This window comes from Blautia caecimuris, from assembly GCF_024622975.1.
GTDB lineage: Bacteria > Bacillota > Clostridia > Lachnospirales > Lachnospiraceae > Blautia_A > Blautia_A caecimuris.
Genome location: NZ_JANJZT010000001.1, coordinates 57,672 through 288,357 on the forward strand (window position 1 = coordinate 57,672; position 230,686 = coordinate 288,357).

Genomic DNA, 230,686 nt, shown 5'->3' on the forward strand with positions numbered 1-230,686 from the left:
TTCCATTCTGGGACGCTGTCCGGATGACTGGGATATTACCACATCTGCATCTCCGGAGCAGGTAAAAGCGCTTTTCAGAAGAACTGTAGATACCGGACTTCAGCATGGAACAGTAACTGTTCTCATAGAAAAAGAAGGCTTTGAGGTAACTACTTACCGGGTGGACGGCGACTATGAGGATGGCCGTCATCCCAAAGAAGTAAGGTTTACCTCAAATCTTAAAGAGGATCTGAAACGGAGAGATTTTACCATTAATGCCATGGCATATCATCCTGAGAGGGGACTTGTAGATCTTTTTGGCGGAGTGAATGACATGGAAAAAAAGGTGATCCGCTGCGTGGGTGATCCCATGGAGCGGTTTCAGGAGGATGCGCTGAGGATTCTGAGAGCTGTCCGCTTTTCCGCCCAGCTGGGATTTACCATAGAAGCGAGTACAAAGGAAGCCATCGGCGCTCTGGCTCCCAATCTTAAACTGGTCAGCGCCGAGAGAATCCAGGTGGAGCTTGTAAAGCTTCTTGTTTCCCCCAATCCGGACTACCTCCGCGTTGCATATGAAACAGGGGTGACAGCAGAGTTTTTGCCGGAGTTTGATGTGTGCATGAAAACTGATCAGAATACTCCCCATCACTGTTATACAGTAGGCGAACATATTCTGAAAAGTCTTTTGCACGTCAGAGCGGACAAGGTTCTTCGCCTGACCATGCTTCTTCATGACATTGGTAAGCCGGTGGTAAAAATAACGGACGAAAATGGCCGCGATCATTTTAAAATGCACGGACCGGAAAGTGAGCAGATGGCAAAATCCATTCTGCGCCGGCTGAAATTTGATAATGACACCATCCATAAGGTTTGTCGGCTTGTAAAGTGGCATGACGCCAGACCGGCAGCCCAGATGCCAAATGTACGCCGCTCTGTCAACAAAATCGGGGAAGATATTTTTCCACTTTATCTGGAGGTCCAGAGAGCAGATATGCTGGCGCAAAGCACTTATCAGCGCCGGGAAAAGGAAGAGCGGCTGGAAGGTGTGAAATCCTGTTATGAGCAGATCGTGGAGAAAAAACAGTGTGTTTCCCTGAAAAGTCTGGCAGTTACAGGCAGAGATCTTATTCAGGCCGGTTATAAGCCGGGCCCTTATCTGGGAGAAATTCTGAATCAGCTTCTGGAGCATGTTCTGGAATATCCGGAAGACAATCAGAAGGAAACGCTGATGCAGCTGGTGAAAGAAAATCAGGATTAAAATTTCAGAAAGCATGAAACGTATAGGAGAGATCCCTTCACAGAAATTTTCTGTGGAGGGATTTTTTCTACAAATAGGATCAGAAATCAAAGAACATGACAAAATACCTGGCGGGACAGTACCGTGTGAACAGCTACGCATAATTTCCGCTCCTCTGTACATAAGTATAGAAAGTACAAAAAATGAGGGGGAAGCAGATTTGTATGATTATGGATTCAGCGTTCTGGAACAGTACGAGCTGACTGTAAAAAGTACAGCCCGTACCAGAGGAGGACTTCTCTGTCAGACTGACAGAAGTCCGGCAGTATTACGTGAACAGAGAGGCTCGGGAAAAAAACTTCAGAAGCAGCAGGAGCTTCTTTTAAAGCTGGAGGAAAATGGTTGTCTGGTAGATACCTTTCTGGAAAATAAAGAAGGAGAGCTTATTTCAACTGACCGGGATGGAATTTCCTATACTCTTCAGCGCTGGTATGAAGGGCGGGAATGTGATACAAGATCCAGAGAACAGATTCTGCAGGCAGTGGGGATGCTTGCCGGGATCCATAAAGAAATGAAACTTCCGACAGACCTTTCTTATATGGAAGAAAATCTGAATGACGAGTATCAGCGCCATAATCAGGAACTGAGGAAAATTCGCAGATTTATCAGAAAAAAAGGTCCTGCGTGTGCTTTTGAAAAGGAATATTTAAAATCTGTGGAATGGTTTCTGGCGAGAGGAGAGCTGGCTGTAAATATGCTCAGGGCGTCTTCCTATGCAGACCTTCGGGAAAAGGCAAAAGAAGAAGGCACAGTCTGCCACGGGGAATACAATCAGCATAACGTTCTGATACTGAAATCAAAGACGGCAGTAACAGGGTTCTCACACTGGTGTTTTGGAATCCAGATCGGAGATCTTTACCACTTTATGAGAAAAATACTGGAAAAATCAGGCTGGAATATAAATTTAGCAGAAGAAATGCTAAAAACATACCACAGAATCCGCCCGATTTCCGCAGAAGAGTGGGAAAACCTGAAGATCCGGTTTACTTATCCGGAAAAATTCTGGAAATTGTCCAACTACTATTATACCCACAACAAAGCATGGATTTCTGAAAAAAATACGGAAAAGCTTCAGGCGCTGATCAGACAGAAAGAAAAATGGGAAGCTTTCGGAGAACAATGTTTTAAAGAATACAATTTTTAAAATACAGACAGAAGGAATTTTATATACTGTTTACACAGCATGTTTCCGGGGAATTTTAGATTTGGGGGTCACCGGAGCCTGAAATTTTATGAAGGAGAAACTGTTCAGACTTCCCTTTTTCAGAAAACAGGTGTATAATTAGAAATCATAAACTTCGCAGAGCGCAGTTTAAAAAAGATATAGGGAGGTACAGCGGTATGGATTACAGAGAAGTATATGAGCAGTGGCTTGCGAACCCATACTTCGATGATGCAACAAAAGAGGAACTGAAGAACATCGCAGAAGAAGAGAATGAAATCAAAGAACGTTTTTATATGGATCTGGAATTTGGTACGGCGGGCCTGCGCGGAATCATCGGTGCAGGTACAAACCGTATGAATATTTATGTAGTAAGAAGAGCAACCCAGGGGCTTGCAAATTATATTGCAAAAGTGGGCAAACAGTCCCAGGGTGTTGCAATTGCCTATGATTCCCGCCATATGTCACCGGAGTTTGCCCAGGAAGCAGCTCTCTGTCTTGCTGCAAACGGAATTAAGGCATATATTTTTGAGTCTTTAAGACCTACACCGGAGCTCTCTTTTGCAGTCCGTCACCTTGGCTGTGTTGCGGGAATTAATATCACTGCCAGCCATAACCCGCCGGAATACAATGGATACAAGGTATACTGGGAGGACGGCGCTCAGATCACTCCGCCTCATGATACCGGAATCATGGGAGAGGTAAAGGCAATCTCCGACTGGAATACTGTAAAAACCATGGACAAGGCCCAGGCAGAAAAAGCAGGCCTTTATGAAGTGATCGGCCAGAAGATTGACGATGCCTATATGGAAGAGCTGAAAAAACAGGTGATCCATCAGGATGCCATTGAGGCAGAGGGCAAAAAACTGAAGATCGTTTATACACCTCTTCACGGAACCGGAAATATTCCTGCAAGAAGGATCCTGAAGGAGCTGGGCTTTGAAAACGTATATGTTGTTAAGGAGCAGGAGCTTCCGGACGGCGCGTTCCCTACAGTAAGCTATCCGAATCCTGAAGCAGCCGAAGCCTTTGAACTTGGCCTGAAGCTTGCAAAAGAAGTGGATGCGGATCTTGTTCTTGCCACGGATCCGGATGCAGACCGTCTGGGTGTGCGCGTAAAAGATAAAAACGGCGAATACCATGACCTGACAGGAAATATGTCTGGCTGTCTTCTTGCAAACTATGAGATCGGACAGCGCAGAGCAGTAAACGGAAGTCTTCCGGAGGACGGCGCTCTGATCAAGACAATTGTTACCAGCAATCTGGCAGATGCCATTGCAAAAGGCTATGGCGTTGATCTCATTGAGGTTCTGACAGGATTTAAGTTTATCGGTCAGCAGATTCTGGGCTTTGAGAACAGCGGAAAGGGAACTTATCTTTTCGGTTTTGAAGAGAGCTATGGCTGCCTGATCGGTACATACGCAAGAGATAAGGATGCGATTGTGGCTACAATGGCGCTGTGCGAGGCTGCCGCTTACTATAAGACTCAGGGAAAAACTCTCTGGGATGCAATGATCGAGATGTATGACCAGTACGGATATTATAAGGATGATATCAAATCCATTACTCTGAAAGGAATTGAGGGACTTCAGAAGATCCAGGAGATCATGGATACTCTTCGTAAGAATCCTCCGGCAGAGTTTGCAGGACATAAGGTAGTTTCTGCAAGAGATTATAAAAAGGATACCATTACAGATCTGGCAACCGGAGAGGTGAAGCCTACCGGACTTCCGAATTCCAATGTTCTGTACTATGACCTGACAGATGATGCATGGGTATGTGTCCGCCCGTCCGGTACAGAACCAAAAGTAAAATTCTACTATGGAGTAAAAGGAACTTCCCTTGAGGATGCAGATGAAAAGTCTGCAGTCATGGGCAAGGCTGTTCTTGATATGGTCAATACAATGATGTAATGCGGTGAGAAGATGCAGAATTTTGATGAATTTATGGAAGTGGTGCGAAAAATCCGCAAAAGCTGTCCCTGGGATAAGGTGCAGACTCATGAAAGTCTGAAACCTTATCTGATCAGTGAGACAAATGAGCTTCTGGAGGGAATTGATCGTCTGAAAACACAGAATGACAGTGAAAATCTCTGTGAGGAGCTGGGAGACGTGCTGTTTCAGGTTGCTCTCCACAGTGTGATCGCCCAGGAAGAGGGGCTGTTTACTATTGAGGATGTGATCGATGGTATTTCTTCAAAAATGCAGTTTCGTCATCCGAAAATCTTTGTTCCGGAGGATGAGACAATGACCTCTCTTTCCTGGGATCAGCTGAAAGAAATCGAAAAGAGCAGGAAGACGAAAAAGCTCTGAAAAGTATTTCAGAAGCATTAGCCGGAAGCGTTACTTTTTACTCCGTTCACAGTAACCTGAAAGCCCCGGTTTACGGGGATTTGCCACAAAAAACCTTGACAATCTACAGGAAAAGGTATATAAATAGTAAATAGCGTGTGATCGACAGGAAGCATAACGCGATAATAAAGAAAGAGAGCATTTATAGGAGGAAACACCATGAATAAAACAGAATTAGTAGCAGCAATGGCGAAAGAGACAAATCTTTCCAGGAAAGATGTAGAAGCAGTCCTGAAATCTTTCACCGATGTTGTAGCATCCGAGCTCAAAAAAGGCGGAAAAATTCAGCTTGTAGGATTTGGTACCTTTGAGGTAAGCGAGAGAGCTGCAAGAGAAGGAAGAAATCCTCATACTGGTGAAACCATGAAAATCGAAGCTTCCAAAGCACCGAAATTCAAAGCTGGTAAGGCTTTAAAGGATCTTGTAAACGATAAATAATAAAGTTCAGCAGAGGGGGAACAGCGTGTTCCCCCTTTTTCTATAGAATACAGAAAAAAAGAACAGGAGATTTTGTATGCGTCTTGATAAATATCTGAAGGTTTCCCGTCTTATTAAAAGAAGAACAGTGGCAAACGAAGCCTGTGATGCGGGAAGAGTTTTGCTTAATGATAAACCTGCCAGAGCTTCTGCGGCAGTAAAGGCCGGAGACATTGTGGAGATCCAGTTTGGCGGAAAAAGCGTTAAGGTGGAAGTTCTTGATGTAAAAGAGACAGTCCGCAAGGAAGAGGCGGAAAGTATGTTCCGCTATCTGTAGTTTTTACGTCTATTTATAAGGGCTGTTTCATACATTGTTTATGGAAAGAAACAATGGGAGGCTGACCCTTGGAAGAGAAAAAAACAATGTGCGCCCACAGACTGTCCCTTGATAACCGACAGGAGGGCACGGTTACAGGCGTCCGGGACATTCATTCCTTTAATGAAAGCGAGATTTTGCTGGAAACAGAGGCCGGAAGACTTTCTGTAAAAGGAGAACTGCTCCATGTGCGGAGACTGAATCTGGAAAAGGGAGAGGCCGATATTGAAGGAAAAATAAACAGCTTAACCTATCTTTCAAAAAAGACAGAAAACAAAGAAGAATCTCTGCTGAAGCGGATGTTCCGGTAAAATATGAGCGGTTATATGGAGTATGAGGCAGTACTGTTTCTTCTGTCTGTGGTGATGGGGGCGGCTCTGTTTCTCTTTTATAAGATTCTGACTGCCCTGAGAAAAGTGATTTCCCATCCGTCCTGGGCAGTGGATGTGGAAGACCTTTTTTACTGGACTGCAGCAGGGATTTTTATGTTCTCTGTGATATACAGGTTCAATCAGGGAACCCTCAGATGTTTTCTTTTTGCAGGAAGTATTCTGGGAGCTGTTCTGTGCCGGGGGACGGTGGCAGATCTGTTTGAGCGGATTCTTGTGTTTCTGTGCGGGATTCCGGTGAATTTTGTAAAATTTTCAACAAAGAGGTTGCTATTTCTCTTTAAAAGATGTAGTATTTTATTGTATAAGTATCAAACTATGCAAAAAAGAAAAGGTTTTAAAACAAAGAGGATCAGTCAGGTTGAAAAAGTCAAAAAGAAAGAAAAGCAAAAAAAGAATAACGAATAACTATCTGGGAATGGCTGTTATTTCAGTTGTTGTTCTTCTGCTTCTTGGCGGCCTGGCAATGAAAAGTCACAGCCTCAGAAACAGGATTGCCTATTATGACGCCCAGGCAGCAGAGCTGAAACAGCAGATTTCTGATGAAAAAGAGCGGACAAAGGAAATTGACAAGCGCACAGAGTATATGCAGACAGATGAGTATGCGGCAGAGGTTGCCAGAGACAGACTGGGGCTTGTAAAAGATAATGAGATAGTGTTTGAAGAAGAAAAATAACACGGATTTTGGCGAAAAGTTTTTAATTGCTTTCGCCTGTGTTTGACAGATATTTTGGAACCTGTCCTTTATAATGGCACTTGATGAAGTGTGTAAAGGGGAGGGGAAATATGCAGGAATGGATTATTGCCATGCTCGTGATCAGCCTACTGCTGATTTTCCGGGACATGGCAAAAACTATTTTGACGGGGCAAATGTCGAAAAAGGAGGAACCCTTTGCTCCCGGAGAAAGCCATCCTCAGAAGGAGAAGGTGGAGCGGTATGCGGCTTCTTTCCAGAAGCTGGCAGATACCTTTTACGGGATGCCCTACCGGAAAGAATATTTAAGCTCCGGTCAGATTGACGCGATATTGAAGGATACCAATGAGGAAATGTGCAGCAGATGCTATCACAGAGAAATATGCTGGGGAGAAAATTCCGGTTCTCTGAAGCAGGGCGGAGAGGCAATGATCCGCGCCATGGAAGAGGGGGATGAGGAGGCTGTAGAAATGATCCGTCAGGAGTGGGCGGAGATCTGCGGCAAATCCATACAGTATCTGGAAACAGTCAGAGAGCGTTTTCAGAAGGAAAAACAGAATCTGGTATGGAGCAACCGCATGATCGAAAGCAGGCTGGCAGTGGCACAGCAGCTGACAGAGATATCCCGGATCATGGGAATGGTGGCAGAAGATATTTATGATATTTCTCCGGCAGACCCGAAGTTTCAGGAGAGTATTCGCCGGATTCTGAAAAAACGTCATATTGTGCTGAAAAATGCCTGGGTTATGGATAAGGTAGAGGGGCACAGGCAGATGTTTCTTACTATGAAAGCCAGAAGCGGCCAGTGTGTATCTGTGACAGAGGTTTCTCAGCTCCTTTCAGGTCTGTGCGAGTGCGCTATGACCTCTGCCGCTGACAGCAGAGGCATTGTAAACGGCGAATACCATACGGTACATTTTGTGGAAGACGTCAGCTATCAGGTGATGTACGGAGTGGCAAAGCTTACAAGAGAGGAAGAAAAGATTTCCGGGGACAACTATATCTGCAGACAGGAAGAAGGCGGAAAGTTTGTGATGTGTCTTTCTGATGGAATGGGTTCCGGCATGGATGCCTGCAGAGAGAGCGAGATCGTGGTGGAGCTTCTGGAGCAGTTTCTGGAATCCGGATTTACCCAGGAGACAGCAGCCAGAATGGTGAATTCTGCTCTGGTGCTGAAAGGACGAGAGGGAATGTTCTCCACAGTGGATATCTGCGCTCTGGATCTTTATACAGGAATCTGCAGTTTTTTGAAGGCCGGGGCTGCATCCACTTTTATTAAGCGTGACCACTGGGTTGAGGCAATTTCTTCGGAAAGTCTTGCAGCAGGACTGGTTCAGCAGATCGACTTTGATACTGCTTCCCGGAAACTTTATCATGGAGATTACCTGATCATGATGACGGATGGAGTTCTGGATGCTCTTCCTCTGGACAGAGAAGAGGAAACCATGAAGGAAATCATTATGGACGTGCAGGAGGAAAATCCCAGAGAGGTCAGCAGAGGGATTCTGGAACGGGTGCTGGGATACAGCGATTACCGGGCCAGAGACGATATGACTGTGCTGGTGGCCAGTGTGCTGCGCAAGTAGAAACAAAAGAGGAGAAAAGCAGACATGCAGGAGCAGATTTATGCAAAGGTCCGTGCTTTTGCAGAAAAAAACAGGATGTTCGATCAGTGCGGCGCGGTGGCTGCCGGAGTATCCGGCGGAGGCGATTCCGTGACCATGCTGGATATTCTGAACAGACTGAAAGAAGAATACGGATTTCAGATCACAGCCGTTCATGTAAATCACGGGATCCGGGGCGCAGAGGCGCAAAGAGATCAGGAGGCTGCAGAGAAACTGTGCAGAAAAATGGGAATTCCCTGCAGAGTATACTGTTTTGATGTTCCAAAGCTTGCCGCACAGTGGAAAACCGGGCTGGAGGAAGCAGGAAGAACAGTCCGGAGGCAGGCTTTTGAAGAAGCGCTTGCCGGAGTACCGGTTTCAGGGGAAAAAAAGAAGGTAATCGCTCTTGCGCACAACAGAAACGATCTGGCAGAGACTATGCTTCATCATCTCTGCAGAGGAACCGGTCTCAGGGGACTTTCTTCCATGAAAGCGGCAGAGGATGGGATCATTCGTCCGGTTCTCTGTCTGGAACGGAAGGAAATTAATGAATATCTCAGAGAAAGAAATCTGCCCTATGTAACAGACAGCACAAATCTTCAGGACGAATATACCAGAAACAGGATCCGGCACCATGTACTTCCTGTTCTGGAAAGTGAAATCAATGAAAAGACAGTGGCTCATATGGCAGAGACATCTGAGCTGATTGGACAGGCGGAGGCTTACTTTCAGGAAAAAGGCGCTTCACTGGCAGAAAAATGCCGAACCGAAAAGGGAGAGATCCTTTTTGAAAAAAGTTTCCTGAAATATCCTGAAATTATCCGGAAGTATGCGGTGAGAAATGCTGTTGAAAAGCTTGCAGGCAAAAGAAAGGATATTTCTCTGATACATGTGCGTGCAGTGCTGGAGCTTTTTGAACTTCGTACCGGAGCGTCAGTAAAGCTTCCATATAATCTGGAGGCAGCGAAAACATATGAAGGAATTATCATAAGGAAGAAAAATCCTGAAGATCCGGACAGGGAATCCCGGGAATATCAGCTTCCTTTAAACGGAAGCCTTGCCTGTAGTCTGGGAAATTTTGAAACAAAAATCTTTTCCTGGTCAGACCAGAAGATTTGTGAAAAAAAGTATACGAAATGGTTGGATTATGATAGAATAAAATACGATATATCTGTCCGTACCAGAAAAACAGGAGATTACCTTACTGTAAACAGTCAGGGGCATCGCAAAAAACTGACGCGGTGTATGATCGATGAAAAAATCCCCTGTGAACAGAGGGATAAGATTCCTCTGATCACAGAAGGCAGCCAGGTTCTCTGGATCGTGGGCGGAAGAATGAATGAAAGGTATAAGATCACATCAGAGACAAAGAATGTGCTGGAAATCAAATACCAAGGAGGAAAATATCATGAGTGAAAAAATCAGAGTATTACTCAGCGAGGAAGAAGTGGAGGCAAGAATCAGACAGATTGCCGCAAAGATCAGCAAAGATTATGCAGGAAAAGAGATTCATCTGATCTGTGTTTTAAAGGGTGGAGTATTTTTTACCTGTGAACTTGCAAAAAGGATCACTGTTCCGGTATCTCTTGACTTTATGTCTGTGTCCAGCTATGGAGATGACACAAAATCAAGCGGTGTGGTAAGAATCGTCAAAGATCTGGATCAGCCTCTGATCGGCAAGGACGTGCTGATCGTGGAGGATATCATCGACTCAGGAAGAACTCTCAGCTATCTGATCGAAATCCTCAAAGGACGTAATCCAAACAGTGTCCGCCTCTGTACACTGCTGGACAAACCGGAGAGACGAGTGAGGGATGTAAAAGTAGATTACTGCTGCTTCAATATCCCGGATGAATTTGTTGTGGGATATGGTCTGGACTATGCCCAGAAATATCGTAATCTCCCGTTTATCGGCGTGGTAGAACTGGACACAGAAGAATGAAAGGAGATTCAGTTAAGTGAATAAACAGCCAAGCAGAATTGGCCTGTATCTGATTTTGATCGCATTGCTGGTGGGCGGATATTTTTATCTGAACAGCCAGGTGTCAGGTCAGAATGACTATACCATAGAAGCATTGGAGCAGGCAGCAGAAGAAGGAAGAGTAAATGATGCGGTGATTTATCAGAACAGGGAAGTACCTACCGGTTCGGTGGCTGCAGATATTGAGAACGAAGGACAGAAGCGTGTCTATGTAACAGATGTCAAGGAGGCGCAGGAAATGCTGGAGGAAAACAATATTGCTCCTCTGGTCAAAGATGTTCCTCAGCAGAATGTGTTCCTTACCACACTTCTTCCTCTGCTTCTTACAGGAGGACTGATTCTGTTCCTTTTCCTGATGATGAACAGACAGATGTCAGGAGGCGGAGGAAATGCCAAAATGATGAACTTTGGTAAAAGCCGTGCAAGAATGATGCTTCCGGACGACAAAAAAGTAACATTTCAGAATGTAGCCGGACTTCAGGAAGAAAAAGAAGATCTGGTTGAGGTTGTAGATTTTTTAAAAGCGCCTCAGAAATATACAAACGTAGGCGCAAGGATTCCCAAGGGTGTTATTCTTGTAGGACCTCCGGGAACCGGTAAAACTCTCCTGGCAAAAGCGGTTGCCGGAGAAGCAGGAGTGCCCTTTTTCTCTATTTCCGGATCAGATTTTGTGGAGATGTTCGTAGGTGTGGGAGCTTCCCGTGTCCGAGATCTGTTTGAAGAAGGAAAACGCCATGCGCCCTGTATTATTTTTATAGACGAGATCGATGCGGTCGCAAGACAGCGGGGAACCGGCATGGGCGGCGGTCATGATGAGCGCGAGCAGACTCTGAACCAGCTTCTTGTGGAAATGGACGGATTTGGCGTCAACGAAGGAATTATTGTAATGGCTGCCACGAACCGTGTGGATATTCTGGATCCGGCGATTCTCCGTCCGGGACGTTTTGACCGCAAGGTTGCAGTTGGACGTCCGGATGTGAAGGGCCGCGAGGAGATCCTTCGGGTTCATGCAAAGGATAAGCCTCTTGGCGAGGATGTGGATCTGGCGCAGATTGCTCAGACAACAGCAGGATTTACAGGTGCAGATCTGGAAAACCTCCTGAACGAGGCGGCGATCATGGCTGCCAGAGACAGCCGCAGCTATATTATGCAGCAGGACATCAAGCATGCCTTTATTAAAGTTGGCATCGGAGCAGAGAAGAGAAGCAAGGTTATTTCCGAAAAAGAGAAAAAGATCACTGCTTATCATGAGGCAGGCCATGCGATCCTGTTCCATGTGCTCCCTGATATGGATCCGGTATATACGATTTCCATTATTCCCACAGGAGTAGGCGCTGCAGGTTATACCATGCCTCTTCCGGAAAATGACGAGATGTTTAATACAAAAGGAAAAATGCTTCAGGATATCACTACTCTCCTTGGAGGCCGTGTGGCAGAAGAGATTATTTTCGGAGATATCACCACAGGAGCATCCAATGATATTAAGCGTGCAACCACAACAGCCCGGGCAATGGTCATGCAGTATGGCATGTCTGAAAAAATGGGACTGATCGCTTACGGTGATGAAGGGGATGAAGTATTTATCGGAAGAGATCTTGCTCATACGAGAAGCTACAGTGAAGAGGTTGCAAAAGATATTGATCAGGAGATCCATGGGATCATTGACGGATGTCATAAGAAAGCCAGGGAGATTATTCTTGAGCATGAAGATGTGCTCCATAAATGCGCAGCTCTTCTGTTAGAGAAGGAAAAGGTGCAGAGAGACGAGTTTGAGGCACTTTTTACAGCGTAAAATCATAGTGGCAAAATACGCATGTACAATATATCCAAAAACAAATATGCATTTTTGTGAACTTTGTGCACACTTATTTGTTGACCCATGGTATTATATATATCGTAAAAACCCCCCAATACATTATATAGTTTTTGCTACACCCCATAAGAAGAAATACCTTCTCCAAAAAAGCCAGCTTATCCCGCTGGCTTTTTTACTGTCTGTAAATATATAAAAACTGTCTTGACAGGCGGGTACAGGTATGTTACGATATCAATACTTTCATATGGTAGAGTGACTACGTGATAACATAGAAGAGTAAAGCGAGAGGAGACAGACAGTATGAAGAAAAAAACAGTTGTGGTAATGATGGCGGCTCTGATGGCAGCAGGTATGATGTCTGCGGTAAACGTTCAGGCTGGAATTGAGGATAAAACACTGATCGTAGGTTTTGATGCGGAATATCCTCCTTATGGATATATGGATGAAAACGGAGAGTATACAGGCTTTGATCTGGAGCTTGCCCAGGCAGTGTGTGAGCTGGAAGGATGGGAGCTTGAGAAGAAACCTCTGAACTGGGACTCCAAGGACATGGAGCTGAACTCCGGATCCATTGACTGTATCTGGAATGGTTTTACCATGAACGGAAGAGAAGACGAGTATACCTTTTCTGTTCCCTATGTGGATAACAGCCAGGTGATCGTTGTGGCAGAGGATTCCGGCATTGAGAAGCTTTCTGACCTTGCAGGCAAAACCGTAGGCGTTCAGGCGGCATCTGCAGCGCTGGACGTTCTGAAAAGCGAGGAAGAAGGCGGCCAGAAGGCGCTGTCAGATACCTTTGCAGCGCTGAATGAATTTGCGGATTACAACACTGCATTTACAGAACTTCAGGCAGGAGCCCTTGATGCGCTGGCTATTGATATCGGCGTTGCAAAATATCAGATCAATTCCAGGGGGGAGGGCTTTATGATCCTGGATGAAAGTCTGAATACGGAGCAGTATGCAATTGGATTCAAAAAAGGAAACGACGAACTCTGTGAAATTGTAAATGCAGATCTTCAGAAGCTTGCGGAAGACGGGACAGTGCAGGAGCTTGCAGAGAAGTATGAAATTGCGGATATGGTAAGTCTGAAAGCCTCCGGAGAGGAAAGCGAGGAGGCTGCAGAAAAAGAAACAGGAGAAACTGATTCTGAAGAAGCGGCAGAATAAAAGCTGCCGGAAACAGTAACGGATAAAATCAGAACCGGGCAGAAGTCAGAACCCGGAATAAAAGACAAAAAAGCTGCTGTGCTGAAAATAAAAAATGTACAGCAGCTTTATTACGGCAGGAAAAGCTTTTCTGCCTGATAACGGAGGAAAAAATATGAGTTTTCAGGTAATGCTCCAACAGCTTTCCAGAGGCTTCGGGTCAACGCTTATGATCTTCTGTCTGACCCTTCTGTTTTCCCTGCCTCTGGGACTGGTGATATATTTTGGGAGGGTTTCCAGGTTCAAACCCCTCAGTCTGGTGGTAAAATGTTATATTTCTGTTATGAGAGGAACGCCGCTTATGCTGCAGCTTCTTCTGTGGTATTTCGGACCCTTTTATCTCTGGGGAATGAATATTGGAAATTATAAATTTACAGCGATTATCCTGGGCTGTTCTTTGAACTATGCAGCTTATTTTGCTGAGATCTACCGATCCGGAATAGAGTCCATTCCGGCGGGACAGTATGAGGCTGCGCAGCTTCTGGGCTACAACAGACAGCAGACATTTATGAAGATCATTCTGCCACAGATGATAAAAAACGTACTTCCTTCTGTAACGAACGAGGTGATCACACTGGTAAAAGATACTTCCCTTGTCTATTCGGTATCTTATATTGAGATGTTTGCTCTGGCAAAACAGATCGCCGCTGCGGAGACAACCGTTATGCCGTTCTTTATTGCAGGCGTGTTCTACTACATATTTAATTTTGTAGTTGCCTGGGTTATGGAATGGTTTGAGAAAAAACTGAATTACTATCATTAGGAGGAGACGGAAATGAATCTTCTGGAAATGAAAAATATAAAAAAAGAATTTAACGGACAAAGTGTTCTGAAAGATATTTCCCTTCAGGTAAAAGAAGGAGAGATTGTTTCCATTATCGGTCCTTCCGGTTCCGGGAAATCAACTCTTTTAAGGTGCGCTACCATGCTGACAGACATTGACAGCGGAGAAATTTCCTATATGGGAAAAAGATCCGTGTGGATGGAAAACGGAAAGACAGTGGTTCCTTCCGGAAAACAGTTAAAAGAAATACGTTCCTGTTTTGGGCTGGTGTTTCAGAATTTTAATCTGTTTCCCCACTATTCTGTAATAAAAAATATCACAGATGCGCCGATCCATGTTCAGAAAAGAAAAAAAGAGGAAGTTTACAGGGAAGCCAGGGAGCTTCTTGCAAAGATGGGACTTTCTGACAAAGAAAACGCCTATCCCTGTCAGCTTTCCGGAGGTCAGTGTCAGCGTGTGGCTATTGCCCGGGCTCTTGCGCTGAACCCTAAAATTCTGTTTTTTGACGAACCAACCTCAGCTCTTGATCCTGAGCTTACCGGAGAAGTGCTTCGGGTGATCCGTTCACTTGCAGATCTTCATATCACCATGGTGATCGTCACCCATGAAATGAATTTTGCAAAGGATATTTCAGACAGGGTGATCTTTATGGATCAGGGAGTAATTGCTGTAGAAGGAACTCCTCAGCAGGTATTTTCCTCTGAGAATGCCCGTATGCGCGAATTTCTGGGCAAATTCCACCAGGGAGCCTGAGAAAAGAGGTTGCTTTTAAATGTGGGATGTTATATAATTTTCCTCGTATGATATGACTGTCAGGAAAAGGCAGAAACAGAGACTGTGGTTCTGTCTGGCACCGGCAGATCACGGCAGGAATTTTTCAAATGATAGGAGAAACGGAATGAGTACAGACAGATATGTAAGTCCGCTTTCAGAGCGCTATGCAAGCAAAGAAATGCAGTATATTTTCTCACCGGATATGAAATTCCGCACATGGAGAAGATTATGGATCGCCCTTGCAGAGACAGAAAAAGAACTTGGCCTGAATATTACGCAGGAGCAGATCGATGAGCTGAAGGCTCACGCAGACGATATTAACTATGATGTGGCAAAAGAAAGAGAACGTCAGGTCCGCCATGACGTTATGTCCCATGTTTATGCATATGGTGTACAGTGCCCGAAAGCAAAGGGAATCATTCATCTGGGCGCTACTTCCTGTTATGTAGGTGACAATACAGATATTATCGTTATGGCAGAGGCTCTGAAGCTGGTTCGCAAGAAACTGGTCAATGTGATCGCAGAGCTGTCTAAATTTGCAGATAAATATAAAGATCAGCCAACTCTGGCGTTTACACATTTCCAGCCGGCACAGCCTACAACAGTAGGAAAACGTGCCACACTTTGGACTCAGGAATTCCTTATGGATCTGGAAGACCTTGAGTATGTTTTAAGCACACTGAAGCTTCTGGGCTCAAAGGGAACAACAGGAACCCAGGCAAGTTTCCTTGAGCTTTTTGACGGAGATCAGGAAACAATTGACAAGATCGATCCGATGATCGCAGAAAAAATGGGATTTGAGAACTGCTATCCGGTATCCGGACAGACCTATTCCCGTAAGGTGGATACGAGAGTTCTCAATATTCTTGCCGGAATTGCCGCAAGCGCCCATAAGATGTCCAATGATATCAGACTTCTTCAGCATCTGAAGGAAGTAGAGGAACCTTTTGAGAAGTCTCAGATCGGTTCTTCCGCAATGGCATACAAGAGAAATCCTATGAGAAGTGAGCGTATTGCGTCACTTTCCAGATATGTGATGGTGGACGCCCTGAATCCGGCAATCACATCAGCAACTCAGTGGTTCGAGAGAACTCTGGATGATTCTGCAAACAAGAGACTGAGTGTTCCGGAAGGCTTCCTTGCCATTGACGGAATCCTGGATCTGTGCCTGAACGTGGTAGACGGACTGGTTGTTTATCCGAAGGTAATTGAAAAACGCCTTCGTTCTGAGCTTCCGTTTATGGCAACTGAAAATATTATGATGGATGCAGTGAAGGCAGGCGGAGACCGTCAGGAACTTCACGAGCGCATCAGAGAGCTTTCCATGGAAGCAGGACGTACTGTAAAGGTAGAAGGAAAGGATAACAATCTTCTGGAACTGATCGCAGCAGATCCGGCCTTTAACCTGACTTTAGAAGAACTGGAAAAGACGATGGAGCCTTCCAGATATGTGGGAAGAGCAAAAGAGCAGACAGAGGTATTTCTTGCAAAGACCGTACAGCCTGTTCTGGATGCACATAAAGAACTTCTGGGAGTAACCGCAGAAATTAATGTATAATGAGATCAAAGAACGACACGAGGAGGAAATAGTGTTATGATCAAAGCAGTAGTTGGAGCAAACTGGGGAGATGAGGGAAAAGGTAAGATCACAGATATGCTTGCCCAGGAAGCGGATATTATCGTAAGATTTCAGGGAGGTGCCAACGCAGGTCATACAATCGTGAATGATTATGGTAAATTTGCGCTTCACACACTTCCGTCAGGTGTATTTTACGACCACACCACCAGCATTATCGGCAATGGCGTGGCACTGAATATTCCGGTGTTTTTCAAGGAATATCAGGATGTTGTGGACAGAGGAGTTCCGGCTCCGAAGATCATGATCTCTGACAGAGCGCAGATCGTAATGCCGTATCATATTCTGTTTGACCAGTATGAGGAGGAACGTCTGGGCGGCAAGTCCTTTGGTTCCACAAAATCCGGTATTGCGCCTTTTTATTCTGATAAATATGCAAAAATCGGCTTCCAGGTAGCGGAGCTGTTTGATGAGGAAGCTCTCAGAGAAAAAGTAGAGCGTGTATGTGAGACAAAAAATGTTCTTCTTGAGCATCTGTACCACAAACCGCTTCTGAATCCGGATGATATCATGGAAGAGCTGATGAAATATAAAGAGATGGTTGCTCCTTATGTGGGAGATGTTTCTCTGTTCCTGTGGAATGCGCTGAAAGAAGGAAAAGAAATTCTTCTGGAGGGTCAGCTGGGTTCTCTGAAGGATCCGGATCACGGAATTTATCCGATGGTTACTTCTTCTTCTACTCTGGCAGCTTACGGCGCCATCGGCGCAGGCGTTCCGCCGTATGAGATCAAGAAGATCATTACTGTATGCAAGGCTTATTCCAGCGCAGTAGGAGCGGGCGCATTTGTTTCGGAAATCTTTGGTGAAGAAGCTGACGAACTCAGAAGAAGAGGCGGAGACGGCGGAGAATATGGTGCGACCACCGGACGTCCGAGACGTATGGGATGGTTTGACTGCGTGGCTTCCAAATACGGCTGCCGTATGCAGGGAACAACTGATGTTGCATTTACTGTGCTTGATGTTCTGGGATATCTGGATGAAATTCCTGTTTGTACAGGCTATGAGATTGACGGAAAAGTTACAACAGAATTCCCCACAACAGGACTTCTGGAAAAAGCAAAACCGGTTCTGGAAGTGCTTCCGGGATGGAAATGCGATATCCGCGGAATCAGAAAATATGAAGATCTGCCGGAAAACTGCCGCAAATATATAGAGTTTGTGGAAAAACAGATCGGATTCCCAATCACAATGGTTTCTAACGGACCGGGAAGAAACGATATTATTTACAGAAAATAAATCAACAAAACGCCGGGGAAGTATCTCCGGCGTTTTGTTACCGGGAAATCCGTACCTTTTTGTACTGATATTTCCGGTAAATAAAAATACAGCGGACAGATATGAAGACGCCGCTGACAGCAGAAAGGATGTGTACAGTATAAATGAGTAAATGGAAAAGGGGACTGGCCCTTGCAGGAGCAGTTTTTCTTCTGGTGATCTTCTGCCTTCCCATGTACTTTGCTCTTACCGGAACATTTTCAATGGGAAAATTTATGGCCTCTCTTGCAGGGGCGCTGTTTGCAGCAGTGATGGCTTACGCAATGTGGCTTATGTACAGGCTTCTTAACAGAAAAAGACTGGAAAAAGACGGACGCAGGATCAAAAATGTTATTTTTGACGTAGGTAATGTTCTGGTAGATTACGACTGGAAAACTTACCTGAAGGACTTTCATTTCCCGGAGGAAGAGGAGAAAAAGCTTGCAAAGGAAATTTTCCAGAGCGATATCTGGAATGAGAGAGATAAGGGGCTTTATGATGAGGAAGAATATATTCGCCGGTTTATAGAAAAGGCTCCTGAATACAAAAAAGATATCCGCAGAGTTCTGAGAGAAACACCTAAGACGATCGGTACAAAGGACTATGCTCAGGCCTGGGTACAGTATCTGAAAAAACGGGGATATCGTCTTTATATTCTCTCAAATTACAGTGAATATATGCTGGAGCGCACAAAGGCTAAAATGAATTTCCTGAAATATATGGACGGAGCAGTATTTTCCTGTGATGTAAAAGAAGTGAAGCCGGAACCGGCAATTTACAAGATCCTTCTGGAGGATTACGGCCTGAAGCCTGAGGAGTGTGTATTTATTGACGACCGGGAAGAAAATTGCCGGGGAGCACGTAAACTGGGAATGCATGCAGTGCGTTTCCATGATTTTAAACAGGCTGCAGCAGACCTGGAGGCTCTGGGAGTAAAATAAAAAATCCCGGAACCGCGTCAGAGCGTCAGTCCCGGAACCTTTAAAGGGGAGGATATAAGTATTTCCGAAGCTGCTGCTGTATACTCGGTTTACGGCAGCAAATGTTTTCGGGCGTGTCCGTTCACTGTTCCATTGCCACAGGCAATGCGGAATGAATTTTTGCCTGTTGCCGTGGATGAAGTGAACAGTAACAGTATGGCCAGAATCTCAGTGTCTTATACATGAAGCATAAAATTGGATAATTATATTTTTCCGTGAGAGTAACAGGGATAAAGTATGATTGCCTGAGATGGTTTGAAAGGTATGCTGACCAGCCTGCTGTGAACGAAGGAAACAGTGTGATTTTTGTTTAAACCAATGGGAACCGGGATAAAATAGGGTTTGTTTTTTCCAGATAAAAGTGCTATAATATGAACACTGATGAAAATTTGATAATACATTGAAAAGAGGATGAAATAACATGAGTGATAAAACAATTTTAGAGCAGTGGCGTGCAATGGCTTATGACCAGCAGGCAGACCGCAATAAGCTTCAGCAGTTCTGGGCAGCTTATTTTAATATTGAAAAAGGCATTTATGAGCAGCTTCTTTCCAATCCGGATGAAGTTGTAAGCGGTACAGTAAAAGAGCTTGCCGAAAAATACGGACAGGATGTTCTGACCATGGTTGGTTTCCTGGACGGCATTAACGACAGCCTTAAGGTTCCGAACCCTATTGAGACAATGGACGAGAACACAAAAGTAAACCTTGCTTTTGACAAAGAGCTTCTTTACAAAAACATGGTTGATGCAAAGGCTGACTGGCTGTATGAGCTTCCTCAGTGGAATAATATTTTTACAGAGGAAAAACGTAAAGAGCTGTACAAAGAGCAGAAAAAATCCGGTACTGTTGTAAAACCGCACAAGATCGGACGTAACGATCCCTGTCCGTGCGGAAGCGGAAAGAAATACAAATTCTGCTGCGGCAAATAATGAAAATAAAAAATAATCTTGATTACATTATCGTGCTTGGCGCCCATGTGGACGGAACACGACTGAGTATGGCCCTTCTGGAACGCACCAGAAGGGCTTTGCAGTATCTGGAAAATAATCCTGACACCAAAGCAGTTCTCTCCGGCGGACAGGGCAGGGGGGAAGCAGTCAGTGAGGCAAAGGCCATGTACGATTATCTGACCGGTCATGGAATCAGCAGAGAGCGGCTGATCCTGGAGGAAAGATCTACCAATACAAAAGAAAATCTGGATTTCAGCCTGGAAAAAATAGGGGATCTGAATAAATCAGTAGGAGTTGTTACCAATAACTTCCATGTATTTCGGGGAGTGGCGATCGGAAAGAAATGCGGATGCAGAGATATCTGTGGAATTCCATCCAGATATCGTTCCTGGAGACTTCTGATCTATATTCCCAGGGAGATTCTGGCTGTTATCAAGGATAAGATTATGGGGAACCTTTGATTTTACAGCCATAATACAGGGATTATGATTTCAGCCGCAGGAAAAAGTAAGAGAAGTGTAAAAGGCGCTATTCTGATTTCTTTCTGTACCCAGTGACGAAAAGTTAATAATATTTACAGTTTTTCGTACGGAACTAAATCATTAAGAGGAATCCGTAGTTGTTTATCCATTTTTGAATACACAGCTTTTTCATTTCTGTACATGCCTGTAAGTCTGTAAAATACGTCAAAATACCTCGCTAAATAGTTCTGTGTGAACAGTAGCTAAAATTTAAAAAGTGGAGGAATTTTGTTTGGAATTCCTTGACATTTATATAAAGATGTGGTAAGATAACATCAGTATAATTCCATATTGAACATATGAAGTGCTGGCTGTTTTCCGCGAAGCAGTCAGAAAAGGGAATCAGGTGAAAGTCCTGAGCGATCCGGTCACTGTAACAGAGGAGCAATCTTTCAGAAACCATTGTACATATGTATGAGAAGGGGAAAGAGAACATTGATTCTGGAGCCAGGAAACCTGCTTTGTATGGCGAGGTTAAACTTCCGTGTAAAGTGTAACAGCCAACCTGAAAAATCCGCAGTTTCAGGCGTTGTCTGCTTGATGGAAGCAGGCATTTTTTATGGAATCCGCCTGTTCGTATGAATTATACTTACCCTTAAAGGGTGATGATTAAATGGCAGGCGATACTACTCCGGATGCGTTCGTTCCCTCCGCATATTTTGAACGAATCCATGGTCTACCCCGGAGTAGATCGCAACCTCAGAAGAATTTGGATATCGGCGTTTATGACGCCGATTTTTTCATTTACCGGAAATTCAGGGAGTTTGAAGCGGACGTATCTGCCCTTATGACGTTGCGCGTTTTTAACCTGCTTATTTTATATTATATTTTATGAAAGAGAAAATATAGAATTTCAGACAATAGAATCTGCTGTGTGCTTTTTTTAATTTGTTCATTTACAGTTATATTGTTAAACGTCGGCAGAGTCGGTAAGCCTTGTATAGAAAATGTAAAAATGAAACAGGAAATAAAAGGAGAACACCATGGAAAAACCATATTGGGAAGGTAAGCACTATTCATTTTTCAGCAATAAAGAATGTGAGTATTTCCCCTGCCATCAGGGAGCAGATCCGGAAAATTTTAACTGTCTGTTCTGCTATTGTCCGCTTTATGCGCTTGGAGATAAATGTGGAGGCAATTTTCGTTATACGGATAAAGGAATTAAGGATTGTACAAATTGTCAGCTTCCTCATAAGAGAAAAAATTATGGATATATAACCGGAAAATACGCAGAGCTGGCGGAAATGATGAAAAAAATAAAGGATTCTGAGTAAAAGAAGAAAATCTGTCCGGTATGTATGGGCAGAGGCTCAAAAAACAGAATAAGAATCAAAAGAAACCCTGACAGGACAGGCCGAAAAACTGTGAAGACACAGATTTCAGCCGTACGTCAGGGTTTTATCGGCAGAATGATATGGCTGCAGGGAAAATGCTCTGTTCATCAACGGGTCTGCAGAAACACTTTCAGTCTGGGAAGCTGATTATTCAGGATCAGATTTTCGGGAAACATTTCCTGGTGTACAAAATCAACGGCATAAGTAAAATCCCCCACATGTTCTTTGCCGTGACTGTCACTGGAAAGAATTACAGGAAGACGATACTTGCGGCAGCAGCGGAGAATTTCCCGGTTGTTGGACCGAGTATCACCGCGGTAGCTGTAAGGCGCCAGAGAGGCTTCATTGATCTCAAAAATTACATTCTGTTTTCGAGCTTCAAAGGCCAGTTTTTCATAATCAGCAGGAAATCGGGGATTGTCACAGTGCCCCAGAATCTTTACATGGGGATTTTTCATAGCGTTTATGTAGGCTTCCGTGTTTTCTTCACAGGAAGCATTTTTGTAATTCTGACTATGGATGCTGGCAATGGCATAGTCCAGCCTAGACAGTAATTCTTCCTCCAGATCGGTATGTCCTTCTTTATCAAGAATATTAAGTTCAATTCCATAGAACATTTCCAGACCAAAACGTTTTCTGGGAGAAAAGGTCAGACTGCGGAAGTACGAAGGAGTTCCGGCTGCCAGTGTGGCCGGACCGTGATCCGTAATACCCAGAAGCTTCAGTCCTTTTCTGGAAGCGATTTTTGCCATTTCAGAAATCGTACAGCTGGTTCCGTGACCGCTTGCGATAGAATGTGTATGCATATCAGAAAGATACATAGACTGCTCCTTGTATAGTAAACATAAAATACCCTGTATTTCCAGGGGATGATATAAAATATACTTTAAGTATGGCAGGAATACAGTGAGAAGTCAATGAAAAAACATAGAACTTTCTGCAGGCGTATGATATAATCACCTTATAGGATTCCTCTGTAGAACTGGAGGAAGGATGAAGAAACGAAAAACATTACAGGACCTGACGATCAAAGATAATTTCATGTTTGGCGCGGTAATGAGTGTGGAAGAAAACTGTAAGGGTTTTCTGGAAATGGTGCTTGGTTTTCCCATTGCCCGTGTGGTGGTCAGCAAAGAAAAGAGTATGATCTATCATCCGGAGTACAAGGGCGTCCGTCTGGATATTTATGCTGAGGATGCCAAACACACTCACTATAATGTGGAAATGCAGGTGCGCAGGAAAAAGGAGCTTGGAAAAAGGAGCAGGTATTACCATAGCCAGATTGTAATGGAAGCTTTGGAGAGCGGTGAGGATTATGATACGCTTCCGGCAACATTTGTGATCTTTGTGTGCGATTTTGATCCGTTTGATAAAAAACGGTACTGTTATACTTTCCGAAATATATGCGAGGAAGATCCCAATGTGAAATTGGAGGATGACAGCTGCACTATTTTTCTGAGCACCAAAGGTGAGAATGAGGATGAAGTATCACAGGAACTGGTCAGGTTTTTAAAGTTTGTAACGGCAGATCTGAAGGAAAGTGAAATGGACTTTGGAGATGGTCTTGTCCAGAAGTTCCAGAAAACAATCCGGCAGATTAAAACAGACCGGGAAATGGGAGAACGCTATATGATCTTTGAAGAAATGCTGCGAGAGGAAAAACAGGAAGGCAGAGAGGAAGGCAGACTTGAGGCAACACAGGAAGCTGTTTTGGAACTGCTTAAGGAATCAGGCGAAATTCCCTGTGAGCTTCAGGAGAAGATCCGGAATCTTGAAAACCTTGAAACTTTGAAGGCTTTGCTTAAACTGGCTGCCAGAGCGGATTCTCTGCGCGCATTTGAAGAAAAAGCAGAAGAGTATTTTAATTCAGAAGATAAAGAGTGAAAGATCGGTGATGATTCTGCATTGCCGGAAAGCAATTCTGCCCCTGCGTCATTGTCGGCGCCAGGGGTCTGCAAAGCTCTTATATGGAAGAGTGTCTTATTGATTCAATAAACTATCAATCAAAACTTTTAACAGAGGAATTCTATATTGGATAACAGTGTTGTCATTTTTGTTTGCGCAATATAATAACAACTGTTTTTACTGTTTTCGAGTCTTTTCTGCATATAAATCCTTGTTTTTTGCTATAATGAAAGAAAAGTATAGCTGGAAGGTGAAAAGGAAGAATGTCAGAAGAGAAAAGAACAGTAGGAAATCTGATTCGTTTTATAAGAGAAAACAGAAAGATTTCCAGGGAAAAATTATGTCTTGGCCTTTGCTCAGCAACCACGCTTATGCGGTATGAGCTGGGAGAGCGGATTCCGGATAAATTTATGGCGGATGCTCTTCTGGAACGCATGGGTCAGATTCCTTTTCGATATGAGTTTATAGGCTCTGAACAGGAATTTCAGTTTCGGATGATGAGAAATCACATTGAGAAACTGCAAAAAAAGGATAGAGAAAAGGCTGAATTTCTTATCAGGGAATATGAGAGTCTTGTGACGGAAAATGACAGTTTGCATATGCAGTATCTGTGGATGAAGAAAGCAGAGATTTTTTGCGGACAGGAAAATTTCCAAAGGGCAGAACAATTTTATCGGAAAGCGCTTGGATATACGGAGCTGCCTGTAAGCGGAGACAAATTAGAAACCAGGTTTCTGACAGAGTGTGAGATCAGCTGTCTGTATGGACTGGCAGAGACACTGTATATGCAGGATAAAGCAGAACAGGCATTGCTTTTACATACAGGAATCAGGCAGTATCTGGATAAAAATTACTGGGACTATGGGAAGAGACAAAAATATTATCCGCAGATTTTATACAGGCTAGCACAAAAAGAAGTATCGGATCTTAATACAGGAAAAGCCTACAGACATCTTACAGAAGCCAGAAAACTGCTGATGGAAAGTTATCAGAGCCTTCATCTCAGAGAAATATGCGAATTACTTCGGGATATAGAGAAAATGATTCCGGGGAAAGAAAAAGAACCGGAACAGGATGAGTTTATAACTGTGTTAAAAATTCTGGAAACGGAAAGGAACGGAAGTATTACAGAAGAAGGGATAGAATTATGGGAGAGTACAGCAAAGCATCTGTTATAAAATATACACGTAAAGCAACTGACATGACACAGGAAGAGCTGTCAGAGGGAATCTGTGAACCGGTAACAATTTCACGGTATGAAAATGGATTGTTGAATCCATCGGATGAAAAATTTGTTCGATTGATGCAGAAAATGGGCGAAAATGGGAATACCTGTCTGTTTCCCCTGCATTGTGAAATGGCGGATTTGCAAAAAGAAATGGAAAAGATGCTGAATCTGTTGGAAAGAGCTGACTGGGATGAAGTAGAAAATCAGAAGAGAAAAATGGAACAGGAATTTCAATTATCCATGGATTATCCGGAAAACCGTCAGTATTTAAAAAGAATTGAAGTGATTGTAAATTATAAAAAAGGACGGATCAGTGTACGGGAAGCAATCGAACAGCTGAAAGATGCGCTTTATGAAACATTAAAGATCAGAGAACCGGAAGATTTGCCTATTTACCGGATCCTCAGGGAGACAGAAATATTGATCGTGTATAATCTTGCAACGTATTATGAAGCTTATGGTGATTGTAAAAAAGCATTGAGGATTTATCATAGATTGGACCAGTACTTTAAAAGAGAAGATATGATTAATGATTATAAACCGCGGTATATTGTTTATGTAGGATATTCCAGTATATTGGGATTATCTGGAAAATATGATGAGAGTATAACGATTTGTAAAAGAGAAATTGAGTTCCTGAGAGAAAAAGGCATATTAAATTATCTGTATAATTTTTATTACAATATAGGTTGGAATATCAGTAAGAAAATAGAGTGTGGTTTAGAAAAGAAAGAACGGATACGAGCTGCACGGTGTTATGTCTGGATGGCATATCACTTGTGCAAAGTGTATCCGGAAAATAAGAAAAATCTGAAAATTATTGCTGAGTTTTGGGAGGAAATAAATCAAGATGGACGTTCTAAATCGCAATAGGGAATAATTTCTTCAGAAGATTCTGTTTCAGGAGCGTTTTCCTCGGTACTTGTATCTGTAGGGGGCGTTTCTGAAGCAGATACAGAGCTGGCAGAAACAAATGTCATGGTGAGCAGCAATGTGCAGATAAATAGTTTTGCTTTTTTGAGATTCATATAATTACATCCTTCCTTAAATTTATTTATTTTATTATACATATATTTAGCTATAGAACACCATAACGTAACCGGTACAAAATGATTTATACCGGTTACGCTATGGTGTTCTTTGTAGATATGGTATAAAATAATAAAAAATAACGAGGAGGTGATACCGATGGGAAGGTTGTGCTATAAAAAAGAGCAATCGATGTAAAGGAGGGCGTAGAATGAAAAAAAATATAAAGGGCATAAAGAATATATTGATTTTTTTTGTTGCATTTTGTATGCTTTTTTTTAACATTGTTCAAGTATCGGCTAATCCAATGTTTTTAAATGATGTTATAAGATTAGGGGAGAAAAAGACAACAATACTTCCGCGTATTCAAGAGGTTTGTAATGGACTTCCATATCATGATATGTACGGGATTGGTTGGGCAAATTTGGTAGATAGAAATACAAATAAGTCGTATATAACACTGGGACAAGGATGGCAGTGTAAAAATTGCTATTATGTATTAGTGACCGAGGGAAATCCAACATATTTTTATCCTCAAAAAATTGGAAAATACGGTGGGACAAAATATTCAGAACCGGTAGGTACTCACGTTAGCAATATCTATACTACATACTGTGGATATTGTGATGGGACAAAATTAGAAGGATATAAATTTAACTAAATGTTGTTTGTAAAATATATTTAAACAGGGCGTGTAAAAAGTTTTTATACGCCCTGTTAGTATTAGTGGTTACAATGCCGATTATGAAACAGGGAATGGAGATTGAAAACTTAATATGAAAAAGAGGGTGATTTTATTCTTGATGGTGATAGGGATAGTAGGAGGATTTTTTCATTATGATATACAGAAAACGATGGAGGATGAACCGAAGAAGTTAATCAGCAATTTTCTGGAAAGTTATTTTAATGTATCCCTCAAAGAGGCGAAAAAACGAATGTCTGAAAATGATCTTGATATGCCGATGAAAGAGTTTTTTACCAAGGAAGGATATGAAAATGCCATGAGAGATACGTATTCTTTAATGTTGTGTGAATTCGCCTCTTCTTTTCGCACTGATATTAGGCTGATAGATCAGGAGATTATTCTATCATATGATTCAGAAGTGAAACGATATGATTTTTGTGTTATTTTGGAGTTTGATGCCATTTCAGAAAGTGATGCTTTTAAGTATCATATGAATATCCAAAAGAATAGGAATGGAACGAAGATAACAGATGAAATGAAAGGTTATATAGATCTTGTGGAAATGGAGCCAGGCTATAAAATCTGTTCATTAAAAATACAGGGGGCAGAGGGGGCGTACTGATGATGGTTTAAGGTAGCAGGCGATAAAATGTTCTGTAGTCCTGAAGTGATTGCCTCCGTAAGCTGGGAGATATAATTATTTTGTAAAATTTGGCACTGAAATCAGACATCGGAAGATTTGGGGGAAGGGGAAAGGACAGTATTTCGCAAAGGCATGCCATAAGTTTCGGGTAGTTGCTGTAGATGGGAAAACCAGGGTGTAAAAATGTTTTTATAGATGAAGCATTCGGAGTGTTTTGTCGAAAATGCAGAAATCTGTTGATATTTCTGTGAAAAGCTGTTACAGTAAATAAAAATAAATTAGATAAAAGAGTACAGGATAGAGGTGCGGGTTTTATCAGTACCCGGAAACAGATGCAAACATACCTACAGGGAAGTTGCGTCATGCCATGGCAGGCAGTTTCCGGCGAAAGGAAAAACCGCCGAAGGGTTTTGACCGCCAGAAGGCGAGGCCCTGGGCTGCAGAATAAGATTCTGCAGACTGTCACGAATGTGGAGCGCTATCAGGGACTGACAGGATCAGATAAAAATATCAGACAGGGATCAGCTGCCATGGAGAACTCCGCTTGGAGACACATCCATGGCTCTTTTCATATCAGAGGGAGGAAAGATATGCAAAATAAAAGAAAAGTATTCCTGGCTGTTCTTACAATGATACTTCTGGGAATTCTGGCAAGTCCGCTGTCTGTATTTGCGGCAGAAGCAGAGGAGACGGCGCAGCCTGCGCTTTATGCTACATTCTGGGCGCTGATTCCGCCTGTAGTAGCCATTGCGCTGGCATTGATCACAAAGGAGGTATACAGCTCTCTGTTTCTGGGAATTCTGGTAGGAGGTCTTCTGTATTCCGGATTTTCCTTTGAGGGAACCGTGACCCATATTTTTCAGGGTGGGATCATCAGTGTTCTGTCTGACAGCTATAATGTGGGAATCCTGATTTTTCTTGTGATCCTTGGTGCTATGGTATGCATGATGAATAAGGCCGGAGGTTCTGCGGCTTTTGGACGATGGGCCAGCAAACGGATCAAAACAAGAGTGGGGGCAGAGCTTGCTACGATCGTTCTGGGAGTTCTGATTTTTATTGACGATTATTTTAACTGTCTGACTGTTGGAAGCGTTATGCGTCCGGTAACGGATAAGCATCATGTATCCAGGGCAAAACTTGCTTATCTGATTGACGCAACTGCAGCTCCGGTGTGTATTATCGCTCCGATTTCATCCTGGGCGGCAGCAGTCAGCGGATTTGTAGAGGGCGAGGACGGACTTTCTATTTTTGTCAGAGCAATTCCCTATAACTTTTATGCCCTGCTTACTATTGTGATGATGGTAGGTATGGTGCTGATCAAAACAGAATTTGGAAGTATGAGAGTTCATGAGGTGAATGCTCTGAAAGGAGATCTTTATACAACAGAGGGACGTCCTTATGCGGATGCAGAAAAGGAAGGCAGAGTAAATCCAAGGGGAAGAGTGATTGATCTTGTGATTCCTATTGTGTGCCTTGTAGTCTGCTGTGTGATCGGTATGATCTATACAGGAGGATTTTTCAGCGGAACAGATTTTGTCACTTCGTTTTCTCAGAGCGACGCATCTGTAGGTCTGACTCTGGGAAGCTCATTTGCGCTGGTTCTTACTGTGGCTTTTTATATGGTGCGCAAAGTTCTTTCTTTTAAGGATTGTATGGATTCCATTCCGGAGGGATTTAAGGCAATGGTTCCGGCAATTCTGATCCTGGTATTTGCCTGGTCCTTAAAATCCATGACAGACAGCCTTGGAGCAGCAGCTTTTGTAGAAAATGCAATGCGTTCTGCGGCAGGCGGGCTGATGAACATTCTTCCTGCAATTATTTTTCTGGTTGGCTGTGGTCTGGCTTTTGCAACGGGAACCTCATGGGGAACCTTTGGAATTCTTATTCCTATTGTAGTAGCTGTATTTGAGGGCTCTGATCCGGAGCTTATGATTATTTCCATTTCCGCATGTATGGCAGGAGCGGTATGCGGAGATCATTGTTCCCCAATCTCAGATACAACGATCATGGCGTCTGCAGGAGCACAGTGCGATCATGTGAACCATGTGTCTACGCAGCTTCCTTATGCGATGCTGGCGGCAGCAGTATCCTTTGTTACCTATCTGGTGGCAGGATTTGTAAAAACTGCCTGGATTGCCCTTCCGGTGGGAATTGTGCTGATGGTGGCAACTCTTATGGTCATCCGCCATATGCATCCTACACTGGAGGAGCATCTGGAAAATGAAACTCAGAAATAGAAGGAGGAAGTGCTTGGTATGAATGAAGATTCCTGGGACAGGCTGTTAAAGATCCGCACATCAGGGCGGGATGATACAGGCTCGGATCGGTACAAATATCCTTATGAGCCCACGCCTTATTCAGTATTGGAAAGGCTTGGAAACAGTGGAGAGATCGGAAAGAAAAACACGGTTCTTGATTATGGCTGCGGAAAAGGGCGTGTGGATTTCTTTTTGTCCTATCAGACCGGGTGTAATTCTATAGGAATTGAATATAATGAGCGGTTTTACCAGACTGCTCTTCGGAATCAGAAAAAAGCAGTTTCTTCCGGAAAAGTATGTTTTGTGCAGCAGGATGCGGCAGCTTATCAGGTTCCTGCACAGGTGGACAGATGCTTTTTCTTTAATCCATTCTGTCTGGAGATTCTCAAACAGGCAATGGCAAGAATACTGGAATCCTGGTATGAAAATCAACGGGAGCTCAGGCTGTATTTTTATTATCCCTCTCAGGAATATGAGGTGTATCTCAATGGCCTGGATGAGCTGCAGTATGAGGGAGCTGTTAATTGTATGGATTTATTCCCGGGGAATAATATGAGAGAGAAGATACTGATATTCTCGCTACTGTAAACAACAATATCGTTTTTACAGGTTAAAATCAAAAAGAAAACCGAATAACAGACAAGTGAAAAGGGACTGGAAGGTTTTGTACTATTGGCAGAAATGGTACAGGAGCGGAAGTCTCTTTTTTTATATCAAAGTTTCAGGAGAAAACAATGGTTTCAGAAAGAGATATTTAAAGTCTTTAAGCTTGTTGTCAGGAGCCAGTATGGATATTCTGTTGTTGCGGATATAAGTTGGTTTTTTCGGAAATTTAGCCGAAAGGATTATGACACAGGGATTTTGAAATGTTCATGGAAAAATACAATAAATAAAAAACAACAAAAAACACATATCAAATACAATAAAAACCTCATCAAAACGGAGCGGTATGTGTTGCTTTTTGTTGACGCACAGGGAAGGATGGCGTATAATGGCTGTATATGATACGCGGCAGCCGGATTTTGTCCGGAAAAGCTGTGAGAAAGGAGAAGCGTGGAAATGTTTAATACCACAGATATTCCAAAATCAGCCAGAATTACAAGACTGGTTGACCATCTGTATGAGAAAATGCCGGTGATCGAATCTGCCAGAGCGAAACTGATTACAGAATCTTATCAGGCAACCGAAGGCGAACCCATGATTACCAGGCGTGCGGGGGCATTTGCTCATATTCTGCGTCATATTCCCATCATTATCCGTGATGAGGAACTGATCGTAGGCAGCAGTACCATAGCACCGAGAGGCTGTCAGACTTATCCGGAATTTTCTTACCAGTGGCTGGAGGATGAACTGGATACGGTTGAAACGAGGAGCGCGGACCCGTTTTATATTGCCGAAGAAACAAAACAGGAGTTAAGAGAGGTACATAAATACTGGAAGGGGAAGACCACCAGTGAGCTGGCAACCTCATATATGGCTCCGGAAGCAATAAAGGCCATTGAACATAATATTTTTACGCCGGGAAATTATTTTTATAACGGTGTAGGCCATGTAACAGTAAAATACGAGGAAGTTCTTGCTATCGGATATGAAGGCATCATGGCAAAAGCCCAGGCGGAGCTGGACAGATGTCACGTGGGCGACGGCGATTATGCAAGGAGATCTCACTTTTTAAGCGCAGTGATCTTAAGCTGCCAGGCAGTGATGGAATATGCGCAGCGTTATGCGGCGCTGGCAGAAAAAATGGCTGCTGAATGCAGTGATCCTGTAAGAAGAAACGAACTTGAAGTGATCGCTCTTAACTGCAGCCGTGTCCCGGCAAAGGGGGCGGGAAGCTTTTATGAGGCATGTCAGTCCTTCTGGTTTGTTCAGCAGCTTATTCAGCTGGAATCCAGCGGACACTCCATCTCACCGGGACGCTTTGACCAGTATATGTATCCTTACTATAAAAAGGATCTGGAAAACGGAAATATCACCAGAGAGTTTGCGCAGGAGCTGATGGACTGCATCTGGGTAAAACTGAACGATCTGAATAAATGCCGTGACGCCGCCTCGGCAGAAGGCTTTGCAGGCTACAGTCTGTTTCAGAATCTCATTGCAGGCGGACAGAACAAAGACGGGGAGGATGTGACAAATGATCTTTCGATCATGTGTATTCAGGCATCCATGCATGTACATCTGCCCCAGCCGTCTCTTTCTGTAAGAGTATGGAACGGAAGCCCTCATGAGTTTCTGATCAAAGCGGCGGAACTGACCAGAACGGGAATCGGACTTCCGGCCTATTATAATGACGAAGTGATCATTCCGGCTCTTCAGAACAGAGGACTTTCTCTTGAAGATGCCAGAGAGTACAATATCATCGGATGTGTGGAGCCTCAGAAGGCCGGAAAAACAGACGGCTGGCATGACGCGGCGTTCTTTAACATGTGCCGTCCTCTGGAGCTTGTGTTTTCCAATGGAATGGACAAAGGGGAGCAGGTGGGAATCGCTACAGGTGATGTGACAGAGATGACCACCTTTGAAGAATTCTATGATGCCTATAAAAAACAGATGGATTACTTTATTTCTCTTCTTGTAAACGCTGATAATGCCATTGATGTGGCTCACGCAGAAAGATGTCCGCTGCCGTTTCTGTCCTGTATGGTGGATGACTGTATAAAAAGAGGGATTTCTGTTCAGGAAGGCGGAGCGGTATATAACTTTACCGGCCCTCAGGGATTCGGAATCGCCAATATGGCAGATTCTCTTTATGCAGTGCGTCAGCTTGTATACAGAGACAAAAAAGTTTCCATGGAGGAATATAAAGAAGCCCTTTTATGGAATTACGGAAAAGGAATCGACAGTGAGACAGCAGTGGATATGACAGCATCTATCCTGAAAGAGATGGAGCGTCAGGGTCGCGCCATTGATGAAAGCGCTGTGAAATCCGTGCTGGAAACAGTGATGACCATGAAGCCTTCAGAAGACCAGAAGGCGCGTTTTGAGGAAATTCATCATATGATCGATGAGGTTCCGAAGTTTGGAAATGATATCCCAGAGGTTGACTACTTTGCAAGAGATGTGGCTTATACCTATACAAGGCCTCTTCAGAACTATAAGAATCCCAGAGGGGGTCAGTTCCAGGCAGGGCTTTATCCGGTTTCTGCGAATGTTCCTCTTGGGGGACAGACGGGAGCCACGCCGGACGGACGCTATGCCCACACTCCTGTGGCAGACGGCGTATCGCCTTCGGCAGGAAAGGATGTAAACGGCCCTACTGCGGCTGCAAATTCCGTTGCCAGACTGGATCATTTTATTGTATCTAACGGAACTCTGTTTAATCAGAAATTCCATCCTTCTGCGCTGGCTGGAAGAGAGGGCCTTGAGAAATTTACCGCACTGATCCGTTCTTATTTTGATCAGAAGGGCATGCACATGCAGTTTAATGTGGTTGACAGAGATACGCTTCTGGACGCTCAGAAAAATCCTGAGAAATATAAACATCTGGTTGTCCGGGTTGCCGGCTACAGCGCACTGTTTACCACTCTGTCAAGATCTCTTCAGGATGATATTATCCGGAGAACAGAACAGGGATTCTGATCGCGGGAAGGTGGCCGGGCGAAATATAACAGGAGCAGGACAATGGATCAGAATATGAGAGAGTATGAACGGAAAGGCATAATATGAGTTATTTAGATACCAGGGGCAGGATTTTTGATATTCAGAGACACTCTGTTCACGACGGGCCGGGAATCCGCACCATTGTTTTTCTCAAAGGCTGCGTCCTGCGGTGCCGCTGGTGCTGTAATCCGGAATCTCAGGAATACAGGATACAGACCATGAAGGTACTTGGAGAGGATAAGGTGATCGGGAAAGACACCACAGTGGCGGAAATGATCGCCGAGGTGGAAAAAGACAGGCCTTATTATTATCGCTCCGGGGGAGGAATGACTCTTTCCGGAGGAGAATGTCTTTGCCAGCCTGAGTTTGCCAGAGATCTTCTCAGGGCAGCGAAGGAGCGGGGCATTAATACGGCAATCGAAAGTATGGCGTGTGCGTCTTTTGAAAGCATTCAGGAGATACTGCCGTATCTGGATCTTTATCTGATGGATATCAAACATACAGATCCCGAAAAGCACAGGCAGTTTACGGGAAAAACCAATGAGCTGATGATGGAAAATGCCAGAAAGGTTGCCCTCTCCGGAAAAACAAGGCTGATCATACGGGTACCGGTGATCCCCGCCTTTAATGATACTGTGGAGGAAATCCGCGGAATTGCCGCTTTTGCAGATTCTCTTCCCGGAGTGAAAGAACTTCATCTTCTGCCTTATCACAGACTGGGGCAGGATAAATATGAAGGTCTGGGAAGAGCGTATCTGATGGATGGGATACTGCCTCCTGACGGAGAAAAAATGAAAACCCTGAAGCGGGCTGCAGAAAGTATCACTTCCCTGCATGTTCAGATCGGCGGATAAAAGATCGGCATTATAACGGATGATAACAGAAGAAATCAGGATCCGGAGATAAAAGAAAATATGCAATTGTATGTTTTTTCGGAAAATGACAAAAAATAGAAACACAACAAAAACAACAACATAATACCGATAAAAACAACAGGAATCAACAAGAATTCCTTGACAACTTTGGTTTTAAGGAGTAAAATCTCCTTAGAAATAAAATAAGACACCTAATTGCTTAAGGAGGAAAAAAGCATGGTAAACGAGTTTGAAATCAAAAAACAGATTTGTGACATCGGAAGACGTATCTACAACCGCAACATGGTAGCAGCAAACGACGGAAATATTTCCGTAAAACTGAATGACAATGAGTTTCTCTGCACACCAACTGGCGTATCCAAAGGATTTATGACACCGGAGTACATCTGTAAGGTAGATGCAGAGGGTAATGTGATTCAGGCTAACCCGGGATTCAAACCTTCTTCTGAGATCAAAATGCACATGAGAGTATATAAGAAGAGACCAGACGTTGGATCTGTTGTACATGCTCATCCTGTATATGCAACTTCTTTTGCAATCGCAGGTATTCCGCTGACACAGCCGATCATGCCTGAGGCAGTTATCGCTCTTGGATGTGTTCCGATCGCTGAGTACGGCACACCTTCCACAAACGAGATTCCGGACAGACTGGAAAAATATCTTCCATATTTTGACGCAGTTCTTCTTGAGAGCCACGGAGCACTTACATGGTCCACAGATCTGAACGCTGCATACATGAAAATGGAGTCTGTTGAATTCTACGCACAGCTTCTGTACCAGAGCAAACTTCTGGGTGGCCCGAAGGAATTCGATAAAGAGACAATCGAAAAGCTTTATGAGATCAGAAGAAAAATGGGACTTCCAGGCAAACATCCGGCAGATCTCTGTCAGAACAAAGACGGCATCAACTGTCATAACTGCGGCGGCTGCATGGTTGCTCATTCTCAGGAGTCAGGAGCTCAGGAAGCAGATGCAGAACTGATCGCAAACATCACAAAACAGGTAATGGCACAGCTTGGAATGAAATAATTCTGACGGAATAAGTAAGGAGGACAATCTCATGCCAATCAGTGAGAACATGGTACAGGAAATTGTACAGGAAGTTATGGCAAAAATGCAGATTGCGGAAGCTCCGGCCGGAAAACATGGGATTTTCAAGGATATGAATGATGCGATCGAGGCTGCCAAGAAGGCGGAACTGATCGTAAAGAGAATGTCCATGGACCAGAGAGAAAAGATCATTACCTGCATTCGCAAAAAAATTAAAGAAAATGCAGAAGTATTGGCCCGCATGGGTGTAGAAGAAACCGGAATGGGAAATGTCGGAGACAAGATTCTGAAGCATCATCTTGTAGCTGATAAGACACCGGGTACAGAAGATATTACCACAACAGCATGGTCAGGAGACAGAGGACTTACTCTGATCGAAATGGGACCGTTTGGTGTGATCGGAGCGATCACTCCGTGTACAAACCCAAGTGAGACAGTTCTGTGTAATACTATGGGTATGCTGGCAGGCGGAAATACAGTTGTATTCAACCCTCATCCGGCAGCGATCAAAACATCTATCTATGCAATCAATCTTTTAAATGAGGCTTCCCTGGAAAGCGGAGGACCGGATAATATTGCTGTAACAGTCGAGAAACCGACGCTGGAAACCAGCGATATTATGATGAAACATAAAGACATTCACCTGATCGCCGCAACAGGCGGCCCTGGTGTGGTAACAGCAGTTCTTTCCTCCGGAAAACGAGGAATCGGAGCAGGCGCAGGAAATCCTCCGGCACTTGTTGATGAAACTGCTGATATCCGCAAAGCAGCTCAGGATATTGTAAACGGATGTACCTTTGACAACAATCTTCCCTGTATTGCAGAGAAAGAAATTGTTGCAGTGTCTTCCATTGCAGATGAGCTGATGCATTATCTTATTACAGAAAATGACTGCTACCTGGCTTCCAAGGAAGAACAGGACAAGCTTACAGAGGTTGTTCTGGCAGGCGGCAAGCTGAATCGTAAATGTGTTGGTCGTGATGCGAGAACACTTCTGTCCATGATCGGAGTGGATGCGCCGGCAAATATCCGCTGCATCGTATTCGAAGGACCGAAGGAACACCCGCTGATCGCCGAAGAGCTTATGATGCCGATTCTCGGTATGGTAAGAGCAAGAGACTTTGACGATGCAGTAGAGCAGGCTGTATGGCTGGAGCACTGCAACCGCCACTCCGCACATATCCACTCCAAAAATGTTGACAATATCACAAAATATGCAAGAGCGATCGATACCGCAATCCTTGTAAAGAACGGCCCGTCCTATTCTGCGCTGGGATTCGGAGGAGAAGGCTTCTGTACCTTTACTATTGCCAGCCGTACAGGAGAGGGACTTACAAGCGCAAGCACTTTTACAAAGAGAAGACGCTGCGTAATGTCTGACAGCCTTTGCATTCGTTAATCAGGAGGAATAGAACAATGGATATGAACAATGTAAATATTGAGGAAATTGTAAAACAGGTTCTTTCCGGTATGACAGGAAAGGGAGCGGCTCCGGCAGCAGCTTCCGCACCGGCAGCTCCGGCAGCAAACGGCGGAATTCCGAAAACTGCAAGAGTTGCAATGATGACCGAGAAAAAACATTTTGAGCTTCAGGAGTATCCGATTCCGGAACTGGGAGATGACGATATCCTTGTTAAAGTTGAAGGATGCGGTGTATGCGGAACTGATGCTCATGAATATAAAAACGACCCGTTTGGCCTGATTCCGGTAGTTCTCGGACATGAGGGAACCGGCGAGATCGTTGCCATGGGTAAAAACGTAACCGTTGATACAGCAGGAAAAGCTGTGAAAGTAGGAGACAAGGTTGTTACCTGTATGATCTTCAAGGATGATCCGGAGATCACAATGTTTGACCTGAATAAGAAAAACGTGGGCGGAGCAGATGTATATGGACTTCTTCCGGATGATGATGTAAAATTCAATGGATGGTTTGCGGACTACATCTTAATCAGAGGCGGAAATTTCGGTTCTACTTTCTTTAATGTAAGTGATCTGGATCTGGATTCCCGTATTCTGATCGAGCCATGTGCAGTTCTTGTTCACGCAGTTGAGAGAGCAAAAACAACAGGAATTCTGAAGTTCAACAGCAGAGTTGTTGTTCAGGGCTGCGGACCGATCGGTCTGATCTGCATTGCCGTTCTCCGTACCATGGGTGTTGAAAACATCTGCGCAGTAGACGGAAATGAGCAGCGTCTTGAGTTTGCTAAGAGAATGGGCGCAAACACAACTGTAAACTTTATGAATTATCAGGGTGTGGAAGCTCTTGCAGCAGCAGTTGAAGAGGCTCAGGGCGGACATCTTGCAGATTTTGCATTCCAGTGCACAGGAAACCCGAAGGCACATGCAAACATTTATAAATTCATCCGCAACGGCGGCGGTCTCTGTGAGCTTGGCTTCTTTATCAACGGCGGAGACGCAGTGATCAATCCTCATTTTGATCTCTGCTCCAAAGAGATCAATCTGGTTGGCTCCTGGGTATACAACCTGAGAGATTATGCAACTACCTTTGATTTCCTCAAGAGAGCAAAGGCGATCGGACTTCCGATGTCTGAACTTATCACTCATAAGTTCCCGCTTGAGCAGATCAATGAGGCTCTTGAGACCAACCTTGCAATGACAGGTCTGAAGATCGCCATCGTTAATGAATAATCCGGAGAATAGAGGAGAAGCAAAATGGCAGAAGCTGTAGGAATTCTGGAAGTGTTTGGGCTGGCCACAGCCTTTGTAGCGGCAGATGCCGGATGTAAGGCAGCAAATGTCCGACTGGAGGTATTCGATAAGAATAAGCCTGCAAATGCAGACAGCCTGCCGGTACCGCTTCTGGTATGCATCAAATTCCGCGGAAGTGTGACGGATGTGACAGCAGCCGTTGAAACAGGAATGGAAGTAGCGAACCGGATGACTGGTGTGGTACAGCACTATATTATTCCGAACCCTGAAGAGGGAACGGAAAAAATGTTAAAGATCAGCGCACTTGATAAAAGCTGACAGAACATAGTCCCCAAATATATAAACTTGATTCAGGAGGAGAAATAAAATGGCACAGGAAGCATTAGGAATGGTAGAAACAAGAGGACTTACCGCTGCGATCGAGGCAGCAGATGCAATGACAAAAGCGGCAGAGGTTGCTCTTGTGGGAACAGAAAAAATCGGTTCCGGTCTTGTAACTGTTATGGTTCGCGGTGATGTTGGAGCTGTTAAGGCAGCAGTAGAAAGCGGAAGCGCAGCAGCATCCAGACTTGGAGAGCTTGTAGCAACTCACGTAATTCCGAGACCTCATACAGACGTAGAAAAAATTCTGCCTACTGTTTAAATAACAGATACAAACATACAGGCGTAAAGGAGTTCGCTCGTGAATAAAGCATATGGTTTTATTGAAATCACAGGTGTCGTAGCGGCGATGGATGCGCTGGACATTATGTGTAAAACTGCAGACGTTGAGCTGGCGTCATGGGAACGTAAGCTGGGCGGACGCCTGGTAACTCTTATTGTACAGGGTGATGTATCGGCTGTCACCGAAGCTGTTGAAACAGCGGCAGCCAAGGCAATTAAGAAACCGGCAAGTTATGCAGTGATCGCGCGGCCACATGAGGAAATTGTCAAGCTTGTGGAACTCAGCGCAAGCCGATGGAAGAAACAGTCTGAAGAGCAGACAGAAGAAGAGGCTGAACAGCCGGAAAAATAATTCAGGAAACTTTCCTGATAATGGATCATTGATAAGGAGGAAAAATCATGACACAGGAAGCATTAGGAATGGTTGAAACCAGAGGACTTACAGCAGCTATCGAAGCAGCTGACCAGATGTGCAAGGCAGCAAACGTTGCGCTTGTAGGAACAGAGAAAATCGGTTCCGGACTTGTAACAGTTATGGTTCGCGGTGATGTAGGCGCTGTGAAATCAGCAGTAGAAAGCGGAAGCGCAGCAGCATCCAGACTTGGAGAGCTTGTAGCTACACATGTAATTCCAAGACCTCATACAGACGTTGAGAAGATTCTTCCGGTTCTTAAATAAATCAGAGTAAGCAGTTCAGTCATGTATCCAGACTTATTACAGGCCGGGTAAAAGGGTCAGAGACTTTTGTGCAGACAGGGGTTCCCTGATCCGGCTGTCTGGCTCATGGCTGAATTTTTATTCGGAAAGCAGGTGTATTCTTGGAAACAAAGAACATAGAGCTGATCACCAAAATGGTGATAGACGCCATTAATAAAAATGAGAGCAGAGGCCAGGGCTTCATGGTTCCCATTGGAGTTTCCGCAAGGCATATCCACCTGACACAGGAGCATGTAGAGGCTTTGTTCGGACCGGGATATCAGCTTACAAAGAAAAAAGAGCTGATGGGCGGACAGTTTGCATCAAATGAGACGGTTACTATCGTAGGTCTCAAGCTTCGTGCTATTGAGAACGTCAGGATTTTAGGACCTGTCCGCAAAGCATCACAGGTGGAAGTATCAGCCACAGATGCCATTAAACTGGGAATGAAGGTTCCGGTTCGCGAATCAGGAGATGTCAAGGGAAGTGCTCCCATTGCCATTGTGGGACCAAAGGGTGCTATTTATCTGAACGAGGGCTGTATTGTGGCTATGCGTCACATTCATATGTCACCGAAAGATGCTCAGGCAGCAGGTGTAAAGGACGGCGATATTGTTTCTGTAAAAGCAGACAACGAGCGCGGAACAATCTTTAATCAGGTAAAGATCCGTGTAGACGACAGCTTTACACTGGAAATGCATATTGATACGGATGAGGCCAATGCGGCGAAGATCGCCACAGGCAATACCGTTACAATTATAAAATAAGGTTCCTCCGAAAAGCAGGGGATGCAGCACAGGAAAAGATCCTTTGGGATATATGCGCCGCATCCCCATAGGAGGATTTAAGAAGAATATTTATGCGGAGGCTCACATGATTGTAGGAAAAGTAGTTGGAAGCGTGGTTTCCACCCGGAAAAGTGAGAAGCTGATCGGACAGAAATTTATGATTGTAGAGCCGGTGCATCATATGAAATCAGAACTCAGCCAGATTGTTGCGATCGACATGATCGGTGCGGGAATCGGAGAGTATGTATTGGTGGCACAAGGTAGCGCAGCACGAATCGGCTGCGGCGAAGAAACAGCACCTATTGATGCGGCGATAGTCGGAATCATTGATGACGGTGCGGGATTGGAGTAACGCCATGGAAATCAAAGAATTACAGAAAATAATGCAGGACAGCGGTGTGGCAGGCGCCGGCGGCGCCGGATTTCCGACTTATGCCAAGCTTACGGATAAGGCGGATACCATTCTCATGAACTGTGCAGAGTGCGAGCCGTTGCTTAAACTGCACAGACAGCTGCTGGAAAAGCATGCCTATGAGATCATGAAAACTTTCAATCTTGTAGCAGAGACAGTCGGCGCATCAGAAGCGATCATCGGCATTAAAAAATCTTATGTGCAGACAGTAAAAGCGCTTCAGCAGCATATTGAGGAATTCCCGAGAATCAGGATACATCTTCTTGAGGAAGTTTATCCTATGGGAGATGAAGTTGTTCTGATCTATGAAGCAACCGGACGCGTGGTAAGACCCGGGGGACTGCCTATTGAACAGGGAGTTATCGTTTTTAATGTTGAGACGATCTACAACGTATACCGCGCACTGGAAAAACAGATGCCTGTAACAGACAAATATGTATCTGTTGTGGCAGAAGTAAGCAGGCCTGTAACTGTCCGTGTTCCTATCGGATGTACGCTGGATGAGGTTGTGGAGCAGGCCGGTGAAATTACAACAAAGGACGCCGTATATTTTGTAGGCGGACCTATGATGGGGCGGATCGGCAGCGGTTCCGACCCGGTAACAAAGACAACGAATGCGATTCTGGTCCTTCCGAAGGATCATCTGATCGTTATGAAGAAGCAGAGAACTTCTTCCATAGATTTAAAACGTGCAGCGTCTATCTGCTGCCAGTGTAATACCTGTACAGATCTCTGCCCGAGAAACAATCTGGGACATCCTATTGATCCGGCGCGTTTCATGAGAGCGGCAGCAAACGGTGATTTCAGAGATCTGAATCCTTATCTGGATTCTCATTTCTGCAGTTCCTGCGGTGTCTGCGAGATGTATGCCTGCCCTCAGAGCCTGGCTCCCAGAACTCTGCTGGCGGATATGAAGGGCGGACTCAGAAAAGCAGGAATCAGACCTGCGCAGGGTGTACAGCCGGTACCGGTGCAGCAGTCCAGAGAATACCGCAAAGTTCCTGAGGAACGTCTGATGGCACGGCTTGGACTGACAAAATATGATAAGGATGCACCGATGGATGAGACTCTGGTAGCTGTTCCGAAGGTTAAGATCCTTCTGAGTCAGCATATCGGCGCTCCGGCACAGGCAATTGTGAAAGCAGGCGATGAAGTAACAAGAGGTCAGATGATTGCAAAGCCTGCTGACGGATTAAGCGTCGGCATTCATGCAAGTATCTGCGGAAAAGTAACTGAAGTAACAGACCGCTACATCATAATTGCAGCAAAGTAGAAAGGACGTGCAGAACATGAGTAAAGCAATCGGAATGATTGAATTTAAAACCACTGCCACAGGTGTCACAGCAGCGGATGCCATGGTAAAGACCTCTGACGTAGAAATCGTTGAGGCGCAGACCGTATGTCCGGGAAAATATATTGCAATTATCACCGGTGATTTAAGTGCGGTAAAAGCGGCTGTTGACGCGGCAGTTACCACTTACGAAGATAAATGTATTGACAGTTTTGTACTTGGAAATCCTCATGAATCACTTTTTCCGGCTATGTACGGAACCACTGTGATCGAGGATATCAGCGCGCTTGGAATTCTGGAAACCTATGATGCGGTATCTATTATCGAAGCAGCTGACCAGGCTGCCAAAACAGCCATTGTAGATGTGATCGAGCTTCGTATTGCAAAGGGTATGTGCGGAAAATCTTATATGATGATTACCGGAGAGGTATCCGCAGTAGAAGCGTCCATTCAGAGAGCGAAAGAGCTTGTTGCCGAAAAAGGCATGTACCTTGACTCTTCTGTAATTGCTCATCCGGACAGACGCATGATTGATTCTATTTTATAAAAAGTTCTCAAAAAGGGGGCAAGGAAAATGCTGGCATTAGAAAGACGGAATCTGATCCTCGAGAAACTTCAGACAGAAAGACGGGTTGTAGTAAGTGAACTCAGCCAGCTCTATGAAGTCTCAGAAGAAACAATACGCCGGGATCTTGACAAGCTTGAAAAGGAAGGGCTTGCCACAAAAAGCTATGGCGGAGCCGTTATTAATGAAAATGTAAGTATTGACCTGCCCTTTAATATTCGCAAAAACCAGAATGTAGGCGGAAAGCAGAAAATGGCGGAGATTGTGGCAGAAATGGTGCAGGACGGGGATCACATTTTTCTGGATGCAAGCACCACCGCAGTTTTTATTGCAAAGGCATTAAAGGATAAAGAAAGACTTACAGTGATCACCAATTCCATGGAAATCCTGATAGAGCTTTCGGATGTATCCGGATGGAATATCATTTCCACAGGCGGTGTCATGAAAGAAGGATATCTTGCGTTTCTGGGATCCAGGACAGAGGAAGTTATCCGTTCCTATTATGTGGACAAGGTGTTTTTTTCCTGTAAGGCACTTGATCAGGAATGGGGAATCATGGAATCCCAGGAGTCTTTTGGCACAACGAAAAAAGCCATGATCGCTTCCGGACGCAAAAAAATTCTGGTAGTTGACAGTACCAAATTTGATCAGACTGCTTTTTCTGTGGCAGGAAAGCTGCGTGATTTAGACGTAGTGGTAACAGACAAAAGGCCGTCTGAAAAATGGCTTGCACGTTTTACCAATGCCGAAATTGAATGCCGGTATCCGAAGCAGCCATAAAAAAGGAGCATCAGACATGAATACTTTTGAGATGAAAACAGTGATCCATTTTGGGGAGAACGCGCTGGAAAGACTGAAGGATATTCCTTATAAAAGAGTCCTGATCATTACAGATCCCTTTGTTGTTCAGAGCAAAATGATCGACCTGATAACAGAGCCGCTTACAAGAGGCGGAAAAGAATATGATATTTTCCACAATGTAGTACCGGATGCGCCTGTAGATAAAATTGCAGACGGCGTAAAGAAATTCCTGAGTTTCCAGCCGGAGGTTGTTGTGGCAGTAGGCGGAGGTTCCGCTATTGATTCCTCAAAAGCCATCCGTGAGTTTGCATTAAAGATCAACCACTATGCAGAAGTAGGGCTGATCGCAATTCCAACAACAAGCGGGACAGGATCAGAAGTAACTTCTTTTGCAGTTGTCAATGATACAGAGGCAAAAGTAAAATATCCGCTTGTTTCAGACAGCCTGACAGCAGACGAGGCGATTCTGGATGCAGAGCTGGTAAAAAGTGTTCCTCCGTCTATTACGGCAGACACGGGAATGGATGTATTTACACATGCGCTGGAATCCTATGTCAGCATAGATCATAATGAATTTTCTTCTGCTCTGGCAGAAAAATCTATTGAGATCTGCGGCGTATTTCTTCTCAGAGCCTATCTGGACGGCAGTGATATGCATGCCCGTCAGAAAATGCATGTGGCTTCCTGTCTTGCAGGCCTTTCCTTTAACACTGCAGGTCTGGGAATCACTCACAGTATGGCGCATCAGCTGGGAGCAATGTTCCATATTCCCCACGGAAGAGCCAATGCAATGCTGCTTCCTCATATTGTGGAATTTAATGCAAACATCAATAAGCACAGCAGAAGCCAGAAAGAATACCTTCCGGCAGTGAAGCGTTATGCAAATATTGCCCATATTCTGGGGCTGAGCAATTATAATAAAGTAATGAGTGTCCGTTCACTTGTAAACTGGATCCAGTTCATGCTGAAAGAAATGAACATCCCGCTTACCATTCAGGAAATCGGAACCATTACACCGGATGCTTACTTTGCGGCAATAGACAAGATGGCAGAGGCGGCTCTTGCAGATGCCTGCACACCTACCAACCCACGAGTGCCGACAAAAGAAGATATTATAAAAATTTATACAAAGCTGTGGTCCTTTTAAAAGGGAAGGCAGATATAATCTGAGACAGACTTTTCTGAAAAGGTAGACGATATGAAAAGATCGAAAAGAATCGAGGCTTTGGATCGCCGGGCAGTAAATAAAGACGGATTTATTGACGAATGGCCGGAAATGGGATTTGTGGCAATGCACAGTCCCTATGATCCGAAGCCTTCTGTAAAAATAGAAAATAATATAATTACAGAACTGGACGGAAAGAAGAGAGAAGACTTTGACTTCCTGGATCAGTTCATTGCGGATTACGCGATCCGCACAGACAGAGCAGAGGCGTCTATGGCGGTTCCCTCTCTGGAAATTGCCAGAAAGATCGTAGATATCAATGTTTCCCGTAAGGAGATACTGGAGATCGTATCCGGTATTACTCCTGCAAAGATGGCGGAAGTTATCAACTGCCTGAATGTGGTGGAAATGATGATGGGAATGCAGAAAATGCGCGCCAGAAAAATTCCGGGAAATCAGGCTCACATTACAAACCTGAAGGATGATCCGGTTCAGATCGCAGCAGACGCTGCAGAAGGCGCCCTGAGAGGTTTCAGTGAAGAAGAGACTACCATGGGTGTGGCACGTTATGCGCCGTTCAGCGCAATGGCTCTTCTGATTGGTTCCCAGGCAGGACGTCCGGGAGTACTGACTCAGTGTTCGGCTGAGGAAGCTACAGAACTGGAACTTGGGATCCGCGGGCTTACCACTTATGCGGAGACCCTTTCTGTTTATGGCACGGAAAAGGTATTTATTGACGGAGACGATACTCCGTATTCCAAGGCGTTTCTGAATTCAGCTTATGCATCCAGAGGACTGAAAGTCCGCTTTACTTCCGGCGCCGGAAGCGAAGTGCTGATGGGAAGCAGCGAGATGAAGTCCATGCTGTATCTGGAGTGCCGCTGCCTTTATGTGACAAAGGGAGCAGGAAGCCAGGGAATCCAGAATGGTTCTGTAAGCTGCATTGGTGTTGCTGCAGGCGTTCCGGCAGGAATCCGTGAGGTCATTGGCGAGAACCTTGTTGCAGCCCTTCTAGGACTGGAATGTGCATCCTCCAATGATCAGAGTTTTTCCAATTCTGACATGAGAAGAACAGCAAGAACCATGCTTCAGTTTATGCCGGGAACAGATTTTATTTTTTCCGGATATGCTGCAGAGCCAAATTATGACAATATGTTCGCAGGCTCCAATTTTGACGCCGAGGATTTTGACGATTATAACGTAATGCAGAGAGATATGCAGGTGGACGGAGGTCTTCGCCCTGTTACAGAGGAAGATGTGATCCGTGTGCGCCGCACTGCAGGCAAGGCGGTTCAGGCCGTGTTCAAATATCTTGGTTTAACTGAGATAACAGACGAGCAGGTGGAAGCAGTTACCTATGCTCATGGAAGCAGGGATACTCTGAAGCGTGACGCTGCGGCAGACCTGATGTCTGCGGATGAAATGATGAAGCGCGGCATTACAGGCGTTGATGTGGTAAAGGCTCTTGCTGAAAGCGGTTATACGGAACTTGCAGAAAATATCCTGAACATGCTGAAACAGAGAGTTATCGGAGATTATATGCATACGGCAGCTATTCTGGATGAACATTTCCAGGTAATGTCCGGTGTAAATACTCCGAATGATTATATGGGGCCGGGAACCGGATATCGTGTTTCCGGAAAACGCTGGGAGGAGATCAAGGCAATTCCTCACAGAATCAATGTAAACGAATTTTAGGAGGTGCGCTATGGAAGTAAATGAACAACTGATCCGTGCGATCACTCAGGCGGTTGTGGAGCAGCTTCATCAGAATGGCGCACAGCCGGAAAAAGAAGTTCAGACACCGGAAACATCCGGATCCGGAAGCCTTGCCGGAAGAACACGGATGCGTCCGAAACATTCTTATGACAATGCAGCCAGGGCGGCTCAGGGAACAGATCCCCGAGAGATTGTGATCGGTGTTGGGGCAGCCTTTCAGACAGAAATCCATAAGACTATGGGCGGAATTCCTCTTGATGAGGTTCTCCGTAACGTAAAAGCAGGAATTGAGGAAGAGGGAATGACCTCCCGTGTGGTAAAGGTTCTGGATACTTCGGACGTATGCTTTATGGCGCTTCAGGCTGCTAAGCTTTCCGGCTCCGGCATTGGCATCGGAATCCAGTCAAAGGGAACTACAGTCATTCATCAGAAGGATCTGTATCCTCTTTCCAATCTGGAGCTTTTTCCACAGGCGCCTCTTATGGATCTGGAAACCTACCGTAAGATCGGACAGAATGCCGCAAAGTATGTAAAGGGAGAAAAGGTTACACCTGTTGAGTGTACCAACGACCCTATGGTACGTGCGAAATACCAGGTAAAGGCAGCGCTGATGCACATTGTGGAAACAGAGCAGCTGGATCCGGAAAAAGGAATGATCGAATGGGAGGGAATAAGATGAGCAGCTATCCGTTAGGACAGAATGAAGCAGATACCATTACCTCCAAAACAGGAAAAAAGCTTTCTGACATTACTCTGGACGAAGTAAAAAGAGGTAATGTACAGGCGGAGGATATTAAGATATCTCCGGAAATGCTGAAACGCCAGGGACAGGTGGCAAAGGAAGCGGACAATCCTCAGATGGAAGCAAATTTCCAGAGAGCTTCTGAGCTTGCCAACGTACCTGACGAGGTAATACTGAACATGTACAACAAACTGCGTCCGAACCGTTCTACTAAAACAGAGCTTGTACTTATGGCACAGGAGCTTCTGGAAAAATACAGTGCGCCGCACTGTGCAAAGCTGGTTCTGGAAGCAGCAGAGATTTATGAAAAAAGGGGAATTCTTCTTTGAAACTGATTGCGGGTGTTGATATAGGAAATTCCACAACTGAAGTATGCATTGGAAGTGTGGGAGAGGATGGAAGTTTCCATTTCCTCTCCGGGGCTTCCAGGATGACAACCGGAACAAAAGGGACACTGCCAAATGTTCACGGGATAAAGTCCGCGCTTCTTGAGGCTCTGGATAAAATCAGGCAGCCTTTAAGCGCCCTTGATCTTGTGCGCCTTAATGAGGCAGCCCCTGTGATCGGAGATACGGCAATGGAGACCATTACAGAAACCATTATTACCGAATCTTCCATGATCGGGCACAATCCTTCCACTCCGGCAGGAGCAGGTGAGGCATCCGGTTATCTTCTTCATCTGGAAAATATCTGGAAGGGGAAAACGGGAGTTCCCTATATTGTAGTGGCAGCAAATAAGTTCTCCTATGAGGAGGTTGCGGCAAGGCTGAACCAGCATATTCCGGAACTTGATATCCGGGGGCTGATCCTTCAGGCTGATGAGGCAGTACTTGTGGAAAACCGTCTGAACAAGCAGATTCCCATTATTGATGAAGTCAGGCATATCAGCCGGGTTCCGGAAGATAAGCTGGCCGCTATTGAGGTAGCTCTGCCGGGAACCGGAATAAGGATGCTGAGCAATCCTTACGGCATTGCCACTCTCCTGGGACTGAATCCGGAGGAAACAAGAGCAGTCACTCCTATTGCAAAGAGCCTGATCGGAAAAAGGAGCGCGGTTGTGATCCGCACCCCAAACGGAAACATCAGAGAGAATGTTCTTCCTGCAGGTGAGATCCACTTCCACGGAAGCAGAGAATTAAGTGTAAATATTGATACAGGAGCAGATTCTATTATGGAAACGCTCCAAAAAGCAGGCCAGATCCGTGATATCAGCGGGCAGCAGAATACCAACGTGGGAAATATGCTGGACCGTATCAAAAAAAGTATGACGGATGTTGCTTCAGACCGGGATCAGGAGGTAAGGATCACAGACATTCTTGCAGTAGATACTCTGGCCCCTGTTGAGATATCCGGCTCACTTGCCGGAGAAACCTGCATGGAAAAGGCAGTGGGAATCGCTGCCATGGTGAAGACAAAGCACCTTCCCATGCAGAAAATTGCAGAAAAACTGGAACAGGAACTTAAAGTGAAGGCTGTAGTTGCAGGCGTGGAAGCAGTTATGGCATCTCTTGGAGCGCTGACCACACCGGGAACAAGACTTCCCCTTGCAATTCTTGATATGGGGGGCGGGTCCACAGATGCGGCGGTGCTGGAAGAAAACGGCACAGTCCGGACGACCCATCAGGCAGGAGCGGGAGAGCTTGTTACCATGCTGATACAGACAGAACTCGGATTGGGAAGCCGCACTACGGCGGAGCAGATAAAAAAATATCCTATGGGAAAGGTGGAAAGCCTTTTTCATATGAGACTGGAAAATGGTTCCATGCAGTTTTTTGAGGAGTCTATAGACCCGGGATATTATGGACATGTGGTACTTCTGGCACCCGGCGAAATGCTGAAGGTGGAAGAAGACATTCCCATGGAAAAGATTCTTGAGGTCAGAAGAGAGGCAAAGCGGAAGGTATTTGTAAGAAATGCTGTTCGTGCGCTGAAAATCGTGGCTCCTGAACATGATTTACGAAAAATATCAAACGTGGTGCTGGTTGGCGGTTCCGCTGAGGACTTTGAGATTCCGGAAATGCTTACAGAAGCCCTTGCAGAATACCGGATCGTCTGTGGACGTGGAAATATCCGGGGAACAGAGGGTCCGAGAAACGCAGTGGCCACAGGTTTGTTAATGTCATATTTAAGCAGCTGACCGTACCGGTCAGACAGACGGCAGAGTTTCAGGAGGAAGCATGATCGTCAGAAAACCAACTGTTATTATATACACCAGAGATCCGGATGAAGATTTTTTAAGGGAGATCTGTGCGGGAATTGAAGAAGAGGGCGTTCTTTATGAGATACATTCCAGAGATGCCGACATGGATGAGCTTGCATTTGAAGCTGCAAAAGATTCCATGCTTGGTTCAGGAATTGGTATTGCAGAGCGCAGGATTGCCATGCAGATGGCAAAGCTTCCCAAAGGAAAAAATGTATTTGAGTTAAATGATCCACGTTTCTGGCAGTGCAGAAATCTTGGGGCAAACAGCGCGAGAGCGGTAAAAAAAATGCCGTTTAAGGCTATTTACGGGGAAAACAGGGAGATGTCGTTATGAACATTTATACAAAAAGCGGTGATAAGGGAACAACAGACCTTGTACGCACAAAAAATGTATCCAAGTCAGACGACCGTATTCAGCTTGTGGGAACGATTGATGAGCTGACAAGCCATCTGGGGCTGGTAAAGACAATGATGGAGGACGAAGACGCAATTGCTGTTCTGGAAAAGATTCAGCGCAGGCTGATCACAATTATGGCAGGTGTGGCAGATCCTTATAACAGAGATTATAAAATAGAAGATGCTCCGGTGGAAACGCTGGAACAGGAAATCGATCGTCTGGAGGGGTTGTTTCAGAGACCGAAGGAATTTATTCTTCCCGGAGCCAACAGATTATCGGCAGAGCTTGATATTGCCCGGACAGTGGCAAGAAGGGCAGAGCGTGCGCTGGCTGCGGTCAGTGTAAAGTTCGGAGCAGATAACGGAACAAAAAAATATATGAACCGCCTGGCAGATTACCTTTATGTTCTTGCCAGATATATCGATGCCATTCAGGCAGACAAGGTGGAAAAATCCGAAAACACACAGGTATCCGGTGATAAAAAGGAGAGACCCATGGCAGAAAATCAGGGAACTCAGCCAAGCGAAGCTGTAATCCAGGAAGTATTAAAAAGAATGGGAATCCAGGGCAGAATTACTCTGGACAGCGCCAAGCGTCTGATTGAAAAAATTGAAAAAGAAGCAGAACGCCGGGGCAAAAAAGCAGTGATCGCAGTCTGCGGACCGGAAGGAAATCCCATTGCAGTTCACGTAATGGACGGCGCTTTTCTGGTAAGCTTTGATGTGGCGACCAAGAAAGCATATACTTCTGTTGCGGTGAAAATGTCCACAAAGGAGCTGAGTGTTCTTGCTCAGCCGGGGGGAACCTTCTACGGTGTGGATAAAATGGACAATGGCAAGATCGTAATCTTTGGAGGCGGCGTACCGCTGAAGGTGGGCGATACCATCATCGGAGGCCTTGGCGTCAGCGGAGGAACCGGTGAGGAAGACCACAGTCTGGCAGAATACGGACTGTCAGTTCTTAATGAGGTTTTATAGGAAAAAGAGATGGATGGAAAAGGAGCGCTTTGGCGCTCCTTTGTATTTGCAGCAGAGTAATTTAAGATCTTTTATATTTTCCCGGAGTGATTCCCTTATATTTTTTAAAAGTACGGATAAAATAGCTGAGATCATTGAAACCATTCCTGTAGGCAATTTCCGTAATAGAGTCATCGGTGGTTGAAAGCTCGTAGCAGGACTGTTCGATTCGCTGCCTGTTCAGATAATCCATAGGCGTCTGGTGTGTCATTTCCGAAAAGAATCTGCAGAAATATTTGGGTGACATGGACACAGAGGCAGAAAGCTCCTGAAGAGTCAGCGGCGATGCATAATTATGTTCAATAAATTCCAGTACCTGTTTCAGCTGGAGAATCCTCTTATAGTCTTTTCGTGCCTTTTGCACATTTTCCAAATAGTAATGTTTACCAAAAACGATACCAAAAAAGTGGTAAAATTGTCCAAGAACAGTAAGTTCATAACCAGGCTGATTCTGCCACATGGAGTCAAAAATACTGTTTACAGTTTCACAGATATCTTTTGATTCATCTGTAAAATGATGATATACCAGGATTTCCTGATGGATGATTTTCTGCATATAACCGGCACATACAGAGTTGTGCTTTAAAAATGTGTTTCCGTCAAAAACAAGACACTGATAGACACAATCATCAGGCATTCCGCTGTGAAGGATTCCGCTGTGTACAAAAATGATATCTCCGGCTGTGGCTGTGAAACTTTTTTCGTCTAAAGTGACGGTAAGAGTTCCTTTGAGTATCCGCATCAGTTCATATTCTACATGCCAGTGGTAAGACATCACATAGCGGGGATGAGTGGAATCAATGTGATGAAATTCAAATGGGAACTCATAAGTCCCTCGTTTTCTGTTTTCATTCCGGTCAAGATCATGCAAGACGGTGAGCCTCCTTCCGACAGTTTATAGAAATTTTATACATAATTCTAAAAAGGTGAATATTATACTATTTTTTGCCATTATAACACAAGTAATTATAATATTGCAATTGTATAATAAGCATATAAACACGGGAGAAATTCTGTCTGATGTTTACATGGTACCGTTGTCCGGGATGTTTTGATATGAACATACAAAAATCCTGAGATATACAAAACTGAATTTTGTTGCCAAGGGCAAGTTACAGTGAAATTTGGTTTACTACCGTGAATGGAAGGAACAGCAGCAGATTTTTCCGGAACAAACGAACTTAAATATGGAGGTAATAAACATTATGGCTAAAAGCAGATTAATCGGAAGCTATCCTGTAATCGGAATCAGACCTACAATTGATGGCCGCAGAGGCGCTCTTGACGTAAGAGGATCTCTGGAAGAGCAGACAATGAACATGGCTAAGTCTGCAGCAAAATTACTGGAAGAGAATTTAAGATATTCCAACGGAGAGCCGGTTAAGGTTGTTATTGCAGATACAACAATCGGACGTGTTGGAGAGACTGCTGCATGTGCGGATAAATTCAGAAGAGAGGGTGTTGATATCACTCTGACTGTTACACCATGCTGGTGCTACGGATCTGAGACCATGGATATGGATCCTCAGACAATCAAGGCTGTATGGGGCTTCAACGCTACAGAAAGACCTGGTGCAGTTTACCTTGCATCCGTTCTGGCTACACATGCACAGAAAGGACTTCCGGCATTCGGTATCTACGGACATGAGGTTCAGGACGCTGACGACACAACAATTCCGGAAGATGTAAAAGAAAAAATCTTAAGATTCGGCCGTGCAGCAGTTGCAGCAGCTTCCATGAGAGGAAAATCCTGGCTGCAGATCGGTTCCATCTGCATGGGTATCGGCGGATCCATCGTTGACTCCGACTTTATTGAGTCTTATCTTGGAATGCGCGTAGAATCTGTTGACGAGGTAGAGATCATCCGTCGTATGACAGAGGGCATCTATGATCATGATGAATTTGAGAGAGCTCTTGCATGGGCAAAGAAAACATGCACGATCGGATTTGACAAGAACCCGGAAGAGCTTCAGATGTCCGAAGAGAAGAAAGAAGAGCAGTTTGAGTTTGTTGTTAAGATGGCAGTTATCATCAAAGAGCTGATGAACGGCTGTGATAATCTTGATCCGAAATTCTCAGAGGAAGCAATCGGCCACAATGCTATTGCAGCAGGTTTCCAGGGACAGAGACAGTGGACAGACTTCTATCCGAACGGCGACTTTGCAGAGGCAGTTCTGAATACTTCCTTTGACTGGGAAGGAGCAAGAGAGCCGTATATCCTTGCTACAGAGAACGACGTTCTCAACGGTCTTGGAATGCTGTTTATGAAACTTCTTACCAACCGTGCACAGATGTTCGCAGATGTTCGTACATACTGGAGCCCGGATGCAGTTAAGAGAGTAACAGGATATGATATTGAAGGTGTTGCAAAAGAGAACGGCGGTATCATTCATCTGATCAACTCCGGCGCATGCTGCCTTGATGCTAACGGCGGTGCTAAAGACGAAAACGGCAATGCTGTTATGAAGGAATGGTGGAATGTAACAGAAGAAGATCAGAAGGCAATTATGGATGCCACTACATGGAATGCAGCAGACAATGGATACTTCCGTGGAGGCGGATTCTCCTCCAGATTTGAAACAAAGGATCAGATGCCTGCAACTATGATCCGTCTGAACCTTGTAAAAGGACTTGGACCGGTTCTTCAGATCGCAGAGGGCTGGACTGTAGCTCTTCCGGAGGAAGTATCTGATACTCTCTGGAAACGTACAGACTACACATGGCCATGCACATGGTTTGCTCCAAGATGCGACGGAAAAGAAGGCGCATTCAAGGATGCTTACAATGTAATGAATAACTGGGGCGCTAACCATGGTGCAATCTCCTATGGACATATCGGCGCAGACCTTATCACAATGGCTTCTATGCTGAGAATCCCGGTTTGCATGCACAACGTTCCGGAAGAAAAGATTTTCCGTCCGGCTGCATGGAATGCATTTGGAATGGACAAAGAGGGCGCAGACTTCCGCGCTTGCAAGAACTACGGACCTCTTTACAAATAAGACTTATATCGGCAGTTAAATGCCAGATGAAAAATCCTCCGGAGCTCTCCGGAGGATTTTTTTGTCCGGAAAGCAATAAAATATGCAGAACATCCATTATTACCTGGAGTAAAATCTGCGGTACTTCTGTCCATTTTTCTGTCAGTGTGGTAAAATCAGGGAAGCATGAGAAATTTTGGATAAGTGAAGGGGAATGCAAATGTTACATGAAAAAATAAGAATCTGTTATGAAGATTATGAAGCCTGGATGACTACTTATTTCTGGGAAGAGTCTAAAGAACTGTATCCGGGACAGGTTCGCCCGGTGATTCTGATCTGTCCGGGAGGAGCCTACAGAATGACCTCAGACAGGGAAGCGGAAGCCATTGCCATTCGTTTTATGAGCATGGGATACCATACAGCGGTTCTCAGATACAGTGTGGCTCCGGCTGTTTATCCAACAGCTCTCTGCCAGCTTGCAAAGGCAGTAAATATTCTGAGAAAAAGAAGCGGGGAATGGCTGATCGACCAGGACAAGATACTTGTAATGGGATTTTCCGCAGGAGGACATCTGGCGGCGTCACTCGGAACCCTCTGGAATAATGGAGAGCTTGCAGAACTTCTGGGCCTGGAGGCAGAGGATATCCGTCCAAATGGCCTGATCCTCAGCTATCCGGTGATCACCTCAGGGAAAGAGGGGCACGAGGAAAGCTTCCGAAACCTGCTGGGAGACAGGTATGAGGAACTGAGGAATCAAATGTCGCTGGAAAATCAGGTAAGCAGAGACACACCGGAAACCTTTATCTGGCATACCATGGAGGATACGACAGTTCTTCCGTATAATTCCATATGTTTTGTTCAGGCTCTGGCAAAATATGGGATACCGGCAGAATATCATCTGTTTCCGGAGGGGTATCATGGAATCGGACTTGGAAACGAGCTGACAGCAAATGAAGACGGAAGAGGAATTATCCGTGGCTGTGAAGAATGGAGTTCGCTTTGTGAAAAATGGCTGAACCGCAGATTTCCCTGGTGGAATCCGGGGGTATGATTTTTTGAGGTTTTCTTCCCGAGAACCAGGTCAGAAAGAATCCCAGATCAGAAAGAATGATTTGAGGTTAAGTAAAAATCATTGGCAGGGCAGTGGCATATTGATAATATATTTTTGTCAGCAGCTGTGCTCCGGGCATGTTGATGTGAATGAATCGGACGGCATTTTTGTCGTTATTTATCAGAAAAATGAGAACGAAAAGGGATTATCAAACCACAAAAACTGTGCTATGATTGTTTATAGTAACAGAAGAATCAATGAGTCTGCAGGGAAACAGCACAAAGGCATGTGATTCGGGGAAATGCATAAGGCAAGGGGAAAAGAAAGATGAAGAAAACAACAGGAATCTGGTTTGCGGCGATATTGTGTATGATTATTTCAGTGACAGTTTCAGCAGACGTCCAGAACAAACAAACCGAACCGGATTATAAGACAGATTACTATATGATTGTGGAATCAAAAGCCGGAGGCATTGATATCTATGCAAACCCGGATCTGGAAGCTGCGAAGCTGAGCGAGGAAATGATTCCCAATGGCACAGCTTTGCATATTGAGGGTGAGGTGGAAGACGAGACTCATAAACGTACCTGGGGATATGTACAGTATCACGGAATGAATGGTTTTGTACCGTTGGATGACTGCCGCCCGGCAGCATCCCGACAGGAGGCTATTGATTCAGAACTGTATCTGGCAGGAAGAGATAATGTAAACTATCAGGCGGACTATGATATTACTGTATCGGAAGAGGATGATATGAAACTATATCAGGGGCCGGGCGAAAAATACGGGACAGTTCCGGGAGTCCGTGATATCAAAAGCGGCGAAACATTACATATTACTCAGGATGCCCATATGAATGACGGAAGCTATTGGGGTGTGACCACCATAGACGGAAAACAGGGATGGGTCAATCTGGATGAAGTGAACAATCCTGACCAACAGGAAGGTACTGAATCAGGAGAAATGTCAGATAGCACAGAAAATGGAAAGACTCCTGGAAAGACAGACAGCGCCTTGTCAGCAGAAGATGCGGAAACTTCTGATACAGCTGTTTCTGTAAGTACAGAGAAACCGGAAACACCTTCTGCAGAAGTTTCAAAAACCGCCGGAGAACCGGGAACAACACCTTCTGCAATATCGGAGACAGAAGAGAAGCCGGAAATATCAGTTGCGGCTCTTTCCATAACTCCGGATGCAGCAGAGAGTTCTGAAGCGGCTTCCGCGCCGAAAGCTGTACCAGAAAAGGCTTCCGGGACAGACGATACCGCTTCCGGGAAAAAGGAAGCCGAGGGTACCCCTGCAGTTTCTGAAAAGCCTGAATCTGCGGAAGTAACCGGGGCAGGCAATAAAGAAACCGAAAAAAGCAAAGAGAAAGAAGAGTCTTCGGTCAAAAAAACGGAAAACAGCGCAGGGGAAAATGCGCAGGAAACATCGGCTCAGACTGTAAAAACGTCTTCCGGAATTCCCGCACCTTTTCTCTGGATTGCAGCCATAGCAGTAGGCGCGGCTGTCGGAGTTCTCATCTATCATTTTAAAAAACGGTAAAAGTAAAAGTACAGGAACCTTAAAGTGATATGTTCCCTCTTTGACGGAAGTCAGGTAAAGAGGGAACATATCAAAAAAGGAATCTGTACTTTTTTATATAATCAGGAAAATTTGATTTTCGCTTTACAGGAAACCCTGTTTATAGGGGATTTCCTTATGCGTTATCGGATTTTGTACAAAGATTACAGAATCAGTCGTTGATCACAACGCCTTTCTGAAGCATAACATTTGCATAAAGAGCTTTTTCACTTGTGGAAATAATGCAGTAAGCAGTTTTTGCTTCATCATAAAAAGCAAAACGCTCGATGTTTCCTACAACAGCATCTCCTCTGTCATCATATTTACGGATGATTTCTTTATATGTATCCCAGATCGGAGTTTCTACAGTATCTCCCGGCATAACCTCCATAAGATTTACAGGATGCTCTACATAAGTATCCAGTGGGAAAACCTTCAGGATAGCTTCCAGGATTTCCGGTACTCCATGTCCGTCACAGCGGATGGTAATGGCATTTTTTCCCATGGATTCTACAGGAAAGTTTCCGTCAGCAATAACGAGACGGTCACTGTGTCCCATTTCGCATAATACCTTTAATAATTCTGGTGATAAGATTTCAGGAATTCCTTTTAACATAATAATACCTCCATTTATTAAGAATAAGATTTTTCTGATATAAAATTTACCTGTATCTGCAGTTCTTGACAATAGAATATTTTCCTGTAAAAGATGAATATTTTACTGTTGACAGAAACGTTTCGGCGATGTATGATTAGCTCAAACAGAAACGTTTCGGTTTTAAGAGGCCGAAATAAACAGATACTGGAAAAATGCAGGTTACACCATTATATTTTACCCTAAGGAGGAAATTATCATGCCACTTGTTACATCAAAGGAAATGCTGTTAAAGGCTCAGAAGGAAGGATACGCAGTAGGCGCTTTTAATGCGGAAAATATGGAGATGGTAAAAGCAATCATAGAAGCTGCGGAAGAGCTGAAGGCTCCGGTTATGATTCAGACGACACCATCTACAGTAAAATATGGAACAGTTGAGACCTATGCAGCTCTTGTTGCGGCGGAAGCAAAAAAAGCCAGTGTGCCGGTATGCCTTCACCTGGATCATGGCAGCAGCTTTGAACTTGCAATGCAGGCAATCCACGCAGGCTATACCTCTGTGATGATCGACGGCTCCAAGTTTGATTTTGAGGAAAATATAGCTTTGACAAAAAAAGTTGCAGACGTAGCCCGCGCCCTTGATATTCCCTGCGAGGCAGAGCTTGGCAAGGTTGGCGGCAAAGAAGATGACCTGGAAGCAGAGGCAGATACAAATACAGATCCTCAGGAAGCAAAAGAATTTGCAGAGCGTACAGGCGTTACCTCTCTTGCAGTAGCTATCGGAACAGCCCATGGTTTCTATGCAGGCACACCGGTTCTTGACACTGAGCGCGTCAGCGAGATCCGTCAGATGGTAGAGGTTCCGCTTGTACTTCACGGAGCATCCGGATTAAGCGACGATCAGGTAAGAGAGTGTGTAAAACGCGGTATGTGTAAAGTAAACTTTGCTACAGAGCTACGTGACGCTTATTCCAAAGCAGTAAAAGAAACCTTTGCAGAAAATGAAAACACCATTGATCCGAAAGCTTACGGTAAAGCTGCGATCAAGGCAGTCAAGGAGCTTGTTATGTATCGCATGAAGGTCTGCGGATGCGACGGAAAAGCCTGAAACTGAAATATTGACAGATAGCTGACAGGGGGATTCATATGGCAGCAACCATGAAAGATCTTGCAAAGCGAACAGGACTGGGCCTTGCAACCATTTCTTCTTATTTCAACGGAGGAAATGTCAGAGAAAAAAACAGAAAAAAAATCGAGGAAGCTATTGAAGAACTTCACTATGAGGTCAATGAGGTTGCCAGGAATCTTAAGACAAATGCAACAAAAACCATTGGAGTGGTAATCCCGGAGCTGAACAATACCTTTTGTGCTGAGATCATTACCGGTATGGAAGATATTTTAAGAAATCACGGATATGCGACAATGATCTGTGACTGCCGTACAGACAAGAAGCTGGAGCAGGAGGCTGTGGAGTTTTTATGCCGGAAAAGGGTTGACGGCATCATCAATATGCCGGTAGACACCGAGGGTGGTCATCTGAAAGCTTTTCAGAAAACAGGAAAGCCGATTGTTCTTATTGACCGAAAAATCCAGGGTGTTGTCTGTGACAGTGTTCTGGTAGACAATGAGCAGGCTGCTTCGGATGCCTTAAAGCTTCTTTATGAAAAAGGCCATCGGAATATCGGGATCATCGGCGGTCCGGAGGAAATCTCCACAGCGCAGGAACGAATGAAAGGCTATTGCAAAACCATGGAGGAGTTGAACCTTCCTGTGCGGGAGTCGCTGATCGTCCACGGTGATTACACTATTCAGGGCGGCGTTAAGGCAATGGAAACACTGGTGCAGAAAAACCCGGATATGACAGCGGTTTTTATCACCAACTACGAGATGACTATGGGAGCTGTGATCGGGCTTAATGAGCTGGGAATCCGGATTCCGGAGGAAATCTCTCTGGTGGGCTTTGACAATCTTCCCTTTGCCAGAGCCTGTAATCCCAAGCTGACCATTGTTTCTCAGCCCACAGAAAAAATCGCAGAGGCTACGGCGGGGATTATGCTGGAACGTCTGGAACATGCAGGAAATGAATCCGGATGCCGTACAGAAAAGCTGGGGACAACCATTATCCATGGAAAATCCATTGCACAGCTTTAAGGATACAGAATCATGGGAAAGCAGAACACTATAAAATAATGAGGAAAAAAAGATGAACCAGTCATATTTAATTGGAATTGATATTGGAACAAGCGCCTGTAAGGTTGCCCTTTTTGACCGGAGCGGCTGTGTGCTGGCAGCAGCCAACGGGGATTATCCGGTGTATTACCCAAAGGAGGGCTGGGCAGAGCAGAACCCGGAAGAATGGTGGAGTGCTGTCTGCGGGGCTGTCCGTCAGGTGATCGAAGAGGCGTCTGTTGCTCCGGAAGAGATTGCGGGAGTGGGGATTGACGGTCAGAGCTGGTCAGCCATTGCCATTGACCGGAACGGACATGTACTGACCAATACGCCGATCTGGATGGACACAAGAGCGCAGTCTATCTGCGACCGTCTCAACGAGGAAATCGGCGCAGAGGCAATCTTTGAGGTGGCAGGAAACTCCCTTCAGCCATCTTATACTACAGCGAAGATCCTCTGGTATAAAGAAAACCTTCCGGAGGTGTATGCCAAAATTGACAAAATCCTTCAGTCCAACAGCTTTATTGCTTTTAAGCTTACAGGAGCGGTAAGCCAGGATCTTTCCCAGGGGTACGGACTTCACTGCTTTGATATGCGGACAGGCAAGTGGAATGAGGCTATGTGTGAAAAGCTGGGGATCCCTGTAGAATTTTTGCCGGAAATCGTCCCATGTGACCATGTTGTGGGAACAGTAACAAAAAAAGCTGCAGAGGAATGCGGACTTGCAGAGGGGACTCCTGTTGTGGCAGGAGGTCTGGATGCAGCCTGCGGAACTCTGGGGGCGGGGGTGATCAATCCCGGCGAGACTCAGGAGCAGGGCGGACAGGCAGGCGGTATGAGTATCTGTCTTGACGAGTATAAGGCTGATCCCCGTCTGATCCTTGGCTTCCATGTAGTTCCGGGTAAATGGCTTCTCCAGGGAGGTACTACCGGAGGCGGCGGTGTTATGCGCTGGTTTGAGCGGGAATTTGCGGACTATGAGCGGATGATGAAAAAGGAAACAGGAGTTTCGTCTTTGAATCAGCTTAATGAGATCGCAGAAAAAATAGCAGCCGGAAGCGATGGACTGGTATTTCTTCCGTACATGGCCGGCGAGCGGTCACCTGTCTGGAATCCTTATGCAAAGGGCGTATTTTACGGACTTGATTTTTCCAAAACAAAGGGACATATGGTCCGTGCCTGTATGGAAGGTGTGGCTCTTTCTCTCCGCCATAATCTGGAAGTGGCGGAAAGTGCAGGCGCCCGGGCAAATGTTCTCCGCGCTATGGGCGGATCTGCAAACTCACTTCTCTGGACCCAGATCAAGGCAGATATTACAGGCAAAAAGATCGTAGTTCCGGCTTCTGATACAGCCACTACTTTGGGCGCAGCCCTTTTGGCCGGAGTGGGAACAGGCTTCTATCAGGACTATGAGGAGGCAGTAAAGGAAACCGTCAGTGTAACAAGAACCCATGAGCCTGATCTCAGGGTGAAAGAGATTTACGACAAAACTTATGAAACCTATTTGGAATTGTACCGGTCTCTGGCCGGTATGATGACAAAACATGAATAAAAGGAGGAGTATTCTTATTATGAAAGCAGCAGTAGTTGTAGCAAATGAGGACGTGCAGTATCTGGAAATTCCGGAGCCGGAGGTAAAACCGGGGTATGTAAAGATCAAGGTTCACTATTCCGGTATCTGCGGCTCTGATATTCCACGTGTACTTCATAATGGCGTACACTTTTATCCGATCGTTCTGGGACATGAGTTCTCCGGCGATGTGGTGGAAATCGGAGAGGGTGTTACAAAGGTAAAGGCAGGCGACCGTGTTTCCGGCGCTCCTCTTGTACCCTGCATGAAATGTGAGGACTGCCAGAAAGGCAATTATTCCCTTTGTAAGCATTACAGCTTTATCGGCTCCAGAGAGCAGGGAAGCAATGCAGATTATGTGGTGGTTCCGGAGCAGAACGCAGTTCCTTTTGACGCATCAGTTCCCTATGAGCAGGGCGCAATGTTCGAGCCCTCTACAGTAGCCCTTCACGGACTTCTGCAGAATGATTATCAGGGAGGTCAGTGCGTGGCAATCCTTGGCGGCGGAACCATTGGTATGTTTACCATGCAGTGGGCAAAGATCTTCGGCTCCAAAAAGGTTGTGGTTTTTGATATCAGCGATGAGCGTCTGGAGCTGGCAAAACGCCTTGGGGCAGACGAGGTGGTAAACACCACAAAAGAGGATTACATGAAAACAGCTATGGAGCTTACCGGAAATAAGGGCTACGGCTATGTATTTGAGACAGCAGGACAGGTTCCAACCATGCATATGGCCTTTGAGCTGGCTGCAAATAAGGCTCATGTATGCTTTATCGGTACTCCTCATGTAGACCTTTCCTTTACACCTGCCCAGTGGGAAAACATGAACCGTAAGGAGTTTAAACTGACAGGCTCCTGGATGTCCTACAGCGCTCCGTTCCCGGGAAAAGAATGGGAGCTTACCGCTCATTATTTTGCAACCGGACAGCTGAAATTTGATCCGGGCTTCATTTATAAGAAAATTCCTATGAGCCAGGCTCAGGAAGCCTTCCAGCTCTTTAAGACACCGGGCCTTGTAAAAGGAAAGATTCTTTTATCAAACGAGGAAAACTAAAATGATACTGACAGTAACTTTAAACGCCGCTATTGACAAGCGGTATGTAGTAGAAAACTTTCAGGTGGGAGAAGTCAATCGTGTAAAGGAATGCAGTTATGTTCCTGGGGGAAAAGGACTGAACGTTTCCAAGCCGGCCTCTATTTACGGGGCAGAGGTTGTGGCAACCGGATTTGTAGGCGGCCATGCGGGAAATTACATCGAGGATGCCCTGAAGCCCTTTGGCATCAAAAGTGAATTTTATCATGTGGATGCGGAAAGCCGCTCCTGCATTAATATCTGGGACGAGACAAACCATGTGCAGACAGAATTTCTGGAGCCGGGCTTTACTCTTACAGAAAAGGATTTTGAAGGCTTTGAAGAAAAATTCCGCACGCTGGTTGCTGACGCAGAGGTTGTGGCAATGTCCGGAAGCGTTCCAAAAGGCTTAGACGGAACCGCATATCAGCGTCTTGTAAAAATTGTAAAGGACGCCGGAAAAAAGGTGATCCTTGACACAAGCGGAAAGCTTCTGGAAATGGGGATTCAGGCAGCTCCCACGCTGATCAAGCCCAATATTGACGAGATCAGGATGCTTACCGGAAAGAACTGCGATGATATTAATGATATTATTGAAGCGGCAAAGGAGATCCACAGAAACGGCGTGGAGATCGTAGCTGTTTCCCTTGGAGCAGACGGCTCCCTTGCAGTAAGTGACGAGGGAATCTTCCGGGCGGAAGTACCGAAAATCGATGCTGTCAATACAGTAGGCTGCGGCGATTCCATGATCGCAGGCTTTGCCATCGGACTGAAGGAGGGGCTGTCCCTTCCGGAAACCCTGAAAAAGGCAAGCGCCATTTCTGCGGCGGCAGCCATGCGGGAAGAAACAGGATTTTTCTGTATGGAGGATATGGAAAAAATTCTTCCTCAGATTAAGATTATGAAATTATAAAGATTTTGTAGAGTTTTCAAAATACAACAGAATCAGAAAATCATAAAAAGGAGAAGAAAAAGATGGCAGAATTTATTAATCCGGCACTTGTGCCAAAAGTAACTCTTCCTTCCGGTGAGGAAGTTCCCTGTGTTGGAATGGGAACCTTTGGTTCTGACCGTGTATCAGCAGAGGATGTATCAGCAGCGGTTGCAGGGGCAGTGCGCAGCGGCTATCGTATGTTTGACTGCGCAGCCTGCTATGGCAATGAGCCACAGATCGGAAAGGTATTTAAGGACGCTTTTGATGAGGGCGTTGTAGAGCGAAAAGATCTTTTTATTATGACAAAGGTATGGAATGATATGCACAGAGATGTGGAGAAAGCCTGCAGAAAGAGTATTCAGGATCTTCAGTGCGATTATGTGGACCTGTACTTTATCCACTGGCCGTTCCCAAATTATCATGCACCGGGATGTGATGTAGATTCCAGAAATCCGGATTCCAGACCTTTCAGTGTGGATGAGTTTATGGATACTTACCGTCAGTGTGAGGAGCTTGTGGAAAAAGGGGTGATCCGTTACATCGGTATCTCAAACATGACGATTCCGAAGCTGGAGGCTGTTCTTCCGCTTATGAAGATCAAACCGGCAGCCTGTGAGCTGGAACTTCATGTATGCTTCCAGCAGCAGGAGCTTTATGATTATCTGGTAGCTCACAATATCCAGCCGGTAGGCTATATGCCTCTTGGCTCACCTAGAAGACCAGAGAGAGATATCTGTCCGGAGGATGTGGCTGATCTTCAGCTTCCGGAAATGAAAGCTATTGCAGAGGCACACGGAGTACATCCGGCTTTGATCGCTCTGAAATGGGCGCATCAGAGAGGAGAGATTTCCATTCCGTTCTCCGTACATAATTTTGCTTCCAATCTGAAATGCGTTACTGAGGATCCTCTTACAGAAGAGGAAATGAAAATCATTTCCACTCTGGAAAAAGGCAATCGCCTTGTAAAAGGTCAGGTATTCCTCTGGGAGGGCGCAAACGACTGGCATGATCTCTGGGATGAAGATGGTGTGATCGTAAAATAATATAAAAAACAGTAAAGAAAGAAGTAAAAAGGAACCCGTCGGCTCCTGCTCTTTTGGGCAGGAACCGGCGGGTTTTTTGGCGGAGAAAAGCAGGGGAGGGGAATGACATAAAGCAGCATACAATTCAAGTCATATATATCAAAAATAAAAACCACAAAACCTGCCACATATTGAAGAAATGTTGGATATTGATTAAATTATTACATATAGACAAAAAAAACATAAATTATCAAAAAGTATGGAAGAGTTTTAAAACGGGTTATAGAGATGGAAAATTTCTATAAAGGATGATTATTGGGAAAAGAAATAAATGCTCTATTTTTGACAGTTGAAAAAGCGAAAACATACTACAACTCATAGTTTATAAGAGAGAAGGCTATTAGATATTTATAATTGTTTAAGTACTTTAATAAGGAGGATCTGATTTGACACAGGGATATATAGCTATCGGATATATGTGTAATCAGGCATGCAGCTTCTGCCCATGCTCTAAGGCAGAAAAAAGATACCCGATACCTGACTTAGAGATGCTAGAAAAAGTCGTGGAAAATATGATACAAACTTCCAGTATCGATTCTATTGTTGTATCCGGAGGAGAACCAACGATACATCCTGATTTTATAGATTTTATAAGATACTTATGTGAAAAAAAACTGAAAATCACTATTTTGACAAATTCAGAACGTTTTTCAGATAAAAAATTTACAGACAGATTCTTATCTGCTGTACGAACAGAACTGGTTGAACTGATTACGACTATCCATAGTCAATCAGAAGAAGAGCATGAAGCTGTTAATGGGTCTAAGGGGAGTTTTCAAAGAACCATTGATGGAATGTTGCAGATACAGTCTGGGGGAATACATACGACAGTCAAACATTGTATTACTAAGGCAAATTATAAAGATTTGTATCAATTTTACAAATTTATAGATAATGTCTTTCCGCAGGAAACAGATATTCAGCTGTGTAGTATCGATTATTGTGGGTTGTCCGAAGAAAACAAATATGACTATATGGTTGTTTTTCCAGAGTTATATCCTTATTTTGAAGAAATGTTTGATGATTACATTAAAAAGTTGGATGTGGGAAATAAACGACATATGTATTGCATAAATATGCCGCTGTGTTCCCTCGATCCTTATTATTGGGATTTTGTTGCACCGAAAATAAAATCATATAGCAGTTATTCGGCACCCACACAGAAGGGTGAGTCGAATGTAGAGGATGGAAGAGATGATTTTATTGGAACATTGGGCGAAGGATGTAGGAAATGTAAAGCTGAGCCGTTATGTGCAGGAACATATCGCACTGCTTTTGAATATTTTGGGGATCGTATTATCTGTCCATACAAAAAGTAAGTGAAAGGAAGTTCAGTGCCATGGAGAATTATGTGAAACAACACTGTTTTGACAATGAAAATGTGTCTAGATATTATCTTTCGCCATATGTGTATATAGTTCAGACAGACGAAGGTCTTTATGTGGGGCGAGAGGATGATGAAAGAGAGTTTTGTTTTTATGAGGAAGTAGATGTCTATATACAATTATTTCATAAATTGTCAGAAGGGATGACTGAAGGCGAAATCTACAGGTATTTAGAAGAATATTTTTCAGAAAAATCTAACGAAATTTTAAGTTTATTGATTGGTGGAGGAATTGTAGAATGAAAGATTGTTCCTGTAGTTATATTTCGGGAGGAGCAATAGAAGGCACGGAATTTTGGCTGAATGATTTATGGAAATTTGAAGCAGGGGACAAGAATTTGCTTCTGGATCGTCAAGGACACATATTGCTGTTGAAAAAGAATCTTTGCAATACTATATGGAATCAGGAGATTTCCGAAGATTTGCTCCTGAAACTTTTACAGAGAAAATTTGCATATGAATCTGAAAATATAGATAAAAATGGGACGGAAAAAAACTCGGATATTAAACCGATGTTTTTTATGATAGATTTAACAAATAAATGCAATATGGAATGCCGCTATTGTTTAAGAAATGTGGAAGATGATTCTGACAAGGAGTCTATTACGAATGATATGATAGACTCTATTTGTGAATATCTGGCACAATACTGTAAACAAATAGGAGACAAACGTATTACTATTCAACCTTGGGGGGGAGAACCACTTTTGGAAACAGAGAAAATTTTTCTTCTCCAGGATGGTTTGAAAAAAAGGGGCATGAATCCTCAGATTACCATTGAAACAAATGCTCTGCTTCTTTCAAAGGGGTTGATGAAAGAACTATATCAAAGAGGAATTTCGATTGGAGTCAGTATAGATGGTTATCAGAAAATTCATGACTCACAGAGAGTAATACATTCAGGCATTGGTACACATCAGGTGGTGGAACGCAGGATCAGAAGTATTCAGAAATTGTATGGAAATGATATTTCTACTATAACTACAGTTACTAGAAATTCTTTAGAAAATCTTGAGGATATTATAGAATATCTTGCAGTTGATTTGGGATTGATTTATATTAAACTAAATTTTGTCCATAGGAGTTGCTTTGCTATGAACGACGATTTGTGCTTGTACGCAGAGGAGATTGCAGATGCTACCATTCGTATTTTTCAGAAGATTTTGGAACTTCATAAGAGAGGAATAGAAGTCTACGAATATAATATTTGGTTGAAAAGTATGAATTTGCTTACAGGAAAAAAACTTGATGTTTGTAATTCTAATGGTTGTCATGGGGGAAAACGTATGATTGCTATTGATAAGCATGGTGATATTTTTCCCTGTGATGTGACAGATTTTCCAGAAGAACGGCTAGGCAATATTAAGACGGATAAGGATTTGATTGCATTACTTGAAAATTCAGTAGGAGAAAAAGCATATTTTAAAGAAAAAAAAGGAAACGAATGTGAGAAGTGTCCATGGCAGCATTATTGTCGCGGAGGATGTACCGTGCATATGAAATGTGCAACACAAGAACAGGATGTGGATATGATTGAGTGTACGATCAATCGGAACTTGTATCCGAAACTGATATCGTTGATTTTGCATGAACCGGAACGTATGAATCAGTTACTGGGATATGAGATCTTGAAAAAGGAGCCTTAGATGAGTAGGGAAATACAGCTGTATAAAAAATTTTCTGTAGGTATTGCAATGAATACAACATTGCAGGAATTTGCGGATTTATTAAATAAATATGAACCATATATTGATAATTTTTATGGATCACTTCCGTTAGGAGATAAATATCATGGAAGAACATTTATTGCTCAACAATTTCAGAATCAGGAAATGCAGGAGAAATTTTGGAAAATAGCAAGAATGATCAATGAGTCTGGAATTAATCTGGAAATCGTGTTTAATACAGATGGTCTGACAGAAGAAGATTTTAAAGAATGTAAATATCAATTAGAAAAAGAAGGTATTGTGGTTAATAAAATAGCAGTGCTCGACTGGTATTTTGATTCTGTTAAAAAGCTGTTTCCTTCTGTGAAAATTATAGACAGTGTAAATAACATGAAAAACACGCTGGAAGGTTTTCGGGAAATTCGGCATGATTATGATGAAATTGTAATAGGAAGACATTTTATTCGTAATGAGAATGTATTACGTGTTGTGCAAGATGAATTACATGCGAAAACCGTACTTCTACTGAATAATGGGTGTTCACATATATGTGGTGGATGCAGAACTCAGGAATACTGTAGGCAGTCATATGAAAAAGAAAGGGATAGATATTCTCCTGAATATGTATATGCATTGCAGAGTATTATGCCGTATGAGCTTCATGAAAATTTTTTTGATATAAGTCGGATCGATCTTTTTAAATTAAGTACCCGAAATGCGGATACAGAATTTATTCATAAATGTTTGGACAGTTATATTTATAATAATGCCCGGGAGTATGTGGAAAAAAGCTCACATCATTATCTCTTGTGGTCTCGATTGATTTGGCATATGCAATATTTTGACTCATTTAATTATGATAGGATTTATCAATTAAAAAGAGAAATCTGTAAGTGTTAAAGTGATAAAAACTTGATTATAAAATATCAGTTTTTATAAATTATTTTACTGGAGAGGAGGTGTATGGAAATGAGCAAGATTCAGATGTATTCTCAGAAACTTGGGAAAAATGTTATTGTTGAGACCAGTAAGAAAGCTAATACAGTTGCAATGGGATGGTCCAACAGTGGTTGGAGCAAGAGTGGTGGTTGGAAGAGACCACAGCTGTAAGGGATAATCCATGTGTTTTCAACCTGCAGGTTACATTCGGAAGAATGTAACCTGCTCTTTATAATAGTGAATAGGTGGTATGGATAATGGTTCTCGGTATTATGGTTTCAAAGCAATGTAACTTTCACTGTAGACATTGTATGGTAGATAGTTCTCATGAATATTCTTGGATAGAAGATGCTGTTTTGGAGAAATTTTTTGAAATGTTGGAATATGGCTGTCCGGATGAGGTATATATTCTTGGAGGAGAACCGTTTTTGCATATAAATGAGATAGAGAATATGGTGGCTCGTATCCAAAGATATTGTAGAAAGATTGTTATTTTTACTAATGGAAGCTTTTTAATGAACCAAAAACTTTCAGATAGAGTAAAGGCATTGCATGTAACAATACGCATAAGCGATGATAGATTTCATCGTGAGTTTTGGACAAATAAATTTAAGGAGAAATTGATATCTTCCGATTATTGGGTGGTATCGAAAGATGCTTCGGAAGATATGATTCCTGTAGGCAGAGCGTATGAAGAATTTAAACACTTAAAATATAATATGGGGTGTTCACTTCTAACGGGAAGATATGATAAAGAATTCTATCCAAATGCAGAACGGTATATGGTGATGATGGATGGTAGTGTTAATTTATACTGCGCTACGATTGAAGGATCATTGGCAAATGTATTTGAGGATAAAAAAATTACATATGATCTTTTGGTTGAGAGAGAAAAAATATTTCATAATTATTTGATGAAAGAAGTGATACACTGTCAGGAAGATACTTATATGGGAAAAATGTGTAATTTATGTTCTAAATATAAAATTACAGAGGATGCCATTTTTTTAAACGGAAAGAAGGTAGCTGATACACAGGATTACAGAAATTTTGAGGTATGAGAAAAGAATGAGTCGTAAACATAATCCGGCAGTATGAAATACAAGTGGGTGGAGTAAAAATGAATAAGATTACACAAGAAAATTTAACGGATTATAAATATTGTTTGCAAAATAACAGTAGAAATGAAGAGTTGTATAAAAATATAGTTCAAAAAGGGATACGACAGAGCCTTTTGGGAGAAAGGCTTGAATTTCCGCTTATGGAAACTTTTGAAATGAGAATGAAAGATTTATCAGTGGAAGATCAGAACGCAAGTGGACGCTGTTGGATTTATGCTGCCTGCCATATGATGAGACAAGTGTTTATAAAGCAGCATCAGGCAGTAGATTTTCTGTTTTCTCAGGAATACATTGCATTTTATGATTTACTGGAAAAGTCAAATTTCTTTCTGAATTTTATCATTGCTACAATACAAGTTCCTGACGATGATCGAGAACTTCGTGAAAAACTTAATCATCCAGTACAAGATGCCGGGCAATGGGATCTCTTTTGCAATATTATAAAAAAATATGGAATGCTGCCACAATACGCAATGAAAAAAAATGCACAGTCCCAAAATACAGGAGAAATGATATGGATTCTGTCAGATATGTTACGTTCGTTTGCATGCCAGCTACGTGGTACGTATGTAGAAACAAGGGATGTGAGTCATGTAATGCGTATTCGAGATACACAGATGGAATATGTATATCGTTTTCTAAGTATCTGTATGGGAATGCCACCGGATTATTTTGATTTAAGGATTTATCATGATAATGGTAGGTGCACCGAAGAAAAAAGAATAACACCTCAGGATTTCTATCGTAGGTATCTGCCAAGACGGTTAATAGAAGAAGCTATTCCAATTTCCTGTGTTGGAGTAAACATGGAACCAGATAAAACCTATGTAATCAAAAATTTAGGCAATGTGACAGAGGGGAGAAGGGTAAAATATTTAAATCTTGAACTGCAAAATATGAAGCAGGCGATGCTTACACAACTAAAAGCGGGGTATCCTGTATGGTTTGGCTGTGATTCTCGTATGGGAGTGGATAAAGAACAGGGAATTTTGGACCTAAATGTATACAAGCTGGACAAATTAGAATGGGAGTTTATGGATAAAGATAATAGACTGCGATATGGTATTTCCTGCCTGAATCATGCAATGGTTGTGGAGGGGGTCAGGATATCGAAGGACAATGAAATTCTCAGCTGGTTAGTGAAAAACTCTTATGGGAATCAGAAGGGGAATCAGGGATATTTGAATATGCAGGATCGGTGGCTTGATGAGTATGTTTATGAAGCTATTATTTTTCGTGAATATTTAAACGAAGAGATGATTGAAATATATGAACAGGCGGTTCCGGTGGAACTTCCGTCATGGCATCCTATGGGGATGTTGGCAGATTGAAATAAGGATGCGAGATAGAATGTATAAGGTATAGGAGGCAAAAATGAAATATCTTCCCAATCATAAAAAAATTATGTTGATTATTACGGAAAATTGCAATTTACGTTGCATATATTGTTATGAAAAGAATAAAAATGGAAAATCTATGACATTTGAAACAGCAAAAGAAATACTTGATCGCGCTTACGCTGATATGGATGGCTATGAAAGTATGGTAATTGAACTTCATGGAGGTGAGCCATTCCTTAATTTTACCTTAATCAAGAAAATAGATGAATACGTTATAGAAAATTATGGAAATATACCGGTATTGTTTCGAATGATAACAAATGGAACATTAGTACATGGAGAAGTTCAGCAATGGCTTAGTAGCAGGGCAGAACGTTATGAGTTGATGTTAAGCATTGATGGAAAACAGGATCAGCATGATCAGAACAGAAAACAGATTGGCGGAAAAGGCAGTTTTAGACAAATAGATTTGGACTTTTTCTTGAACACATGGAAACATTGTCCAGTAAGTATGACAATTAATGCGGGAACTTTGGATCACATGGCTGAAGGTACAATCTGGTTGCAGAAAAAAGGCTTTGATTGTTGTAATGCTTTTGAGTGGGCTGTGGACTGGAATTTGGAAGAAAGCGTACCTATATTGAGGAGAGGGCTTGATAAGCTAGTAGAATATTATTCTGAGCATTTAGAACAACCATTGTGTCTTCTGGTTAAATATCATTTGCAGGATTTTTATGATAAAATTGATGATTCCTATCGGTATTGTGTTGATATTGATGATCCTCTGGAATGTTATGATGCACAGGGAAAATATGCGCCCTGTCATGGATTTACTGTGTTTACTACAGGAAGTGAAGAAAAAGCAGCACAGTTTGAGAAATTTAAAATCAGTGATTTTAAATTTACAAAAGAAAATATGTGTTATGGTTGCCAGCTTATACATTTTTGTAGGGTTTGCTTTGCGGCGAATTTTATGCTTACCGGAAATATGCAGAAACAAAGTGCGGAAATCTGTTTGTTTAATCGAATGTGTATAAGAGCAGGAATTCGAATTCAGAGAAACCGAATCAAGAATCAAGGCAAGGTGGAAGAATATGAACAGAAAGCTTTGCAGGCGGCAGTGGATGTAGAGAAGTATCTAGATGTTTTGGAGGAAAAGTTAGACAGATGAATGTAGCAGTAATATCATGGGGACGGGAAGGAAAAGCAGTATATGATTTGCTAAGCAGAAATAAACAATATAAAGTTGTTTGTGTAGTAGAAGAGAATAGTGAAAAGTGGAACGATGAAGAATGTGCTCCTTGGATTGTATCTTCTGGACGTGCGGTATGTATGTTTGAAGAAGGAAAAATAGAATATTTTATTGTACCAAGTATGGCAGAAGCTCAAAACTATCGTGTGATCAAAATGCTTGAAGTCTATCACATTAATATAGACAACCTTCTTTATGCATCAGCAGAATCTTTGTGGAATACAACACTTTCCGATGAAGAGCGTATTTCAATGATTAATTCTTACAAATTGTGTAACGAACTGGATGCGATGGAGATTCATGTAGCAGAACACTGTAATTTGAATTGTAAAAATTGCTCAATGTTTTGTGGCCTTGTAAAAAAGGAAGCATATCCTGATTATAATGAGTTTGAAAAGGGAATTATTTTGTTAAAAAAATATTTTCAGCATGTGAAAATATTTCGTATTATCGGAGGGGAACCGTTGTTGAATAAGGATCTGGATAAATATATATATAAGATACGTGATATATACCCATATACGGATATACGACTTATTTCTAATGGCATCTTGGTTAAACAGATGAGTGACAAGCTGATTAAGGCAGTGAAGGAGTGTCATGTGACCTTTATTGTTACGCAGTATGCTGCGTTAAAAGGATCTATTGATGAAATAAAAATGTTTCTAGTGGAGAAAGGAATAACAAATATTGTAACAGAGGTAGTAACAGAATTTCAGAAAATTTACAATGCATCGGGCAACTCAAATATTGATGAAAATTTTTATAGATGTCATTGGAAAGGCAGCTGTGCAACAATGTATGGCACACAAATTGCAACCTGTTTTGTTCCATTTGTAATACATTATCTTTCTGATCAGTTTAATCTTGGAATTCTGGAAACAGGGAAAATTGATTTAGAGGAGAACGGTCTTACTACTCAAGAGATACGTAGAAGGATGCATACACCGTTTGATCTTTGTCGCTATTGTGCTCCTAAGGGGGATTGGGTTACGTGGGAGAGAATAAAGAATAAAAAAGAAATGGCTCTGGTTGATTGGAGTATATAGATATGAGGCATATTAGAGAAAGCCTAGAAGAAAGTAAAACTAGAATTACAGAGTTGATTTTTACGATTAATCAGGAAATCACTCATTCATGGTCTGCCAAAGAAATTATGTATGTTGACGCATATTTTGCCTTTCTTCGACACCAGGCAGATATCCTGATTAAGCCAGAAAAGAAATCTGTGCTTTATCAGCAGGAACAGCAGATTAGAGAATATCTGTCGAAGCTTCTTGGATGTGATAAAAACACGGAATTTATTGTCATGATGAAGCAGATTCAAGCAGCAGTATTAGAACGTCTGCATGAACTGGAGCAATATAAAAGTCAGATTGTTAAAGAAAGTCATAGATATGTATACCATACATCAGCAGTAAAAGATTTGGTATGCTTATATGCATCGCAAAAAAAAGAAAACATGTATAATAATGAAGTGGTGGATGCGGTGTTTGGGACAACAGATTATGATCAGTTGGTTTTATATCTGGGACGGGCAGTTGCCGGTGGAATGCATGTTATCCAAAATGGTCGGATTTGTGTATATCCCAAGAATCCAACGGACAGACTTTGTGGAGAAGACGTAATTTTAAAAAAACCGGTATATTTATACAGGGTAGATATAGAGTATTTTGAACCAGTTATTGATTTCAGAGTACAGAATAATTGTGCAGAATTTTGCTTTGAGTATGAGTGGATAGCGAGGAGGCCATATGTTCCGTGTAAAGGAAAAAAGATAGAAAGTATTTCTTTGAAAGACTGGAGAAAGCATGAGATTTATTATAGTACAGGTTTAGAAGATGCAATCAATTTGAGCGAAGAATACAAAAAGAGTATGAGTATTTCAGAAGTAGAACAGACGATGAAAAGACTGATTTTTGAAAAGAAAATAGTACAAGACTGTATACCAATGGAAATTTGAGGAGATGCACAAATTATGAATGAATTGGAGCAGTATCAAAAAAGAAGGAAATATAGAAAACTATATCGTAAGAATCGGCGAATATACAGACATAAAAAAGTAGAGTTGCCTTTTTTAGAAGTATGGGCAGGAAAACAATGTACACTGCATTGTAGAGACTGTCTTCATATGATTCCTTATATAAAACAGGAAAAAGTGGATATTCAAGAGTTAATCCGTGATTGTAAACTCATATTTGAACTCTGTAATATTGAGTATTTTTCAATAGCAGGAGGAGAACCTTTTTGTAATAGGGAACTGTATCGGCTGTTGAATTATATTGCAGGAAATCCGTCTGTGAAGGACGGAAAGATTATTACCAATGGGACGGTGATGCCGGATGAAAGAACACAGGAGGCTTTAAAAAATTTAAATGGAAAGTTGGAGATTCGAGTAGATGTTTATCCAGGACAAGAAGATAAGGTAACATCTTTTTTAGATTTTTTAGAAGCTGAGAAGATTCGATGCCATATACAGAAATATAGAGCAGATAAGAAGTCAAATTGGAAGCATGTCAGCAGTACTGATCAATGGGAAATTCCCGAAAAAATGACAGAGTTGATTTATAAAGACTGTATTGTACGTCATTGTACTAGTTTATGCAATGGAGAATTGTCATCTTGTCCAAGAGGAATGATTTCGGCAGAAATTTATCATGTGGAGAAAAACCCTTATGAACATATCAAGATTTCAAAACTTAAAAATAATGCGGATTCTAGGGCGAGGATAGCTACGTGTATTAATGATTCTATTTATAAAGATTATTGTCGTTACTGTTTAGGACTAACGGAATCAAATCCTTATTTTGTGGTTCCAGGAGTACAAATCAAGAAAGAAAGATGAAAAATGAATTTAATAAAAAATCTGAAATATGGACAGATTTTTTTGGAAAATCTGTTTCAATATAGAAAAAAGAAAGTACCATTATCTTTTTTAGAGGTTTGGGTCGGACAGACTTGTACGCTTAAGTGCAGAGATTGCTGTCATTTAATTCCCTATGTGAAACCAAAACTTTTCAGTGTGGATGCGTTGATAGAAGACTGTAAAAAATTATTCGAACTGTGTGAAGTAGATTTCTTTTCTATATTGGGAGGAGAACCTTTTACCAATCCAGATTTATATAAGTTAATTGATTTTGTAGCGGAATCAGATAACATTATAGATGGAAAACTGATTACCAATGGTACAATCATGCCAGATAAAAAAATGATTTGTTCTTTAAAAAAACTTAATAATAAACTGGATGTGCGTATTGATGTTTACCCGGGTAGAGAAAACCGAGGAATTCAGTTTTATGATATATTGTCAAGAGAAGGAATACGCTGTACTCTTTTACGGCATAACGTTTTTGAAGAAATGCGATGGAAGAAATTAGGAGGACCAGAGCAAAAATTGATTCCTTGTGATACAGCGGTAGAAATTCATAAAGAATGTGCATTAAATGCATGTCATACATTGGCCAATGGGGAACTGACTGTATGTCCTAGAGGAATCACATCGGAAATGGTTTTTGGTATAGAGAAAAATTTATGGGAGCATATTGATGTAAAGTGCTTAAAAAATCCTGTTTGGGCGAAAGCAAAGATTGCAACGGCCGTTTCAAGAAAAATGTATAAAGACTATTGTCGTTATTGTATGGGGATTGCGGCAATGAATCCCTATTCTATTCAACCAGGGATTCAGATTGGCAGTCCAGAAGAAATTATTAGATAAAATAATGAAAATCTTGTTTATGAGGGGAGAAAAATGAAGAATAAAACAGAGATTTTTCCATTGGCCTTTGGAACAGGAAGATTACCAGAAATCGAGTTACATAAAAAGAAAATACCAGATCAGGATGTAATTGATCAGATGATTCAGTATGCTGTTGATAATGGCATTAATTATTTCGACACAGCGCCTTTATATTGTAATTCTCAATGTGAACAGGCGGTAGGAAGAGCACTTCATTCTTTTAGAGATTGCATATATTTGGGCGGAAAGCTTTCAGCAGATGATATCAAAACAGACCATTGCCGTGAGGCTCTTATGAAAACATTAAAAAATTTACAGACGGATTATTTGGATTATTATCTGTTTTGGGGAATTAATCAGTATTTTTTTGATGAAGTTATTGTAAAAAAGAAAGTTCTGGACCAAATGAGAATTTTTCAACAGGAAGGACTAATACATAAAATTGCATTTTCTTTTCATGGGGATGCAAATGGTTTAAGCTATATTATAGATGAAGCACAGAAAAGGGGAGTGAAATTTGATGCATGTTTAATGCAGTATAATCTTTTGGATAGAAGCAATGAAAAATCCATGGCTTATTCTCATAGTTTGGGTGTGAAAACTATGATTATGGGACCGGCAGCAGGAGGACGTCTGGCAATACCGTCGGATCTTTTTAAAAAAGTGCATAATACAAACGTCAGTTCTACATATGAATTAGCTTTACGTTTTGTGTTATCAAATCCTAATGCAGATATAGTTTTGTCGGGGATGAGCAATATGAACATGGTAAAAGAAAATATAAAAATTGCAAAATCTTCAGAAATTCTAAATTGGAAAAAAGTAAAGGAAGCGCTTGCTGAAATAGAATCATTTCGGGAGTTGTACTGCACAGGATGTAAATATTGTCAGCCCTGCCCAGCCGAGATACAGATTCAGGATATTTTTAAATGCTATACAATCTTCAGAGTATATGATTTGGCTAGCTATGCCAAAGGAGCATATGAACGATATAAGAAAGCAGGAGGAAAAACATTCCAGGACTGTTTGATGTGTGGACAGTGCGAAAAAAAATGTCCCCAGGGATTATCTATTAGAAAATGGCTTAAAAAAGTGGATGACATTATGAATGAAATTCAGGATAGTTTTTGTTTTTCAGAGCATGAACATGAGGAGATTTTTTAGATAAGATGTATCAGACGAAGTTTCTAGAGAGGGTTTTTAGCTTTAAAGGATGGAATATAACTGCAGATAGATTTAAAAAAATCCAGAAAAAATATTACTTAACACTTGATATGGATGTGCAATATGATGCGCAGGCTATAATAAATACATTGAGTTTTTCTAGGAGAAAAGATTTATTCATACAAAGTATGAATAGCCTCCAAGAGGAAAAGTTGTATGCTAGTGCTGTCCATGGGGAGGATCATATTCTCAGAGTGTGCATCCTTTGTTTTTTTCTAAGTGAAAAGCTTGGGATTAGTGACAAAGAATTTATAGATTTGTTAGAAATAGCTAAGTATCATGACATTGGAAGAATAAACGATAAAGCAGATAAGGGACATGGATTAAGGGGGGCGATACTTATAGAGCAGATGAATCTTCCTTATGGTAAGGAAAAATTAAAAAAATACCAAGCTGTTATAGCGTCTCACTCACTTAGAGATGAAGATTTTGAAGAAGAGTGGAAAAGGTGGGGAAATAAAATGAAGGAAATTAACTGGGGAAGGAATCTTCTTGAAATTTTAAAAGATGCTGATGCCTTAGACCGGTTTCGACTTAGAAATCAGTCTTTGCAACTGTCTTTTTTGCATAAAGATATTTCTCTTCGGGCAGTACAAGGTGCTTATGAGATATATCATCTTTTTCCAGGAAATATTTGATTTGGGGAGGAAAAATGTGTATCAGTTTCGATTCTATAATCCAGTAACAGTTTATTTTGGATTAGAAAAATTTGATGAATTACCAACCGTAGCTCGATACTATGGTGATAGAGCATTGGTCTTATATAGTGAAGCATTTAATAGACATACAGATTATGTGGATATGATTTTGCGTATGCTGAAAGAACGGGATATTTATACGCTTGCGATATCTGAGAGTATGCCTAATCCAAGAGGGGAGTTTGTTGACAGAATAAGTAGACTGTGTAGAAACGAAAGGATAGAGGTTCTTATAGGTATTGGAGGAGGAAGTGTATTGGACAGTGTAAAGGCAATCTCAGCATCGGTTTATACAAACGCAAGTTGTTGGGAATGGATTACTGGAAAAGAAGAATTAAAAATGGCACTCCCAGTAATTGCAGTTCCTACAACTGCTGCTACAGGTTCAGAAATGAATAGTGGTGGGCTGATTTCTTTTCCTGAAAGAAGAGAGAAGCTTAGTTTTGGACATCCGCTTCTGTTTCCAAAAGCTGCTTTTATTATACCTGAATTTACAGCATCTCAAAGCCGGGAATACACTGCAGCAGGATGTGCAGATGTTATGTTTCATATTATGGAAGGAAATTATTTTACCAGAGCCCCCAAAATGGAAACCCATTTAAAGGTTATGGAAGAATTAATGAAAAATTTGGTTAAGTATTCACGAATTGTTGTAGAGGATCTTCATAATTATGATGCAAGAGCAAATTTGTGTGTTATTGCTTCATGGGCATTAAATGGTTTTCTGGAAAATGGGACGGGGCGTATTGCTGTTTGTCATGCACTAGAGCATCAAATATCCGGCTATTATGATATTCCGCATGCCAAAGGAATGGCAGTTATAGTTCCCAAATGGCTTCGATATATTGCAGAGAGGGGCGGTGCAGAACAAGTCGCTGAATTTGGAAAGGCTGTGTTCGATGTGAAAAGTAAAAAGTCAAAATTACAGACAGCAATAGAGACAGTCGATAAGCTGGAGTATTTTTTATACGCAGAGTTAATGCTACCTTCTTCTTTTTTGGCCTACGGGATTACAGACAAGCATTTTAATGAAATGGTGCAGAATATCTGTCATGGTGGAAAACTAACAGGGATAATTAATTTAGATTCGCATGATTTGGTAAATATATTAAATAGTTGTCTTTAAACAGGAAATAATTTTTTACTATTTTTAATAGTATGTAGCTGTGTAAAATATTGTAATTTATACTTGGGGGCAAGAATTAAGATTTGTTTAACATTCTTTATTTTTTAAATTGTTAAGAAGTTTTTATGTAAAGAAAAAGATAAGATATAACTATGTATATCCAAAATTGTGATAGAGTTTGAATTATTGTAGAAAAGTATCGTGATGAAATAGATCGATATCTCAGATAACAAAATATTTACAAAACTGGAGGAAATCAGATGAAAAAGTATGTGAAACAGACAGTCGGCGTATGTATTGCAATGCTTATGGCAGTTTCGGCCGGGGAATACAGCGGAACGCTTGTCCAGGCAGCAGAAAATCAGGAAACCGTAGAAGAAACTGCTCCTGTATATGAAGCAGGCAATGTTGCGCAAAAAGAAGACGGAACTGTTTATTACTGGGAGTATGACGGTTCCAACTTTGAGGGCAGCGCTGCATTAGGATATTATAAGCCGATTGTCGGAGAAACAAATAAGCTTATGATGCAAAGCCCATCCGGAGAAAAAGTCATGATCGGTGATATGGAAGGCGGCGGTTCCCTGGTTCTTACGGACAGCAGCCTGATCTTTTATGAAAAACCTGTAGATCAGATCGGAGGATACGAAATCTGCAGCATTGATCAGAACAGTGGACAGACACAGACATATGGTCTGGGGCGGATTGAAGCATCAGATGGAAAGAAGATTATCTGTTCAGATACTGCAAATCATAGTATTGACAGTATTGATGCAGAAACAGGAGAGAGAATGAAGCTTGTTGACGGCAGCTTTCTTGCCAGTCATGACGGACTGATCTATTATCAGCCTGTAGAAGCTGATTCAGGGGCAGCTACAAAAGGAAAAGTATCTCTTGCTGTAGTGGACGCACAGGGAGGACAGCAGAAAACGCTGTGCACCACAGAACCGGATTTATATGCAGATGATTTTCAGGGAACAGCTTCAATTGTGTCCATGGTTTTTAAAGATGAATATATTTACTTTTCCTATGGTTCCTATGAAGGAACCGGGGCAGTATATGCAGGTGGAAAGATTATGAAGGTTAAAAAAGACGGAACGGAAGCAGAGATTGTTGCAGGAATGGACGGACTTCGGGCACCTGTTTTTTCCGTCAGTGAAGATGGAATGGTTGTGAGCCAGAGTATAGACGAAATGTATGATTATATTAACTCTATGGACAAGTATTTTACACGAAACGGAAGCATTTATTTTATGAATGAAAACGGAGAGCCAGTGGAACTGGTTACTCAGGCAGACTATGCATCTGTGGGAAGTGTGGCCTGCGGCCAGTTCAATGATAATGAGGCAGTTACTATCCAATTTGCTGAAAAAATCGGAAATAAGGTTTACATGCTTCTGGATCATGGAGTAATCGATGAGACAAGCCGTGTAGGCTGGAGAACCGGATATGCCCGGGTAAACAGCGCAATGCTGAGCAAAGATCTGGACACAGGAACAGTAGAAACTGTATTCAGCTATTAAAATCAGATGAACCGGGTTGAGACAAATTTATAATTTTATCAGAGAAAAAGTCACTGTTTCTGCAAAATGGACAGTGGCTTTTCTTTTGGAATATATGCCTGCCGATTTTAAAACGGACATGAAAAACAAAACTTTGCCATATTCCATATTCCCATGGTTTGTGGTAAGATACATCATAAGTAATTATTCTATATGTTCAGAACGGGAGAGTTTTTATAGTTTATGTATCGTATATTACTTGTAGATGATGAGATTTTGGTAAGGGATGCCATAAAGGAAAATATAGACTGGGAAGGAATCGGATGCCAGCTGGTAGGAGACTGTGAGAACGGTCAGCAGGCAGCAGAATTTGTAAAGGAGCACCCGGTAGATATTGTACTGACAGATATTCTGATGCCTTATATGGACGGAATGGAGCTGAGTCATTTTCTTCACGACAATTATCCTGATATTGTGATCGTGATATTCAGTGGATTCGGGGAATTTGAATATGCCAAAAAGGCAATCCAGTATAATGTCAGTGAATATCTTTTAAAACCAGTGACAGCTATGGAGCTTACTGGTGTGATCAATAAAATGAAGGAAAAGGTGGACCAGAAGCGACAGGAAAAGCAGAAAATGGAAAAGCTTACAAAGGCTTCTGAGAGTTACCGGAAAAATGCCCAGGTTATACGCTCAAAGGCCATAGAAGCGCTGGTAAACTGTACCACTAATGTGGAGGAAAGTCTGGAACGTCTGAGAAATATGGGAATTGATCTATCGGCGGTGAGATACAGGGTGGCCATGTTTGATATTGATATTTATTCTGACATGTATCAGCTGGATATGGAGAAACGCCAGGAAAGTGCGTTGATGGCTTTTGTACTTTATAACATCAGTGATGAGATCGTAAAAAGAGAACAGGTCGGCATTGTTTATCAGGAAGGCGGAAACAGGGTGTGTATCCTGTTTCAGGAAAAATGGAGCCGTGATTTTACTGGAAAGACAAAAGAGATCTGCAGGGAGATCAAGGATAAGATGAAAGAAGTGATGGGAATAGATGTATCCATGGGAATCGGCGACTGGGTAAAGAATCCGGGAGAACTGATACTGTCTCATGATATGGCTGAGCAGGTGATGCAGTACCGGTATCTTCTGGGGGGGAATCTGCTGATCGATATGGCGGAACAGCGGTCTGTAAAGATTGTTCCTCTTGACCGGCTTCTGGAGGAACTGACTGAAGCCTTAAAAACAGGAAAAAAAGAGCAGGTGGAAAGTACGTTTCAGGAGATGAGAGATTCTATTCGTCAGGCTCTGGTAGAAAAAAGCCGTGCCTGTATGTATTTACAGCAGATCGTAAGAACCATTGATCGGGTATGCGAGGATGTGTCAGTGGATATGAAGAGAATCCTCAGTGGAAGGGATGAGCTTCTCCACAGTATTACGAAGCAGAAATCTTTTGACAGTGCCTGCAGGATTGTGGAAGATTATATTATGAAAATCTTTAAACTGCTTTCCGATATGAACAGCTCTACCGGACAGAGGCAGGCAAGGCTGGCCATGAATTATATCCAGAAAAATTATATGGATCCGGATCTCAGCCTGAACGATATCTGTTCTTATCTGAATATCAGCACCAGTTACTTCAGTACAATATTTAAAGAAATGACCGGGGAGACTTTCACAGAGGTTCTGATCAGGACACGAATGGAAAAGGCAAAGGAACTTCTGGAAAACACTACTATGAAAAATTATGAGATTGCAGAAAAAGTAGGATTTTCTGACCCTCACTATTTTGGTATTTCCTTTAAAAAGATGACAGGAGTCACACCTACAGAATATGCCAGGGAGCGGAGAAGATGAGAGAAATCCAGCCGGGCAATCTTATGATTAAAAAATTTAAAAGTATTCAGAGCGTTATTTTTGCAGTGCTGTCAGTGCTTCTTCTGGGGGCAGTGATTATTATAACTGTAATTTCTTTAAGCTATACCAGACAGTCTGTATTTGAAAATTCATCTTTGTATACACAGACCATTATCCAGCAGATGAATCAGAATATCGATTCTTATATTGATTATATGGAAAATACCTCTTATCTGGTTTCCAGTAATGAAGACGTACAGAAGTATCTTTTTGGGGATACTGCAGATCCTGAGGCAAGAGACCGTATTCTCAGTCAGTTTGAGACAATTCTGGACAGCCGGAGTGATATTCTGAACCTGGGAATTATTGCAGAAAACGGAAGAATGCTGATCAACAATGGGCAGCGTCTTACAAATCAGGACCTGGATATTCATTCCCAGGAATGGTATACCAATGCGCTGGAAGGCAGGGAGAGCGTTTATCTTACTTCCTCTCATGTTCAGCACATTATCAGCGGAGAACGTCCCTGGGTGATCACGCTGAGCCGGGGAATCCGTAACAAAGAAATGGGAACAGGACAGGAAAAAGAAGGGGTATTCTTTATCGATTTGAATTACAACGCTATCAGCGAGCTGTGTGACCAGAGTATGGTGGGAAATCAGGGATATGCTTTTATTGTGGATGCAGATGGAAATATTGTGTATCATCCTCAGCAGCAGCAGCTTTACAATGAGCTTCAGACAGAGAATATTGACCTTGTCATGAACGCAGGATCGGATATTGTAACCTGGGGGGATGGGATCAACAAAAAAATGTATTCTATTTCCAGATCGGAAAAAACAGGATGGACAGTTGTGGACTGTGTAAGAGTGGAAGAGCTTTTGCGAAGAAGCAATGAAGCTCAGAGTATTTATGTTCTGGTGGCAATTGGGCTGATGGCAGTAGCTTTGTTTTTTTCCCGTTTTGTGGCAAAAAGTATTACGCTTCCTATTCAGCGGCTGTGTGATTCCATGGAACGGGTTCAGGAAGGAGATTTCAGTGTTTCCGATATTGTAGTGGATTCTGAAAATGAAATCGGCAGCCTCACAAAATCTTTTAATGTTATGACTCAGAGGATACATGAGCTTATGGCACAGAATATCTGGGAACAGGAAGCAAAGAGAAAGAGCGAGCTGAAGGCTCTTCAGTCCCAGATCAATCCTCATTTTCTGTATAATACGCTGGATTCCATTATCTGGATGGCAGAAGGTAAAAAAAACGAAGAGGTTGTACTGATGACAGCTTCTCTTGCCCGTCTTTTAAGACAGAGTATCAGTAATGAGGATGAACTGGTATCCATAGGCCAGGAAATTGAGTATGCCCGAGGCTATCTGACTATCCAGAAAATGCGTTATAAGGACAAACTGGAGTTCTGGATTGAAGTAGAACCTTCTATATTAAATATACGTCTCATAAAACTGGTTTTACAACCTGTCATTGAAAATGCCATTTATCATGGCCTGAAATATAAAGAGAGCAGGGGACTTCTTCTGGTAAAAGGATTTATGAAAAACGGAAATGCGGTACTTCAGGTAATTGATGACGGCGTGGGCATGGATCAGGAAACTCTGGATCACATTTACGAAAGACATAAGGTGGATTATCACTCCAACGGTGTTGGGATATATAATGTCCAGAAAAGACTTCAGCTTTATTATGGGAACGAGTATGGAATTGTTTATGAAAGCAAACCAGGTGAAGGAACTACTGCCACAATTACAATACCGGGACAACAGGAGGGGCTGTGATGAAAAAGTATGGAAAATGGATTGCTGTGGCATTGCTTCTCAGCCTGGTATTTTCTGCGGTAGCGGTAAATTATCATAAAAACGGAGCAGAAAGACAGAATCGTCTTTCCTTGATTTACATTCCAAAAGTGGTGGACAGCAGAAATGATTTCTGGACGTCTCTGATCCAGGGCGTTCAGATGTCGGCGCAGGAGGCAAATGTGGATATTGAAATCATGGCTCCGGAGGAAGAGAATGATGTGGAGGGACAGAACCGGATACTGAAACAGGCAATTCTTAAAAATCCTGATGCCATTCTTATTTCTCCCTCCAGTTTTACAGAATCCAACAGTCTTCTTCAGGAGGCAAGAGATCAGGGGATACGGATCACATTTATTGACTCTTATACAGAAGAAAGTATTCAGGAGATCACAGTTGCCACAGACAATGTGGAGGCAGGAAAAAAACTTGGGGAATTTGCGGCTTCTCTGCTGAAACCGGAGGATCAGATTGCCATTGTTGCCCATGTAAAAGGCGTTTCTACTGCTGTGGAAAGAGAAAAAGGATTCCGGGAAGGCCTTGGAAAATTTGAAAAAAACATTGTAGATGTGGTGTACTGTGATTCCAGGTATGATAAATCCTATGAGCTTACTATGGAACTGATCAGACAGTATCCCGGTCTTAAAATGATCGCCGGGATGAATGAATATTCTTCAGTGGGGGCTGCCAGAGCAGTGAAGGCGGCCGGAGCGGAAAATAAGATTCAGGTGGTAGGTGTGGACAGTTCCCAGGAAGCAGTCCAGTTGATGGAACATGGGATCTTTCAGGGAATTGTTGTACAGAAGGCTTTTAAAATGGGGTATCTGGGAGTACAGGAGACAGTTCGGCTGCTCAGAGGGGAAACCTATGAGGCGGAGATCAATTCCGGCTGTCAGCTGGTGACGCCGGAAAATATGTACACAAGTGAAATTGAAAAACTGCTTTTTCCGTTTAATACACTAAAAACAACAAAAACAGACGGCAATCCACAGTGAAATTTGGGGATACCAGTCAAGAAAAAAGGTAAAATATTTACATTACCGTAAATATTTTACCTTTTTTTGTAAGATATTCTATTACAATTATCAGGTTTTCACGTTATTATAAGTTAAGAAAACACAGAGAGTGTGAAAAACAGTAGGAGGGTGAAGAAATTGGAAAAGCTGAAACAAAATCCAATCATAAAAAAGCTCGGCCTGAACAGGATTCTGCTTGTTGGGATCCTGATTCTTATGTTCGTAGTCTTCAAAGTGGTTCTTGGAGATAAGTTTCCGGTAGGAGACAGTATCAGATCCACATTGAACTATGTTTATTTCCTGGGCTTTTTGTCACTGGGCGTTACTTTTGTAATCGCTACAGGAGGAATTGATTTCTCCATCGGACCGGTTATGTTCTGCTGTGCACTGGTTTCCGGTTACTGCATGACAAGCTATGGTGTTCCATGTGCAGCAGCTATGGTATTATGTGTACTGATCGGTCTTTGCTTTGGTACCTTTAACGGATGGCTGGTATCTTACATGTCTGTACCGCCGTTTATCGTATCTATGGCATCTATGAATATTGCCAAAGGTCTTGCTTCTGTATTTACAAAAACACAGTCTGTAAGTTGGCCTATGGGCAGCGATCCGGAAAACGGATGGTTCAGAAACATTGTTTCCTATAATGATTTTCCTGTAGGTATTGTGATCTTCCTGGCAGTAGCAGTGATCTGCGGAATTATCCTTTACCGTACAAAACCGGGACGTTATATTCTCTGCCTTGGTTCTAACAGTGAGGCGGTTCGTCTTTCCGGTGTAAACACCAGAAAATGGCGTATGCTTTCATACATGATCTGCGGAACTCTGGTAGGTATTGCCGCACTGTTCTTTGTAGCTACATATACAACTGTTCAGCCAGGTTACGGCGATCAGTACAACAACGAGGCGATTGCAGGCTGCGTAATGGGTGGTACATCCATGGTTGGCGGACTTGCTTCCATCGGCGGTACTGTGATCGGTGTGTTCATCATTTCTCTTCTTCAGCAGGGAATCATGGCATTTGGTCTTGGCAAAGGACAGCAGATGATCATCACCGGTATTATTGTAATCGTTGCAGTTTACGCTGACGTTTCTGCAAGACGCAGAAAGAACTGATCGGAAGGGAGGATGTAACAATGGGTGAAGTTATTTTAACTATGAAGGACATTGATAAGTCCTTTCCTGGAGTTCATGCTCTGGATCACGTTAATTTTGAAGTGAAACGCGGCGAAGTACATGCGCTTATGGGAGAAAACGGTGCCGGAAAGTCCACACTTATGAAGGTTCTTACCGGTATTTATCAGAAAGATTCAGGATCCATTGTCTATAAAGGCAAGGAAACAGAATTTCACAACACAAAGGAAGCTCAGGATGCCGGTGTGGTAATCGTGCACCAGGAGCTGAACATGGTAGGCGACCTGACAGTTGCCCAGAACATTTTTATCGGCCGTGAGCCAAAAAAAGGTTTCCGCATCGATGACAAAAAAATGATCGAGGATTCCAAAAAACTGTTCCAGGATCTGAATATTGATATTGATCCAAAAGAAAAAATGCATAATCTGACAGTTGGTAAACAGCAGATGTGTGAGATCGCAAAAGCGATTTCCCACAAAGCAGAGGTTATCATCTTTGACGAGCCTTCAGCAGCCCTTACTGAAAAAGAGATTGCGGATCTGTTTGTCATCATTCGTGATCTTCGTGAAAAAGGTCTGGGTATTGTCTATATTTCTCACCGTATGGATGAGATCAAGGTTATTACAGACCGTGTTACTGTTATGCGTGACGGCGGTTATGTTGGAACTCTTATCACCAAAGACAGTACAAAAGAAGATATCATCAACATGATGGTGGGACGTGTTATTTATGAGGATCCGAAGCAGCACAGTATGGTTGCGCCGGATGCGCCTGTTGTTCTTAAAGTAGAACATCTGAATGCAGGTAAGATGGTTCAGGATGTAAGCTTTGAGCTTCGCAAAGGCGAAATCCTTGGTTTCTCCGGACTGATGGGCGCAGGTCGTACCGAGACAGCAAGAGCACTGTTTGGTGCAGATCCGAAGCAGAGCGGAAAGATTTCTATCATGGGCAAAGATGGACAGCTTCGTGAAGTTACCATCAACAGTCCGCAGGATGCTGTTAAATATGGTATCGGTTATCTGTCAGAGGACAGAAGAAGATATGGATGTGTTGTACAGAAGTCCTGTATTGAGAACACAACTCTGGCAACAATGGAACAGTTTACAAAGGGCTTCCTGATTGACTCAGCGAAAGAAAAAGAAGTAACTGAGAAATATATCAAAGAGCTTGCAACCAAGACTCCTACCGCAGACCAGCTTGTTGTAAACCTTTCCGGTGGTAACCAGCAGAAGGTGGTTATTGCAAAATGGCTTACAAGAGACAGTGAAATCCTGATCTTCGACGAGCCTACAAGAGGTATTGACGTTGGTGCCAAGAATGAAATTTATAAACTGATGAACAGACTGGCAGCAGAAGGTAAATCAATCATCATGATCTCTTCTGAAATGACAGAAGTTCTCCGAATGAGTGACCGTATCATTATCATGTGTGAGGGTAAAGTAACAGGTAATATTGATATTTCTGAAGCTACCCAGGAAAACATCATGGATAAGGCTACACGTAGTATTGATTAAGGAGGACAGTCATGACTAAGAAGAAAAAAAGTATATTAAGTGATCAGAGATTTATCGTTTTAATTGTTGTTATTGCTCTGACAGCTGTATTCTCCATTATGAGTAAAGAGTTCAGACAGTACAACACATTGCTGAGTTTGCTGGATTTTTCATACTATGATCTTCTGATGGCAATCGGTGTTACTTTCCCTCTTATTACCGGAGGCGTAGACCTTTCCATCGGAACAGGTATGGTATGTTACGCACTGATCGGCGGAACTCTGATAAGAAGCCATGGCGTACCTGTTGTTGTTGCTATGCTGGTTTGTGTGCTTCTTGGAGTTCTGATCGGAACACTGAACGGTGTTCTTATCGGCGTAATGAATCTGCCGCCGTTTCTTGCAACTCTTTGTACCTGTATGATTACCCGCGGTGCCGGATCTCTCTGTACCGCTACACCGTGGCCGGGTCTTACACAGGAAGGCGGATGGTTCCATTCTATCTTTAAACTTACAATCGGTACAGGAAGAAGCGCTGACCGTTATCCGATCGGTTTCCTGTGGATGGTTATTCTGGTTCTTCTGATGGAATTTGTTCTGAACCATACGAAATTCGGACGTTACACCATCGCTATCGGTTCCAATAAAGAAGCAGCAGCTCTTTCAGGAATCAATGTTAAATTCTACCATGTTATGGTATATGTTGTCTGCGGTCTGTTTGCAGGTCTTGCAGCAATCGCATACGCAGCAGTAACTCCTACCGTACAGCCAGGTACTGGCGCCGGTCTTGAGATGGATGCCATCGGCGGTGTATTTGTCGGTGGTGTGGCAGCTACAGGTGGTTATGGATCTGTACTTGGAACCTTTGTTGGTATCTTTGTCATCATGCTTCTGAAAACCGGTCTTCCATATGTGGGACTACAGGCAAACTGGCAGCAGATCATCACAGGTCTTGTACTGATCGTTGCGGTACTGATCGATATCATCAAAGAAAAGAAAGCTGCAGCATTATAAAGAATACAGTTTTCAATTTTAATCACGTATGTGAACCGTCAGGTGAAAACGCCTGACGGATCATCATAAAAACTAAAAACTATATAATTTTTAAGGAGGATGTAGAACAATGAAAATTAAAAAACTCATCGCATTAGGCCTTTGTGCAGCAATGGTATCCGGTATGACAGTTGCTCCGGTATTTGCAGCAGAAGAAGCAACAGAAGACGCAGCTGAAACAGAAGACGCAGCTGCTGAGGAAGAAGCAACAACAGAAGACGCTGCTGATCCGGCAGCTCAGTTTGAGGGACTGAAAGCAAACGAAGCATATGAATTCCCGATGATGGTTAAATCTTTCCAGTCTACATACTGGCAGGCAGCAGTTGAAGGTATGCAGAAAGCAGCTGATGAGCTGGGCGTTACTTTCACAGCACAGGGACCGAACAGTGAGTCCGATATCGCAGACCAGGTTAACATGATCAATACAGCTATCGCAGCAAAACCGGTTGGTATGGGTCTTGCAGCATGCGATACATCTTCTGTAACAGATGCTCTTAAGAAATGCGCAGCAGACGGAATCCCGGTTGTAACATTTGATACAGGTGTTGCAGATGCTCCGGAAGGATCTGTAGTAGCAGAGGTTGTTACAGACAACGCTCAGGCTGGTGCAGTAGCAGCTGAGAATATGTATGCAGCAATCAAAGACGTTATCGCAAACGCTGAAGGTCAGGTTATCATCGGTGAAGTAAACCAGGATGCTACAGCTCAGAACATTCAGCTTCGTGGCGCTGGATTCATCAACAAAATGATCGAGCTTATCCAGGCAGACGGAAAAACTGTTGCAGTTGCAGGTAACGAGTTCTATGTAAACGCAGCAGAAGGCGCTGACGCAAAAGAAGCTGACGCAGACGTTGTTATCCAGGTTGCAGTTCCGGCACAGACAACTGTAGAGCTTTGCTCCACAGAGGCTCAGGCTATCCTTTCCAAAGAAAACTGTATCGCAATCTTTGGTTCCAACCAGGTTGCAGCAGAGGGTGTTCTTGCAGCTAACGCTAACCTGAACGTTCTTGGTTCTGACGCAGCAGCAGGCGATGTTATCGGTGTTGGTTTCGACGCTGGTTCTATCATCAAAGCAGCTGTACAGGATGGCACATTCCTTGGTGCTGTTACACAGTCTCCTCTTATGATGGGATACTATGCAATCTACGCTCTGACAGCAGCAGCAAACGGAGATGAAGTTTCTGATGTTCCGACAGCTGGTTACTGGTATGATGCAACAAACATGGAAGACGAAGAAATCGCTCCGAACCTTTATGACTAATTTCTAGTCTCTGAGTTTTACACAATATTCACCATATCCCCAGAGGATTCTCTGGGGATATTTTAAATTAACACATATCTGTCAGGAAAGCTGACAAACAAAGGGAACTGTCCACAGATTACCGGAAACAGAGTGGACAGTGACAAATAAGGACACTTTTTCAGACAAACCAGGTTCTTCCGATTTGAAGTATTTTCATGTAATATGATGTTATCAAATATGGAAGAACTAAAAAACACAGCAGACAATAAAAAATTCTTCTGTGTATATCTTACATATTTAGGAGGTTTTAATCATGGCAACATATTATCTTGCAGTAGACATTGGTGCGTCCAGCGGACGTCATATTCTGGGACATATGGAAAATGGAAAAATGATCCTGGAGGAAGTATATCGTTTTGAAAACGGTATGGTAAAAAAAGGCGACGAACTTTGCTGGGAATTTGACCGCCTGTTTAAAGAGGTGATCAACGGACTGAAAAAATGTAAAGAAATCGGCAAGATTCCGGTAAGCATGGGTGTTGATACCTGGGGCGTTGACTTTGTTCTCCTGGACAAAGACGGAAATGTTCTTGGAAACACTGTTGGATATCGTGACAGCCGTACAGAAGGCATGGACCAGGAAGTGTACAAAGTGATCTCCCAGGAAGAACTGTATGAGAGAACTGGTATCCAGAAAGCAATTTACAATACCATCTACCAGCTTATGTCAGTAAAGACAAAGCATCCGGAGTATCTGGAGCAGGCAGAAACCCTTCTTCATGTACCGGATTACTTCCATTATCTTCTCACAGGAGTAAAATCCTGCGAATATACAGAGGCTACTACCAGCCAGCTGGTAAGCCCTGTTACAAAGGACTGGGATTTTGAACTGATCGACAAGCTGGGATATCCGAGAAAGATTTTCCAGAAGCTGATCATGCCGGGAACAAGCATCGGACATTTTTCTGAAGCAGTGAAGAACGAGGTTGGTTTTGATCTGGAAGTAGTTGCTCCAGCAACTCACGACACTGGTTCTGCTGTGCTTGCAGTACCTGCAAATGACGATGACTTTATTTATATCAGTTCCGGAACATGGTCACTGATGGGGCTTGAGAGAGAGACTGCAGACTGCTCCAAAGAGAGCTGTGCTCTGAATCTGACAAACGAAGGCGGATATGCAGGACGTTTCCGCTATCTGAAAAATATCATGGGCCTGTGGATGATCCAGTCTGTACGTCATGAGATCAATGATAAATACGGTTTTGCTGAAATCTGTGCTATGGCAGAAGATGCAAAGGATTTCCCGTCCAGAGTAGACGCAAATGACGAGTGCTTCCTGGCACCGGCAAATATGACAGAGGAAGTGAAGGATTACTGCCGCAGAACCGGACAGAAGGTTCCGGAGACTCTCGGTGAGATCGCTACTGTGATCTATACCAGCCTTGCAGAATGTTATGCAAAAACAGCAAAAGAACTGGAAGAGATCACAGGAAGAACCTACAGCCGTATCCATGTTGTAGGCGGCGGTTCCAATGCAGGATATCTGAATGAACTGACAGCAAAAGCTACAGGCAAAGAGGTTCATGCAGGTCCGGGAGAGGCAACTGCAATCGGTAATATCACTGCCCAGATGTTAAAGGCAGAGGAATTCAAATCTATTGAAGAAGCAAGAACAGTAATTCACGAGTCCTTTAATATCAAAATTTATAACGCATAAACAGCTTTATAGTTTTATATGAAGAGGAGAGTTCATTATGTTAGTTAATACGAAAGCAAAAGTCGGCGTATTTTCAATCGCACTGGGAGCTTACCTTCCACAGTTCCCGTCACTGGTACCGGAGTTTGAGGCACAGTATGCTGCATTCAAAAAAACAATTCCGGATACGGTAGAGATCATTGACGGAGGAATGGTGACAACCAAGGAACAGGCAATGGAGGCAGGGGACAGATTCCGCGCTGCAGACGTTGATCTTGTATTCCTTCAGATGCTGACTTATGCTACATCTTATAATATGCTTCCGGCAATCCGCGATCTGGATGTTCCTGTAGTGCTGGTAAACGTCCAGAAGCTGAAAGCTCTGGATTATGAGCATACAGATATTGCTTCCTGGCTGGGAGAAGGCTATGCCTGCGGAGCTGTAGGCGAAGCTGTTGCAGACCTTGAGAGAGCAGGCAAAAGACATGCGGTGATCACAGGTGTGGTAGAAGGCGGAGATCCTGCTGTTCAGGCAGAGATTGAAGACTGGTGCAAGGCTGCTCAGGTGAGAAGAAGATTTCGTGAGACTAACATTGCGCAGATCGGCAGACCATATCCGGGAATGATGGATCTGTACATTGATGAGACAAACCTCTATAACAGAATGTTCCTTTATACCAAGCAGTTTGACTGGGAAAAGATGTGGGCGATTGCAGACGATATCACAGATGAAGACGCAATCCGTGCAAAAGCTCAGGACATTCTGGATACTTTTGAGATCGAAGGCGGGGGCACAATCGAAAAAGTATGGGATATGGCAAAATATGTGGTTGCCTTTGAGCAGTGGGTAAAAGACGAGCATCTTGGCATGATCGCTTCCCATTATGACGGATTTGCTCAGGGCAAGGCAGGCGTTCTTGACAGTATGCTGATTCCGGCATTTTCTATGCTGATCAAGCAGGGAACTGCATGTGCGGTTGAGGGAGATATGAAGGTTGCCATGGCAATGAGTATCCTGAAAACAATTTCCGGAACCGGACAGCTTTCTGAGATGTATTCCATTGACTTTAATGATGACATCTGTATCATCGGTCATTCCGGTAGCGGAGATGCTGATATTTCTGACAAGAAGCCTACCATGAAGATCGTGAAGGTATTCCACGGCAAAACAGGCGGCGGATATCTGACACAGTTCTATCCGTATCTTGGACCGGTTACTTATCTTGCCATTACCCAGGATAAGGATGGAAACTTCAAGTTTGTTGTTGCAGAAGGCGTGAACGAGGAAGGTCCGATCCTTTCCTTTGGAGATACCAATATGAGAACACGCTTTACCTGCGGTGCAAGAGAGTTTGTAAACCGCTGGAGTGAAGCCGGTCCCACACATCATATGGCAGCAGCAACCGGAAGACACATTGACACGATTCTCAAGGTTGCAAAAATCTTTAACGTTCCGGTTGAGATCGTTACAAGATAAAATCGATTTTTCGTTTTGAGAGAGTATCTGATATTTACACATATTCAAAAACAACATCCCGCAGACCGGTCATGGTTCTGCGGGATGTTGTTTTTGTCAGCATGGGAATCCATTACATAAAAACTTTTGCTGCACATGTGATTTTACCAGGAGCTGAGACAGCTATCTCAGCTCCTGGTGTTCTTTTTTCAGTTCACGGTAAAGCTCCATGGAATTCCAGTGTACGGTAACAGGAGTGAGGACTGCTTTCAGATTAACGTTTTTCAGCTGATTGTCCCGGAAAAACTGAAGAAAAGCGTCCATCTGACTGTTGGAGAAATCTTTCATAACCAGCATTTCTTCGCTGAAGTTTTCTCCCATGGGAAACCTGGAACAGGGAGAAAATCCCGGAATTTCAAAAAGGTATCCCAGAGGATGAAACAAATCAGAAGCAGGCACTTCACGGACGTCAACGTCAGCTCTTCTCAGATATCGTCTGATCTGTCTGGTGCGTTCATCCTGCGAAAAATGATAAAGAAGAATCTGTGGTTTGGGGGCGGGAGCCCTGCCCAGTGTGGATAAGTTCATGTTGTGAAAATCAAATGTGTTCAAAAAAATGCCTCCTGGTAGAATAATGGCGCAGTCAAAAATGTCTGCTGAGTTTACAGGTTTCTATACTACAGAATAGAAGAGGTTTTTCTCCATAAGATATTATCTCAGATAATTATCATGTCACACTGGTTCCTGTGTCTGCCTGCGGGCCGGGATGCGGATCTGCACCTCTGTACCCTGCCCCTGCCTGCTGGTATAGGTAAGTCCATAAGCCCTGCCGTACAGGATCTGAAGTCTCTGATGTGTGTTGTATACAGCAATGTTTGTGCCGCCGGAGGAAGAACCTGCGCTGTTTCCGGAAATGATTGTGGAAAGCTTTTCCGGAGGGATTCCAACGCCATCGTCTGAGATCAGAAGCACAATATCTTCCTGCTCCATCCAGCCGGTGAGAACGATTGTTCCGGCCTTGGTATCCTTTTCCAGAATGCCGTGAAGAACGCAGTTTTCTATCACAGGCTGTAAGGTAAGCTTTGGTATCTGATAATCTGTCAGCTCATCCGGAATATCAGAGATAAAGGAAATATTGTCATGATAGCGCATGTTCTGGATTTTCAGGTAAATAGAAACATGCTCTTCCTCTTCTCCTATGGTGCTGATGCTTTTTTTGCGGCTCAGTGTCAGCTTATAAAACCGGGAAAGGCTTTGTACAGCGCTGGAAATCTCTGAGGTTTGTCCCTGCAGCGCCATCCAGTTGATCATATCCATAGTATTATACAGAAAATGCGGATTGATCTGAGCCTGCAGAGAATTAAATTCTGCGATCCGAAGTTCTTCTGCCGCTTTCATCTGCTCGTCCATAAGCTGCTGTATTTTTCGAGTCATATAGTTATAGGTATCTACCAGATCACCAATCTCGTCATGATAAACAGGGCTTTCCATGGGAACCGGAGATCCCTGACGGACCTTGCTCATCTGCCGGATCACAGAGGAGATCCGGCTGCTTACAGACCGGGCCAGAAAATGAGCCATAACTGAGGCAAGCACCAGCACTGCAAGGTACATAAGGATATACTGGAACATGATAAAATTGCTTTGTTTTAAAAGAGAAGAAGAGGGCAGGACAGTTACCATGAACCAGCCGGGCTGTCGGATATTGTAAAATCCTGCATAAATCTTCTGGTCGAGGATCGTCCTTTCAATGAAACCGTTGGAAGCCATAAAGGAATCTTCAACAGTCTGGTAATCCAGAAGATAGATACCCGTCCCGGATTTATCAGAAGATGCCACAATGGCATTTCTTTCATTGATAATGTAAGAAACGCTGCCGTCCAGAGTCAGATTCCTTTTCAGCATTTGCGTCAGCTGATCTGAGGAGGAATAAAGGGCAATGTAAGCCTGATGGGCATTTCCCTGATAATAAAAAGTAGTGGAAACAATGTACGCCATATCTCCGAAGGTACATTTTTCCCGTTCTCCCAGATAAAATTCCGGACAGTAGAGCTCGGATTTTCCTGTTCCCTGAAAAATACCATACCAATAGGTCCCCTGTGCCAGACTCATTGGCACAAAATAGTTCTGTGTCAGCTCATCGTGAAAAAGCTTCACGGATTCTGTTGGAAAATCCATGTAGATCTGAAGTCCGGTAATGGTCTGACCGTCAATAAGCTCCTGGGCTTTTTTCTGAAATGCTTCTGCATCCCGGGGATCCAGAAGCATCTGGAAAGGGGAATTGACTGGCTGGTGAAACAATGTTTCATAGAATCCAAGCTCTGTGATCTCCTCATAGGCATCCAGGATTTTCTGGATACGGGCCTCTATCAGAGGCGCGGCCTCGGAGGATGCATCCTGTTCTTTTCGGATGGTATCAGAGACAACCATGTCATACAGCCGGGTGTAGAAAAAGATTCCCACAATAAGTACCGGAATCGTGACGGCAATACTCAGTACAATGGTAAATTTTGATTGCAGATTCATATCTCCGTAAATCTGACGTATTTTTTTTAATAATCTTGTCATTTCAGATTTTTCTCCCTGTACTCAGACGGAGAAAGCCCGCTGTATTTACGAAAGCTTTTTCCAAAGTAATTGCCGTCGCTGTAGCCAACTCTGGATGAAATGTCTGAAATCCGGTATCTGGAATCCTTTAACAGCTGTTTGGCCTTTTCCATCCTGTACTCTGTAAGATATTGATTTAAGGTATGCCCGGTTTCGTTTTTGAAAAAGGTACATACATAGGAGGCAGAAAGAAAAACGTGTTCACTGATATCTTTGACAGAAAGTGTCTCATCCATGTAATGTTTTCCGATGTAGCTTTTGATCATATGGATGGTTGGATTCTCATGTGTCTGATTTCCCGCATGTTCCAAAAAGTCTTCAGTCTGCCGGCGAAGCGTCTGATGGAGCTCGGAAAAAGTAAAACATCTGTCAATGATCTCTGCAATGGGTTCTGCGTACACATCGTCTGTCTGAAGGTTCTGTTTCCGGGCCTTATCAAGGGTCAGGAACAGTTTATAATAGAGATCCTTTACAGCATTCTGGAACACTTTTGTATTTTCAGTAAAATATTCCTGAAGCTGATCCAGAAGAACAAAGGCAGATTCAGGAAGCCCGGAAGAAAGTGAGTCTGCAAACTCGCTTTCCGGTGATGCAGAAACGAGCTCAGGGGAGGACTTTGTGCTCTGGTTCAGTCTGTCAGGGGTCAGCAGTGTATTTTCCGGAAAAAAGAAACTGCTCTGCAAAAGAATCACAGCGGAGGCATAGGACTGATAGGCTTTTGCCATTCCGTATACAGTTTCTCCTGCTGCAATGGAAAATCTTCCCAGAACAGAAAGGCGCTGACAGATAAAGTCGCTGATTTCATGAAAGCACCGGATGGAAGGTTCTGTCTGTCCAAACAGGAAACACAGGAGATTCTGATGCTTTTTGTCTGTGTAAATAAAATTGATCTTTCTTTTTTCCAGAAAGTCAGACAGCTCCTGATAAAACATCTCCAGAGCAGACAGCTCCGGAAAGGTATTCATTCTTATAATAAAGGAAATAAAAAAAGTGGAGCTGTTTACAGTAAAACCAAGTTCTCCGAAAAGTCTGCGGGCAGTCTGAATATCAGGTAAAGCTGGAAGTGTCAGAAGCAGCGCCAGACGGGAGGCGGTTTCCATGGATTTCAGGACCTCTCCTCTTCGTGAGTGGCGTTTCTGTATGTAAAGATCAGCGGCTTCCCGGACTGCCTGGGAGACTTCGGAAGGATTCAGGGGCTTTTCGATATAGCTGACAGCTTTCAGGCGAATGGCAGCTTTGAGATATTCTTTATCCGAATAGCCGCTCATAAAAACAGGAACAGAATCCGGAAGAAGCTTTTCCAGCCGTTCCAGCATGGTGATTCCGTTCATGCGAGGCATACGTACATCACACAAAATGATTTCGGGTTTGTAAAGACGGGCCTGTTCCAGACCGTGAATACCGTCGTCAGCCTGAATGATCTGATCAATGCCAAGGGATTTCCAGTCAATGGCGCTGATCAGCCCTGTACGGGTAAGCTCTTCATCGTCTACGATCAGTAATTTCATAGGATTCTCCTTGTTATAAGTAAAAGTCAGGTATAGTCTATCATATTTTTAACAGGAATACGAGAGAAAAAGTAGAGAGTTTTGTGCATGTAAATGAAAAGATATTACCCGGATTCCAAATATATTCCCATTTTATAAAAAAATCACCAATGGTAAAATAAAATCAGTGAACAGATAGAAAAAAGGAGGGGAAGAGCCGTGTCTGAATATGTTCTTGAGCTAAAAGGAATTACAAAGATTTTTCCGGGTGTGAAAGCGTTGAATAATGTACAGTTTCAGCTGAAACCCGGCGAGGTTCATGCGCTCATGGGTGAAAACGGTGCCGGAAAAAGTACGTTTATTAAGGTAATTACCGGTGTACATAAAGCAGAAGAAGGTGAAATGTTCCTGAACGGTAAAAAAGTGGAGTTCAGAGGACCGAAGGACGCTCAGGCAGCGGGAATCGCAGCCGTATATCAGCATCCAACATCTTACCCGCATCTGACAGTTGCAGAAAATATTTTTATGGGTCATGAGATCATTAAAAACAGAATGATCCAGTGGAAGGCAATGAATACAGAAGCAAATAAACTTCTTGCACAGCTGGATGCAGACTTTGACGCCACAGCGGAAATGGGAACTTTAAGTGTGGCACAGCAGCAGATGGTGGAAATTGCAAAAGCAATGTCTACCAATGCAAAAATCATTATTCTGGACGAGCCTACTGCCGCACTGACAAGATCTGAATCGGAAAAGCTTTATACACTTGTGGACAAATTAAAGTCAGAGGGAGTTTCCATTATTTTTATTTCTCATCGTTTTGAGGATATGTACCGTCTGGCTTCCAGAGTTACGGTATTCCGTGATTCCCAGTATATCGGAACCTATGATGTAAACGGTATTACCAATGCGGATCTGATCAAGGCAATGGTGGGACGTGAGATCACAGATCTTTTCCCGAAGCCAGAGGTTCAGCCGGGAGAGGAGATCCTGAAGGTAGAAAAGCTTTCCAGAACCGGATATTTTAAGGATGTTTCCTTTGAGATAAGAGCCGGAGAAATCCTTGGTCTTACCGGGCTGGTAGGCGCAGGCCGTACCGAGGTGGTGGAAGCTGTGTGCGGAATCACCCGTCCGGATTCAGGAAAAGTTTATCTGGAAGGTAAGGAGGTTCACATCAAGCAGCCCTCTGACGCAATGGAAAAAGGCATTATTCTTCTTCCTGAAGACCGTCAGAAGGAAGGGCTTATCATGAGCTGGGGGCTGGGAAGAAACGTAACCCTTCCCACAATCAGCAAATATGCAAAAGGCGGAATCAATGATGAAAAGACAGAGAGAAATCTGGCGAAGAAGCTTCTTGAGGAAGTAGATACCAAGGCGGTTGATATTTTCCAGCCTGCAAGCTCTCTGTCCGGAGGAAACCAGCAGAAGGTAGTGGTTGCCAAGGCGTTAAGCCAGGAGATGAAGGTTGTGATCATGGACGAGCCCACTAAAGGCGTTGACGTCGGAGCCAAGGCAGAAATCTACGGGATTATGGGAGATCTGGCAAAGAAAGGCTATGCCATTATTCTGATCTCTTCGGAAATGCCTGAGATCCTCGGTATGGCGGACCGTATTATTGTAATGTGCAACGGAAGAAAGACCGGCGAGCTTGGAAGAGAGGAAGCGACTCAGGAGAGGATCCTTGAGCTTGCCATGGAAAAGGGGGCTTCAAAATAATGGAAAAGAAATCATTGGTAAAAAAACTTACAGGATCTCGTGAAGCTCTGCTTGCAGTTGTTCTGATCGTCCTTTTTATTGTCATAACAGCCATTAATCCGTCTTTCCTGACTCCGAAATCCCTGATGGATATGCTGAAAAACAATGCGGTAACAATGGTGATGGCTCTGGGTATGCTGTGCGTTATGCTGGTAGGCGGAATTGATATTTCTATTATGTCTACTCTGGCGTTATCCGGTATGTCCATTGGTATGCTGCTGAAAAACGATGTCATTGAAGCTGCTCCTCTGGCATTTGTAATTGCCATAGGAATCGGTATGATCTGCGGCCTGGTGGTTGGTCTTGTGATCTCCAGAGCAGATGTGCCGCCGATCATTGCCACAATGGGATTTATGTATGTGTTCCGGGCAATGGGCTACCTGGTTTCCAACGGCGGTGAGTGGGCCGGCGCAGCGGCTCTGGGCAGCTTTAAGGATTTTGCAACAACAAAATTCCTTGGTATCAACTGTGTGATCTGGGTTGTGATCCTGTGCTATGCATTCTTTTTCTGGTTTATGAAATGGACCAGAACAGGAAGAATGATTTATGCGGTAGGAAGCAATGCCAGCGCGGCAGAGGTTTCCGGTATCAATGTAAAGAACATCAAGCTTCTTGTTTATGTGATCATGGGACTTCTGGCAGGTCTTGGCGGCGCTCTTCAGGTTTCCGTTTATGCATCAGCAATGCCTGACATGCAGTATGGCGGCGAAATGGACGTTATTGCGGCCTGCGTAATCGGCGGTGTCAGCATGAGCGGCGGCCGCGGAAGTGTTCTGGGCGCTTTGTTCGGCTCTCTGATCCTTGCGACTATCGCAAAGGCGCTTCCTCTGATTCCGTTCTTTGACCAGCTCTGGCTGAATACCATCAAAGGACTGATCATTCTGATCGTAGTTGTAATGAACGTAGTGCTGCAGCGTGTGGCAGACAAAAATGCACTGAAAGGAAGGGAGATGTAATCATGGCTGGAAAATCCGGAAGAAGTATAAATAATGTACCAGAAAGTTCGGTAAAGCGGATGATCTTCTCCTGGGAAGGAATCCTGGTTCTGATCTTTATTGCAGTGAATATTTTCTGCGCAATGTTTTCTGAGTTTTACAATATCAGCAGTCTGCTCCGTCAGATGCCGGTTTATCTTGCAGAGGTATTTCTCATGCTCCCCATGGCATATATCCTGGTCCTTGGCGAGATTGATATTTCTGTTGGTTCTAGTGTGTGTTTGTCAGCCACCATGTGCTGTATTGTGTGCAACATGAACGCTCCGTTTATCGTAGTTGTCCTTACCGGTCTTGCTGTGGGAACTGTATGCGGTGCCATTAACGGACTGATCCTTACAAAATTTACAGAGCTGCCTCCGATGATCGTCACTCTGGCAACTCAGATTATTTTCCGCGGTATTGCGGAGATCATTCTGGGAAGCGGCGGAAGTATTACCATGTCAAATCTGGACGGCTTCACTGCCATTGCAGGAAAGGTGGGACAGGTTCCCTATATTCTGTTTCTGGTTGTGATCCTGGCTGTGATCTTTGCCCTTGTTCTTGGAAAAAGCACGTTTGGAAGAAGAGTATATGCCATCGGAACAAACCGTCTGACCGCATATTATTCCGGCATTCATGTGCAGAAGATCCGCATGATCATTTATACAGTGATGGGAACGGTTTCCGGCCTTTGCGCTATTTTTCTTCTGTCCTCATCCTTCGGAGCCAATACCACAACAGGAAACGGTTTTGAGATGGACGCCATCGCCATGGCAGTGTTTGGAGGAATCTCTTCCACAGGCGGCAAAGGAAATATTGCAGGAGGCGTGATTGCGGCATTTATTATCGTATGTCTCCGCGTAGGACTGGGACAGCAGAACGTCCATGCGCAGGTGATCCTTCTTATTATCGGAGCGCTTCTGATCGCGGCAGTTGCTCTTCCGAATATTATCGGACAGGTAAGAAGAACTGTAAAAAGTAAATAAATAATTGTAAAATCATGTGATATTTTTTAAAATGAAAGGCGCTGCTTTTTCTGAGAGGAGAGCAGTTCCAGATAAAATGCTGCAGCTTATGCAGCAGAAAAGTTACTGATCTCAGTAACTAAAAACTATATTATTCCAAGGGAGGAAAACAAAATGAACAAAAAAGTTATCAGCGCACTTCTTTGTGGAGCAATGGTTCTCGGAGCAGCTACCCCGGTTATGGCTGAGGGCGCAGGAGACGGACAGAAGATCGCACTTGTGGGCAAATCAGCAGGCAACGCGTTCTTTGAGATCGCAGCAGCTTCCTTTAAGGAAACAGTGGAAGCAGAAGGCGGAACAGTGGAGGTTGTATATCCGGAGACAGCAACTGCTGATGCTCAGATCAAAGTTCTTGACAACCTGATTTCCCAGGATTTTGATGCAATCTGCATTGCAGCAAACGATGTAAATGCTCTTCAGGCAAAACTGACAGAAGCTATGGATGCAGGGATCAAGGTATCCTCTTTTGACTCTGCCCCCAATAAAGACAGCCGTCAGGTATTTGTAAATCAGGCAGGTACTGTGGCTGTAGGACAGGCTCTTATGGATGCAGTCCTTGATATTTCCGGCGGAGAAGGCCAGTTTGCAATTCTTTCTGCCACATCCCAGGCTGCAAACCAGAACGCATGGATCGACGCTATGAAGAAAATTATGGAAGAAGATGAGAAATACAGCAAACTGGAGCTTGTAGAAGTTGCTTATGGTGATGATGAGCCTCAGAAATCTACAGACCAGACAGCGGCGCTTCTTCAGAACTACCCGGATCTGAAGGTTATCTGCGCACCTACAACTGTCGGTATTGCAGCAGCTGCAAAATATCTTCAGGATAATGAATCCACATGTAAACTGACAGGTCTTGGCCTTCCTTCTGAAATGCTTGAGTACACAGGCGGTGACGACGCTCATTCCTGCCCGTACTTCTATCTGTGGGATATGCAGGGCCTTGGAAAGCTCAGCGCTTACACAACCATGGCACTTGTAAAGGGCGATATCACAGGCGCGCTTGACGAGACATTTACAGCAGGCGATCTTGGCGATTATACAATTACAGAGGCTGATGACAAAGGAACAGAGATTGTTCTTGGAGAGCCGCTTCAGTTCACACCTGAGAACATTGAAGAGTACGCAGAGCTGTACTAAAATAAAGCAATAAAAATAAGAAGTTTTTTCATACCATTTAAGAATCCTTTTTGAAGAGGGACGCCGGGAAGCTGGCGTCTCTTTCTTATTTGTGCTATGATAAGAAAAAATCAGTAAGAAGGCGGTAGAAATATGCAGCAGGCACTTTTGGACCATTTAAGAAAAATAACAGAGGAAGAGCAGCGTATTCTTGATGGAGCGTCAGAAGTGGATCAGGGGCTGTATACATCAGGAAAGGACTTTACTGTGGACAGTGCAAAAATGCTGGAGGAGGGAAAGCTGATCGCAGTGCGGACCCACACCAGATTTGTGCATTTTCCGCCTCACAGGCATAATTTTATCGAGGTGCTTTATGTGTGCGAAGGCTCGCTTACCAATATCATAGGAGGAAAGCAGGTGGTTATTGAGGCAGGAGAGCTTCTGTTTCTGAACCAGTTTACCAGACATGAGATCCTGCCTGCGGGAAAAAATGATATTGCCATTAATTTTATGATTCTTCCGGAGTTTTTTGATGTGGCCTATACCATGGCAGGAAGCAATAATGTACTGGCGGATTTTCTTGTTAATGTATTACGGCAGAATGAAGAAAAGGGAGAGTATCTTCACTTTCGTGTGGCAGAGGTGCTGCAGATCCAGAATCTTCTGGAAAATATGATCTATTCTCTGGTAACAGGCAGAGGGGATCAGAACCGGATCAATCAGACGACCATGGGACTGATTTTTCTGTATCTTCTGGATTCTGTCCAGTATGCAGAGATGAGAGTGCCTAATCAATATGAAAATATGATATCCATGACAACTCTGGATTATATTGAGCAGAATTATAAGACAGCTACCCTGACGGAGCTGTGCGTCAGGCTTCATCTTCCCATGCATGTACTCAGCAAAATGATTAAAAAAAACACAGGATTTAATTTTAAGGAGCTGCTTCAGCGGAAGCGCATGAATAAGGCGATAGAACTGATGTGTGAGACAGAGCTTCCGATCAGTGATATCATTGCGGCAGTGGGATATGAGAACGGCAGTTATTTTCACCGGGTCTTCCGGGAAAAGTATCATGTGACACCAAGAGCCTTCCGGGAAATAAACAGAAAGCGGGAGACTGTGCGTTTGTAGAACTGTATAAATAAAAACGGGACATTACAAAATACACTTCAGAAGAAATGTGCTTTGTAATGTCCTTTTTTAGATTTTACTTTATCTTTGGCAATAGGAAAAAGAAATGTCTCAAGAAATGCGGAATACGGGAAACAGAGAACTCTGTATGTTCCGCAGATATTTATGTAATATCATTGGTGTTTCCTTTTCTGTGTGTACCTGAAGTAAAATCTATATTTATTTTAGCATATTTTATGTAGATAGAAAAGAATTGGTTTTGTAGAAAAAACAGAGAGATAATTATGCAAATTGCACAAAAAATAGATAGAAAAAACTAAAAAAGAATATGATTAGCATAAAAATATTGGGATTGGATAGTGGTGAAAGCGAAAAAATGGAAGAACAGAACCAGGGTTAGCATAATAACAAAAAATCCGGAACTTTATGTTCCGGATTTTCAGTAGCGAGAGGGGGATTCGAACCCTCGACACTACGGGTATGAACCGTATGCTCTAGCCAACTGAGCTATCTCGCCATGTCTGTTTATTCGGTTGTTATGGGGCCTATAGGGCTCGAACCTATGACCCTCTGCTTGTAAGGCAGATGCTCTCCCAGCTGAGCTAAGACCCCATATCTGATGTCTGTTCAGTGGAAGTTTTTTTCGTTTCCCTCAACCGACTTCGTTAGTATATAACACATATATCCAAATGTCAACACTTTTTTTAAAAAAATTTATTTTTATTTTTTTCGGAAATTTATGTGATATACAAAGGCTTTTAGAGATACTAAAAAAGTTTTTTTATAGTAACTTTTTTCCTGCTATGGTAAAATACTGATGGTTAGAATGAGAACAGAGAAGGGGAGACATTATGACAACAGATGAAGTATTTATGAAAAAGGCCATTGAGCTTGCAGCGCTTGCAGTGGAACACGGCAACGAACCTTTTGGCGCAGTTCTTGTAAAGGACGGAGAAGCTGTATACACCAATGAAAATCAGATCTATACAGCCACAGATCCTACTTTTCATGCGGAGGCAGGACTGATCCGGCGTTTTTGTAAAGAAACAGGGATTACGGATTTAAGCGATTATACTCTGTACTCAAGCTGCGAGCCTTGTTTTATGTGCTGCGGAGCCATGGTATGGGTAAAGCTTGGAAGACTGGTATATGGGGCGAGCGACAGAGATCTCTGCGAAATCCTGGGCGAGCAGGGGAACGACTGTGCGGAACTGGTATTTGAAAGATCTCACTGGAGACCGGAAGTGACAGCCGGCGTTATGCGGGAAGAAAGCATCTGTGTTCTGAGGGATTATTTTTCCGGCCATCAGAAAGGCTGAAAACAAAAGGACAGGTATGGCTTCCGACGATGGCGGGGAAGCCGTCACAGGGCGTCCGCATAAAATTTCCTCTAGGCATTTTTTCCATTTTGTTGTATCATAATAAACGAATATGCCTGATTTTACAGGCAAGTACAATAATCGAAAGGGGAATGGGACTGTGGGAAAGAAAATGCTCTTTGTTTTTAACCCCAAGGCAGGCAAGGGAAAGATCAAAACCCATCTGCTGGATATTATTGATATTTTTAATAAGAATGATTATGAGGTGATCATCCGTTCTACTCAGAAGGCAAAGGACGCCTACGAGCAGGCCAGGGAGTACGCTGATGAGGTGGACCTGATCGTATGCAGCGGAGGAGACGGAACGCTGGATGAGGTTGTGACCGGGATTATGGAGAAAAAAAGTGATGTCCCCATCGGGTATATCCCTGCCGGAAGTACCAATGATTTTGCCAACAGCCTGTTTATGCCGAAGAATATGACAGAGGCTGCTTCCATGATCATGGAGGAAGAACTGTATCACTGCGATATCGGAAGGTTTAACAGCCAGACCTTTGCCTATGTGGCAGCCTTCGGACTTTTTACAGACGTATCCTATGAGACGGATCAGGATCTGAAAAATGTTCTGGGTCATGTGGCTTATATTCTGGAAGGAGTCAAAAGACTTTTTGATATCAAATCCTATCATATGAAAGTAAAATCAGAGGAAATTGAAGTAGAAGATGATTTTATGGTAGGAATGATCACAAATTCCAGATCTGTGGGAGGCTTTAAAAATCTTACAGGCAAGAATGTGGATATGAATGACGGCCTTTTTGAAGTGACACTGATCGTAAAGCCCAAGAACCCTCTGGAGCTTCAGGAGATCATGACAGCTCTTGTTATGGCTGAGGATAATACGGATCTTGTTCATTCATTTAAAACAGGAAAGATCACCATAGAGGCAGAGGAAGCAGTTCCGTGGACGCTGGACGGTGAATTCGGAGGAAATCACACGTCCGTAGAAATAGAAAATATGCATAAAGCACTGAATCTGTATTTAAAAAGCACAAAAAAGAATTAAGCCAATAAAACAGAAAACATAAAGGAGAAAGCTAATGTCAGACTATACTAACGTAAAAGAACTCTTTGGATGCGATGTGTTCAATGATTCCGTTATGCAGGAGAGACTTCCGAAAAAAGTCTATAAAGAGCTGAAAAAAACCATAGAAGAAGGCAAAGAACTGTCTATGGAGATTGCGGATGTAGTTGCTCATGAGATGAAGGAATGGGCAATTGAAAAGGGGGCAACCCATTACAGCCACTGGTTTCAGCCGCTGACAGGAGTAACTGCAGAAAAGCATGATGCTTTTATCACTGCTCCCATGGAAAACGGAAAGGTTCTTTTAAGCTTTTCCGGCAAAGAGCTTATTAAAGGAGAGCCGGATGCGTCTTCTTTTCCTTCCGGCGGTCTGAGAGCTACGTTTGAGGCAAGAGGTTATACAGCCTGGGATTGTACCTCACCTGCGTTTGTGCGCCATGACGCAGCAGGCGGCACACTGTGTATACCAACTGCTTTCTGTTCTTATACAGGAGAGGCTCTGGATCAGAAAACTCCTCTTCTCCGTTCCATGGAGGCAGTAAATAAACAGGCTTTAAGACTGATCCGTCTTTTTGGAAATACCACATCCAAAAAAGTAACTCCGTCTGTAGGAGCAGAGCAGGAATATTTCCTTATAGATAAAGAAAAGTGGCTTCAGAGAAAAGACCTGACTTACACAGGCAGAACTCTGTTTGGCGCAATGCCGCCAAAGGGACAGGAGATGGACGATCATTATCTGGGAACTATCCGTCAGAGAGTTTCCGCATATATGAAGGAAGTCAATGAAGAGTGCTGGAAGCTGGGAATCACTGCAAAAACCCAGCACAACGAAGTTGCTCCGGCTCAGCATGAGCTTGCTCCAATCTACGCACCGGCCAACATTGCAGCCGACCACAATCAGATGATGATGCGCATTCTGAAAAAGGTGGCAAGCCGTCATGGTATGCGCTGCCTGCTTCATGAGAAGCCCTTTGCAGGCGTAAATGGTTCCGGTAAGCATAACAACTGGTCTCTGACCACAGATGACGGGATCAACCTTCTGGAGCCGGGCAAAACTCCTCATGAGAATATCCAGTTCCTTCTTGTTCTTACCTGTATTCTGAAAGCAGTGGATATTCATGCAGACCTTCTTCGTGAATCTGCGGCAGATGTGGGAAATGATCACCGTCTGGGAGGAAACGAAGCGCCGCCTGCTGTTATTTCCGTATTTCTGGGAGAGCAGCTGGAGGATGTGCTGGATCAGCTGATCAGCACAGGAATGGCAACTCACAGCAAAAAAGGCAGTAAGCTTCACACAGGTGTAAAAACGCTTCCTGATTTTATGAAAGACGCCACAGACAGAAACAGAACTTCACCGTTTGCCTTTACAGGAAATAAATTTGAGTTCCGTATGGTTGGTTCCAGAGATTCTATTTCTGAATGTAATGTGGTTTTAAATACCATTGCAGCTCAGGCATTTAAAGAGGCCTGTGACCGTCTGGAGGCGGCTCCTGATTTTGATCTGGCTGTCCATGATCTGATCAAGGAATATGCAACAGAGCATCAGAGGATCGTATTTAACGGAAACGGCTACGCTCCGGAATGGGAGGAAGAGGCAAAACGCCGGGGACTTCCGATTCTTCCGTCCATGGTTGATGCCATTCCGGCTCTTACTACAGACAAAGCAGTAGAGCTTTTTGAAACTTTCCATGTATTTACTAAGGCAGAGCTGGAATCCCGTGCGGAGATCCAGTATGAGATTTATGCAAAAGCCATTAACATTGAGGCAAAGACAATGCTGGATATTGTTACCAAGCAGATCATTCCGGCAGTGATCAAATATACAACGGTACTTGCCCAGTCTGTAAACGCAGTCCGCGCAGCAGCGGCAGTGGATGTCAGCGTACAGCTTGGACTTCTTACCAAATGCTCTGAGCGTCTTGCAAAGACAAACGAAGCCATGGAGGCTCTGGCCGAGGTGGTATCTCACATCGGAGAGTATCCGGAAGGCAGAGAGCGCGCTGTATACTGCAGAGAAAAAGTAGTGACAGCCATGGAAGAGCTTCGCAGACCGGTAGATGAGCTGGAAATGCTGGTGGATAAGGAAATGTGGCCAATGCCTTCCTACGGCGATCTGATTTTTGAGGTGTAATATGGAAGAAATGAAATTTCTGGAGGAGCAGCAGGTTTCTCCGGAGCTGATCCGTCAGGCAGAGGAATTTCGAAATACATATACCACAGATGAGGCTGCTGTTCACAGAATTGTGAAGCCCTCGATCCCCTTTTATGGAAAAGATATCCTGGAGATGGCTATTGCAGGCCTTCTCCGGGGAGAAAATCTGCTTCTGACAGGACCGAAGGCTACGGGCAAAAATATTCTGGCAGAGAATCTTGCCTATATTTTCGGCAGACCTTCTTATAATGTATCATTTCACGTAAATACCAACAGCGGCGACCTGATCGGAACCGATACGTTTTCTGACAATGAGGTAAAGCTTCGCAAAGGCAGTATTTATCAGTGCGCGGAATATGGCGGCTTCGGGATTCTGGATGAGATCAATATGGCGAAAAATGACGCGGTATCTGTACTTCATGCCACCCTTGATTACCGTCGCTCCATTGATGTTCCGGGCTATGACAGAATCGATCTCCACCCTGCGGCCAGATTTATCGGAACCATGAATTACGGATATGCAGGAACAAAGGAACTGAACGAAGCCCTTGTTTCCCGTTTTCTGGTGATCGACATGCCGGCGCAGACTGAAGAATCTCTGAAATTTATCTTTCATCAGATGTTCCCCGGTGCCAGAGAAGAAGCAGTAGCACAGTTTACAGGAGTATTTCTGGATCTTCAGAAAAAAGCTCTGAACAGTGAGATTTCCACAAAGCCTCTGGATCTCAGAGGACTTCTGGCTGCCATGAAGATTGTGGATACAGGACTTTCACCCTGGCAGGCAGTGCAGATGGGCGTGATCAATAAGACCTTTGATGTTTTTGAAAAAGAGATCGTGGAGGATGTGGTGAGAACCCGCATTCCACGTGAATGGACAAAAGAGGATGTCTATGAATAAAGAACTCCCAATGGAGCTGGATGACAGCCGGTTTGAACTGGAAAACAGAGTAAAAAATCTTCTCTGGACAGTCAGCGGAGACTATGGCCTGGACATGAAACCGGATGTATCGCTGTTTTTAAGGTCAGAGGCAATCGCCCTTTATGACGGAATCAAACAGGGAGCTTTTGCCAGGTTTTACGACAGGGACATGATGGGAATGTACCTGGTAAAAAAAGTATTTCTTCAGGCGGATGAACAGTGTCTGACGCAGCTTGCCCAGCTTTGTATTGAAGAAGCCGTAGGAGAAAAAGTCTGCCGGGAACGTCCCGGGATCCGCTCCATTCAGCGAAAGGCCTGCGAGGATATTCTGGATCAGGAATTTGAACAGATGTGTGCTCCGGGCAATGTGCTTGGAAAGCTGAGAGCAGCAGTTTTAAGAAGACGGCTGGAGGGCAGCTCCTACCGGGCGGAAAAAAAGCTTCAGGAGCTCACGGACACAGTGGCAGGCGCAGCCGGTGCAGAGAACACCATGGACCTGATCCGGCTTGTGGATAAGCTCTATAACCGGCTGGTGGACCCGTCCTTTGAAGCTGTTCACGGGAATCTGGAAAAGGTACTTGCGGTCAGCATAAAGGAGCTTACAGAATATCCCTGGGAGGATTATCTCACGGAAGAGCTGTATGAGGAAGCTCTGGAAAGCTATATGGAGCAGCTTACCGGAAATATGACGGGGCTTGAAGACAGAGCTGTGACAGAATCCATGGAAGAGGAACGCAGAAAAAAGCACAAGATCACGGTTCTTCCACCGGAGGTACTGGAAAAGGCCCATACATACGTGGAGCTGAATTACGGAAAAACCTATCTGACGGAAACAGAAGAAAAACGGATCAATCATCTTATGTGCCGGGGCATCCACGGAGACTGCAGCCTTTATTTTACAGAGGGAATCCTGAAAAATCCGGTAAAAAGAAATTATCAGTATGAATATGCAGTCCGTCTGAGAAACAAAAATATCTGGCTGTATCATGATAAACACAGAATTGTAAAACACAATATCGCAGAGCTGACAGACACCCTTCGTAAATCTCTTACCCTGAGAGCGGAAACCCAGACTGTGCTCTCCGACAGAGGAATGATTGTTCCCTCAAGACTGTGGAGGATCGGGAGAAGCAGTGATGCCAAAATCTTTCAGAGAGAGCTGAAGGCAGACGCAGCAGATTTTGTGGTGGACGTGCTGATCGATGCCAGCGGTTCCCAGATGAGCCGTCAGGGCGAGGTGGCGATCCAGGCTTATATTATCAGCGAGGCTCTGAGCAATGTGGAAATTCCTCACAGAGTTATGAGCTTCTGTACCTTCTGGGATTATACGATCCTGCACAGATTCCGTAAGTATGATGATCCCAGAACAGAAAACGAGAATATTTTTAATTACGTGACCTCTTCCAATAACAGGGACGGCCTTGCCATAAAAACAGCGGGCCATAGTCTTCTTCAGAGGCAGGAAGAAAAGAAGATCCTTATTGTACTCAGCGACGGGCGGCCCTATGATGTGATCGTCAACAGGCCCAATGCTAAAAATCCTCAGCCCTACCGGGGAAACACCGCGATTTCAGATACAGCCACAGAAGTCCGCAGACTGAGGAATCTTGACGTCAGTGTGCTGGGAGTGTTTGCCGGGGAAGAAAAGGATCTTTCTACGGAAAAGAAGATCTTTGGCAAGGATTTTGCCTATATCCGGGACATCCGCAACTTCTCCAGAATCGTCGGAAGGTATCTGAAGAAGCAGCTTGAAACAGAGTAACAGTCTGATATCCTGCATAATAACAGGTATCAGGCTGTTGTTTTTTGTGGGAAATATATAGAATGGAGGAAAAAACTGTAATTTTTTTGCGTATTTTTTATTCTAACATCAAAAAAACAGTTGAATAATCCTGTAAAATCAGATATAATGTGTAAATGCAATAAAGGGATAGAGAGGAACCTGAAAGAGTTCTATTTTTTTTACCATGAATGTCCGCTAACAGAGGACAGATGTTTACACTAAAGTGATAAAAAATGAAAACAGAGGAACTTTTTTATAAGGAAATCCTGAATTATACAAATGAAAGCGCATCCCTTCAATATTGTCAGAAAAAACAAAAAGGAGTGTATTTACGTGGGAAAATACGTTACAAAGCGAGTTCTTCTCGCTATTGTCACCGTTTTTATTGTCTGTGGTATCACATTCTTTGCCATGAACGCCATTCCGGGCGGACCTTTTGACGGTGAAAAAGCACTTTCTCCGGAAGTAAAAGAAGCACTGGAGAAGAGATTTAATCTGGACAAACCGGTAGGCGAGCAGTTTGTTCTCTATATGAAGAACCTGGCTCATGGAGATTTCGGTGTTTCCGCAAAAACAGGCCGAGACATCAAGACAACAATTTTTGAATCCTTTAAAGTTTCAGCAAAGCTTGGCGGAATGGCAATCCTTACTGCCCTTGTGCTGGGTCTGATCTTCGGAAGTCTTGCAGCGCTTACAAGAAATCATCTTCCTGACCGGCTGATCATTTTCTTTTCCACCCTGTTTACGTCGCTGCCAAGCTTCGTGTTCGGATCGTTGCTGCTTCTGGTATTCTGTGTGACTCTGAAATGGGTTCCTGTGTGGAGTCCGGACAATCAGAATTATCTTCTTCCGGTAATTGCCCTGGCAGCTTACCCCATGGCGTATATCACACGTTTGACCAAGAGCAGTATGCTGGATGTTCTGGGACAGGACTATGTCCGTACAGCCAGAGCAAAGGGTGTGTCCCAGCTGAAAACTATTTTTAAACATACGCTCAGGAATTCTCTGATTCCGGTTATCACCTATGTAGGCCCCATGACGGCATCTATTCTTACAGGAAGCCTTGTTGTGGAAAAAATCTTTACTATCGGCGGTCTGGGCGCAAAATTTGTAGAGGCCATTACGAACAGAGATTATCCTCTGATCATGGGAACTACGATTTTCCTGGCAGTACTGATGGTAACAATGAACCTGATCACTGATATTGTATATAAGATGATCGACCCGAGAATTAAACTGGATTAAGGAGGAAACTACGTGGATAACACCAGTAAAAATCTGGATGAGATGCCGAAGAAGTCGCCATTGAGCTTCCAGATTGATTTGAAAAAATTTGAAAAAGCAACTGATGAAGAGAAAAGACAGCAGGATGTTATGAGCGAGTCCACTTCTTTCTGGAAGGACGGATTCCGCAAGCTGAGAAGAAATCCGCTGGCTATGGGCAGTCTGATCGTTCTGATCCTGATCATTGGAATGATCCTGATCGTACCTCATGTAGTGCCCTATTCCTATTCTCAGATCATTACTGTAAATGGCAGAAGAGACAAGACAGCCTCCAATATGGCTCCCTTCCAGTACTCACAACTGGAGCAGCAGTACATAGAGGAGGGCGGTAAGGTATTCCCTCATATTATGGGAACAGATGAAATGGGACGTGACTACTTTGTCCGTGTTATTTACGGAACAAGAGTATCTCTGGCAGTCGGACTTTTTGCCAGCATCATTGTCCTGATCATCGGCGTTCTGTACGGAAGTATTTCAGGATACTTCGGAGGCAAGGTGGACCTGATCATGATGCGAATTGTAGATATCATATATTCGCTTCCGGATATGCTTATGGTGATCCTGCTTTCTGTGGTGCTGAGGGAAACGCTGAACGTAGATGCGATTCCTTTCCTTCAGAAGCTGGGACCGAATATGATCTCCATGTTCATTGTTTTCGGACTTCTGTACTGGACAGGTATGGCACGTATGGTCCGTGGACAGATCCTTACCATTAAACAGAACGAATACGTACTGGCAGCCAAGATCAGCGGCGCAAAATCAGGAAGGATCATCCGCAGACATATTCTTCCCAACTGTGTCAGCGTAATTATTGTAGCAGGCGCTCTTCAGATTCCGTCAGCAATTTTTACAGAGAGTTTCCTGAGCTTTATCGGACTTGGCGTACAGGCTCCGATGCCTTCTCTTGGATCTCTGGCAAATGCAGGACGTGCGGGTCTGACTGCTTATCCTTATAAGCTGATCTTCCCTGCTATTATGATCTGTCTTATCACACTTGCATTTAACTTACTGGGCGACGGCCTTCGCGATGCCTTTGACCCGAAACTGAGGAGGGATTAAGATGAGTGAGAATATACTTTCAGTCGTAGACTTAAATACCTCTTTTCGCACTGACAGAGGAGAGGTTATGGCGGTAAACGGTGTTTCCTTTAATCTGGACAGAGGCAAGATCCTGGGAATCGTAGGAGAGTCCGGTTCCGGAAAAAGTGTTACCGCATATTCCATTATGCAGATTCTGGAAAAGAACGGAAGCATCAAAAAAGGCCAGGTTCTTTATAAAGGTCAGGATATTACAAAGTTTTCAGAAAAACAGATGAGAGAGTTCCGTGGAAAATGCTGTTCTATTATTTTCCAGGATCCTATGACAAGTCTGAATCCTGTATTTACTATCGGAAACCAGTTAAAAGAAGCGATTGAGCTTCATACAGACCGTAAAGGCAAGGTGGCAATGGACCGCGCTATCGAGATGCTGACTCTGGTTGGAGTCAACGAGCCGGAGAAACGTGTAAAACAGTATCCTTATGAGCTGTCCGGCGGTATGCGCCAGCGTGTTATGATCGCCATGGCTCTGGCATGCGAGCCGGATATCCTGATCGCTGATGAGCCTACAACAGCGCTTGACGTAACCATTCAGGCGCAGATCCTGGAGCTGATGCAGAGTCTTCAGAAAAAACTGGGTATGGCCATCATCATGGTAACTCATGACCTTGGCGTCATTGCAGATATGTGTGATGAGATCATTGTCATGTACGGCGGCCGTGTCTGCGAAAGGGGAACCGCTGAGGATATCTTCTACCGTCCGGCCCATGAATATACAAAAGGACTTCTGAAGTCTATTCCAAGCGTGGATCGTATGGGAGAGAAGCTGATCCCGATTCCGGGAACCCCCATCAACCTTCTGAATATGCCGAAGGGCTGTGCATTCTGCCCAAGATGTGAGAATGCAATGAAAATCTGTATCGAGGAGGTTCCGCCGGAAATCCAGATGCCTGACGGACATTTTGCTTCCTGCTGGATGAGTGTGAAGGAGCAGATGGAGGCACAGCAGGAGGGAAAGAACAATGAGTAATGTGACAAATAAAAGAGAATATCTGGTTGAGGTCAACAACCTGAAACAGTATTTTCCTGTTAAAACAGGTTTTATGAAAAATACACCTCTGAAAGCAGTAGACGGCGTATCCTTTAACATTAAACCAGGTGAAACACTGGGACTGGTAGGAGAGTCCGGATGTGGAAAAACAACGGTAGGACGTTCTCTTCTGAGATTATATACACCTACCTCCGGCGATGTGTTTTTTGACGGAGAAAGAGTAGACAAAAACAGCATTGGCCATATGCGTAAAGAGATGCAGATGGTATTCCAGGATCCTTATTCTTCTCTGAATCCCCGTATGACTGTAGAGGATATTATCGGAGAGCCTCTGGACGTACATAAGCTGTACTCCGGCAAAGGCGAGCGCCGCGACCGTATCCTGGAGCTGATGGAGCTGGTTGGACTGAATGCAGAGCATGCAACCCGCTACGCTCATGAGTTCAGCGGCGGACAGCGCCAGCGTATCGGTATTGCCAGAGCCCTTGCAACAAAACCGAGATTTATCGTATGTGATGAGGCGGTCAGCGCCCTTGATGTTTCCATCCAGGCGCAGGTGATAAATATGTTTGAAGAGCTTCAGGAGAAGCTGGGTGTTGCTTATCTTTTTATTGCCCACGACCTTCTGGTTGTTCATCATATTTCTGACCGTATCGCAGTTATGTACCTGGGAAGAATCGTGGAGATTGCAGATGCAGATGATCTCAATGAATCTCCTATCCACCCATATACTCAGTCCCTGTTAAGTGCAGTGCCTTATCCGGATCCGAAGATGGCCAAGGAGCGTCAGCGTATCATTCTTGAGGGTGATGTGCCAAGTCCTCTGAACATGCCTACCGGATGCGCGTTCCGTACCCGCTGCAAATATGCAACAGAGCGCTGTGCAAAGGAATGCCCGACACTGACAGACAGAGGAAACGGACATATGGTGGCCTGCTTTAACAAATAAAAGCAGATATCGGGACATACAATTTATAGGAATACAATTACCGTGCAGGATTTGTGTGGTGTTTGTATAAACTGCAGTGAAAGCTGTAAATAAAAAATCCAGACAGGAGGAAATTTTTATGAAGAAGAAACACGTAGCACTTGCTCTTGCAGCAGCTATGGCAGTGACCACCGTAGGGGGGGCAACTGTATATGCTTCTGAAGAGCACGGACCATCCAGCGAAGCGGCACCGGCATGGGAGAACTATGACGCACGTATCGCAGAAATCAGAACAGAGACAGACCTGGTTAAACGTGAAGCTCTGATGCATGAGGCAGAGGATGAGCTTATGAACACATGGGCAATCATTCCGCTGTACTACTACAATGATGTGTACATGCAGAAAACAGATGTAGAGAACATTTACTCTAACCTGTTCGGCTTCAAGTATTTCGGATTTGCAAAAACTCCGGACAACACTTTAAGCCTTCAGATCGCATCTGAGCCGAACAAACTTGACCCGGCTCTGAACTCTACAGTAGACGGTGCCTGCCTTGCAATCCTGGCATTTTCAGGTCTGTACAGCTACAACGCAGACGGAGAACTGGTTCCTGAGCTTGCAGACAGCTATGAGATGAGCGAGGACGGTCTTACTTACACCTTTACCTTAAAAGAGGGTCTGAAATGGTCTGACGGAGAGGAGCTGAATGCAGAGGACGTTGTATACAGCTGGAACCGTCTTGCAAATCCTGATACTGGTGCAGACTATGCATACCTGGCAGATATCATTGCAAGAAAAGATGATGATACACTTGATATCGCCGGAACAGGCAATACCTTTACTGTAAAGCTGAAAGCTCCATGTGCATACTTCCTTGATCTGTGTGCATTCCCGGCATTCTATCCGGTTCCGCAGCAGAGTGTAGAAGCAGCAGAAGGCGCTGACGAAAATCCTGGCGCATGGTGTGTTGAGGCTGGATTCGTTACTTCCGGCCCGATGACATGTACAGAGTGGAAACACAATGAGTCCATGACTTATGAGAAAAACCCGAACTACTTCAGAGCAGACGAGGTTTCTCTTGAAAAAGTTCAGTTCATGCTAAGCTCAGATGATACAGCAATCTGGAACGCATTTGAAGATGGTTCCCTGCAGTTTATCGACACAATCGCAACAGACATGATGGCAACAGCAAAAGAAAAAGAAGAATACCACAACATTCCGAACCTTGGAACCTACTATGCAGGATTTAACGTAAACAGCGATCTGTTCAAAGGCAAAACTGTACAGCAGGCTGCTGACATGAGAAAGGCTATGAACCTTATCATTGACCGTCAGTATATTGTTGACACAATCGCCCAGGCTGATCAGGAAGTTGCAAATACCTTTATTCCTACAGGTATGGCAGACGGCAACGGCGGAGAATTCCGTGTAAATGACGATGCTTACACATATCCGATGGAAGACGTTGTTGGATACTTTGATCCAAATGCATACGAGGAGAACCTGGAAGAAGCAAGAAAGCTTCTTGAAGGTGCAGGCTATAAATTCGATGAGAACGGAATGCTTTCCGCTGATACTCCGATCAATATGACATATCTGACAAACGACGCAGAGGGCAATGTTAAAATCGGCGAGTCCATTCAGCAGGATTTTGCAGCTCTGGGCATCAACGTAACAGTTGAGACTCGTGAGTGGTCTGTATTCCTTGATGAAAGAAAACAGGGTAAATTCGACTTCTGTCGTGAAGGCTGGCTGGCAGACTACAATGACCCGATCAACATGCTTGAAATGTGGGAGACAGAGTCCGGAAACAACGATATGCAGTTCGGAAGATAAGCATATCTGAGAAAGACTTTTCTCTGAAATAAGCAAACATAAAAGCGCTGCAAAGCAGGTAAGGAATTTATCTGCAGGGCAGCGCTTTTGTTGTATATGCATCCGTCCGGACAAACAGGAAGATTCTGTATCCCGTAAATAAATGTAGCAGAAGAGGAGCTTTTATTGTTTACAGATGCAGGTGTGAAATGAGGTAAACCTGTATATTTATAGAATAAACTTGAATATTTATCGTATAAAAACAACTTGCATATGCTGTCGTAAATTAGTATAATGAAAAAAGGTTCGCAATAAAAAATAAAGGGAGAGGAAATCAATGAACAACAAAGAGTTCAAACCGTATGTTCCGGCTGAAAAAATCACACCGGAAATGACGGTGACATCCGTAATCATGGGTATGATCCTCGCAGTTGTATTCGGCGCAGCCAATGCTTATCTTGGTCTTCGCGTTGGTATGACCGTATCTGCTTCTATTCCGGCAGCAGTTATTTCCATGGGTGTTATACGCGTGATTATGAAGAAAAACTCCATTCTGGAGAGCAACCTGGTTCAGACCATCGGTTCTGCAGGTGAGTCTCTTGCAGCAGGAGCAATCTTCACAATGCCTGCCCTGTTCCTGTGGGCAGAAGAAGGCCTTACTGAAAAACCGGGACTTGTAGAAATTACACTGATCGCGCTTTGCGGCGGTGTACTTGGCGTACTTTTCATGGTACCCCTTCGTAATGCTCTGATCGTAAAAGAGCATGCAACTCTTCTTTATCCGGAAGGAACTGCTTGTGCAAACGTACTTCTTGCAGGTGAAGAGGGTGGCTCCAATGCAGCTACTGTATTCTCCGGTATGGGAATTGCCGCTGCATTCAAATTTATTGTAGACGGTCTGAAGGTAATCCCGGCAGACGTTGCAGTTGCTTTTAAATCCTTTAAGGGTGAGATCGGTATGGAAGTATATCCGGCTCTTCTTGGTGTTGGCTATATCGTTGGTCCGAGAATTGCTTCCTTCATGTTTGTAGGTTCCATCGTAGGATGGCTGGTGATCATTCCGCTGATCTGTCTGTTCGGACCTGATATTTCTCTGTATCCGGCAGAGGCTGGCGTGACAATTTCCCAGCTTTTTGCAGAGGGCGGCGCTTCAGCAATCTGGTCAAACTATGTAAAATACATCGGTGCAGGCGCTATCGCAACCGGCGGTATCATTTCTCTTATTAAGTCCCTGCCTCTGATCATTTCTACTTTCCGTGATTCCATGAAGAGTATGAAAGGATCCCAGAACGGCGGTACTTTAAGAACAGACAAAGATCTTCCAATGGGCGTTATTCTTGCAGGAATCGTTGCCATGGTATTTATTATCTGGTTTGTTCCTGCAATCCCGGTAAACTTCCTGGGTGCGCTGATGATCGTAGTATTCGGTTTCTTCTTTGCAACCGTTTCCTCCCGTATGGTTGGTATGATCGGTTCCTCCAACAACCCGGTATCCGGTATGGCAATTGCCACACTGCTTCTTGCTACCTTTGCCATCAAGGCAACAGGTGAGACAGGTATCGACGGAATGAAGGGTGCGATCGCTATCGGATCCGTTATCTGTATCGTTGCTGCTATTGCAGGTGATACTTCTCAGGACCTTAAAACAGGATACCTCCTTGGCGCAACACCGAAGACACAGCAGATCGGCGAGCTTCTCGGTGTTGTTGTTTCCGGTCTTGCAATCGGCGGCGTTCTTTATCTTCTTGACGCTGCATGGGGATACGGTACTGCAGAGGTTCCTGCTCCTCAGGCTGGTCTTATGAAGATGATCGTTGAGGGTATCATGGGCGGAGATCTTCCATGGACTCTTGTATTTGTAGGTGTATTCCTTGCGCTGGGCCTGGAAATCTTAAGAATTCCGGTAATGCCTTTTGCAATTGGTCTCTACCTTCCGATTTATCTGAACACAACCATTATGATCGGCGGCGTTGTTCGTATGTTTATGGACGGACGTAAAAAAGTTGACAGCAAGACAAAAGAATCTCAGGTTACCAACGGTACCCTGTACTGCGCTGGTATGATTGCCGGAGAGGGACTTGTAGGTATTTTCCTGGCTATTCTTGCGGTTGCCGGAATCAGTATTCCTGCATTTATCAACCTGGGAAATATCGGCGGCGTTGTGATCATGGCGCTGATGATCCTTGGTCTTCTGAAATTCTCCTTATGGAATAAAAGAAAAGCCTGATGAGAAAAAAGAAAGATAAAGGTATGCAGATCAACTATCTGGATCTTATCCCGGAAAAAAATCAGTCGCTGAAGTGGCATACAGATCTGAAGGACAGAGTGATCCTTGAAGTGGAAAACACAGGGATCATGAACAAGATCGCGCAGACAGTGTTTAACAAACCGCGCTTTACCAAGGTCCATCTGGATGCTCAGGGAAGCTTTATCTGGCCCCTGGTCGACGGAAAACGTACAGTGACAGACATTGCGCTTCTGGTAAAAGATGAATTCGGGGAGGCAGCCGAACCTCTGTATCCCAGAATTATCAAGTATTTCCAGATTGTTGAAAGCTATCATTTTATTAAATTTGTAAATATGCCTCAGAAATAGGGCAGACTAAGAGCGGGAAGCGGCATGGGCCGTCTCCCGTTCTTTTAGGATAAGGGACGCTTTATCGCGTTAGAGTTATATCACTACAGGAGGAGGCTTTTATATGAAACTGGCAGGAAAAAGATCTGTATGGCTTGAGTATCTGGTTATTTTTCTGGGTACAGGACTGATGGCAACTGCGATCAAGGCATGCTTTGATGCATGCGGACTGGTCACAGGAGGATTTTCCGGAGCAGCCATTCTGGTAAAGGAGTGGACCAGAGGAATTGTAGAAAACGGAGTCCCACTGTGGGTGACAAATCTGAGTCTGAATATTCCTCTTTTTATTCTGGCAACAAAACTGAAAGGATTTTCCTTCGTAAAAAAAGCGCTGGTGGGAGATATGACTCTTACCATGTGGTTGGCTGTTCTTCCGGAGTGGAAGCTTTCTGATGACCTTCTTCTTTCTTCTGTTTATGGAGGGATCATCCTTGGTGTGGGAATCGGACTGGTATTTCTGGGCGGAGGAACAACCGGAGGAACGGACATGCTTGCCGCCATTATCCAGAAATATATGAGACATTATACCATTGCCCAGATCATGCAGTTTATTGACGGCTCCATTGTCCTGGTGGGTATGTACGTGTTCGGAATCCGCAAGGGACTTTACGCTATCATTGCCGTTTATCTTGTGACAAAAGTATCGGACGGCCTGATCGAAGGTCTGAAATTTTCAAAGGCAGTGCATATTATTACAGATAAGCCGGAAGCCATTGCAAGAATGATCATTCACGATCTTGACCGTGGAGTAACAGGAATTTCTGCAAAAGGAATGTACTCCGGGCAGGAAAAGCTGATGCTTTACTGTGTGGTGGGCAAGAAGGAACTGGTTCAGCTGAAGGAAAAAATTGACGAAATCGATCCTAAAGCATTCGTGATCGTAGGCGATGCAAGAGAGGTTCATGGAGAAGGATTTATAGAAAGATAGGAAAAACACACAAAAATCACCTGAAAATTTGTAACAAATTTACGATTTCCTCTTTTATTTTTGGTGATATTGTATTAAAATATCTTTATGTACAGGTTTCTTTATGGGAAAAAGAAGAGACATGCAGAATGCATGAGAAGGGATGTTTGCAGATGATATCAAATCAGGTACTTCAGAATACTCTGGAAGGGTTAAAAGAAATATCCAGAATCGAGTTTTGTATTATAGACACAGAAGGAAAGGTTCTGGCATCTACATTTTCGGATTTTTCAGTTCAGGCGCAGGATGTGCAGGCATTTGTAGAATCTCAGGCTGACAGTCAGCTTGTAAAAGGATTTCAGTATTTTAAGGTGTGTGACGATTATCAGCTGGAATATATTCTGGTTGCCCATGGTGACGATGAGGACACTTATATGGTTGGCAAGCTGGCAGCGTTTCAGGTACAGAATCTGATCGTTGCTTATAAAGAGCGGTTTGATAAAGACAGCTTTATCAAAAATCTTCTTCTTGATAATCTTTTGCTGGTGGACATCTACAACCGCGCCAAGAAGCTTCACATTGATGCGGATGTGCGCCGTGTTGTTATGATCATGGAGCTTCAGCAGGAAAAAGACCACAATGCAATGGAAGCAGTAAAGAGCTTTTTCGGCGGAAAAACAAAGGATTTTATCACAGCAGTAGACGAGAGAAGCATCATTATTGTAAAGCAGCTTGAGGACGGAGAGGGTTACAGCGATATGGATAAGCTGGCTCATGCGATTCTTGATACCCTGGGCTTCGGGCTGGAAAATGATACTCATATTGCATATGGAACGATTGTCAGTGAGCTGAAAGAGGTTTCCAGATCTTATAAAGAGGCAAGAATGGCTCTTGACGTGGGAAAAATCTTTTTCGGCGACAGGGACGTAATCGCATACAGCTCCCTGGGAATCGGCAGACTGATCTATCAGCTTCCGATACCGCTGTGTAAAATGTTCATCAAAGAGATCTTTGAAAACAAATCTCCGGATGATTTTGATGAAGAGACACTTGTCACAATTGACAAATTCTTTGAGAACAGCCTGAACGTGTCAGAGACATCAAGACAGCTTTATATTCACAGAAATACTCTGGTATACCGTCTTGATAAGCTTCAGAAAAGCACAGGACTTGATCTGAGAGTGTTTGAGGATGCTATCACATTTAAAATTGCGCTGATGGTTGTAAGATATATGAAGTATATGGAGACACTGGAATACTGATGCTGCAGATGTGTTTGGTGTTACTGTTCATTTCGCTGCAGAATAGTAGAATGTGAACAGCTGCTATTTGGTTTTATGTCAACAGTTGGGGAGGATTCTTCGGAATTCTCCCTCTTTTTAATTAGGAATCATAAATGGGCAGATACGGGATTCTGTACAATGGAATCTATGGCAGGAGGAAAACAGAGATAAAATAGAAAGAAAACCTTGAATTCATTTATCCTTTCCTGTACAATAATCCCCTGAAGAAACGCCTGGTGTTTCTATCATTCACAATATATTCAAAATTTTCATAGCTGCTATGAATGTAAAATTTTTATGAAAATCTTTTGGATTTCAAAAAAACACTTGAAATTCAGCTGGAAGTATGTTACAACATTGTTACAAAAACATTAAAATGCTTATTTGCGGGATGCAAACTGATACTGCCGGAATCCCATGGCAGTATTTTTCTGTGAAGAGAAAGCAGTGGTTTGTTCTAAAAGGAGGAACATATGATAGATCTGATTGATGTAAGTAAGTCATACGGAAAGGGCCTTCCGGCTGTCAACCATGCGAACTTACATGTGGATAAAGGAGAGTTCGTGTTTGTAGTAGGAAGCAGTGGCTCCGGCAAGTCCACACTGATCAAGCTTTTGATGAAAGAGCTTGACAGCACAAGCGGTCAGTTGATCGTCAGCGGTGAGCGTCTGGAAACAATGAAACACAGCAGAGTTGCCAAGTACCGCAGAAAGCTTGGTGTTGTATTCCAGGATTTCCGTCTGCTGAAAGACAGAAATGTATATGAAAATGTCGCTTTTGCCCAGCGCGTTATCGGAAGACCGGGAAAGGTGATCCGTAAACGTGTTCCTGAGGTGCTTATGGAGGTTGGACTTGCAGGAAAGTACAAATCCTATCCTGATGAGCTTTCCGGCGGAGAACAGCAGAGAGTGGCTCTTGCCAGAGCTCTTGTAAACCGTCCGGACATTCTCCTTGCAGATGAGCCTACCGGAAACCTTGATCCTCAGACTGCTGAGGAGATCATGAATCTTCTGGCAGAGATCAACGAGCGCGGAACAACTGTGCTGGTGGTAACACATAACAAAGAAATTGTAAACTCCATGAAAAAACGTGTTGTTACCATGCATGAGGGCGTCATTGTCAGCGATGAGAAAGAAGGAGGATATCATGAGGCCTAGTACCATATGGTTTACCCTGAAGCAGGGTGTTAAGAATATAAAAAGAAACTGGATGTTTTCCATTGCGTCAATTCTGACAATGGCAGCATGCATCTTTCTTGTAGGTATTTTTTATTCTATTGTAAATAATGTGGATCACATTGCTCATAAAGTAGAGCAGGAAGTGCCGATCACGGTATTTTTTGATGAGGGAACAACTCAGGAACAGATTGATGCGATCGGAGAGCAGATCAGGCAGCGACCGGAAGTGCAGGAAATTGTATTTACTTCTGCAGACGATGCCTGGAACGGGTTTAAAGATCAGTATTTCCAGGGATCTGAGGCAGCAGAGGGATTCCGGGACGACAACCCGCTTGTAAACTCTGCCAACTATGCTGTTTATATGAATCAGATTGAAAAACAGAATGAGCTGTCTGCCTTTATCCAGGGACTGGATCATGTACGTGAGGTAAATCAGTCAGAGGAAGCGGCAAAGACTCTGGGAAGCTTTAACCGTCTGGTATCTTACGCTTCTATGGCGATTATCGCAGTGCTTCTGCTGATTTCTGTTTTCCTGATCAGCAATACGGTTTCCGTTGGTATCTCTGTCCGCAAGGAAGAAATCGGAATTATGAAATATATCGGAGCTACAGATGGATTTGTCCGGGCGCCGTTTGTAATGGAAGGTATGGTACTTGGAATCGTGGGAGCGGCGATTCCTCTGGTTGCGCTGTATTTCTTATATAACACGGCAGTCGAATATGTACTGACAAAATTCAATGTTCTGACAGGTGTGGTTGCGTTTATTCCGGTAACAGACATTTATATGACGCTTCTTCCTATTGGCCTTGCACTGGGAATCGGAATCGGTCTGATCGGAAGCTTCCTGACAACGAGAAAACATCTTCGTGTATAAGGAAACGCATTCAGGAATATTCAGTATACATAAAAAGTCCGGACAGCATCCGGAAATGAGTTTTGAAAATAAAGAGAAATGAACAAGCGGCATAAGGCTTTGTCTTTCAGAAGAAAGAGAGCATTGTGCCGTTTATTTTTACAGGGGGGCGGAGATATCAATGAAAAATAAGGAATATATAAAAGGAATTGCCACAGGAGTTGCACTTTCTCTGGCAGTGGGGGCAGGCGGATACCTGGGATACCGGTCTCAGTATGACGGAGTTCTTTCTGAATCGGAGCATGTGGGAAAGCTGAAGTATCTGGAGCATCTGATCGAGGAAGAATATTTAGGTGAAGTCGATCAGGAAAAACTTGCAGAGGGGCTTTATACAGGCCTTGTATATGGACTGGGAGATGTGTATTCCAGATATTATACAGCAGAGGAATATCAGCAGGAAAATTCGTCCACTATGGGCGCCTATGTGGGAATTGGTATTGCGATGCAGAAAAATGAAGAGGGGGGCGTCCGGATTGTGGAATGCTACGAAGAAGGTCCGGGAGACAAAGCCGGTCTGAAGGCCGGAGATATTATCAGCGGTATTGACGGTACAGACATTACGGAAAAGGATGTCTCGGAGGTTGTGGATATGATACGGGGAAGCGGGAAGGAAAAAGTGGTGCTGACCGTTCACAGACAGAATGTGGAGAATGCCATGGAGGTGACTGTGGAGATCACAGATGTGGAGCTCCCCTCTGTATTCAGTGAGATGCTGGAGAATCAGACAGGATATATCAGAATATCTCAGTTTACAGACGTTACTCCGGATCAGTATGAAAAAGCGTTTTCTGATCTGAAAGATCAGGGAATGGAGCAGCTGGTGGTAGATCTCAGAGGAAATCCGGGAGGTCTTCTGACTTCTGTATGTGCAATATTAAACAGTATTCTTCCGGAAGGTCTGATCGTATATACGGAAGATAAATACGGAAACCGTAGCGAGGAAAGATCAGAAGGAAAAACACCGTTGGATATGCCTTTTGCAGTACTGGTAAATGAAAACAGCGCCAGCGCCTCGGAGATTTTTGCCGGAGCGGTTCAGGATTATGGAATCGGCACCATCGTGGGTACTGTTACTTACGGAAAAGGCGTGGTTCAGGAGCTTCGCCCCCTTAGTGACGGAAGCGCGGTAAAGCTTACAGTCTCTGATTATTACACTCCGAAGGGAAATTCCATCAATGAGGTGGGAATAAAACCGGACGTGGAGGTAAAGCTGGATCCAGAGCTTCTCAATCAGGAGGAAATCACTCACCAGGAGGATAATCAGCTTCAGGAAGCTCTGAAGGTACTGGAAACAGATAACTGATATTTACCCAAAAGGCTATTACGGAAGGTGCTTTGACCATATTGCTGTAAACGGAGACAGAGGATTGAGGGAGTCTGAAGCGGACTTGTCTGCTATGATATGGAAGTATTGTCAGTTCTTTTCCATTTTTGTTGCACATATCGAACTGTAATGGTATGATAAAACAGAAAGCAGCACCGGAAACTTCGGAGTATACAGAGACAGCCTGGTGTTATGATTAAAAAAATGGAGGGGAAAATATGAAAAAGTATGTGATCACAACAGACAATAATGCAGACCTGCCGGAGAGCTATTACAGAGAACATGGGGTGGGCTGCATGTATCTCAGTTATACAATAGATGGAGTTCATTATACTCATGAGAACTTTATGGATGAACCTGAATTTTATGAAAAAATGCGGACAGGCTCCATGCCCACCACTGCGCAGGTGAACCCGGAAGAGGCAAAAGAACTGTTTGAACCATATCTGAAAGAGGAAAAGGATATTTTGCATATTGCTTTTTCCTCAGGCCTGAGCGGAACCTGCAACAGCTGCCGGATTGCAGCAGAAGAGCTTATGGAAGAGTATCCGGAGCGAAAGATCGTTATTGTAGATTCTCTCAGCGCTTCTCTGGGACAGGGACTTCTGGTGTATCTGGCACAGAAGAAAAAGGAAGAGGGGCAGGATCTGGATGCCGTGGCAGAATGGGCGGAGCAGCATAAGCAAAATATCGTTCATCTTTTTACAGTAGACGATCTGAACCATCTGTACAGAGGCGGCCGTGTGTCAAAGACGACAGCGGTTCTGGGCGGTATGCTGAACATTAAGCCGATTCTTCACGTGGACGAAGAGGGGAAACTCATCCCCATAGGAAAGGTACGGGGCCGCAAAAAATCTCTTCTGGAACTGGCTGATCTGATGGATAAAAAAATCGGCTCCTGCGCTTCTTCCTGTGACACAGTATTTATCAGTCACGGAGACTGTCTGGAGGAGGCTCAGTACCTGTCTGGCAAAATAAAAGAAAAATATCAGGTAAAGACAGAGATCATTAATTATGTAGGAGCAGTGATCGGAGCTCACTCCGGCCCGGGTACAATGGCTTTGTTCTTTGTTGGTGATGAAAGATAAAAACACCAGGAACCTGTTAGAAACAACGCTACTGAAGTAATAAAAATGTAACAAAATCATAATATTTTGTAAAAAATGCTTGCTTTTTTTTCAATCCTTCCTTAAAATAGAAAAGAAGGGCCGGGGCATCAGAGCTGCCGGTAGGAAACAAGTTCGAAATTCATCTTGAGAAAGGAAGGATTGAATGAAAACAATAGGAAAAAAATGCGCGGTATTGCTTCTGGCAGCAGTCATGTTGGCTACAACTGTTTTTTGCACAGAAGTTCCGGTAAGTGCGTTAACGTTAAAGGCAACGATTGCCAACAGCAGGGTTACTACTAAAATACAGGAAGCCGGGAGATATTCAATCAGGATTCAGTGGGATATGTCGCGTCTTGCCAGTGGTTATGCTATATACAGAAAAGAGAATGGTCAGTCTTACAAAAGAATAGCTACTGTGGGAAAAAATGTTTCCAGCTATTTGGATCAGAAGCGTGTATCTGCAACGCAGTATCAATATGCAGTCCGTGCCTACCGCAAAGAAAACGGCAAGGAAGTATACAGCCAGTACAATGCAGTTTTAGGCGCTACACGTCCGGAAATGCCGAAAATTCAGGCTAAGGCAAATTCCAGCAGACAGATTACCGTATCTTGGAATCATGTCTCCAGAGCAGATGGCTACAGTGTGTATCGAAAGGCTTCCGGGGAAAAGTGGAAGACAATGATAACTTTATCAAAAGATCACTCTTCCTATGTGGACAAAACGGTATTGCCGGATACCAAATATGTTTATACGGTTCGCCCATATAAACTGGGCGGTGGCAATGTAAAATATCTTGCATCCTACAAAATTAATAATAAAGTAATAGAAAGTAATCTGGTAACAACACCGGGAAAAGAATATCCTGCATATAATTCTGCACAGAAGGAAGTTATGAAAAAAATTCTTTATGGTGTGGAGACAGGTGGAAATGTTTATGGGAATCAGGACTATACAGATGTGACTCTTCCATATACAAATAGTGGTGCGGAACATGCAATTACAATTGGAGCAGGTCAATGGTATGCAACAGAAGCACAGCGACTGTTAAAACTAATTCACAGTTCAAGTCCTGCAACATGGAACAAGTATGATAAGGACGGCAAATTGTGGAAAGATGTAGCAAATAAAAACTGGAATACATATTCTGACAAAGCATATTTAGGAAGAATCGAAAAAATTATCAGCTCACCGGCAGGCATTAAATGTCAGGATCAGTTAATGTACACACAAATTGAGGAAATGGAAAAAGAGGTAAGAAGTCTGGGTATTACGGAACCGAAATCAGTCGGAATGTTTATTAATATCCGTCATCAGGGAGGATATGGAGCTGTAACCCGTGTTCTTGCAAAAACCAAAAGACCGGTAAATCTGGATAATATTCTTGCTGCGTTAAGAACAGATACAGGAAATCAGGTTGGCGCTTACAGAACACGCCAGAATAAGGTATATACCTGGTTGAATAAATATATGAAATAAAATATTTACGGCAGAGCAGTGATGGAAAAACAGCTTCCTCATTGCTCTGTTTTATCGTATTTTTCTGAACGGATGGTTGTATTTGGCAAAAAAGAGTGGTATAATTTAGAAAATTGAATAAAAAGAATATCAGGTGCTGGATTTTTATCCGGTTAAAAGGGAAGCAGGTGAGAATCCTGCACGATCTCGTCACTGTATTTAAGGAGTACAAAGCATTTTGTATTTTTACAGCCACTGGGAAACTGGGAAGGCTGCTTTGTATGTGGAATTATAAGCCAGGAAACCTGCCTGATATTGGTACGGGGACGAGGGTCCCAAATCACGAGTAATTGGTTGTACCGAATTGTGTCAGCAGCCCTTTTACCATGAGTAAGGGGTTTTTTTATTTTTATATAAAAATTCAGGTAATGGCACGGTGTTTTGCAGAAGAGTTTTTCTCCGTACATTTTTATTCATTTTTCGGAAAACTGTCATACAGCGGACAGGTTCCGGCACAGTGTAAAAAAGGAGGATAAAAACATGAAAAACAAAACTGTAAAAGCACTGGCATTACTGATGACTGTAACAACTGTTTCTATGATGGGAGCCTCCAGCATTTATGCTTCCGATACAGAAACAACAACAGAAGCTGCGGCTGAGGAAACTGAAGCTGCAGGAGAAGAAAGCGCAGATGCAGATCAGCAGGCAGCAGACAATGTGGCAGCGCTGATCGACAAAATTTATGTTCAGGAAAGAACAGAAACAACAGATGATGACTGTAAAGCTGCAAAAGAAGCCTGGGATGCCCTTACCGATGCACAGAAAGAGCTGGTGGAAGGCGAGAATGCCAGCCCGGATTACTTTGGACTGGACACCGGAGACGCTGCCAAAGATGATGCACACAATGCAGATGAGATTGGCGAGAACGAGCTTCTGGTAGTAAGCTTTGGAACCTCCTATAACGACAGCCGTGTTGAGGACATTAAAGGAATTGAAGACGCTTTGCAGGAAGCTTATCCGGACTGGGCCGTAAGAAGAGCATTTACTGCTCAGATCATTATCAACCACGTTCAGGCAAGAGACGGGGAAGTGATTGACAATATGCAGCAGGCTCTTGACCGCGCAGTGGAAAATGGAGTAAAGAATCTTGTGGTGCAGCCTACACATCTCATGCATGGAGCTGAATATGACGAGATGGCAGAGGTTCTTGAACAGTATCAGGACAAATTTGAATCCGTTGCAATTGCAGAGCCTATGCTTGGCGAGGTTGGGGATGATGCAACTGTGATTAATGAAGATAAAGCAGCAGTTGCTCAGGCAGTTGCAGATGCGGCAGTTCAGGAAGCAGGATTTGACAGTATGGAAGCAGCTGCAGAGGATGGCACAGCATTTGTATTTCTTGGCCACGGAACTTCCCATACAGCAAAGGTAAGCTACAGCCAGATGCAGACCCAGATGGAGGAGCTTGGATTTAAGAATGCATTTATCGGCACTGTAGAAGGTGAGCCGGAAGATACTGCCTGCGAAGCAGTGATCGAAAAGGTAAAAGAAGCAGGATATAAAAAAGTAATCCTTCGTCCGCTTATGGTAGTTGCCGGAGATCATGCAAATAATGATATGGCAGGAAGTGAAGAAGATTCCTGGAAATCCATGTTTGAAGCATCCGGCAGCTTTGACAGTGTGGATGCTCAGATTGCCGGCCTGGGAAGAATCGATGCAGTAAAACAGCTTTATGTGGATCATACAAAAGCAGCAATTGATTCCCTTGGAACAGAAGCAGCTACAGAGGATGAGGCGGCAGAAGCTGAAACAGCAGAGGCAGAAACGGAAGCTGCAGAAGAATAAGAACCATATGGATAAAAAATCTGCCCGGAATGTTACAGAACTTCCGGGCAGTTATTTTGAAAGGAGATCAAGGTTATGAAACGTAAAATGGCAATGATTCTTTGTATATCCGGCACAATAGTTATGGCAGGAAGCTCCGCTCCTGTTATGGCACAGGAATATTCGGCTGCAGATGAAATTCCCATTACAGTCTTTTTTGATGAAGGAGCTACCCGGGAGCAGATCGACAGGGTAGAAGAGCAGATCAGAGAAAGAAAGGAAGTAAAAGAAATTTTATATGTTTCTTCAGACCAGGCCTGGGAGGAATTTAAAGATTCTTATTTCCAGGGATCAGATGTTGAGGAAGGATTTCAGGATGAGAATCCCCTTTCCGGGTCGTCACATTTTAAAATTTATACGGAACAGCTTCAGGATCAGCCGGAGCTGGCTGAATATATAGAAAATCTGGATTATGTCAGGGAAGTTAACTGTGCAGATGCGATTGAGGACAGTCAGAGCAGCCTGAAAGACGGTATTTACACAGCTGATTTTGATACAGACAGCAACATGTTTCATGTGAATGAGGCAAAAGACGGCAAGGGAACACTGACAGTAAAGAACGGGGAAATGACCATTCATGTCAGTCTTGTTTCCAAGAGCATCGTAAATCTGTTTTCAGGAAAAGCGGAGGATGCACAGAAAGAAGGCGCGAAGGTTCTGGAGCCTACAGAGGATGAGGTTACATACAGCGATGGCTATAAAGAAACCGTGTATGGCTTTGACATTCCGGTTCCGTCTCTTGAGGAAGAATTTGACGTAGCACTTCTTGGCAAAAAAGGCAAGTGGTACGATCATAAAGTAAGTGTTTCCAATCCTCAGCCGGCGGAGAACAGTGAAGAGACAGGCGGTTCATCAGAAGGAAAGACAGCAGAGGAGCTGAAGCTTGAGGATGGAGATTACACAGTGGAAGTGGCTCTGGAGGGCGGATCCGGAAAGGCAACGGTAGAGAGCCCGGCGGAAATGAAGATTTCAGATGGAAAGGCCATGGCAACCATTACCTGGAGCAGTCCCAATTACGATTATATGATCGTGGACGGGGAGAAGTATGAGATGGTAAATACAGAAGGAAATTCTGTATTTGATATTCCGGTTGCAGCCTTTGATACGGCCCTTGAGGTAAAGGCCGATACCGTAGCCATGAGTGAACCCCATGAGATCAACTATACCCTGCAGTTTGATTCTGAATCTGTGAAAAAGGCTGAATAAATATGAAAAGGATTTTAATCTGTTTTATTGTAAGTATTATGCTTTTTATGGAAGGTATTCTTCCGGTCCAGGCATCTCAAGGCCAGAAGGAACCGCTGGAAATTTCAGGACTTGTTTACGATCACAGCATGGAACTTGATTATGCAGAACAGTTTTCTGTAGATTATTATAAAGATGGCTATGCTCTGATCACAATTGCAGATAAGGACAGATTTCTGGTTGTGCCGGAAGGGAAAAAGGCGCCGGAATCCCTGGATGAAACCATTGCAGTTATTCAACAGCCGGTGCAGAATATTTACCTTGTGGCAACCTCTGCCATGAATCTGTTCTGCGCGCTGGACGGGCTTGATCACATCAGTCTTTCCGGCACAGATGGAGACGGCTGGTATATTGAAGAGGCAAAAAAAGCTTTGGAGGATGGAAGTATTTCTTTTGCAGGAAAATACAGCGCTCCTGATTATGAACTGATTCTAAGCAAAAACTGTGGGCTTGCTGTGGAATCTACCATGATCTACCATATGCCTGAAGTGAAGGAAAAGCTGGAACAGTTTGGAATTCCGGTTCTTGTGGAGCATTCCAGCTATGAGCCTCATCCCCTGGGAAGAACAGAGTGGCTGAAACTGTATGGAGTGCTTCTGGATAAGGAAGAACCGGCTCAGGAGCTTTTTGAAAAGCAGGCAGATAAGGTGAAAAATCTGGAAAACAGCAAAAATACAGGAAAGACAGTGGCATTTTTTTATATTAATTCTGTAGGAGCTGCAAATGTGCGAAAATCCAATGACTATGTGGCGAAAATGATTGAGCTGGCAGGAGGAAAATATATTTTTGATGAGCTTGGAGAGGATGACAGCGCACTTTCCACCATGAACATGCAGATGGAAGAATTTTACGCCGGGGCAAAGGATGCGGATTATATTATTTATAACAGCACCATTGACGGTGAGCTGACGACCATCGATCAGCTTCTGGCAAAAAGCTCTCTTCTCAATGATTTTAAGGCAGTAAAAAATGGAAATGTATGGTGTACGGAACAGAATCTTTTTCAGGATACTATGGGGCTGGGAACCATGATCGAAGATATCCATACCATGCTGACAACAGAAGATGGCAGTCTGGACACTCTGACTTATATGCACCGGCTGAAATAGGCCGGCAGATAAGAGGGCAGGTTCTGATGAATAAACAGGAAGGATAGAAACATGCGGAAGAAACTACATCTTAGATACTGGATCGCCTTTGGCTTTCTGGCTTTGCTTCTGATGAGCTTTATAGTGTGGAATATTAATTCCGGAAGTATTGAGATTTCTGTAAGAGAGATTATGGAAATCCTGTTTTTGGGAAAGGGAGAGGACACAGCACTTAATATCATCTGGGAGATCAGGCTTCCCAGAATACTGGCAGCGATTATCCTGGGCGGTGCCCTGTCTGTATCCGGTTTTCTTTTGCAGACGTTTTTTGGAAATCCCATAGCCAGTCCCTTTGTTCTTGGAATTTCATCCGGGGCAAAGCTGGTCGTTTCCCTTGTTATGATCTTCCTTCTGGGAAAATCCATGGTTGCCTCCTCGGCAGTTCTGATTCTGGCTGCATTTGTGGGCTCTATGATCTCTATGGGTTTTGTACTGCTTGTTGCAAAAAAAGTAAAACAGATGTCTGCTCTTATTATCAGTGGCATTATGATCGGATATATCTGTTCTGCCATTACAGATTTTGTGATCACGTTTGCAGATGATTCCAATATTGTAAATCTTCATAACTGGTCCATGGGAAGCTTTTCCGGCATGAACTGGGAAAATGTGAGGATGATGGCAGTTGTGACAGCAGTTACGGTACTGATGGTATTTCTGATGTCAAAACCTATCAGCGCTTATCAGCTTGGGGAAGGCTATGCACAGAACATGGGCGTAAATATTAAACTTTTCCGTGTGGCTCTGATTCTTCTGTCAAGTATTTTATCAGCATGCGTCACTGCATTTGCAGGACCCATATCCTTTGTAGGAATTGCGGTGCCTCATCTGGTAAAAAGTTTATTAAAAACAGCCCGGCCCCTTCTGGTGATCCCGGCTTGTTTTCTGGGAGGAGCAGTATTCTGTCTTTTCTGTGATCTGATCGCAAGAACAGCCTTTGCGCCTACGGAGCTCAGTATCAGTTCAGTAACTGCGGTGTTTGGCGCGCCTGTTGTTATTTATATTATGATTCGGAGAAAGAGGTCCGCATAATGGAAGAGTATTTTATTCAAACAGAGCAGCTGACAGTAGGTTATGACGGGAAGCCTCTGATCAAAGATATTAAGATCCGTCTGAAAAAAGGGGAGATACTTACTCTGATCGGCCCTAACGGAGCAGGAAAGTCCACGATTTTAAAAAGTATGACCCGGCAGCTGAAACTGGTTGGCGGGGCAGTATACCTGGACGGTGAAATGATGAGCCGCATGTCCGGAAAGGATGTGGCAAAAAGACTGGCGGTTGTAATGACAGAACGTATCCGGCCGGAGCTTATGACCTGTGAGGATATTGTGGCAACAGGACGTTATCCATATACGGGAACACTGGGAATTATGGGAGAAGAAGACTGGGAAAAGGTTCATGAGGCAATGGAACTGGTTCATGCACTGGATTTTAAGGACAGGGATTTTACCGCCGTCAGTGACGGCCAGAGACAGAGGATTCTTCTTGCAAGAGCTATCTGTCAGGAGCCGGAGGTAATTGTACTGGACGAGCCTACTTCATTTCTTGATATCAGACACAAGCTTGAGCTGCTGGCAATTCTTAAAGATATGGTAGTTCGGAAAAAAACAGCGGTTCTGATGTCTCTTCATGAACTGGATCTGGCTCAGAAGATTTCTGACTGCGTGATCTGTGTTCATGGAGATAAAATAGAAAAATACGGGTCTCCGGAGGAAATCTTCAGTTCTGAATATGTGCATCATCTTTATGGGATTACAACAGGGAGCTACAATGCTGCGTTCGGGTGTCTGGAAATGGAAAGACCAAAAGGAAAGCCGGAGGTATTTGTGATCGGAGGAAACGGGACAGGTATTCCGGTATACAGGAAGCTTCAGAGGGCTGGAATTCCTTTTGCAGCAGGTATTCTCCACGGAAATGATGTGGACTGTGAGGTTGCCAGAGCTCTGGCGGCAGAGGTGATAGAAGAACAGCCGTTTTCTCTGATACGGGAGGAAGTTTATCAGAAGGCAGTGCAGGTGATGGAGCAGTGTGCCCATGTGATCTGCTGTGTAAATGAGTTCGGGCCTGTAAATGAAAAAAACAGGCAGCTTTGCTGTCTGGCAGAGAAAGCCGGAAAACTTGCACAGGAGAAAGGATTCTGCTATAATAGGAACACTTGATACATATTTTTTGTTTGAAACAGAAAGAGACAGGTGTTTTCATGGCAAGACCAGCACAGCAGAAAAAGCTGTCAGGCCACGGCAGGAAAAGATCCGTAAGACGGAAACGAGTGGATTATTATGATTACAGCCTTCTGGCAGTGATCATTCTTCTTACCTGCTTTGGTCTGATTATGCTGTACAGTACCAGTTCCTACATGGCAGAGGTCAAGTACGGCGATGACATGTATTTTTTTAAGAAACAGGCGCTGATCAGCGCTGTCTGTATTGTTGCGGCAGTTGTAATATCAAAAATTGATTACCATATCCTTGGCAGATTTACCACAATCTTATATGTATCTGCTCTGTTTCTGATGGCTCTGGTAAAGCTTACTCCACTGGGTCAGGAGGTAAACGGAGCGAGACGCTGGCTGAAGCTGGGGATTCAGTTTCAGCCTGCGGAGATTGCCAAAATTGCGGTGATTGTATGTCTGCCTTATATGATCATAAACATGGGGCGGCAGGTAAAAACGCTGAAGGGCTGTATGAGATTGGCAGGATCAGGAGGACTTCTTGCTGCCGGTGCTTATATTTTAACAGAAAACCTCAGTACGGCTATCATTATTTTCGGTATTACTGCAGGCCTTATTTTTATGGCTCATCCAAACACAAAGCTGTTTCTCAGTATTGCGGCGGTGGGTGTGGTTCTTGTGGCGGGAATCGTAATATTTTTGTATCTTACGGTAGACCCGGAAACAAACGAAAACTTTCGAATCGGGCGAATCCTTGTATGGCTCCGGCCGGAAGAGTTTGCAGACGGAATGGGATATCAGACTCTTCAGGCTCTGTATGCCATAGGCTCCGGCGGACTTCTGGGAAGAGGACTGGGAAACAGTATCCAGAAGCTGGGAAGTGTTCCAGAGGCGCAGAACGATATGATCTTTTCCATTGTGTGTGAGGAACTGGGAATAGCGGGAGGCGTGATGCTGCTTCTTATGTTTGCCTACCTTCTGTACCGGCTGTTCTTTATTGCACAGAATGCTTCCGACTTGCTGGGAAGCCTGATGGTAACCGGAATTTTTATCCATATTGCGCTGCAGGTGATCTTTAATGTTGCGGTTGTGCTGAATCTTATGCCCAATACAGGAGTTACCCTTCCGTTTATCAGCTACGGAGGAACCTCCATCATGTTTTTGATGGCGGAAATGGGTCTGGCGTTAAGTGTGGCCCGGCAGATAAAATTTCAAGACATGTAAGGAATAACCGGCAGACGAAGCCCGGAAAAAGAGAAAATCGTGGAAATCTATTGACAAATAGATGTACAGAATATATACTTTCCACATCAAAGTAGCATATTTGATAAAGGAGAAGATAGTAATGTTAGAAGAAATGAAAAAAATGATCGCAGAACAGTTAAGCTGTGATGAAAATGAGATTAATTTGGAAACTTCTTTTAAGGATGACCTGGGGGCAGATTCACTGGATCTTTTTGAGCTTGTAATGGCACTGGAGGATGAGTATAACATCGAGATTCCTGCGGAGGAGCTTGCAGATCTTGCTACCGTAGGAGATGTGATCGAATATCTGAAGAACAGAGGCATCGAAGCATAATTGAGTTAAACGGTTGCCGTGTATCAGGCGGCGACGCTAAATTCCCTGAGGCAGAGATGTCTCAGGGAATTTCATAGTATAAAGAAAACAGGAGAGAGATTATGACAAAGTTAAGGACAAGATTTGCGCCAAGCCCCACAGGAAGAATGCATGTGGGAAATCTGCGTACGGCATTATACGCATATCTGATCACCAAACATGAGGGCGGTGATTTTATTCTCCGCATTGAGGATACAGATCAGGAGCGTTATATGGAAGGGGCGGTTGATATTATTTACCGCACCATGGAAAAGACAGGACTGCTTCATGATGAGGGTCCGGACAAAGACGGCGGCGTAGGACCTTATGTGCAGAGTGAGCGTCAGGCATCCGGTCTTTATCTGGAATATGCCAGAAAGCTTGTGGATCAGGGCGACGCTTACTACTGCTTCTGCGGACAGGAAGAACTGGAATCCATGAAGCGCATGGTGGCAGGAAAAGAAATTTCCATTTATGACAAGCGCTGCCTGAAGCTTCCAAAGGAAGAAGTGGAAAGACGTCTTGCAGCAGGAGAGCCTCATGTGATCCGGTTTAATATGCCCACAGAGGGAACCACTACCTTCCATGATGTGATTTACGGAGATATCACAGTAAATAATGAGGAAATGGAAGATCTGATCCTGATCAAGTCTGACGGCTATCCTACTTATAATTTTGCAAACGTAGTGGACGATCATCTGATGGGAATCACCCATGTAGTCCGTGGAAACGAATATCTTTCTTCCGCGCCGAAATACAATCGTATTTACGAGGCGTTTGGCTGGGAAATCCCGGTTTATGTACACTGTCCTCTTATTACAAACGAGGAACATCAGAAGCTCAGCAAGCGTTCCGGACATTCCTCCTATGAGGATCTGGTAGATCAGGGATTCCTGACAGAGGCGATTGTAAACTTTGTGGCCCTTCTTGGCTGGAGCCCTCAGGAAAACAGAGAGATCTATTCTCTTCCTGAGCTTGTGGAAGCCTTTGACTATCACCACATCAGCAAATCACCGGCTGTTTTTGATATCCAGAAGCTGCGCTGGATGAACGGCGAATATATCAAAAAAATGGATCCGGAAGCTTTTTATGAAAAAGCCCTGCCTTATATGAAGGAAGTACTGAAAAAAGATTATAATTTCCATAAAATTGCAGGAATGGTGCAGACACGAATCGAGGTATTCCCGGATATTCCGGCTCTGATCGACTTCTTTGAGGAAGTTCCGGAGTATGATTCCTCCATGTACTGCCACAAAAAAATGAAAACAACAGAAGAGACTGCTCTTACTGTATTAAAAGAGGTTCTTCCTGTACTTGAAGCTCAGGAGGACTATACAAATGATCCTCTGTTTGCTTCTTTAAGCGAATTTGTAAAAGAAAAGGGCTACAAGAACGGATATGTTATGTGGCCGCTCCGTACTGCAGTTTCCGGCAAGCAGATGACACCTGCCGGAGCAACTGAGATCATGGAGATCATTGGCAAGGAAGAAACTCTGAAGCGCATAAAAGCAGCCATTGAAAAACTCAGCTAAGAACGGACTTATATGAAACGTAATCCATCTCAGAAACGGGCAATCGCCCACCTGTCAGGACCCATGATGGTTCTGGCAGGCCCCGGATCGGGGAAAACCTCCGTAACAGTAGAACGAATTGCATATATGACAAAAGAATGTGGGATATCCCCGGCTTCCATTCTTGTTGTGACATTTTCCAGGGCCGCGGCAAAGGAAATGAAGGAACGGTTTTTAAAATTTACCGGACAGGAGCACAGCCCGGTGACGTTTGGAACCTTTCACGGGGTATTTTATGCTATTTTAAAACAGGCATATGGATTTACTGCGGCAAATATTCTGTCAGAGGAAGAAAAGAATAGTATTTTAAAAGAACTTACCCTGGAGCTGGCAGGAGAGCTTGCAGAAGAGGGAGATTTTACCGGAGAACTGGCAAAAGAGATCAGTGTGGTAAAAGGAAACCGGATTTCTCTGGAGCATTATTATTCTTCCTGCTGTCCGGATGAGGTGTTCCGCCGGATATATCAGGGATATAGGAAAGAATGTACCGCAAGGCGAAAGCTGGATTTTGACGATATGCTTTTGTACTGCTATGAGCTTTTTCAGCAGAGACAGGACATTCTGAAAGCCTGGCAGAATAAATTTCAGTATATTCTGGTGGATGAGTTTCAGGATATCAACCAGCTTCAGTATGATATTGTCAGGCTTCTGGCAAAGCCGGAAAACAATCTGTTTATTGTAGGGGATGATGACCAGTCCATTTATCACTTCCGGGGGGCAAGACCGGAGATCATGCTGAATTTCACAAAGGATTATCCGGAAGCAGAAACGGTGGTCTTAAATGTAAACTACCGGTGTACAAAAAGAATCCTTGGATCAGCCATGAATGTGATCGGAGAAAATAAAACACGTTTTAAAAAAGAGCTGTCCACTCCCAATCCGGAGGGCGAACCGGTAAGTATTCTGGAATTTCCCAATCCCAGAGAAGAATATATGGAGATTACCGGTGAGCTGCGCAGGAGACTGGATGCAGGCGATGATCTGAAGGATACGGCAATACTTCTCCGGACAAATCAGGAGGCAGAAGGCCTTGTGGGAGCTCTGATGGAGCGTCAGGTACCTTTTGCCATGAAAGAAACTCTGCCCAATCTTTTTCATCACTGGATATGCAGAAATATGATGGCATATATGAGACTGGCAGCCGGGCAGAACTGCAGAAAGAATTTTCTGGAGATCATGAACCGTCCCAACCGTTATCTTTCACGGGAGGCTCTGGCGATTTCAAATGAACTGTCTTTTGAGCAGCTGAAGGAATTTTATAAGAATAAGGACTGGATGTGCGACAGGATCACCACCCTGGAAACCCATCTCAGGATTCTGAAGGGACTGCCCCCTTATGCGGCTATAAATTTTATCAGAAAAGGTATGGGATATGAAGAATACTTGCATGAATATGCACGTTATCGTAAAATAAAACCAGAGGAATTAAGTGAGATCCTGGACCGCCTTCTGGAAAGCGCAAAAGGAATAAACAGTCTGGAAGAATGGGAGACTTACATAGAAGATTATACGAAGAGACTGAATGAACAGGCAAAGAAGCAGGAAAAAGAGACAGAAGGAGTTCTGATCTCCACCATGCACGGGGTAAAGGGGCTGGAATTTGACCGGGTTTATATACTGAATGTAAATGAAGGCAGCATCCCTTATAAAAAAGCAGTTCTTGAGCCGGCTCTGGAAGAAGAGAGAAGACTGTTTTATGTCGGAATGACCCGGGCAAAGAAAAAACTCACGTTATGCTATGTGAAACGGCAGTACGAAAAGGACAGAGAACCGTCCAGATTTTTAAAGGAGGCAGGAGTATGAAAGCAGTCATTTATTTTACCGAGATTCCCCCACAGTATGAGCACAAAAACATGGGACATATGACAGGAGAAAAGCTTCTGGAAGAGGCGCTTCTGAAAGAGTATGGACGGAAGCTTGCTTTTGAGCCGAGGGCAAAAGGCGAGCACGGGAAACCGTTTTTTACATTACAGCCGAAAATTCATTATAACATCAGCCATTCCGGAAAGTATGTGGTCTGTGTTCTTGCAGGCGAGGAAGTGGGGATTGATATTCAGGAACACAGAGAACTGGATTATGAAAAAGGCCTGCAGAAACTGGTGCCGGTATCCCTGTTTCACGAAATACTGGAATCTGATCACATAAAGGAAGCTTTCTATAACCAGTGGGTGCTTCGTGAAGCATATATGAAATGGATCGGCGAGGGATTTTCCAGAGATTCCCGTACCATCCCAATGGACAGAGGAAATTCTGTGCTGCTGGAAATGGAGCCGGGATACAGCGGAGCTGTGTGGTCAGAAAACCCTCTGGAGCTCAGATGGGAACATCTGGAAATAAGCATTCCGTAAAATCCGGTAATGAAACAGAGATTGTCCTCATATATTATGTGTAAAGAGGGGGGAGGACAATGGAGGCCAGTCAGATCCAGAATCTGTTTGCCGGAAATATCCGGCGGCTTCTTGTCCAGACGGAGATCGATTACGACAGATTGTACGAGATCCGTCTCCGGGCAGGAAGGCCGCTGTTTCTCACTTATGATAAAGGCGAATGTTTTTTAAGAACAAAGGGCAGGGAGCCGTATGTGGTAACAAGAGAGGATCTGAAAGAGACACTGGAATACGTAAGCGGGTATTCTCTGTACGCCTATGAGGATGAACTTCGCCAGGGATATATGAGCGTACAGGGAGGCCACAGGGTAGGGGTTACCGGAAAAGTGATCCTGGATGGCGACCGGATCAGGGGAATGAAATATATTTCCTGTATCAATGTGCGTCTGGCTCATCAGATACCAGGATGCGCGGACGCTGTAATGCCCTATATCCGAAAAGAAAAATGGACAGCCCATACACTGATCATCTCACCGCCCAGATGTGGAAAAACCACACTTTTAAGGGATGTGATCCGACAGCTCAGCAATGGCTTCGGAAAGATTCCGGGTGTTACGGTTGGCGTGGTGGATGAGAGAAGCGAGCTGGCAGGCTGCTATCAGGGCATCCCCCAGAATGACCTGGGAATGAGAACGGATGTGCTGGACTGCTGTCCGAAAGCCCAGGGAATGCAGATGCTGATACGAGCCATGTCCCCGGCGGTAGTGGCAGTGGATGAGCTTGGAAAGGAAGAGGACTTCCGCGCAGTGGAAGCGGTGATCCACAGTGGGTGCAGACTGATCGCCACTGCCCATGGAGAGAATGTGGAAGCTGTGCTTGCCACACCCTTTTTTGCAGGGCTGAAAAAAATGCGAGTATTTGACAGATATATTGTTCTGGGAAAAGAAAAAAGAGCCGGCATTATCAGGGGGATTTTTGACGGAAGGGGAGTTCCATGCTGAAATTTGCAGGCATTCTCATGATTTTTATTGCAGGGACCGGCATGGGGACTGCAAAGAGTATGGAGCTTACAAAAAGAGAGCGGAATCTGAAAAAATTCCTGTGGCTGACCTCATGTTTAAAGGGGACAGTGCGCTGCGGCAATAGCTGTTTTCCTGAGGCGTTTCTGGAAATTTCAGAAAAGTTTGACGGTATGTACCAGGAGTTCCTTCAGAGTCTTGCGGACAGGCTGAAAGGTCAGGAAGGCCAGACCCTTGGACAGATTTTCCGGGACTGTGCAAAAAAAGAGTTCCGGACCGCAGGTTTTTCTGCAGAAGAAATGGAACTGATCGCTTCTCTTGGAGACAGGCTTGGCTATCTGGACAGAGAAATGCAGCTAAGGCAGCTGGATATTTTTGAGGAAGAGCTGTGCAGGAGGCTGGATTTTCTGGCCTGCCAGCTTCCGGAAAAAAAGAAACTATGCCGGAATCTGGGGATTCTGGGAGGGATTTTTCTGGGAGTGCTTTTGTGGTAGGAAGAAAACTGTGCAGAGCTTGGGAAAGGAGGACGATTTGGAAGTCGGTATTATTTTTAAAATAGCGGCAGTGGGAATCCTTGTTTCTGTTCTTTCTCAGATACTGAAACACAGTGGCAGAGATGAGCAGGCGTTTCTGGTAAGTCTTGCCGGACTTCTGGTGGTTCTCTTCTGGATCGTTCCCTATATATACGATCTGTTTGAAAGTATACAGACTCTTTTTGTTATGTAGACGGAGCAGATGCGGAAGGAGCGGAGCATGGATATTATAAAGATTTCTCTTCTTGGTGTATGCGGCGTAATGCTTGGATTTTTTCTGAAAGGAACAAAGCCGGAATACGCTGTTTTTGTAACTGTGGGAATCGGGATTATGATCCTGGGGCTTGCAGCAGGAAAGATAGAGTATATATTTTCAGCGGTGGATCGGCTGAAAGACAGCCTTCCTCTGGATGAAGGCTATCTGGCAACGCTGATAAAAATGATCGGTATTACCTACATCGGACAGTTTTCTGCAGGAATATGCAGAGATGCAGGGCATCAGGCAACGGCAGGACAGATCGAGCTGTTCTGTAAGCTGTCTATTATGGTCCTCAGTATTCCTGTGCTGATGGCGCTTCTGGATACGATCCAGAAGTTTTTTGTATGAAGAGGCTTTATAAAACTGGGATTTTTGTTTTATGCACCGCATTTATCATCTTTTGCGGAACAAAAGTCGTACAAGGGGCAGAAGAGGCTGATACGGCAGAGCAGATCCAGGGGGAGCTTCTTTCGGAGCTTGATTTCGGTCAGGTTCAGAGGATGCTGGACGAGCTTTTGGGGACAGAAAGCTTTTCTTTTCAGGAAGCTCTGAAGAAATTAATAAACGGGGAAGAAGCGATTTCAAAAGAGACAGTGCAGGAATTTCTGCGCGGTCTTTTTTTTTCCGGTTTTGAGAGAGAGAGGGAGCTGTTTGCAAAAATTCTGGTGCTGGTGATTCTTGCGGCAGTGTTTACAAATTTTGCTTCTGTGTTTGAAAACGGACAGGTGGGAGATGTCAGTTTTTATGTGGTGTATATTCTTCTGTTTACGCTTCTGATGGATTCTTTTTATGAAAAAACACGTTCGCTGCATCATACGATCTCCTGGATCGTGGAATTTATGAAGGCGCTGTCTCCGGCATATTTTATGACAGTGGCGGCATCTTCCGGAGCTCTGTCAGCAGCTGTGTTTTATGAAGGAGTTCTTCTTCTGGTGTGGCTGATCCAGTGGATTCTTCTGAATGTTCTTTTACCTGCGGCGGAGATTTATGTTCTTCTGCGTCTGGTAAATCATCTGTCCAGAGAAGAAATGCTGGGAAAATTTGCAGAATTTTTAAAAACAGTGATCAGCTGGGCACTAAAAACTCTTCTGGGCCTTGTGGCAGGGCTTCAGGTTGTCCGGGGGCTGGTGGCTCCGGTTATGGATTCTCTGAAAAGAAGTGTGATCGGAAAAGCGGCAGGAGCATTGCCGGGAGTTGGAAATGCTGTGAACATGGTAACAGAGCTGGTGATCACCAGTGCGGTCCTTGTACGCAACTGCCTTGGAGTTCTTATCCTTCTGGCAACAGTGGCTGCCGGGGCAGGACCTGTGATCCATTATGGGATGCTGTCTTTAACTTACCGGTTTCTGGCAGCAGTATCTCAGCCGATATCGGATAAGCGGATGGTGGAATGTCTGTCTACCATGGGAGAAGGCTTTGAGATCCTGCTGAAAATCCTTTTTACAGCAGAGGTTCTTTGTATTCTGACTTTTCTGATCATTATGGCAGGAATACAGGGAGGCGGCGTATGAGAGAGGACATTTACCAGTGGATGAAAAGTCTTGCAGTTTTTTATCTGTTTTTTACAGCAGTTCTTCAGCTGGTTCCTGATCGTAAATATGAACGCTATGTGCGTTCGTTTATGGGACTTCTTCTGATCTACATGCTCTGCACGCCTGTGTTTGCTGTATTTGGAAAAAGCGGGCAGCTTCTGGAAGGCTTTGCAGATACCTTTTATCAGGAACAGAAAAGGATGGACAGGATGGAAGCAGAAGAGCTTCAGACTTTTTATCTGAAACAGGGATACGAAAATGAGATTTCTTCTAAAATTGAAGAATTGTTAAAAGAATCAGGAATAAATCCTTCTGAGACTGCCGTACATATAGAAGGAGAGCGGATATCCGCAGTACTGACTGTAAAACAGGAGCTGACCCGGGAACAGGAAAGGGGGATTCGGGATGACCTCAGGAAGAGCTTCGGAATCGAAGAAAAGGACTGTAAGATCCTTACTGACAGAAATGACGGGGCAGCAGTGGATGGTTCTTCTGCTTCTGGGAATGCTTCTGACAGTAATCGCGCTTCCGGTATCAGACAGTAAGGAACAGACAGAGGAAAAGCAGGATCTTACGGAAAATACAGAAAGCTGTGAGGGGGACAGAACACTTCTGGAGGCAAAGCTGGAATCCATTCTGGAAAATACAGAAGGTGTGGGAAAGGTGCAGGTACTTCTGATGACCGGAGAGGGAAAACAGGGATTTTACGGAACGGAAAACACGGAAGTGACAGGTGTGCTGATTGCGGCAGAGGGGGCGGATAATTCTGTTACCGTGCAGAATATTCAGCAGGCTGTAATGGCATTATTTCAGATTGAAGCCCATAAAATAAAAATAATGAAAATGAAATGAGGAGAGTAAAGTGAAAAAAATCATGAAAAAGAATCAGGTGATCATCACCTCGCTGGCAATTCTGATCGCAGTAGCCGGATACCTGAATTTTGCGGATGTAGATCTGGGATTTAAGGATAAAGAGGCCAGTACAGACAGCAGCAGTATTCTGGAGGAGGTAGAGTATGATCTGACAGATGAAACAGCCCTTCTGGATGAGAACGGGGCAGATGGCCAGGGAGATCTTTCAACTACAGGAACTCCCGGAGAAGCCGTACTTACAGGAGCTTCTGATTTTGCAGCCCAGGCAAAGCTTTCCAGAGAGCAGGTGCGCTCTCAGAACAAGGCAGAGCTTCAGGAGATCATTGGAAATACCGATATCAGTGAGGAGAAAAAGCAGGAAGCCATCAATACCATGGTATCCATGACTGAGCTTGCGGAAAAAGAAGCGGCGGCAGAGCTTCTTCTGGAAGCAAAAGGATTTGAGAATGTGGTTGTGAATCTGACCGGGGAGACAGCGGATATTGTAGTGCCGGACAGCGCTCTGGAGGATGCGCAGAGGGCGCAGATCGAGGATATTGTAAAAAGAAAGACCGGCATCGCAGCAGAAAATATTGTGATCACACCTCTGAGTCAGAGCAGCGATGAAGCAGAAGCTGTCCCGGAAGGTGAAGAGGAGCTGGAGGAAACAAACGGAGAGGCTGAGGAGATCGGTGAAACAGAAGATTCAGGAGAAGCATCGGGATCCGGAGAGGATTATGAGGAGCAGGAAACCTCGGCAGAGGCTTCAGACGAGTATGTAATACAGACAGAAGGGATTTATGACTGACCGGTATCCGGATGAATAGAAAAAGGCGCCCCTCTTCCGGCAGGGAGAGGGGATTTTTCCTGTCCGATTGCTCTTGACAGTGCAGGCTTTTGTATACTAGAATGTGTGAGTATGTTATGAGTTTGTATGAATAGAAAACAGGAGGCTTAAACGTGTCCAAGTATGCGAAAGAGATAGAAAAGAGAAGAACCTTTGCCATTATTTCCCACCCGGATGCCGGTAAGACAACACTGACAGAAAAATTCCTTCTTTATGGAGGCGCCATCAATCTGGCAGGAAGCGTAAAGGGAAAGGCAACTGCCCGCCATGCGGTATCTGACTGGATGGAGATCGAGAAGGAGAGAGGTATTTCCGTAACCTCCTCTGTGCTTCAGTTCCATTATGACGGCTACTGTATCAATATTCTGGATACACCGGGACATCAGGATTTCTCGGAGGATACCTACCGTACCCTGATGGCAGCAGATTCCGCTGTCATGGTCATTGACGGAAGCAAGGGCGTGGAGGCGCAGACAAGAAAGCTGTTCAAGGTCTGTGTAATGCGCCACATTCCGATTTTTACATTTATCAACAAAATGGACAGAGACGCAAACGATACCTTTGATCTTCTGGATGAGATCGAAAAGGAACTGGGAATTGCGACCTGCCCTATTAACTGGCCTATTGGTTCCGGAAAAAAATTCCGCGGCGTTTATGACAGAAACACCCATAAGGTGCTGACCTTTTCCGATACACAAAAAGGAACAAAAGAGGGAATCATTGAGGAGATCGACATCGATGACTCCCGTCTTGATGAAATCGTAGATCCTGATCAGAAGGAACAGCTAATGGAAGAAATCGAGCTTCTTGACGGAGCAAGCGCAGATTTTGATCAGGAGCTGGTAAGTAAAGGTGAGCTGACTCCGGTATTTTTCGGATCTGCGCTGACAAACTTTGGTGTGGAGACTTTTCTGGAGCACTTCCTGTCCATGACAACCTCTCCACTTCCGCGTATTGCAGATGAGGAAGAGATTGATCCTATGTCTGACGATTTTTCTGCTTTTGTGTTTAAGATCCAGGCAAATATGAACAAGGCTCATCGTGACAGAATTGCCTTTATGCGTATCTGTTCCGGCAGGTTTGACGCTTCCCAGGAGGTATATCATGTACAGGGAGACAAAAAAATGCGCCTTCTGCAGCCACAGCAGATGATGGCAGAATCCCGTCATGTGGTTGACGAGGCATATGCAGGAGATATTATCGGCGTATTTGACCCGGGCATTTTTTCCATTGGAGATACCATCTGTTCACCGGGAAGAAAGTTTGCCTTTGAGGGAATCCCTACCTTTGCGCCGGAACATTTTGCCCGTGTCCGTCAGATTGATACCATGAAAAGAAAGCAGTTTGTAAAAGGAATCAATCAGATTGCCCAGGAGGGTGCCATTCAGATCTTCCAGGAGTTTAATACAGGAATGGAAGAGATCATTGTGGGCGTTGTGGGTGTCCTGCAGTTTGATGTTCTGAAATACCGCCTGGAAAATGAATATAATGTAGAGATCCGTCTGGAAAATCTTCCTTATGAGCATATCCGGTGGATCGCCAATAAGGATGAAGTGGATGTGGCAAAGATCACAGGAACCTCAGATATGAAAAAGGTAACAGACCTGAAAGGAAATCCTCTGCTTCTGTTTGTAAATGCATGGAGCGTGGGCATGACTCAGGACCGGAATCCGGATCTTGTACTGACAGAGTTCAGTAAATAAAAACTTTATCAGAAGAACCGATACAAAATGAAATAAATAATAAATGCTTTTATTTTCTGTAAAAATTTGATATACTAAGCTTATTAACAGGGACAGAGGAAACATGAAAAAGTCTGTTCCTTAACCGGAGTATCTGATTCTGAATCCTTAGGAGGAGTTATTATGGCAGAAAAAAGAACAACCTATAAAATACAGGATGTAGGAGGTATCGGTGAAGTAAAGATCGCAGATGAAGTGGTGACGATCATTGCGGCACTTGCGGCTACAGAAGTTGAGGGCGTTGCATCCATGGGCGGAAACATCACAAATGAACTGGTAAGCAAGCTTGGAATGAAGAACCTGTCCAAGGGCGTAAAGGTTACTGTTCTGGAGGGCGTTGTCACAGTGGATCTGACACTGAATATTGATTTCGGAAAAAATATTCTGGACGTCAGCCGGAAGGTTCAGGACAAGGTAAAGACATCTATTGAGAATATGACAGGCCTTGAGGTTGCAGATGTAAATATCCGCATTGCTGGTGTAGATATGGAGAACGAAAAAGGAAAGTAACCCTTTCCTTTTTTCTATATGAGGAGGAATTATGCGAAGACACGAACAGAGAGAACATATTTTTAAACTGCTGTTTATGACACAGTTTAATGAAGAGGGAGAAATGCCGGAGCAGCTTTCTCTTTACTTTGACAGTCTGGAGGAGCTGACAGAAGAAGAGCAGGCTGTCATGAAGAAGAAATACGATGATATTCTTGCGCATATTGAAGAAATCGATCAGGAATTAAATGAATACAGCCAGGGATGGAAAACAAGCAGAATGAACAGGGTTGACCTGACTGCTCTCCGTCTTGCTTTTTATGAGATGAAATTTGATGAGGAGATTCCGGTAGGAGTTGCCATCAACGAGGCAGTAGAGCTTGCCAAGCTTTTCGGCGGAGAAGATTCCGGTTCCTTTGTAAACGGAATCCTTGGAAAGATCGCAAGCGGAAAGAAAGAGGGCGGTCCTGTGCGCAGAACACATCGTCCTTCCCACCAGGCAAAGATCATTATCAGATCCAGCAAAAATCAGAAAAAAAAGGAACAGCCGTCATCTGAAGAAAGCAAGAACTGAAAATGAAAAGAGTTTATTCCGTAGGTCAGGTCAACCGCTATGTAAAAAATATGTTCCTTCAGGATTTTGTCCTGAAAAAGGTATATGTAAAGGGTGAGGTTTCCAACTGTAAATATCACCCAAGCGGACATATTTATTTTTCTCTGAAAGATGAGACAGGAGTTCTTTCCTGCGTGATGTTTGCCGGACACAGGCGCGGACTGGCATTCCGCATGAAAGACGGAGATCAGGTGGTAGTGGGCGGAGCTGTGGACGTTTACGAGAGGGACGGACGTTATCAGCTTTATGCAAAGGAGATCACCCAGGAAGGAGAAGGCGTTCTGTACGAACGTTTTCTTGCTTTGAAAAGAGAACTGGAAGAAATGGGAATGTTTGCCCAGGAATATAAACAGCCCATTCCGGAATTTATCCGAAGACTGGGTGTGGTAACTGCGCCTGCAGGAGCGGCCATACAGGATATCCGCAATATTTCTCTGAGAAGAAATCCGTATGTCCAGATCATCCTCTATCCGGCACTGGTACAGGGAGAAGGAGCTGCGGACAGTATTGTAAAGGGTATCCGTATGCTGGATGAAGCCGGTGTGGATGTAATGATCGTTGGAAGAGGCGGAGGTTCCATAGAGGATCTCTGGGCCTTTAATGAAGAAAAAGTAGCCCGCGCTATTTTTGACTGCAGAACGCCTGTGATCTCCGCGGTAGGACATGAAACAGATTTTACCATTGCGGATTTTGTGGCGGATCTGAGAGCGCCTACACCGTCAGCGGCAGCAGAGCTGGCTGTGGCTCAGTATGGGAAGCTGGTTGAGAATACCGCCAGTTTCCGTGAGCGTCTGAACCGGGGGATGAATGCAAAGCTGAATCTGGAGCGTTTACGTCTGGATCAGCTTCAGATGAGATTTCAGTATTTAAGTCCGGAAAGCAGGCTGAGGGAAAGAAGACAGCTTCTTCTGGATTATGAGGATGCCCTCAGAGACGGGATGAAGTGGAAGCTTCAGGAAAAACGCCATGTGCTGGGGCTTTATCTGGAACGTTATAAAGGACTTTCGCCCCTTGGCAAGCTCAGCCAGGGCTACGCTTTTGTGGCGGACAGCCGGGGCAGGGCAGTCAAAACAACGGTAGGCATAAAGCCGGGAGACCGGATGGAAATTTCTGTGACAGACGGTGTGATCGAAGCTGAGGTTACAGGAATCAGAAAGGAAACATGGGAAACATGACAGAGACGATTAACCAGGAAACGGATCTCCAAAAAGAGAAGACCCTGGAGGAAGCCTTTGAAAAGCTGGGAGAACTGGCAGAAAGGCTGGAGGACAGCGAGACCTCTCTGGAAGATTCGTTCCGCTTTTATAAAGAAGGAATGGAGCTTTTAAAATACTGCAGCGAAAAGCTGGACACAGTAGAAAAAAAAATGCTCCAGATGGATGAAGATGGAACATTACGGGAATTTTAAGGATGAACTGAAAAAACGGACGGATCATGCGGAAGAAGTGATCCGCCGCTGGCTTCCAGAAGAAAAAGGTTTTGCCAGAACCATGGCAGAGACAATGAATTACAGTATGTGTGCAGGAGGCAAGCGTCTGCGCCCGGTACTTCTTCTGGAGTGCTGCCGGCTTTTTGACGGAGACGAGGCTCTGGCAGAGCCTTTTATGGCAGGAATCGAGATGATTCATACGCATTCTCTGATCCATGATGATCTTCCGGCAATTGATAATGATGATTACAGGAGAGGGCGTCTGACTGCTCACAGGGTATATGGGGAAGCCATGGGGATCCTGGGAGGGGCAGCTCTTTTAAATTATGCCTATGAAACCATGTTCCGGGCTTTTGATCATGCTCCGGGAGATGCGCGTGTGATACAGGCTCTTCGGATTATGGCAGAAAAGACTGGGATTTTCGGTATGCTGGGCGGCCAGAGTGTGGATGTGGAAAATGACGGCAAGCCTTTAAGCAAGGAAATGCTGGATTATATTTACAAACACAAAACCTCAGCTCTTCTGGAAGCCTCCATGATGGCAGGAGCAGTTCTGGGCGGCGCAGATGAACAGGAGCTTGCTCTTGTAGAAAGCGCCGCGTCAGATATCGGACTGGCTTTTCAGATCCGGGATGATATTCTTGATGTGACATCTACAAGCGAAGAGCTTGGCAAGCCGGTTCACAGTGACGAAAAGAACAATAAGATTACATATGTGACACTTTTCGGTACAGAGGAGGCGTCCCGACAGGTAGAAGCGCTTTCTGAAAGCGCGGTTTCTTCTCTGGAAAAGCTGAACAGAAAAAATGAATTCCTGACGGCTCTGGTCAGGGAAATGGCAGGGCGCAGGAAGTAAGAGAGGGACACGAAGGATGTTGGAAAAGATCAATAAGCCCAATGATATTCACAAGATCGCGCTGGCGGATTTTCCGCTTCTGGCAGAAGAGATCAGACAGTTTTTAATAGAATCGGTCAGCCGTACAGGAGGACATCTTGCGTCAAATCTGGGAGCTGTGGAGCTGACGCTTGCCCTTCATAATGTGCTGGATCTTCCTCAGGACCGGATCATCTGGGACGTGGGACATCAGGCATATACCCATAAGATCCTGACCGGAAGAAAGGACGGCTTTGCAAAACTCAGGCAGGAAGGCGGCATGAGCGGTTTTCCAAAAAGAAAAGAAAGCGACTGTGACGCTTTTGACGCAGGTCACAGCTCCAATTCTATTTCTGCAGGTCTGGGATACGTAAGAGCCAGAGATCTTCTGGGACAGAATTACCGGGTAGTATCTGTGATCGGCGACGGCGCTCTGACAGGCGGAATGGCTTATGAGGCCATGAACAATGCGGCAGGGCTGAAAACGAATTTTATTATTGTGCTCAATGACAATAATATGTCCATATCAAAAAACGTAGGAGGAATGTCTTCCTATTTAAGTGCGCTGCGCACAGCAGAGTCCTATACCGGAATGAAGATTAATGTGACAAAAACACTGAAAAAAGTGCCGAAAATAGGACCGGCTATTGTGGACACCATGCGGAAAACAAAAAGCAGCATCAAGCAGCTGATCATTCCGGGCATGTTGTTTGAAAATATGGGAATCACTTATCTGGGGCCGGTTGACGGACATAATATGCGCCAGATGATGCGTCTGTTTAATGAGGCAAAACGGGTAGAAGGACCGGTGATCGTTCATGTACTTACAGAAAAAGGCAGAGGCTATACGCCCGCCTGTGTTCATCCGGACCGTTTTCACGGTACAGGTCCTTTTGACATAAAAACAGGAAAGTCTTTGTCAGCAAAGAAAAGCCTTACCTATACAGATGTTTTTTCGGATACAGTGACAGCTCTTGGCAAAGAGCAGAAAAAGCTGGTTTGTATTACTGCGGCTATGCGGGAAGGGACCGGGCTTAAAAGATTTGCAAAGGAATTTCCGGACCGGTTTTTTGATGTGGGAATTGCAGAGGAGCATGCAGTGTCATTTGCAGCAGGTCTTGCTCTGGGCGGAATGATTCCGGTAGTGGCTATTTATTCCTCCTTTTTGCAGAGAGCAGTGGATCAGATCGTGCATGACGTGTGCATGCAGAACCTGCACGTGATTTTTGCCATTGACCGGGCGGGACTTGTAGGAGCTGACGGGGAAACCCATCAGGGATGCTTTGATCTGTCTTATCTGACCATGATACCCAATATGACAGTGATGGCTCCGAAAAATGCCTGGGAACTGTCAAAAATGCTGGAGTTTTCCGCATATATGGCAGGTCCCTGCGCGATCCGTTATCCCAGGGGAGGCGCATATCAGGGGCTGGAAGAGTTTCAGAGTCCTGTCCAGTATGGAAAAAGCGAGATTCTTTACCGGGGAGAAAAAACAGCGATTTTATCAGTGGGAAGCATGACTGAAGTATGTGAGCAGGTGTACAGAGAAATGAAAGCCAAGGGAGAGAATCCAACGTTTGTAAACGCAAGGTTTGTCAAGCCTCTGGATACCGGGCTTCTGGATGAGCTGGCAAAGGATCACAGCCTTTTTGTAACAGTAGAGGAAAATGTAAAAAGCGGCGGTTTTGGCGAACATGTGGCAGTTTATATGGAAGCCTGCCATCCGGAAACGCGGGTACTTCCCATTGCCATCTGGAACCGCTTTGTGGAGCATGGAGAGGTGGACAGCCTGAGAGCTAAGATCGGTCTGTCTCCGGCAGAAATCTTCAGCGCCATAGAAAATGAATTAGAGGAAGAAAAAACAGCAGAGGACGGGTATAAGGAGCAGAAATGAAGAAACGACTTGACCTTTTGATGGTGGAGCGGGCCCTGGCGCCATCCAGAGAAAAAGCAAAGGCATATATTATGTCCGGGGATGTGTATGTGGACGGACAGAAAGAAGACAAGGCAGGAACCATGTTTCAGGAGACGGTTAAGATCGAGGTAAGAGGAAATACCCTTCCTTATGTAAGCCGAGGAGGGCTGAAACTGGAAAAAGCCATGAATCATTTTGAGGTGACTCTTGACGGAAAGGTCTGCATGGATGTGGGAGCTTCCACCGGAGGATTTACAGACTGTATGCTTCAGAACGGCGCAGTAAAGGTCTATTCTATTGATGTGGGATATGGACAGCTTGACTGGAAGCTTCGCAATGATCCCCGTGTGGTATGTATGGAAAAAACAAACATCAGGTATGTGGTTCCGGAAGACCTTCAGGAGCCGGCGGACTTTTCTTCCATTGACGTGTCCTTTATTTCCCTTATCAAGGTTCTTCTTCCTGTAAGAAATCTTCTTACAGAGAATGGAGAGATCGTGTGCCTGATCAAGCCGCAGTTTGAGGCGGGCAGAGAAAAGGTGGGGAAAAAAGGTGTTGTCCGGGATCCGGCAGTACACCTTGAGGTGATTGAAAAAGTAATCGCATATGCGCAGTCCATTGCCCTTGAACCGCGTCACCTTTCTTTTTCACCGATCAAGGGACCGGAAGGGAATATTGAATATCTTCTTCATCTGAAAAAGCAGCCTGAGGGAACTATTACAGGTTCCTCACCGGAAGTGGAGCCTGAGAACATCGTGCGCCAGGCTCACGATCAGCTGGATTAGGGAAGGGATGCTATGGACAGGTTTTATATTATTACAAACGATGCCAAGGACAGGGATTTTAAGCTGACGGAAGAAATAGAGACCTATCTTACTTCTCATGGAAAAGAATGCAGGGTACAGCAGGCAGAACGCAGGCAGAGAGGAAAATTCCACTACACGGATCCGGATCTGATTCCTGAGGGAACTCAGTGTATTCTTGTACTGGGCGGAGACGGAACCCTTCTTCAGGCGGCGAGAGATGTGGTCCACAGAGAGATCCCGCTTCTGGGAATGAATCTGGGAACTCTGGGATTTCTGGCAGAGGTGGACAAAAATTCCATTTATCCGTCTCTGGATCAGCTGATGGCAGATGATTATGAGATCGAAGAGCGGATGATGCTTACCGGAAGCGTGTGGAGAGACGGAAAGCTTATTGGTGAGGATGTTGCTCTTAATGACATTGTGATCTGCAGAGAGGGACCCTTAAGGGTGGTCCGGTTTAAAAATTATGTAAATAATGAATATCTGAATTCTTATAATGCAGACGGTATCATTATTTCCACGCCTACGGGATCTACGGGCTACAGTCTGTCCTGCGGCGGACCGGTGGTGTCTCCGGATGCATCGATGACTCTGATGACACCCATAGCGCCTCATACCATGAATACAAGAAGTATTATTTTCCCGGCAGAGGATGTGATCACAGTGGAGATTGGTGAGGGAAGAAGGCAGAATGAGGAAAAAGGTCTGGCTTCTTTTGACGGAGACACGGTGATCCCAATGGTAACAGGAGATAAAATTATCATAAAAAAGGCTTCAGTAAGCTGCAGGATACTGAAGCTGAACCATTTAAGCTTTGTAGAAGTGCTGAGGCAGAAAATGCGCGATAACTAAGGTACCGGACGGAGGGATATTGTGAAGGTAGCAAGACATGAAAAAATCAAAGAACTGATCCAGCAGTATGATATTGATACGCAGGAAGAGCTTGCGTCCCGCCTTAACGAGGCAGGGTTCAAGGTCACACAGGCAACGGTGTCAAGAGATATCCGTGCCCTTAAAATGATGAAAGTAACAGGCAAAGACGGAAAATCCCGCTATGTGATCCTGCAGGAGCTTCCTACAGAGATGGGAGAAAAATATACCAGAGTGCTCCATGACGCTCTTCTCACCATTGATCAGGGCCAGAACATTCTGGTGATCCGTACGGTTCCCGGCATGGCAATGGGGGTAGCGGCTGCTCTGGATGCCCTGAACTGGGAGGAAATTCTTGGAAGTATTGCAGGCGACGATACGGTCATGTGCGTGGCCAGAACACTGGAAGAGGCTTCCAGTGTGGCAGAACGTTTAAAAAGTATATTGCAGAAATAGGAAGGCGAGAAAATGTTAATTCATCTGCATGTAAAAAATCTTGCTCTGATCGAGGACATTGAGGTAGAGTTCGGTCCGGGGCTTAACATTCTTACAGGAGAGACAGGAGCAGGAAAGTCGGTTCTTCTTGGTTCCATGCAGCTGATCCTTGGCGGACGTACCGCCAGAGATATGATCCGCACAGGAGCTTCCTGTGCATTGGTAGAGCTTTTGTTCCAGGTAGAAAACAAAAAGGCAGAGCAGGCGCTCAATTCTCTTGGAATTTTTACAGAAGAGGGACAGGTTCTTCTTTCACGGAAGATTATGGATGGAAGAAGCATTAATAAGATCAATGGTGAAACCTGTACCGTAGGCCAGATGAAGGCGGCGGCAGAATGTCTTCTGGATATACACGGCCAGCATGAACATCAGTCTCTTTTGTATCAGGAGAAACAGCTGGAGATCCTGGACGCATATGGAAGAGAAAAGATACGTCCGGCAAAGGAAGCGGTCAGACAGTCCTATGAGGAATACCGCAAATATATGCGGGCTCTGAAGGAACTGGATACAGATGAAGAACAGAGAAACCGTGAAAAGGCATTTCTGGAATTTGAGATCAGTGAGATCGAGAAGGCTCATTTAGTGCCGGGTGAAGACGAGGAGCTGGAAACGCTTTACCGCAGGCTGAACAATGGAAAGCTGATTCTGGAAACCCTGCAGAGCGTTCACAGCCTTACCGGGTATGATTCCGGACAGGGGGCCGGAGAGGCGGTCGGAACCGGAGTACGGGAGCTTTTAAGGGTGACAGAGTACGATACGCAGCTGGAATCTATGGCAGAGACTCTTCAGGAGATCGACGGGCTTCTCAATGATTTTAACAGAGAGCTTTCTTCCTATGTGGAGGATTTAAGCTTTGATGATGAAACCTTTTATGAGACAGAAAAACGTCTGGATCAGATCAACGGGCTGAAAGCAAAATACGGACGTACCATAGAGGAAATCCTGGAATATCAGAATACACAGCAGCAAAAACTGGAAAAGCTTGCCAGGTATGAAGAAAATTTCCTGGAAGCCCGGCAAAATCTGAAAAAAGCAGAAGAGCAGCTGGAAAAAGATTCGTATGTTTTATCAGAAATCAGGAAAGACTACAGTAAGACATTAACAGAAAAGATTATTGAAGGTCTGAGGGATCTGAACTTTCTTGATGTAAAATTCCGGATTGATTTTCAGAGAAAGCAGGAGTTTACAGATAACGGCTATGACAGCATTGAATATGAAATCTCCACAAATCCCGGCGAGAGTGTGAAGCCTCTGGGAAGGATCGTTTCCGGCGGTGAGCTGTCCAGGATCATGCTGGCGATAAAAGCGATTCTTGCAGACAGAGATCAGATTGAAACACTGATCTTTGATGAGATTGATACAGGAATCAGTGGAAGGACGGCTCAGAAGGTATCCGAAAAAATGGCTGTCATCGGAAGCTGCCATCAGGTTCTGTGCATCACGCACCTTCCCCAGATCGCGGCAATGGCAGACACTCATTTTGAGATCGAAAAACATCAGAAGGGAAGCGAGACGATCACAGAGATCCATCCCCTTGGTGAAAGGGAATCGGTTCGTGAGCTTGCCAGACTTCTGGGCGGAGCGGAGATCACGGAGGCCGTTCTCAAAAATGCAATGGAAATGAAAGAATTGGCACAAGTACATAAAAATACAAGAGTGAAATAGAAATATTCACCGCATAATAAGAGAGGATGACAGAAGAGGTTATTCTCTCTTTTTTATTATGCGAAAGGATGTGACAGAATGAACAGAAGAGGAAGATACAGAAAATTTCTTTTCTGGTGTCTCGGGCTGGATGTACTTGCTATGAGCTGGCTGGGATACCGTTATATGGACCGCAAGGTTCCTGATGAGATACATGTGTCAGAGAGCAGTGCCCATGAGGTGCAGGAGCTTCTGGAGCATCCTCTGCTGGAATTTGAGGATGCGATCACTGTGTCCGGAGAAGGCAGTTATCTGCTGCCCTGCAGACTTCTGGGAATGATACCATTTAAGGATATCAAAGTGACTCCCGCAGAGGCCGGTTCTGTGTATGTAAGCGGAAGTACAGTGGGAATTTATATGGAAACAGAGGGCGTTTTGATCATTGATACAGGAGAGATCCTGTGTGAAGGAGGAACTGCAAGGGAGCCGGCAAAAAATATTGTCAGACCCGGAGATTATATTGTGGCATTTAATGAACAGAAGGTAAGCAACAAAAAGGAACTGATGGAGGATCTGGAAATTCTGGACGGAGAGGATGTGATTCTGGATGTTATAAGAAACGGAGAAAAAATTCCTGTGTCACTGACTCCTGTAAAGGATGCCGGAGGAGAATACAAGCTGGGTATCTGGGTACGGGACAATACCCAGGGCATCGGAACCCTCACCTTCGTGGACGAAAAAGGCCGTTACGGCGCCCTGGGTCATGGAATCAGTGATGTGGATACAGGGGAGCTTCTTCATATCAGCAAAGGGGCGTTATATCAGGCGGAGATCCTGGGTATCCAGAAAGGAAAGAGCGGAAGTCCGGGAGAACTTTCCGGGCTCATACGCTATGAACCCGGCCAGATTATAGGCGCTGTTGACACGAACAGCAAAAATGGTATTTACGGTTCTTTTTATGACAGAAGAGCCGGAATTCCGGTGAAAAAAACAGAAGTGGCTTATAAACAGGAACTGGAAGTCGGATCGGCGTCCATTCTCTGCTGTGTGGATGGAAGCGTAAAGGAATATGACGCGGAAATTACCAGGATTGACATGAACCATGAAGATACAAACAAAAGCTTTGTGATCCATGTGACAGATCCTGAGCTTCTGGAGATCACAGGCGGTATTGTTCAGGGAATGAGCGGAAGTCCCATACTTCAGAAGGGGAAATTTGCCGGAGCAGTGACACATGTATTTGTACAGGATTCAACAAGCGGATATGGTATTTTTGCAGAGACCATGCTGGAAAATATAAAAAACAAGTAACGCTTCAGAAAAAACAGATACAGGAAACAGGACAGAAAACCTGTTTTTGTGGGAAATGTAGAAAAATAGAAGAACAGGTCAAAACAGCGGAAACCCTCATAAAACTGCACAAAACCAGGAATTAAAACCAGGCGGGAATGTGGTTTTATGGGGTAAAATGTACTTAAATCTCGAAAGAAGGCGAAAGAAAAACCGGCATTTCACCCAGTTTCGGCTTGATTTCGCCTGTGATGTTCTACTATAATAGCTGTGACATGAAAGAGTAAACGAAAATTCACCACAGCTGTGGAAGGTTGGCTGTGAAAAATGAGGAGGGAATTGGTCTTATGGAGAAACTAAATGTAGCAGTTGCAGATGATAACGAGAAAATGGTAGAAGTACTGGGCCGAATGATTGAAGAGGATCATGATCTGAAACTGGTGGGGAAAGCGCACAACGGAGAAGAAATTTGTAATATCATCAGAGAAAAAGAACCGGATGTAGTCATCCTGGATATTATCATGCCGAAGATGGACGGACTTACAGTTATGGAACAGTGCAGCCATGATCAGACGGTAAAGAAACTGCCGTCTTTTATTGTGGTTTCGGCAGTGGGGCAGGAAAGGATCACAGAGGATGCCTTTAATCTGGGAGCAGATTATTATATGCTGAAGCCTTTTGACAATCAGGTGCTTCTGAACCGGATCAAACATCTGCGCCGCTTTGGAGACAGAAGAAACCGTGAGCCGCTTCTGCGTCAGGCAGTGCAGGAAGAAAAGGCGGATTACGGAACGCATAATCTGGAGGGAGATGTGACAAATATCATCCATGAGATCGGAGTTCCTGCGCATATCAAGGGATATCAGTATCTGAGAGATGCCATTATCCTGGCAGTCAATGATATGGAAATGCTGAATTCTATTACCAAGGTTCTGTATCCTACCATTGCCAAGAAACATCAGACAACCCCAAGCAGGGTGGAACGTGCCATCCGTCATGCCATAGAAGTGGCGTGGAGCAGAGGCAAGATGGACACCATTGACGAGCTGTTTGGATATACGGTAAGCACAGGCAAAGGCAAGCCTACGAACTCAGAATTTATTGCCCTGATCGCAGACAAGATTCGGCTGGAATACAAAAAACACTCTTTTAAATAAAAGTGAATTGGGGTATAATAAAAATAACTTCAAGCCACTAAGGAGGGGTATTTACAGATGAAAAGGATTTTATTTGCAACATCAGAGGCAGTACCGTTTATTAAAACAGGAGGTTTGGCAGATGTAGCGGGAGCACTTCCGAAATATTTTGATAAACGCTATTTTGATATCCGTGTCATCCTTCCGAAATATGCCTGCATGAAGCAGGAATGGAAAGATAAAATGGAATACGTGACCCATTTTTATATGGATCTTGGTTTTAAGAACTGCTATGTGGGCATTATGCAGATGCAGTATGATGGGATTCAGTTTTACTTTATTGACAATGAATATTATTTCAGCGGTCCAAAGCCTTATGACAGCGCTCCGTGGGATCTGGAAAAATTTGCATTTTTCTCAAAAGCGGTTCTTTCCGTACTTCCTGTGATCGGTTTTCGCCCGGATGTGATCCATTGTCATGACTGGCAGACAGGTCTTGTTCCTGTGTATCTTCATGATTCTTTCCAGCAGAATGAATTTTTCAGAGGGATCCGCACAGTTATGACTATCCATAACCTGAAATTCCAGGGAGTATGGGATGTAAAAACAGTAAGGGAGATCACAGGTCTTTCTGATTATTATTTTGCTCCAGATAAACTGGAAGCATACAGAGACGCCAATTTCCTGAAGGGCGGAATTGTTTTTGCGGATGCGGTAACTACTGTAAGTAATACATACGCAGAAGAAATTAAAACGCCGTTTTACGGAGAGGGCCTGGATGGGCTGATGTGCGCCCGATCCAACAGCCTGAGAGGAATTGTAAACGGAATTGACTATGATGTATTTAATCCGGAAACAGATCCTTTTATCACTCAGAATTACAACGCCCGTAATTTCCGCAAGGAAAAAATAAAAAATAAACTTCAGCTTCAGAAAGACCTGGGACTTGAGGTTGATCCAAAGGTAATGATGATCGGAATCGTATCCCGTCTCACAGACCAGAAGGGCTTTGATCTTATTGCCTATGTGATGGATGAAATGTGCCAGGATGCCGTTCAGTTTGTGATCCTCGGAACCGGAGACGAGCGCTACGAAAATATGTTCCGTCATTTTGACTGGAAGTACCACGGAAAGGTTTCTGCTCAGATCTATTATGACGAGCCGATGTCCCACCGCATTTATGCAGCATCCGATGCGTTCCTGATGCCGTCTCTGTTTGAGCCCTGCGGCCTCAGCCAGCTGATGAGTCTTCGTTACGGAACACTGCCGATCGTTCGCGAAACAGGCGGGCTTAAGGATACGGTTCAGCCTTACAATGAGTTTGAGGGAACAGGAACCGGATTCAGCTTCCGAAACTATAATGCCCATGAGATGATGGACACTGTGAGAAATGCAGAGAGAGTATTCTATGACAACAAGAGAGAATGGAACAAGCTGGTAGACCGCGCTATGGCGGCGGATTTCTCCTGGGGTCATTCTGCAAGCCAGTATGAGGAAATGTACAACTGGCTCATCGGCGAATAAAAATCTGATTTTCTGAGATACTATCTTTTGTAACATAATATTGAGGAGGTAGTATCATGACAGAGATTTCAGAACTTGATTTACAGAATCTGCGTCACCTGATCGGCGGATTTGACACCACACACTGTAAAATGCAGGACTATGCACAGAAAGCAGAGGATATGGAAGTAAAACAGTTTTTCCAGAAATCTGCGCAGTCCGCACAGCAGACAAAGCAGCAGCTTATGCAGTTTTTACAGTAGGAGGTGGCACAGATGAACGAAAAAACAATGGTAGCAGATACGCTGGCAGGTATTAACGGAGAGCTTGTCCGTTATGGTGAAATGATTCCTCAGACAGAGAATCCGGAACTGAAGCAGACTCTGAAGCAGATCCGTAACCAGTGCGAGATGTCTCAGGAAGAGATTTACAGAATTGCCAGGACAAAGGGCTATTATGTACCGGCTGCAAAGGCAACCAGAGAAGAAGTAGAACATGTCCGTTCTGTGTTAAATCAGGGCTGACAGCATGTGTAAAAAGGCTTCCGCAGAAAGATCTGCGGGAGCTTTTTTTACACATATTGTAAGAAGAACGGCATAGGCTGATAAAAAGTGTTCTGGAGAAGATATGCTGAAAAAAGAAGACTATGAGCCCGGATTATGGACAGAAGAGAAAAATCTGACTGTGGAGGAAACAAGACTGCCTTTTACAGAGGAACTGGCAGGTGTGATTCCTCAGCCGGAAGAAAACAGGGAAATACCTGATGGAATACAGGTAGTTCCTGCCCAGAATGAAAGCTATCAGAACTTTATTATCCGGTATAGCCGCAATGTTGACGGAGCTGTCAACTATGAGTCGGACAGGAGCTTTCAGATTATCAATGAGCTTTTTGGAGTCATCTATATACCGGCTTCTCAGGTACCGGAATCTGTGATCAACAGCTATTCTTACTCTTCCGTTCCCAAGTGTTATACATATATGGATCAGGGCGGCCTGAATGCCTCAGGCATCAATCGGCTTCATGAACATCCTTATTTGAGGCTGAGGGGAGCCGGAACTTTGATTGCGATTATTGATTCCGGGATCGACTATACTCATTCGGCATTTCGAAATGGAAACCAGAGCCGGATTGTAAGCATCTGGGATCAGAGCCTTCCTTCAGGGGAGTCAGAGGAAGTGCCTTATGGACAGGTTTTTACCCGGCAGGAGATCAACAGAGCCCTGCAGTCCGAAAATCCGCAGGAAATCGTTCCTTCTGCAGACATTAACGGACACGGGACACGGCTTGCTTCCATAGCAGCGGGAAACAGGAATCTGGAAGAGGGCGTTTCCGGGGCAGCGCCGGAGGCGGAGCTGGTAATTGTAAAGCTGAAGCCTGCCAAGGAATATCTCAGAGAGCTGTATCTGATTCCTCCTGAGGCTGAGGTGTTTCAGGAGGATGATATTATGCTTGGGATTTCCTATGCAATAAAATGCGCCCTGCGTTATCAGAAACCTCTGTCTGTGTGCGTGGGTCTGGGAAGCAGCCAGGGATCTCACAGAGGCGACGGTCCTTTAAGCCAGTATATCAGCAGTATTGCTGATTTTACCCAGAACTGTGTATCTGTGGCAGCTGGAAACGAAGGACTGGCAAGACGTCATTATATGGGGCTTCTGGACGAAAAAACCACTTCTGATATTCTGGAGCTGAGAGTGGGGGCAAAGGAAGCGGTACATGGATTTTCTATGGAATTCTGGGGAGAGGCATCGGATTTTTATCATGTAACTATTCAGTCTCCGACTGGGGAAAGGCTGCAGGTAAGCAGCGCTCTGAAATACGGGACTCAGGAGCTGTCGTTTGTGTTTGTGGAAACAAAGGTGATGGTAAATTATGTTCCAATTGAAAGGAGATCAGGAAATACGCTGATTTTTTTTCGTTTTCTCCATCCGGCAGAGGGAATCTGGAAACTGGAAACTTCAGGAAGACTGAACAGTTCTGCAAGATTTCATGTATGGCTTCCTGTACAGGGGATGATCTCAGAGGAGACGTATTTTCTGGAGTCATCTCCGGAGTATACGGTTACTGCGCCGGGAGACGCGGTAAATGGAATGACTGTGACAGCCTATCAGTACAGAGACGACAGCCTTTACAGCAAAGCCAGCAGAGGCTACAACACAGATAATGTGGTAAAGCCTGATTTTGCAGCACCCGGGGTGGATATGAAAGCTGCAGCTTCAGGACCGGCAGGAACGTACACACAGTCATCGGGAACAAGTCTTGCAGCGGCGCAGACCTCAGGTATTGCAGCTCTTTTATTTGAGTGGGCCATTATCCGTGGCAACGAGCCTTTTTTTTCCGGTAACAGTGTAAAAAATTATCTGAGAAGAGGGGCAGTCAGAGAAGAAGATATGCAGTATCCAAATCCGGAATGGGGGTATGGAAGAATAGATCTGTATCACACCTTTGAGCTCCTTACTTAATGAAACAGATCACTCAGTGATGATAATCGGGAAATGAATATTTACTAAAAAAGTACACAAAAATCCCTCCTGTTTTTTGGTGATATTTCATACAAAAACTTTTAGTTCACCTAATTGTTTTTATGCATTTTGTCTGGTATAATAAGCAAAGCAGTATTATTCATATAAGAAAAGGAAGGGGAGATTTTTATGAAACGAGGGAGTATTTTTGAGCTGGATGGGGTACCCAGGCTGCGGGAAGCCTGTCCCCTTGCTCTCCAGCATGTAGTTGCAATGATCGTTGGCTGTGTTACGCCGGCAATTATCGTGGCAGGAGCCGCAGCAGGCGGTCTGAATTCCCAGGACCGTGTAATTTTGATACAGGCTTCTCTGCTTATGTCCGGGCTTGCTACGCTGATTCAGCTTTTTCCCATTGGAAAACGAGGGAAATTTGCAATTGGTTCAGGCCTTCCCATGATCATGGGAGTAAGCTTTGCCTATGTGCCGAGTATGCAGGCTATTGCAGAAGGCTATGGGATTGCTACGATTTTTGGAGCACAGATCGTAGGTGGTATCGTGGCCCTTATTATGGGACTTCTGGTAAAAAAAATCCGTGTATTTTTCCCGCCTCTGATCACAGGAACCGTTGTGTTCACCATAGGTCTGTCTCTTTATCCTACGGCCATTAACTATATGGCAGGAGGAGTGGGAAGTGAAAACTATGGAGCATGGCAGAACTGGCTGGTTGCGTTTTTTACTCTTGCAGTAGTGACTGCTCTGAACCATTTTGGAAAAGGAATCTGGAAACTGGCTTCTATTCTTATTGGAATTATTGCAGGTTACATTGTGTCGATTCCGTTTGGAATGGTGAATCTTTCCAGCGTAGGTGAGGCGGGCATGTTCCAGGTTCCGGAATTTATGCATTTTGGGATAGAATTTGAGATCTCTTCCTGCGTGGCTATAGGGCTTTTGTTTGCAATTAATTCTGTTCAGGCGATCGGCGATTATTCTGCAACCACCATCGGAGCAATGAACCGGACACCTAAGGACGGAGAGCTTCAAAGCGGTATTGTGGGCTATGGACTGACGAATATTTTAAGCGCATGCTTTGGATGCCTGCCAACAGCGACCTACAGCCAGAATGTCGGTATTGTCACCACAACAAAAGTTATTAACCGCTGTGTTCTGGGGCTGGCAGCAGTGATTCTTGCAGTAGCGGGAATTGTTCCGAAGTTTTCAGCCCTGCTCACTACGATTCCTCAGTGTGTACTGGGTGGAGCAACGGTTTCTGTTTTTGCCTCTATAGCAATGACCGGAATGAAGCTGGTGGCTTCTGCGGAAATGGATTACCGCAATTCCTCGATCGTAGGTCTTGCAGCAGCTCTGGGAGTAGGCGTTTCTCAGGCAACGGCAGCGCTTTCTACGTTTCCGGCATGGGTTACTACAATATTCGGAAAATCTCCGGTAGTGCTTGCAACAATAATCGCTGTACTGCTGAATGTGATCCTTCCCAAAAGCAGGGATGAGAAAAAAGAAGAAGAGAGAAAACAAAAAGAAGTAGAAGAACAATTAGAAAGAGATCATAAAGAATTTTCAGAATAATAAAATCAAGAAAGAAGCTGCTTATATGTCAGCTTCTTTCTTGATTTTTCGTATATTTTATTTTCTGTAAACAAATACCGGAAGACCGTCTTCGCCCAGAGGTACATTGACACTGCCCTGAACAAGGGGAGTCACATATTTTATAAATTCATCAGATACATCAGAACCGTTTTCTGTGATCCATTCAGCCGGAACTTCTTTTTCTTCATTGCAGATCAGATTTACATCTTCCAGTCCACATTCCATTTGATAGGATCCGTCTTCAGCCTGACGGCGGACAAAAGAGACCATTTTGCCTGTTTCGCCATTTAAAGCAGCCTGAACACCGAAACGTCCGGCGGAAACCGCCTCTTTTTGGTCAGCGGCGGAGATAAGAGAAGCAGAGCAGCGCTGGCTTACATTCAGCTCTACAGAACGGGCTTTTACTCCAAGACGGTCACGAACCAGATTTTCCAGATATTTTCCGCAGCCTGCAAGCATTTTGTGACCAAAGGTATCTGTCCCCACAGAACTGTCATACTCACAGATAAAGGTACCGTCCGCATCATGGATTCCTTCGGAAACACACACAACTACATTGCAGTTTTTTTCAAAAGCACTTTCTACATCTTTGAGGAATTTTTCTGTATCAAAAGCGCTTTCCGGGAGATAAATAAAGAAAGGATTGTCGCCTTTGTACTTGCGGGCAAGGGCAGAGGCAGCAGTAAGCCAGCCGGCGTGACGTCCCATGATCTCAATAATGGTTACGGATTTTTTTTCATAAACGCTGGCATCCAGAGTGATCTCGCGTACTGTTGATGCCACATATTTTGCGGCGCTTCCGTATCCCGGAGTATGATCGGTATGTACAAGGTCATTGTCAATGGTTTTAGGCTCGCCGATCACGCGAATAGAGCTGCCTGTCTGAGCAGCGTATCTGGAGAGCTTACTTACAGTGTCCATGGAGTCATTGCCCCCGATATAGAAGAACCAGCCGATATTCATTTCCTCGAATTTTTCGAAAAGAAGAGGGTAAACCGGATCTTCCAGAGATTCCGGCAGTTTGTAACGGCAGGAACCAAGATAAGCGCCTGGTGTGTGTTTCAGATAATCCAGCTGTTCACCTGGCAGAGCTTCACGGAAATTCAGAATCCTGTCCTCAAGAAAGCCTTCGATTCCGTTTACCATACCGTAAACTTCGCCAATCTCATCAGAATGAGCAATTCCCTCGGAAACCACTCCGTAAAGACTGCTGTTGATCACTGCTGTAGGGCCGCCGGACTGTCCGACGATCAGATTCTTTTTTGTCATTTTGTACCTCCGATATGGATAATTGTAGGATTTCCCACTGATGCAAGTATACCATATGAAGAAGGGAATGACAAACAGAGAAAAAGGCTGACCGGGAACCAATGGATCGGAATAGAGCAAGGATTCGTTGTATTTTAAACATTCTTATATTATAATGAGTTTATTCAGAAAACAGCTGCGGCCTTTATCCGGAAGGCTTCACTGTAAATCAAGCATCAGAACAGGAGAATGACATGAGAGCATATGAGAGATTTTTGAATTATGTAAAAATCCACACGACAAGTGACGAAAACAGCAATACAACGCCAAGCACCAGACGCCAGTTTGATCTTGCAGAGATTCTTGCAGAGGAAATGAAAAAACTTGGAGTGAAAGATGTCAGAGTGGATGAAAACTGTTATGTATACGGGGCGATTCCGGCAACCCCGGGATATGAAGACAAACCTGCCATCGGCCTGATCGCTCATCTGGATACTGCTCCGGATTTTTGCGGAGAACATGTAAATCCTCAGATATACAGAAATTATAATGGAGAGGACGTAACGCTTGGAGACAGCGGAAAGGTGCTTTCTGTTAAGACCTTTCCTCATCTGAAAGAGCTGAAGGGAAGAACACTGATCACTACGGATGGAACCACTCTTCTGGGGGCAGATGACAAAGCCGGAATCGCAGAGATCATGACAGTTGCAGAAGAGCTGCTGAAGGGAACCATGCCTCACGGAAAAGTATGTATTGCTTTTACACCGGATGAAGAGGTGGGAAGCGGCGCAGATAAATTGGATATTCCGGCATTTGGATCCCAGTATGCCTATACTGCAGACGGCGGCTGTGAAAATGAGATTGTATACGAGAATTTTAATGCCAGCGAGGCAGTGTTTAAAATCAAAGGATTTAATATTCATCCAGGCGAAGCCAGGAACAAAATGATAAATGCGGCTCTTGTGGGAATGGAGATCAACAGTATGCTTCCAAATCTGGAAACACCTGCACATACAGAGCTGTATGAAGGCTTTTTCCATCTCTGTGAGATGGAAGGCACTGTGGAGAATGCAACGCTTCAGTATATTATCCGTGATCACAGCGCAGCCTCTTTTGAGGCAAGAGAAAATACTCTGAGACATATTGAAAAAATCATGAATGAAAAATATGGTCAGGGAACAGTAAAACTTGAAATTCATGAGCAGTACCGCAACATGATAGAAAAAGTAGCGCCATGTATGCAGCTTGTGGATTATGCAAAGGATGCAATCAGAGAACTGGGAATGGAGCCCAATACAGATCCGATCCGCGGAGGTACAGACGGAGCTCAGCTTAGTTTCCGGGGACTTCCCTGTCCGAATCTTGGAACAGGCGGCTATGCTTTCCACGGCCCTTATGAGCATATCACAGCAGAGGGAATGGATACAGCCGTTCATGTGATGCTGGGAATTTTAAAGAGATTTGCGCAGTAACAAAAAAAGGATGTGAGCAATCACATCCTTTTTTGTCAGTTATAAGAATTATTCCTGAGGACCTGCTGAAACAAGAGCTTTGCCAGCCTCGTTTCCTTCGTATTTAGCGAAGTTCTTAACGAATCTCTGTGCAAGGTCTTTTGCTTTTACTTCCCACTCAGAAGCGTCTGCGTAGGTGTCACGAGGATCAAGAATGTTTGTATCAACGCCCGGAAGCTCTGTCGGAACTTCGAAGTTGAAGTGCGGGATAGTCTTGGTCGGTGCGTTGTTGATGTCTCCATTAAGGATTGCATCGATGATACCACGGGTATCTTTGATGGAGATACGTTTTCCGGAGCCGTTCCATCCTGTATTTACAAGATAAGCTTTAGCGCCGTTTGCTTCCATCTTCTTAACAAGCTCCTCAGCATATTTTGTCGGATGAAGCTCAAGAAAAGCCTGTCCGAAGCAAGCGGAGAAGGTAGGTGTAGGCTCAGTGATTCCACGCTCTGTACCGGCAAGTTTAGCTGTGAAGCCAGACAGGAAGTAGTACTGAGTCTGCTCCGGTGTAAGAACAGATACTGGAGGCAGTACGCCGAAAGCATCTGCGGAAAGGAAGATTACGTTCTTAGCTGCAGGAGCTGCGGAAACCGGACGAACGATATTGTCGATATGGTCGATCGGATAGGAAACACGAGTGTTCTCTGTTACGCTCTTGTCATCGAAGTCGATCTTTCCGTCTTTGTCAAGAGTAACGTTCTCAAGAAGAGCGTTGCGTCTGATCGCATTGTAGATGTCCGGCTCGGACTCTTTGTCAAGGTTGATAACCTTTGCGTAGCATCCGCCCTCGAAGTTGAAGATACCGTTGTCATCCCAGCCATGCTCGTCATCACCGATCAGGAGACGTTTCGGGTCTGTGGAAAGAGTTGTTTTACCTGTTCCGGAAAGACCGAAGAAGATAGCTGTGTTTTCACCGTTCATATCTGTGTTTGCGGAGCAGTGCATGGAAGCGATGCCCTTAAGCGGCAGATAGTAGTTCATCATAGAGAACATACCTTTTTTCATTTCTCCGCCGTACCATGTGTTCAGGATAACCTGCTCACGGCTTGTGATATTGAAAAGAACTGCTGTCTCAGAGTTAAGACCAAGTTCTTTGTAGTTTTCTACTTTAGCTTTGGAAGCGTTGTATACAACGAAATCCGGCTCAAAGTTCTCAAGCTCTTCCTCTGTAGGAACGATGAACATGTTCTTTACAAAATGTGCCTGCCAAGCCACTTCAACGATGAAACGGATAGCCATACGTGTGTCGTGGTTAGCGCCGCAGAAAGCATCTACTACGAAAAGCCTCTTATTGGAGAGTTCTTTCAGAGCAAGATCTTTACAGCTGTCCCATGCTTCCTGGGAAGCCGGATGGTTGTCGTTTTTGTACTCATCGGAAGTCCACCATACAGTATCTTTGGAGTTTTCATCCATAACGATGAATTTGTCTTTAGGTGAACGGCCTGTATAGATACCAGTCATAACGTTGACTGCGCCAAGTTCACTTTCCTGACCTTTTTCAAAGCCTTCAAGCTCCGGTTTTGTTTCCTCTTCGAATAACATTTCATAAGAAGGATTGTGTACGATTTCTGTGGTTCCGGTAATGCCGTACTTGGTTAAATCAATTTTTGCCATCTTACATTTACCTCTTTTCTTAAAATAGTAATAGGATAACAGCCTGACTGTCAGACCTTATGTTATCTTGTGAAAGAAGTGGAACTATAGCTTTCCTCTATATATTATACATAAATGCGGGACAAAATCAACCGGAAAAATAATTTTTTAACAATGTAAAAATGCAAGAAAAATACTTCTGAGATAAAATTAGATGAAAATTATCCGAAATACAGATGTAATACAATTACAACATGGGGAATTTTGTTATAATGGCAGAAATCAAAGGGATTTTACAGGAGAAAAAGTATTCTGGAGGGATGCGGATAAGATGTGGAAGAGTATCAGGTGATATAAAGGTTTATATGAGATAAATGAAAATGCAGCAGTAAGAAATGTCATAATGATAAGTTTCTGTATCTGTGTCAGTTTCTGGAACAGCTTCAAAATGATAAAGTGCAGATGGCAGGAAACTGTGGATACATGAAAAAGGTTTTTGCTGCGGCAGCCCTGTGTACAGGTGTTACCGGCAAAAAAAGTTAAAGTCACACAAACACGGCAGGTAAGATTTTCCTGTCGTGTTTGTGCGGAGAAGGCTTATGGAAGATATTTTGCCAGGGAAGAAAAATCCTCCGGCAGGGGAGCCTCCAATATAAGATTTTTGCCCTCAAAAGGATGTTCCAGAAAAAGCTTCCAGGCATGAAGGGCAGCTCTTGTAAATGGAAGAGACACAGGGGATTCTCCGGTGTTTCCGTATAAGGTATCTCCCAGAAGGGGATGTCCTGTGGATTTCATGTGTACACGGATCTGGTGAGTCCGTCCGGTATCCAGGAAGAGGGAAACGAGAGACCAGTCAGCAGTACTGTGAAGTACCTGATAATGGGTGACGGCAGTTTTAAAATTTCCACCCGGAGGTGACAGAGGATGTTGGTGTGAAGAATTTTTTTCAAGATCCACAGGAAGGTTGCCAAAGGTAAAGCTGTCTGACAGCAATACGGTCATTTTCCGGGGATCATCAGGATCCGGGCCAATGGGAAGACTGATGGTGTGTCCCTGTGACAAAAGCGCAGAAGAGGACGGAGGCACAGTTTTTTCAGCACAGGGATCAACAGGCAGGCATCCGGATACCACTGCCAGATACTGCTTTTTCAGATGATTGTGGCAGCGCTGGGCCTGCAGTCTGGCAGCAGCCGTCTGATTTTTGGCAAAAATTACGATTCCCGAGGTTTCCCGGTCCAGTCTTCCTACAGGGCGGATGACGATCTTTTCTTTTTTGGAACGGAAGTACCAGGAAACCTGATTGGAAAGACTGTCACGATAATGACAGCCGGAAGGATGGGTGACAATTCCGGCAGGCTTGTTTACCGCCAACAGATCCTGGTCTTCATACAGAATTTCCAGAGGCGGCAGAGCAGCCTCAGGAGGGGAGGCCAGATGCCCGGAGCTTAAACCGGATTCTTCCAGACATACAGTAATCATATCTCCCGGATAAACAGATTCTGTGACCCGGCAGCGGACCCCGTTTTTGAGAATTCCCTGTGGGCGGAATTTTGCCCGGGAAATCTGATTTTTTGTCAGGCCTCCCTGTGAGCGCAGAACCTGACCCACTGTGTGGAAGCCGGAATTTTTATTTACAGTAAAGGTAAGAAAACGTTCCATATGTTTCCTCCTGATTGAAAACAGATAAATGCTACAGATTTCGTTCCATGATAATATATTTTTGAGTATCCACTGGAAGAAAACCGTTCTTTTTCCAAAATCCATAGCTTTGGGGATTATTTTTATCAACACCCAGTTGTATTTTATTATAATTTGATTTTTTCAGATAAAGGATAATTTCTGTAATGATTCGCGAGCCAGTGCCAGTGTGCTGATATTGAGAATCTACCATAAACAGTCCGATAAAGAAATAAAATATCCGGAATTCATGTCAGAATTCCGGATATCCGTAAAAGCAGGGGATGAGAGAATCGAACTCCCACCAAAGGTTTTGGAGACCCCTATCATACCATTTGACCAATCCCCTATATGTGCATCAAACAAAAATTATTATACTATGAAAAAATCTGTTTGTCAAGACGGAGATGGAGGGATTTGAACCCTCGCGCCGGTTGCCCGGCCTACCGCATTTCGAGTGCGGACCCTTCAGCCACTTGGGTACATCTCCATGACAGATTTTATTATATCGGCTGACCCGGGGAAAGTCAAATTATTTTTGGAATCTGTTTCTGTTCCTTGACGCACAGAAAAAGCTATACTATATTATAAGATAAAAAGATTTCAGCAGACAGGAGGAATTATGAGCAGAAAAAAAGAAGCAGTTTTAAAAGCTGCAGAAAGTCTTACAGAAAATTATGACAGGGAAGAGCTGTTTATGCCGAAAAACGGAAGAAGCCTTCCTAACAGATCTGTGATCATTGATCTGGTGAGAGATCTCCGGTCTGTGATATTTCCGGGATATTTTGGTGAGGATACGGCGGCAAGGCTGTTTCCGGAGCAGTTTACAGCATTTCTTCTGAATGATTTTTATGACAGACTGAAAAGTCAGGTGGAAATTGCATTTCTTTACGCTGACCAGGATATACAGAAGGAAGAAGCCTGCGCCAGGGCAGAAGCCATTTGTGATGATTTTTTTGAAAAGCTTCCGGAAGTACAGAAAAAACTTCTGAAGGATGTACAGGCGGGATTTGACGGAGACCCGGCGGCAAAAAGCAAGGAAGAGATTATATTTTCTTATCCTGGGCTGTTTGCTATTTATGTATATCGTCTGGCTCATATTCTTTATATGGAAAAGGTTCCGTATATTCCACGTATCATGACAGAATATGCTCATGGAAAAACCGGAATCGACATCAATCCCGGAGCAACTATTGGAGATTACTTTTTTATTGACCATGGTACCGGAGTTGTTATTGGCGAGACAACGGAAATCGGCAAAAATGTAAAACTGTATCAGGGAGTAACCCTGGGAGCTCTTTCTACCAGACAGGGACAGCAGCTTGCAGATGTGAAACGTCATCCTACTATCGGGGATAATGTGACGATTTATTCTAATTCTACTGTTCTTGGCGGAGAAACAGTGATCGGCGAGAATACGATCATAGGTGGAAATACATTTATTACTTCCTCTATTCCTGCCAATACTAAGGTAAGCGCTAAAAGCCCGGAGCTTGTGATCAAAAAGCCAAGGAACACAGTTTCCAAAGCGGATGTATGGGACTGGGAAAACTAATCTGATCCGGAAAGAAATCAACAGGAAACAGGAGCTGCTGTATCAGCCTGCAGAACAGCAGCTCCTGTAATTAAAAAATAAAGCCGGAATGTAAAAGTAACTTCCGGAAGTGTGAAGAAGAACCGGAAGTTACTTTTACATTTCTCACCAAAAAAATAAAAATAAATTTTTTTAAAAAAAGTGTTGACATTTAGATATATGTGTTATATACTAACGAAGTCGGTTGAGGGAAACACAAAAAACTCTCACAAGACAAACACTTGCGGGTGTAGTTCAATGGTAGAACACCAGCCTTCCAAGCTGGATACGTGGGTTCGATTCCCATCACCCGCTCTTGTGCGATAGTGGCGTAGTTGGTAACGCGCGACCTTGCCAAGGTCGAGACCGCGGGTTCGAGCCCCGTCTATCGCTCTTAAGAGTCAGGAATTGGTTCCTGACTCTTTTTTCTTTATTCTTTTATCTGATAGGCCACAAGAGCAATATTCCAATATCCCTGTTTGTTCAGCTCTCTTTCGAAATCCCGGATTTTTTCCAGGCAGTTTTCCGGAAGCTCTGCAGGAGCTGCAGTACAATGAGACATCGTGGTTTTGTTTTCAGTATCTGCTGCCATTACATTTCCCGCCTTTCCTGTCCGATCACTCCATATAAAGAAAGAAGATAAAGACCACAGAGACCGACAAGCCCATAAACGATCCTTGACAGCCAGCTCATGCTTCCGAAGATCAGAGCCACCAGATTCAGATTAAAGAAGCCGATCAGTCCCCAGTTGACTGCACCTATAATAGTAATGGTCAGAGCAAAATACTGCAAAAATTTATTATCCATAAGTCACCATCCTTTCATGCAGATAGTATTCCGAAAAAACAAAAAAATATTCGCAGCATTTTCAGCTGCGAATATCTTGAAAAAATTATTTGATTTTCAGTACCTGAGAGACAACGGTTCCTCCGCCGAAGCTGAATGCCTCACCTGCCTGAAGCGTTACGTCGGATTCATCCTGAAGTGTAAAGGCCTGACATACAGTAACTGCCTGTCCCGGCTGCACCTCAGTCATAAACTGATCAATGGCTTCGTCATCTGATTCCGGAATTGCAGGTTCCAGGAGATTGCCGTTCTGGTAAGCCTGGAGATTGACATCAACCATGGCGCTGGAAGCGGAAGAGCCGTTATTGCTGTAATCATAATATACAAGAAGACATGGAGCTCCGGCAAAATCAGTTGTCACCCGGTGCTGTTTATAGTGAATGGTAAATTTGTCATTGCTCATATCAATCTTGCCGTCTGCAGATGCCTGAGGCGCTTCCTGCTCAGGCTGTGTTTCGGAAGTTTCCATTTCTTCCAGAGACTGATTGATCTCGTCCTGTACATTCGTAAAGTTTGCGGACATTATGCGAACGGTTTCTGTATCCAGAGATACGATCTTCCACTGTCCTCCTGCTTTAATAAGAGGATAGGAAATTTCTGCTTCTGCAAACTTGTCTTTCACAGTTGCTGATTTTTCTTCCAGAAGAGCGGCAAGCTTCTGCTGGGTCTGTTCCTCTGTAAGCTCCTGACCGGAAAAGGCAGTGGAGACGATCTGCTTTAAAAATTCGGTAATGGTTTCCTTGTAAATATCAGAACCGTCAATGTATTTGATTTTTGCTGTGACAGTGGCAGTTCCATTGGCAAGGCTGAAATCTGTTTTTTTGATCTCATAGGTCATTTTCTGATTGACGCCCTGGAAAAATGCATGATAAGCTTCATTTGTAATATCTGCGTTGTCGAGAGCGGACATGTCATTACTCTGAAGCAGGGATTTCATTCCCTCAAAATTCATAGTGCGCACATGCTCCAGGAATGATTTGACTGTGGAGACAGGCTTCTGGCGTTCCATAAAGTAACAGCCTGCGCCTGCGGCAGCGGCAATCAGCAGGACTACAAGAAAAATGATCAGCCCTTTTTTCTTCTTTTTCTTTTTGATGGGAGAGATGTTTTCGGAAGCAGTGACCTGCTCCTGGCTGCTCTCCTGAGTTTGTTGATCCATAGTTCCTCCTTGTTTTTATAAATAGTCTTTTGACAGTATCTGTGTAAGTGTTACATGATTTATTATACCAGAGCATACGGCTGGTTGACAAGGTTATCCTGTGTCTCAGGAATAAATGTTGCTTTTTGACTGCTACTGTTCAGGGGGCATTTTAACCAGGCCGGGCTGACCGGTGATCTTTTGTGTGACAGCGGTTACGTATAAATTACAGGAGGGAAAGAAAAAGAGGATAAAATAAAAAGATAATCAATAAAAAGATAACTGACAGAATGACAGGGCAGGAGGAAAATAGATATGGTAAAAAGATACAGACAGTTTTTCAGATCAGATGCGGACGGACTGAGAATCTCAGCTCTCAGTATCTGTCCGGAGGAAATGCCGTACAAAGGTGTAATACAGCTGGTACACGGAATGAGCGAACACAAGGAACGGTATGAGCCGTTTATGGAGTACATGGCTTCTCTTGGGTATGTGGCAGTGATCCACGACCACAGAGGACACGGGCAGAGCGTCCGCTCCGGGGATGACCTGGGCTACATGTACGGCGGAGGAGCAGATGCCATGCTGGCGGATATTGCCAGTGTCAACCGGCAGATCAGAGAGAAATTTCCGGATCTTCCTCTGATACTGATGGGGCACAGCATGGGTTCCCTGGCAGTGAGAGCTTTTGCGGCAGAGCATGATGACTGCATGGATATGCTGATCGTCTGCGGCTCACCCAGCAACCGGAGGGCGCGGATCGCAGGGAGCGTGATCGCGAAACTGGAAGGAAAACTCTTTGGAATGAGGCACAGAAGCCGTCTTCTGGAAATACTGTCCTTTGGGAATTATGCAGCCAGGTTCAGCGGGGAAAAAAACAGAAACGCATGGATCTGTTCGGATCCGGAGGTATATCAGGCTTATACGGACTCAGAACTTTGCGGATTTACGTTTACGGACGATGCTTATCTGGCTCTGTTTCAGCTGATGAAAAGAGCTTATGATGTGAAGCACTGGAACTGTACGAAGCCGGAGCTGCCTGTTCTTTTTATCAGCGGCGCAGACGATCCGTGCCTGGGCAATGTGCGGCAGTTTGCAGCGGCAGTTCAGAAAATGAGAGACGCAGGCTACAGGGATGTAAAAGGGAAACTTTATCCGGGAATGCGCCATGAAATTCTGAACGAAAAAGACCGGGAGCGGGTATTCAGAGATATTTCTGTATATATCAGGAAAAAAGGTTTCTGAGTATTATAAGCTTTCCGAATAGAAGATATTTTTCTGTCCATACTATGAATGAATATCTGTATGGATAAAGGAGAGAACCCGGTGAAAAGAACACGGAAAATAATTTTTATAGGTATTTTATGCGCTTTCTGTCTGGCAGGCTGCGGAAGAACCGAAAAACAGGCAGAGGACAATGGAGAGCTTGTGTTAGTGTCCGCACAGCACTGTTTTGAAAGGCGGAGCTGATGCTCAGGGGATATACAGGGCAAAATGTGATCATCAAAGGTGATTTGGTATGTATTCTGACCAGGTTGCTGTGAAGGCGGTAAACAGTAACAAGGTGCGAAAGCCGGGGAGATGTCCCCGGCTTTTTCCTTGACCATAAGCATATGGATTGGTATAATGTTCTCCGGGTGACCGGCAAAAACTAAGACTTTATAATGTATGGACCTGAGAAGCCGGATTCATTTAGTGCGAAACACGAAGGAGAAGAATAAATGAGAGCAAGCGGTGTTTTAATGGCTGTTTCAAGCCTTCCGTCAGAATATGGAATCGGATGCTTTTCCAGAGAGGCATATGAGTTTGTAGATCAGCTGGAAAAAGCAGGCCAGCAGTACTGGCAGATTCTTCCTCTTGGTCCGACAGGATATGGAGATTCTCCGTATCAGTCCTGTTCTACCTTTGCGGGAAATCCATATTTTATTGATCTGGATGAACTGGTCCGGGAAGGGCTTCTTACAAAAGAAGAATGTACTTCCTGCAGCTGGGGAGATGACCCCGGCTATGTGGATTATGAAAAAATATATAACAGCAGATTTCCACTTCTGAAAAAAGCCTATGAAAGAGCGGATCTGGAAAATGACAGTGAATATCAGGCTTTTGTAAGGGAGTATCAGATCTGGCTGAAAGATTATGCTCTTTATATGGCGATCAAAAACAGCAGAAACGGAGAGAGCTGGCTGGACTGGCCGAAGGAACTGAAAGACCGCAGCTCCGGATATGTAAAAAGAGCGGAAAGCGAGCTGTCAGAGGAAGTGGGCTTTTATTGCTTCCAGCAGTATCTTTTTGAAAAACAGTGGAAAAAGCTGAAAGCCTATGCCAACAAAAAAGGAATTAAGATCATAGGTGATGTGCCGATTTACGTTGCCCTTGACAGTGCGGATGTGTGGGCGAATCCGGAACTGTTTCAGATTGATGAGGAATGCAGTCCAAAGGCTGTTGCAGGCTGTCCGCCGGATGCATTTTCTGCTACGGGCCAGCTGTGGGGAAATCCTCTTTATGACTGGAAAAAGCATAAGGCTACCGGCTATGCCTGGTGGATACAGAGAATGACCTATTGTATGGAGCGGTATGATGTGGCAAGAATCGATCACTTCAGAGGATTTGACGAATATTATTCCATACCTTACGGAGATGCTACTGCAGAAAACGGCCGCTGGGAAAAGGGACCGGGACTGGAATTATTTGAGGTGTTAAAAAAGAATGTACAAAAGCTTCAGGTGATCGCAGAAGATCTGGGATTTTTGACAGACAGCGTGGTGAAGCTTGTAAAGGACACCGGATTTCCGGGAATGAAAGTGCTGCAGTTTGCATTTGACGGAAGCGAGGACAGTGAATATCTTCCTCATAAATATGATAAAAACTGTGTGGTCTATACAGGAACTCATGATAATGAGACGACAAAAGGATGGCTGGAAGGTCTGCAGGGACATGACAATGAGTTTGTACGGGCATATATCAACTGTTATGACAGGCCTGTGAACGACTGCGTGTGGGGACTGATCCGCACAGCCCTGGCCAGTGTGGCAGATCTGGCTGTGATTCCTGTTCAGGACTATCTGTGCCTGGGAAACGAAGCAAGACTGAATGCGCCTGCAACCCTGGGGCTGAACTGGAGATGGAGAATGCGAAAGGGACAGCTTTCTGATATTACCATTTATACAATGGGAGAACTGAACCGGATCTACGGACGTCTGAAGAAGGAAGAACCGGTATCGGAAACAGAAGAGCAGTCAGCTGAAGAGAAGCTGTCAGAGGAAGAAGCGCAGGATACAGAATGCTGAACAGTACATCTCTGACAGATACACGGAAGCTTTAAGATCTGTAACGGAAAACATAAATGCAGGAAAATGAAAAAACATACGAAAGGGACATTTATATGGAAGAAAGAAATGAAGAACTGGAAATGTCTGCTGATACAGAGTTAAAAAAAGAAACTGAGATTCAGACATCTGAAAACAGCGAGAAGGCTTCAGCAGATTCAGAGCCTGAAAAAAAGGAAAGACCTGCGGCAAATTTCGGCCTTCTGCTTCTTGCCGGAGTATACCTTCTCTATACAGGTTATAAGCTCTGCGCAAACGTGCTGAAAGGCGAAGAGGGGGCAAGCTGGGGATTCTTCATCGCGGGAGCCGCTTTTCTGATCATTGGCGCAGGAATGCTTTTTGTGGCAGCAAAGACTGCGAAACAGAGAAGCGATGCCAAAAAGGCCGCAGCGGCGGAAGAGGAAAAGGAACATCCGGTTGAGCCGGTTCAGGAGCCTAAGAGAATGACCATTGCAGAGCGTGCGAAACTGGCGGGAAATGTAGCGGAGAAAGAGGCGCAGGAAGCGCAGAATTCTGATACAGAAGAGGAGAAGGATAAGGACAAAGATCAGGAATAAGCTCCGGGAGAAATCAGAATATTGTAAAAAGGCCGGGGGAACATGAAAATCCATGTTCCCCCGGTCTGTGTGTTACCGCCTTTTACGGCGCTTTTGGTTTCCGGAAGAAGGCGCGTGGAGGGTGGACCAGCAAAAGAGCTGAACCAGAAGGATCCCGATCAGAGCGCCCAGGCTGTCAAAGCCTACGTCCCGGATCCCGGGAGAACGGCCGGCCACAAAGGACTGATGATATTCATCCAGCCCGGCAAATCCCACGCAGATGATCCCGGCAAGAAGAAACAGCCGCAGTCCTCTGATGCGATATACATAAAATGGAAAAGAAACAGCAACGGCAAGCAGGCAGTATTCTGTCATGTGTGCGGCCTTGCGGACATAGTAATGAATCTGCTCTGCCTCGTATGCAAGCTCTTCATAGCTTTTTCCGGTATTGAGAAGTTCGTTTTTGGTTTCTACGATCTGGTAGCTGATTTTGTAGCTGAGATTCCCGGACACCTCCCCGGTCTGGGCAGAAAATGAAAAAATAATATACATCATCAGCAGCGCTGGCAGAAACGAAAGTGGTTTTAAAAGTGTTATGAGTATTTTTTTCATGAGTTTTAATATAGCACGGCGGCATTGGTTTGTAAAGCACTCTGGCAATCACGGCTCTGGTATGGTATAATAACAGGCAGAATCCGGCCTGCCGGGAAAACGACTTTTGAAGCAGCAGGTTTTCCGGAAAGGCCCAGGAAACAAAAGCAAAAAGGAGGCGCGGACATGAGTGTTGCAGATACAATATTTATTAATATGTGCAGAGATGTGGTTGAAAACGGCACCAGCACAGAGGGGGAAAAGGTACGTCCGGTATGGGAGGACGGAACGCCTGCTTATACAATAAAAAAATTCGGAGTGGTAAACCGGTATGATCTCAGAAAGGAATTTCCGGCTCTGACTCTTCGTAAGACTGCACTGAAAAGCGCGATGGATGAGATCCTCTGGATCTGGCAGAAAAAGTCAAATAACATTCATGACCTGAACAGTCATATCTGGGACAGCTGGGCGGATGAGACAGGCTCTATCGGTAAGGCCTACGGATATCAGATGCAGGTGAAGCATGAATATAAAGAAGGAATGATGGATCAGGTAGACCGTGTTCTCTATGACCTGAAACACAATCCTTACAGCCGCAGGATCATGACGAATATTTATGTGCATCAGGATCTTCATGAAATGAATCTTTATCCCTGCGCATATTCCATGACCTTTAATGTGACAAAGGAACCGGGAAAAGACAAGCTGACTTTAAATGCGATCCTGAATCAGAGATCTCAGGATATTCTGGCAGCAAACAACTGGAATGTGTGCCAGTATTCCATTCTTCTTATGATGTTTGCCCAGGTGTGCGACATGGAGGCAGGAGAGCTTGTTCATGTGATCTCAGACTGTCATATTTACGACAGGCACATTCCGGTAATAAAAGAGCTGATCAGCAGAACCCCGTATCCGGCGCCTTCTGTGAGACTGAATCCGGAGATTAAGAACTTTTATGATTTTACAGTGGATGATCTGATTGTGGAAAATTATCAGACCTGGCCACAGATTAAAAATATTCCTATTGCAATCTAAAAACAGAAAGGAAAAATACCATGAATATCATTGTAGCAGTTGACAAAAACTGGGCCATCGGAAAGGACAACAAGCTTCTTGTAGCCATTCCGGCAGATATGAAAATGTTTCGTCAGGAGACAACCGGAAAGGTGATCGTACTGGGAAGAAAAACACTGGAAACATTTCCAGGAGGACTTCCTCTGAAAAACAGAACCAACATTATCCTTACCACAAATAAAGACTTTAAGGTAAAGGATGCAACCGTGGTTCACAGTATCGAAGAGCTTCTGGAAGAAATAAAAAAATATCCGTCCGATCAGGTTTACTGTGTGGGTGGAGACAGCGTATACAAACAGCTTCTTCCTTATTGTGACACAGCTCATGTGACAAAGATCGACTTTGGATATGAGGCAGACCGCTATTTCCCAAATCTGGACGAGTCTCCGGAATGGGAGATCACAGCCAGGAGCGAAGAGCAGACTTATTTTGATCTGGAATATGAGTTTGTGAAATACGAAAGAGTAAAATAAAAATATGACACAGGAACAGACATGTTCCGGAAAAGAAAACGCTGCAGAGTTTATATTTTCTGCAGCGTTTGACTTTTTGGAAGGTATTATTCGATTACCTGAAGCCAGCCTTCCGGAGCTTCCAGACGTCCCATCTGGATACCGGTAAGAGCTTCATAAAGCTTTTTGGTTACAGGCCCCATCTCTGTCATGCCGGAGGGGAAGCAGATTTCTTTTCCGTGGTCCACAATTTTTCCTACAGGAGAAATAACTGCTGCAGTACCGCAAAGGCCGCACTCAGCAAAATCTTTTACCTCCTCCAGTGTAACCTCGCGTTCCTCTGCTTCCAGACCAAGGCAGTGCTGAGCTACATAGATAAGAGAACGGCGGGTAATGGAAGGCAGGATACTGTCGGATTTCGGAGTAACCACTTTTCCGTCTTTTGTAACAAAAAGGAAGTTGGCTCCGCCGGTCTCCTCTACCTTTGTTCTGGTAGCTGCATCCAGGTACATGTTTTCGTCGTAGCCCTGGCGGTGAGCGTCCATGATCGCATGCATACTCATAGCGTAATTCAGTCCGGCCTTGATATGACCTGTACCATGAGGAGCAGCCCGGTCAAAATCTGTGACACGGATAGTAAGAGGCTTCACGCCTCCCTTGAAGTACGGACCAACCGGGGTGGTAAATACCCGGAACTGATATTCGTCAGCAGGTTTTACACCGATGACCGGATTTGTCCCAAACATATAGGGACGGATATAAAGGGTAGCTCCGGAACCAAAAGGCGGAACGTAAGCGGCGTTGGCTTTTACGGTGTCCACAACGGCCTGGATGAACCGGTCTTTTGGAAATACCGGCATTTCCAGTCTTTTTGCAGAGTTTTCCATACGTTCTGCATTCAGATCAGGGCGGAAGGTTACGATCCGTCCGTCTTCTGTTGTGTATGCTTTCATTCCCTCAAAAACAGTCTGAGCATACTGAAGAACGCCGGCACATTCATTGATCACAACAGTTGCGTCTTCTGTCAGCTTTCCTTCGTCCCAGGAACCGTTTTTAAAGTCTGAGACAAAGCGATAATCAGTCTGGACATAGCCAAAACCCAGATTTCCCCAGTCAATGTTCTTTTTTTCCATAATATCATCCTCCTGTTATCCTGTGACAACAGCTTTTTAAATACTTTGCCACGTTACTGTGAGATATAATCAGTGTAGCACTTTTGCCGGTGAACTTCAATGAAAACTTGTATTTTGAACGGTACTTCGCTATAATAAATATACAGTCTGCACGGGAGCAGATCCCAAAAAGCAGAAGCAGTCTGATGGAGACAGAATATGGAAAAAAATCAAAAAAACAACAGTCAGGATTTTGATTTTTCTGTTGTGGAAGATAAAATACAGCAGGTTCAGAACATCATTGAAAAGGCTGTAAAATCTAAAGATTTTCAGGAAATGAGCCAGTCAGTGACACAGATGGTAAATAAAACCCTGGATCAGTATAAAAAAGAGCATCCGGAAATGGGAAAAACCAGAGAGAAGCCGCAGGCTGATCATCGCAGTGACCGGGAATCGGGAAGCGCAGCCAATGGTGAGAAGCTTCAGATGCTTTATATGAAGCCGACCGGAGAGAAAGTAAGAAGTATTCTCCTTGCTGTATTTGGAGGAATTCTTACAGGAAGTACGGCATGTGGATTTCTGGCAGTCCAGATGGTACGGCTTCTGACAGATTCCGGAAGCAGCGGAGCGGCGGCAGTTATGCTGACAGGAATGGCGGCAGGAGCCTTTATGCTGGGAACAGGTATCCTTGGACTGGGGAAGCTCAGGAGATTCAAAAAATATCAGAAAACTCTGGGAAAAAGAACCTACTGTGATCTTACAAAGCTTGCGCAGGCAGTCGGAAAGCCTGTGAAATTTGTAAAAAAAGATCTGAAAAAAATGATCGGAAAGGGCTGGTTTACGGAAGGCTGTTTTGACGGCAGCGAAACCTGCCTGATCACCAGCCGGGAAACCTTTTGCCAGTATCAGGAAATGGAAAAAGCTCTGGAGGAAAAAAAGAAACAGGAGGCTCTCCGCGCACAGGAGGAGTCAGAGCTTTCCCCTGAGGTAAAAGAGGTGCTTGAAAAGGGAAGGAATTATCTGGACAGACTGAGAAAAAGCAACGATGCCATTCCGGGGGAGGAAATTTCTGCCAAGATCTTTAAAATGGAAAAAATCGTGGAGCAGATTTTTCAGAGGACCAAGGCTCATCCGGAGATCATTCCGGATCTGAAGCGGATGATGGATTATTATCTTCCCATGACCGTAAAGCTTCTGGAGGCTTATGAGGATATGGACAGTCAGCCTGTTCAGGGAGAAACCATCCGTTCCTCCAAAAAAGAGATCGAAGATACTCTGGATACTCTGAACGATGCTTTTGCAAAGCTTCTAGATTCTGTTTTTCAGGATACAGCCTGGGATGTTTCCAGTGATATTTCCGTTCTTCATACGTTACTTGCCCAGGAAGGGCTGAAGGACAGTGATTTTAAAATACAGCATTGATCATAAAGGAGAACAAAATGAGCGAAGAATTAAACAAAACAGAAGCGTCAATGCCTTTTCTCACACTGGAGCCGCAGCTGGAACCGGAAGCTCCGGAACAGCCGGAAAATCCTGCCGCTCTTATGGAGGAGACTCCGGATATGGATCCGGTACAGAAGGAAATGGCCCGGATGGAACTGACTTCTGAGGAACAGAAGATGGTGGATTCCTTTGCAGAAAAGATTGATGTGGAAAATACGGCGCAGATTCTTCAGTACGGAGCCGGAACCCAGAAAAAAATGGCGGATTTTTCGGATGAGGCGCTGAAAAATGTAAGAACTCAGGATCTTGGGGAAGTGGGGGAACTTCTCACAGACGTGGTAAGTCAGCTGAAGGATTTTGATACGGAAGAAGAAAAGGGATTTTTCGGATTTTTTAAAAAACAGGCAAATAAAATTGAAAATCTGAAAAACAAGTATGACAAGGCAGAGGCAAATGTAGAACGGATCACAGACGTGCTTCAGAAGCATCAGGTACGCCTTCTGAAGGATTCTGCGTTGATGGATAAGATGTATGAACAGAATCTCCTTTATTTCAGGGAGCTTTCCATGTATATCCTGGCAGGAAAAAAACAGCTTTCCGCTGTCAGAAACGGAAAATTAAAAGAGCTTTCCGAAAAGGCCGGATTAAGCGGACTGCCGGAGGATGCGCAGAAAGCCAGGGATCTGGACAGTCAGTGTATCCGTTTTGAGAAAAAGCTCCATGACCTGGAGCTGACGCGGATGATCTCGCTTCAGACAGCGCCTCAGATCCGCCTTGTGCAGAATAATAATACAGTTATGGCAGAGAAGATCCAGACAACTATTGTAAATACCATTCCTCTGTGGAAAAGCCAGATGGTGCTGGCTCTTGGAATCGCTCATTCTACCCAGGCGGCGCAGGCTCAGAGACAGGTATCTGATGTGACAAATGAGCTTTTGCGTAAAAATGCGGAAACACTTCATATGGCATCTGCAGAAACTGCAAAAGAGTCTGAGCGGGGAATTGTGGATCTGGAAACTCTGAAGCAGACAAATGCAGAACTGATCCAGACCCTGGACGATGTGATGCGGATACAGAAGGAAGGCAGAGCAAAGCGTCAGGCTGCCGAAGCGGAGATGGCGCGGATGGAAAACGATCTGAAAGCAAAGCTTCTGGAAATCCAGAGATAAAGAAAAAAGGGCTGTCACACAGCCGGAAATTCCGGAAAAGCTGTGGCAGTTCTTTGTGTTTCATAATAAATTTTTCAGGAGGAAGATTATGTATCGGGAACATACAAAGGTTATAAAAATCGGAAATAAAAAAATCGGGGGAGGAAATCCTGTTCTTATTCAGTCTATGACAAATACAAGGACAGATGATGTGGAGGCAACCGTAAAGCAGATCCTGGAGCTGGAGGCTGCAGGATGTGAGATCATCCGGTGCGCGGTTCCGGATATGGCGGCGGCAGAGGCGCTTTCTGAGATCAAAAAGCAGATTCACATTCCTCTGGTGGCAGATATTCATTTTGATTACAGGCTGGCTATTGCGGCAATGGAAAACGGAGCAGACAAAATCCGCATTAACCCCGGAAATATCGGAAGTCGGGAGAGAATAAAAGCGGTTGTAGATGTGGCCAGGGAAAGAAATATTCCTATCCGGGTGGGCGTAAACAGCGGTTCTCTGGAAAAGGACCTGGTGGAAAAATATCACGGTGTCACTGCAGAGGGGCTGGTAGAAAGCGCTCTTGACAAGGTGAAGATCATTGAGGATATGGGATATGACAATCTGGTGATCAGTATTAAATCTTCAGATGTGATGATGTGCGCCAGAGCCCATGAGCTGATCGCAGAAAAGACAAAGTACCCTCTTCATGTGGGAATTACAGAGGCAGGAACTTTATATTCCGGAAACATTAAGTCTGCAGTAGGGCTTGGGATCATTCTTTCTCAGGGAATCGGAGATACTATCCGGGTTTCTCTTACCGGAGCGCCTCTGGAGGAGATCAAATCTGCAAAACGGATCCTGAAAACTCTGGGACTTCGAAAAGGAGGGATCGAGGTGGTGTCCTGTCCTACCTGCGGACGTACCAGGATTGACCTGATCGGTCTTGCAAATCAGGTGGAGACAATGGTCCAGGACATCCCTCTTGATATTAAGGTGGCTGTTATGGGCTGCGTGGTAAACGGACCGGGAGAAGCAAAGGAAGCTGATATAGGAATTGCCGGGGGAGTGGGCGTAGGGCTTCTGATCAAAAAGGGAGAGATCATAAAAAAGGTTCCGGAGGATCAGCTTCTGGATACCCTAAGAGAAGAGCTTCTTCACTGGGAAGAATAAGAAAGAGGAAAAAATGGAAAAAGATTTTTTTGACGTATTTCCAAATCTGAAGATCAAGGATCCGCTGCAGGAGCTTCTGGATATGGTAGCTGTCACCAGGGTGTCCTGCAATCCGGATAAGACCAGACTGTGGGTTTATATCAGCAGTGAACGGTGGATCCACAAAAAATATATCATAGAGCTGCAGCAGCAGATTGAAAGACAGTGCTTTCCGGGAATCCAGATGCAGGTAACGGTGATCGAAAAGTTCCGTCTGTCCAGACAGTATACGCCGGATAATTTTCTTGAGGTGTACCGGTCCAGCATGGAACTGGAGCTGCGGAATTACAATATGCTGGAATATAATCTTTTTAAACGGTCCAGAATTACTTTTTCCGGCACAGAGGAAATGAATCTGGTGCTTCCGGATTCTGTGATCGCCCGGGAAAAAAGTGAAATCCTTGTGGAATATCTTCATAAGGTATTCTGTGAACGCTGCGGAATGAATCTGAAGATCGAGCTTCAGTTTGAAGAGGCTCAGGAAAGCAAGTACCGGAAAAATGCAGTTCTTCAGATTGAGCAGGAAGTGGAAAATGTCCTGAAACATGCAAAGCTGGATAAAGAGGAAGAAACGCCGAAACAGGAGGAAGCCTCTTCCGGTTCTGACAAAAAAGAGAATAAAAAAGCTTCCGGAAAAGGAAAGCAGGAGAAAAAATCCTTTGACAAAAAGGGACATGGAGGCGACTTCCGGGGTGGATTCCGAAGAGACAGCAATCCGGATGTTATATATGGAAGAGATTTTGAGGGTGAAACCATTCCTCTGGAAAACATTACAGGGGAAATGGGAGAAGTCATTATACGAGGTCAGGTTCTGGATGTAGAGGCAAGAGAGATCCGGAATGAAAAAACCATTCTTATTTTTCCGGTTACGGATTTTACAGACTCTATTGTGATCAAAATGTTCCTTCGGAACGAGCAGGTTCCGGAAGTAAAAGAAGAGATAAAAAAGGGAGCCTTTCTGAAGCTGAAGGGAGTTACCACCATTGACCGTTTTGACAGTGAGCTGACCATTGGCTCCATTGCCGGAATTAAAAAAATCGCAGACTTTACCAGTACAAGAATGGATACCAGTCCTCAGAAAAGAGTGGAGCTTCACTGCCATACAAAAATGAGCGATATGGACGGCGTTACCGAGGCAAAGGCTCTGGTAAAGCGGGCCTATGAGTGGGGACATAAGGCCATTGCCATTACCGATCACGGTGTGGTTCAGGCGTTCCCCGAGGCAAACCACTGCTTTGACGCCTGGGGAGGCTGTGTGCCAAAGGATTCTGATTTTAAGGTGCTTTACGGCATGGAAGCATATCTGGTAGACGACCTGAAGGGAATTGTCACTAACAGTAAGGGGCAGTCCATGGACGGAAGCTTTGTGGTATTTGATATAGAGACAACGGGATTTTCCCCTCTGACCTGCAGGATCATTGAGATCGGAGCTGTCCGGGTGGAAAAAGGCGTGATCACAGACAGGTTTTCCACCTTTGTGAACCCGAAGGTTCCCATTCCCTACCGGATCGAGCAGCTTACCAGTATCAATGATGCAATGGTTATGGACGCTCCGGATATTGAAACCATTCTTCCGAAGTTTCTGGAATTTTGCCAGGGTGCGGTGATGGTTGCCCACAATGCTGATTTTGATATGAGCTTTATTATAGAAAACTGCAAGCGGCAGGGCATCAGCGATGATTTTACCTACATTGATACCGTGGGAATGGCCCGTTTCCTTCTGCCGGCGCTGAACCGGTTCAAGCTGGATACGGTGGCAAAAGCAGTGGGAGTTTCCCTTGCCCATCACCACAGAGCAGTAGATGACGCTGCCTGCACTGCGGATATTTTTGTAAAATTTGTGGAAATGCTGAGAGAAAGGGATATTTTTGATGTGGATGCCCTGAACAGCCAGGGAAATGTATCTGTGGATACCATCAAAAAGCTTCCCACTTACCATGCGGTTATTTTTGCCAGAAATGAGACTGGACGCATTAATCTTTATAAGCTTGTAAGCCAGTCCCACCTGAAATATTACAGGAGAAGGCCAAGAGTTCCCAAAAGTGTTTTTCTGGAGTACAGGGATGGGCTGATCATCGGAAGCGCCTGTGAGGCAGGAGAGCTTTATCAGGCTCTTCTTCGGAACGCGCCGGATCAGGAAATTGCCAGACTGGTGGATTTTTACGATTACCTGGAAATCCAGCCTCTTGGAAACAATGCCTTTATGATCGCCAGTGACAAAAATGATACCGTAAATTCAGAGGCAGACCTGATTGAGCTGAACAAAAAAATCGTAAAGCTGGGCGAGCAGTTTAAAAAGCCTGTGGTGGCAACCTGCGACGTTCATTTTATGGATCCTCAGGACGAGATTTACCGGCGCATTATCATGGCGGGAAACGGATTTTCTGATGCGGATAATCAGGCACCTCTTTATCTTCGTACCACAGAAGAGATGCTGGAGGAATTTTCCTATCTGGGAAGTGAAAAGGCAGAAGAGGTTGTGATTACCAACACCAATAAGATTGCTGACATGATTGAAAAAATATCGCCTATCCATCCGGATAAATTTCCGCCGGTGATCCCAAACTCCGATCAGGATCTCCGGGATATCTGCTTTAAAAAAGCCCACGAGATCTATGGAGAGAAGCTTCCGGGAATTGTGGAGGAGCGTCTGGAAAAAGAACTGAATTCCATTATTTCCAACGGATATGCGGTTATGTATATCATAGCCCAGAAGCTTGTGTGGAAATCAAATGACGACGGTTATCTGGTAGGCTCCAGAGGATCGGTAGGATCTTCTCTGGCAGCTACCATGTCAGGTATTACGGAGGTCAATCCTCTGCCGCCTCATTATATCTGTCCAAATTGTAAATACAGTGATTTTGATTCACCGGAGGTAAAAAAATTCGGCGGAATGGCAGGCTGTGACATGCCTGACAAAAACTGCCCTCACTGCGGCACAAAAATGATCAAAGAAGGCTTTGACATTCCATTTGAAACCTTTCTGGGCTTTAAGGGAGACAAGGAGCCGGATATTGACCTTAACTTTTCCGGTGAATATCAGGCAAACGCTCATAAATATACAGAGGTTATTTTTGGAAAAGGGCAGACCTTTAAGGCAGGAACCATCGGTACTCTTGCGGAAAAAACAGCTTTCGGCTATGTGAAAAATTATTTTGAAGAGCATGGTCAGCACAAGCGGTACTGCGAGATCAACAGGATCGTTCAGGGATGCACAGGCATCCGCCGTACCACAGGCCAGCACCCGGGAGGAATCATTGTTCTGCCAAAAGGCGAGGAAATCGAAAAATTCACGCCGGTGCAGCATCCGGCAAATGATGAAAACAGCGACATCATTACCACTCATTTTGATTATCATTCTATTGACGGAAACCTTCTGAAGCTTGATATTCTGGGACACGATGATCCAACCATGATCCGTATGCTGGAGGATCTGACCGGAAAGAATGCCCAGGAGATCCCTCTTGACAGCAAAGAGGTTATGTCCCTTTTTGCCGGCACAAAAGCCCTGGGCATCACTCCGGAGGATATTGGAGGGTGCAAGCTTGGCTGTCTGGGTGTGCCGGAGTTTGGTACAGACTTTGCCATGCAGATGCTTATTGATACCCAGCCAAAGTATTTTTCGGATCTGGTCCGGATCGCGGGACTTGCTCATGGTACGGACGTATGGCTGGGAAATGCCCAGACTTTGATCCAGGAAGGAAAGGCTACCATTTCCACAGCGATCTGTACCCGAGACGATATTATGATCTATCTGATCAGTATGGGAGTGGAGAGCAGCCTTGCATTTACGATCATGGAGAGCGTGCGAAAAGGAAAGGGGCTCCGGGACGAGTGGGAGGCTACTATGAGGGAGCATAATGTTCCGGAATGGTATATCTGGTCCTGCAAAAAGATCAAGTACATGTTCCCCAAAGCTCATGCGGCAGCCTATGTTATGATGGCATGGCGGATCGCCTGGTTTAAGGTGTTTATTCCCCTGGCATACTATGCTGCGTTTTTCAGTATCCGCGCAACTGCTTTTTCCTATGAGACCATGTGTATGGGACGGGACAGGCTGGAATATTATCTGGCAGAGCTTCGAAAAAAAGGCGACGAGGCGTCAAAAAAAGAACAGGATTCCATCAGGGACATGCGTATCGTCCAGGAGATGTACGCCAGAGGCTTCGAGTTTCTTCCTATTGATATTTACCGTTCCCATGCAAACCGCTTCCAGATCATTGACGGCAAGCTGCTTCCTCCTCTGAACAGCATTGACGGAATGGGAGACAAGGCTGCGGAGGCGGTGGTGGAGGCTGCAAAGCAGGGAAAATTCCTGTCCAAGGATGATTTCCGCGATCGCACCAAGGTCAGTAAGACAGTCATTGATCTTATGGACGATCTGGGGCTGTTCGGAGATATTCCCCAGTCCAATCAGTTCTCCCTGTTTGATGTGGTGTGACTGCCTGACGCTGCTGTTTACACGGTATTGTCCTGTCAGGCTACTGTGATCACCTGACGGATACTGTTTACAGGTCGCTGTCCTGGGAGGTGTTTTGGCATGTATATGCCATCTCGAGAAAGAACCTTAAGATATCCGGAATTACAGGAAGTTTCTGCAGCATGTTATAATATATTACGGAAATATTACAGAACAATTTTCCAACAGGAGACAATTATGAAAAAAGATGAACTTCGCTATTTACAGCGTCTGGCAGAACTGTACCCCACTATTGGGAGAGCTTCTACAGAGATCATTAATCTTCAGTCTATTTTAAATCTTCCAAAAGGAACAGAACATTTTATGTCGGATCTTCATGGAGAGTACGAGGCATTTTCTCATGTTCTCAGGAACGGTTCCGGCGCTGTGCGAAAAAAAATAGACGATGTATTCGGCCATACCTTAAGCAATCATGACAAAAGAGACCTTGCCACCCTGATCTATTATCCAAGAGAAAAAATCCGCCTGGTGAAAAAAACAGAGGAGGATATGGAAAACTGGTACAAGATCACCCTGTATCGTCTGATCGAGGTGTGTAAGACAACTGCATCCAAATATACCAGATCCAAGGTGAGAAAGGCTCTTCCTCCGGATTATGCCTATGTGATAGAGGAACTGATCACAGAGAAGGCGGAGGTTCTTGACAAGGAAGCTTATTATAATTCCATTGTCAATACCATCATAGAGATCCGCAGAGCAGAAAACTTTATCGTTGCCCTTGCTGAACTGATCCAGCGGCTGGTTGTGGATCATCTTCACATTCTGGGAGATATTTTTGACAGAGGCCCGGGGCCGCATTTTATTATGGACCGGCTGATGGAATACCATTCTCTTGATATTCAGTGGGGAAACCATGATGTTGTGTGGATGGGGGCGGCAGTGGGACAGAGAGCCTGCATTGCCACAGTAGTAAGAAACAGTATCCGCTATGGAAACCTGGATATTCTGGAGGACGGCTATGGGATCAACATGCTTCCGCTGGCCACCTATGCCATGGAAACCTATAAGGATGACCCATGCACAGTGTTCGGGATCAAGGGTGTTTCTGACTACCATTCTCTGGAACAGGAGCTTGGGCGCAAAATGCACAAGGCCATTGCCATGATCCAGTTTAAGCTGGAGGGTCAGCTTTTAAGGGAACGCAGGGAATTTCATATGGAGGATCGCTGCCTTCTTCACAGAATTGATCCGGAAAAGGGAAGCATTGTCATGCCGGACGGAAAGGAATATGCGCTCAGGGACAATCTGTTTCCCACCATTGACTGGGAAAATCCCTATGAGCTTACTGCAGGAGAACTGGAAGTTATGGAGCGGCTGGAAGCAGCCTTCCGGAACTGTGAAAAGCTTCAGAATCATATGCGCCTTCTTCTTGACGTGGGAGGCCTGTACAAGATCTATAACGGAAATCTGCTTTTTCATGGCTGCATTCCTCTTAATGAGGACGGAAGCATGAAAGAAGTAGAGGTTTACGGGGAAACTTACAGTGGCAGGGCTCTTTACGATATTCTGGAAAGCTATGTGCGCAGGGCGTTTTTTTCCGTGGATGCAGAGGAACAGAAAAAGGGAAAGGATATCCTGTGGTATATCTGGGCGGGACCAAATTCCCCTCTGTTCGGCAAGGACAAAATGACAACCTTTGAGCGGTACTTTATAGAGGATAAAGAAATTGCAAAAGAGAAAAAGGGAGCCTACTACCAGCTTCTGGAAAAGGAGGAGGTAGTGGATCGCATGCTTTTGGAGTTTGGTCTGGATCCGGCAAAAAGCCACATTATCAACGGTCATGTTCCGGTGCATCAGATCGAGGGCGAAAGCCCGGTAAAATGCGGAGGCAAGGTGATCGTCATTGACGGCGGTCTGTGCAAGGCGTATCAGAAGGTAACCGGAATCGCAGGCTACACTCTGATCTATAACTCTTACGGCCTGTTTCTTGCAGCCCATGAGCCGTTTACCTCTGCGGAGGAGGCGGTTTCCAAAGGGAATGACATTGTATCCAGCCAGATGGCTGTGCATTATTCTTCAAAAAGGCGTCTTGTAGGGGATACAGACAACGGGAAAGCTTTGCGGGAAAGGATACAGGAACTTACCCGTCTTCTTGAAGCCTACAGGAAAGGTATTATAAAAGAAACAAAATAAAGGCTTTACTTATTTTTCCTGTTTTTATATAATGATGCTTGCAGTAAATACGGAAGATCAAACTAGGGATTGCCGGTCTGAGACAGACTGGCGATTACTCAGCTTCACGTAGCGAAAAAACATAATAAGGAGAGAACAGAATTATGGGCGGAATTTTTGGAGTAGCTTCAAAGTCCAGCTGTGTGCTGGATCTGTTTTTCGGAATTGACTATCATTCTCATCTGGGAACAAGAAGGGGAGGAATGGCTGTATATGATCCGGCAAAGGGATTTGACAGAGCCATTCATAATATTGAGAATTCCCCGTTCCGTACAAAGTTTGACAGAGACGTATCAGAGCTTCAGGGCAATCTTGGAATTGGATGCATTTCTGACAATGAGCCTCAGCCTCTGCTGGTACGTTCTCATCTTGGGAATTTTGCCATTACAACAGTAGGTAAGATCAATAATATGGAAGAGCTTGTGGAGCATTCTTTTAAAAACGGCAGCACACATTTTCTGGAAATGAGCGGCGGAAATGTGAATCCTACAGAAATGGTTGCATCTCTGATCAATCAGAAGTCAACTATGGTAGAGGGAATCCGCTATGCACAGGAAATGATAGACGGATCTATGACCATGCTGATCCTGACTCCAAAGGCACTTTTTGCAGCCAGAGATCGTCTTGGAAGAACTCCTCTTATTATTGGAAAAAAAGACGGCGCTCGGTGTGTTTCCTTTGAAAGCCATGCGTACATCAACCTGGGCTATGAAGATGAAAAGTCTCTGGGACCGGGCGAGATCGTGGCAGTGACTCCGGAAGGAATTGAAACTCTGCAGAAGCCCGGAGACAAAATGCGTATCTGTTCTTTCCTCTGGGTATACTATGGATATCCTACTTCCACCTATGAGGGGGTAAATGTAGAGGAAATGCGCTATAAATGCGGCGATATGCTGGCAGAGCGTGATTTTGGAGAGGTAAAACCTGATATTGTGGCAGGTGTTCCGGATTCCGGAATTGCCCATGCCATTGGTTATGCAAACCGCTCCGGAGTGCCGTTTGCCCGCCCGTTTATTAAATACACCCCTACCTGGCCGCGTTCCTTTATGCCAACCCAGCAGAGCCAGAGAAATCTGATCGCCAGAATGAAGCTGATCCCTGTTCACAGACTGATCAAGGATAAAAGCCTTCTGATGATCGATGATTCCATTGTAAGGGGAACCCAGCTTCGCGAAACTTCAGATTTCCTTTACAGCAACGGAGCCAAAGAGGTACATATCCGTCCGGCCTGCCCGCCGCTTTTGTACGGATGTAAATATCTGAATTTTTCCCGCTCAAAATCCGAGATGGATCTGATCACAAGAAGAGTGATCGCAAAGCGGGAAGGTGACAATGTGGATGAAAAAACTCTTGCGGACTATGCAAATCCGGATTCTGAGAATTATAAGGGAATGCTGGAGGATATCCGCAAAGAGCTGAACTTTACGACCCTGAAATACCATCGTCTTGACGATCTTGTGGCTTCTATTGATATTGAGCCGTGCAAGCTTTGTACTTATTGCTGGAGCGGCAAGGAATAAAGAACTGCCATAAGAAATCAGTTATGAAGGGTACGTGCAGAACAGAGGTGAAACAGAATGAGAAGAAAACGAGAGATACTGAAAATACTGCTCTGTGTACTGACTGCGGTTTTTATAATGGTAAGCGCCGCAGCGCTGCTTCTTGTAGGCCTTCGGACTAGCGCACAGAAGGAGCAGAAAAAACAGGAGGCGCTGGAAGCACTGGAAAACAGGCCTACCGTTGCCCCTACCCTTGCGGTATCCGTAACGCCTTCTCCCACACCGAGACCCACGGCAACGCCTACACCGATTCCGACAGTGGTGGCTGCCTTTAATCCGGATGATTTCTGGAATGAATGGTACAGTACAGACGGAACTGTGACAATGAATATTTATAATATCAGTCTGGATACCGTATCCTTCAGTTTTTCTCAGACGGACCGCAATCAGACCCAGACAGTGACGGCAGATGTAACCGCTGAGGTTGCCGGCAATGCGGCGAAATTTTATTTTTCCGATTCAGCCGGAAACAGTTCATCAGGGAATCTGATTTTTGACAATGGACAGCTTTATGTAAAGATCGTAACCAGCGAACCGGTATCTGCTGTTTTCCCAAGTGTGGACTGTATTATGAGCCGGAATCAGGTTCAGCTTGTACCGGATCCTACGGCAACGCCAACGCCGATGCCTCAGAATCAGCAGATCAGCCAGACTGGAGAATATTTCTTTCCGGAAAGCAACAGCAGGTATCTGACAGATGATGAGGTATCTGTGTATTCGTCGGCTCAGCTTGAGCTTGCAAAAAATGAGATCTATGCCCGCCACGGAAGGATCTTTGTGACCCAGAGTATTGCAGATTATTTTAACGGCAAATCCTGGTATCAGGGAACTGTGGATCCGGATACCTTTGACGCTCAGCAGGGTTCCATTTTTAATGAATATGAGATTGCAAATATCCAGAAAATTGAGGAATGGGAAATGCTGAAAAGGGCAGCAGGAAACTGATCATAAATCATATCATGAAACAAAAAGGCACGTATGGAAAACCATAGGTGCCTTTTTTGCTATCAGGCGGGATTTGGAATATCGCCACATTTCCGTGGCTGGGGCTTGTGTTTCCAGGGCTTCAGCCCTATAATAAAAGAACAGACAAATCATCTTTTCAATTTCTATTTCTTAGACAGCAGTTCTGCTGGAATTTCCATTTATAGTTATTCTTTAAAAGTACAGCTTTATTTTTTCGTGAAAAACAGGATCGGGGACTGATTTTCGCAGAAAGGAGTGTTATGTTTGCAGCAGTATTATCTGCAGTGATCCTCGGTATGGAAGTACATCCGGTACAGGTGGAGGCCGATGTAAGCGATGGACTGCCGTCCTTTACTATGGTAGGTTTTCCCTCTGCTCAGGTGAAGGAGGCTCAGGACAGAGTGAGAACAGCTTTTAAAAACAATGAGATCGCGCTTCCACCAAAAAGGATCACAGTTAATTTTGCCCCGGCTGATATAAAAAAAGAAGGAGCAGGATTTGATGTTCCGGTAGCGGCAGCCGTACTGGCTGCTTCCGGCATTCTGGAGCCGGAAGTTTTAAAGGGAGTCATGTTTGCGGGAGAATTAAGCCTCAATGGGGAAATTCATGCGATTCCCGGAATTCTTCCTATTGTTATAAGGGCAAGAGAAGAAAAGTGCCGGCTGTGCATTGTTCCCTGGGGGAATATGAGAGAAGCCTGTCTGGTGCCGGATATGAAAATCATAGGGGTAAAAAATTTAAAAGAGCTGATCATTTTTCTGAAAGCTCCCGGAAAGTACAGACAGCCCTGTATCAGACAGGAAACAGAGCAGCCGGGACAGGAACTGGATTTCAGTGAGATCCGGGGACAGGAATCTTTAAGAAGAGCAGTGGAAATTTCTGTAAGCGGATTCCATAATCTTCTGATGATCGGACCGCCGGGAGCAGGAAAAACCATGGTGGCAAGACGGATACCGGGAATCATGCCTCCTCTGACCTTTGATGAAAGCCTGGAGCTGACTAAAATCTACAGTATTGCAGGGCTTCTTTCTCCCACAGATCCTCTGGTAAGGCAGCGGCCTTTCCGAAGTCCTCATCACTCCAGTCCTGCTCCTGCCCTTGCCGGCGGCGGGCGTAATCCAAGACCGGGGGAGATCACGCTGGCTCACAGGGGCGTTCTGTTTCTGGATGAGATGCCGGAATTTTCCAGAAGAACCCTGGAGATCCTGCGGCAGCCTCTGGAGGACCGGGTAATACGGATTTCAAGAGTATACGGAACCTATACCTTTCCTGCTGATTTTATCCTGTGCGCAGCTATGAATCCCTGTCCCTGCGGGTATTATCCGGATATGAACCGATGCCGGTGCACGTCCGGGCAGGTAAGCCGGTATCTGAATAAGATCAGTCAGCCGCTTCTTGACCGTCTGGATCTCTGTGCAGAAGCAGAACCGGTAAGCTTTTCCAGTCTGAATGGAAGACAGGGGGAAGCATCGGACCGGATCAGGAAACGAGTGGAAAAGGTTCATGAAATCCAGAGAAATCGCTATCAGAAAGAAAACATTCAGTTCAACGGGGAACTGAAAGGAAACATGATTGAAGCTTATTGCCGGACGGATGCTCAGGGGAAAGCGCTTCTGGAAGCAGCCTTTGACAGAATGGATTTCAGCGCCAGAGCATACCACAGGATACTGAAGGTTTCCCGAACCATTGCCGACATGGAAGGCTCGGAGCTGATAAAAAAAGAGCATATAGGAGAAGCGCTGTCCTACCGTGCCTTTGACAAAAAATACTGGTCGTGAACAGAAAAATAAAAAGTCATAAAAAAACGGGAGAAGGGGTATTTTATATGGAAAGAAATCACTCAGACAATATCAGATGTATCGAAAAAGGTCAGCCGGAATATCCGGAAAAACTGAAAGCCTATGACCACATGCCGGAAAAGCTTTATATAAAAGGAAGGCTGCCGGATCCGGAAAGACCCTGTGCCGCAGTTGTGGGGGCAAGAATGTGCAGTCCCTACGGAAGAATCCAGGCGTTTCAGTATGCAAAGACGCTGGCAGAAGCAGGAGTGCAGATCATAAGCGGAATGGCAACAGGAATCGACTCGGAAGGACACAGAGGAGCGCTTGCAGGAGGGATGCCCACCTGGGCAGTTCTGGGAAGCGGACCGGATGTCTGTTATCCGGCAACCAACCGGAATCTTTATGAAAGGATTTTGAGAGAAAAGGGAGGAATCATCAGTGAATATCCTCCGGGCACTCAGCCGAGAAATTATCATTTTCCTGCAAGGAACAGAATTTTAAGTGCGCTGTCAGATCTTGTTCTTGTAGTGGAGGCAAAAGAAAAGAGCGGTTCCCTTATTACAGCCCAGTGGGCGCTGGAACAGGGAAAGGCGGTTTTTGCCCTTCCGGGTCCTGTAAATGAAGAACTGAGCAGGGGCTGTCACAGGCTGATCTATGACGGCGCAGGGCTGGCATACAAGCCGGAAGTGCTTCTGGAAGAACTTGGGATAAATTGTAAAAATACCGTAAAATCATCTGAAAAAAAGAACTTAGGACTTGCAAGTGATTTGAATATGGTGTATAGTTGTCTCGATTTACGACCAAAATCCAGGGACAGTATTATGCAGGAAACAGGGCTTTCTGCTGAAAAAACAGGGAGTATTCTTGTAGAATTAAGTATCCTGGGACTGATCAGAGAAATCAGCAGACATTATTATGTGAAAATTCAGACATAAGTGATTTTGATAAATAGGAGAGGTAGCATGGCAAAATATCTGGTGATCGTGGAGTCACCTGCAAAGGTAAAAACAATTAAGAAGTTTCTGGGGAGTAATTATGACGTACAGGCATCTAACGGACATGTAAGAGATTTTCCGAAAAGTCAGTTTGGAATTGATGTGGAAAATGACTTTGAGCCCAAATATATAACCATCCGCGGAAAGGGAGAGCTTCTGGCAGGGCTGCGCAAGGCGGCAAAAAAGGCTGACAAAATTTTTCTGGCAACTGACCCTGACCGTGAGGGAGAAGCTATTTCCTGGCATCTGATGCAGGCGTTAAAGGAAGATCCGAAAAAAATGCGCAGGATCACCTTTAATGAGATCACCAAAACAGCAGTCAAAAATTCAATCAAACAGCCAAGAGAGCTTGATATGAATCTTGTGGATGCACAGCAGGCCAGAAGAATGCTGGACCGTATGGTAGGCTACAGCATCAGTCCGCTGCTCTGGGCAAAGGTAAAAAGAGGCCTGAGCGCAGGGCGCGTGCAGTCTGTGGCGCTTCGGATCATATGCGACAGAGAGGAAGAGATCAATTCCTTTATTCCGGAAGAATACTGGAGCCTTGACGGCGCATTTAAGATCCATGGGGAAAAGAAGCCTCTTCAGGCAAAATTCTATGGAACAGACAAAAAGCTTCCGATTCACAATAAGGCAGAAATGGACGAAATCCTGAAAAAGCTGGAAAACGCAGAATATCAGGTGACAGAAGTAAAAAAAGGAGAGAGAATCAAAAACGCTCCCCTTCCGTTTACCACCAGTACACTGCAGCAGGAGGCGGCCAAGACACTTAACTTTTCCACTCAGAAAACCATGCGTCTTGCCCAGCAGCTTTACGAGGGTATTGATATCAAGGGAAATGGCACAGTAGGTATCATCACCTATCTGCGTACGGATTCTACAAGAATTTCCCAGGAGGCCGATGAGGCGGCAAGAGCATACATTGGAGAACAGTATGGAGAAAGCTATGTGGCAGAGGGCGGAAAGGCAGTAAAGAAGGATCAGAAGATCCAGGATGCCCATGAGGCAATCCGTCCCACAGATATTTCAAGAACTCCGGCAATGCTGAAGGAATCTCTTTCAAGAGACCAGTTCCGTCTTTATCAGCTTATATGGAAGCGTTTTACTGCAAGCAGAATGGCGCCGGCGCGTTATGAGACTACTTCTGTGAAGATCGGAGCCGGTGAATATACATTTACCGTTGCCGCATCAAAGGTTGTATTTGACGGCTTTATGTCCGTGTATGTGCAGGATGATGACAATAAGAAGGGAAATGTCCTCAGTCAGAGTCTGGAAAAAGGCATGGAGCTTGAATTGCTGGAACTGAAATCGGAACAGCACTTTACCCAGCCGCCGGCTCACTATACAGAGGCCTCTCTTGTAAAGGCTCTGGAGGAGCAGGGAATTGGCCGTCCAAGTACCTATGCCCCTACCATTACCACCATCATCAGCCGCCGCTATGTGTCAAAGGAGCAGAAAAACCTGTATATGACAGAGCTGGGCGAGGTAGTGAATAATATTATGAAGCAGGCATTTCCAAGTATTGTGGACGTTCATTTTACAGCCATGATGGAAGGCCTTCTGGACTGTGTGGAAGCAGGAACCGTTCAGTGGAAAACTGTTGTGCGTAATTTCTACCCGGATCTGAAAAAGGACGTGGATGCAGCGGAGCAGGAACTGGAAAAGGTAGATATCCAGGATGAGGTGACAGATGTGGTATGTGACCTCTGCGGGCGGAATATGGTGATCAAATATGGTCCTCATGGAAGATTTCTTGCCTGTCCGGGATTTCCGGACTGCAGAAACACCAAACCTTATTATGAGAAAATTGGTGTTGCATGTCCGAAATGCGGCAGGGATGTTGTTCTGAAAAAAACGCAGAAGGGACGAAAATATTACGGCTGTGAGGATAATCCGGAATGTGATTTCATGTCCTGGCAGAAACCGTCTGACAAAAAATGTCCGGTATGCGGCAGCTATATGGTAGAAAAAGGAAACAAGCTGGTGTGCAGCCAGGAGACCTGCGGTTATGTGGAGCAGAAAACAAAGCAGGAAGATTGAAAAATTTCACAATAAATTTAAAAAGGAAATATTTTCAGAATAGGCAGGCAAAATTGAAAAAACATAAAAATGTCTTGTAATTTTGGAAAAAAGCGTGTAATATAAACTCATCAGGACATTTATGTAGAAAATACAGGAGAGATGAGAAAAGGAGGCCAGTATGAGCGTTCAGTTGTTAGACAGAACAAGAAAGATCAATAAACTTTTGCACAACAGCAGCTCCAGCAAGGTAGTGTTTAATGATATCTGCCAGGTACTGATGGAGACTTTAAGTTCTAATATACTGGTGTTGAGCAAAAAGGGCAAGGTGCTGGGCGTCAGCTTATGCCCGGGTGTACAGGAGATCACAGAGCTGATAGAGGATAAAGTCGGCGGACATGTAGACACTCTTTTGAATGAAAGATTTTTAGGAGTTTTATCAACAAAAGAGAATGTAAATCTTCAGACACTTGGTTTTGAGCATGTGGACAGCCGGTGTCAGGGCATCATCAATCCTATTGATATTGCCGGAGAGCGCCTTGGAACTGTGTTTATGTACAGGGATGACAAGCCATATGATATTGAGGACATTATTGTCAGTGAATACGGAACAACTGTGGTTGGTCTGGAAATGATGCGCGCAGTCCATGAAGAGAATGCAGAAGAAGACAGAAAGCAGCAGGTAGTAAAATCAGCATTTAATACCTTATCCTTCTCAGAGCTGGAAGCGATCATCCATATTTTCGATGAGCTGGACGGAGAAGAGGGTATTCTTGTAGCCAGCAAGATTGCAGACAGAGTGGGGATCACCAGATCAGTGATCGTTAATGCGCTGCGTAAATTTGAGAGCGCAGGCGTGATCGAGTCCCGTTCTTCAGGAATGAAGGGAACCTATATCAAGGTTCTGAATGAAGTGATTTTTGATGAGCTGGAAGAGATCAAAGCACAGCGAAACAAAAAATCATAAAACAGTGTGAATAAACGATATTTATAAAACAGGAGCGGAAGCTCCTGTTTTTTTGCACTTTGTCAAGAGTCAGGGTAAAATACTGACCTTACAGGAAAGTTCGACAGTTGTTGAATTTCTGCTGTGGGGAAACAGAGCAGTTTTACCGGAAATGGATTGTCTGAGATATCCGGATAGTTCAGAATATAAAGCATTGGGCAACAGAAATCAGAAGCTGTAACTTTAAATTGTCTGAAAATTTGAAGGTATCTGAATACTGAACAATATGCAGTCAGTTCCATAGACATCAATGTGGGCAGTTAGTAACTCAGAATATGGAACAGACACGGCAGCAGATTTGTAAAAAAATAAGAAGATAAGAAAAAACAAGAAAATAAGAGTAAATAGGAGATAATAAAAGTATATATCTATTTATATGACCGTGAAAAGAGTTGCGAAATGGGAGGCAATTCAATAATATAAGGACAGTGATTAGCACTCGAATGAAATGAGTGCTAGCAACAGATTGCGACAAATAAAAGGAGGAAATAGATCATGAAATTAGTACCTTTAGGTGACAGAGTTGTATTAAAACAGTTAGAAGCAGAAGAGACAACAAAATCCGGCATCGTGCTTCCGGGTCAGGCTCAGGAAAAACCGCAGCAGGCAGAAGTTATTGCAGTAGGTCCTGGCGGAATGGTAGACGGCAAAGAAGTAAAAATGGAAGTTGCTGCAGGAGATCAGGTTATTTATTCCAAATATGCAGGAACAGAAGTTAAGCTTGACGGCGAAGAGTACATCATTGTAAAACAGAGCGATATTTTAGCAGTTGTTAAATAAAACACAGACAGGAATACTGGATGAATCCCCATACAGAGAAGGGCGAAACCAGTGAAAATGGTGTTTCTTTAAAAGTTTTGTATCTTATAAAAGACTAGGAGGAATTTTCATCATGGCAAAAGAAATCAAATTTGGTGCAGAAGCAAGAGCCGCACTTGAAAATGGTGTAAACCAGCTTGCAAATACAGTAAGAGTAACACTTGGACCGAAAGGAAGAAACGTTGTACTTGACAAATCTTTCGGCGCTCCGCTTATCACAAACGACGGTGTGACTATTGCAAAAGAGATCGAGCTTGAGGACGGATTTGAGAACATGGGAGCACAGCTGATCAAAGAAGTTGCTTCCAAAACAAACGATGTTGCAGGCGACGGTACTACAACAGCTACTGTTCTGGCACAGGCTATGGTTCATGAAGGTATGAAGAACCTTGCAGCAGGAGCAAACCCGATCATCCTTCGTAAAGGAATGAAAAAAGCAACTGATACAGCAGTAAAAGCAATTCAGGAAATGAGCCAGACAATCAGCGGAAAGAAACAGATTGCAAACGTAGCTGCAATTTCTGCAAGTGACGAGGAAGTTGGCCAGCTTGTTGCAGACGCTATGGAAAAAGTTTCCAAAGACGGCGTTATCACAGTAGAAGAGTCCAAGACCATGCATACAGAGCTTGACCTTGTAGAAGGTATGCAGTTTGACCGTGGATATATTTCCGCTTACATGTCCACAGATATGGAAAAAATGGAAGCAAACCTTGAAGATCCGTACATCCTGATCACAGACAAGAAGATCAGCAACATTCAGGAGATCCTTCCACTTCTGGAGCAGATCGTTCAGGCAGGCGCAAAACTGCTTATTATCGCAGAGGACGTAGAGGGCGAGGCTCTTACAACTCTTATTGTAAACAAATTAAGAGGAACCTTCCAGGTAGTTGCTGTTAAGGCTCCGGGATATGGCGACAGAAGAAAAGAAATGCTTCAGGATATCGCTATCCTTACAGGCGGTCAGGTAATCTCCGACGAGCTTGGTCTGGATCTGAAAGAGGCTACTATGGAGCAGCTTGGACGTGCAAAATCCGTTAAAGTTGCAAAAGAAAATACTGTTATCGTTGACGGCTGCGGCGACAAAAAAGCGATTGCTGACCGTGTTGCTCAGATCCGCGGACAGATTGAGGAAACAACCTCTGAATTTGATAAAGAAAAATTACAGGAAAGACTTGCAAAACTGGCAGGCGGCGTAGCAGTTATCCGTGTAGGCGCAGCAACTGAGACAGAGATGAAAGAGGCAAAACTCCGTCTTGAGGATGCTCTTGCAGCTACAAGAGCAGCTGTTGAGGAAGGTATCATCGCAGGAGGCGGTTCTGCATACATTCATGCATCCAAGAAGGTTGCAGAGCTTGCGGCTACTCTTGAAGGCGATGAGAAGACTGGTGCAAACATTATCCTGAAAGCTCTGGAGGCTCCTTTATTCCACATTTCTGCAAATGCAGGACTGGAAGGCTCTGTGATCATCAACAAAGTAAGAGAGTCTGAGCCGGGAGTTGGATTTGACGCTCTGAATGAAGAATATGTAAACATGGTAGAGTCCGGAATCCTGGATCCTGCAAAGGTTACAAGAAGCGCTCTTCAGAACGCAACAAGTGTTGCATCTACTTTACTGACAACAGAGTCTGTTGTTGCAACCATTAAGGAAGATACTCCTGCAATGCCGGCAGGAAATCCTGGAATGGGAATGATGTAACAGAAATATTTTATAAAAAGGAATCGGCGTCATAGACGCTGATTCCTTTTTATGTTAGAATAAAAATATCATTATACAAGCACGAGCCGTGTCTCGTAAGGAGAGTGAATTATGAGTGAACTGTACTCGGAATTCCTTGTGAAAAAGGAATCCACATTTAAGGATGCCCTGATTAAATTCGGAATGATCGGACTGACTGTAGTGGCTGTGGCAGCAGGACTTTTTCTGAATCCGCTGCTTTTGATCGTTGCCATTGGTCTGGGCGTGGCATGTTATTTTATTATCCCAAAAACAGATCTTGAGTATGAATATCTGTTTGTAAACGGGGAACTGGATATTGATAAGATCATGGCAAAATCAAAAAGAAAAAGAGTAAAATCTTTGAATCTTACAGAGGCAGACCTGATCGCTCCTCTGAATTCTCACAGAATGGATTATTATAACGGCAACCAGAAAATGAAGGTTCTGGACTATTCTTCAGGAAATCCGGACCACAAAAGATTCGGCATCATCATTCGTGACGGAGGCGAAGCCTGTAAGGTGATCGTAGAGCCGGACGATGCCATGGCAAATGCTATAAAAAATTCAGCGCCCAGCAAAGTTTTTTTGGATTGACACCGTATTTTTTTTTTGCTACACTATGAACCAAACTCAAAATATCATGCAGGTGTGAATAAGCACATCCTGTAAAAATTACATACAAGGGAGGAAAAAATACAATGGGTACAATTATCGGTGAAGGCATTACATTTGACGATGTACTGTTAGTTCCTGCGTATTCAAAGGTGATTCCGAACCAGGTGGATGTAACAACCTGGCTGACTAAAAAGGTGAAGCTGAACATTCCGCTTATGAGCGCGGGAATGGATACAGTTACCGAGCACCGCATGGCTATCGCTATGGCAAGACAGGGCGGTATCGGTATCATTCACAAAAATATGTCTATCGAGGCGCAGGCAGATGAGGTAGATAAGGTAAAACGTTCTGAAAACGGCGTTATTACAGATCCATTTTATTTATCCGCAGAGCATACTCTGAAAGATGCCAATGATCTTATGGCAAAATACCGTATTTCCGGTGTTCCGATCACAGAAGGAAAGAAACTGGTAGGTATCATTACCAACCGAGATCTGAAATTTGAGACAGATTTCTCAAGAAAGATCGGCGAGTGCATGACTTCTGAAGGTCTGATCACTGCCAAAGAAGGAATTACTCTGGAGGAAGCAAAAAAGATCCTCGCAAAATCCCGTAAAGAAAAATTACCCATTGTAGATGATAACTTCAACTTAAAAGGCCTGATCACCATTAAGGATATTGAAAAACAGATCAAATATCCTCTGGCTGCAAAGGATGAGCAGGGACGTCTTCTCTGCGGTGCGGCAGTTGGTATCACATCCAATGTTCTTGCAAGAGTTGAGGCTCTTGTAAAAGCAAGCGTAGACGTGATCGTAGTTGATTCTGCTCACGGTCATTCTGAGAATATTTTAAGGGCCGTACGCGAAATGAAAGAGGCGTATCCGGATCTTCAGGTAATTGCAGGAAACGTTGCCACAGGAGCTGCCACCAAGGCTCTGATAGAGGCTGGTGTTGACGCAGTTAAGGTTGGTATCGGACCTGGTTCTATCTGTACTACCCGTGTGGTTGCAGGTATTGGTGTTCCTCAGATCACAGCTGTTATGGACTGCTATGAGGTTGCAAATCGTTATGGAGTGCCGATCATTGCAGACGGCGGAATCAAATATTCCGGAGATATCACCAAATCCATTGCAGCAGGCGCCAACGTATGTATGATGGGAAGCATGTTTGCCGGATGTGACGAGAGCCCGGGAACATTTGAGCTGTATCAGGGACGTAAATTCAAGGTATACCGTGGAATGGGCTCCATTGCAGCAATGGAGAACGGCAGCAAGGACCGTTACTTCCAGCAGGATGCTAAGAAGCTTGTTCCGGAAGGCGTAGAGGGTCGTGTAGCTTACAAGGGCCATGTGGAAGACACTGTTTACCAGTTGATCGGCGGACTTCGTGCAGGTATGGGATATTGCGGAGCTGAGAATATCGAAGCGCTGAAGACAACAGGCAAGTTTATTAAGATTTCAGCAGCTTCCTTAAAAGAGTCTCATCCTCATGATATCCACATCACAAAAGAGGCTCCGAACTACAGTGTAGACGAATAATCAGGAATTTTTGTTCTTGAAAAAAATAAAAAATATGATATGATAATAATAACGACTGCATGACTGGCGGAAAACAGGAATTACCTGTGGGGAGTGCAGTAAGTGATAAGCCGACCGCCTGGGCAGCCTGAAATACAGACTACCTGGGCGGTTTGTTTTATTTTAAAAGAAAACGCAGCATGAAGCCAGGACAGCGCGTTTATATAATGATTTTTTAGAAAAAAGGAGATCAGACTATGGAAATGATATCACTGGAAAATGAACTGAAAAATAATTCTTATCCGGGAAGAGGAATCATCCTCGGCCGTTCTCTTGACGGAACAAAAGCAGTGGCAGCATACTTTATTATGGGAAGAAGCGAGAACAGCAGAAACCGCGTGTTTGTCACAGAAGGAGAGGGAATCCGTACACAGGCATTTGATCCGTCCAAGCTTACAGATCCAAGCCTGATCATTTATGCTCCGGTACGTGTTCTTGGAAACAAGACCATTGTTACTAACGGAGATCAGACAGATACTATTTATGATGGCATGGACAGACAGATGACCTTTGAACAGTCCTTAAGATGCCGCGAATTTGAGCCGGACGGACCTAACTATACACCTCGTATTTCCGGTGTGATGCATATTGAAAACGGCAATTACAGCTATGCAATGTCTATTCTGAAAAGCGATAACGGAAATCCGGATGCATGTCTTCGTTATACCTTTGCCTACGAAAAAGCAATTCCGGGAGAAGGACGGTTTATTCACACATATAAATGTGACGGAAATCCCCTTCCAAGCTTTGAGGGAGAGCCGAAGCTGGTTCAGATTCCAAATGATATGAAAGAGTTTACAGATCTTCTCTGGAACAGTCTTAATGAAGAAAATAAGGTTTCACTGTTCGTGCGCTATATTGACATTGCAACAGGTAAATATGAAACAACTATTGTAAATAAGAACAAATAAGGAGGATGCAGTAATGAATGAATTACAGTTAAAATACGGATGCAATCCAAACCAGAAACCTTCCAGAATCTATATGAATGACGGAAGTGAGCTTCCTATTAAGGTTCTTTCCGGAAAACCCGGATATATTAATTTCCTGGACGCTTTTAACGGCTGGCAGCTTGTAAGAGATCTGAAAAAAGCAACCGGACTTGCCGCAGCAACTTCCTTTAAGCATGTTTCCCCGGCAGGCGCTTCTGTGGGACTTCCTCTTACAGAGACACTGGCAAAGATCTACTGGGTGGACGACATGAACTGGAAAGAGTTCTCACCAATTGCCTGCGCCTATGCAAGAGCAAGAGGAGCTGACCGTATGTCCTCCTTTGGAGATTTTATTTCCCTTTCTGATGTCTGTGACAAAGATACAGCGCTTCTTATTAAAAGAGAGGTTTCAGACGGCGTGATTGCTCCGGGATATACAGAGGAAGCCCTGGAAATCCTGAAAGCCAAGAAAAAAGGCAACTACAATGTTATTGAGATCGATCCTGATTTTGTACCGGCCCCACTGGAACACAAGGAAGTGTTCGGGGTAACTTTTGAGCAGGGAAGACAGGAGCTTGAGATCAACGATGAGCTAATCGCCAATATTGTCACAGAAAATAAAGAACTCAGCGAAGAGGCAAAACGTGATCTGAAAATTTCTTTGATCGTTCTGAAATACACTCAGTCCAACTCTGTATGCTTTGTAAAGGACGGACAGGCTATCGGTGTAGGAGCAGGACAGCAGTCCCGTGTACACTGTACCAGACTGGCTGGACAGAAGGCGGATAACTGGTTCCTCCGTCAGAGCCCTCAGGTTTTGAACCTTCCGTTTAAAGAGGGAATCAGCCGTGCAGAGAGAGATAATGCCATTGACGTTTATATTGGCGAGGAATATATGGATGTGCTTGCTGACGGCGCATGGGAGAGAATTTTTACTGAGAAGCCGGAAGTATTTACAAGAGAGGCAAAACGTGAGTGGCTGGATCAGCTGACTGATGTAACTCTGGGATCTGATGCGTTCTTCCCGTTCAGCGACAATATTGAAAGGGCTCATAAGAGCGGCGTGAAATATATTGCTCAGCCAGGCGGATCTGTAAGAGATGAGGATGTAATTGCAACCTGCGATAAATATGGCATGGCAATGGCATTTACCGGAATCAGACTGTTCCATCATTAATCGGCTGTTTTTGGAAAATATTCTGTCAAAACAAAAAAACAAGAAAATAGCATAGAAAAACATAAAATGATTTTGTATAAAATATGTAAAATAAAAAGAATAAATGATAATAGTTGGTAAAAGTGCATAAAACACAACGAGAAAATTGTGTAGTTTATCAATAGACCAAAAATATTTAGGATGCTATAATATTTTTAGCTGAATATAGCACTGCTAATTATGTATATGCTGGGGATTGGCCCAGTGTTTCTACCAACTACCGTAAAGAGTTGACTACATAATCTTGTGTGGTCTCTCTTTTTTTATTGCCGAAAATCCTCATCCGGATAAAGAGATCAGAAAAAGAGCAGCCTCAAAAAAGCCGCGGCCGGGGTTGGCGTATGATATGACTGTTGCAGGCAGAAATATTCAAAGACACAAGGCAGCAGAAATTTTTTGAAAGAGAGGACTATGTAGTAATGGAAAAAAAGGATGGTTTTTTTGAACGTTTTTTTGGGATTTCAAAAAATGGCTCTACGATGCGGATTGAAATACTTGCAGGAGTAACGACTTTTATTACAATTGCATATATTCTTATCCTGAATCCGCAGATCCTGGCAGATCCGTATATGATTATGGGCGATGGGGCAATGGCAGAAAAAATTTCAAATGGTGTATTTATCGGAACCTGTATCGGCGCATTTATTGGTACGATTTTATGTTCGTTATATGCAAAGGTTCCATTTGCCCAGGCGCTTGGTATGGGACTGAATGCATTTTTTGCATATACGGTTGTGCTGGGAATGGGATATTCCTACAATGAGGCGCTTGTAATCGTATTTATCTCTGGAATTTTCTTTATTGTGATTACAGCAGTGGGATTGAGAGAGGCGATTATCCGTTCGATACCGGATGCAGTGAAGCTTGCAATTACCCCGGGTATAGGACTGTTTATTACTATTATCGGGCTGAAAAATGCAGGACTGGTAGTAAGTAATCCGTCTACTCTGGTAAGCATGGTTGATTTTGCGCAGTGGAGAAGCGAGGATGGAAATGTTACTATGATCTGTGGGGCGCTGGTAGCGCTGATTGGATTGATTGTAATCGGAGTTCTTCATTCACGCAATGTAAAAGGCTCCATATTGTTTGGAATTGCGGCTGCTACAATTGCGGGAATCCCTCTGGGGGTTACGAAACTGTCTGCATTTGATATGAATATTGGGGCAAAATTCAGTGACTTTGCAGAGGTTTCTTTCCTGAACATGGATTTTGGCGGCATGTTCTCAGGAAAAAATCCTGTAGATACATGTCTTACAGTGGCAATGCTGGTGGTAAGCTTTTCTCTTGTAAACATGTTTGATTCAATCGGAACTTTGATGGGTGCGGCAAAGCAGTCGGGAATGATTGACAAAGACGGTGAAATCATTCACATGAAAGAAGCTCTGATGTCCGATGCCATTTCAACTGCTGCAGGAGCAATGGTAGGAACCTCGAACCTCCACGGTAACAACAGTAGTAGAATCCAGCGCAGGTATTGCTGCAGGGGGAAGAACGGGAATGACCAGCCTGGTGACAGCTCTTCTGTTTCTTGGCTCCATTATCTTTGCCCCGGTTGTGGGGATTGTCCCTGGAGCGGCAACAGTTCCGGCTCTGATCTTTGTGGGTATTCTTATGCTCAGCAACATTAAGGATGTGGACTTCAGTGATATGACAAATGCGCTTCCTGCATTCTGTACAGTTGTGTTTATGCCGTTTACATATTCAATTGCAAACGGTGTTGCAGTAGGCCTGATCATGTATTGCCTGATAAAACTTTTTACAGGAAAAGCGAAAGAAGTGAAGGTCCTCACATGGATTATTTCCATTGTATTTGTTCTCAGATATGCGTTTATGACACTGGGATGATAACAGATTCCGTAATGAAAATTTTTGCCATGATACATATATAAAAAACTGCTCTGCGGTCCGGATGTGAAATCTGGCCGCAGGGCAGTTTTGAGGTTCTGTGGAAATAAAAAAACCAGAACAATATCTGTTCTGGTTTCAAGAGCGATAGACGGGGCTCGAACCCGCGGTCTCGACCTTGGCAAGGTCGCGCGTTACCAACTACGCCACTATCGCATATCCTGTATTAATCTCTGAGGTGTTTCCCTCATCAACAAAACATATGATAGCATATAGAATTGTAGTTGTCAAATGTTTTTTTGAAATTTTTTTAAAAAATTATTTTTTTTATTTATTTTCTCTAGAACATGAAAAAACAAAAGAATATTTGATGTATCTCGTCCATTCTTTTCCGGCTTCTGTATAGTGAAAAGGAAAGCCGTGATTGCCGGGAGCATCGGGATAATCCTGAAATTCAAAGGCAGCAGCACAACCGGGACAGGAAATCTGATTTCCGGAAAGAGGGAGTCCGCTTTCGATAAAACCTCCGGAATATACAACTACGCAGGGAGCATCCGAAGAGATGAAAAGCTTTTTGGCGCTGTCAGGACTGGTAAAGACCAGTTGAGGAAGCTCATTGTTTTTATTTAAAAGAAAGGCGTGATTATATCCACGGCTGACTGTAAGCTGGGGATGATCCGGAAAAGCCTTCATTTGCCGAGTCAGAGAAACAGGCTTACGAAAAGCAAAAGGACTGTTTTCTACAGGTGCAATACCTTCAGGGATAAATTCATCATCATTATATATATAGGAATCTGCATGGATCTGAAGCAGATGGTCATAAACACTTTCTTCAAAATTCCCGGATAAATTAAAATAAGAATGATTGCTCATATTAAAATAAGTTGTTTTATCAGAGACCGCACGATATCTGACTGTAAGCTCATGGGCTTCATTTAACAGGTAAGAAACAGAAAAAGTCCGATTCCCCGGAAAACCGTCACATCCGTCCGGAAGAGTACATTGAAAAAGCACTTCGGCACTGGTATCTTCTTCCCGGATGGAAACAAGAGTCCAGTTTATAAAGGAAACACTATGAATACCGCTATGCAGGCAATGCCTGTTCTTTTCATTTCTGGTAAGGGAATATTTTTTTTTAGGTAAGGAAAGCGACCCTCCGGAGATTCTTCCGGCACAGGGACCAAGAGTAGCGCCTGCATACAGAGGGTTTCCGGTATAGTCAGAATCAGAGGCAAAAGACAAAGCAATATTTTTAAATTTATCTGCGGAATCTGTATATCCGACGGAACGGACAGAAGCGCCGATGGAATTAAGCGTTACCTGAAAAGAATCTTTGCAGGTGAGAGATAAGAGCGTATATTGTGCAGACCGGTGCAAAAAAGTAATCTTCATGATAAATACTCCTTGTTTTTTCACTAAATATAACGTAATTTCGATTCAAAATCAAGGAGGAATGTGCAAAATGCTTAAGAACAGAAAACAAAAATTCCGAATTATGTAATAAATATTGGCGGTATTTCCGAAACACATAAGAAGATAGTTTGGTATTTGTGTATAATAACGAGTATGGAAGAAATAACTTGCGAGAAATCCGTAAATATGTATAAAATAGCAAGAATTTGAAACTCCATAGCAATTTAAGCTAATGAAAAAGAAAAAGAGGAAGGTTATAATCAATATCAGAGAAAAGCAAGGGAGGAAAGAGATATGAACAGTGTATTGGAATTTAAAGGTATCTCCAAGTATTTCCCGGGTGTAAAGGCATTGGACAATATCTGCTTTAAAGCATATGGCGGTGAGGTCCTGGCATTTTTAGGTGAGAACGGAGCCGGAAAATCCACACTTTTGAAGGTGCTGAACGGTGATTATCAGCCTACAAAGGGAGAATACCTGCTGGACGGAGTCCAGAAACATTTCCACTCTCCTCATGAGGCAATTCAGGAAGGGATCAGCGTGATCTATCAGGAGAGACAGATTCTTCTGGAACTGAGTGTGGCAGAAAATATTTATCTGGGACGTATGCCGTCAAACAGGTTTGGCGTGATCGATACAGGCAAGGCGAATAAGATGGCTGCGGAGATCATCCGGGATTTTGGACTTCCGATCCAGCCGACCACCAAGGTAAAGGATCTGAGCATTGCCTATCAGCAGATGGTGGAGATCATGAAAGCATACAGCAGGGAAAACCTGAAAGTAATCTGCTTTGACGAGCCTACGGCAAGTCTCAGCGACGCGGAGATCGACTGTCTGTTTGAAGTGATCCAGAAGCTGAAAGAACAGGGAAAGATCATTATTTATGTATCCCATCGTATGAAGGAAATCCAACAGATTGCGGACAAGGTGGCGATTTTTAAGGACGGACATTACATAGATACGGTAGTGACAAAAGAAGTGCCGGAGCAGCAGCTGATCAAAATGATGGTTGGCCGTGACCTGGGAGATATTTTTAATAATCTGGATCGTGAAAAGGAAATCGGAGATGTTCTTCTTGATGTCAGAAACGTTTCTTCTGACTATGTAAAAGAAGTATCCTTTACTCTTCATAAAGGAGAGGTTCTGGGATTTTCCGGTCTGGTAGGTGCAGGCCGTACAGAAGTGATGCGGGCAATTATTGGCGCAGACAAGAGGAAAACAGGAGAAATATTCCTGGAGGGCAAAAAAATCGAAAACCGTTCTCCTAAGGAAGCCATGGACAATGGTATCGTCCTGGTTCCGGAAGACCGGAAAATGCAGGGAATCCTGAGCAATTTAAGTGTCAGCGGAAACATCAACATTGCACTGATGGATCAGAATGCCAATCGGTTAGGGATCATAAATCCTGTAAAAGAAAACGAAGCGGCAGATAAGGGGATTTGTGATTTCAAGGTTAAGACACCGTCTCCGGACAAAAAAATAGTAGAGCTTTCTGGCGGAAATCAGCAGAAGTGCATTGTTGCCCGGGGAATTGCCACAAATCCCAAGGTACTGATACTGGATGAACCGACCAAGGGAATTGACGTAGGTGCAAAATCGGAATTTTATAATATGATCTGTCAGTTTGCAAAACAGGGGCTTGGCGTGATCCTGATTTCATCGGAACTTCCGGAGGTTATCGGACTTTCAGACAGGATCATTGTTATGAAATCTTTGAGGATTTCCGGTGAGGTAATGAGAGAAGAGGCAACGGAAGACCGGCTGCTGCAGCTTGGAATGATGGGGGAGGATACACATGAGCAACCAGAAGAATAAAAAAGAACATAAACTGTTAAATCTGATCGGCGGAGATAAACTGATTCTGCTGGCAGCAATTGTAGTAGTATTTGCATTGTTTACCTGTCTGAACAGGAATTTCCTTACCTGGCAGAATATGGTGAACCTTCTTGTAGCGGCATCCCTGGTAGGAATTGTTGCCGTAGGACATACATATCTGATTATTGCAGGACAGAACGACTTGTCACCAGGCTCTCTGGCAGCGTTCAGCGGAACTCTGGCTGCTCTCCTTCTTTCCTTTGGGATGCCTGCAGGAGTTTCTATTGTAATTACTTTACTTGCAGGTGTTGCCGTAGGACTTTTCAATGCCTGGATGGTAAATAAGATTAAACTGGAAGCCTTTATCGCCACCTTGGTAACCCAGTCTGTGATCAGAGGCTTTGCCTATATCATCTGTGATGGAAAACCCATTGCCATCAGTAATAAAACCTTTATTGCTCTTGGAAAAGCAAGATTTCTGGGACTTCCTCTTACTGTGTGGCTGATGATTCTGGCATTTGTGATTTTTGGATTTATTCTTGCAAGAACAAAATTCGGAAGAAGCGTATATGCCATTGGCGGCAGTTCAGAAGCCGCACGTCTTGCCGGACTGAACCCACAGAGAATCATTACACTGTGCTTTATATTGATTGGTGTTCTGACCTCTTTAGGCGGCATTATTTTTGCAGCCCGTATGAATTCAGGTCAGCCGGCAGCCAATATCAACCTGGAGTTTGACGCTATTACTGCAGTTATTCTTGGCGGTGTTTCATTTGCCGGCGGCGTGGGAAGTATGTTTGGTACAGTACTCGGAGTAATTCTGATCCAGGCGTTCAACACAGGACTTATTATGGTAAACGTGCCTACTTTCTGGCAGTATGTGGCAAGAGGAGCCCTTCTTCTGTTCGCTCTTACATCCGACTATATCCGTAAGCAGAGAAGAGAAAAAGAACTTCTGGAAGCAAGCATGAGGAATGTGAAATAAGAAATGGAACTCTTTCACACGAACTGTGTGATGGAAATAAAAATGAAAAAACGCAAGGAGGAACAAACATGAAACGAAAAATGGTGAGCGTGGCATTATGTGCAGCAATGACAGCAGGTGTTCTGGCAGGAGGTGCAGTGACTGTAAGCGCTGAGGATAAACTGGTGGTTTATGGTATCTATAAAGCCGGCGATCAGACATGGTTTATCGACGAGGGTGCAGCAGCTCAGAAGGCAGTCGAAGAAGCAGGCGGAGAATTTGTATATGTAGATGCAAAGATGAATCCGGAAGAATACCTGAAAGCGATTGACAATGCCATTGCAAACAAGGCTTCCGGTATCGTAACCTGTATTCCGGACCAGACAATGTCTCAGGCAGCGATTGACAAAGCAGAAGAAGCTGGAATCCCGATCGTAGCAGCAGATGATGCTCTTCAGGATGCAGAAGGAAATAAGCTTGCTCCATGGGTAGGAATCGACGCTTATAACATTGGCGCTGCAAACGGCGAATGGCTGGCAAACTATGCAAATGAAAATGAACTTGTAGGAAAAGAGGATGTAGGACTTCTTCTTATGACTATGGATACGGTTTCCAGCTGTGTTCCTCGTGCAGAAGGCGAGCTTGATAAATTTACAGAGCTGTGCCCGGATTTCCCGGAGGCAAACGTATTTAAAGCAGACTATGACGGAACAACTGATAAAGGAAATACCGCTGCAGCAGCAGTTATCACAGCAAATCCACAGATCAAGACATGGCTGGTAACAGGCGCCAACGAAGAAGGATGTATTGGTGCGGCACGTGCGCTGGAGAGTGCAGGACTTGATGCAGATGCATGTGTAGTAGGCCTTGGCGCTTATATGGCAAAAGATGAGTGGAACAACAAAGGTGCAGACGGTACCTGTGTGAAAGCATCTGCATACTTCTCCGCAGATCAGGTTGGAGCAGGCTCTGTAGAAGTTCTTCTTGATATGATCGAAGGCAATGAGCCGGAGATGGAAACCGCAGTTGACGCAGTTGTTGTAACACCGGAAAACTACAAAGAAGAAATGGGAAGCTACGCGGAATAAAGAGACAGACCGCAGGGCAGATCATAAGAAATAAAGAAGGCTGTGCCGGGGGAATCTCCGGCACAGTTTTCTTTTTGACAAAACTGTGTTCCGAAATGTACAAATAATAAACCGGTAAATACCGTTAAGAGAAAGTAATATTATATTTCTGGTGTTAAAATCAATGTATAACAGGGAAAAGAAATACACTGAAAAAGAATCAGACTAATAAAAAATAATTCCGAATTATGTTAAAATAGAAAAAAGAGAATAACATATCCGGAGGAACATATGAACAGGATAAAAGAAAGTATTTTATCAATGGTTGTCAGTGATTCGTTTGATATCCGTACCAGAAACGCAGGAGTATTCCGGTTTCCGGCCGCCTATCGGTACGAAGCCCATACACACTGTGAAATTGAGATCAATTATATAAACAGCGGATCCTGCATCATGGGAGTGGAAGGCGTTTTTGTTCCACTGAAGCGAGGTGACTGCATCATTGTATATGCAGGAGTAAAGCATTTGTTTATTGTGGAGGATAAAGAAAACTGCAGAATCACACAGCTGGAATTTGAGGTGATCAATCTTCCTGAAAAAGCAAAGGAAATGTGCTTTTTTCGTATGGAAAATCCCTATATCCGGCTTCGAGGGTGCGAGGATGTATGTGAATATATGGAAAGCCTTTGCAGGATCCGGCGGTATGAAAAAGATAATGCAAACAGAGAAATGCTGGTGCAGCTGGGATATTTTCAGCTTTTTATTGAACTTTCCGAAAAAATAGGCTGTGCTGACAGGGGATCTCAGAAAAAAGGGAAAATAGAGAAAATTGATAAAATCATTCAGTACATCAACGAGAACTGGAGAAACGATATCTGTATTGAAGAGATCGCTGAAAGATTTGAAATCAGTTCCCGTTACATCCGCAAATGTTTTCAGCAGGAAACAGGAATGAGCTGCCAGCAATACATCTGTACCCTGCGGCTTGGAAAGGCAAAGGAACTTTTGTGGTTTACAACCAAATCGGTTACAGAGATTGCCATGGATACAGGATTTGGCAGTTCGCAGTATTTTTGCAGAGTATTTCAGAAGCATGAACATATGGCTCCTATGGAATACAGAAATTTATGGAAAAACAGGAACCGAAAGGGCTTTCCAGGACAAAGCTCTGAACCTGAAAAAAAGAATCAGATCAAGGAGGAAAAGAAATGACAAATCGGGAGAATTTTCTGTCGCTGCTGCGCAGACAGGGCTATGAACATGTACCTGTAGAATTTGTACTTTGTCCACATTTACAGAAGCTGTGTAAAGAGAAGCTCGGAGCAGAGGATTATGAGGAATACTTTGGATTTCCATGGCGCAGAGTGGACGACCTGAAGCTTGCAGACCAGGATGTGGAGAAATTCAGGAAATTTTATGAAAGACCGCTGGCGGAAGGAGCGGATATTGATCTCTGGGGAGTAGGACATGAAAAATCACCCAACAGCATGCATATGACTTATATGCGCCATCCGATGGAAGATATGGAAACTCTGGAAGAAGTTATGGAATATCCCTTCCCGGATTTTGCACATGCAGACGGATCTCATCAGCCAGAGCAGGTGAAAAAAATCAAAGAGCAGGATCTTGTGGCTTTGGGCGATATGCAGATGACGATATGGGAATGTGCCTGGTATATGAGAAGTATGGAAGAATTGTTCTGTGATATGGGTGACGAAAATGAGATTGCGGAATTCCTTTTTGATAAGGTAACAGAGCTGTCACTGATACGTGCAAAAGCCTACGCGAATGCAGGCGTGGATGTTCTGTTTCTGGGCGATGATATCGGAATGCAGCATACCATCATGATGAGCGAAGAACTGTACTGCCGGTGGATCAAGCCAAGACTGAAAAAAATCATTGATGAAGTAAAGCGGATTAATCCGGAGATCATTATCTTTTATCATTCCTGCGGATTTATAGAGCCTATGATTCCTCATCTTATCGAAGCAGGTGTAGATGTGCTGAATCCGATTCAGAGTGAGTGTATGGATTTTGGGGAAATTTATCAGAAATACGGAGATAAAATCTCTTTCCATGGAACCATCGGAACACAGACAGTAATGCCGAAAGGCACACCGGAAGAAGTGAAAGAAGCTGTGTGGAAAAACCTGGATATCGCAGGGGAAAAAGGCGGGCTTTTTGTAGCGCCTACACATATGCTGGAACCGGAAGTGCCTCTTGAAAACATACTGGCTTATGTAGAAGCATGCCGGACATATCGCAGGTCTTAAACAGTAATAGATAAAGGAGGAGCAGCATGTCAATTTTAGAAGAAATATCCGAGTTTTTACAGAAAGGGAAAAGAAAAAACGTAAAGGCTCTGATCGAACAGGCACTGGAAGAGGGAATTGATCCCAAAATAATCCTGAAGGAAGGCCTGATGTCAGGAATGAGCATCATTGGCGGAAAATTTAAAAGAGAGGAAGTTTTTGTACCGGACGTCATGATGGCGGCCCGGGCTATGAATGTGGGTCTGAGTATTCTGGAACCAAAGCTGGTGGAAGCGGGAAATGAGCCGATTGGACGAGTGGTGATTGGTACTGTACAGGGAGATCTTCACGATATCGGAAAGAATCTTACTGCCATGCTTTTGAAGGGAGCCGGTTTTGAAATCTATGATATGGGAGTTGACGTCAGCGCAGAGGCATTTCTGGAAAAAGCAGAAGAAGTCAATGCGGATATTATCGGACTGTCCGCCCTTTTATCCACAACGATGTCACAGATGAAAGAGGTCATTGATCTTCTGAAAGAAAAGAACCTTCGTGACAAGTATATTGTTATGATTGGGGGAGCGCCGATCACCAACGAATTTGCAGAAGAGATCGGTGCGGATTATTATACACCGGATGCAGCGTCAGCAGCAGAGGTGGCAAAAAAAGCAGTAGAGAGTAAATAAAAGAGAAAATCCAGGTAATGGGGGCAATTATTATGAAGAGAAATATGAAGCAATGGGCTTATGACTATATTCATGCACCAGAAAAGAAGGCCATGCCGATACTTTCTTTCCCGGGTGTTCAGATCATTGGCCATACAGTAGACCAGCTGGTAAGAAGCGGAGAACTGCAGGCGCAATGTATGCAGGCTGTCTCGGAACGCTTTGACACAGGTGCGGCATTCAGCCTTATGGATCTGTCTGTGGAGGCAGAGGCTTTTGGCGCGCCGGTATGCTACAGCGAAGACGATGTACCTACGGTTCATGGGATCCTGATCCATGATGAAGAGGAAGCGGAAGCACTGAAGATTCCTGAAGTAGGGGCAGGAAGGACCGGAGAATGTGTGGAGGGAATCCGCAAAGCATGTGAAAGAATCAGGAATAAACCGGTTCTTGCCGGAATCATCGGACCATATTCTCTTGCGGGAAGACTTCTGGATATGTCAGAAATTATGCTTCTCTGCTTTGATGAACCGGAAATGGTAGAAATGATACTGGAAAAAGCAACTGCTTTTTTGATCCAGTATGCAAAGGCATTTAAAGAAGCGGGAGCCAATGGAATCTGTATGGCAGAACCGGCGGCGGGACTTCTGTCTCCCGCGCTGATGGATGAATTTTCTACTCCCTATGTACAGAAGGTAAGGGAAGCAGTGGAAGATGAAAACTTTATTTTTATGTATCACAATTGTGGAAATATTTCTCCTCTTCTGGATCGTATCCGGGCATTGGATATGCAGGCATACAGTATTGGAAATGCGGTTGATGTGGAAAAAGTTCTGAAAGTGATTCCGGAAGACCGTATAGTGATCGGCAACATCGATCCTGCAGGAACGATTCGCAGTGGCACGCCGGAAAAAATCAGGAAAGAGACGCTGGAGCTTTTAAATCGATGCGGAAAGTATCCGAACTTTGTGATCTCCAGCGGATGCGATATTCCTCCGGCTGCACCTCTTGAAAATATTCAGGCATTCTTTGACGCCGTAAAGGAATATTATACCAGATAAGAAAAAACCGATGGCTGAGACTCTTTTATAGTCTTTGCCGTCGGTTTTTTATGCTTAAAGAGAAGAATCTGAAAAAATGCTGGAACGGAACTGGCTGGGAGTCATATGCTCCCATTTTTTAAAGGTAGAGCAGAAACTGCTTTCACTGCTGAAACCGGAGGAAAAAGCGATATCCTTTATGGGGAGATCCGGTGTGCGTAAAAGATATTTGGCGGAATTGATCCGTGTTGCAATGAGATACTGATATGGAGTATAGCCGGTTTCAGCGGAAAAGATCCGGGTAAAATGAAACAGGCTCATATTGGAATTGGCAGCCAGTGTCTCCATGGTCAGATGTTCGCTGAAATGCTTGCTGATGTAGATCAGAGAATTTTCAATTACCTCAGAATGGGAAAAGGTGGTTTTTGCCTGAGAACGGGAATTCAGGAGCGCATTGAGAATCTGGGTAATGCGGTCTGATACCATATACTCTTTAATGGGCATTGCTTTTTTGAAAAGGTCAACAAGTTTTTCCATATTGTGGATAACCGGAGACGGATTGGAGGGGGAAAAAACAATTCCCTGAACAGAGAGCAGCTCATAGTAGGAACGGGCAAGAGGACCGTCAAAATGAAGCCAGAGGACATCCGAATCTTCATCAAAACGATATCCATGAGGCTGATAGCAGTCCAGAAGGATAAAATTTCCGGAAGAGACCCGAAGTTCTTCATTCTGATACTGGATCAGGCAGGAACCTTTGATCAGATACATAAGAAGAAAACTGTCGTAGCTGTTCCGCCAGAGAGAGTATCCGGTCTCGTATTCAAAATATCCAAGAGCTATGGGATAAAGATAAAGCCTGGAAGCCGTAGCGCTGGGCTGATAGAGATAATAGTGAGAGTGCTCTTTTACTTTCGCTTCTTTTGAACGCATGGTGATCACCTTTCTGCTTTTTATTTTATAAGATTATAGAGCAATTTTTTGAAACTTTAAAGCAAGTTAAATGAATGATTCACAGGAAAAAGACTGGTATAATTATAATATCAAAAACATAAAGTCAAAGCAATAAAAATGTATGGGAGGTAACTATGAACGAGGTAAAGGTTTGGGAAGAAGAGTTGATTCTTCCAACATATGAAATAGGAGAAGCAGAAAAAAATCCTATTTTTTCTGAAAAACGTGTTTATCAGGGAAGTTCAGGAAGAGTTTATCCGTATCCTGTTACAGAAAAGATCCGGGACGAAAAGATTGACAAAGCATGGAAGGCTGTGATCCTGGAGAATCAGTATATTCGTGTTACAATCCTGCCCCAGCTTGGAGGAAGGATTTTAAGAGCCTATGATAAAACAAATGATTATGATTTTGTATACTACAATCATGTGATCAAACCGGCTCTGGTGGGACTCACCGGACCCTGGATCTCCGGCGGTATTGAGTTTAACTGGCCGCAGCATCACAGACCGACTACATATCTCCCTGTAGATTATGCAGTTTCTGAGCACGAGGACGGAAGCAGGACTGTTATGGTCAATGATGTGGACCAGATGTACGGAACAAAGGGAATTGCATCCTTTACGCTTTATCCGGACAAGGCCTATATTGAAATCCGTGGACAGCTTTACAACCGGACTCCGATGCCTCAGACTTTCCTTTGGTGGGCAAATCCGGCAGTTCCGGTAAATGACAATACACAGTCTGTATTTCCGCCGGATGTCCATGCAGTGATGGATCATGGCAAGAGAGACGTATCAAAATTCCCGATTGCCACTGGAGTTTATTATAAACATGACTACAGTGAAGGTGTAGATATTTCCAGATATAAAAATATCCCGGTGCCGACTTCCTACATGGCGGAAAAGTCAGAGTTTGATTTTGTGGGAGGCTATGACTACGGAAAAGAAGCCGGTATTCTTCATGTGGCAGATCATCATATTTCCCCTGGAAAAAAACAGTGGACTTGGGGCTGCGGTGATTTTGGAAAAGCATGGGACCGCAATCTTACAGATGAGGATGGTCCGTACATTGAGCTTATGACAGGAGTTTACACAGATAACCAGCCGGATTTTACCTGGCTGAAGCCATTTGAGGAAAAGACCTTCAAACAGTATTTTATGCCTTATAAAAAAGTGGGATATGTAAAAAATGCTTCCATTGACGCCATGGTCAATATGGAGGTTGAAAATGGAAAGGTATCTCTCTGTGTTTATACAACAGGAGAAGAAAAAGATGCCCGAATTGTACTGGAAAGAAGGGGAGAAGAAATTTTCTGCGATACAGCCGATATTTCTCCTGTCAGAATTTATGAAAAAGAGCTTTCTGTTGAGACAGAAGATAAAACAGAACTGACTGTCCGTGTTTTAAATGCACAGGGAAGAGTTCTGGTAGAATTTACACCTCTGGAAGAAAATATACCGGAGCTTCCGAAACCTGCTGAGGCGGCAAAGGCTCCGGAAGAGATCCTTACCTGCGAAGAACTGTATCTGACAGGTCAGCATATTGAACAGTACAGACATGCAACCTATCTTCCGGATCCGTACTATCTGGAGGGACTGAAAAGGGATGCAGGAGACATCCGTCTGAATACTGCTTATGGAATGCTTCTGTTCAGACGGGGACAGCTGAAAGAAAGTGAAGCATATTTCCGAAAAGCGTTGGAACGCATGACCTGGAAAAATCCAAATCCGTATAACAGTGAAGCATATTATGACCTGGGACTTACACTTTTCTATCAGGGAAGATATGAGGAAGCCTATGATGCGTTCTTTAAAGCAACATGGACAAATGAGCAGCAGGAAATGTCATTCTATTTCCTGGCAGCCATTGCATCCATGAAAAAAGACTATCTTTCTGCGCTGGAACTTGTGGAAAAAGGACTGGTCAAAAACAGTCATAACATTAAGGCAAGAGGGCTGAAGGCATCAATTCTTCGAAAACTGGGATGCACAGAACAGGCAGAAAAATGGATCGCAGAAAATCTTGAAATAGACTGCTTTGATTTTGTATCTTCCTATGAGGAAATTCTTTTGTCACAGCCGGAAGAACAGAATAACAGAAAACAGCTTCTGAAAGCAAAAATGAGAAACTTCCATCAGAACTTTATCCAGGCAGCCATCGATTATATGGAAGGCGGATTTTATCAGGAAGCGCTGGAAATACTGAATATCTGTGACGCACAGTGGCCGATGCTTTACTACTATCGCGGCGCTACCCTTAAAAAGATGGGAGATATCGAGGCTGCAAAAGAGATGTTCTGTCTTGCAGACAAAGCAGACCCCTATTGCTGTTTCCCAAATCGACTGGAGGATATCCATGTACTGCAAATGGCGGCAAAAGTAACTCCGCAGTGTCCGAAAGCTTATTACTATCTCGGAAATATCTGGTATGACAAGCGTCAGTATCAGGAAGCACAGGAAAACTGGGAAAAGGCTGCCGGGCTGGATCCGGAATACCCGACCACTCTCCGTAATCTTGCTCTTGTATATTATAATAAAATCAATGATCCCAGCCGCGCCCGCCTTGTTCTGGAAAAAGCGTTTGCACTGGATCCTTCCGATGCAAGAGTATTCCTGGAGCTTGACCAGCTGTATAAGAAATTAAAAATGTCTGCAGAGGACAGACTTGCTTTTTATGAGAAACATAAAGAAACCTTTGTAAAGAGAGACGATCTGTTCATTGAATATATCACTCTCAAAAACTTTACAGGTGAATACGAAACCGCCTATGAGCTTCTGATGGGAAGAAAATTCCATCCATGGGAAGGCGGAGAAGGAAAAGCAACTACCCAGTATACCACAGCTCTTGTAGGAATGGCGAAAAGAGCCCTTGCAGAGAAAAATTACGAGGAAGCAGAAGAGCTTTTGGAAAAAGCCCTTGTTTATCCGGAGAATCTGGGAGAAGGAAAGCTTGAGGGAACAAAGGACAACCATATCAATTATTATCTGGCTGTGGCAAAGGCGGCTCTTGGTAAGGAGGCATGCGCAGAGGAACTTCTGGAAAAAGCAACAACAGGAACAGATGAACCTGCGGGAATGATGTTCTACTATGACCAGCCTGCAGATATGATCATGTATCAGGGAATGGCTCTGGAAAAACTGAAAAAAAGCACACCCTCAAAATCAAGGTTCCAGAAGCTGATCAGTTATGGAGAGGCTCATATTTATGATGAAGTAAAAATGGATTACTTTGCAGTATCCTATCCGGATCTTCAGATTTTTGAGGAGGATCTTACCAGAAAGAATCAGGCTCACTGCTATTACCTTATGGGGCTTGGAAATCTGGGGCTGAAAAATATGGAAAAGGCAGCTCAGTATTTCAAAGATACCTTAAAACTTGATCCCCATCATCTGAATGCAAGAATTTATTTAATGGATATTGAAAGGGAAATATCTGTCTGATCAAGAAAAGTAAAAAATTCCGGAATACTATAAGGCGGGGAATGAATCCTGCTGATGTCCGGCTGTTTCTGTAAAAAATCAGGTACAATCATTTCTCCGGTCAGTGATAACATTTCACTGACTGGAGTTTTGGTGTATGTTTTATAGAAATTTAAGAATTGAAAAGAACAATTTGTGCTATAATACAAACATCAACATTTCTTTTTCCGGAGTTCATCCGGTAAGTTCCCATTTTATTTTTTATAAATGAGTAAATATCAAATTCTACACAATAGAATCCGTAATATACGGACATAAAAGAAAGATCAGGCTGTATATGTGTATGTTATAAAGACAGATTCGTGAGTATTTTTGTGCACTTTTTCAAAGTTGTTCATTAAGATATATGAAAAGATCAGACATGTAATTTGTGCGCATGGAAAGAGGAGGAGATCGTATCGAATTAACCGGAATTATTTTAAAAGGGCGTTATTGTATTATGGAAAGGATCGGCAGGGGTGGAGAGGGGGATCTTTATCTTGCAAGAGATCTGGAGCTTGGCATATACCGGGCGGTAAAGGAACTTCCTGCTGAGAAAAAACGTGAGGCAGGGCTTTTTCGGCTTTTGGAGCATCCTTCTCTTCCGAAGATGATTGATTATACAGAACAGAATGATCATTGTTATCTTGTAATGGAGTATATCAGGGGAAAATCTCTGGGACAGTATCTGAACGAGGGAAGAATATTTTCCGGAGAGGAGATTCTGTCCATTGCAGGTACGGTGCTGCAAATTCTGAAATATCTGCATTCCAGAAAGCCGGCGGTTTATTACGGAGATTTGAAGCCGGACAATCTGATGCTGACGGAATCAGGAAGGCTTTATCTGGTTGACTTTGGAAGCGCAGTTTTGGGATATGAAAGACAGAGCTTTTATTGTCTGGGAACAGAGGGGTATGCGGCTCCGGAGCAGTATCAGGGGAGGATTGTTCCTGCCAGTGACTTTTATGCTTTGGGAAAAACTGTAGATGAGCTGTGCCAGAAGCGCAGGCTTCAATATTTTTTTCAGTTTCCGGGGCTTGGATTTTTTATCAGAAAATGCTGCTTCAGTCAGCCGGAAAAACGCTGGAGATCAGCAGAGGAAGCAGAAAATGCATTGCAGAAAATAAAACCTCTGTCCTGGAAAGTATGGAAGGGAGCGGCTGTCGGACTGTGTTGCTTTCTTTGTACTGCAGTCATAATGGGGACGCTGACAACAGAAACAATGCAAAGACTGGAAATGCAGGAATTGGAAACTGCTATATCTCCGGTTACTGCCTGGTATTATTCCATGGATTTTCGGTCAGGCGGGAATGGTATCAGAAAAATAATCACAGGTCAGATAGAAAAATCCGGGCAGAGATTTCTGAGGATTTATGATGCTTTGGAGCAACAGCAGCAAGTGCTTACACTTCTTGCTCAGAACAGTGAACTGGAAGGAAATATGGCAAAGGCAGAAGGGTATTACAGACAGATGCTCCGGGAAAAGGCAGGAAATAAAGAATACTCTCTGTACGGGTTATTTCTGATCAGGCAGGGAAGGGAAACAGAAAGCGTGGAATTATATAAGCTGATGAAAAACAGAAAAGATTTAAAAAGTGATTCTGATTACGCAAAAGACGTAGAACACTGGAAAGAATATCTGAAACAATTATCCGTATTAAAAGGAGAGGAAACGAAATATGATCTCAAATAGAATGAAGAATAAATATACGCTAAAGAGAAAAAGACATATCCTAAGGAAAAAAGAACATGTCGGGGAAAAATATCTGGCTGATTTCTCGGGAAACAGAAAGTTTCTGTCAGTAATCTCAGTTCTTGTACTTGTAACAGCAATTAGACAGACAAGCGCTGCTCAGGATCTTGGAGGGTTTCATGTGGAGACGCTTCCGGGAGAAAGCACAGGTATTCCCTCTGACTGGGAAGTGGGAGACGGGGACCAGGATTTTGGGGAACAACAGCAGTCTGAGGAAAATGGATATGAGGATATGTTTGGGTCAGGAGAAGAAAGCTGGCAGGGGGAGATTTATGAAGAGCCGGAAACTGTGCCCGAAAGCGGGGGCGTGTCTGCCTGGGAAAACAGCATGGAAAATATGGAAGAAACAGATACGGAATATTTGGAGGAAATAAGGAATCAGAGTGAAGCGGAAGAGCTGCAGGAAAATCTGTCCAAGACAGGGGAGTCGGACCGGACAGGAACAGAAGGTTTCCAGAACATGCCGCCTTGCAGGACGCAGCAGCCAGTGGAAACAGTTTCTCCAACCGCTTCCGCTGATATTGCGTCAGACATGGGGGCAGATTTATATCAGGCAGAGAAAACAGAAAAAGATGACAGAGATAAGGAACCGGAAAGTTTCCGGAATCAGCTGCATGCGGTACCGGAAGTTCTTTACTGGAAAGGCACAATAAAAACGACGTCAGAGCCGGTTCTGAATATAAAACGGAACGGGAACGTTCAGATTTTGTCATTGAGAGTAAATGGAAAGGAAACAGCATGGATTCAGGAGGAAAACAGGATTTATCCGGAGATTCCAGAGGAACAGAAGGCATCAGAAAAGGTATTTCAGACAGAGCTGGCGTTTCTTTCTTATAACGGAATGGAAGCCGGAATTTACGTGGACGTTCCGGGAAAATCATGATATACTATCCGATAATCAGTAAACTATAAATGAGTAAATTTGAAAAAGTGCGCAAAATCATCATGAATTTATCTTTATAAGATGCATATATAGAGCTTAATCTTTCTTTTATGTGCGTATATTACGGATTCTATTATGCAAAATTCGATATTTGCTCATTTATAGCAGTAAATAAAAATTCTGAAAATCGGAGGCGCATATGTATAAAGTAATTTTATTTGATCTGGATGGCACGCTGACAGAATCCGGGGAAGGAATCACAAAATCTGTACAGTATGCACTGGAGAAACTGGGAAAACCTGAGGATGATCTGAAAAAGCTGGAGGTGTTTGTAGGGCCGCCTCTTTTGCAGCAGTTTATGGAGTATGCCGGACTGGATGAGGAAACCGGAATAAAAGCAGTAGAATATTACAGAGAGCGATATTCTACAGTTGGAATTTTCGAAAATCAGCCTTATCCTGGAGTGGAGGAAATGTTGGATACATTGTGTGGAAAAGGATATATTCTTGCAGTTGCCTCTTCCAAGCCGGAATATTTTGTAAAAAAAATTCTGGACCATTTCGGGCTGACCAGATATTTCAGCGAGATTGTGGGAAGTGAAATGAGCGGAAAAAGAACTGGCAAGGCAGAGGTGATCGAGGAAGTTCTTAACCGTCTGAATATGCAGGAGCATCGGGATGAAGTTATCATGGTAGGGGACAAGGAGCATGATGTGTTCGGAGCCAGAAAGGCCGGGATTGAATGTGTTGCAGTGGCCTATGGATACGGTACGGAGCAGGAGCTGAAACAGGCTCAGCCCTTAAAAATTGTAGATTCCGTACAGGGAATTGTTGATTTTTTCTGCTGACCCCTCTGCATAAACAGAGTATTTTAAAAAAAGTGTGGAGGGTACTCTACCCCTGCGGAATCCATTTTCTTATCAGTCAGATCGTAGGGTATGCAGCTCTGGCAGTAATTTGTTACAGAATGGGATACGGACTGGAATTTTATCAGTCTCAGACTATTTTGATGACAGGAATTACCGCGCTTCTGACAATGGTTCCCTGTATCTGGTTTTATCAGAAGGATAAAGGTGCAAGAATTGCCAGGGGAGTGATTCCGGAGCAGCCGGGAAAGAAGCTGAAGCCTGGAGAAGGAATCCTTTTACTTCTGCTGGGAGCGTCACTTGCCACATTTGCCAATATGCTGGTGGCTTTGCTGCAAAATGTTCTGAATGTACAGGAATATCAGGAAAATATGGCACAGATCACAAATGGAAAAAGCTTGTTTATGCTCATCTTCTGGATGGGAGTGATCGCGCCGCTTGCAGAGGAGATTGTTTTTCGCTGGCTGATCTACCTGAGGCTGAGAGATTATACCAGGGTGGCAACGGCGGCAGTGATATCAGGAGTATTTTTTGGTGTTTATCACATGAATCTTACCCAGGCTGTTTATGCAGGAATCCTGGGATTTGTATTTGCGTATTTCCTGGAGATCACAGGAAGCCTGTGGGCAAGTGTTCTGCTTCATATGGGTGCAAATATCTGGTCCCTGCTTCTTCCGGAAATGCTGCTTCGGATGCCGGAGAAACAGATGGTCACCGCTGCAATGGGGATATATATAGTTCTTTTATGTGTACTTGGGACAGGCAGCAGTTACTTTAAGAAACGTGCGTGTCGCAGAAGAATGGTTTGAAAAAGCAGCTGCTGTACGAAATATTCGTGCGGCAGCTGCTTTTTACCCACGGGAATTAAAATGCAGCCAGTCTGATTTCAGATAAAAAATCAGAAATACAATGGAGCTTAGTGTCCAGGTCAGAGGATAAGCCCAGAAGATTACCTGGATAGAGGGGATCAGCTTTACGATAATGGTAATATAGCTTACCCGGATGATACACCAGCAGATCATCATGACAAACATGGGGATGATGGATTTTCCGGCTCCCCGGAGAAGGCCTGCCAGACAATGAGAAAATGCCAGCAGGAAATAGAACAGAGTCACTGTACGAGCCTGCTGTACTCCAAAGGCTACCACATCCGGATCACTGTTAAAGGCTGCAATCAGCACAGGGGAGGCAAAATAAATGATGATTCCTATGCACTCTGCCATAATAAGACTGCAGATAATACCGAAGCGGGCGCCTTTTTTTGCTCTGTCATACTTTTTGGCCCCAAGATTCTGGCTGATAAAGGTAGTCAGAGACATAGAAAAGCAGGTGATCGGAAGAAAACCAAACCCTTCTACCTTGGAATAGGAGCCGCATCCGGCTACTGCCAGTTTGCCAAAGCTGTTGATATTAGACTGGACAACCACATTTGCCAGAGAAATAATGGAATTCTGAATGCCTGCCGGAAGTCCGTTGGAAATGATTTGGCGGAGCATGGCGGGATCCAGCTGGATTTTACCAAGAGATACCTGGTATTCCTCCGGACTTTTCCTTGTCAGTCGGTTCAGGCAGAGGAAGGCGCTGACAAACTGGGAAATGATCGTGGCAGCGGCTGCAGCTCCTACACCCATGTGGAAAACGCCTACAAATAAAAGATCCAGACAGATATTTACCAGAGAGGAAAATATCAGATAGTACAGAGGATGTTTGCTGTCGCCTACAGACTGCAGGATACCCACAAAATTATTATAGAGGACAAAAGCTACAGAGCCCAGGAAATAGATCCGGAAATACCGGATGGAATTGGGGAGTACGTCTGTGGGAGTCTTCATCAGAACCAGGATTTTTGGCGCAAGAAGAATACCCAGAATCGTCAGGAGAACCCCTGAGATCAGCCCAAAGCCTATGGTGGTGTGGATGGCTTTCTGCAGATCCTTTGTCTGTCTTGCCCCAAAGTAACGGGCAATTACTACTCCGGCTCCAATGGCGATTCCATTAAAAAATCCTACCAGAAGAAAAATAAGACTTCCGGAGGAACTGACAGCGGCCAGGGCATTGCTGCCCAGAAAATTTCCTACGATCAGAGAATCAGCAGTATTGTAAAGCTGCTGAAAAAGATTGCCCAGAAAAATAGGAATGGCAAAAGCAGTCATCCTTTTCCAGATCGGTCCTTCTGTGAGAAGTGTTTTTGAGGAAGTGGCGCTCATATGTAAAACCTCGCTTGTTTATTAGTTTAATTCTCTTGTAGTTTACTACACTAAATTATACTGAAAAGTATCAGGAATTGTCAAGGAAGCGCTGGTTTTTAGCAGTATCCAAACTGAGATTATATGAAAAAGGATTTTAGAAAAATTCTTGAACCTCTGTTGTCTGTATGCTATCATAAAAAGGTAACAAAAGTGGGAAAATTGAAATGACACACCCGAGGAAAATATAATGAAAATTCAGGAAAAAATGAGAAAGCCGATGATGGAGGCAAAATATCTGAATGTAGAAAACACAGAAAGATATCGCCCGATCATCCGGCTTTTTTATTTAAAATACGAAAAACTGAAATACTGGCTGTATCAGGAGGAGGTATTCGAAGAGCTGAAAGAGGATCCTTCTTTTGCAGAATATACAATGATACAGTGTCAGCAGGATCTGGCGGCTTTGGCATCATGGGGAAACCTGGTAACAATTCAGGATACCAGAAAGGTCAGCAGTATTGAGGAGTTCAAAAATAAAAAATTTCGTTATCAGCTTTCAGAGACAGCAGTAGAAGTAGAACGAATGGTAATACGGGTGGAAAACCTGTTTATTGAAGGTTCTTCTCTGGAACCAACTCTGTTGGAGAGACTGCGGATCAGTCTTGAGAAAATGGAAGAAATGGCTTCCCGGAATGAGGAAAAGCTTTATGGATGGTGGAATGATCTGAATAATGATTTTATCCGTCTGAATCAGAATTATCAGGACTATATGCGTGAACTGAACAGTGTTAAAGCAGAGGAAATGATGAAGACCAGGGAATTTCTTCTGTTTAAGGACAGGCTGATCGAGTATCTGCGGTCATTTGTAAAAGGGCTTCAGGCAAACGTATCTGCAATTGAACAGAAGCTTCGGAATATGGACAGAGAAACTGTGCATCAGATTTTGGAAAAAGCTACGGCCTATGAGCTTTCTATTCCCCGGATGGATGTTGAGATAGATGAGCAGATGATTTTTGATAAGAATCAGGGTCGCTGGGAGAGTATCGTGGAATGGTTTTCCGGAAAAGACGGGGCGGAGTCTGAGGCTGGGAAGGTATTTGATACCACAAATGAAATTATCCGTAAAATCACCAGATATGCTGCGCGAATCAGTGAGATGAGCAGTCAGGGCTCCAACCGCAGGGAAGAATACAAAAAAGTAGCCCGTATTTTTCATGAGTGCAGGGATATTCAGCAGGCCCACAGACTGGCTGCTGTTGTATTTGGCATAGAGAAGCCTTTTCATTTAAAAGGGAATTTACAAAGAGAAACAGACAGCATTAACAGCGGCGTATACGAAGAAGCTCCCGGTGTGATTACACTGACTCCAAGAATCCGTACCTATCGGGAAAAGGCAAAGAGAACAGGAATTCGTGATCATTCAAAAGAAAAAGAAGAAATGCGTGCGTCAGAAATAAAAAGACTGGAGCAGGAAAGAAAACTGCTGAAAAGCTATATTAAAGATAATTGTCTGGAGTTTGCCTCTCTTCCGGAAATTGAGCCTCAGGTAAGAGATATTTTTCTTTTATGGCTGTCAAAAGCACTGGAAAGGAAGGATCACAGGGCAAAGACGGAAGAAGGCCAGATTTATTACATTGAACAGGCGGATGTGCAGGAATACTGTACTCTGAATTGTACGGACGGCACTTTTCAGATGCCTGCCTATACCATGATATTTGAGGAAGAGAAGGACTAAGATGAATGTACTGGAGATTTTGCTGAACCGGAGATGGATCCTGAAGTCGAGAGATCGGGAACTTTATTATCAGGTAAAAGAGAAGCTGGCTTCCGGTGAGGAAAAGAAATTTTTGAGAGAAAAGCTGGGGTATCAGGTGATTGTAAATCCCTATTTGATCAAGGTGGAAAAAATGCCTGCTGTGCCGGAAAACTGGATGGGGATTTTGGACTTTAAAGAGCCTGTGGAGTATGTGTTTTTTTGCCTTGTCCTTATGTTTCTGGAGGAGAAGGAAGCAGAAGAACAGTTTGTGCTGTCTGAGCTTACAGAGTATGTACAGAGTCAGTATGAAGGGGAGCAGATTGACTGGACGGTTTATCGGTACCGCCGTCATATGATCAAGGTGATGAAATACTGTACTGCCTGTGGGATTCTGAATATAGACGATGGAAGCGAAGAGGGATTTGCCCGGGACTATACAGGAGAGGTTCTGTATGAAAATACAGGTGCTTCCAGATATTTTATGAAAAATTTCACTCAGGATATTATGGGCTACCATTCACCGGAGGACTTTGAAAAGGAAGAGTGGATCGACGTCAATGAGGACAGGGGAATTGTGCGGAGACAGAGAGTTTACCGGAGACTTTTGATGTCTATGGGCATGTATAAGGATTCAGATTCAGAAGAAGATTTCGCCTATGTGAGAAATTACAGAAATATGATACAGGGAGAACTCTCCGAGCTGTTTGACTGCGAGCTTCAGGTTCACAGAAACAGTGCGTTTTTGATTCTGAATGAAAACAGCCATCTTGGCAGATGTTTTCCGGAGGAAAATACCTTGTCAGATATTGTTCTTCTGTTTAACCGAATTCTGCAGGAAAAGCTTCAGACAGGAGAAATTCAGGTTCCTCTTGATGAGCAGATCAGGATTCCAAGGGAAGCCTTTCAGAGACTTGCAGAAGAATGCAGAGAGAGATTTGGAGCAGCCTGGAATAAAACATATCGGGAAATGACTTTTGGAGAAATCTATCGGGAGATGGCTGACTATATGAAAGAATTAATGCTTATAGAAGAAAAACAGGATGAGATTGTTATAAGACAGGCAGCAGGAAAGATCATGGGAGTTTATCCGGCAGATTTTGTATTAGAGGGAGGACAGAATGAATAACAGTAAGTGGCAGATCAGCAAGGTGGGACTGATTGATTTCTGGTATTATGATGAAGAAGAATTTGATTTTCTGGACGGTCGTATGCTGCTAAGGGGAGCAAATGGTTCAGGAAAATCTGTTACCATGCAGAGCTTTATTCCGCTTCTTTTGGACGGAAATATGAGACCGGAACGTCTGGATCCCTTTGGCTCCAGAGCTAGAAAAATGGAAAATTATCTTCTGGAAGAGGGTGATGACCGGGAAGAACGGACCGGCTATCTTTATATGGAATTTAAACGCATGAAAAGCGAGGAATACATGACCCTTGGACTGGGAATCCGCGCCAGAAAGAATAAAAAGCTGGAATCCTGGTATTTCTGTATTACAGACAACCGACGGGTTGGAAAAGATGTTTTTCTGTATAAGGATGTGGACAACCGTATTACCTGCTCAAAGGCAGAACTGAAAAATCGTATTGGCGACGGCGGAAAGGTAATGGAAACCCAGGGAGAATATGCGGCCTGTGTGAACCGTCTTCTGTTTGGGTTTGAGACTCAGGAGGAGTACAGGGAGTTTCTGGAGCTTCTGATCCAGCTTCGTACGCCTAAATTATCAAAGGATTTTAAGCCTACAGTAATCAATGAAATCCTCAGCAGTTCTCTGCAGACTCTGTCGGAAGATGATCTGCGCCCTATGTCAGAAGCAATTGAAAACATGGACAGCCTGAAAACAAATCTGGATTCTTTGAATGAGAGCATAAATGCTGCCAGACAGATTGAAAAGGTGTATGATCAGTACAATCAGATTGTCTTGTACGACAAGGCTATGATGCTGACGGAGGCTCTGAAAAATCTTGAGGATTGTGAAAAAACAGAAAAGGAGCTCTCAGAGAGTCTTATGAACAGGGAGGAGCTTTTGATTCAGGAGAAGCAGCATTATGAAGCTCTGGCATGTGAGGAGACGGTATTAAAAGAAGAAAGCAGTTCTCTTGCGGAAAGTGATGCGGCAAAGCTGAAAGATCAGGAAATAAAGCTGACGCAGGATCTGGATGAAAAGCGGAAGGAAGAGAGAAAAAAAGAGGCTCAGGAACAGGAGAAAAAAGAAAAACATCTGGATGCAAAGGAAAGGCTCAGACAGGAAAATGAGAGAAATGAAACTATCTGGGCTGACATGGAAGGCTGTCTGGATGAAATGGAAGAGGAAATGGAAGATATCCCCTTTGATGAGTTTTCTTTTTTAAGGAAAGAACTTCTGGAAGACAGGAATCCTTCTTATTCGTTTTCATCTCACAATGCTTTATTAAAAAAATATACAGACAAGGTGGAAGAAGGAAAAGAGGGGCTTACGGAGGAAAAAAACTGTCAGGATCGATATGACAGATACCTGAAAGAGCTGGATGTCTGTCAGCAGCAGCGGGATCAGGCGGAAAGATCAGTCCAGCAGTATGAAAAACTGTTTCAGGAGACAAAGGCAGAGCTGACAGAAAAAATTTATATCTGGGCTCACGAAAATCAGGAGTTAAAACCAGAACCGGATGCACTGAGGGAAATGACCCGAAAAATTCAGGAGTATGAATTAGGGGAGGACTTTCTGGAAATCCGTGATTCTGTAAAAGGCATTCTGTTCAGTAAGGAAAGTGAATTGAACCGGGAAAAGCTGCAACTGGAACAGGCTCATGGCAAAGCACAGGAATCCTTCGAAGAATTAAATGCAGAACTTGAAAGCTGGAATAATAAAAAAGATCCGGAACCGGAGCAGCCAGAATGTGTAAGACAAAATCGAAGAAGACTGAAGGAACAGGGAATACCCTATCAGCAGTTTTATAAAATCATAGAGTTTGACACAGGATTAACTAGAGAACAGGCAGACCGCATAGAAGAGGCTCTTATGAATATGGGAGTTCTGGATGCCCTGATTATCTCAGAGGAATATCGGGAACAGGTGTATTCTCTGGACCCAGGCGTCTGCGACAAATATATTTTCAGTGACGTTTCCCATGTGAAAGAGAATCTGACTCAGGTCCTGGACGTGGATAATGGAGAGCAGGATATTCTTTTATATCATAGCATCTCCAATATTCTTTCAGCAATAGGATTTGGAAGCCGGGAGGAGCAGAGCGGTCATTCCTGGATTGACAGAGAGGGAAATTACCGGATTGGAGTGCTGGAGGGTACGGTTACAAAGGAGTATAAAGCGCGTTTTATTGGTGCCCGTGCACGGGAAGAATACAGGAAAAGTAAGATAGAAGAGCTGACAGTCCTTTGTGAACAGGAAGAAAAAGAAATCCGGATGCTGGAAGAAGCTATAGTGCAAAATGAAGAAAGAAGGAACAGGCTTCAGAGAGAATGGTTGGAGTTTCCAAAAGAGGATGATCTGAAAACAGCGGCAAAGGCCCTGGCAGAGTGTGAATATAAGTTGGAAATTTCGGTAAGACAGCTGGGAGAACAGCAGATCATTACGGAAAAAGAAAGAAAAAATCTGGATCAGATTCGGATTAAGGTCAGGGAGCTTTGTTCAAAAGCATATTTAACGCCTCGT

202 protein-coding genes, 7 tRNA genes, 2 pseudogenes and 5 riboswitches (2 of these 216 only partly in view) are annotated in these 230,686 nt (G+C 44.1%); of the genes and pseudogenes, 186 read left to right on the forward strand and 25 right to left on the reverse strand.

Features of this window, described 5'->3' with window-relative positions; genetic code table 11:
- The 22 genes from NSA57_RS00270 to NSA57_RS00375 all read left to right on the forward strand — a co-directional run.
- A protein-coding gene (locus NSA57_RS00270) for a CCA tRNA nucleotidyltransferase (protein WP_257463669.1) crosses the window boundary here: on the forward strand, positions 1–1,237 show its 3' portion. Its footprint begins 95 nt before the window's first position; the window shows 1,237 of its 1,332 coding nt (coding positions 96–1,332); the start codon falls outside the window, past its left edge; its stop codon occupies positions 1,235–1,237.
- Positions 1,238–1,436: 199 nt separating this feature from the next.
- Positions 1,437–2,420 (forward strand): CotS family spore coat protein, encoded by a 984-nt coding sequence (locus NSA57_RS00275; RefSeq protein ID WP_257463671.1) that lies wholly within the window; start codon positions 1,437–1,439, stop codon positions 2,418–2,420.
- A gap of 197 nt (positions 2,421–2,617) precedes the next feature.
- Positions 2,618–4,351 carry a phospho-sugar mutase gene (locus tag NSA57_RS00280; RefSeq protein ID WP_257463672.1) on the forward strand — a complete coding sequence of 578 codons (1,734 nt, stop codon included), beginning with the start codon at positions 2,618–2,620 and terminating at the stop codon, positions 4,349–4,351.
- 12 nt (positions 4,352–4,363) lie between these two features.
- Positions 4,364–4,750 carry a MazG nucleotide pyrophosphohydrolase domain-containing protein gene (locus NSA57_RS00285; protein WP_138271326.1) on the forward strand — a complete coding sequence of 129 codons (387 nt, stop codon included), beginning with the start codon at positions 4,364–4,366 and terminating at the stop codon, positions 4,748–4,750.
- A gap of 198 nt (positions 4,751–4,948) precedes the next feature.
- Positions 4,949–5,227 carry an HU family DNA-binding protein gene (locus tag NSA57_RS00290; protein WP_022066502.1) on the forward strand — a complete coding sequence of 93 codons (279 nt, stop codon included), beginning with the start codon at positions 4,949–4,951 and terminating at the stop codon, positions 5,225–5,227.
- 76 nt (positions 5,228–5,303) lie between these two features.
- Positions 5,304–5,543, forward strand: a complete 240-nt coding sequence (locus NSA57_RS00295; protein WP_138271327.1) for an RNA-binding S4 domain-containing protein — start codon at positions 5,304–5,306, stop codon at positions 5,541–5,543.
- Between the two features lie 68 nt (positions 5,544–5,611).
- The gene (yabP, locus tag NSA57_RS00300; RefSeq protein WP_022066500.1) at positions 5,612–5,893 is read left to right on the forward strand and encodes a sporulation protein YabP; all 282 of its coding nucleotides are present in this window, start codon (positions 5,612–5,614) and stop codon (positions 5,891–5,893) included.
- A 3-nt stretch (positions 5,894–5,896) separates the two neighbouring features.
- Positions 5,897–6,379, forward strand: coding sequence for a spore cortex biosynthesis protein YabQ (gene yabQ, locus NSA57_RS00305; RefSeq protein WP_178709549.1), 483 nt, complete (start codon positions 5,897–5,899; stop codon positions 6,377–6,379).
- Complete coding sequence (locus NSA57_RS00310) at positions 6,333–6,647, forward strand: FtsB family cell division protein (protein WP_022066498.1); 315 nt, start codon at positions 6,333–6,335, stop codon at positions 6,645–6,647. Before yabQ ends, NSA57_RS00310 begins: the two co-directional genes overlap by 47 nt.
- Before the next feature lie 110 nt (positions 6,648–6,757).
- Positions 6,758–8,251, forward strand: a complete 1,494-nt coding sequence (locus NSA57_RS00315) for a SpoIIE family protein phosphatase (RefSeq protein WP_257463674.1) — start codon at positions 6,758–6,760, stop codon at positions 8,249–8,251.
- Between the two features lie 24 nt (positions 8,252–8,275).
- Positions 8,276–9,685 carry a tRNA lysidine(34) synthetase TilS gene (gene tilS, locus NSA57_RS00320; RefSeq protein WP_257463675.1) on the forward strand — a complete coding sequence of 470 codons (1,410 nt, stop codon included), beginning with the start codon at positions 8,276–8,278 and terminating at the stop codon, positions 9,683–9,685.
- Entirely contained in the window at positions 9,678–10,211 is a 534-nt protein-coding gene (hpt, locus tag NSA57_RS00325; RefSeq protein ID WP_138271331.1) for a hypoxanthine phosphoribosyltransferase, read from the forward strand. Before tilS ends, hpt begins: the two co-directional genes overlap by 8 nt.
- Positions 10,212–10,227: 16 nt before the next feature.
- Positions 10,228–12,042, forward strand: coding sequence for an ATP-dependent zinc metalloprotease FtsH (ftsH, locus tag NSA57_RS00330; protein ID WP_257463676.1), 1,815 nt, complete (start codon positions 10,228–10,230; stop codon positions 12,040–12,042).
- Positions 12,043–12,366: 324 nt separating this feature from the next.
- On the forward strand, positions 12,367–13,233 hold the full coding sequence (locus NSA57_RS00335; protein WP_330671269.1) for an amino acid ABC transporter substrate-binding protein: 867 nt from the start codon (positions 12,367–12,369) through the stop codon (positions 13,231–13,233).
- Positions 13,234–13,387: 154 nt separating this feature from the next.
- Entirely contained in the window at positions 13,388–14,035 is a 648-nt protein-coding gene (locus tag NSA57_RS00340) for an amino acid ABC transporter permease (RefSeq protein WP_022066492.1), read from the forward strand.
- A 12-nt stretch (positions 14,036–14,047) separates the two neighbouring features.
- On the forward strand, positions 14,048–14,809 hold the full coding sequence (locus NSA57_RS00345) for an amino acid ABC transporter ATP-binding protein (protein WP_022066491.1): 762 nt from the start codon (positions 14,048–14,050) through the stop codon (positions 14,807–14,809).
- Between the two features lie 145 nt (positions 14,810–14,954).
- Positions 14,955–16,388, forward strand: coding sequence for an adenylosuccinate lyase (gene purB, locus NSA57_RS00350; RefSeq protein ID WP_022066490.1), 1,434 nt, complete (start codon positions 14,955–14,957; stop codon positions 16,386–16,388).
- Between the two features lie 36 nt (positions 16,389–16,424).
- Positions 16,425–17,702, forward strand: coding sequence for an adenylosuccinate synthase (locus tag NSA57_RS00355; protein ID WP_257463677.1), 1,278 nt, complete (start codon positions 16,425–16,427; stop codon positions 17,700–17,702).
- 143 nt (positions 17,703–17,845) lie between these two features.
- On the forward strand, positions 17,846–18,661 hold the full coding sequence (locus tag NSA57_RS00360) for an HAD-IA family hydrolase (RefSeq protein ID WP_257463678.1): 816 nt from the start codon (positions 17,846–17,848) through the stop codon (positions 18,659–18,661).
- 460 nt (positions 18,662–19,121) lie between these two features.
- Positions 19,122–19,631, forward strand: a complete 510-nt coding sequence (locus NSA57_RS00365) for an SEC-C metal-binding domain-containing protein (protein ID WP_022066487.1) — start codon at positions 19,122–19,124, stop codon at positions 19,629–19,631.
- A complete protein-coding gene (locus NSA57_RS00370) occupies positions 19,631–20,113 on the forward strand; it encodes a YdcF family protein (protein WP_022066486.1) in 483 nt (160 codons plus the stop codon). Before NSA57_RS00365 ends, NSA57_RS00370 begins: the two co-directional genes overlap by 1 nt.
- A gap of 345 nt (positions 20,114–20,458) precedes the next feature.
- Positions 20,459–20,651: riboswitch (cobalamin riboswitch) on the forward strand.
- Positions 20,652–21,156: 505 nt separating this feature from the next.
- A complete protein-coding gene (locus NSA57_RS00375; RefSeq protein WP_022066485.1) occupies positions 21,157–21,447 on the forward strand; it encodes a cysteine-rich small domain-containing protein in 291 nt (96 codons plus the stop codon).
- Between the two features lie 167 nt (positions 21,448–21,614).
- Here NSA57_RS00375 and NSA57_RS00380 read toward each other — a convergent pair whose 3' ends face one another.
- Positions 21,615–22,328 (reverse strand): phosphatase, encoded by a 714-nt coding sequence (locus tag NSA57_RS00380; protein ID WP_257463679.1) that lies wholly within the window; start codon positions 22,326–22,328, stop codon positions 21,615–21,617.
- A 172-nt stretch (positions 22,329–22,500) separates the two neighbouring features.
- Between NSA57_RS00380 and NSA57_RS00385 the strand changes: the two genes are divergently transcribed.
- From NSA57_RS00385 to NSA57_RS00395, 3 genes are all read left to right on the forward strand, one after another.
- The gene (locus NSA57_RS00385; RefSeq protein ID WP_257463680.1) at positions 22,501–23,391 is read left to right on the forward strand and encodes an Rpn family recombination-promoting nuclease/putative transposase; all 891 of its coding nucleotides are present in this window, start codon (positions 22,501–22,503) and stop codon (positions 23,389–23,391) included.
- Between the two features lie 284 nt (positions 23,392–23,675).
- On the forward strand, positions 23,676–24,590 hold the full coding sequence (locus NSA57_RS00390; RefSeq protein WP_257463681.1) for a helix-turn-helix domain-containing protein: 915 nt from the start codon (positions 23,676–23,678) through the stop codon (positions 24,588–24,590).
- The gene (locus tag NSA57_RS00395) at positions 24,560–25,513 is read left to right on the forward strand and encodes a helix-turn-helix domain-containing protein (protein WP_257463682.1); all 954 of its coding nucleotides are present in this window, start codon (positions 24,560–24,562) and stop codon (positions 25,511–25,513) included. The genes NSA57_RS00390 and NSA57_RS00395 overlap by 31 nt, the downstream gene beginning before the upstream one ends.
- Here the strand turns inward: NSA57_RS00395 and NSA57_RS00400 are convergent.
- Positions 25,486–25,668 (reverse strand): hypothetical protein, encoded by a 183-nt coding sequence (locus tag NSA57_RS00400; RefSeq protein WP_257463683.1) that lies wholly within the window; start codon positions 25,666–25,668, stop codon positions 25,486–25,488. The genes NSA57_RS00395 and NSA57_RS00400 overlap by 28 nt on opposite strands.
- Before the next feature lie 212 nt (positions 25,669–25,880).
- Between NSA57_RS00400 and NSA57_RS00405 the strand changes: the two genes are divergently transcribed.
- The 25 genes from NSA57_RS00405 (at position 25,881) to NSA57_RS00525 (ending at position 49,869) form a co-directional block, all read left to right on the forward strand.
- Positions 25,881–26,330 carry a hypothetical protein gene (locus NSA57_RS00405; protein WP_257463684.1) on the forward strand — a complete coding sequence of 150 codons (450 nt, stop codon included), beginning with the start codon at positions 25,881–25,883 and terminating at the stop codon, positions 26,328–26,330.
- 115 nt (positions 26,331–26,445) lie between these two features.
- On the forward strand, positions 26,446–26,976 hold the full coding sequence (locus tag NSA57_RS00410) for a hypothetical protein (protein WP_257463685.1): 531 nt from the start codon (positions 26,446–26,448) through the stop codon (positions 26,974–26,976).
- Between the two features lie 311 nt (positions 26,977–27,287).
- Positions 27,288–27,486, forward strand: a riboswitch (Lysine riboswitch).
- A gap of 140 nt (positions 27,487–27,626) precedes the next feature.
- Positions 27,627–29,234, forward strand: coding sequence for a Na+/H+ antiporter NhaC family protein (locus NSA57_RS00415; protein ID WP_390427809.1), 1,608 nt, complete (start codon positions 27,627–27,629; stop codon positions 29,232–29,234).
- Between the two features lie 18 nt (positions 29,235–29,252).
- The gene (locus tag NSA57_RS00420) at positions 29,253–29,843 is read left to right on the forward strand and encodes a class I SAM-dependent methyltransferase (protein ID WP_147597989.1); all 591 of its coding nucleotides are present in this window, start codon (positions 29,253–29,255) and stop codon (positions 29,841–29,843) included.
- 471 nt (positions 29,844–30,314) lie between these two features.
- Entirely contained in the window at positions 30,315–32,834 is a 2,520-nt protein-coding gene (locus NSA57_RS00425) for a glycyl radical protein (RefSeq protein ID WP_257463686.1), read from the forward strand.
- Positions 32,835–32,917: 83 nt separating this feature from the next.
- Positions 32,918–33,709 carry a glycyl-radical enzyme activating protein gene (locus NSA57_RS00430; RefSeq protein WP_257463687.1) on the forward strand — a complete coding sequence of 264 codons (792 nt, stop codon included), beginning with the start codon at positions 32,918–32,920 and terminating at the stop codon, positions 33,707–33,709.
- Positions 33,710–33,946: 237 nt separating this feature from the next.
- Positions 33,947–34,759 carry a class II aldolase/adducin family protein gene (locus tag NSA57_RS00435; protein WP_173752009.1) on the forward strand — a complete coding sequence of 271 codons (813 nt, stop codon included), beginning with the start codon at positions 33,947–33,949 and terminating at the stop codon, positions 34,757–34,759.
- Between the two features lie 31 nt (positions 34,760–34,790).
- Positions 34,791–36,179 carry an aldehyde dehydrogenase family protein gene (locus tag NSA57_RS00440; protein WP_257463688.1) on the forward strand — a complete coding sequence of 463 codons (1,389 nt, stop codon included), beginning with the start codon at positions 34,791–34,793 and terminating at the stop codon, positions 36,177–36,179.
- Positions 36,180–36,196: 17 nt separating this feature from the next.
- Positions 36,197–37,429, forward strand: a complete 1,233-nt coding sequence (locus NSA57_RS00445; RefSeq protein WP_022067867.1) for a zinc-binding dehydrogenase — start codon at positions 36,197–36,199, stop codon at positions 37,427–37,429.
- Between the two features lie 24 nt (positions 37,430–37,453).
- Positions 37,454–37,768 carry a BMC domain-containing protein gene (locus tag NSA57_RS00450; RefSeq protein ID WP_022067866.1) on the forward strand — a complete coding sequence of 105 codons (315 nt, stop codon included), beginning with the start codon at positions 37,454–37,456 and terminating at the stop codon, positions 37,766–37,768.
- Positions 37,769–37,817: 49 nt separating this feature from the next.
- Positions 37,818–38,093, forward strand: coding sequence for a BMC domain-containing protein (locus NSA57_RS00455; RefSeq protein ID WP_022067865.1), 276 nt, complete (start codon positions 37,818–37,820; stop codon positions 38,091–38,093).
- Positions 38,094–38,132: 39 nt separating this feature from the next.
- Complete coding sequence (locus NSA57_RS00460) at positions 38,133–38,465, forward strand: BMC domain-containing protein (RefSeq protein WP_022067864.1); 333 nt, start codon at positions 38,133–38,135, stop codon at positions 38,463–38,465.
- 47 nt (positions 38,466–38,512) lie between these two features.
- A complete protein-coding gene (locus NSA57_RS00465) occupies positions 38,513–38,791 on the forward strand; it encodes a BMC domain-containing protein (RefSeq protein ID WP_005427721.1) in 279 nt (92 codons plus the stop codon).
- A gap of 173 nt (positions 38,792–38,964) precedes the next feature.
- Complete coding sequence (gene pduL / locus NSA57_RS00470; protein ID WP_390427811.1) at positions 38,965–39,576, forward strand: phosphate propanoyltransferase; 612 nt, start codon at positions 38,965–38,967, stop codon at positions 39,574–39,576.
- 106 nt (positions 39,577–39,682) lie between these two features.
- On the forward strand, positions 39,683–39,949 hold the full coding sequence (locus tag NSA57_RS00475) for a EutN/CcmL family microcompartment protein (protein WP_022067862.1): 267 nt from the start codon (positions 39,683–39,685) through the stop codon (positions 39,947–39,949).
- Between the two features lie 4 nt (positions 39,950–39,953).
- Positions 39,954–41,282: a 4Fe-4S dicluster domain-containing protein gene (locus NSA57_RS00480; protein ID WP_022067861.1), complete on the forward strand. Its 1,329-nt coding sequence runs from the start codon at positions 39,954–39,956 to the stop codon at positions 41,280–41,282.
- A gap of 16 nt (positions 41,283–41,298) precedes the next feature.
- Entirely contained in the window at positions 41,299–41,847 is a 549-nt protein-coding gene (locus tag NSA57_RS00485) for a BMC domain-containing protein (RefSeq protein ID WP_022067860.1), read from the forward strand.
- Positions 41,848–41,874: 27 nt separating this feature from the next.
- Positions 41,875–42,645, forward strand: coding sequence for a DeoR/GlpR family DNA-binding transcription regulator (locus tag NSA57_RS00490; RefSeq protein WP_173752010.1), 771 nt, complete (start codon positions 41,875–41,877; stop codon positions 42,643–42,645).
- 16 nt (positions 42,646–42,661) lie between these two features.
- Positions 42,662–43,813, forward strand: coding sequence for a 1-propanol dehydrogenase PduQ (locus NSA57_RS00495; protein ID WP_022067858.1), 1,152 nt, complete (start codon positions 42,662–42,664; stop codon positions 43,811–43,813).
- Between the two features lie 51 nt (positions 43,814–43,864).
- Positions 43,865–45,529, forward strand: a complete 1,665-nt coding sequence (locus NSA57_RS00500) for a propanediol/glycerol family dehydratase large subunit (RefSeq protein WP_022067857.1) — start codon at positions 43,865–43,867, stop codon at positions 45,527–45,529.
- A 10-nt stretch (positions 45,530–45,539) separates the two neighbouring features.
- Complete coding sequence (locus NSA57_RS00505; RefSeq protein WP_022067856.1) at positions 45,540–46,229, forward strand: propanediol/glycerol family dehydratase medium subunit; 690 nt, start codon at positions 45,540–45,542, stop codon at positions 46,227–46,229.
- On the forward strand, positions 46,226–46,621 hold the full coding sequence (locus NSA57_RS00510) for a diol dehydratase small subunit (protein ID WP_022067855.1): 396 nt from the start codon (positions 46,226–46,228) through the stop codon (positions 46,619–46,621). The genes NSA57_RS00505 and NSA57_RS00510 overlap by 4 nt, the downstream gene beginning before the upstream one ends.
- Entirely contained in the window at positions 46,618–48,429 is a 1,812-nt protein-coding gene (locus NSA57_RS00515) for a diol dehydratase reactivase subunit alpha (RefSeq protein ID WP_147597998.1), read from the forward strand. The genes NSA57_RS00510 and NSA57_RS00515 overlap by 4 nt, the downstream gene beginning before the upstream one ends.
- Positions 48,430–48,469: 40 nt before the next feature.
- Complete coding sequence (locus NSA57_RS00520; RefSeq protein ID WP_147597999.1) at positions 48,470–48,829, forward strand: glycerol dehydratase reactivase beta/small subunit family protein; 360 nt, start codon at positions 48,470–48,472, stop codon at positions 48,827–48,829.
- Positions 48,826–49,869, forward strand: coding sequence for a cob(I)yrinic acid a,c-diamide adenosyltransferase (locus tag NSA57_RS00525; protein WP_173752011.1), 1,044 nt, complete (start codon positions 48,826–48,828; stop codon positions 49,867–49,869). The genes NSA57_RS00520 and NSA57_RS00525 overlap by 4 nt, the downstream gene beginning before the upstream one ends.
- 61 nt (positions 49,870–49,930) lie before the next feature.
- Here NSA57_RS00525 and NSA57_RS00530 read toward each other — a convergent pair whose 3' ends face one another.
- The gene (locus tag NSA57_RS00530; protein ID WP_257463689.1) at positions 49,931–50,779 is read right to left on the reverse strand and encodes an AraC family transcriptional regulator; all 849 of its coding nucleotides are present in this window, start codon (positions 50,777–50,779) and stop codon (positions 49,931–49,933) included.
- 334 nt (positions 50,780–51,113) lie between these two features.
- Here NSA57_RS00530 and NSA57_RS00535 point away from each other — a divergent pair, with 334 nt between their 5' ends.
- From NSA57_RS00535 to NSA57_RS00545, 3 genes are all read left to right on the forward strand, one after another.
- Positions 51,114–52,910, forward strand: a complete 1,797-nt coding sequence (locus NSA57_RS00535) for an L-fucose isomerase (protein WP_147598002.1) — start codon at positions 51,114–51,116, stop codon at positions 52,908–52,910.
- Between the two features lie 199 nt (positions 52,911–53,109).
- Entirely contained in the window at positions 53,110–53,940 is an 831-nt protein-coding gene (locus NSA57_RS00540; RefSeq protein WP_257463690.1) for an alpha/beta hydrolase, read from the forward strand.
- A gap of 327 nt (positions 53,941–54,267) precedes the next feature.
- Positions 54,268–55,485 carry a GW dipeptide domain-containing protein gene (locus tag NSA57_RS00545; RefSeq protein WP_257463691.1) on the forward strand — a complete coding sequence of 406 codons (1,218 nt, stop codon included), beginning with the start codon at positions 54,268–54,270 and terminating at the stop codon, positions 55,483–55,485.
- A 190-nt stretch (positions 55,486–55,675) separates the two neighbouring features.
- Here NSA57_RS00545 and NSA57_RS00550 read toward each other — a convergent pair whose 3' ends face one another.
- Entirely contained in the window at positions 55,676–56,119 is a 444-nt protein-coding gene (locus tag NSA57_RS00550) for an RbsD/FucU family protein (RefSeq protein WP_022067847.1), read from the reverse strand.
- 238 nt (positions 56,120–56,357) lie between these two features.
- On the opposite strand from NSA57_RS00550, the gene NSA57_RS00555 reads away from it, so the two are divergent.
- The 31 genes from NSA57_RS00555 to NSA57_RS00705 all read left to right on the forward strand — a co-directional run bounded on the left by NSA57_RS00555 (position 56,358) and on the right by NSA57_RS00705 (position 91,690).
- Complete coding sequence (locus NSA57_RS00555) at positions 56,358–57,206, forward strand: class II fructose-bisphosphate aldolase (RefSeq protein ID WP_173752013.1); 849 nt, start codon at positions 56,358–56,360, stop codon at positions 57,204–57,206.
- 38 nt (positions 57,207–57,244) lie between these two features.
- A complete protein-coding gene (locus NSA57_RS00560) occupies positions 57,245–58,249 on the forward strand; it encodes a LacI family DNA-binding transcriptional regulator (RefSeq protein ID WP_147598005.1) in 1,005 nt (334 codons plus the stop codon).
- Positions 58,250–58,301: 52 nt separating this feature from the next.
- Positions 58,302–59,819, forward strand: coding sequence for a xylulokinase (xylB, locus tag NSA57_RS00565; protein WP_257463692.1), 1,518 nt, complete (start codon positions 58,302–58,304; stop codon positions 59,817–59,819).
- Between the two features lie 19 nt (positions 59,820–59,838).
- Positions 59,839–60,891 carry a galactitol-1-phosphate 5-dehydrogenase gene (locus tag NSA57_RS00570; protein WP_147598007.1) on the forward strand — a complete coding sequence of 351 codons (1,053 nt, stop codon included), beginning with the start codon at positions 59,839–59,841 and terminating at the stop codon, positions 60,889–60,891.
- 1 nt (position 60,892) lies between these two features.
- Positions 60,893–61,822, forward strand: coding sequence for a 1-phosphofructokinase (gene pfkB / locus NSA57_RS00575; RefSeq protein WP_257463693.1), 930 nt, complete (start codon positions 60,893–60,895; stop codon positions 61,820–61,822).
- A gap of 62 nt (positions 61,823–61,884) precedes the next feature.
- Entirely contained in the window at positions 61,885–62,886 is a 1,002-nt protein-coding gene (locus tag NSA57_RS00580) for an aldo/keto reductase (protein ID WP_022067841.1), read from the forward strand.
- 425 nt (positions 62,887–63,311) lie between these two features.
- Positions 63,312–64,244 carry a radical SAM protein gene (locus NSA57_RS00585; protein WP_257463694.1) on the forward strand — a complete coding sequence of 311 codons (933 nt, stop codon included), beginning with the start codon at positions 63,312–63,314 and terminating at the stop codon, positions 64,242–64,244.
- A 20-nt stretch (positions 64,245–64,264) separates the two neighbouring features.
- The gene (locus NSA57_RS00590) at positions 64,265–64,552 is read left to right on the forward strand and encodes a hypothetical protein (RefSeq protein ID WP_022067839.1); all 288 of its coding nucleotides are present in this window, start codon (positions 64,265–64,267) and stop codon (positions 64,550–64,552) included.
- A complete protein-coding gene (locus NSA57_RS00595; protein WP_257463695.1) occupies positions 64,549–65,955 on the forward strand; it encodes a radical SAM/SPASM domain-containing protein in 1,407 nt (468 codons plus the stop codon). The genes NSA57_RS00590 and NSA57_RS00595 overlap by 4 nt, the downstream gene beginning before the upstream one ends.
- Complete coding sequence (locus NSA57_RS00600; RefSeq protein ID WP_257463696.1) at positions 65,956–66,876, forward strand: hypothetical protein; 921 nt, start codon at positions 65,956–65,958, stop codon at positions 66,874–66,876.
- Between the two features lie 69 nt (positions 66,877–66,945).
- Complete coding sequence (locus tag NSA57_RS00605; RefSeq protein WP_022067836.1) at positions 66,946–67,086, forward strand: hypothetical protein; 141 nt, start codon at positions 66,946–66,948, stop codon at positions 67,084–67,086.
- Between the two features lie 86 nt (positions 67,087–67,172).
- Positions 67,173–67,976: a radical SAM protein gene (locus tag NSA57_RS00610; RefSeq protein WP_022067835.1), complete on the forward strand. Its 804-nt coding sequence runs from the start codon at positions 67,173–67,175 to the stop codon at positions 67,974–67,976.
- A gap of 59 nt (positions 67,977–68,035) precedes the next feature.
- Positions 68,036–69,367 carry a C1 family peptidase gene (locus NSA57_RS00615; protein WP_022067834.1) on the forward strand — a complete coding sequence of 444 codons (1,332 nt, stop codon included), beginning with the start codon at positions 68,036–68,038 and terminating at the stop codon, positions 69,365–69,367.
- A gap of 43 nt (positions 69,368–69,410) precedes the next feature.
- Positions 69,411–70,547, forward strand: coding sequence for a radical SAM protein (locus NSA57_RS00620; RefSeq protein WP_257463697.1), 1,137 nt, complete (start codon positions 69,411–69,413; stop codon positions 70,545–70,547).
- Complete coding sequence (locus tag NSA57_RS00625; protein ID WP_257463698.1) at positions 70,544–71,677, forward strand: radical SAM protein; 1,134 nt, start codon at positions 70,544–70,546, stop codon at positions 71,675–71,677. The genes NSA57_RS00620 and NSA57_RS00625 overlap by 4 nt, the downstream gene beginning before the upstream one ends.
- A gap of 2 nt (positions 71,678–71,679) precedes the next feature.
- Positions 71,680–72,591 (forward strand): hypothetical protein, encoded by a 912-nt coding sequence (locus tag NSA57_RS00630; protein WP_022067831.1) that lies wholly within the window; start codon positions 71,680–71,682, stop codon positions 72,589–72,591.
- A 15-nt stretch (positions 72,592–72,606) separates the two neighbouring features.
- Positions 72,607–73,473 (forward strand): radical SAM family protein, encoded by an 867-nt coding sequence (locus tag NSA57_RS00635; protein ID WP_022067830.1) that lies wholly within the window; start codon positions 72,607–72,609, stop codon positions 73,471–73,473.
- A gap of 3 nt (positions 73,474–73,476) precedes the next feature.
- Positions 73,477–74,343: a radical SAM family protein gene (locus NSA57_RS00640; protein WP_022067829.1), complete on the forward strand. Its 867-nt coding sequence runs from the start codon at positions 73,477–73,479 to the stop codon at positions 74,341–74,343.
- Positions 74,344–74,376: 33 nt separating this feature from the next.
- Positions 74,377–75,528, forward strand: coding sequence for an aldo/keto reductase (locus NSA57_RS00645; RefSeq protein ID WP_022067828.1), 1,152 nt, complete (start codon positions 74,377–74,379; stop codon positions 75,526–75,528).
- Between the two features lie 5 nt (positions 75,529–75,533).
- Positions 75,534–76,226 (forward strand): HD domain-containing protein, encoded by a 693-nt coding sequence (locus NSA57_RS00650; protein WP_022067827.1) that lies wholly within the window; start codon positions 75,534–75,536, stop codon positions 76,224–76,226.
- Between the two features lie 16 nt (positions 76,227–76,242).
- Positions 76,243–77,412: an iron-containing alcohol dehydrogenase gene (locus NSA57_RS00655; protein WP_022067826.1), complete on the forward strand. Its 1,170-nt coding sequence runs from the start codon at positions 76,243–76,245 to the stop codon at positions 77,410–77,412.
- Positions 77,413–77,672: 260 nt separating this feature from the next.
- Entirely contained in the window at positions 77,673–78,932 is a 1,260-nt protein-coding gene (locus NSA57_RS00660; protein WP_257463699.1) for a hypothetical protein, read from the forward strand.
- Between the two features lie 222 nt (positions 78,933–79,154).
- Positions 79,155–80,774: a response regulator gene (locus NSA57_RS00665; protein WP_257463700.1), complete on the forward strand. Its 1,620-nt coding sequence runs from the start codon at positions 79,155–79,157 to the stop codon at positions 80,772–80,774.
- Positions 80,771–82,561, forward strand: a complete 1,791-nt coding sequence (locus NSA57_RS00670; protein WP_257463701.1) for a cache domain-containing sensor histidine kinase — start codon at positions 80,771–80,773, stop codon at positions 82,559–82,561. Before NSA57_RS00665 ends, NSA57_RS00670 begins: the two co-directional genes overlap by 4 nt.
- A complete protein-coding gene (locus tag NSA57_RS00675) occupies positions 82,561–83,574 on the forward strand; it encodes a substrate-binding domain-containing protein (protein ID WP_257463702.1) in 1,014 nt (337 codons plus the stop codon). Before NSA57_RS00670 ends, NSA57_RS00675 begins: the two co-directional genes overlap by 1 nt.
- Positions 83,575–83,733: 159 nt before the next feature.
- Positions 83,734–84,711, forward strand: a complete 978-nt coding sequence (locus NSA57_RS00680) for an ABC transporter permease (RefSeq protein ID WP_147598256.1) — start codon at positions 83,734–83,736, stop codon at positions 84,709–84,711.
- Between the two features lie 20 nt (positions 84,712–84,731).
- Positions 84,732–86,243, forward strand: coding sequence for a sugar ABC transporter ATP-binding protein (locus NSA57_RS00685; protein ID WP_022067820.1), 1,512 nt, complete (start codon positions 84,732–84,734; stop codon positions 86,241–86,243).
- A gap of 11 nt (positions 86,244–86,254) precedes the next feature.
- Positions 86,255–87,235 (forward strand): ABC transporter permease, encoded by a 981-nt coding sequence (locus NSA57_RS00690; RefSeq protein ID WP_257463703.1) that lies wholly within the window; start codon positions 86,255–86,257, stop codon positions 87,233–87,235.
- Between the two features lie 109 nt (positions 87,236–87,344).
- Complete coding sequence (locus tag NSA57_RS00695; protein ID WP_147598017.1) at positions 87,345–88,535, forward strand: substrate-binding domain-containing protein; 1,191 nt, start codon at positions 87,345–87,347, stop codon at positions 88,533–88,535.
- 295 nt (positions 88,536–88,830) lie between these two features.
- Positions 88,831–90,234 (forward strand): rhamnulokinase, encoded by a 1,404-nt coding sequence (gene rhaB, locus NSA57_RS00700; protein WP_257463704.1) that lies wholly within the window; start codon positions 88,831–88,833, stop codon positions 90,232–90,234.
- 37 nt (positions 90,235–90,271) lie between these two features.
- Complete coding sequence (locus NSA57_RS00705; protein ID WP_138269953.1) at positions 90,272–91,690, forward strand: arabinose isomerase; 1,419 nt, start codon at positions 90,272–90,274, stop codon at positions 91,688–91,690.
- 162 nt (positions 91,691–91,852) lie between these two features.
- Here NSA57_RS00705 and NSA57_RS00710 read toward each other — a convergent pair whose 3' ends face one another.
- The 3 genes from NSA57_RS00710 to NSA57_RS00720 all read right to left on the reverse strand — a co-directional run bounded on the left by NSA57_RS00710 (position 91,853) and on the right by NSA57_RS00720 (position 95,784).
- Complete coding sequence (locus NSA57_RS00710) at positions 91,853–92,281, reverse strand: DUF3783 domain-containing protein (RefSeq protein WP_257463705.1); 429 nt, start codon at positions 92,279–92,281, stop codon at positions 91,853–91,855.
- A 120-nt stretch (positions 92,282–92,401) separates the two neighbouring features.
- Positions 92,402–94,237: a sensor histidine kinase gene (locus NSA57_RS00715; protein WP_173752023.1), complete on the reverse strand. Its 1,836-nt coding sequence runs from the start codon at positions 94,235–94,237 to the stop codon at positions 92,402–92,404.
- A complete protein-coding gene (locus NSA57_RS00720; RefSeq protein ID WP_022067813.1) occupies positions 94,234–95,784 on the reverse strand; it encodes a response regulator transcription factor in 1,551 nt (516 codons plus the stop codon). The genes NSA57_RS00715 and NSA57_RS00720 overlap by 4 nt, the downstream gene beginning before the upstream one ends.
- 198 nt (positions 95,785–95,982) lie before the next feature.
- On the opposite strand from NSA57_RS00720, the gene NSA57_RS00725 reads away from it, so the two are divergent.
- The 5 genes from NSA57_RS00725 to NSA57_RS00745 all read left to right on the forward strand — a co-directional run bounded on the left by NSA57_RS00725 (position 95,983) and on the right by NSA57_RS00745 (position 101,773).
- Positions 95,983–97,479 carry a sugar ABC transporter ATP-binding protein gene (locus tag NSA57_RS00725; RefSeq protein ID WP_257463706.1) on the forward strand — a complete coding sequence of 499 codons (1,497 nt, stop codon included), beginning with the start codon at positions 95,983–95,985 and terminating at the stop codon, positions 97,477–97,479.
- Positions 97,479–98,474, forward strand: coding sequence for an ABC transporter permease (locus tag NSA57_RS00730; protein WP_257463707.1), 996 nt, complete (start codon positions 97,479–97,481; stop codon positions 98,472–98,474). The genes NSA57_RS00725 and NSA57_RS00730 overlap by 1 nt, the downstream gene beginning before the upstream one ends.
- Positions 98,475–98,476: 2 nt before the next feature.
- Positions 98,477–99,478, forward strand: a complete 1,002-nt coding sequence (locus NSA57_RS00735) for an ABC transporter permease (RefSeq protein ID WP_257463708.1) — start codon at positions 98,477–98,479, stop codon at positions 99,476–99,478.
- Between the two features lie 153 nt (positions 99,479–99,631).
- Entirely contained in the window at positions 99,632–100,657 is a 1,026-nt protein-coding gene (locus NSA57_RS00740; RefSeq protein WP_257463709.1) for a substrate-binding domain-containing protein, read from the forward strand.
- 132 nt (positions 100,658–100,789) lie between these two features.
- Positions 100,790–101,773, forward strand: a complete 984-nt coding sequence (locus tag NSA57_RS00745; RefSeq protein ID WP_257463710.1) for an AraC family transcriptional regulator — start codon at positions 100,790–100,792, stop codon at positions 101,771–101,773.
- 443 nt (positions 101,774–102,216) lie between these two features.
- Here NSA57_RS00745 and NSA57_RS00750 read toward each other — a convergent pair.
- Both NSA57_RS00750 and NSA57_RS00755 read right to left on the reverse strand, forming a co-directional pair.
- A tRNA-Met gene (locus NSA57_RS00750) sits at positions 102,217–102,290 on the reverse strand.
- Between the two features lie 22 nt (positions 102,291–102,312).
- Positions 102,313–102,385, reverse strand: a tRNA-Val gene (locus NSA57_RS00755).
- A gap of 239 nt (positions 102,386–102,624) precedes the next feature.
- On the opposite strand from NSA57_RS00755, the gene NSA57_RS00760 reads away from it, so the two are divergent.
- From NSA57_RS00760 to NSA57_RS01035, 55 genes are all read left to right on the forward strand, one after another.
- Positions 102,625–103,092 carry a nucleoside deaminase gene (locus NSA57_RS00760; protein WP_147598026.1) on the forward strand — a complete coding sequence of 156 codons (468 nt, stop codon included), beginning with the start codon at positions 102,625–102,627 and terminating at the stop codon, positions 103,090–103,092.
- A 160-nt stretch (positions 103,093–103,252) separates the two neighbouring features.
- Positions 103,253–104,155, forward strand: coding sequence for a diacylglycerol/lipid kinase family protein (locus tag NSA57_RS00765; protein WP_147598027.1), 903 nt, complete (start codon positions 103,253–103,255; stop codon positions 104,153–104,155).
- Between the two features lie 34 nt (positions 104,156–104,189).
- Positions 104,190–106,304, forward strand: a complete 2,115-nt coding sequence (locus NSA57_RS00770) for a glutamine synthetase III family protein (protein WP_257463712.1) — start codon at positions 104,190–104,192, stop codon at positions 106,302–106,304.
- A gap of 1 nt (position 106,305) precedes the next feature.
- Positions 106,306–107,223 (forward strand): AAA family ATPase, encoded by a 918-nt coding sequence (locus NSA57_RS00775; RefSeq protein ID WP_257463713.1) that lies wholly within the window; start codon positions 106,306–106,308, stop codon positions 107,221–107,223.
- Complete coding sequence (locus NSA57_RS00780; RefSeq protein WP_390427457.1) at positions 107,210–109,006, forward strand: cobaltochelatase CobT-related protein; 1,797 nt, start codon at positions 107,210–107,212, stop codon at positions 109,004–109,006. The genes NSA57_RS00775 and NSA57_RS00780 overlap by 14 nt, the downstream gene beginning before the upstream one ends.
- A 354-nt stretch (positions 109,007–109,360) precedes the next feature.
- The gene (locus NSA57_RS00785; RefSeq protein ID WP_147598031.1) at positions 109,361–110,272 is read left to right on the forward strand and encodes an ABC transporter permease; all 912 of its coding nucleotides are present in this window, start codon (positions 109,361–109,363) and stop codon (positions 110,270–110,272) included.
- A 42-nt stretch (positions 110,273–110,314) separates the two neighbouring features.
- Positions 110,315–111,370 carry an ABC transporter permease gene (locus tag NSA57_RS00790; RefSeq protein WP_173752087.1) on the forward strand — a complete coding sequence of 352 codons (1,056 nt, stop codon included), beginning with the start codon at positions 110,315–110,317 and terminating at the stop codon, positions 111,368–111,370.
- A gap of 1 nt (position 111,371) precedes the next feature.
- Positions 111,372–112,379: an ABC transporter ATP-binding protein gene (locus NSA57_RS00795; protein ID WP_147598033.1), complete on the forward strand. Its 1,008-nt coding sequence runs from the start codon at positions 111,372–111,374 to the stop codon at positions 112,377–112,379.
- Positions 112,372–113,349, forward strand: coding sequence for an ABC transporter ATP-binding protein (locus tag NSA57_RS00800; protein WP_147598034.1), 978 nt, complete (start codon positions 112,372–112,374; stop codon positions 113,347–113,349). The genes NSA57_RS00795 and NSA57_RS00800 overlap by 8 nt, the downstream gene beginning before the upstream one ends.
- Positions 113,350–113,467: 118 nt before the next feature.
- Positions 113,468–115,165: a peptide ABC transporter substrate-binding protein gene (locus tag NSA57_RS00805; protein ID WP_257463715.1), complete on the forward strand. Its 1,698-nt coding sequence runs from the start codon at positions 113,468–113,470 to the stop codon at positions 115,163–115,165.
- A gap of 316 nt (positions 115,166–115,481) precedes the next feature.
- Positions 115,482–117,371 (forward strand): OPT family oligopeptide transporter, encoded by a 1,890-nt coding sequence (locus NSA57_RS00810; RefSeq protein WP_257463716.1) that lies wholly within the window; start codon positions 115,482–115,484, stop codon positions 117,369–117,371.
- Positions 117,371–117,739, forward strand: a complete 369-nt coding sequence (locus tag NSA57_RS00815) for a PqqD family protein (protein WP_147598037.1) — start codon at positions 117,371–117,373, stop codon at positions 117,737–117,739. The genes NSA57_RS00810 and NSA57_RS00815 overlap by 1 nt, the downstream gene beginning before the upstream one ends.
- A 103-nt stretch (positions 117,740–117,842) precedes the next feature.
- Positions 117,843–118,706 carry a YitT family protein gene (locus NSA57_RS00820; protein WP_257463717.1) on the forward strand — a complete coding sequence of 288 codons (864 nt, stop codon included), beginning with the start codon at positions 117,843–117,845 and terminating at the stop codon, positions 118,704–118,706.
- A 152-nt stretch (positions 118,707–118,858) separates the two neighbouring features.
- Positions 118,859–119,947 (forward strand): PucR family transcriptional regulator, encoded by a 1,089-nt coding sequence (locus NSA57_RS00825; RefSeq protein WP_257463718.1) that lies wholly within the window; start codon positions 118,859–118,861, stop codon positions 119,945–119,947.
- A 494-nt stretch (positions 119,948–120,441) separates the two neighbouring features.
- Positions 120,442–121,125: a cell division ATP-binding protein FtsE gene (gene ftsE, locus NSA57_RS00830; RefSeq protein ID WP_022067129.1), complete on the forward strand. Its 684-nt coding sequence runs from the start codon at positions 120,442–120,444 to the stop codon at positions 121,123–121,125.
- The gene (gene ftsX, locus NSA57_RS00835; protein WP_257463719.1) at positions 121,115–122,020 is read left to right on the forward strand and encodes a permease-like cell division protein FtsX; all 906 of its coding nucleotides are present in this window, start codon (positions 121,115–121,117) and stop codon (positions 122,018–122,020) included. The genes ftsE and ftsX overlap by 11 nt, the downstream gene beginning before the upstream one ends.
- Positions 122,021–122,180: 160 nt before the next feature.
- A complete protein-coding gene (locus NSA57_RS00840; RefSeq protein ID WP_173752030.1) occupies positions 122,181–123,362 on the forward strand; it encodes a S41 family peptidase in 1,182 nt (393 codons plus the stop codon).
- 239 nt (positions 123,363–123,601) lie between these two features.
- Positions 123,602–124,471, forward strand: coding sequence for a DegV family protein (locus NSA57_RS00845; protein WP_138269967.1), 870 nt, complete (start codon positions 123,602–123,604; stop codon positions 124,469–124,471).
- Between the two features lie 184 nt (positions 124,472–124,655).
- Positions 124,656–125,969 carry a fibronectin type III domain-containing protein gene (locus NSA57_RS00850; RefSeq protein WP_257463720.1) on the forward strand — a complete coding sequence of 438 codons (1,314 nt, stop codon included), beginning with the start codon at positions 124,656–124,658 and terminating at the stop codon, positions 125,967–125,969.
- Positions 125,970–126,083: 114 nt separating this feature from the next.
- Positions 126,084–126,275: riboswitch (cobalamin riboswitch) on the forward strand.
- A gap of 213 nt (positions 126,276–126,488) precedes the next feature.
- Positions 126,489–127,793 carry a sirohydrochlorin cobaltochelatase gene (locus NSA57_RS00855; RefSeq protein ID WP_257463721.1) on the forward strand — a complete coding sequence of 435 codons (1,305 nt, stop codon included), beginning with the start codon at positions 126,489–126,491 and terminating at the stop codon, positions 127,791–127,793.
- 75 nt (positions 127,794–127,868) lie between these two features.
- Positions 127,869–129,038, forward strand: a complete 1,170-nt coding sequence (locus tag NSA57_RS00865; protein ID WP_330671270.1) for a permease-like cell division protein FtsX — start codon at positions 127,869–127,871, stop codon at positions 129,036–129,038.
- Positions 129,039–129,085: 47 nt separating this feature from the next.
- On the forward strand, positions 129,086–130,186 hold the full coding sequence (locus NSA57_RS00870; RefSeq protein WP_408611605.1) for an ABC transporter substrate-binding protein: 1,101 nt from the start codon (positions 129,086–129,088) through the stop codon (positions 130,184–130,186).
- Between the two features lie 51 nt (positions 130,187–130,237).
- Positions 130,238–131,254, forward strand: a complete 1,017-nt coding sequence (locus tag NSA57_RS00875; protein ID WP_257463723.1) for a FecCD family ABC transporter permease — start codon at positions 130,238–130,240, stop codon at positions 131,252–131,254.
- The gene (locus NSA57_RS00880) at positions 131,254–132,381 is read left to right on the forward strand and encodes an ABC transporter ATP-binding protein (protein ID WP_257463724.1); all 1,128 of its coding nucleotides are present in this window, start codon (positions 131,254–131,256) and stop codon (positions 132,379–132,381) included. Before NSA57_RS00875 ends, NSA57_RS00880 begins: the two co-directional genes overlap by 1 nt.
- A gap of 41 nt (positions 132,382–132,422) precedes the next feature.
- A complete protein-coding gene (locus NSA57_RS00885) occupies positions 132,423–133,616 on the forward strand; it encodes an FtsW/RodA/SpoVE family cell cycle protein (protein WP_257463725.1) in 1,194 nt (397 codons plus the stop codon).
- Between the two features lie 121 nt (positions 133,617–133,737).
- The gene (gene acpP / locus NSA57_RS00890) at positions 133,738–133,971 is read left to right on the forward strand and encodes an acyl carrier protein (RefSeq protein WP_022066858.1); all 234 of its coding nucleotides are present in this window, start codon (positions 133,738–133,740) and stop codon (positions 133,969–133,971) included.
- A 101-nt stretch (positions 133,972–134,072) separates the two neighbouring features.
- Positions 134,073–135,521 carry a glutamate--tRNA ligase gene (gene gltX / locus NSA57_RS00895; protein WP_147598047.1) on the forward strand — a complete coding sequence of 483 codons (1,449 nt, stop codon included), beginning with the start codon at positions 134,073–134,075 and terminating at the stop codon, positions 135,519–135,521.
- Positions 135,522–135,533: 12 nt separating this feature from the next.
- Complete coding sequence (locus NSA57_RS00900) at positions 135,534–137,363, forward strand: ATP-dependent helicase (protein ID WP_257463726.1); 1,830 nt, start codon at positions 135,534–135,536, stop codon at positions 137,361–137,363.
- On the forward strand, positions 137,360–137,908 hold the full coding sequence (locus NSA57_RS00905; protein ID WP_257463727.1) for a 4'-phosphopantetheinyl transferase family protein: 549 nt from the start codon (positions 137,360–137,362) through the stop codon (positions 137,906–137,908). Before NSA57_RS00900 ends, NSA57_RS00905 begins: the two co-directional genes overlap by 4 nt.
- Positions 137,909–137,967: 59 nt before the next feature.
- A complete protein-coding gene (gene spoIIIAA, locus NSA57_RS00910; protein WP_257463728.1) occupies positions 137,968–138,888 on the forward strand; it encodes a stage III sporulation protein AA in 921 nt (306 codons plus the stop codon).
- Complete coding sequence (locus NSA57_RS00915; protein WP_147598051.1) at positions 138,882–139,400, forward strand: stage III sporulation protein AB; 519 nt, start codon at positions 138,882–138,884, stop codon at positions 139,398–139,400. The genes spoIIIAA and NSA57_RS00915 overlap by 7 nt, the downstream gene beginning before the upstream one ends.
- 37 nt (positions 139,401–139,437) lie before the next feature.
- A complete protein-coding gene (gene spoIIIAC, locus NSA57_RS00920) occupies positions 139,438–139,632 on the forward strand; it encodes a stage III sporulation protein AC (RefSeq protein WP_022067581.1) in 195 nt (64 codons plus the stop codon).
- Between the two features lie 27 nt (positions 139,633–139,659).
- A complete protein-coding gene (locus tag NSA57_RS00925) occupies positions 139,660–140,046 on the forward strand; it encodes a SpoIIIAC/SpoIIIAD family protein (protein ID WP_022067580.1) in 387 nt (128 codons plus the stop codon).
- Entirely contained in the window at positions 140,043–141,209 is a 1,167-nt protein-coding gene (locus NSA57_RS00930) for a stage III sporulation protein AE (protein ID WP_257463729.1), read from the forward strand. The genes NSA57_RS00925 and NSA57_RS00930 overlap by 4 nt, the downstream gene beginning before the upstream one ends.
- Positions 141,206–141,775: a stage III sporulation protein AF gene (locus tag NSA57_RS00935; protein ID WP_138269977.1), complete on the forward strand. Its 570-nt coding sequence runs from the start codon at positions 141,206–141,208 to the stop codon at positions 141,773–141,775. Before NSA57_RS00930 ends, NSA57_RS00935 begins: the two co-directional genes overlap by 4 nt.
- A complete protein-coding gene (locus tag NSA57_RS00940) occupies positions 141,714–142,082 on the forward strand; it encodes a SpoIIIAG-related protein (protein ID WP_022067577.1) in 369 nt (122 codons plus the stop codon). The genes NSA57_RS00935 and NSA57_RS00940 overlap by 62 nt, the downstream gene beginning before the upstream one ends.
- Positions 142,083–142,092: 10 nt before the next feature.
- A complete protein-coding gene (locus NSA57_RS00945; RefSeq protein WP_022067576.1) occupies positions 142,093–142,890 on the forward strand; it encodes a SpoIIIAH-like family protein in 798 nt (265 codons plus the stop codon).
- 152 nt (positions 142,891–143,042) lie between these two features.
- On the forward strand, positions 143,043–144,632 hold the full coding sequence (locus NSA57_RS00950; RefSeq protein ID WP_257463730.1) for a peptide chain release factor 3: 1,590 nt from the start codon (positions 143,043–143,045) through the stop codon (positions 144,630–144,632).
- 162 nt (positions 144,633–144,794) lie between these two features.
- On the forward strand, positions 144,795–145,181 hold the full coding sequence (locus tag NSA57_RS00955; RefSeq protein WP_022067046.1) for an Asp23/Gls24 family envelope stress response protein: 387 nt from the start codon (positions 144,795–144,797) through the stop codon (positions 145,179–145,181).
- A gap of 31 nt (positions 145,182–145,212) precedes the next feature.
- Positions 145,213–145,734, forward strand: a complete 522-nt coding sequence (nusB, locus tag NSA57_RS00960; RefSeq protein WP_022067045.1) for a transcription antitermination factor NusB — start codon at positions 145,213–145,215, stop codon at positions 145,732–145,734.
- 2 nt (positions 145,735–145,736) lie between these two features.
- Positions 145,737–146,948: an exodeoxyribonuclease VII large subunit gene (gene xseA, locus NSA57_RS00965; RefSeq protein WP_257463731.1), complete on the forward strand. Its 1,212-nt coding sequence runs from the start codon at positions 145,737–145,739 to the stop codon at positions 146,946–146,948.
- Complete coding sequence (gene xseB, locus NSA57_RS00970; RefSeq protein WP_022067043.1) at positions 146,945–147,181, forward strand: exodeoxyribonuclease VII small subunit; 237 nt, start codon at positions 146,945–146,947, stop codon at positions 147,179–147,181. Before xseA ends, xseB begins: the two co-directional genes overlap by 4 nt.
- The gene (locus tag NSA57_RS00975) at positions 147,159–148,058 is read left to right on the forward strand and encodes a polyprenyl synthetase family protein (RefSeq protein ID WP_257463732.1); all 900 of its coding nucleotides are present in this window, start codon (positions 147,159–147,161) and stop codon (positions 148,056–148,058) included. Before xseB ends, NSA57_RS00975 begins: the two co-directional genes overlap by 23 nt.
- 16 nt (positions 148,059–148,074) lie before the next feature.
- Positions 148,075–149,970 carry a 1-deoxy-D-xylulose-5-phosphate synthase gene (gene dxs, locus NSA57_RS00980; protein WP_257463733.1) on the forward strand — a complete coding sequence of 632 codons (1,896 nt, stop codon included), beginning with the start codon at positions 148,075–148,077 and terminating at the stop codon, positions 149,968–149,970.
- Positions 149,967–150,776 carry a TlyA family RNA methyltransferase gene (locus NSA57_RS00985; protein ID WP_257463734.1) on the forward strand — a complete coding sequence of 270 codons (810 nt, stop codon included), beginning with the start codon at positions 149,967–149,969 and terminating at the stop codon, positions 150,774–150,776. Before dxs ends, NSA57_RS00985 begins: the two co-directional genes overlap by 4 nt.
- A 12-nt stretch (positions 150,777–150,788) precedes the next feature.
- On the forward strand, positions 150,789–151,649 hold the full coding sequence (locus NSA57_RS00990) for an NAD(+)/NADH kinase (protein ID WP_022067039.1): 861 nt from the start codon (positions 150,789–150,791) through the stop codon (positions 151,647–151,649).
- Positions 151,650–151,670: 21 nt separating this feature from the next.
- Entirely contained in the window at positions 151,671–152,123 is a 453-nt protein-coding gene (argR, locus tag NSA57_RS00995; RefSeq protein ID WP_173752040.1) for an arginine repressor, read from the forward strand.
- 12 nt (positions 152,124–152,135) lie between these two features.
- A complete protein-coding gene (gene recN / locus NSA57_RS01000; RefSeq protein ID WP_022067038.1) occupies positions 152,136–153,827 on the forward strand; it encodes a DNA repair protein RecN in 1,692 nt (563 codons plus the stop codon).
- A gap of 78 nt (positions 153,828–153,905) precedes the next feature.
- Positions 153,906–155,117: a SpoIVB peptidase gene (gene spoIVB / locus NSA57_RS01005; RefSeq protein ID WP_257463735.1), complete on the forward strand. Its 1,212-nt coding sequence runs from the start codon at positions 153,906–153,908 to the stop codon at positions 155,115–155,117.
- A 326-nt stretch (positions 155,118–155,443) separates the two neighbouring features.
- The gene (gene spo0A / locus NSA57_RS01010) at positions 155,444–156,253 is read left to right on the forward strand and encodes a sporulation transcription factor Spo0A (protein ID WP_022067036.1); all 810 of its coding nucleotides are present in this window, start codon (positions 155,444–155,446) and stop codon (positions 156,251–156,253) included.
- Positions 156,254–156,310: 57 nt separating this feature from the next.
- Entirely contained in the window at positions 156,311–157,756 is a 1,446-nt protein-coding gene (glgA, locus tag NSA57_RS01015; RefSeq protein WP_138269987.1) for a glycogen synthase GlgA, read from the forward strand.
- Positions 157,757–157,812: 56 nt separating this feature from the next.
- Entirely contained in the window at positions 157,813–157,998 is a 186-nt protein-coding gene (locus NSA57_RS01020) for a hypothetical protein (protein ID WP_022067034.1), read from the forward strand.
- A 12-nt stretch (positions 157,999–158,010) separates the two neighbouring features.
- Positions 158,011–158,259, forward strand: a complete 249-nt coding sequence (locus NSA57_RS01025; protein ID WP_022067033.1) for a spore coat protein — start codon at positions 158,011–158,013, stop codon at positions 158,257–158,259.
- A 103-nt stretch (positions 158,260–158,362) separates the two neighbouring features.
- Positions 158,363–160,195 carry a S8 family serine peptidase gene (locus NSA57_RS01030; RefSeq protein ID WP_147598061.1) on the forward strand — a complete coding sequence of 611 codons (1,833 nt, stop codon included), beginning with the start codon at positions 158,363–158,365 and terminating at the stop codon, positions 160,193–160,195.
- Positions 160,196–160,384: 189 nt separating this feature from the next.
- The gene (locus NSA57_RS01035) at positions 160,385–161,776 is read left to right on the forward strand and encodes a uracil-xanthine permease family protein (protein ID WP_257463736.1); all 1,392 of its coding nucleotides are present in this window, start codon (positions 160,385–160,387) and stop codon (positions 161,774–161,776) included.
- A gap of 57 nt (positions 161,777–161,833) precedes the next feature.
- Here the strand turns inward: NSA57_RS01035 and NSA57_RS01040 are convergent, their stop codons facing one another.
- Positions 161,834–163,066 (reverse strand): 6-phosphofructokinase, encoded by a 1,233-nt coding sequence (locus NSA57_RS01040; RefSeq protein WP_257463737.1) that lies wholly within the window; start codon positions 163,064–163,066, stop codon positions 161,834–161,836.
- 233 nt (positions 163,067–163,299) lie between these two features.
- On the opposite strand from NSA57_RS01040, the gene pepT reads away from it, so the two are divergent.
- Positions 163,300–164,517 carry a peptidase T gene (pepT, locus tag NSA57_RS01045; protein WP_257463738.1) on the forward strand — a complete coding sequence of 406 codons (1,218 nt, stop codon included), beginning with the start codon at positions 163,300–163,302 and terminating at the stop codon, positions 164,515–164,517.
- Between the two features lie 48 nt (positions 164,518–164,565).
- Here the strand turns inward: pepT and pckA are convergent, their stop codons facing one another.
- The 5 genes from pckA to NSA57_RS01065 all read right to left on the reverse strand — a co-directional run bounded on the left by pckA (position 164,566) and on the right by NSA57_RS01065 (position 168,316).
- Positions 164,566–166,170 (reverse strand): phosphoenolpyruvate carboxykinase (ATP), encoded by a 1,605-nt coding sequence (gene pckA / locus NSA57_RS01050; protein ID WP_178709656.1) that lies wholly within the window; start codon positions 166,168–166,170, stop codon positions 164,566–164,568.
- A gap of 576 nt (positions 166,171–166,746) precedes the next feature.
- Positions 166,747–167,808: an RluA family pseudouridine synthase gene (locus tag NSA57_RS01055; protein ID WP_257463739.1), complete on the reverse strand. Its 1,062-nt coding sequence runs from the start codon at positions 167,806–167,808 to the stop codon at positions 166,747–166,749.
- A gap of 31 nt (positions 167,809–167,839) precedes the next feature.
- A complete protein-coding gene (locus NSA57_RS19865; protein ID WP_354183244.1) occupies positions 167,840–168,067 on the reverse strand; it encodes a GNAT family N-acetyltransferase in 228 nt (75 codons plus the stop codon).
- A 37-nt stretch (positions 168,068–168,104) separates the two neighbouring features.
- Positions 168,105–168,175: transfer RNA gene (locus NSA57_RS01060), tRNA-Trp, on the reverse strand.
- A 53-nt stretch (positions 168,176–168,228) separates the two neighbouring features.
- Positions 168,229–168,316: transfer RNA gene (locus NSA57_RS01065), tRNA-Ser, on the reverse strand.
- A gap of 132 nt (positions 168,317–168,448) precedes the next feature.
- Here NSA57_RS01065 and epsC point away from each other — a divergent pair.
- From epsC to NSA57_RS01080, 3 genes are all read left to right on the forward strand, one after another.
- Positions 168,449–169,381: a serine O-acetyltransferase EpsC gene (gene epsC, locus NSA57_RS01070; protein WP_138269991.1), complete on the forward strand. Its 933-nt coding sequence runs from the start codon at positions 168,449–168,451 to the stop codon at positions 169,379–169,381.
- A 262-nt stretch (positions 169,382–169,643) separates the two neighbouring features.
- Positions 169,644–169,714: transfer RNA gene (locus NSA57_RS01075), tRNA-Gly, on the forward strand.
- Between the two features lie 5 nt (positions 169,715–169,719).
- Positions 169,720–169,792, forward strand: a tRNA-Gly gene (locus tag NSA57_RS01080).
- 37 nt (positions 169,793–169,829) lie between these two features.
- On the opposite strand, the gene NSA57_RS01085 is transcribed toward NSA57_RS01080, so the two are convergent.
- The 3 genes from NSA57_RS01085 to NSA57_RS01095 all read right to left on the reverse strand — a co-directional run bounded on the left by NSA57_RS01085 (position 169,830) and on the right by NSA57_RS01095 (position 171,404).
- On the reverse strand, positions 169,830–169,991 hold the full coding sequence (locus NSA57_RS01085) for a hypothetical protein (RefSeq protein ID WP_257463740.1): 162 nt from the start codon (positions 169,989–169,991) through the stop codon (positions 169,830–169,832).
- Entirely contained in the window at positions 169,991–170,206 is a 216-nt protein-coding gene (locus NSA57_RS01090) for a DUF378 domain-containing protein (protein ID WP_173752042.1), read from the reverse strand. Before NSA57_RS01090 ends, NSA57_RS01085 begins: the two co-directional genes overlap by 1 nt.
- An 85-nt stretch (positions 170,207–170,291) precedes the next feature.
- Positions 170,292–171,404: a DUF5067 domain-containing protein gene (locus tag NSA57_RS01095; protein ID WP_178709654.1), complete on the reverse strand. Its 1,113-nt coding sequence runs from the start codon at positions 171,402–171,404 to the stop codon at positions 170,292–170,294.
- A gap of 294 nt (positions 171,405–171,698) precedes the next feature.
- Between NSA57_RS01095 and NSA57_RS01100 the strand changes: the two genes are divergently transcribed.
- The 3 genes from NSA57_RS01100 (at position 171,699) to NSA57_RS01110 (ending at position 175,266) form a co-directional block, all read left to right on the forward strand.
- Positions 171,699–172,628, forward strand: coding sequence for an alpha/beta fold hydrolase (locus tag NSA57_RS01100; RefSeq protein ID WP_173752044.1), 930 nt, complete (start codon positions 171,699–171,701; stop codon positions 172,626–172,628).
- Between the two features lie 476 nt (positions 172,629–173,104).
- Positions 173,105–174,670, forward strand: coding sequence for a 4-alpha-glucanotransferase (gene malQ / locus NSA57_RS01105; RefSeq protein ID WP_257463742.1), 1,566 nt, complete (start codon positions 173,105–173,107; stop codon positions 174,668–174,670).
- 95 nt (positions 174,671–174,765) lie between these two features.
- Positions 174,766–175,266, forward strand: a complete 501-nt coding sequence (locus NSA57_RS01110; RefSeq protein WP_257463743.1) for a hypothetical protein — start codon at positions 174,766–174,768, stop codon at positions 175,264–175,266.
- 72 nt (positions 175,267–175,338) lie between these two features.
- On the opposite strand, the gene NSA57_RS01115 is transcribed toward NSA57_RS01110, so the two are convergent.
- A complete protein-coding gene (locus NSA57_RS01115) occupies positions 175,339–175,857 on the reverse strand; it encodes a VanZ family protein (protein WP_257463744.1) in 519 nt (172 codons plus the stop codon).
- Between the two features lie 165 nt (positions 175,858–176,022).
- Here NSA57_RS01115 and thyA point away from each other — a divergent pair, with 165 nt between their 5' ends.
- Both thyA and NSA57_RS01125 read left to right on the forward strand, forming a co-directional pair.
- Entirely contained in the window at positions 176,023–176,871 is an 849-nt protein-coding gene (gene thyA, locus NSA57_RS01120) for a thymidylate synthase (protein WP_257463745.1), read from the forward strand.
- Positions 176,872–176,891: 20 nt separating this feature from the next.
- On the forward strand, positions 176,892–177,383 hold the full coding sequence (locus tag NSA57_RS01125) for a dihydrofolate reductase (RefSeq protein WP_147598074.1): 492 nt from the start codon (positions 176,892–176,894) through the stop codon (positions 177,381–177,383).
- An 86-nt stretch (positions 177,384–177,469) separates the two neighbouring features.
- On the opposite strand, the gene NSA57_RS01130 is transcribed toward NSA57_RS01125, so the two are convergent.
- The gene (locus tag NSA57_RS01130) at positions 177,470–178,495 is read right to left on the reverse strand and encodes a branched-chain amino acid aminotransferase (protein WP_022067105.1); all 1,026 of its coding nucleotides are present in this window, start codon (positions 178,493–178,495) and stop codon (positions 177,470–177,472) included.
- Positions 178,496–178,693: 198 nt separating this feature from the next.
- Here NSA57_RS01130 and NSA57_RS01135 point away from each other — a divergent pair, with 198 nt between their 5' ends.
- From NSA57_RS01135 to NSA57_RS01220, 18 genes and pseudogenes are all read left to right on the forward strand, one after another.
- A complete protein-coding gene (locus NSA57_RS01135) occupies positions 178,694–179,896 on the forward strand; it encodes a 5-bromo-4-chloroindolyl phosphate hydrolysis family protein (RefSeq protein WP_257463746.1) in 1,203 nt (400 codons plus the stop codon).
- Between the two features lie 17 nt (positions 179,897–179,913).
- Positions 179,914–181,086 carry a toxic anion resistance protein gene (locus NSA57_RS01140; protein WP_147598076.1) on the forward strand — a complete coding sequence of 391 codons (1,173 nt, stop codon included), beginning with the start codon at positions 179,914–179,916 and terminating at the stop codon, positions 181,084–181,086.
- 88 nt (positions 181,087–181,174) lie between these two features.
- Positions 181,175–182,230, forward strand: a complete 1,056-nt coding sequence (gene ispG, locus NSA57_RS01145) for a flavodoxin-dependent (E)-4-hydroxy-3-methylbut-2-enyl-diphosphate synthase (protein ID WP_147598077.1) — start codon at positions 181,175–181,177, stop codon at positions 182,228–182,230.
- Positions 182,231–182,243: 13 nt separating this feature from the next.
- Complete coding sequence (locus tag NSA57_RS01150; RefSeq protein ID WP_147598078.1) at positions 182,244–186,710, forward strand: PolC-type DNA polymerase III; 4,467 nt, start codon at positions 182,244–182,246, stop codon at positions 186,708–186,710.
- Between the two features lie 216 nt (positions 186,711–186,926).
- On the forward strand, positions 186,927–188,882 hold the full coding sequence (locus NSA57_RS01155; protein ID WP_257463747.1) for a fructose-1,6-bisphosphatase: 1,956 nt from the start codon (positions 186,927–186,929) through the stop codon (positions 188,880–188,882).
- Positions 188,883–189,025: 143 nt separating this feature from the next.
- Entirely contained in the window at positions 189,026–190,441 is a 1,416-nt protein-coding gene (locus NSA57_RS01160; RefSeq protein WP_022068888.1) for an amidophosphoribosyltransferase, read from the forward strand.
- A 57-nt stretch (positions 190,442–190,498) separates the two neighbouring features.
- A complete protein-coding gene (locus NSA57_RS01165; RefSeq protein ID WP_257463748.1) occupies positions 190,499–191,425 on the forward strand; it encodes a YARHG domain-containing protein in 927 nt (308 codons plus the stop codon).
- A gap of 281 nt (positions 191,426–191,706) precedes the next feature.
- Positions 191,707–193,224, forward strand: coding sequence for a YifB family Mg chelatase-like AAA ATPase (locus tag NSA57_RS01170; RefSeq protein WP_257463749.1), 1,518 nt, complete (start codon positions 191,707–191,709; stop codon positions 193,222–193,224).
- A 47-nt stretch (positions 193,225–193,271) separates the two neighbouring features.
- Positions 193,272–194,162 (forward strand): DNA-processing protein DprA, encoded by an 891-nt coding sequence (gene dprA, locus NSA57_RS01175; protein WP_147598081.1) that lies wholly within the window; start codon positions 193,272–193,274, stop codon positions 194,160–194,162.
- 27 nt (positions 194,163–194,189) lie between these two features.
- Positions 194,190–196,262, forward strand: coding sequence for a type I DNA topoisomerase (topA, locus tag NSA57_RS01180; RefSeq protein WP_147598082.1), 2,073 nt, complete (start codon positions 194,190–194,192; stop codon positions 196,260–196,262).
- A 160-nt stretch (positions 196,263–196,422) separates the two neighbouring features.
- Complete coding sequence (codY, locus tag NSA57_RS01185) at positions 196,423–197,208, forward strand: GTP-sensing pleiotropic transcriptional regulator CodY (protein WP_022068893.1); 786 nt, start codon at positions 196,423–196,425, stop codon at positions 197,206–197,208.
- 534 nt (positions 197,209–197,742) lie between these two features.
- A complete protein-coding gene (groES, locus tag NSA57_RS01190; RefSeq protein WP_022068894.1) occupies positions 197,743–198,027 on the forward strand; it encodes a co-chaperone GroES in 285 nt (94 codons plus the stop codon).
- A gap of 112 nt (positions 198,028–198,139) precedes the next feature.
- Positions 198,140–199,762, forward strand: a complete 1,623-nt coding sequence (gene groL / locus NSA57_RS01195) for a chaperonin GroEL (RefSeq protein WP_022068895.1) — start codon at positions 198,140–198,142, stop codon at positions 199,760–199,762.
- A gap of 111 nt (positions 199,763–199,873) precedes the next feature.
- Positions 199,874–200,377, forward strand: a complete 504-nt coding sequence (locus NSA57_RS01200; protein WP_022068896.1) for a DUF6106 family protein — start codon at positions 199,874–199,876, stop codon at positions 200,375–200,377.
- Between the two features lie 104 nt (positions 200,378–200,481).
- On the forward strand, positions 200,482–201,936 hold the full coding sequence (guaB, locus tag NSA57_RS01205; protein WP_147598084.1) for an IMP dehydrogenase: 1,455 nt from the start codon (positions 200,482–200,484) through the stop codon (positions 201,934–201,936).
- A 49-nt stretch (positions 201,937–201,985) separates the two neighbouring features.
- A riboswitch (ZMP/ZTP riboswitch) is annotated at positions 201,986–202,067 on the forward strand.
- Positions 202,068–202,172: 105 nt separating this feature from the next.
- A complete protein-coding gene (locus tag NSA57_RS01210) occupies positions 202,173–202,886 on the forward strand; it encodes an IMP cyclohydrolase (RefSeq protein ID WP_173752049.1) in 714 nt (237 codons plus the stop codon).
- Between the two features lie 13 nt (positions 202,887–202,899).
- Positions 202,900–204,084 carry a phosphoribosylaminoimidazolecarboxamide formyltransferase gene (locus tag NSA57_RS01215; RefSeq protein ID WP_147598086.1) on the forward strand — a complete coding sequence of 395 codons (1,185 nt, stop codon included), beginning with the start codon at positions 202,900–202,902 and terminating at the stop codon, positions 204,082–204,084.
- Between the two features lie 199 nt (positions 204,085–204,283).
- A riboswitch (purine riboswitch) is annotated at positions 204,284–204,380 on the forward strand.
- 162 nt (positions 204,381–204,542) lie between these two features.
- Positions 204,543–205,968: pseudogene (locus tag NSA57_RS01220) on the forward strand (NCS2 family permease).
- On the opposite strand, the pseudogene NSA57_RS19870 reads toward NSA57_RS01220, so the two are convergent.
- The 3 genes and pseudogenes from NSA57_RS19870 to NSA57_RS01230 form a co-directional block, all read right to left on the reverse strand.
- Positions 205,933–206,076: pseudogene (locus NSA57_RS19870) on the reverse strand (hypothetical protein); the annotation flags it as partial. The pseudogenes NSA57_RS01220 and NSA57_RS19870 sit on opposite strands and share 36 nt — an antisense overlap.
- A gap of 35 nt (positions 206,077–206,111) precedes the next feature.
- Positions 206,112–206,184: transfer RNA gene (locus NSA57_RS01225), tRNA-Gly, on the reverse strand.
- Positions 206,185–206,295: 111 nt separating this feature from the next.
- Positions 206,296–207,360 (reverse strand): aldose epimerase family protein, encoded by a 1,065-nt coding sequence (locus tag NSA57_RS01230; protein ID WP_257463750.1) that lies wholly within the window; start codon positions 207,358–207,360, stop codon positions 206,296–206,298.
- A 315-nt stretch (positions 207,361–207,675) separates the two neighbouring features.
- Here NSA57_RS01230 and NSA57_RS01235 point away from each other — a divergent pair, with 315 nt between their 5' ends.
- The 7 genes from NSA57_RS01235 to NSA57_RS01265 all read left to right on the forward strand — a co-directional run bounded on the left by NSA57_RS01235 (position 207,676) and on the right by NSA57_RS01265 (position 215,205).
- Positions 207,676–209,196, forward strand: a complete 1,521-nt coding sequence (locus NSA57_RS01235; protein WP_257463751.1) for a sugar ABC transporter ATP-binding protein — start codon at positions 207,676–207,678, stop codon at positions 209,194–209,196.
- Positions 209,177–210,181 (forward strand): ABC transporter permease, encoded by a 1,005-nt coding sequence (locus tag NSA57_RS01240; RefSeq protein WP_257463752.1) that lies wholly within the window; start codon positions 209,177–209,179, stop codon positions 210,179–210,181. Before NSA57_RS01235 ends, NSA57_RS01240 begins: the two co-directional genes overlap by 20 nt.
- Positions 210,182–210,249: 68 nt before the next feature.
- Positions 210,250–211,248, forward strand: coding sequence for an arabinose ABC transporter substrate-binding protein (locus tag NSA57_RS01245; RefSeq protein WP_257463753.1), 999 nt, complete (start codon positions 210,250–210,252; stop codon positions 211,246–211,248).
- Positions 211,249–211,518: 270 nt separating this feature from the next.
- The gene (locus tag NSA57_RS01250; protein ID WP_257463754.1) at positions 211,519–212,439 is read left to right on the forward strand and encodes an AraC family transcriptional regulator; all 921 of its coding nucleotides are present in this window, start codon (positions 211,519–211,521) and stop codon (positions 212,437–212,439) included.
- Positions 212,436–213,500, forward strand: a complete 1,065-nt coding sequence (locus tag NSA57_RS01255) for a uroporphyrinogen decarboxylase family protein (protein WP_257463755.1) — start codon at positions 212,436–212,438, stop codon at positions 213,498–213,500. The genes NSA57_RS01250 and NSA57_RS01255 overlap by 4 nt, the downstream gene beginning before the upstream one ends.
- Before the next feature lie 26 nt (positions 213,501–213,526).
- The gene (locus tag NSA57_RS01260; protein ID WP_257463756.1) at positions 213,527–214,165 is read left to right on the forward strand and encodes a cobalamin B12-binding domain-containing protein; all 639 of its coding nucleotides are present in this window, start codon (positions 213,527–213,529) and stop codon (positions 214,163–214,165) included.
- 32 nt (positions 214,166–214,197) lie between these two features.
- The gene (locus NSA57_RS01265; RefSeq protein WP_257463757.1) at positions 214,198–215,205 is read left to right on the forward strand and encodes a uroporphyrinogen decarboxylase family protein; all 1,008 of its coding nucleotides are present in this window, start codon (positions 214,198–214,200) and stop codon (positions 215,203–215,205) included.
- A gap of 54 nt (positions 215,206–215,259) precedes the next feature.
- Here the strand turns inward: NSA57_RS01265 and NSA57_RS01270 are convergent, their stop codons facing one another.
- Positions 215,260–216,117, reverse strand: a complete 858-nt coding sequence (locus NSA57_RS01270) for a helix-turn-helix transcriptional regulator (protein ID WP_257463758.1) — start codon at positions 216,115–216,117, stop codon at positions 215,260–215,262.
- 155 nt (positions 216,118–216,272) lie between these two features.
- On the opposite strand from NSA57_RS01270, the gene NSA57_RS01275 reads away from it, so the two are divergent.
- The 5 genes from NSA57_RS01275 to NSA57_RS01295 all read left to right on the forward strand — a co-directional run bounded on the left by NSA57_RS01275 (position 216,273) and on the right by NSA57_RS01295 (position 223,906).
- A complete protein-coding gene (locus NSA57_RS01275; protein ID WP_257463759.1) occupies positions 216,273–219,578 on the forward strand; it encodes a tetratricopeptide repeat protein in 3,306 nt (1,101 codons plus the stop codon).
- 415 nt (positions 219,579–219,993) lie between these two features.
- Complete coding sequence (locus tag NSA57_RS01280; protein WP_257463760.1) at positions 219,994–221,289, forward strand: serine/threonine protein kinase; 1,296 nt, start codon at positions 219,994–219,996, stop codon at positions 221,287–221,289.
- Positions 221,276–222,232 carry a hypothetical protein gene (locus tag NSA57_RS01285; protein WP_257463761.1) on the forward strand — a complete coding sequence of 319 codons (957 nt, stop codon included), beginning with the start codon at positions 221,276–221,278 and terminating at the stop codon, positions 222,230–222,232. Before NSA57_RS01280 ends, NSA57_RS01285 begins: the two co-directional genes overlap by 14 nt.
- A gap of 199 nt (positions 222,233–222,431) precedes the next feature.
- The gene (locus tag NSA57_RS01290) at positions 222,432–223,079 is read left to right on the forward strand and encodes an HAD-IA family hydrolase (protein ID WP_257463762.1); all 648 of its coding nucleotides are present in this window, start codon (positions 222,432–222,434) and stop codon (positions 223,077–223,079) included.
- 32 nt (positions 223,080–223,111) lie between these two features.
- Positions 223,112–223,906 carry a CPBP family intramembrane glutamic endopeptidase gene (locus NSA57_RS01295; protein WP_257463763.1) on the forward strand — a complete coding sequence of 265 codons (795 nt, stop codon included), beginning with the start codon at positions 223,112–223,114 and terminating at the stop codon, positions 223,904–223,906.
- 42 nt (positions 223,907–223,948) lie between these two features.
- Here the strand turns inward: NSA57_RS01295 and NSA57_RS01300 are convergent, their stop codons facing one another.
- Positions 223,949–225,304, reverse strand: a complete 1,356-nt coding sequence (locus NSA57_RS01300; RefSeq protein WP_257463764.1) for an MATE family efflux transporter — start codon at positions 225,302–225,304, stop codon at positions 223,949–223,951.
- A 229-nt stretch (positions 225,305–225,533) separates the two neighbouring features.
- On the opposite strand from NSA57_RS01300, the gene NSA57_RS01305 reads away from it, so the two are divergent.
- The 3 genes in view from NSA57_RS01305 to NSA57_RS01315 are tightly spaced (at most 1 nt apart) and all read left to right on the forward strand, a layout consistent with a single transcriptional unit that may run on beyond the window.
- Positions 225,534–227,021, forward strand: a complete 1,488-nt coding sequence (locus NSA57_RS01305; RefSeq protein ID WP_257463765.1) for a TIGR02677 family protein — start codon at positions 225,534–225,536, stop codon at positions 227,019–227,021.
- Between the two features lies 1 nt (position 227,022).
- On the forward strand, positions 227,023–228,168 hold the full coding sequence (locus tag NSA57_RS01310) for a TIGR02678 family protein (RefSeq protein WP_257463766.1): 1,146 nt from the start codon (positions 227,023–227,025) through the stop codon (positions 228,166–228,168).
- Positions 228,161–230,686 carry the 5' portion of a TIGR02680 family protein gene (locus tag NSA57_RS01315; protein WP_257463767.1) on the forward strand. It continues 1,578 nt past the right edge of the window, so the window shows 2,526 of its 4,104 coding nt (coding positions 1–2,526); the start codon lies at positions 228,161–228,163; its stop codon lies off the right edge, out of view. Before NSA57_RS01310 ends, NSA57_RS01315 begins: the two co-directional genes overlap by 8 nt.

What these genes read in the sequence shown, in the direction of transcription:
- NSA57_RS01125 (WP_147598074.1), top strand. Translation starts at nt 176,892, where the DNA reads ATGAATATCATTGTAGCAGTTGACAAAAACTGGGCCATCGGAAAGGAC.
- NSA57_RS01100 (WP_173752044.1), top strand. Translation starts at nt 171,699, where the DNA reads ATGGTAAAAAGATACAGACAGTTTTTCAGATCAGATGCGGACGGACTG.
- NSA57_RS00465 (WP_005427721.1), top strand. Translation starts at nt 38,513, where the DNA reads ATGACACAGGAAGCATTAGGAATGGTTGAAACCAGAGGACTTACAGCA.
- groES (WP_022068894.1), top strand. Translation starts at nt 197,743, where the DNA reads ATGAAATTAGTACCTTTAGGTGACAGAGTTGTATTAAAACAGTTAGAA.
- purB (WP_022066490.1), top strand. Translation starts at nt 14,955, where the DNA reads ATGAGTACAGACAGATATGTAAGTCCGCTTTCAGAGCGCTATGCAAGC.
- NSA57_RS00770 (WP_257463712.1), top strand. Translation starts at nt 104,190, where the DNA reads ATGTCAGACTATACTAACGTAAAAGAACTCTTTGGATGCGATGTGTTC.
- NSA57_RS00635 (WP_022067830.1), top strand. Translation starts at nt 72,607, where the DNA reads ATGAATGAATTGGAGCAGTATCAAAAAAGAAGGAAATATAGAAAACTA.
- NSA57_RS00715 (WP_173752023.1), bottom strand. Translation starts at nt 94,237, where the DNA reads ATGACAAGATTATTAAAAAAAATACGTCAGATTTACGGAGATATGAAT.
- NSA57_RS01250 (WP_257463754.1), top strand. Translation starts at nt 211,519, where the DNA reads ATGAACAGGATAAAAGAAAGTATTTTATCAATGGTTGTCAGTGATTCG.
- NSA57_RS00625 (WP_257463698.1), top strand. Translation starts at nt 70,544, where the DNA reads ATGAATGTAGCAGTAATATCATGGGGACGGGAAGGAAAAGCAGTATAT.
- NSA57_RS00580 (WP_022067841.1), top strand. Translation starts at nt 61,885, where the DNA reads ATGGCAGAATTTATTAATCCGGCACTTGTGCCAAAAGTAACTCTTCCT.
- NSA57_RS00545 (WP_257463691.1), top strand. Translation starts at nt 54,268, where the DNA reads ATGAAGAAAACAACAGGAATCTGGTTTGCGGCGATATTGTGTATGATT.
- NSA57_RS00810 (WP_257463716.1), top strand. Translation starts at nt 115,482, where the DNA reads ATGAACAACAAAGAGTTCAAACCGTATGTTCCGGCTGAAAAAATCACA.
- NSA57_RS01300 (WP_257463764.1), bottom strand. Translation starts at nt 225,304, where the DNA reads ATGAGCGCCACTTCCTCAAAAACACTTCTCACAGAAGGACCGATCTGG.
- NSA57_RS01020 (WP_022067034.1), top strand. Translation starts at nt 157,813, where the DNA reads ATGACAGAGATTTCAGAACTTGATTTACAGAATCTGCGTCACCTGATC.
- gltX (WP_147598047.1), top strand. Translation starts at nt 134,073, where the DNA reads ATGACAAAGTTAAGGACAAGATTTGCGCCAAGCCCCACAGGAAGAATG.
- NSA57_RS00935 (WP_138269977.1), top strand. Translation starts at nt 141,206, where the DNA reads ATGAGAGAGGACATTTACCAGTGGATGAAAAGTCTTGCAGTTTTTTAT.
- NSA57_RS00955 (WP_022067046.1), top strand. Translation starts at nt 144,795, where the DNA reads ATGGCAGAAAAAAGAACAACCTATAAAATACAGGATGTAGGAGGTATC.
- NSA57_RS00855 (WP_257463721.1), top strand. Translation starts at nt 126,489, where the DNA reads ATGAAAAACAAAACTGTAAAAGCACTGGCATTACTGATGACTGTAACA.
- NSA57_RS00650 (WP_022067827.1), top strand. Translation starts at nt 75,534, where the DNA reads ATGTATCAGACGAAGTTTCTAGAGAGGGTTTTTAGCTTTAAAGGATGG.
- NSA57_RS00525 (WP_173752011.1), top strand. Translation starts at nt 48,826, where the DNA reads ATGAACATTTATACAAAAAGCGGTGATAAGGGAACAACAGACCTTGTA.
- NSA57_RS00825 (WP_257463718.1), top strand. Translation starts at nt 118,859, where the DNA reads ATGATATCAAATCAGGTACTTCAGAATACTCTGGAAGGGTTAAAAGAA.
- NSA57_RS00390 (WP_257463681.1), top strand. Translation starts at nt 23,676, where the DNA reads ATGTCAGAAGAGAAAAGAACAGTAGGAAATCTGATTCGTTTTATAAGA.
- dprA (WP_147598081.1), top strand. Translation starts at nt 193,272, where the DNA reads ATGGAAAGAAATCACTCAGACAATATCAGATGTATCGAAAAAGGTCAG.
- NSA57_RS01260 (WP_257463756.1), top strand. Translation starts at nt 213,527, where the DNA reads ATGTCAATTTTAGAAGAAATATCCGAGTTTTTACAGAAAGGGAAAAGA.
- NSA57_RS00640 (WP_022067829.1), top strand. Translation starts at nt 73,477, where the DNA reads ATGAATTTAATAAAAAATCTGAAATATGGACAGATTTTTTTGGAAAAT.
- NSA57_RS00630 (WP_022067831.1), top strand. Translation starts at nt 71,680, where the DNA reads ATGAGGCATATTAGAGAAAGCCTAGAAGAAAGTAAAACTAGAATTACA.
- NSA57_RS01310 (WP_257463766.1), top strand. Translation starts at nt 227,023, where the DNA reads ATGAATGTACTGGAGATTTTGCTGAACCGGAGATGGATCCTGAAGTCG.
- NSA57_RS00400 (WP_257463683.1), bottom strand. Translation starts at nt 25,668, where the DNA reads ATGAATCTCAAAAAAGCAAAACTATTTATCTGCACATTGCTGCTCACC.
- NSA57_RS00735 (WP_257463708.1), top strand. Translation starts at nt 98,477, where the DNA reads ATGGCTGGAAAATCCGGAAGAAGTATAAATAATGTACCAGAAAGTTCG.
- NSA57_RS00510 (WP_022067855.1), top strand. Translation starts at nt 46,226, where the DNA reads ATGAGCAGCTATCCGTTAGGACAGAATGAAGCAGATACCATTACCTCC.
- NSA57_RS00450 (WP_022067866.1), top strand. Translation starts at nt 37,454, where the DNA reads ATGGCAGAAGCTGTAGGAATTCTGGAAGTGTTTGGGCTGGCCACAGCC.
- NSA57_RS00375 (WP_022066485.1), top strand. Translation starts at nt 21,157, where the DNA reads ATGGAAAAACCATATTGGGAAGGTAAGCACTATTCATTTTTCAGCAAT.
- NSA57_RS01150 (WP_147598078.1), top strand. Translation starts at nt 182,244, where the DNA reads ATGGAAAAAGATTTTTTTGACGTATTTCCAAATCTGAAGATCAAGGAT.
- NSA57_RS00285 (WP_138271326.1), top strand. Translation starts at nt 4,364, where the DNA reads ATGCAGAATTTTGATGAATTTATGGAAGTGGTGCGAAAAATCCGCAAA.
- NSA57_RS00440 (WP_257463688.1), top strand. Translation starts at nt 34,791, where the DNA reads ATGCCAATCAGTGAGAACATGGTACAGGAAATTGTACAGGAAGTTATG.
- NSA57_RS00885 (WP_257463725.1), top strand. Translation starts at nt 132,423, where the DNA reads ATGGCAAGACCAGCACAGCAGAAAAAGCTGTCAGGCCACGGCAGGAAA.
- NSA57_RS00840 (WP_173752030.1), top strand. Translation starts at nt 122,181, where the DNA reads ATGAAAAATAAGGAATATATAAAAGGAATTGCCACAGGAGTTGCACTT.
- NSA57_RS00550 (WP_022067847.1), bottom strand. Translation starts at nt 56,119, where the DNA reads ATGTTAAAAGGAATTCCTGAAATCTTATCACCAGAATTATTAAAGGTA.
- dxs (WP_257463733.1), top strand. Translation starts at nt 148,075, where the DNA reads ATGTTGGAAAAGATCAATAAGCCCAATGATATTCACAAGATCGCGCTG.
- NSA57_RS00355 (WP_257463677.1), top strand. Translation starts at nt 16,425, where the DNA reads ATGATCAAAGCAGTAGTTGGAGCAAACTGGGGAGATGAGGGAAAAGGT.
- NSA57_RS00730 (WP_257463707.1), top strand. Translation starts at nt 97,479, where the DNA reads ATGGAAAAGAAATCATTGGTAAAAAAACTTACAGGATCTCGTGAAGCT.
- NSA57_RS00850 (WP_257463720.1), top strand. Translation starts at nt 124,656, where the DNA reads ATGAAAACAATAGGAAAAAAATGCGCGGTATTGCTTCTGGCAGCAGTC.
- NSA57_RS00345 (WP_022066491.1), top strand. Translation starts at nt 14,048, where the DNA reads ATGAATCTTCTGGAAATGAAAAATATAAAAAAAGAATTTAACGGACAA.
- NSA57_RS01165 (WP_257463748.1), top strand. Translation starts at nt 190,499, where the DNA reads ATGAGAAGAAAACGAGAGATACTGAAAATACTGCTCTGTGTACTGACT.
- NSA57_RS00445 (WP_022067867.1), top strand. Translation starts at nt 36,197, where the DNA reads ATGGATATGAACAATGTAAATATTGAGGAAATTGTAAAACAGGTTCTT.
- NSA57_RS00360 (WP_257463678.1), top strand. Translation starts at nt 17,846, where the DNA reads ATGAGTAAATGGAAAAGGGGACTGGCCCTTGCAGGAGCAGTTTTTCTT.
- NSA57_RS00615 (WP_022067834.1), top strand. Translation starts at nt 68,036, where the DNA reads ATGAATAAGATTACACAAGAAAATTTAACGGATTATAAATATTGTTTG.
- NSA57_RS01200 (WP_022068896.1), top strand. Translation starts at nt 199,874, where the DNA reads ATGAGTGAACTGTACTCGGAATTCCTTGTGAAAAAGGAATCCACATTT.
- NSA57_RS01210 (WP_173752049.1), top strand. Translation starts at nt 202,173, where the DNA reads ATGGAAATGATATCACTGGAAAATGAACTGAAAAATAATTCTTATCCG.
- NSA57_RS00485 (WP_022067860.1), top strand. Translation starts at nt 41,299, where the DNA reads ATGAGTAAAGCAATCGGAATGATTGAATTTAAAACCACTGCCACAGGT.
- NSA57_RS01025 (WP_022067033.1), top strand. Translation starts at nt 158,011, where the DNA reads ATGAACGAAAAAACAATGGTAGCAGATACGCTGGCAGGTATTAACGGA.
- NSA57_RS00645 (WP_022067828.1), top strand. Translation starts at nt 74,377, where the DNA reads ATGAAGAATAAAACAGAGATTTTTCCATTGGCCTTTGGAACAGGAAGA.
- NSA57_RS00605 (WP_022067836.1), top strand. Translation starts at nt 66,946, where the DNA reads ATGAGCAAGATTCAGATGTATTCTCAGAAACTTGGGAAAAATGTTATT.
- ftsE (WP_022067129.1), top strand. Translation starts at nt 120,442, where the DNA reads ATGATAGATCTGATTGATGTAAGTAAGTCATACGGAAAGGGCCTTCCG.
- NSA57_RS00875 (WP_257463723.1), top strand. Translation starts at nt 130,238, where the DNA reads ATGCGGAAGAAACTACATCTTAGATACTGGATCGCCTTTGGCTTTCTG.
- epsC (WP_138269991.1), top strand. Translation starts at nt 168,449, where the DNA reads ATGAGCAGAAAAAAAGAAGCAGTTTTAAAAGCTGCAGAAAGTCTTACA.
- NSA57_RS00415 (WP_390427809.1), top strand. Translation starts at nt 27,627, where the DNA reads ATGATACTTCTGGGAATTCTGGCAAGTCCGCTGTCTGTATTTGCGGCA.
- NSA57_RS00365 (WP_022066487.1), top strand. Translation starts at nt 19,122, where the DNA reads ATGAGTGATAAAACAATTTTAGAGCAGTGGCGTGCAATGGCTTATGAC.
- NSA57_RS00975 (WP_257463732.1), top strand. Translation starts at nt 147,159, where the DNA reads ATGGAACATTACGGGAATTTTAAGGATGAACTGAAAAAACGGACGGAT.
- NSA57_RS00845 (WP_138269967.1), top strand. Translation starts at nt 123,602, where the DNA reads ATGAAAAAGTATGTGATCACAACAGACAATAATGCAGACCTGCCGGAG.
- NSA57_RS01155 (WP_257463747.1), top strand. Translation starts at nt 186,927, where the DNA reads ATGAAAAAAGATGAACTTCGCTATTTACAGCGTCTGGCAGAACTGTAC.
- NSA57_RS00435 (WP_173752009.1), top strand. Translation starts at nt 33,947, where the DNA reads ATGGTAAACGAGTTTGAAATCAAAAAACAGATTTGTGACATCGGAAGA.
- NSA57_RS01280 (WP_257463760.1), top strand. Translation starts at nt 219,994, where the DNA reads ATGGAAAGAGGAGGAGATCGTATCGAATTAACCGGAATTATTTTAAAA.
- codY (WP_022068893.1), top strand. Translation starts at nt 196,423, where the DNA reads ATGAGCGTTCAGTTGTTAGACAGAACAAGAAAGATCAATAAACTTTTG.
- guaB (WP_147598084.1), top strand. Translation starts at nt 200,482, where the DNA reads ATGGGTACAATTATCGGTGAAGGCATTACATTTGACGATGTACTGTTA.
- NSA57_RS00490 (WP_173752010.1), top strand. Translation starts at nt 41,875, where the DNA reads ATGCTGGCATTAGAAAGACGGAATCTGATCCTCGAGAAACTTCAGACA.
- NSA57_RS01085 (WP_257463740.1), bottom strand. Translation starts at nt 169,991, where the DNA reads ATGGCAGCAGATACTGAAAACAAAACCACGATGTCTCATTGTACTGCA.
- topA (WP_147598082.1), top strand. Translation starts at nt 194,190, where the DNA reads ATGGCAAAATATCTGGTGATCGTGGAGTCACCTGCAAAGGTAAAAACA.
- malQ (WP_257463742.1), top strand. Translation starts at nt 173,105, where the DNA reads ATGAGAGCAAGCGGTGTTTTAATGGCTGTTTCAAGCCTTCCGTCAGAA.
- NSA57_RS00295 (WP_138271327.1), top strand. Translation starts at nt 5,304, where the DNA reads ATGCGTCTTGATAAATATCTGAAGGTTTCCCGTCTTATTAAAAGAAGA.
- NSA57_RS00820 (WP_257463717.1), top strand. Translation starts at nt 117,843, where the DNA reads ATGAAACTGGCAGGAAAAAGATCTGTATGGCTTGAGTATCTGGTTATT.
- NSA57_RS00665 (WP_257463700.1), top strand. Translation starts at nt 79,155, where the DNA reads ATGTATCGTATATTACTTGTAGATGATGAGATTTTGGTAAGGGATGCC.
- NSA57_RS01110 (WP_257463743.1), top strand. Translation starts at nt 174,766, where the DNA reads ATGGAAGAAAGAAATGAAGAACTGGAAATGTCTGCTGATACAGAGTTA.
- NSA57_RS00880 (WP_257463724.1), top strand. Translation starts at nt 131,254, where the DNA reads ATGGAAGAGTATTTTATTCAAACAGAGCAGCTGACAGTAGGTTATGAC.
- NSA57_RS00740 (WP_257463709.1), top strand. Translation starts at nt 99,632, where the DNA reads ATGAACAAAAAAGTTATCAGCGCACTTCTTTGTGGAGCAATGGTTCTC.
- NSA57_RS01140 (WP_147598076.1), top strand. Translation starts at nt 179,914, where the DNA reads ATGAGCGAAGAATTAAACAAAACAGAAGCGTCAATGCCTTTTCTCACA.
- ftsX (WP_257463719.1), top strand. Translation starts at nt 121,115, where the DNA reads ATGAGGCCTAGTACCATATGGTTTACCCTGAAGCAGGGTGTTAAGAAT.
- NSA57_RS00745 (WP_257463710.1), top strand. Translation starts at nt 100,790, where the DNA reads ATGCAGCAGGCACTTTTGGACCATTTAAGAAAAATAACAGAGGAAGAG.
- pfkB (WP_257463693.1), top strand. Translation starts at nt 60,893, where the DNA reads ATGATACTGACAGTAACTTTAAACGCCGCTATTGACAAGCGGTATGTA.
- NSA57_RS01240 (WP_257463752.1), top strand. Translation starts at nt 209,177, where the DNA reads ATGAGCAACCAGAAGAATAAAAAAGAACATAAACTGTTAAATCTGATC.
- ispG (WP_147598077.1), top strand. Translation starts at nt 181,175, where the DNA reads ATGTATCGGGAACATACAAAGGTTATAAAAATCGGAAATAAAAAAATC.
- NSA57_RS00280 (WP_257463672.1), top strand. Translation starts at nt 2,618, where the DNA reads ATGGATTACAGAGAAGTATATGAGCAGTGGCTTGCGAACCCATACTTC.
- NSA57_RS00495 (WP_022067858.1), top strand. Translation starts at nt 42,662, where the DNA reads ATGAATACTTTTGAGATGAAAACAGTGATCCATTTTGGGGAGAACGCG.
- NSA57_RS01160 (WP_022068888.1), top strand. Translation starts at nt 189,026, where the DNA reads ATGGGCGGAATTTTTGGAGTAGCTTCAAAGTCCAGCTGTGTGCTGGAT.
- NSA57_RS00475 (WP_022067862.1), top strand. Translation starts at nt 39,683, where the DNA reads ATGATTGTAGGAAAAGTAGTTGGAAGCGTGGTTTCCACCCGGAAAAGT.
- NSA57_RS00675 (WP_257463702.1), top strand. Translation starts at nt 82,561, where the DNA reads ATGAAAAAGTATGGAAAATGGATTGCTGTGGCATTGCTTCTCAGCCTG.
- NSA57_RS00925 (WP_022067580.1), top strand. Translation starts at nt 139,660, where the DNA reads ATGGATATTATAAAGATTTCTCTTCTTGGTGTATGCGGCGTAATGCTT.
- NSA57_RS01035 (WP_257463736.1), top strand. Translation starts at nt 160,385, where the DNA reads ATGAAACGAGGGAGTATTTTTGAGCTGGATGGGGTACCCAGGCTGCGG.
- groL (WP_022068895.1), top strand. Translation starts at nt 198,140, where the DNA reads ATGGCAAAAGAAATCAAATTTGGTGCAGAAGCAAGAGCCGCACTTGAA.
- NSA57_RS00870 (WP_408611605.1), top strand. Translation starts at nt 129,086, where the DNA reads ATGGAAGGTATTCTTCCGGTCCAGGCATCTCAAGGCCAGAAGGAACCG.
- NSA57_RS00805 (WP_257463715.1), top strand. Translation starts at nt 113,468, where the DNA reads ATGAAGAAGAAACACGTAGCACTTGCTCTTGCAGCAGCTATGGCAGTG.
- NSA57_RS01090 (WP_173752042.1), bottom strand. Translation starts at nt 170,206, where the DNA reads ATGGATAATAAATTTTTGCAGTATTTTGCTCTGACCATTACTATTATA.
- NSA57_RS01030 (WP_147598061.1), top strand. Translation starts at nt 158,363, where the DNA reads ATGCTGAAAAAAGAAGACTATGAGCCCGGATTATGGACAGAAGAGAAA.
- NSA57_RS00695 (WP_147598017.1), top strand. Translation starts at nt 87,345, where the DNA reads ATGAAAATTAAAAAACTCATCGCATTAGGCCTTTGTGCAGCAATGGTA.
- NSA57_RS00540 (WP_257463690.1), top strand. Translation starts at nt 53,110, where the DNA reads ATGTTACATGAAAAAATAAGAATCTGTTATGAAGATTATGAAGCCTGG.
- NSA57_RS00720 (WP_022067813.1), bottom strand. Translation starts at nt 95,784, where the DNA reads ATGAAATTACTGATCGTAGACGATGAAGAGCTTACCCGTACAGGGCTG.
- NSA57_RS01230 (WP_257463750.1), bottom strand. Translation starts at nt 207,360, where the DNA reads ATGAAGATTACTTTTTTGCACCGGTCTGCACAATATACGCTCTTATCT.
- NSA57_RS00380 (WP_257463679.1), bottom strand. Translation starts at nt 22,328, where the DNA reads ATGTATCTTTCTGATATGCATACACATTCTATCGCAAGCGGTCACGGA.
- NSA57_RS00425 (WP_257463686.1), top strand. Translation starts at nt 30,315, where the DNA reads ATGTTTAATACCACAGATATTCCAAAATCAGCCAGAATTACAAGACTG.
- NSA57_RS00985 (WP_257463734.1), top strand. Translation starts at nt 149,967, where the DNA reads ATGAAGAAACGACTTGACCTTTTGATGGTGGAGCGGGCCCTGGCGCCA.
- spo0A (WP_022067036.1), top strand. Translation starts at nt 155,444, where the DNA reads ATGGAGAAACTAAATGTAGCAGTTGCAGATGATAACGAGAAAATGGTA.
- NSA57_RS00370 (WP_022066486.1), top strand. Translation starts at nt 19,631, where the DNA reads ATGAAAATAAAAAATAATCTTGATTACATTATCGTGCTTGGCGCCCAT.
- xseA (WP_257463731.1), top strand. Translation starts at nt 145,737, where the DNA reads ATGAAAAGAGTTTATTCCGTAGGTCAGGTCAACCGCTATGTAAAAAAT.
- NSA57_RS01245 (WP_257463753.1), top strand. Translation starts at nt 210,250, where the DNA reads ATGAAACGAAAAATGGTGAGCGTGGCATTATGTGCAGCAATGACAGCA.
- NSA57_RS00590 (WP_022067839.1), top strand. Translation starts at nt 64,265, where the DNA reads ATGGAGAATTATGTGAAACAACACTGTTTTGACAATGAAAATGTGTCT.
- NSA57_RS01305 (WP_257463765.1), top strand. Translation starts at nt 225,534, where the DNA reads ATGAAAATTCAGGAAAAAATGAGAAAGCCGATGATGGAGGCAAAATAT.
- NSA57_RS00660 (WP_257463699.1), top strand. Translation starts at nt 77,673, where the DNA reads ATGAAAAAGTATGTGAAACAGACAGTCGGCGTATGTATTGCAATGCTT.
- recN (WP_022067038.1), top strand. Translation starts at nt 152,136, where the DNA reads ATGTTAATTCATCTGCATGTAAAAAATCTTGCTCTGATCGAGGACATT.
- NSA57_RS01115 (WP_257463744.1), bottom strand. Translation starts at nt 175,857, where the DNA reads ATGAAAAAAATACTCATAACACTTTTAAAACCACTTTCGTTTCTGCCA.
- NSA57_RS01275 (WP_257463759.1), top strand. Translation starts at nt 216,273, where the DNA reads ATGAACGAGGTAAAGGTTTGGGAAGAAGAGTTGATTCTTCCAACATAT.
- tilS (WP_257463675.1), top strand. Translation starts at nt 8,276, where the DNA reads ATGCAGGAGCAGATTTATGCAAAGGTCCGTGCTTTTGCAGAAAAAAAC.
- NSA57_RS00500 (WP_022067857.1), top strand. Translation starts at nt 43,865, where the DNA reads ATGAAAAGATCGAAAAGAATCGAGGCTTTGGATCGCCGGGCAGTAAAT.
- pduL (WP_390427811.1), top strand. Translation starts at nt 38,965, where the DNA reads ATGGTGATAGACGCCATTAATAAAAATGAGAGCAGAGGCCAGGGCTTC.
- NSA57_RS00555 (WP_173752013.1), top strand. Translation starts at nt 56,358, where the DNA reads ATGCCACTTGTTACATCAAAGGAAATGCTGTTAAAGGCTCAGAAGGAA.
- NSA57_RS01135 (WP_257463746.1), top strand. Translation starts at nt 178,694, where the DNA reads ATGGAAAAAAATCAAAAAAACAACAGTCAGGATTTTGATTTTTCTGTT.
- NSA57_RS00610 (WP_022067835.1), top strand. Translation starts at nt 67,173, where the DNA reads ATGGTTCTCGGTATTATGGTTTCAAAGCAATGTAACTTTCACTGTAGA.
- NSA57_RS00560 (WP_147598005.1), top strand. Translation starts at nt 57,245, where the DNA reads ATGGCAGCAACCATGAAAGATCTTGCAAAGCGAACAGGACTGGGCCTT.
- NSA57_RS00940 (WP_022067577.1), top strand. Translation starts at nt 141,714, where the DNA reads ATGGTTCTTCTGCTTCTGGGAATGCTTCTGACAGTAATCGCGCTTCCG.
- NSA57_RS01285 (WP_257463761.1), top strand. Translation starts at nt 221,276, where the DNA reads ATGATCTCAAATAGAATGAAGAATAAATATACGCTAAAGAGAAAAAGA.
- thyA (WP_257463745.1), top strand. Translation starts at nt 176,023, where the DNA reads ATGAGTGTTGCAGATACAATATTTATTAATATGTGCAGAGATGTGGTT.
- NSA57_RS00865 (WP_330671270.1), top strand. Translation starts at nt 127,869, where the DNA reads ATGAAACGTAAAATGGCAATGATTCTTTGTATATCCGGCACAATAGTT.
- NSA57_RS00335 (WP_330671269.1), top strand. Translation starts at nt 12,367, where the DNA reads ATGAAGAAAAAAACAGTTGTGGTAATGATGGCGGCTCTGATGGCAGCA.
- NSA57_RS00905 (WP_257463727.1), top strand. Translation starts at nt 137,360, where the DNA reads ATGAAAGCAGTCATTTATTTTACCGAGATTCCCCCACAGTATGAGCAC.
- NSA57_RS00595 (WP_257463695.1), top strand. Translation starts at nt 64,549, where the DNA reads ATGAAAGATTGTTCCTGTAGTTATATTTCGGGAGGAGCAATAGAAGGC.
- spoIIIAA (WP_257463728.1), top strand. Translation starts at nt 137,968, where the DNA reads ATGGAGGCCAGTCAGATCCAGAATCTGTTTGCCGGAAATATCCGGCGG.
- acpP (WP_022066858.1), top strand. Translation starts at nt 133,738, where the DNA reads ATGTTAGAAGAAATGAAAAAAATGATCGCAGAACAGTTAAGCTGTGAT.
- NSA57_RS00760 (WP_147598026.1), top strand. Translation starts at nt 102,625, where the DNA reads ATGACAACAGATGAAGTATTTATGAAAAAGGCCATTGAGCTTGCAGCG.
- NSA57_RS00670 (WP_257463701.1), top strand. Translation starts at nt 80,771, where the DNA reads ATGAGAGAAATCCAGCCGGGCAATCTTATGATTAAAAAATTTAAAAGT.
- NSA57_RS00815 (WP_147598037.1), top strand. Translation starts at nt 117,371, where the DNA reads ATGAGAAAAAAGAAAGATAAAGGTATGCAGATCAACTATCTGGATCTT.
- NSA57_RS01290 (WP_257463762.1), top strand. Translation starts at nt 222,432, where the DNA reads ATGTATAAAGTAATTTTATTTGATCTGGATGGCACGCTGACAGAATCC.
- NSA57_RS00315 (WP_257463674.1), top strand. Translation starts at nt 6,758, where the DNA reads ATGCAGGAATGGATTATTGCCATGCTCGTGATCAGCCTACTGCTGATT.
- NSA57_RS00800 (WP_147598034.1), top strand. Translation starts at nt 112,372, where the DNA reads ATGAGTAATGTGACAAATAAAAGAGAATATCTGGTTGAGGTCAACAAC.
- xylB (WP_257463692.1), top strand. Translation starts at nt 58,302, where the DNA reads ATGAACCAGTCATATTTAATTGGAATTGATATTGGAACAAGCGCCTGT.
- NSA57_RS00790 (WP_173752087.1), top strand. Translation starts at nt 110,315, where the DNA reads ATGCCGAAGAAGTCGCCATTGAGCTTCCAGATTGATTTGAAAAAATTT.
- NSA57_RS00915 (WP_147598051.1), top strand. Translation starts at nt 138,882, where the DNA reads ATGCTGAAATTTGCAGGCATTCTCATGATTTTTATTGCAGGGACCGGC.
- NSA57_RS00505 (WP_022067856.1), top strand. Translation starts at nt 45,540, where the DNA reads ATGGAAGTAAATGAACAACTGATCCGTGCGATCACTCAGGCGGTTGTG.
- NSA57_RS00600 (WP_257463696.1), top strand. Translation starts at nt 65,956, where the DNA reads ATGAGTAGGGAAATACAGCTGTATAAAAAATTTTCTGTAGGTATTGCA.
- NSA57_RS00570 (WP_147598007.1), top strand. Translation starts at nt 59,839, where the DNA reads ATGAAAGCAGCAGTAGTTGTAGCAAATGAGGACGTGCAGTATCTGGAA.
- NSA57_RS00620 (WP_257463697.1), top strand. Translation starts at nt 69,411, where the DNA reads ATGAAATATCTTCCCAATCATAAAAAAATTATGTTGATTATTACGGAA.
- NSA57_RS00290 (WP_022066502.1), top strand. Translation starts at nt 4,949, where the DNA reads ATGAATAAAACAGAATTAGTAGCAGCAATGGCGAAAGAGACAAATCTT.
- nusB (WP_022067045.1), top strand. Translation starts at nt 145,213, where the DNA reads ATGCGAAGACACGAACAGAGAGAACATATTTTTAAACTGCTGTTTATG.
- NSA57_RS01270 (WP_257463758.1), bottom strand. Translation starts at nt 216,117, where the DNA reads ATGCGTTCAAAAGAAGCGAAAGTAAAAGAGCACTCTCACTATTATCTC.
- NSA57_RS01215 (WP_147598086.1), top strand. Translation starts at nt 202,900, where the DNA reads ATGAATGAATTACAGTTAAAATACGGATGCAATCCAAACCAGAAACCT.
- xseB (WP_022067043.1), top strand. Translation starts at nt 146,945, where the DNA reads ATGACAGAGACGATTAACCAGGAAACGGATCTCCAAAAAGAGAAGACC.
- NSA57_RS00420 (WP_147597989.1), top strand. Translation starts at nt 29,253, where the DNA reads ATGAATGAAGATTCCTGGGACAGGCTGTTAAAGATCCGCACATCAGGG.
- NSA57_RS00930 (WP_257463729.1), top strand. Translation starts at nt 140,043, where the DNA reads ATGAAGAGGCTTTATAAAACTGGGATTTTTGTTTTATGCACCGCATTT.
- hpt (WP_138271331.1), top strand. Translation starts at nt 9,678, where the DNA reads ATGAGTGAAAAAATCAGAGTATTACTCAGCGAGGAAGAAGTGGAGGCA.
- NSA57_RS00340 (WP_022066492.1), top strand. Translation starts at nt 13,388, where the DNA reads ATGAGTTTTCAGGTAATGCTCCAACAGCTTTCCAGAGGCTTCGGGTCA.
- NSA57_RS00455 (WP_022067865.1), top strand. Translation starts at nt 37,818, where the DNA reads ATGGCACAGGAAGCATTAGGAATGGTAGAAACAAGAGGACTTACCGCT.
- glgA (WP_138269987.1), top strand. Translation starts at nt 156,311, where the DNA reads ATGAAAAGGATTTTATTTGCAACATCAGAGGCAGTACCGTTTATTAAA.
- NSA57_RS00535 (WP_147598002.1), top strand. Translation starts at nt 51,114, where the DNA reads ATGGCTAAAAGCAGATTAATCGGAAGCTATCCTGTAATCGGAATCAGA.
- NSA57_RS01255 (WP_257463755.1), top strand. Translation starts at nt 212,436, where the DNA reads ATGACAAATCGGGAGAATTTTCTGTCGCTGCTGCGCAGACAGGGCTAT.
- pepT (WP_257463738.1), top strand. Translation starts at nt 163,300, where the DNA reads ATGAGAGCATATGAGAGATTTTTGAATTATGTAAAAATCCACACGACA.
- NSA57_RS00385 (WP_257463680.1), top strand. Translation starts at nt 22,501, where the DNA reads ATGAAGAAACGAAAAACATTACAGGACCTGACGATCAAAGATAATTTC.
- NSA57_RS00430 (WP_257463687.1), top strand. Translation starts at nt 32,918, where the DNA reads ATGAGTTATTTAGATACCAGGGGCAGGATTTTTGATATTCAGAGACAC.
- NSA57_RS00480 (WP_022067861.1), top strand. Translation starts at nt 39,954, where the DNA reads ATGGAAATCAAAGAATTACAGAAAATAATGCAGGACAGCGGTGTGGCA.
- NSA57_RS00900 (WP_257463726.1), top strand. Translation starts at nt 135,534, where the DNA reads ATGAAACGTAATCCATCTCAGAAACGGGCAATCGCCCACCTGTCAGGA.
- NSA57_RS00705 (WP_138269953.1), top strand. Translation starts at nt 90,272, where the DNA reads ATGTTAGTTAATACGAAAGCAAAAGTCGGCGTATTTTCAATCGCACTG.
- NSA57_RS00690 (WP_257463703.1), top strand. Translation starts at nt 86,255, where the DNA reads ATGACTAAGAAGAAAAAAAGTATATTAAGTGATCAGAGATTTATCGTT.
- NSA57_RS01055 (WP_257463739.1), bottom strand. Translation starts at nt 167,808, where the DNA reads ATGGAACGTTTTCTTACCTTTACTGTAAATAAAAATTCCGGCTTCCAC.
- NSA57_RS01040 (WP_257463737.1), bottom strand. Translation starts at nt 163,066, where the DNA reads ATGACAAAAAAGAATCTGATCGTCGGACAGTCCGGCGGCCCTACAGCA.
- NSA57_RS00780 (WP_390427457.1), top strand. Translation starts at nt 107,210, where the DNA reads ATGTCTATGAATAAAGAACTCCCAATGGAGCTGGATGACAGCCGGTTT.
- pckA (WP_178709656.1), bottom strand. Translation starts at nt 166,170, where the DNA reads ATGGCAAAAATTGATTTAACCAAGTACGGCATTACCGGAACCACAGAA.
- NSA57_RS00990 (WP_022067039.1), top strand. Translation starts at nt 150,789, where the DNA reads ATGGACAGGTTTTATATTATTACAAACGATGCCAAGGACAGGGATTTT.
- NSA57_RS01170 (WP_257463749.1), top strand. Translation starts at nt 191,707, where the DNA reads ATGTTTGCAGCAGTATTATCTGCAGTGATCCTCGGTATGGAAGTACAT.
- NSA57_RS01265 (WP_257463757.1), top strand. Translation starts at nt 214,198, where the DNA reads ATGAAGAGAAATATGAAGCAATGGGCTTATGACTATATTCATGCACCA.
- NSA57_RS00410 (WP_257463685.1), top strand. Translation starts at nt 26,446, where the DNA reads ATGAAAAAGAGGGTGATTTTATTCTTGATGGTGATAGGGATAGTAGGA.
- NSA57_RS00795 (WP_147598033.1), top strand. Translation starts at nt 111,372, where the DNA reads ATGAGTGAGAATATACTTTCAGTCGTAGACTTAAATACCTCTTTTCGC.
- NSA57_RS01235 (WP_257463751.1), top strand. Translation starts at nt 207,676, where the DNA reads ATGAACAGTGTATTGGAATTTAAAGGTATCTCCAAGTATTTCCCGGGT.
- NSA57_RS01095 (WP_178709654.1), bottom strand. Translation starts at nt 171,404, where the DNA reads ATGGATCAACAAACTCAGGAGAGCAGCCAGGAGCAGGTCACTGCTTCC.
- yabQ (WP_178709549.1), top strand. Translation starts at nt 5,897, where the DNA reads ATGAGCGGTTATATGGAGTATGAGGCAGTACTGTTTCTTCTGTCTGTG.
- NSA57_RS00520 (WP_147597999.1), top strand. Translation starts at nt 48,470, where the DNA reads ATGATCGTCAGAAAACCAACTGTTATTATATACACCAGAGATCCGGAT.
- NSA57_RS00775 (WP_257463713.1), top strand. Translation starts at nt 106,306, where the DNA reads ATGGAAGAAATGAAATTTCTGGAGGAGCAGCAGGTTTCTCCGGAGCTG.
- NSA57_RS00685 (WP_022067820.1), top strand. Translation starts at nt 84,732, where the DNA reads ATGGGTGAAGTTATTTTAACTATGAAGGACATTGATAAGTCCTTTCCT.
- NSA57_RS00405 (WP_257463684.1), top strand. Translation starts at nt 25,881, where the DNA reads ATGAAAAAAAATATAAAGGGCATAAAGAATATATTGATTTTTTTTGTT.
- spoIVB (WP_257463735.1), top strand. Translation starts at nt 153,906, where the DNA reads ATGAACAGAAGAGGAAGATACAGAAAATTTCTTTTCTGGTGTCTCGGG.
- NSA57_RS01130 (WP_022067105.1), bottom strand. Translation starts at nt 178,495, where the DNA reads ATGGAAAAAAAGAACATTGACTGGGGAAATCTGGGTTTTGGCTATGTC.
- rhaB (WP_257463704.1), top strand. Translation starts at nt 88,831, where the DNA reads ATGGCAACATATTATCTTGCAGTAGACATTGGTGCGTCCAGCGGACGT.
- NSA57_RS00395 (WP_257463682.1), top strand. Translation starts at nt 24,560, where the DNA reads ATGGGAGAGTACAGCAAAGCATCTGTTATAAAATATACACGTAAAGCA.